A 230,686-nucleotide genomic window follows, 5' to 3' on the forward strand; every position below is an offset into this window, starting at 1 on the left:
CCAGGTAAAAAATAATGCTGCCAATCCACCCCAAGTGATACCCAAGTGGTGGATAGCTGCAACAGAAAGCAATCCTGTCACTATTTCAATAATCGGGTAGCGAACAGAAATACCCTTATGACAATTTGAGCACTTGCCGCGTAAGATTAGATAGCTAATGATAGGAATATTTTCCCATGCACGAATTTTATGCCCGCAGTGTGGGCAAGTAGATGCAGGAGTCATTAAGTTAAATGACTCCTGTTCTTTGTTTAGCTGAGGTGATGGTGTTGCGATGTTGCCATCAGTAGCTAAAAAATCCTGACATTGATTTTGCCACTCTCGCTCCATCATTTTCGGGAGGCGATAAATAACAACATTCAGAAAACTGCCGACTAATAAACCTAATACGAGTGTGCAAACCATTCCAAGAATCGGATAGGCTTGCAGAGCAGAAAAAAAAGTCACGTTTATACAACCGCCCCGAGTTGGAAAATGGGAAGGTACATTGCGACCATCAAGCCACCAACCAATATGCCTAGCACTGACATGATCATTGGTTCAAGCAAGGATGTGAGCGTATCAACCATGTTATCAACGGCTTCTTCATAATAAACAGCAACTTTATCAAGCATTGCATCCAGCGCACCTGACTCTTCACCAATCGCTGACATTTGAATTAATAGCGTTGGGAATATCCCGCTGGCCTTCAATGCGGTATTCAGCTGAATACCTGTAGAAACATCCTCGCGAACTTTAATAATCGCATTTGCGTAAATTTTATTTCCCGCTGCACCGGCAACAGATGTCAGGGCATCAATTAGAGGTACACCCGCAGCAAATGTGGTTCCTAATGTTCTTGCGAATCGAGCCATAATCGACAGATAAATGATTTTGCCAACGATCGGAATCCGTAAGACGTATTTATCGACGAGATAAGCAAATGCGCTGGATCGTCTAACCGCTTCTTTAAAAGCAAACCCGCCTGCAGCCATTCCGATAAGAATAATAAACCAGTAGTTTTGTGCTAATTCAGATAAGTGCAATACAAATAATGTAAATGCGGGCAGGTCCGCTCCAAATCCGCTAAAGGTTTCTGCAAATTGTGGTACTACTTTGACAAGTAATATCCCGGTCACAACGATCGCAACAATAATAACTGCAATAGGATAGGTGAGAGCTTTTTTGATTTTTGCTTTTAATGCTTCGGTTTTTTCTTTGTATGTTGCGATTCTGTCAAGCATGGTTTCCAGCGCACCCGCTTGCTCCCCTGCATCAACCAGATTACAAAACAGTTCATCGAAGTATTTAGGGTGCTCTTTAAGTGAGTTGGCAAAACCGCCGCCCGCTGCCACGCTGTCGCGAATTTGCAAAACCAATTTGCGCAGGTTGGGATTTTCCAGACCGTCCGCAACAATATCGAAGGCTTGAACTAACGGAACACCTGCTTTCATCATTGTCGCCATTTGGCGAGAAAATACAGCTATGTCTGCAGGCTTGATTGCCTTGCCACCTGCACCGAATAAGGGTTTGGGCTTTTTGGATATGGTCCTTACCGTAATGCCTTGTTTGGCTAACAGTGTTTTAACAATAGTAGGGCTACCGCCATTCATTTCTCCCTGGATTTTATTTCCTTTTTTATCAACACCTTTATATACATAGGTGTTGCTGGTAGGGATTTGTTTTGTTTTGGCCGCCGCAGTTTTTGTTTTTGCTGCTGAGGAGCTGGCGGGTTTTGTAGTCGATGCTAGTGCCATGGATTAATCCTTGGTGACTCGGTTGGCCTCTTCGAGGCTGGTTAATCCCATTGCGACTTTACGCAATGCGGATACCCGTAAATTATTAAAGCCTGCTTCTTTGGCCGCGCGAGCAATTTGGAGTGAATTACCGCCTTCCATTATAAGGTTCGCAATCAGCGGGGTGATGCGAACCACTTCATATACCCCCACGCGCCCCTTATAACCACCGTTGCATTTATCGCAGCCAACAGGGTGGAATAACTGGAATTCTGCGCGCGGGATACCTATTTCGTCAAACCCCTCCTGAGTCAGGATATCTGGTGGGATATCGGTTGCGGGCTTTTTGCAGACAGTGCAAAGCCGGCGAGCCAGACGCTGGGCAATAATCAAGCTTACACTCGTTGCAACGTTAAACGCTGGAACGCCCATATTTAAAAGACGTGTCAGTGTTTCGGGGGCGGAGTTGGTGTGGAGGGTTGATAGTACCAAGTGACCTGTTTGTGATGCTTTAATTGCAATTTCTGCGGTCTCCAAATCACGAATCTCACCCACCATGATGATATCCGGGTCCTGACGCAAGAAGGAGCGAAGAGCCTCTGCAAATGTGAGCCCCACTTTGGTGTTCATTTGAACCTGATTGATACCTTCCAGGTTAATTTCCACCGGATCTTCTGCAGTAGAAATATTCACTTCCGATGTATTTAGAATATTAAGGCCAGTATAAAGCGATACGGTTTTACCGCTACCTGTTGGCCCTGTTACCAAAATCATGCCCTGTGATTGGGCTAGCGCGTCCAAATACAGTTTTTTCTGGTCATCTTCATAACCCAACGCATCAATCCCCAGTTTTGCAGAGCTGGGGTCAAGAATACGCAGTACGATTTTTTCGCCGAATAATGTAGGTAATGTATTAACCCGGAAATCGATAGCGCGGGTTTTGGATACTTTCAATTTGATGCGTCCGTCTTGCGGCAGCCTACGCTCGGAGATATCCATCTGCGACATTACTTTCAAGCGTGCCGCCATACGCGTGGCTAAATTCACGGGTGGGCGAGACATTTCAGTAAGTACGCCATCTGTACGAAAACGAATGCGATAACTTTTTTCATAGGGCTCAAAGTGAATATCGGATGCGCCTATTTTTATCGCATCCAACAACACTTTATTGATGTATTTAACGATAGGTGCTTCATCTGCTTCGGAGGGTTCATCATTACCACTTCCGTTATCCACCGATTGAATATCAAGGTCATCCAGATTCTCATCAAGCCCTCCCAGCGCATCGCTCAGGTTCCCATCCTGAGCATTCAAATAATGCTCTATTGCTGCACGTAACTTATCAGCCTCTACCAACACCGCTTCGGTATTAATACCGGTGTTGAATTTAATTTCATCTAATGCGTGTAAGTCTGTGGGGTCAGTGACTGCTAAAAAAAGGCGATTGCCGCGCCGGGCAATGGGGAGTGTGTGATGCTTGCGAATCAGCTTCTCATCAACCAGTTTTAGCGGAATAGAATCTTTGTTGATGGCTGATAAATCAAACACTGGTGAGCCAAATTCTTCTGATGCAACCCTGGCAATTGTTCGCGCATCCAGAATCTCTTTGCTGACCAACATATCAACAAAAGGAACACCTTCTTTTTTCGCTTGCGTCACTGTTTTAGCGGCTATTTCAGCATCGAGCAGATTGTCAGCTACCAAGCGGCGAGCCAAACCATTCAAAGAAGCTGTGCTTGCTGGATTATTCATATATAGGGTCCGGTAGAGCAATTTATAACATCGTAAGTGATGAATATTAGCCTATGTTCTGCGGAAGATGTGCGAGGAAATAGCTGGTTGACAAAAAATGTCACTTAATGTCCGAATGGGTAAGTAAGTTGCCGGGCATTAACATGGTGAAACAAGGCTACAAAATTGGTAAAGCCTTGTTGCGGCAGCACTTCTGCGCTTTATTTACGAAGTTGGTATGGGGCTTGCTCTACTCAAAGTGTTGTTCTAACACGGCATATGCCAATCAACCTTGGAGTTAAATATGAAAAAGTCTATGCAAAAGGGTTTTACCCTCATTGAATTGATGATCGTTGTTGCGATTATCGGTATTTTGGCTGCTGTAGCGCTGCCGCAATACCAAACTTACGTTGCTAAATCTCAGGTTACCCGTGTAATGGGCGAATTGAGTGCAATCAAAGGTGTAGTTGAGACTTGCTTGATGGCTGGTAAAACTAACCCTGTAGGTCCAGGTGGTTCAGATGTTGCTCCTGATTGTTTGATTGGTTTCAGTGGTAGCTCTTTGCTAGGGCAAGAAACTGCAGGCACCCCAATTCCCACAACAGCAGCTGATGGTTTAGGTAGTGCTCTGGTAACTATCGCAGCTGATGAATCATCTGTTGCGGGTACATTTGGTAATAGCGCTTCTGCCGTTTTAACAGGCGATACTTTGACATGGAGCCGCGATGCAAATGGTACTTGGACTTGTGCAACTACTGCTGACGCACAATACGCACCACCAGGTTGTCCAGGTGCTGCAGCGGCTGCCGCGCCATAATTTTTAGTGTGTTTACAGGAAGCCACCTTCGGGTGGCTTTTTTATTTACAAAGTTAATATCTTATGAAATCAAAGTTGATTAAATACCTTGTTACGGCATTTCTGATTGCGGTTTCCTTCTGGTTTTATTTCCAGCTCTCTACCTACCCCTATAAAGTGGCTCGTTGGTATCAACCGCTTGAAGCCAAATTTGTTTTAACATTTGCTACACAATGTTCTCCTGATGCGGGTTGGTTGGGATTGTTTATTGATCATGCCGTTACCAACCAAGGGGCTTATTCTGCACAGGTCACGTTTTTAGATTCTGATAAGCAAGCATATAGCTGTGAGTCTGGTTATAAAAAAGCGTTTATGAGTGAGCCGGTGACATCTAATAATCGCTACCGTTATGCAAGCACCAGCAAGCTGATTACTACATCTGCTATTTTGAAATTGTTGAGTGAGCATCAGATAGATCTTGATAAAAAAGTAGTGAGCTTTTTTCCTGAGCTAACAGAATTTAGTGATGTTCGTATTGAGCAGATAACGATTGCTCATTTACTTAATCATCGTGCAGGGTTTAATCGCCTCACATTGGCGGGCGACCCTATGTTTTTACTGCGTAATAAACCTTGGTGTCCGAATGACGTAAGTGAGTTACGTAGATTAAGGCTGGCGTTTAATCCAGGTGAGCAGCAAATTTACTCCAATCTTGGATATTGCTTATTGGGTGAAATTATTCACCGTGTTACAGGCGAGGATTATCGTAGCTATGTTGAGAAAGCGTTTACATTAAATGAACGAAATATCAAATTTATAAATAACTACTACTACGATGATGAGGTCAGGTACGACTACCGTTACGAGGAGACCTATAACGATTCCTATCTGGGGCTGTTTGATTTTGAAGCAGTGTCTGCCGCAGCAGGCCTTTCAGGTTCTGCTACCGCTTTAGCCGGGTTGTTATGGGATATTCAGCATAGGCAATCATCGTCACCCTTTGAATTAAAAGCTCCTAATGGAGAATGCAACTTACTAAAAGTAGATGAATGCCTTGTATTAGGCGTGCGCCATTACCAGCCTGGAAAAGAAGGGATAATGCTCCATTATCATGAGGGTTATTTACCGGGTTCTGCGTCTGTCGCGGTTGTCGATAGTTACGGTGGTGTAACTGTTTTGCTTAAAAGTGGTGCCAATCGATATCAAGAAAACCCCGATAATGAGTGGGTTCGTTGGATTTACAAACGATTAACACTTTACTACTTATTACAAGGCAAGTTGCCGGTGTTGAACGTGATAGCTCCTAATCATTAATTACCCAAGAACTTAATGTTTATGAAATTTCGTTTTTTTTGTTTTACTTCCCACTTGTTGATTTCATTTGTTATTGCACTCCTCACAATTTTCGTTGTGTTTTGGGTGTGGTATCCCTCACCACTTGATAAGGCATTGGGAGTGGCCGATATTTTTTTATTGTTGTTATGCATCGATGTGATTATTGGCCCGTTACTGACATTAATTGTTGCTAAGCAAGGCAAAAAGACGTTGAAAATGGATTTGTCTATTATCGGTGCTTTGCAAATTGCTGCACTGAGTTATGGTTTATATATTGTTGCGCAAGGCAGACCGGTCTGGTTGGTTTATGACAATAATCGTTTTGAAGTTGTGCAAGCCTATGAGGCGGTAACTAACCCACAATCTTCACGGGGTGATTTTCCGTTGTCTTTGACTGGCCCTATATGGGGTGCAGTAATTGAGCCTGTACCTGCCACTGTTGCAAGACGAGATGCATTTTATCAAGCCGCATTTTTGCAAAAATATGAGTTGGTCGCTAATAAAAGTGGCTCCAATGCCATGCCGATCGAAGTACTTAAACGCTTTAACGATGCAGATAAAGTCGAGCAAGAGGCTAGCAAGTATCCAACTGCGAATAGTTATATCCCCATGATAGGCAAACAAAAACCCATGGTTGTGTTTGTTGATAAAACAACAGGCGAAGTCATTGCGATTGTTGATCTCGCTCCATGGTAAACAGTGGTATTTACCGCGAGCAGAGGAAATTAATTCCACCAGCTATCAAACTATTTCACATTTGGACAATTTTTGTCACTTTCTGTGAGGTTGTTTAGTTTTATTCATAATAAAAGTAAATGGATTTTAGTTCGTTTTATACAAATACTGCCTGTATTCTCCTGAGATAGTTCTAATATGTTTGCTTTTTTAGTTTGGCTTAATAATTGCTCATGTGAGAAGTAAATGAAATTTTTCTCTGGGCATGAGCAAATGAAAAAATTTTCGTCAGAGGGTTTTACATTAATTGAGTTAATGATTGTAGTTGCAATCATCGGAATTCTTGCGGCTGTAGCTCTGCCTGCTTATCAAAACCATGTTGCTAAATCGCAAGCAACGCGAGTTATGACAGAGACGGGTGGTTTGCGCGCTTTGATTGAAAACTGTGTGAATGGTGGCCGCACAACAATTGGTTCTGGATTGGGTGAGTGTGATCCTAGCGCATCTGGCTCATCACTAATTGATGGTGCTTCCCAGACCGCTGTTGTACTCGCACCTGGTTTGGGAGTGCCACAAGTAACCTTTGGTGCAGGCGGCATTGTTACTGTTGAAGCGACTTTTAGCGGCCAGGCTCATCCGGTTTTTGCATCAAAAACGTTAACCTGGCAGCGTAGCGCAAATGGTTCGTGGACTTGTTCTACAACAATAGAAGAGCAATACCGTCCTGCTGGATGTAACTAACTGCTCACCCTCATTGACAAATCCACCGCTTTGCAATGCTTCGTCAATCCGCCAATAGAAATAAAATCCACACCGGTTTCCGCAGTAGGAACCAGTGTGGATTCGTTGATATTACCTGATGCTTCCAGCTTCGCTTTTCCGGCATTGATGGCTACCGCTTTTTTCATATCGGTGATAGAAAAATTATCGAGCATGATGATGTCTGCACCTGCGGTTAGTGCTTGGTCCAACTCTTCAAACGTTTCTACTTCCACCTCGACAGGTTTGTCGGGGGCAATTTTATGTGCGGTGGCAATAGCATTGGCAATACTTCCGCAGGCGGCAATGTGATTTTCTTTTATCAAGAATGCATCATACAAACCGATCCGGTGGTTATGGCAGCCACCGCAAGCAACGGCATATTTTTGCGCGGTGCGCAGGCCGGGGATGGTTTTGCGGGTGTCCAATAGTTTGACCTGGGTATGGGCTACTTTCTGTGCGTACTGATGGCTGATAGTGGCGGTACCGGAGAGGGTCTGTACAAAATTCAGTGCCGCACGCTCACCTGTCAGCAGACTGCGGGCATTCCCCTTGAGCGTGAAGAGCGTGCTATTTGCGCTTGCTGCCTGCCCATCTTCTATGTGCCAGATAACCTCGACTTGCGGATCTAACTGGCGGAACACTTCTTCTACCCAAGCTTTGCCACAAAAAATACAATCTTCACGGGTGATGATATGAGCTTGCGCAGTTTGCTGTGCAGGAATCAACTGGGCGGTGATATCGCCGTTTCCGATGTCTTCTGTCAGCGCAATTTTCACGCTATTCGTTATATCGGCGGCGAGTGTTGGCAAGTTTTTGCTATAAAAAGAGTTCATTAGATGTGTCGAATAATTAAACAGTTTAAGCGATAAAACGGGCTGTTTTGGCGCGCCAGTTTTCCCCTAATTCCAAAAGCTACTTAAAAAACGCTAAAACGGCGGAGCAGTTATAGCTATTTGTGATATGTCTCTCGATCTTATCATTTGCCTGTTTGGTGTGTCTTGGCCTTGGTTATACTTCATTCAAGTACGTTTTTCCCAATGGTAACCAACCATGTCCGAGCATATGAAATCTGACCCCAAAAAGGTTGTTCAACTTAATGTCGAGCGGAATTCAACCGCTAACTCCCAAGTGGCGCTCGCACGCTTACCTGCTGCTATGCACACGTTGCGCGACAAAGCGCGGCAGCAGTTACAGCTTTTCCTGCGTGAGTTGTTCGATAAAGTAGATGATGCCATGTTTGAATTGGCAGACAAAGCGAACAATAACCACGACCAGAACATCTTTTTTGATTCCATGCGCGAAGTGCGCATCCGTCGCCGTGCGATGGAAACAGCATTTTTCCGCAGTATTGATATTCGCTTCGCCCAGCTGCTTGATCCTTCAGCCTATCGCGATGAAAGCCCATCAGGTGAAAAAAGCATCTCTCTGGATGATTTGTCGCTGGTAAAAAATGATGAATTGGAAGAAATGGTTGCTGTTGATGGCATGATCAACAAAGCAAACGAGCAATTTGCCGAAGCCATCCAGCATTTGACCTTGCGTATTGATCATTTGGTGCCAACCAAGGTTTATCAAAAAAATAATCCGCTAGGTGTTGATGTTATTTGTAATGCATTTACTGACTCGACAAAAACACTGAATGTTGATGTGAAAGCCAAGTTGGTATTGTTCAAATTGTTCGACAATATTGTCATGACCAAGCTTGGCAAGTTGTTTGCCGCACTGAATCAAACATTAGTTGATGCGAATATTTTGCCATCGCTTAAAGAAGATATTCGCCCTAAAAAATCATCCCCAACTTCCGCAAGTGCTGACCAATTTGGTCAAGGTATCAGTGCTAATTTTAATGTGGGGGGATCCGTCAGTGCTGAAACAGGCGGGCTCGTTCAAAGTTATGATGAACAAACCAATCAGGTATTGCATCAATTGCGTAACCTGTTGGGCTCCAACCGTAGTAGCGCACCCGTGCAATTACCCGGTGAAGAAGTTACTACAAAAGATTTAATTAAAATCCTTTCTCTTGCCCAACAGCAAAATACACTCAGTGCGCCTGCTGCGCCCGTTAATTTGCGCAATTTGCTCGGCGACTTGTTGCGCAGTGAAACCCAAACAGCAGCCGCTATTAATCAGGTCGATGATGATGTCATCAACCTTGTTAGCATGATGTTTGAGTTCATTCTGGATGACCGTAACCTTGCCGCACCGATGAAAGCGTTGATTGGCCGTTTGCAAATTCCTATGGTTAAAGTGGCAATTGCTGATAAGACTTTTTTCAGCAAAGGTGGACATCCTGCTCGCCGCTTATTAAATGAAATGGCGATGGCTTGTTTGGGGTGGCAAGAATCCAGCGAGGAAAACCAACGTAAAGACAGCCTCTTCAACAAAATGGAAGAAACTGTTCGTACAGTGCTCACTGATTTTGATACAGACATGAGCATTTTCGAGCGGTTGTTGGTAGATTTCCGCTCATTCCTTGATAAAGAAAAACGCCGTGCACAAATTCTTGAGCAGCGCACTATTGATGCTGAAGATGGCAAAGCAAAATCCGAACGCGCGCGTGCACAAGTCGATGCAGAATTAAATCGTATTTGCGCGGGTAAAGACTTGCCTTTGGCGGTAACAAAATTACTGCGCGAGGCATGGGCCAACGTGATGTTTATCACTTCGCTCAAACAAGGGGTGGATAGTGATGAGTGGCGTAATGCCTCTGCAACGGCACAGCAATTGGTGTGGAGTGTCGTTGCCCCTATGGATAAAGACAACCGCCAGCGCCTATTAAAGCTAGTGCCTGAGTTGTTACAAAAATTGCGCACTGGTTTGGAAAGTATTTCGTTTAGCCCATTTGAAACCACCAATCTGTTTAAACAATTGGAAACTGTGCATTTGGCGCGTTTACGCGGTGATCAAAAACCCGTAGCAGAAGCAGCGACATCTTCCGCTGCCGCATTGGAAGCAAAAGCCACTGAAATGGCTGCCAAAAATGCGGATATGAAAGCGGCTATGCTAGAGGCACAGCGCAAAGCACAGCAGGCGGCGAGCGCAGCAGTTCAACCGTCAATTGCTCAGCCCTCAATCGCCCAACAAGCCGAAAATCAAACGGAGCAACGCGCACAGGCGGTAACAGGTGATGCTGCGGCGGAGGTATCAGAACCGATTTTCACCGTCGTTGCAGAATCTGCTGGTGTAGTGAATGAAACAGAAGCGGCGGTAGTTGAAATACCGGCAGCTAATGAAGTTTCAGTCGCAAATGAAGAACTTGTAGTAAGTGAAGATACAAGTGTTGCTACTCAGCCCATCGGTATTTCAGAATCAACAGTGGATGAAAATATTTCTGCTAATACTCATGAGACTGCCATCAGCGAAAGCATTCAGGTGGATCCACAGCATCTTGCATTGGTGAGCAATATTACCCAAGGTACATGGTTTGAAATGCAAGGCGATGCAGGTGAAAAATACCGCTGTCGATTGGCTGCCATTATCCGCTCTGTTGGAAAATACATTTTCGTCAACCGTTCGGGTATGAAAGTCGCCGAAGAGAGTCGTGAAAGTCTGGCACTTGCACTGCAAACCAAGCGCCTGACTATTTTGGATGATGGTATGTTGTTTGATCGTGCACTGGAGGCTGTTATCGGCACTTTGCGTGATCAGCGTAATTTGAGTTAGTGTTTTTTTCTCCTTCCTTGTTTTTCTTCTCCTGGACATTACCCGGCTAAGTGCCGGGTTTTTTATTTTATATCCACGTTTTTTTGCAGAATTAATCTGCGTTTAGTACGACGAGTGTTTGTCCTGCCTGCACGCGAGCACCATCGGTTTTTAAGAGATGCGTTACTGTGCCTGCGCACGTTGCGGTAATATTGATCTCCATTTTCATCGATTCCAAAATTAATAGCACATCACCTGCATTCACTCGTTGCCCGACTTTTACTTGAGTCTGCCAAACACTTCCCGATACTGAGCTATCAATGCGGATGGCATCCTCCGGTAGTTCGGTGTCAGTGTTTTCTTCAGTAGCTTCAGGCTGCTCATAATTGAATTGGCCATTGGCATGCCAGCGCGCCAGTTCCTCATCAAAGGCTTTTTCGCGCTGCTGTGTAAATGCAGTAATGGATTCCTGATTCGTTTCAATAAACGTCTGGTATTCGCGCAAGCTGAATTGGCTTTGTTCGATCTTGATCGGGTAGCGCCCTTGCGGAAAATTATTGCGAATATCCTGTAATTCTTCTGCACTGACTTCATAAAAACGGATTTGATCAAAAAAATTCAGTAGCCAGGGTTGTTTAAATTCTTTTGTTTGGCGATAGCGGTTCCACATTTGTAATGTGCGTCCGACAAATTGATAACCGCCGGGGCCTTCCATACCGTAGATACATAAATAAGAGCCACCAATGCCCACGGAATTTTCTGCAGTCCAGGTGCGTGCGGGATTATATTTTGTAGTCACCAAGCGATGGCGCGGATCAATAGGCGTTGCAACCGGTGCTCCTAAATACACATCACCTAATCCCATTACCAAATAAGAGGCGTTAAATAAAATTGTTTTAACATCCGCAATTGAGTCCAGTCCATTAATACGGCGAATAAATTCCAGATTACTTGGGCACCAAGGCGCATTGGCGCGTACTGATTGCATATATTTTTGGATGGCAAGTTGGCACGCGCTGTCATCCCAGCTGAGCGGCAAGTGAACAATGCGCGAAGGTACACTTAATTCACTCAATTGCGCGACTAATTCCCGCTCCGCTTTTTCCAAATGAGCTAGCAGTACATTCAAAGATAGTATCTGGCTGTTGTAATGGATTTGCAGTGAGCGAATACCCGGTGTTAATTCGCGCAAGCCGGGAAGCGAATTTTTTTCCAGCCATTGCATGAGGGCATGGGCGCGGAAGCGCAATTGGATATCCAACTCCAGCGCACCGTATTCGACCAAAAGAAAATGATCGCCCGCTACACGGTAAACAATATCTTCGCCAAATTCGCTGGCCGCTAATGTTTTAACGATAGGTGATGAAGGTGAAATTGCTTTCCATTCGATTGGTGATGCCTGCAGCTGTATCAGCGATTCGTTTTGCGCTTTTTCAATGGCGACTGCATCTTCAATACTGATCGCAATAAAACGGATTTTATCGCCCGCGCGAACCTGGCCAAGTTTCCATAAATCGGCGCTGATGACAGTGGCCGGACAAACAAATCCCCCGAGGGATGGGCCATCAGGCCCGAGTATGACGGGCATGTCGCCAGTGAAATCCACAGTGCCGAAGGCATAGGCATTGTCGTGGATATTGGACGGGTGCATTCCCGCTTCACCGCCTGAAGTGCGTGCCCATTCCGGTTTCGGGCCAATTAAACGCACACCAGTACGGCTGGAGTTGTAATGCACTTCCCAATCGGTATTAAAAAAGGTGGCGATGTCGTTTTCAGTAAAAAAATCCGGTGTGCCGTGCGGCCCGTAAATGACGCGCAATTGCCATTGGTTGTCGATGTCTGGTTTTAAACTGCTATCAAGCGCTATGGGTTTAATGTCGGAATTACAATGTTGTGCATCGAGGGCGAGAACATCGCCTGCGCGCAATGCGCGACCATTGTGGCCGCCAAATTGCCCGAGTGTGAAGGTGGATTTTGATTGCAAATAATCAGGGCATTGAATTCCGCCTGCTATGCATAAATAACTGCGTGCGCCTTTGTTGGTAATCCTGCCGAGTTGCAATTGCTGTCCTGCAGCAATTGAAATGACTTCGTAGTTTGAAACAGGCTTTCCATCGAGTTTTGCATCAATAGCGGCACCGGTTAATAGTATTTTTACGGCGCAACCAAATTTGAGTGTTGGCCCTTGTAGCGTAATTTCCAACCCCGCAGCTGATTCACTATTGCCGAGTAAACGGTTGCCCAAACGAAATGAATAGGAATCGAATGCGCCGGATGTCGGTACGCCCACATGCCAATAACCTGAACGACCGGGGAAATCCTGAATGGTAGTTTGTGTTCCGCCTTGAATGACATCAATACGCGCAGGGTGATAGGCAAAACTATTTAAATAACGCGTGGTCATTTTGCCTGCAATGAGCGTGTGATCTTGTAGCAATGCACGCAAATAACCGATGTTAGTTTCAATACCGTAGAGATAAGTTTTATCTAATGTATTGGATAATCTGGTTAATGCCTCTTCGCGGTTATTCCCGTGCACAATTATTTTTGCCAGCATGGGGTCAAAAAAAGCAGGTACCTCAATACCACTTTCAATCCAGTGATCGATGCGGACATTTTTATTGGTTGCTGGAAATTCGACTTTACTCAATAAGCCCGCGCAGGGTTGAAAGTTTAGCGCAGGGTCTTCTGCATACACTCGCACCTGAATAGCGTGACCGGTTGGTGTTAATTGATCGCGCAGATTTTTGATACTACCTAGTTCATCAGCTGCTTGGCGTAGCATCCATTCAACCAGATCCACACCGTAAACTTCTTCGGTAACGCCGTGCTCCACTTGTAAACGGGTGTTAACTTCAAGGAAATAAAATTTCTCATCAATAGAGTCGTAAATAAATTCTACTGTACCAGCGTTGCGATAATTAACCGATGCCAACAATTGCTCTGCCGTGCGTTGCATGGCGATGCGTTGAGCTTCCGATAAATTTGGGGCAGGGCATTCTTCTACTACTTTTTGATTGCGTCTTTGGCTTGAGCAATCGCGTTCGCCAATAGCGACGGCGGTGCCTTTGCCATCGCCAAATACTTGCACTTCAATATGGCGCGCAGCGGCAATGAATTTTTCCAGAAACACACCGTCATCGGCAAAATTGTTTTTGCCTAAACGTTTTACCGAGTCAAACGCAGCAACTAAATCGCTCTCGCTATTGCACAGCTGCATGCCAATACCACCGCCACCAGCCGTGCTTTTTAACATCACCGGGTAGCCGATATTCATCGCCGCTATTTTTGCTTCGTCAAGGCTTTTTAATAAATCAGTCCCCGGACAAAGCGGCACACTGGCGGCTTGTGCTAGCTCGCGTGCTTTATGTTTTAAGCCAAATGTAATCATCTGTTCGGCAGTGGGGCCGATAAATACCAAACCTGCTGCTTCGCATTCGGCTACAAAGGTGGAATTCTCACTTAAAAAACCATAGCCAGGATGAATCGCTTGCGCACCGCATTGTTTTGCAATCGCAATAATTTTTTTACGATCCAGATAAGTGTGTGCGGCAGCGCCTTCACCTAAATAATAGGATTCATCGGCAAGGCGTACATGCAATGAATCGGTATCCGATTCTGCATACACGGCGACTGAAATGATATTGAGTTTTTTTAATGTGCGAATAATGCGTGTGGCGATGGCACCGCGGTTGGCGATAAGGACTTTGGTAAACATGTGTTGCTCCGGCAGGCCGTCCTGCTGGGATTGATTACGACAATGGCCGTCCATTGAAGTTATTTAAATTTATAGTTAATTAATTCCACACAATCACTTCAATCGGTGTCGGATTGTAACCATTGCACGGATTGTTCAATTGTGGGCAATTGGAAATCAGCATCACAATATCCATTTTCGCTTTTAGCTCTACGTATTTTCCCGGTGCAGAAATGCCGTCTTCAAAGGTGAGCCCGCCGTCACTAGTGACAGGAACATTCATAAAAAAATTGATGTTGTGGGTAATGTCGCGTTTGCTAATCCCGAACTCGGGGTGCTCAGCTATGGCGAGCATCCAGCTGTCACGGCAGGCGTGCATGCAGCGTTTTTCCAAACTGTAGCGCACGGTGTTGCTTTCCGTTGCGCAGGCTCCGCCAAGTGTGTCGTGGCGGCCGCAAGTGTCTGCGACAATTTCCAGTAATTCGTTATTGGCATTGGATATTAATTTCGTGCCAGCAGTTAAATATAAATTACCCTGAGCGCGTATGGTGTCCATTGCGCTGTAGCGTTCGCTTGGGTCTTTCGCGTTGTAAAACAATACATCGGCAGCTTGGTTGCCTTTTAAATCCACAATGCGAAATGTTTGGCCTTGTTTTATTTCACCTAAAAAATAGTCCCCAGCGGGAACATAGTGTTTGGTGAAGGCAGTTTCAGGATGCAAATTGCTTGGAGTATGTGACATGTTTTGTGCCTCAACTAGATCATTCTTTGCGAATCAGGTTAGCAATTATCTATGCGCGACTCGCCGTAAACACATCCTTGTGGGCTCGACTTCGGCTGCAGCATATGTTCCATACATATGGCTGCACTTCCCACATCCATGTGGGTCGTCCATGCCTCAGACGGTCTCGCATAGATAATTCCTACCCTGCTTCACCGTGCCACTACTAGGTGGCAGGTTATTGAGTTGTTAAATAATAAAGCGCGTTGTTTTGGAATCCGCGTTGGTTTTCTTCGCGGAAATTTTTGCAATAGTCATCATCAGTGACAGGGTCTGCTTCACCCAATTCAATCTCTACCGATGCAAAAGGGTAGCGATTGGATTTACTTAAGGGATGAGGGCATGCGTGCATCACCACTAATGTGTCCATTTCAAAACGCAAGGTGACGCTATTGCCAGCGCATTGGTTTTTGGTGTCGAGTTGAATATTGCCATGGTCATCGGCAATGACTTTGCTAAACCAATTAATATTGGATGCCATATCGGCGCGGCCTAGGCCGTATTTGGCCAGCTCTACCAAAAATGCATCATAGCCATTTTGAAACCATTGATTGCGATGGCTTTGGTAGTCGCGCTTGCCCCATTGTTTTTCAACCTGCTCTGCAGTGCTGTTGCCGCAAATGGTATCGTGCCAATTACCTTCGCCGTTGGCAGAATAATCTTCCACAATCGATGCAAAAATGCGCCCCATATCGGAATACAAACAATTGCCGCGTTGCAATTTAAACGTATGCTGGCATTTCAGTGTGTCCGGTGCGTTATAACGCTCTAATAAATTACGTGGGTTGTAAAACAGCATGCCCACATTGGCACCGCCTTCCAGGTCCGTAATTTTCATCAAACTTCCGCGGCGCATTTCCAATGACCAATGGCCATTGCCGGGCAGGGTTGTGGTGTACAGCATTTTGCTCATGGTTTAAAAATCCTGTATTTCTTGTGCAACAGTTTTTAATTCAGGTGGAACTTGTGTGTTATTGCGCGTAACCGGCAAATCATAGGTAATACTTGCACCGTATGCGGTGGGTGCTTGATTATCCCGGCGCAACTTATCGAACACCCACAAACGTGTTCCTAAATAAAATCCTTCGCTTAAATCATGCGTCACCATAAAAATAGTGAGATTATGTTTGCGCCACAGCTCCAAAATTAATTGGTGCATGTCCGCACGTATGCCGGGGTCTAATGCGCCGAACGGTTCGTCAAGTAATAAAATGCGTGGTTGGCGGATAAGCGCCTGTGCGATAGCCAAACGTTGTTTCATTCCACCGGATAATTCGTGAGGGTAGCGATGGGTTGCCTGTGTTAACCCTACCGATTCCAGTAATGCTTTTGCCTCTTCAACAACCGCTTTCTTTTTGCTGCCAAACAATTTACCCAGCAGCGGTGAGTGTTCGAATTCACGCGCGATGATGACGTTTTCCAATACCGTTAAATGCGGGAATACAGAATATTGTTGAAACACGATGCCGCGGGACTGATCCGGTTCATCGGGAATCGGTTTTCCATCCAGTAATAGTTCGCCAGAGCTGGGGGATTCCATGCCCAATAACATTTTTAAAAAAGTACTTTTGCCGCAGCCGGATGTTCCAACCATGGTAATAAATTCGCCCGCGTTGACGCTGACATTCATGCGTTCCAGGACGATATTGTCACCGTATTTTTTCCACAGATTTTTTGCCTGGATCATGGGCATTTTTTTAGCTCTTTTTTCGTCAAGGATTGTTTTGTCAAAAGAAAGTATGGTCATACACGTCTGCTTATTTTCCAGTGACGGGATGATGCCAGGGGAAACACAGGGTGCTGATTTTTGCCAGTAACCAATCCACTAAAAATGCCAGTAAGGTTATCCATGCAACGTAGGGCAGGATGACATCCATCGACATATAGCGACGGACTAAAAAGATGCGATAGCCCAATCCATCTGTTGATGCGATGGCTTCAGCGGCGATCAAGAATAGCCAGCCAGCGCCAAGTGACAAACGCACTGCATTGATTAATCGCGGCAGTAATTGCGGCGTCAATACCCGCACAATTATTTGCCATGTGGATGCGCCAAGTGTTTGCGCTTTAACGAGTTGCTCAAGGGGGATTTCTTGCGTGCAGCGTTGGATATCGCGTGCAATAAACGGCGCTACACCAATTACAATTAAAGCGACTTTGGATACTTCACCCAAACCAAACACAATAAACAGCACGGGCAGTAATGCCATCGGTGGCACAAGGGAGATGACGGTCAGCAGCGGCGATAAGGGGGAATGGATGCTGGGAATTGCGCCGGTCAATAAACCAATCGTAAAACCTAAGGTGGCTGCGATTAAAATGCCCAAACCCAAGCGATACAAACTGCTGAGCGTGTCTTGCCAAAAAACATATTCACCGCTGCGCTTGCTTGGTTCAAATGCAAGGTTACCCATTGCATCGCCCATTTGCGCAAAACTGGGCAACAGTTTGTCATTGGCATTTTCAGCGAGTCGTGCATCAGACCCGACAAGATAAACAACCAGTAATAGTGCAAACGGCAAAATCGCTAATAATAATTTGAGCGGTTTTGACGGCGTTAAATTAATAAGTCTCTTCATAGTGGTTCTGCATTATGGTTTTTCGTTTTTTAATTTCTCCACACCCAAGCCTGACTTGGGTGTGGATGCAGTGAGGTAAAAATAATTACAGTTTTTTATCGGCAGCCATTTGCATGTAGGTTGTGTCAAATCGCAGCTTCACGTTTTCTTTGTTGCCGTAAACGCCTTTGGGGCCTTCAACGCCGATGAATTCGGCATCGGGTGCACCTTCGCCCAGCAGGCCGTGGTCAAATGAAAATTCAGCGACTTTCTGCATGGTTTTCAACAGTGCATCACTGTTGACTAATTCCAATGCGGATTGCGGGGTGTAAAACATTTTGGTGCTGGCAAGCTGCGCTTCAAAACCGGCAAGATCAGTTCCTGATGCAATTGCCATGGCTGTTTTTGCTTCAGTTGCGGCTTTGTTGGATGCGCTCATCACGCCCATGATTTCGTACCAGGCTCCAACCAATGCTTTACCGAGCGCGGGATTCTTTTTGAGTGTTTCTGTGTTCACCACCATCAAATCCATAATTTCGCCGGGAATTTGCGATGAGTCGAATACCTTGGTGCTATTGGGTTGCGTGAGAATTTCGCTTAGCAGTGGATTCCAGGTAGTGACCGCTGTGACATCTTTCGTACCATAAACTGCAACCATATCGGCATCAGACGTGTTGACGACTTTGATGTCCGACTCTTTCAGCCCAACGGTTTCCAATCCGCGCGCCAGCAGGTAGTGGGATACGCTCAACTCCACCAAATTAACGCTTTGGCCTTTGATGTCTTTCAGGGTTTTGTTTGCGCCCTTGAGCACAACGCCATCGTTGCCGTTAGAGAAATCGCCCACGATCAGCGCAGTGGAATCCACGCCGCCCGCAGCGGGAATAGTCAGCGCATCCATATTGGTCATCACACAGCCATCGAACTGGCCTGCGGTGTATTGGTTGATAGATTCTATGTAGTCATTGATTTGGACGACTTCGATCTCGATGCCGTATTTTTTCGCCCACTTGTCTACGATTTTTTGTTCTGCAGCGTAACTCCAGGGCATCCAGCCAACATAAATAGACCAACAGACTTTGAATGGCTCTGCCGCACTGGCGACACCGGCAGACAACATGAGTGTAAGGGCGAGTAATGGTTTTATAAGGCGGGAATGACGCAACATGAACAACCTCCAGCGGTTTTGGTTACATAGGCGTAGCGTATGGGAGCACTCTGGCAGTGATGCCATTCATCTCCCGGGCTTTTATCCCGCCGTGTAACCTCAAGGCACTACTAACTATTCCTAGTTAGAAGGGACACTGCGGGATTAAGCCCTTGGTGCTGCCTGCGAAGGTCGAAAACTCTCGGACCAGACATTGCGCTTTATTGCACGGAGCGGCGCAACCGGAACCCTAGTTCTCTATTACAAATTGTATGGAATAGCTAAAACCACCCAGAGTGCGGATCAGTTATTACAGGTTGGTAATCGCAAATTGGGTGCCAATTTTTTAATGTGCTGATTTTGATAGGGTTTTGCAGACTTTAACGAGGATGCTGGATTTAATGGTGCACTCTTATGTGGCATTTGCAGGGTGCATGAGGCTTTGTTTTGGTGCGGTGCGGCTTTTTGCAGCAAACTTCAGGGATCGTGCTATTTTTAATCAATCAATGGGCTAGTCGTTGTATTTTCTGGAAGAAATTTAACAAACTGTTAAGATTGTCGCTCAGGATCACCTGTACAGATATGATCTTTGCTCTCTAGAGCTGCAGGCCCTGACCCTGCCGTGGCAAAGCGTGCCGGCTGGTTGGAAAAGAAACAGGCGCTAGGGAGCATGAGAATCATGGAAAAATACGGAATAATTATGCACAACTCAGGCTTACCAGGCTCTGATATTAACAAGACATCGACTTACTCTACGGTCGCTATGTCTGAGCAGCTGGTCATTCAATATCTCAAGCAGTGCCGCGATGTAACGCGTGGTTTTGCGTATCGTGTTTTTCCCAATTTCTGGCGGCAATGGTGCAAGCAAGTGCTTGAAGTGGCTGAGGCTGCCAAGTCCAATAAAGAGCAGATAGCACTTTACGAAACCCAGAATTTGATGGCCGCAGTACAACAAGCTGCCGAGCAGGAATTTTGCCAGCATTTGGCAAACGGTTTTGTTAAATTCAAGAACAAATCCCTCAATACCCTTACTGGCGAAGAGCGTTTCAGTGGCGATATTTTATCGCTGGTGGAACATTCTGATCTCGAAGAAACCATCGCAATCACGTCAATCACCCATCGTGCCGATAACTTTTTTGCCGAACAACTGTGGGCTATCCAACAGCGGTTGGCACTGTTGAACGACGGTGAAAAAATCGATGAGCGCGCCAACCCGGTCAGCCCGGTGCAGTTTTGCGAAGCCCTGCGCAAAGTGCTGAGCAGCCTTGATATCGATGTCAAAACCAAAATCATTGGCTACAAGCTGTTTGACCAGGATGTGATTGGCATGCTGGACGGCTTGTACGATGAGCTGAATGATTATTTGGTACGCCAGAATTTGTTACCCAATTTGCGCTTTGTTCCGGCGAGCGAGAAACCGGTCAAGGCCGAGGATGCAGTGCAGGATGATCCTTCCGAGCGCAATGAACAGCCGCCGCAGAATGAGCAGCAGGAAGATGTACAGCAGCTCCAGCGTCGTGCCAGCGATAAATTGCTCAGTGGTTCCCTGAACCCCAACGATATTCAATATCAAAACAGCCTGCTCAATGCGATCCGGTTGTTGCAGACGCATGTGACCCAGCAATTGCCTGCCATCCAGGCCGCGCAATTACTTGCCCAGCAGGTAGCAACAACACAAGAAACACAAACAACGAATACTCCTGCTGTCGGTGCTACGCCAGCAACGCATGGTGTGCCTGCGGCGAACCTTCAGGTGTATACCCAGCCTCAATTGGTGAATGTGCTGGAGCAGCTGCAAACCCAGGCATTTACTGTCACCCAGCAAGCGCTGGCGGACCATGAATCTGGCCCTGTTCCGATTGCGCCGCAATCAGTCGCTGATGTTGGCCGCAAAATGATGGAGCAGATCGCCAGTGAAAATGAAAACGGCGCGGTAGAAGCGGGCGATATGCAGACAATCGATCTGGTCGGCATGCTGTTTGAGTACATGCTATCGGACGATCATTTGCCGGATTCGGTTAAAGCGCTACTGAGTTATTTGCATACGCCATTTTTGAAAATTGCGTTTATCGATAAAGGCTTTTTTGAGCAGCCTGAACATCCGGCGCGTGTGTTGTTAAATAGCCTTGCAGAAGCGGGTGTGCGCTGGGTCAGTAATGACGGTAGTGACCAATACGATATTTTTACCAAAATCAAAACCACTGTATTTCGCTTGCTGCAAGAATTTAAAAACGATGTGCGGATTTTTGCCGAGCTGCTGATTGAGTTTAATGCCTACACCCACAACGTGGCGCGCCGGCAAGAGTTGATGGAGCGCCGCGCATTGGAAAAAGCGCAAGGCGAAGAAAAACTGCGCGAGGCGAAAATCCAGGTCAATACCGAGGTACGTAGCCGCACTGACAACCGCGAAATGCCCTCGGCGATTTTGTTATTACTGTTGCAGCCCTGGTCAGATTATCTTTCGTTTGTGCTGCTGCGTTATGGTGACAAATCAGAGAGCTGGAAACGTGCGTTGCAAGTAATTGATGATTTGCTGTGGTCGCTGGAACCCAAAACCCAGCAGGCCGATAAAGTCAAACAAATGGAGCTTCAGGATGGTTTGCATGCGGCGCTAGAGCGCGGTTTTGAAACCATCGGCTATGAGCAAGCCAAAGGCCGCAAATTATTGGATGCGGTTGTATCGCTGCAACGTATGGCCTTGTTGAGCCGTAAAGCGGAACCCGCTCCGGCACCTATGCGCAGCAAGCTGGAATCTCTTGCTGCAGAAAAAGCGGGGCACTCAGTGGTTCAGTTGCAACCGGTATCGACTGAAGAAGCTAAAATTGTTGATAGCCTGAAAATGGTTGAGTTCGGTACCTGGTTTGAGTTTGATGGCGGCAAACGCCTTAAAGTGGCCTGGTATAACAAGAAGACCCAGCACTATATGTTGGTGGATCAGCAGGGGCGCAAAGTATCCCTTGCGGCAGGGCTGCAATTGGCGCGCGATATGCTCGCCGGACGTGCGCGCATTATTGCGGGCAGCACCAAGCCTTTCTTCGAGCGCGCGCTGGAGAATATCTATCACACCCTCAATGAGCGGGCAGATACTCTTAAGGCAGGTAATTCATGACCCATAACTGTTCACGCGAACACGATAGGGAGTTAGAGCGCCACACGATTAATGGCGATGTTGATGTGTATGACGGCCTGCGCGATCTCTACGTTGGCCGTCTGGTGAATATCCACACTCAGGGGTTGATGCTGATGGGCGATATGGCGCTGGATGAAGACCGTATCTATACCCTCGACCTGCATTTGCCTGAACCTGTGAATGGGCAATTGGTTATCCAGTTGGGTGCAGATTGTCTTTGGACTCGGGAGGCGGATCTGACGGGGAAGCACTGGATTGGTTTTTCCATTATTGATGCATCCCCGCAGTCGATTGAATCTATACGTGCATTGGTTCAGTTGTTAGGCGAAGCCTACTAATTAAAAATAAATTTAAAATAAATCGGTAAACACAATGCCAAGTGAGAACACTTCCATATCGGCATTGTAATCAATCAGGCTATGGCCATAGCCGTTAAAATACTTCACTTGTCCTCGCAAATTGGTACTCACTGGAAAACTCCAGCCAAGCTCCATGGCCCCTTTGTTGTCTGCATCAAAATTATTGCGCAGCATAATATTAAAAATGTTGTTTCCTTTTTCGTAAGCGCCGTTAAATTCAAAACGCCCCATGTAGTGAGAAATATCGGGGTTGTCATCGCCATCGGGATCACCGGGGTACTCTTGCTCCGGCTCTGGAATTCGATACCAGGGGCTGAGCGCAAACACAAATCTACCGCGCTCGAATACGCTATTCATCATAATTCTATTCCAGCTACGCGATTGAATCCCGCCTTTGCCATTGGACTGATGGTTGAGCGCAAATTCATTCAGTACGTTTCTGAATCCGAAAATTTCCCAATCATTGGTAAAGCTCAATAAAAGTTCTGGTTGATGATCGGTCTCACGAAATGGCGCTGAATCTTCATCGCTGTAAATTTGCCAAAACGAATGATTGGTGTATCCCATATAGAGATGCCCGTTATCATCAAACAGATTTTCGTAAATCAGGATTTTGGTGCTGAACTGGAATTCAGCTTCGGCATGTTTTAAATCGACGAGCGCTTTTTCTTCGTTGGTATTTGTTTCGCTGCCAGTTGCTTCACTCAAATAGGGCGCAGTATTCGGGCGGCTGCTGTAGCTGAGTGGCGAAAAATAATTGCGTTTGTGCGGAGTCAGAATAAATCGGTTGGAGCGGTTTAAAGCCTCCATTGTCATGCGCCGATTCAGCAAGCGGCCTTCGGGATTGGTCTCTTGTGGTTGCCCTGTTGCGACGGTTTCTTCTTCCAGTGTGGGCACGCCGGATGCGTGGTTTTGCAAGTAAAGTTCGCGGCAGGCAGCGCGCAGCTCGGCAATCGTCATGCTTTCATCAGCTGTGGTCACCGATGATTGCAAGCAAGTATTGATTGCCTCAGCAGTGGGTTCTTGCGGTGCCGCAAGTGCGTAATGCGCGAAGAAAAAGAGTGTGCACGGGATGAGTAGAACAGCAGGTAATCGAAAAGATCGCATTGGACATCCTGATAGCGCTGGTGATTGTTGATGGCATTGTAAGTCGTCAACACCCGGAGGCAAGCTATCTGTTTGTTATTCCTGTGCTGCTTTTCAATAAGATTGCACCCACACCTCAATATCTTGCTCGTGCCATTGTGTTAGCAGCTGTACACCTTCATCGACCACTTTGAGGTACACATCAATAATATCGGTTGCCAGACTGAACAAACGGCTACTGTCCGCATTGATTTGGTGAGGGTTGACGACATCGCTCTCCACCATGGACAGCAAAAACTCCAGTTTGATTTCATAACTTTTCAGCTGGCTGAGCAGGCTCAGGTCGCTATCCAATAATCCTTCAAGGCGTTTGGTCTGGTGACGCAACTTTTCGTTATTGACCCGGGTGCATTGGATGACGTACCGCAGCTTGCTGGCAAAATCTTTATCGCAATAGCCCAGTGCCGAGGCGTAGGTCGCCAGTGCACGGATACGGCCGATTTGCTCGGCAACGGCGGGCATCAAGCGGGTAGCAAAATGCAGCACTTCAAGGTACTTGAAGCGATTGGGATAGAGGGCTTCATCGGCATGGATAACCTTGGGTTCCTGCATTTCCGGCATGGATTGGGAGGTGGGTTGCTCAAGTTGCTTGCCCAAAGCAGCCACCATACTCAGTAACTGCTCAATCAGATGACAATGCAATTCATAGTTGTCGATGACGCTGTCTTCCTGCCAGTCGCGGCTGATGGTGAGCCAGGCGTTTGCCAGATTTTCCTGATCGCGCGGGCTCAATAATTCGGAGCTGCGCGCAGAGAAGGCTTGCAGCAATTCCAACCGGCGCTCCAGCTGGATCTGCAAATGCGCCAGCTCATCGCGAAATTGCTCGTTCCCTCCCAGTGTGCCCATGGTCATACCGCGATGACGTTGCACCGCCTTGATCATATGGATGAGTTGCTTGGCGAGGGTCAGGGCATCGAGCCGCTGGTGATAAAGGTCACAGAAGTGTGCAAACTGGCTTGAACCTTTGCCGCGAGATGGTGCAACCAGGGTTGCCCCCTGTCTGTTGATGGTGCTTGTGGCCATGTTTAACTCTACTCCGAAGTCTGGAAACCGTTGATGGGGCTGCATCTAACCTGTCTCCTAATAGGGAATGACACAAATTGCAGTCTTTACAGCAACTGCTATGCCATATCCCCTGCCGTAAATTCTAATAGGCATCGTGTGTAGCTCAATATATGATTAATGCGACTTAATTGGGCTGATAATACAAAAAGAGATCGGAGTAGATGCCATGCCAAACCCTGTGAATCCGCCAATTCCGGTAAAAAAGATACTCGTTGTTGGCGGCGGAACTGCAGGCTGGATGACGGCTGCCTATCTAGCCAAATGGTTGGAATCGGTCGATATACAGGTCGAACTGGTTGAGTCTGACCAGATCGGCACCATTGGTGTGGGTGAGGCAACGGTGCCGGGAATCCATCAATTTATCCGCGATTTGGCGATCAGCGAAAGTGAGTTTATCCGCGCTACCAACGCCACCTTCAAGTTGGGTATTGCGTTTGAACACTGGGCGGGAATCGATAAGCATTTTTTCCACCCCTTTGCCGGTTATGGGGTGGCCATTGAAGACCGTTCTTTCCACAAAACCTGGTGGGCCGCCAGACAGCAGGGCTATGCGCAAGAGTTGGATCAATTTTGCCTGTGCACCCAATTGGCGCGCGCGGGCAAGTTTGCCCAGCCCAGCTTTGATCCGGAAAGCCGTTTGGCTTGGTACAACTACGCCTACCATTTCGATGCATCACTGTTTGCCAAATTCCTGCGCAACTACGCGGAAACACGCGGCGTTACCCGCATCGAAGGCAAGATAAATCATGTTCAACTGGACAATACGAGCGGTTCTATCCAGTCATTGACGTTGGAATCCGGCCAGATGTTGGACGGTGATTTATTTGTTGATTGCACCGGCATTCCGGCGCTGTTGATCGGCAAAACCCTGGGGGTGGGCTACGAGGATTGGAGCCACTGGTTGCCTTGTGACAGCGCCCAAGCCGTCCAGACACAGAGCCTGCGCGAACCAGACCCTTTCACCCGCTCATCGGCCAGAACGGCCGGTTGGCAATGGCATATTCCGCTGCAACACCGGGTGGGCAATGGCTATGTGTATTCCAGCCAATTTATCTCCCACGACGAGGCGCGCACCGAGTTGCTTGGTAATTTGGCCGGTGAGCCCTTGACCGACCCGCGCTTGATTCGCTTCACCACCGGAATGCGCAAAGACTTCTGGTTCAAAAACTGTGTGGCGATTGGTTTGTCGAGTGGTTTTCTGGAGCCGTTGGAGTCAACCAGTATTTCGCTGATCCAGACCGGCATCGCCAAAATGACCAGCTTTTTGGTGAATTTTGAAATCGATGAAAAACAGGTGGCTGAAGCAAACCGGCTCAATCGTCTGGAATACGAGCGTATCCGGGATTTTATTATCCTTCACTACAAGCTCAATGGCCGTTCGGGCACGTTTTGGCAGCAGGTGAGGGCGATGGACGTTCCCGCCAGTCTGGAGCAAAAAATGGCGCTGTTTAAACGCACTGGCGATATCAGCATGTTGGAGCAGGAATCGTTCAAAGAGGAAAGCTGGTTGAGCATGTATTACGGCTTTGGGGTTGATCCTGCAGGAATTAACCCATCTGCGGATCCGCAACGAACGCAATTAATCATGGATAAAATGCGCAATGCCATCCAAAAAGGCGTAGCACTTGCACCCAGTCACGCTGAATTTATCCAAACACTTTCCGCATCGCACACCTGATTTCTAAACGACCCCTGAGCGCAAGGCTGCTGCGCCTTGCGCGTATCCCGCACACATCCCAAAACACATCTTTCCCGATTTTCCTACAAACCTGTTTTTCCTCGATCCGGCTGTTAACAAGCCGCCAATAAACTGGATATTCCATGTATGACTACGCTTATTTTTGTGTGGTTTTGTTTCCTTTTGTATCACAAATATGATTTTTGGTTATCATTGGTAAGAATTGTTGCGCCGGTAAAAACATTATCTTAATATGCGACATATAGTCATATTTACCATATAAAATCTGCATTACTTCCCTATGAACCCATCGTCTGTACGTCACAAGCCTTTTTGGATGCGTGGTCTGAGTGTCATGTCGCTATTGACGTGCCTTTGCCCTGCGTTGATGGCAGCGGAACACGAGCCATCAGCTCCGTTGGCGGTGGTGTTCGAGCAGCCAGCACAGGATTGGGAAACCCAAGGGCTACCGATTGGCAATGGTGCGATGGGAGCGGTGATTGCAGGTGGGGTAGAGCGCGAACTTATCCAGTTCAATGAAAAAACCCTGTGGACGGGTGGCCCAGGTGCGCAAGGCTACGATTTTGGTTGGCCGCAACAGCCGCGGGCAGAAGCACTTGCCCAAGCCCGGAAGATCATTGCAGAGCAGGGCTCTCTTAAACCTGAGTCTGCAGCCCAATTATTGGGCCAAAAAATCACAGCCTATGGCGATTACCAGACCTTCGGCGAGTTGCAACTTGCTTTTGAAAAAAATGACAGCGATGTCAAAGCGTATCAACGCGTTTTGTCTTTGGATAATGCCCAGGTCGATGTGAGCTACGCCCAAGCTGGTGTGAACTACAAACGTGAATATCTGGCGAGTTATCCCGATGGTGTGATCGCAGTTAAATTCAGCGCGGACAAGCCCGGCAAGATTTCCCTGCGCGCCACTCTCGGTGTGCCCGACAACCGCAGCATCAGTACCCGCATTGAATCCGGCCGTTTAATCGCAAGCGGAAAATTGCACAGCAATGGTTTGCAATATGAAACGCAAATCCAATTCCTGAATCAGGGCGGCGAGTTATCAGTTGTGGGCGATAACACTGTCCGTATTGCCAAAGCCGACAGCGTGGTGATTTTGTTGAATGCCGGTACGGACTACGCACAACAATATCCGCACTACCGCGGGCAACATCCGCACAAAAAATTGCAGCAGGCGATGGATGCCGCCAGTGCAAAATCGTTTGCACAAATACAAGCTGATCACCGCGCTGATTACCAAGCACTGTTTACTCGCGTGAATTTAAATATCGGCCAAAGAAGTTCAACTGAGCCGACCGCCGCGCTATTAAAAAAATACAAAACCGGCGATGCGCAATTAGATCGCACGTTGGAAGCGACTTACTTTCAATTTGGCCGCTATTTGCTGATCGCTTCATCGCGCCCAGGTTCACTGCCAGCAAACCTGCAAGGTGTTTGGAACAATTCTGTTACGCCGCCGTGGAATGCCGACTATCACGTCAATATTAATTTGCAGATGAATTATTGGTTGGCAGAAACCACCAACTTGCCGGAGTTGATGGAACCCTATTTTGATTTTGTCGATAGCCTGGTTGAACCGGGAACCATCGCGGCAAAAAAAGTCACCGGTGTTAACCAGGGTTGGACGTTATTTCTAAACACCAATATTTGGGGCTTCACTGGCGTTATTGAATGGCCCACTGCGTTTTGGCAACCGGAAGCGGCGGCGTGGTTGGCACAACATTATTACGAACATTATTTGTTTTCTGGCGATGAACAATTCTTGCGTGAACGCGCCTATCCATTAATGCGCAGCGCTGCCGATTTTTGGCTGGCATTTTTAATCAAAGATCCGCGCGACGGAAAACTAATTGTCTCTCCGAGTTTTTCACCCGAGCAGGGCAATTTCACCAATGGCGCTGCCATGAGCCAGCAAATCGTATTCGATTTGCTGCGCAATACCCATGAAGCCGCCGTGCGCTTGGGCGATAAAAAATCCGCTCAAAAAATTTCCGCAACACTCGCGCAGCTCGATTCAGGAATTCGCATCGGCTCATGGGGGCAGCTGCAAGAATGGAAAGAAGATGTGGATGATCCCAAAAATGATCACCGCCATATCTCGCATTTATTTGCGTTGCATCCGGGGCGTCAAATCGATGCGCACAAACAACCGCAATTGTTGCAGGCCGCGCGCACCACATTGAATGCGCGTAGCGATGGTGGCACCGGTTGGTCGCAAGCCTGGAAAGTCAACATGTGGGCGCGTGCGCTGGATGGCAACCGTGCGCACAAAGTGTTGGGCGAACAATTACAGCGCAGCACGCTCAGCAATTTGTGGGACAACCACCCTCCATTTCAGATCGATGGCAATTTTGGCGCAGCAGCCGGCATTGCAGAAATGCTGGTGCAAAGCCACAACGGTGAATTGCATTTATTGCCCGCGCTGCCAGATGCATGGCCATCGGGTTCAGTAACCGGCCTGCGTGCACGCGGCGGCATCACTCTGGATTTGAAATGGCACAACCATGCATTAACAGAAGCAACAATATCGTCAACATCCAAACAAGTTTTACAGCTCAGAACAGCGCAGCCTTTAGCACAATTTTTATTAAAGGATGCAACGCAAGGAAAAACCCTTGAATTAAAACGCGAGGGGAATGCCGGGAGTTTTATTGCACAAGGAGGAAGCAGCTATCGCTTGATACGCAGTGATGCGGGGAGCGAGTAACCGTTTTAGGAGAATTAAAAATCCAATAAGTAACGAGATAATTCTAACTGGAGAAAATCATGACAACCAAAAACAAACAGCTGAGAACGCAATTCCTCAAAAAACAATTGCCAGCGTATATCAAAATGGCTTCAGGCCTTTCGTTGGTCGTTGGTACTATGGGTTTAACCGCACCTGCATTTGCACAAGATGCTGCAGAAGACCAAGTTGAAGAAGTGATCGTAAGTGGTCAGCGTGCGAGTATCCAAAGCGCGCAAGATGTAAAAAGAAATTCCAGCGTTGTGGTGGATTCCATCGTTGCAGAAGACATCGGTAAATTACCGGATCGCAGCGTAACAGAAGCATTGCAACGTGTACCCGGTGTAACCGTTGGTCGCTACACCAATAACGATGCCGAACACCCTGCAGCAGAAGGTAGTGGTGTTGCGGTGCGCGGTTTAACGCAAGTGCGCGCTGAATTAAACGGCCGCGATGTATTTTCTGCGGCGAGTGGTCGCGGTTTAAGTTTTGAATCTGTCCCTGCTGAATTGATGTATGCAGTGGATACTTACAAAAGTCCATCGGCCGATATGATTGAAGGCGGCTTGGGTGGCACCGTTAATTTGCGCACACGTATGCCATTTGATTCGGATGGCCAATTGGTGAGTGTATCTGCAAAAGCCAACTACGGTGATCAGTTGGAAGAAACCAACGGCGAATACTCTGGTTTGTACAGCAACCGCTGGGAAACCGATGCCGGTGAGTTCGGTATTCTTATCAACGCATCAACATCAGATTTAGCAACCCGTTCAGATCAGGTGTATTCACGCCCATATATGCCACGCACTATCGATGGCGATGATGTGTGGGTATCCAAAGGTGTGGATTGGCGTCGCAACGATCACGACAGCACTCGTGAAGGTGGTTACCTTGCATTGCAATGGGCACCGAATGACAGCACTGAACTTTATTTCACGGCATTCCAAACCAAACACGATAACGTGTATGACGAAAATGCGTTTTTCCTTGAAGGTCATAATGGCGATCAAGCGCTGGTTCCTACCGCTGACAACGATTGGGTTTACAGCGCAAACGGCGCAATGGAATCCGGTACGGTAACGGTTGCCAACCCTGCGCAATGGGGTCTTGATTTTGGTACCAGTACCCGTTGGGCACAAAACGTTTCCAAAACCACTGATTACTCCACTGGCATCAAATGGTCGCCAGATGATCATTGGAAATTCTCTGCCGATTTACAATACGTAAAAGCCGATGCACGCGTGGATGATTACACGCTGGGTCTGAAAGTGATTCCTGCGCAAGCGCGTATGGAAGGTATTGGAACTGAAAAACCATCGATCATTATCGACGATGCCTACATGTCTAACTACGCCAATTACAACCTTGGCCAAGCGATGACACATTTCGAACGCAATGAAGCCGAAGCAAAAACCGGCCGCATCGATGCAGAATATGATTTTGATGGTGCAGTCATTAAATCGGTTAAAGCCGGTGTTCGCTATTCAGAAAAAACAGGTGACAATATTAATACCGGTTACGACTGGAATACCCGTTACGCAACCTGGTTTGGTTTTGACAAAAACACCATTCCAAAAGTTACTGCAGATCAAGCAGCAGATTATTTGACTCTGTATTCATTTGGTGATTTCCAACGCGGCGATGTGACTGTTCCTGCGAATGGTTATTTGTATTCAGCCAATGCGGCGAGAAATTTCCGTGCAACTACCGATGCCGTTAACGCTGATTGTGAAACCGATGGCGCTTGGTGGTGTGCGGGCAGTGTGTATCAAGAGTGGAACCGTCTGGAAAATCCGGATTACCGCAACCTGCAAGAAGAAAAAACCGTGGCCATGTATATCATGACCAATTATGGTTTTGATGATCTGGCAATGCCAATCGACGGTAACTTTGGCGTGCGTGTTGTGCAAACCGATAACACTGCATCAGGCACCTTGGTTGTTAACGAAGCAACTGTTGATGGCGTAGTGGTTGTACCTCGTTCAACCGAGCCGCTGGAAGCCAAAACCAACAACACCCACGTGTTGCCAAGTTTCAACTTGCGTATGCAAGCCACAGACGATTTGTATGTGCGTTTTGCTGCATCTGAAGCAATCTGGAATCCATCCTTCTCCGATATGCAAGCATTCGTAACCGTGAGTGCCGATATCGACGAAGAGACCGGTGTTATCAAATCGTTCAATCTGAACCAGGATACCAACCCGTATCTGCAGCCGATGGAAGCAACGCAATTCGATTTATCGGTAGAGTGGTATTTCGATTCAAATGGCGGTATGGCTTATGCAGCTTTGTTTAACAAACAAGTAGAAGGTTTCTTTAAGAAAACAACTGCGGCTTATGCGATTGGCGATTACACAGGTGAAGCCACCTGGTTGGATAATGTTGGCAGTGGCGATATCAACGGTTTGGAAATCGGCGTGAATAAATTCTTTGACTCGCTTCCTGCTCCGTTCGATGGCTTGGGTATTCAGGCTAACTACACTTACATCGATAGCAAAGCTGACATCCCATTAAATACCCAGCCCGTGGGCGGTGATACCCAAGCGGGCGCGGCTCCTATCGATACCGACCGCTCTGCTTACGGACAATTGCCAATTGATCAGCTGTCAAAAAATGCATTCAACCTTGTTGGTATGTATGAGAAAGATGGTTTGTCTGCACGCTTGGCGTATTCATGGCGCAGCAAATACCTGATCGCATGGGGCGGCAATGGTTTTGATCCTGACTTCAACGATGGTTTGGGCGGCAAAGCGCGTATTCCAGTGTACAACGATGACTATGGCCAATTGGATGCATCCATCAGCTATACCTTCCTCGATAATTACACGGTAACGGCAGAAGCTTCTAACCTGTTGAAAGAAAAAACCGTTGGTATTATTGACCAAAATGCCGCTGGCGATCACGTTGCGTATTCTTACGCACAAGATGCCCGTTTTGCTGTAGGTATCCGCGCACGTTTCTAATGCGCTGTTAGGCTAATGCCCTGTATCGCAAATGCGATACAGGGCATTTTTAGTTTAAGAAGCCACATAATTTTGTAATGGTAGGTAAAAAGTCCTGCCTGGTTACCTATCAAAAATACTAATTGGGTAATAATTATCTGCAGCCGTTTTATTTTTCCTGCATCAAAATACTCAGTTCCGGAATCCATTTTATGAAATACACACCCACATTTTTCCGCGCGTTAATACCTGCAATCGCGGCGCTGTGCGCAACGGCTTTTTTGCCTGCGCAATTACAGGCTGCCGAGCTTCCGCAGTTAGTGAGTAACAACGGCAAACATGCGCTAATGGTGGATGGTGCGCCGTTTATTATGCTGGGTGCACAGACCAACAATTCCAGTAATTATCCCGCGGCATTAAAAGATGTGTGGCCCTCGGTTGAAAAAATGCATGCCAATACCCTGAGCATTCCAGTGGCATGGGAACAGATTGAACCGGTTGAAGGCCAGTTTGATTTTTCGTACGTGGATGTACTGCTCAAGCAAGCGCGCGAGCGCAATGTAAAAGTGGTGTTGCTGTGGTTTGCAACCTGGAAAAACAACGCACCGCATTACGCACCTGCATGGGTGAAGTTGGATAACAAACGTTTTCCCCGTGTAGTGAAGCAAGATGGCGATACATTGAATTCCATGTCGCCTTTAGGTAAGAACACAATGGAGGCAGATAAAAAAGCCTTTGTTGAATTAATGAAGTACCTGAAAAAAACCGATAAAGACCACACCGTGATTATGGTGCAAGTGGAAAACGAAGTCGGCACCTACGGTTCCGTGCGCGATTTTTCTCCTACCGCACAGCAGGCCTTCAATTCACCTGTACCTGCTGATTTGGTTGAAACCTTAAAACTGAAAGCCGGAACCTGGGCGCAGGTATTCGGAAAAGATGCCGATGAATTTTTTCACGCGTATCACATCGCAAAATATTGCAATGACATTACCGCTGCCGGTAAAGCAATCAAAAACTTACCCATGTACGTGAATGTAGCGCTGCGCAATCCGTTTAACCCGGGCTTGCCGGGGCAATATTCCAGCGGTGGCGGTACCGACAACGTGTTACACATTTGGAAAGCGGCTGCGCCCGATATTGATTTGATTGCCCCGGATATTTATTTCCGCGACCACAAAACCGTCAGCAAAGTATTGGAGCTTTATACCAGACCAGATAACGCCCTGTTTGTTGCAGAAATTGGCAATGACCAACCTTACGCCCGTTATCTATATCCAACGCTGGGCATGGGTGGTATTGGCTTTTCTCCATTCGGAATGGATGACACTGGCTACACCAACTACCCGCTTGGTGCAAAAGAATATAACGATGAAACCATCGAACACTTTGCACAGCACTATCGCGCAATAGAACCCAATATGCGCGCGTGGGCAAAATTGTTATTTGAAAATAACAGTTGGGGTTTTGCAGAACCATTAGACACCACTGGCGATACACAAAAAATCTGGAATGCCGAGGCAACACCGGAAGAAAAAGACCAGCATAAAAAAGACCGTCCCGCTGCACTTACGCAAGTGGTCGATGGCGGCCTATGGGACATAGAAGTCACCTACGGCCGCCCGATGTTCTGGATTGCGCCGCCAGAAGGCAACACGCCAGCGGCAGGCGGTGCCTTGGTTGTGCAATTGAGCGAAAACGAATATTTGGTAACAGCACACAAAGCACGCGTGGAATTTAAACCATCAACAGAATTAGCCAATAAAAAATACATGATTGACCGTGTAGAAGAAGGTAATTTTGTTAAGGGGCAATGGGTAGTGGATCGCGTATGGAACGGCGACCAAACCGATTGGGGCATGAACTTCAGTGACCGCGCCGTTACACTAAAAGTGAAAATGGCAGCTTACGAAGTCAATTGATTATTGCGCTCACGCTAACCCTCTCCCAGAGGGAAAGGGGTGCTACTCTCTATAAATTTTCGTTTAGCAAAAAAGCCTGCCTGTTGTGAAACAGGCGGGCTTTTTCATGCTAATTATTTCAGTGTATTGAAATATGTCACAATTAACGGCTTGAACAATAAATGTTTAAGCATGAATATTCACCTCACTTATTAACTGAAGTGAATAGCCTTAAAGGAATATAAAATGGTAGTGAAAAAATTCCAATGTATACTGGTTCTGCTAATTGGTTTCAGCAGTATCGCGAAAGCGGATGAAATGGTTATGATAAATAATCAGCTTTCTGCATGTGCAAAAATTAGCTATTCAAAAATAGTAAAAGACACTGCTATCCCAATGTTGTTATTTAATATCCAGCTCAAGGATTCAATCGCAGAATGTGGTTGTAAGTCAGCATTGAGTTTATTTTCAGTATCATCCCATCGGGATTCTTATAAGTCATATTTGTTAAGTGGAAAAGTGGCGCTGGAAAAATCTGGTAATAAAATAATTCCTCTTGCTGCAGATTATGCGTTGATCGATAAAGTTGATTTGGAGGTTAGCTTTTCTTGTGCTCAGTCTGATTAATCTTTAAATATATCCGGTGTTAAAAGCCCGCCCGTTGTAAAACGGGCGGGCTTTTTATTTAGGGATAATTTTTATAAGCCTGCAGTCTGATATGTCATTTTTTGCTGCCTCCATAAAAGTGTCATCAATTTATCAAATTGTTTTCATATCGCTCGGTCAACGTTGAACGAATAATGAAATGATGAGCGGGTGTTTAATAGCGTTCAGTTTCTTCTATTAAAAAATCCCACCTGCTATAAAGCGGGTGAGACTTTTATTGGGATCACAATAACGGTATGAGGGAAGGGTTATGCGCTATCTGATGTCGTTTGTTGCAATACTTTTTATATTTCAACCCAATACGGCGCTTGCTTGGGGAAAGTATGGGCATGTGGTTGTCTGTGAAATCGCGTACCGAAATCTGACAACAGATGCGAGAGCAGAGGTAAACCGGTTGCTGAGTGTTGATGGTGAGTACAAGTCTTTTAATCACGCTTGCTTGGAAGCAGATGAAATGCCCCGCACTAGCCCTGCCAGCCATTTTGCCAATTACAGTCGCGACATTCTTGTTATCGAGCAAGATGGTTGCCCAAACGATAAACCTTGCGTTATCAGTGCAATCAAAGACGATCTTAATATTGTTGCCGACAAAACCAGGCCGGATACTGAACGCGCAAGGGCGATGATTCTGTTAGGGCATTGGGTGGGTGATATTCATCAGCCGCTGCATATTTCCTATGCGGATGATCGCGGCGGAAATTCAATTATCAAACGAGGGAAATGCTCCGGCGATAACCTGCATGCAGTATGGGATAACTGCATTATTGAAAATACCATTCTTCCCGGAAATTGGATGCAAAAACAATTTGGCTGGGCGAGATTCACACGTGCGTATCGTGCAGCCGATTCACTTATCGCCGAAATATCGGAAACAGATAAAACCCAGTGGGCAGATTCGGTCCCGTGGCAATGGGCTGCCGAATCGTATGAAATTACAATAAATCCGGATGTTTCCTACTGCACCCAACGAAATAATGCCTGCTGGTATGAGCCGCAAAATAAACGCCTCGATGACGGAGAAGATAAAAAAACGATCCAAATGACCAATGAATATTTGGAAGAGTTTTCTCCCGTGGTCAAACTAAGATTAAAACAAGCCGGAATCAGGTTGGCGAGTTTGCTGAATGAAGGGCTTAGTAATTAATTTTTTTAAGGTATTTAGTCAACTAGTGTAGTTATCAAAAAGCCCGCCCGTTTAAAACGGGCGGGCTTTTTGTTTATAGCATTTTTGATCGTATCAGGTTTGTAAGTTCACGCTTCACCACCTACAAGTTTAGAAATGTAGGTTGGTGGTGAGCTTGCGAACCCCAACATGAAATGTTGATTTAGAACGCTGCATTAACCTATTTCGGGTTTCGGCCAAGAGCGGACATTAACCACCTTCGCACACCATCACAAATTTTCTCGCAATATTAGCATCGCATCCGGATTTACACTGGTAGGCTTGCTCATCAATATTTTCTGCATCCAGTTCATAAACCAACACCCCTTTATTTTCCTTTGCTGCGGAACACTGTAAAACACTGTACCCGCTATCCATTTCACAATAACCATAGTTATTGGAACCGCTAAGACCGTAAGTGGGAGGAGCTACCTCGATATTCTTGAGTATTATTTCCCGGTTATCAACTACAGCTCGGAGAAAACACTCGTCAGCTCCGATAGCAAAAACCTGTGATGCATTGAAAATTAGAATTAATAAAATTGCACGCATGCTTTAAAAAAATCCTTCAATTAATTATTTTTAAATTTGATTAAGTCGGTTATCTATCAACGAGGTATAGCAGCCGGCAAGGCTACCGAACTTCGCATAACGGCCAGAAGCGGACCTTCAGCGATAAACGCACCATATGAAATTGAAACACTTTTTCGCTTAAATATAACTATACAGGGTGTCTACAATTGGTGGGTAACTCGGAGTTCTAACGCCGAGTTCAGCGGCAGTTTTTAAGTTGTGGTTTTGTGGAATAATTTTGCGCAGCAAAACCACAAAACTGCGACTTAAAAACTGTCCAGCACGCGTAGCGTGCGAGCTGGAACGACTTGTTAAATAATTACATTGTAAGTTCAAGCCAATGTTTTTCGACTGATGTATATGCCGTTTCTTTAAATTCCAAGCACTCACGAATAATATGTTTGAGAACATATGAATTATAGTGAATGCCTTCACTGTGAAGGAATGATTCTATTTCCGCATTTACGTACTCGAATTCAGTAATTGAATAATTTTCAGATATTGCTTGCTGTAAAATTAGACGAAATACGTTTTTAGCGTAGTGAATGTTGGCTGGCTTAGACTCTTCCGTTCCGTCCTGCTTTTCAATAAGAACCTGTACCATAGCCGTCAGAATATCGAGCTTAGATTGAATTTGCGGTAGTTCTCTATTTAAAAATGCCTTTACAAAAGTGGATGTAGACGAATTTTCACTGATTCGTTGTGAAATTTCATTGTGGTTGTGTTCTATAAGCCATTGCTGAAACTCAGCTAATTGCTTTAGCTTCTCACCATCCCTTCCCGCAGCGAAAGCAGAGACTAAACCAACGATTTGTGAAAATTCTTCGATCAAGTATATGGCTCCGATTTTGCTTTATTTAACGCCGAGCTAAGCGGCAGTTTTTAAGTTGTAGTTTTGTGGGAACCTTTTGCGCAGCAAAACCACAAAACTGCGACTTAAAAACTGTCCAGCGCACGTAGTGCGCGGTGCTTCAGCGACTTGTTAATATTTTTTTATTGAATTTTACTACAGCACTTCCATGAGCTTCTTCAATTAAAGGAAGAATTTCTGTAAATGCTGTTTCGGTTGGGTTAAGAATTTGTACCCAATTCATCCATCCGTAAATAGGATGCGGCATTAAAGTGTTTAACGCAGTAAAGTCATGGCCGGTATTAATAATTCCGCCCTTGGCTGGCCTTGGTGGTTTTAAACCAAACAGCCTTTCATAACTGGATTTATTAATTCCAATACTCACCCTGAATATTCCATCTCTGTCTAGCTCAGATGATTTGTCATTTTCCCCGTTCTTTTCTTTGATTGTGCAGAAATAAACACCGTTGGGTAAGGCTTTTCCGGGATTGTAAAATAATGAGGTTTCTCCCCAACTAGATTTCGGAACAACGCCATGAAAATTTTCAGCAATGTGCTTTATGATACTTTCAGGTTTCATCAATTTTCCTTATTGGTAATATTAACGCCGAGTTCAGCCGCAGTTTGTAAGTTGGCTTTTTGTGGAAACTTTTTGCGAAGCAAAACCACAAAAAGGCGACTTACAAACTGTCGAGCGCACAAAGTGCGCGGTGCTGGAACGACTTGTTATGGGATTGGCATTTTTGCACGTTGCTTGAACAGAGAAAAATGCTTTTTCCGCTTTTAATAAAACCTTGAGCGCGTAAAACCAGAAACAGAATAACGCTTTTGCAAAACCAGCAGAATAGTGGTTTTAAAGTGCGAAAGCGTTTCTACCGAAGGCACCAAAATGTACCTAAAAAAACCAAAAAACGTTCACTTCGGATTTTAACGTTTTGCCGCTACAAGCGATAAAACTTCAGCCTGATAAAACCCAAAACGAACCAACTCAGAAAATTACCGGTTTTGCTTTTACGAACTTTCAGTACGCACAAACCAAAACCTTTCTGCCCCCATAACGCCGTGCTCAACGGCAGTTTGTAAGTTGTGGCTTTGTGGATTACTTTTGCGCAGCAAAACCACAAAGCCGCAACTTACAAACTGTCCAGCGCACGTAGTGCGCGGGTTGGAGCACTTTGTTATGCTCTACTGGTAAATTAGGGATAATGCTTTTTGACGATTAGAGTCAAGAATGAAACTATTCGTGTAATTTACTAGGTCATTTTCCTTAGGTGGCTCAAAATGATTTTCCAGCATGGAAACTAAAGCTATTTTATTTGAGTCCATATTCAGCTCCCCCAAAAGCACATTTAGTTCGCTAAATTTCAGTTTATTAGATAAAACATGCTTGGATTTTTGCACATAACCTAACTTACCTGAATCAAGCGAAAATGTTTTAAATTGATACAGGAACTCTGAAAATTCTAATTTTCTTACTTCTTTCCCAAGAGGTGAGCTACTTTCAGATACAGACGAGACTGACACCATAAACTCTAGAGGCTCAGCGATACTTTTAGAATTAATATCTGAATTTTTTTCTTGAAATGTTAACACTGCCGGAGGCGTGTTTTTTACTTCACCAGATACTGGGAATTGCCACGCAAAAACGCTTACCAGCAGACCTGATATAGCTAAAATTATTCCTATTTTATCTACTTTAGTCATAATTTCTCTTTTAAAGCATAACGCCGTGCTCAACGGTAGTTTGTAAGTTGTGGTTTTGTGGAAAACTTTTGCGCAGCAAAACCACAAAGCCGCGACTTACAAACTGTCCAGCGCACGCAGTGCGCGGGTTGCAGCACTTTGTTATGTGCTTGTATACCTATATTCAAAAGTACCGCTTGAAGCCTTAGGGTTCCAGCCTTGAGAAATAGCATTTTTAATACATCTCTCAATCATGCTCGGAGTTACGCTCTCAGAGCCTAATTTAAGAGATGCGTCTGGACGTGAGAATGGAAAAGTAATTCGCAAGATAGTGCCGCTCAATTCCACCGGCTCAACGACAGCAGTTATTTCTGAACCTAAACAGTCCTGTGAGTACGTAGGTTTTGGCCTGATGAGCCACAAAAACTCATTTTCGCCCACGTTAATTTTTCTACTTCCTTTTTTTGGAATGTTCATTTCAATATTCACATAACGCCGAGCTAAGCGGCAGTTTTAAAGTTGTAGTTTTGTGGAATACTTTTGCGCAGCAAAACCACAAAACTGCGACTTTAAAACTGTCCAGCGCACGTAGTGCGCGGTGCTTGAGCGATTTGTTATAAATGGCCGCTAAAAGTTATTGCGCAGGCAACATACCCTAATAAACCTGCATAACCCAAAATAACAAAACCAAGTTTAGACCAGAAGAAAAGATTAATAGGCCAAGTTAAGTATTTGGATGCTTGTAATTCTGGATCATTTCCAGCGCCATATTTTATTTCTTTAATTCTATGAAAAATGCCCCAGATTGCAGATGCAACTATGTAGTGCAGCAAGTCACAGAAAATGCTCAGAACAAGCAATAAGGCAGGCCAAAGCAAGTTTTCAGGAAGTGTATATGTATTACCTGTTTTTGTATTAAAGATCCAAAGCAATGCAATTCCCGCAAATGAAGCCTGCCGACTTACAGAACTTGCTGAGCTGCTAAAGTCATAATATGACTGCTTATAGCCTGATAATTTCATTTTTTACTATTACTTGGGCTTCTAGGCCCAGTACTCGTAGTGGTTTGATTGTTGTTCTGCAATTTCCCAGAAGAGGATGTTGAAGAATTCCGCCCGCTACCACCTCTATTTTCACTAGGTTTCTGTGGCGGTGATTGTGGAGTTTTTCCATTGCCGCCAGTTTTATTATTTGTCATTGTGTTTCTCCATATTTTTTATAACGTTGTTATAAGCTGTGGTTTGTAAGTTGACGATTTGCGCAATAATGGCGAAGCCATGCGCGAATTGGCGACTTACAAACCATCAGCTTGATGACCTTGTTAGGCACTTACGCTTAAAAATTCGTATGGTATGCCCAATTTTAGACTCAAACGCGCTAGGCCTACACATATTTTCATTTGCCACACAAAATAACAAAACGTTTTCACTAATTTCATATATAGCTGGAAATGTTTTTCCAACATCATCCCCATATGTATCAGTCCAATTTATTTGCTTTGGGGTAACATTCGGATTTATGGAAAATATTCCTTTTATTAAAGTGGCTCCCTCGGCATTAACAACCACAAACTCATTCTTCTGGAACGTTACCACAGGAGCTGCACCATAACTTTCATTAGGATTTTCTATCTCATCTGAGTTGCAGCTTACTTGAACCCATGAGCCACTAAATTTTTTATATTCTTCTTTTTCCATTTTAAGCCCAATTTTGGGTTTTTATTTGCCTAACGCCGAGCGCAAAGGCAGTTTGGAAGTTGTGGCTTTGCGGAATACTTTTGCGTAGCAAAACCGCAAAGATGCAACTTACAAACTGTCCAGCACACGTAGTGTGCGATTTTGGCGCGACTTGTTATGAATGCCCGGTGTGGCTCTGAATTTGAAAGAAAAACTGAAGCCAAACCGTGGCACCCTGTTAAAAATACTGCTGCTGATATTCGCAGCAAACCTTCTTACTGGCAAGCCTCTCTACGAAGCTCGTTTATCACCAAAATAACTAGTGGCAGCAAGCTACAAAGTGCGATAACACAAAACCAACTACTGCACGAAGAACGGAACTGCCCATTTCAAAACTTGCTCAATGTTCAATGCTGAAGAAATTAGCACTAACTTTCTAGAGCCACGCTAAAGAAGCCCAGCCATTCATAACGCTGAGTTCAGCCGCAGTTTGTAAGTTGGCTTTTTGTGGAATACTTTTGCGAAGCAAAACCACAAAAAGGCGAATTACAAACTGTCGAGTGCGCAAAGCGCACGGTGCTGCAACGATTTGTTAGCAATTTTTTAATTAAATGCGCGATAGAGAATGTCACCATAGCCCCATATGACTGTGCCAAATATCACTACTAATAAAGTTCCTCTATCTGCCCACCGAACCATATTTGAATATTTGCGCTTTAAATATATATGGCCATACAAAAACGGGGAGCTATCTGTAAAAGATAATAGTTTTAGCTTTGCTATTGCGATTTCAGCTAGTAGACCAAAAACAACAGTAACTGAACCAGCTCGCGTAAACCAGGTTTCAGGAGACTCTTTTGGAATAATTACGTAAAACGAAATAATTGGTGCAACGATTGCAACTGCGATGAATAAGGCCAACGAGGTAAACGCGCTCTTGATTTGCTCAATTTTATTATCCACTTCATCTTTTCCACTTTCCTTAAGCTCAGCATAAAGCTCTTTCAATTCCATTAGATATGCTGGATCTTTCATATTTTTTCCTTGCTAACGCCAAGCTCAGCCGCAGTTTGTAAGTTGGTTTTTTGTGGGAAATTTTTGCGTAGCAAAACCACAAAAAAGCGACTTACAAACTGTCGAGCACACGAAGTGTGCGGTGCTGGAGCGCCTTGTTATGAATTGTTAATTTCTACTGTCTTGAGTGTTAAATACAACTATTAATTCTTTGAAGTTTTTTTCATATATTTCATGGCTTAAACCCTGTATTTCACAAAAACTGGAGGCTCTCTTGACTGCTTGTAAAACCGAATTATCAAGCCTTTCGTGACCACTGCCAGCTTCGATTGAAGCAGACTCTATTGCGCCGTCAGGAAGCAATAATATTTTTACCGTTACTTGTGTGTTTTTCGTTTCATTTACGGGTGGCCTTGACCAATTCATGGCTATATTTTCAATAATTAAGTTGGTGCAAGTCTCTTTAGACTGACACAAACTTTTACAATTTGTGGATTTTTGTCGTTGGATATTCTCTTGGGCGAAGGATGAGATTGATAACGCTCCACAAAATGCCAAAATTACTAAATGTTTCATACTTTCCCTTCATAACGCCGAGCTAAGCGGCAGTTTTTAAGTTGTGGTTTTGTGGATTACTTTTGCGCAGCAAAACCACAAAACTGCAACTTAAAAACTGTCCAGCGCACGTAGTGCGCGATGCTTCAGCGATTTGTTATGTTCTTACTCTACGGCACTGATTAATTCGCTAAATCTCTAACTAAAGCATTACTGCTTTGCTTTGAAAAAGACCAATATTCACCATCTCCAGATATAAAAATTAACTCGCCTTTTGCGCTATTGATGATGGAGTCGATGATCAGGCCACCGCCAACAACTTCATTTCGAGTGTCAGGCTTACCGCCCTCGGCAATAGTTGATTTAATTTTATTGGCTAGTTCAACACTGGCTTTAAGATTTTCGGTTTGTTGCCAATTTTTATTGAAATAGATAAAAGGTCTAACAAATTTTTCTTTTTCTTTTGGTATATACAACCCGCCAGCTCTAACCATGAAGAGATCCTCTCTTGCGCTATAAATAACTGAATAGGCCTCTCCTTCATAAAAAACACCATATTCGTTTTCATACACTGCTGTATATTTGCCATTCATAACTGCAATTTGCAATTTATTATTTTTTGCAAGACTTTCAATTATAGGCTCTTTCAAAATAAAGCTTTTCTTATCAGATACAGGATTAAGGTTGCTTAACGATTGAGGTTTTGATGCACAGCCATACATAACCGCCAAAGCTAGTGTTATTAAGAAATATTTAGCTAATGTTCTAAAGATCATGATTTTTCCTGAAAAGTAGTTGGGTTTGAACATAACGCCGTGCTCAACGGCAGTTTGTAAGTCGTGGTTTTGTGGATTACTTTTGCGCAGCAAAACCACAAAGCCGCGACTTACAAACTGTCCAGCGCACGTAGTGCGCGAGTTGGAGCACATTGTTAGGTAACTATTTCTTTGATTGCATAGGCTTCCATCGCCCTTCTTCAAACACCAGCTCACCTTCAACTTTAACTGAAGGGCAACAACGAGCATCTTTTGCGAAGTCAAACTCCAGTGCCGAATAGTATATTTTCTCACCTTTGGCATAAATACCGGTTATTGTTTGAGGAAAACTATCCGATGTTTGAGACGGCAATGAGTATTTAGGATTAACAAAAATGTGTTGTGGGTGCGAACGGTCGTAATTTGAAAGAACCACAAAGTATGGCCTACTCATTGCAGAGCCACCTGAGCAACCCAAATCTAAAGAATAGAGCGATAGGTACGATAGCTCTTTCCAATTTTTTAACTCAACCACATTGTCTTTTTGCATATTAAAAACGCAACCAAAAGAAAGAGCATACCTTTCTACAATACTTGGGATTGTTTCTTTAGCACTCTGCTTTTGTTGCTCATATTCAAGTTCAAATTGCTTTTCTTCCTCCTCGGGAGTGGCCATAACAGGCGAACCGAAAAGAATACAAGCCATTACCGAAATAATTGAAAGTCTCATTTTTTACCTAACGCCGTGCTCAACGGCAGTTTGTAAGTCGTGGTTTTGTGGATTACTTTTGCGCAGCAAAACCACAAAGCCGCGACTTACAAACTGTCCAGCGCACGAAGTGCGCGGGTTGCAGCACTTTGTATGATTGATTTCATCAGTTTTCTTATCATTCTTAACGCGATAAGGTGGAGCCCATACCTGCAGCAACAGGTATTCAGCAAGGTAGCCCGGTGCAGCACTGGCGCAGAGTAATCTAGCCCGTTAACAAGCGTGGGCACCTTGCTGATTCTACTTTTAACTCGAACAGTCGAATGGGCTCCGAGCCCGAATGTAGCAAGGGTGAGTTATGAATACAACTACCGCCGCACACATTGATCGCAGTGAAAGAAATGTAGGAATCGACATCGGAAAAAGCACGCTGGATATTTGTATTTTCGAGCTCGATGTTTATTTGCAATATCCCAATACCACGGAAGGGATTCGTGAATTAATTAAAAAACTATCGCGTTATAACCTCACTCGCATTTTGGTTGAGGCGACCGGCGGTTACGAAAGAGGTTTGGTGGAAGCCTGCGCTGAAAAGGAATTGCCGGTAATTATTGTCCAGCCAACCCAAGTTCGTCAGTTTGGCAAAGCACAGGGTGTTTTTGTCAAAACCGATAAAATTGATTCGCGGCTCATCGCACAATTTGGTGCCATATTAAAACCGGAGCCAAGGCCTCTCAATAGTAAAAAAGTACGCTATATCAGGGATTTACTCTCACGCAAGCGCCAACTGAATGAGATGCGAACCCAGGAATTAAATCGTCAGCACAAAGCGCCTGCGATTCTTGCAGCAACCCATAAGCGCTTGCTGAAAGTGCTCGATAAAGAAATTGAAAGCATCAACAAGTTACTCGCCAAAGCCATTGGTGAAGTTACTGAGTGGCAGCGTACTTATGAGATTCTAAGCTCAGTGCCAGGTGTGGGCGATGGTGTTACGTTCACGCTATTGGGAGAGTTACCTGAGCTAGGCCAACTGTCACCACGCAAAATAGCAGCGCTTTGTGGTTTGGCTCCATTTAATCGCGACAGCGGCATGATGAAAGGACGACGTAGAATCAAAGGTGGTCGGGCACCGATTAGAACGGTGTTATACATGGCGATGCTGAGCGCGATTCAGTGTAATCCAGTGATGAAGAAATTTTACAAAAAGCTCGTTGAGCAGGGTAAGCACAAGAAAGTTGCACTTACGGCCTGCATGCGAAAAATGATGACGATTTTAAACGCCATGGTGCGGGATAACTGCGAGTGGCAAGCTAACTAAATTTGCGTTTCAGGTATTGATTTTCTACCACAGTCGCTTGTTAGGTTTATTTGCTTTTATATTCCTTTTCAGCGGCAGCGTATTCTTTGGATTTTAAGATTATTGGCATGTAACGAATTTTTCTCTTCTTTTCTAGACTAATTTCATACTTTCCTAGATAACCACGTGCGCCGCAATAGTACTGCGTACAGGTAGATTCATTCTTTTCATTTAGGTCAGAAATTTTAATGCTGTTAGAATCAACATTTATATTTAAAACGCATTTATGTTTAGGCTCCTCGCCAAACTCACGCTCATATACGAAAGAGTTATTGTTATAATTTGCGATACCGTAAACACTACAAAAGTGCCCATTGCCAAACTTTAATTCAGCCCGAAAATAGATAGAACTCGGAGAGTAACTAACTATTTCTAGGATGTCTTCTGTTTCATATTTCTGCCCTGACGCAAACTGACCAGTAAACCTTGCTTTATATACACCCTCTATACTTTTTATAAACTCCGAAGAACTCTTATGCTCCTGAGAAAATGTTTCTTGTGAAATTATTAATAGCAGAACGCACGTCCATAGATTTTTCAGAATACTCATGATGTTTCCTTTATTTTTACCTAACGCAGAGTTTAGGGGCAGCTTTGGAGTTGGACGATTTGCGCAAATAATTGGCGTAGCCAATGCGCAAAACGGCCAACGGAAAAGCTGTCCAGCGCACGCAGTGCGCGGCCTAGAACGAATTGTTAGTAAGCCTTCAGAAACGGTTTACAACCGCCGCTACTGCGTTAAGAAAAACCGCAGCAAATGCCCAAACCGCCAAACCCACGATGCACAGCCCAACGGCAAGACGATAACTTTCCGAAAACCACCAACTACCAAGTGCGAGTTAAACTCACACTTAAAACAAAACTGCGTTGCCACCAAAACTTGCCAACAACGCAAGAACACTAAAACCAGAACGCGGCACAACCAAAAGGTTACGAACAAAAAACCGAACTTTCCGGTAGCGCCTGGGCACAAACTCGCCGAAGCAGTATTTTCTGAAACTTGCGCCTACTAACGCCGCGATAAACGGTGGTTTTTAAGTTGCACTTTTGCCGTAAAATGAAGCGAAGCGGAATGGCAAAAATGCAACTTAAAAAGCATCCGTTTGATTGCCTTGTTAGCTTAAGTGTTGAGTTACGTCATAGTAATGACGCATAGCTATAACCCATACACTTATGTTTAGCTCCAATTTCCATGTATTTTTGAGCTTGCTTCCGCTTAGAATACAAAACCCATTCCAATATTTGAGCTTGGTAGAGGCTTCAATTTCCATTATAAGCTCAACATTTTTTGCATGGATTATTTTATTGCAGCATTCACGAAGTGAAAGATTAAAGTTACCTTGCAAAATTTTGGCAGCAGTTGGATATTTAGAAAAGCTTTCCTTATCTGGGCAATACTCCGGATCTTCGGTAGAAAAGTCAGAAAAGTCTTGCATAATTCTTGTGCGCGTTGCACATTGAATTAGATAGTCACTGACGAGCTTGTGCACATTATCCCAGTAGCCTTCTGCGACCCCTCCATAACCATACACTGCTGTTTCCGCTTCAGATTGAAGGTAGTCATGTGTTTTTGAGTTGTCTAAAAAACTCCCTAAAAATTTAACGCAGGCAAGGCTTCCATGAGCCATTTGCTCTAGAAGAAAGAGATGTTCTAAAACTACACGATCATAAATTATATGTGACATGTCTTTCCTAGCTAACGCCGCGATAAACGGTGGATTTTAAGTTGCACTTTTGCCATAAAATGGAGCGAAGCGGAATGGCAAAAATGCAACTTAAAAACCATCCGTTTGATTGCTTTGTTAAATTTTATTTTTGAATAGATTGTAACGCCTAAAAATAAGAATTGGCAAAGCCACATAAAGCAATGGAAATAGAACAATAAAGTGATATGTTTGAATGAATTCCGCAAAGCGGAGAATTGGTAGAATGTTCTCAATATGGCCGTACTCGGCCAACTGCGGAATTACCTTTATGAAAACTATTGCAAAAGGCAATGCAAACGCATAAATAGCACAAAAAACTATTGCCATTGCGCCAATGCAAGATGAACAAAATAGAAATTTATTTTTTCCTTTCTTTAAGAAGATATACATAAAAGGAAAAAGCAAAAGTAAAAAGATAAATAAATATAATAATAATTCTTCAAAAACTGCTCCGTTATTCATTGCGAGTTATTTCCTTATATATTTCAAGCAGTAGAAGAACTGCACCAGCCGAAACAGGAAATGAAATAGCTCCCGCAAGACCTAAAGATAAGATAAGTGAAAAATTTTCGGGTAATGAAGTTGAATTTGGATTTTGCAGCATGTAACCGAGCACTCCAAAAGTTACAAGGCCATACACTGAGAACCGGAGTAGTATTGGAAGATACCTCATATATTTTCCTTTATCGGGAAAGAGTGAAGTGCGATGCTCTTTCCGATGCGCCAATTTAACGTTGTGTTCAACCGCAGTTTGTAAGTGGCGCATGTGCGAAAAACTTCGCGCAGCGATTCGCTAAATGCGCTGCTTACAAACTGTCGAGTGGAGGCGCGAAGCGCTGGAACGGTGTTGGAACACTTTGTTATGCTTTTGATCTGCAGCACCACATGCCGATAAGTAAAAACATAAAAATATTCAACCCCTGACCTGCTATACCAATGGGTATTACCCAAAAAACTAAACTATTCTCTTCACTGTAAAAAGTTATAATTGCTTGAGTTATAACCATTGCGGTCGATACCCCAAATGGAAATAATAGATATTTTTTATTTCCTGCTTCAAATAATTGGAGCGTGCTTAAGTTTTTACGTAACTTGAAGATATAGCCTAAAGTTGCTGTTGATAAAATTAAAACTGTATAGGAAACAAGCTCAATTATTTGCTCTGATAATAAGTTTGATGATACATACATAAAAGTAAACAGAACAAAAGATAAAGCTAGTCCATAAATAATCCCAAGTGCGTAATACATTAATACTCCAATAGCATAACGCCGAGCTAAGCGGCAGTTTTTAAGTTGTAGTTTTGTGGGAACCTTTTGCGCAGCAAAACCACAAAACTGCGACTTAAAAACTGTCCAGCGCACGTAGTGCGCGGTGCTTCAGCGACTTGTTAATATTTTTTTATTGAATTTTACTACAGCACTTCCATGAGCTTCTTCAATTAAAGGAAGAATTTCTGTAAATGCTGTTTCGGTTGGGTTAAGAATTTGTACCCAATTCATCCATCCGTAAATAGGATGCGGCATTAAAGTGTTTAACGCAGTAAAGTCATGGCCGGTATTAATAATTCCGCCCTTGGCTGGCCTTGGTGGTTTTAAACCAAACAGCCTTTCATAACTGGATTTATTAATTCCAATACTCACCCTGAATATTCCATCTCTGTCTAGCTCAGATGATTTGTCATTTTCCCCGTTCTTTTCTTTGATTGTGCAGAAATAAACACCGTTGGGTAAGGCTTTTCCGGGATTGTAAAATAATGAGGTTTCTCCCCAACTAGATTTCGGAACAACGCCATGAAAATTTTCAGCAATGTGCTTTATGATACTTTCAGGTTTCATCAATTTTCCTTATTGGTAATATTAACAGTTTATTAAATTGCACCGACTATATAACCCGCAGATCATTATCTCAACTAATTTGGTATCGCGCCGTATAACTCCCAAAGTTGGCGAACCCGCAATTATATTAACTCCATATAAATCAATACCTTAATTAATACCATGAATTAATTATGGAGTTATACAGCGCATGCAAGATCAATTAATTGCATATTTAATTTCGGATAGCTAAACTGGAACAAAACTGGTTATCCAAACAGGTGCAATTATGGAAGATGTGCGCATTCCTTTACCCGCTTCACCCACTAAGTTTTTAGATCAACTCCGCGTCTTTATACGTACAGACGGAAAAAGTTATTCAACCGAAAATACATATGTCTATTGGGTTAAACAATTTATCTTATTTAACAATAAGGCTCACCCCAAAAATCTAGGCAATCAAGAAGTAGAAGCATTCTTGACGCACTTGAGCGTAGCAAAAGATGCTTCCCCGAATACCCAAAAACTTGCCCTTAACGCACTAATGTTTCTATACAACCGCTTTTTAAATAGCCCCATAGAGCAACTCAATTTCAACTACGCAAAAAAGCAAGTTCGAACGCCTACTGTTTTCACCCATGAAGAAGCTATGTCTATTATTGATTGCATGGTGATGCCCTATAAGCTTTTGGCTCAGCTAATGTATGGTGGCGGCCTTCGAGTTTCTGAGGCCTTACGATTGCGCGTTAAAGATGTTGATTTTGCAATGGGTTATATTGTTATTCGAGATGGAAAAGGATTTAAAGATAGAACCACATTACTCCCAAAAAGTATTATTCCTGACTTAAAAAAGCAGATTGATATGGTTCAAAACCTGCTTGAGTATGATAAAGCCTGCGGCGTTGCAGGAGTATATATGCCTAACATGCTTGAAAAAAAATATCCTTCAGCAGGGCATTCCCTAGGTTGGCAATTTGTATTTCCAAGCAATGAACCAAGCAAAGACCCGCGAACCAATCTAATTCGCAGACATCATATATATCCAACAACAATCCAGTCTCATGTGAAGCAAGCAATCAAAAAAGTGCGTATACATAAACATGCTAGTTGTCACACATTTCGCCACTCCTTCGCTACCCGACTTTTGCAAGCAAAGTATGATTTAAAGCAAATTCAAACTTTGATGGGGCATACTGACATTCGAACTACCGAAATCTATTTGCACGTGCTGGATGAGCTCGGAGATCGAGTCAAAAGCCCTCTGGATGTCTAGCTCGGAAATTTGGATTTACCAAATGGATATTATGCCGCCTTCTTTAGCTTGATAGTCCGCTTTGGGCACATTCCCGCCCTTCAATTTGTTGGGGTTCGCGACCCGCCCGAATCTACGTGTTCAGTTTGCGGGGAGTATAAGCCGATAAACGATCATAGGTATATTCGTTGAAGGCGGGAATTACAACGTATTACTTCCCGCGCTTGCATATATCCGATTGTAAATTTTGAGGCTGGGTTGATTTAGTAGTCTTTAGGGCAAACTAAAAACCACCACACTTCCTCCCGGTTTTGCTTTTGGATTTTTTCCGCCGCCTGCGCCGATGGCGATAAATTGTTTTCCGTTTACGGAATAGGTTGCGGGTGTTGCTATGCCTGCGGCGGGTAGGGTGGTTTGCCAGAGGAGGGTGCCGTTGTGTTTGTCGAATGCGCGGAATTGATTGTCGTAAACGGTGGCGGCAATAAATAACAAGCCGCCTTTGGTAACAACAGCGCCGCCATAATTTTCGCTGCCGGTATTTGTTAAACCTTGCGCGGCTAATTCAGGATATTCGCCAAAAGGTTGTGCCCATACATAGTCACCGGAATTGACGTTGATGGCGCTGAGCGTGCCCCAGGGTGGTGTGATGGCGGGGTAGCCTTGGTGATCCAGAAAACGTGTGTATCCGCCGAATACATAGGGGTCACCATCGGTGGAGGGATAATAGGGCGTGTCTTTTTTTGCTGCTTGTGCATGGTCACCTTTTAAATAACCGATTACCGCGGCAACATCGGCGCTGGAAAGTTGTTTGGCAAAACCGGGCATTCTGCCGTTGCCATTTATAATTTGATGTTGCAATTGCGCTTCACTCAATCGCTCGCTCACATCGACCAGTGCCGGAAATTCTGGCGGGCTACCTTTGCGTTCTACACCGTGGCACACCGCACAATGATTTAAATAAATAGCCTCACCACTATTGCCCGCCAATACCGGTGGGCGCTCTTTGACTTTTAAAATCCACGCCATTTCGTTGGCATTAACGTAGAGCATTCCGGTTTCCGGGTCATAAGCTGCGCCGCCCCATTCGGCACCGCCATCCATACCGGGAAATAAAATAGTGCCCTGTAGTGACGGCGGATCAAAAGGCCCGCGTGAACGCAAACCGGAAAATATTTTTTTCGCGGTTTCATGTGCTTCCGGTGTGCGCGTAGTTAATAGATCTTCGGTTAAATGCTGGCGGGCAAATGGTTTGGGATGCACCGGCATAATTTGTGATTGCGCAGACACTTCACCGGGAATATCCGACGCGGGAGGATTCACTTGCGTGAGTGGATACAACGACTCGCCAGTGGCGCGATCCAAAATATAAATCACACCGGCTTTGGTTGCTTGCGCAACCGCAGGAATTTTTTTGCCGTCGCGCTCAACAGTAATAAGCGTGGGTGGTGTTGGTGGATCTCTATCCCACAAATCATGTTTAACCAATTGAAAATGCCACAGGCGTTTGCCTGTGTTTGCATCGAGCGCCACCAGAGATGTTCCAAACAGATTATCGCCAGTGCGATCACCGCCATAAAAATCTTTATCGCCCATGCCCGCAGACGCGAGCGGTACAAACACAATTCCTGCTTCCGGATCGAGCGTTAAACCCGACCAGGCGTTTGCGCCTTTTGCGGTTTTCCAGGCATCTTTTGGCCAGGTTTCATAACCAAACTCGCCAGGGTGGGGGATGGTGTGGAATATCCACTGTTGTGCGCCGGTGCGCACATCGTAAGCACGAATATGCCCCGGCGTATTGCCGGTAGAACCCATTACGATGAGATTTTTATAAACCACGCCCGGCGATACATTGCCGACGTTGACACTATCCGGCTCTCGCCCTAAACCTTCGCGCAAATCAATTTTGCCATCGCGACCAAAGCTTTTAATTAATTCACCCGTCTGCGCATTTACCGCCATTAAAAAACCGCGAAAGGTAAACAGAATGCGTTGGTCATCGCCTGCTTGCCAATAAGAAACGCCGCGCAAACGCTGTTTGGTATTGACTGCCTCGCCAAATGCCGGATCAAAAACCCACTGCTGCTCACCGGTTGCTGCATTCAAACAAAACAATCGGCCTTTGGGTGAAATAAAATAAAAATGGCCATCAATAATCAGCGGATTACTTTGCATATCCGACTGGCTTCCACCTTCACCAAACGCATCGCCCGAATCAAACGTCCAAGCGATTTGTAAATCCTTCACATTATTTTTATTGATTTGATCCAGAGTTGAATAATGCGTGCCGTGAGGGTTGCCGTGGTACCAAGGCCAATCGGTACCAGAATGCCCACTTGCGCTGGTATGGATGCTATTGGATGGATCGCCACTTTTTCCATCACGTTGCCCGCAGGATGCCAGCAGCGCGCTACTGATGAGTGCGAAAGTGGTGTATCGAATAAACGAAAGAGATGTGCGCATAGTGAAACCTAAACTGGTTTTATTATTGTGATAAAAAACCAGTTTAGGCAGGGAATGTAATGAGTTCTAATTGCTTAACGAACTATTACATAGGTAATTGCACAGGCAGTTACATAAACAATTACATAAATAGTTGCTACATAAACGGCTGACAGTATGCCTTTTTAACGCGGGATCAAGGGCATAATCCCGCGCTCACAAATACGCAGCTCCTTGGTCTGCGTGCATTAATGGCAGAGTCTCGCGCATCGTTAAGTGAACAAGCATTTCTCTCCACGACATATTCTTTGGTCGGTGTTGTACTGCCTTGGGCTGTACAGGAGAGGCACATATCAAAATCCTGTTTCGGTAAGCCTGAGGTACATTCCCCAATAGGTTTTCCAGTAATGGTGGTGTAAACGCAACCTAGTGGTGGTGGAAAGCTTTGTTTTGCTGCGTCGAATGTACAGCCGGATATTTTTGTGGGAATTATCTGGAATGTGCCGCAGTACATGCCGGTGTCCCATGCTTTGTATTCTCCATTAGGGTTGTCGGTTGTACGTGGGCATGGTGTTGCACAGCGTGGATCATTTGGATTTGCGGTGCAATTTGCAGGGCAGCGCGAATCGTTAGGTGTTGCTGTGCAATTTAATGGGCATTGCGGGTGTGTGGCGCTGATTGAGCAGGGATCTATATTGACCCGCCCTGACCGCGGTGCCGCACTTCGCATCATTGAGTCAAATGCATCGACCCTTACTGTAATTGATGTTGTTTTAGGAAGCGCAAAACGGCGCGAGTCGATAATATTATCCGCAAACGTTGGGGCAACCCGATCAAATAATAAATCCGATCCAGCAGTCAGCTTTACGCGACGGCAGTCAGTCGCTTCAAATTCTGCCGTTACAACTTCGCCGGCTTTTCCTGTGGTGGGTTGCAATAATAAATTACGGATTTGACAGCGATTAGGCTCAATATAAATTGCGCGAATTACTGTTGTTGCAATTTGTCCGGAATAATTGCCCGATCCCTTTTCAATCAACGTGTATTCAAAGACCTGACCGTGCGTTGGTTTTGCAGGTTGGGTTGGTGGGCTGATCGTCAGTAATAATATTGCACCGGGATTAGAACAGGGTGCGTTTCCTGAAGCGAGCCGACCTGCGCAGGTATTTACCGTCTCAATAGAATAACTGCTGGTTGATGTTGGCGGTTGTCCGCGTGCCACCATATTCGCAGGGTAAGGCCAATCCCATTCCAATACTCGTCCATTATTGGGGTCTATTTTACTGGGGCGTGATTTTGTATTTGTGCGCGCAGGCATTATGGAAAGCGTGTTGCCATTCTCTTGTATTTCAAATCCAAGCGCGGGGAATTGATAGCCCAATTGAATTTGAAATGCATAAGGGTTTGCAAAATACAGATCATTTAATGCAACGGTGTTTACTGATTCAGTCTGTGTGCCGTGGTCAGAAAAATACACCGTCAGTGGTTCATTCGGCCAGATAGTTCCATTGACTAGAGTGGGGCCAATCGTAGGTGGGAGCGGGGATTTTCCACCGCCTGTTGGTGTGCATCCAAGAAGTGTGATTGCCACCAGCATAATAGAAACGAATTGAAGCGCGCTGCTAAACATGTGACCTCCTTTCATACGGGATATATGGGAAAACGACTGAGCGTTAGATATGCGATAACCTTATGCGTTACTGGATACGTTTACGGTTTCTGATGAGTAAGCTGGTTCCACACAAAATCAATAATAGTAGAGTGGATGGTTCTGTCACATTTATCTGCCGCGGTTTAACGGTTATTTCAGAGAGGCGTGCAGCGAGCCCAGCGTTAATGAGTTGCTCGGGATCAGTGTTGTAATTGAAATAGAGCGCAAGCCCGGGAATGTCATCCCAGTTGTCATAGTGTTCCCCTGTGTCATACCAGGTGAAATTCTGGATTAAACTGTTGCCGTTAAGTAACGGAATAATCTGTTCCAAAAAAGAAATTCCCGCAGATTGTTCACTAATGTAACCCTCTTTCGTTGCTGTTACGAATTCGCGCAGGCCAAAATGCTCTGTTGTGAAATCGCGTATGCCGGTATATCCGTTGGGATCAGAAATAGTATGAAGTTCCAATGTGCTGGCCTGTGTTGAACCATCAGGGATATTGTCAGGGTTAAGTGTTTTTCCATCCACGTAAAATGTTATGCCAAACCAATCGGTGTTTTCACTGTAACGCCATTGGCCTGTGCTGCCCATATTGGCGTGTGCTAATTCTGTGTCGTACCAAAAGCTTCCTGTAAAACCAGACCCTTCCAAATTTTCACTAAAAAAATCGACATAATAAGGATTGTTGTTATCACCATTGTCAGATACAGAAAGGACTTTTCCTTTAAATGTGCCGTCAATAATGACTGCTTGTGCGGGCAGTGGTAAAACAATCGGTAAATAGAATAAAAAAATTCTCTTAATATGATTAGATTTCATAATACGACCTTTTGCATCAGGTTTAAGCGAAGTCCTTGACCCATCCATCTTCCTCACGTAGACCGAATATATAGCCTTGCTGATTCGTTCAATAGCCATAAAAAATGCTTAAGCGCCATAATTTCAAATTTGCTTGAATGAGCAATGTAATCATGGGTGTTTGTTTAATAACTTTCTGTTGCTTTTGCAAAAAAATCCAACCTGTTATAAAGCAGTGGTGATTTTCCAATGAATTTTTATAGTGAGATTCGAATAAATACTGAGGGACGGGTTATGCGCTATAGGGTTTATTGCATTGCATTACTGCTGGCTTTTCACGCGAACGCGGTACTGGCTTGGGGTAAATATGGCCATGTGGTTGTGTGCGAAATTGCTTACCGAAATCTCACTACCGATGCGAGGGCAGAGGTGAATCGTTTGCTTGCGGTGAATGGTGAATACAAATCGTTTAACCATGCATGTCTGGAAGCCGATGAAATGCCCCGCACCAGTCCTGCCAGTCATTTTTCCAATTACAGCCGCGATCTTCTTGTTGTTGAACAGGATGGCTGCCCTGATGATAAGCCTTGTGTCATTAGTGCAATTAAAGATGATCTCGGTATCGTCGCGGATACATCCAAACCGGATGCGGAGCGAGCCAGGGCAATGATCCTGTTAGGCCATTGGGTGGGGGATATTCACCAACCCATGCACGTTTCCTATGCGGATGACCGGGGCGGCAATTTAATTGTTAAGCGCGGCAAGTGTTCCGGAAGTAACCTTCATGCGGTGTGGGATAACTGCATTATTGAACAAAAAATATTGCCCGGAAATTGGATGCAAAAACAATTTGGCTGGGCGAGATTCACGCGTGCCTATCGCGCGGCCGATTCCCTTGTTGCGGAAATATCGGAAGCGGATAAAGCCCAATGGATAGATTCATCTCCTTGGCAATGGGCCGCGGAGTCTTATGAAATTACCATCACTCCAGACGTTGGCTATTGCACACAACGCAATAATGCCTGCTGGTACGAACCGCAAAATAAACGGCTGGATGATGACGAGGAGAAAAAGACCATTCAAATGACCGATGAGTATTTGGAAATGTTTTCTCCGGTAGTCAAACTGCGCTTGAAGCAAGCGGGTATTCGATTGGCCAGTTTACTCAATGAGGGGTTGAGTAATTAACTGTGGTCACATTTTCAGAAAATTTTCACTTTTGAAAAATCCTCGCGCTTATTGGCGCGAGGGAGTTAAAGCCGGGATTCGCCACTTAAGAACGTTATTAACGCTATCCGGGCTCTTCTACTTTTCAATTACTTTTTTCGCTTTCGTCAAGTAAGCACCGCCTGCTGCAATCAATGCCGCCCCAACACCATAAAAAGCAACGTGCCCTGAAGACACCGCCACCAGAAAAAACAAGCAACCCGATGCGATAAAACAATAGCCGCTGAATTTCAGACCTTTTTTGCTGATTCCTTTATTCATATTTTCACTTCATCAAGTTATTAATGTCATTTTGAATGGTACTCTGCAGGCAGGCTCTATTCTGGGTAAAACGAAGGCTTGGTTTTTATTCAGGTGAGTTGGTTTTATTTTCTAGCTCTGCGACCAAGGTTTTGTAATAGCTTTCACTTGAATTAACTATTTCCCATGATCTTTTGTAATGCCCGTTAGGTATGCGATTATCCATTGCGATTATTGAAGATAATTCCTGTTCAAAACCTAATTTTAAATAAACCGCTTTTTGTAAAGCAAGAAGATGTATATGGTCTAATACTCTAGGATCTTCGTTTTTGTATTTTGCTAAAGCTGGTGCTGATTTGGGGAGATGTTCACTAATATACGGGTGCAATAACTCATGAAACAATGTACCAACTTTATCCTGTATAGATACCGGATTATCCGTAAAACTGGACAGTGAATGTCTCATATTTAATATCAACGGAAAAGACCTGGATGGAGTATCACACAAAGTCAGGTTTACATTGTGTTCCCCTCCCTCAAACAATTGTCCAGTAATTTCTTCAGTTGTAGAGATAAGCATCGGTCCTATTCTTTTCCATTCGCGTTCCAACTCTACTTTTTTAAGCAATAGCTCTTTGTGCCAGTCATCCTTAATGTCGCCTCCTTTTATAAATATGCAAACAGAATCTAAAGTCGGTGTGTAACTGATTTGCACATTGACGTTATCTGCGTCCTTGGCACCGCAAGAAATAATAAGCGTACAGAAAAGTATAGTTGCAAGAAGTTTCATGATGATCTTTTTTGTGAATTATCTTTGCGCAGCAAAGCCATAAAGCCGCGGTTTACAAGCTGTCGGATTCGCAAATTACAATTCTGAGGCATCTTGTTAACAGTGGGACTGAATAAGCTCATTGATCCAAGCTTTAAGTTTTGGGATTACTTCATTGATTTTAGAGTCAAAGCCCTCTTCGTCGAAGTAGCCCTCAGTTTCAATTTTGTGTTGCCAATCCCGGCCTTGTTGATGCACTGAATAGGGTATTCCCTCCAGGGCTTCGATTGAGTCATATACTCTTTGCGCAAAAGCATCGCGATCATTGCGATTTTTATCGTACGCCTCTATTTCGACTAAAAGCCTTTCTAAAACGGTTTTATTCGACATAACTCACTCGATGCTTTTGTACAGTTAACGCCTTGCTAGGCGGTATTTTCGGAGAAGCCAGTGTGCGCTAAAAACACACCTAGAAGCGACGTAGTAAATGTCTTTCTTAAGCAATTTGTTAGAGTTTTTTTGTTAAGCACGCCAACTCATAGTATTGGTTGTTATTGAATTCAAACTCTTGAATGACTGTTAGCCCTACTTTTTTTGTATGGGCAGTAAAAGAACGGGTGTTAATTTTATTAATGAATGTAACTAAAACGGGATACCTATTGGACATTTCATTAAGGCAATATTTAAAAATTTGCTCGAACACACCTTTACCTCTAGCCGATTTATCAACACATACGGGGCCATATTGATACGAATTTTCGGTACTTAGCTGATACCCCTCAAAATTCAGGTTGGGTAAGTCTTTGATCATATGTGCGAACATAGGCCAACGTGCCCAAAATTGCCAAGAGGCTGCCATGGCGTACGCAACTATAGAGTTACCATTGATTGCAATAAAAAGGCCTTGCTCAGACTCAATTAATTCGGCCATCTGTTCTTTCGTAAACGCTGTGGTAATAAAACCATCTTGCTTATCTTCTTCGAGTATGGAGTCGATCTGATATTTAAAGTGCAACTCCAAAATATTAGGTATATCTTCAATTTTGGCCAAGCGAAGTTCTAATTCCATATTTATCTCTTTCTTTAAAGCTGCCAAGCGCCTATCAATATTTTCAGATGAAAAATTCCGTCTTTTTCGCCAGCATTTTTCCATCTACGTTTTTGAAGTGTTTTTATAACACAGCCTCGGAACTAGCGCTATTACGGTCTTTTGCCCGTAAAATAAGGCGATTGATTGTTGTGAGAGGTGTTTATGGCTGTTGAATTCTCTTTGCTTGAGCTTGCGGCGGTGCGGGTTGATGAAACGCCTTGCGATACGTTTGTGCATTCGGCGGCTTATGCGCAGGCGGCGGATGCGTTGGGGTTTAAGCGGTTTTGGTTGGCGGAGCACCATAATATGCAAGGAATTGCGAGCTCGGCGACGGCGGTGTTGATTGGACATATTGCGGGGAAAACGCAGCGGCTGCGTGTGGGTTCCGGTGGGATTATGTTGCCCAACCATTCGCCGTTAGTGGTGGCTGAACAATTCGGTACGCTTGCATCGCTTTATGGTGACCGGATTGATTTGGGTTTGGGACGTGCACCGGGCACTGACCCTGTTACTAGCCGTGCATTAAAGCGCGATGATTCTGCGGCAGAAAATTTTGCGCAGGAAGTGCAGGTGATCCAGCAATTATTGGCACCGAGCGAACCACAACAACGCTTGCGCGCGGTGCCAGGTGAGGGGACGCAAGTGCCCATTTGGATTTTGGGTTCCAGCCTTTACAGCGCGGGTTTGGCTGCGCGATTGGGTTTGCCTTATTCATTCGCGGGGCATTTTGCACCTGCACATATGCGTGCTGCACTTAAACGTTATCGCGCAGAGTTTCAACCATCGCCCTATTTGGATAAACCCTATTTTATGTTGGGTTTGCCGGTAGTGTGGGGCGAGACATCTGAACAAGCGGCATTTAATGCGACCACGAGTTTTCAGCGCATTACGGCGTTGTTTCGCGGTGAACCTTTGTGGTTGTGCCCGCCCAAACCGTTTGAGCAGTTGGATTGGTCGATTGGAGAAAAACACAGCGTGCAGGAATTTTTAGCACTGGCGCAAGTCGGTGATGAATTGGAAATTCTGGATGGTTTGCAACAGCTGCGCGATGAACTCGCAGTCGATGAATTTATGTTTACGATTGACGTGTACGACCGTGACCTGCGCATTCAAACCTTATCGACACTGGCGCGGATAAAAGAGCATCTTCGTTAATATTACTCTTCCAATTTCCACCGGCGGAATTTACTGCCTGCATCGTCAACCCTGTGCGCTCTGGTGAAATCTTGCCAATGCGCACAGTGCTATACTCGCTTTGCAACAATCCAAATTATAAAAACGGCAAACACAGCTCTAACAATAAAAGGTCATTTATGAACACAACTCTATTACGTCAGTTGGCGGCTGGCGCGCTTTTTCTATGCACTAATCTTTGGGTCACTTCATCAGCAGCGCAAACAGTCATTAAAGTGAATGATGCAGCGGACGGCAATGGCCGTTATGCCATGCAAATGGTGAAACTGGCGCTCAGTAAAATCGATACACAATACCGCTTGGAATTGACCAGTGAGCCGGTAACCCAAGCGCGCAATATTGATGATGTAGCCAATGGCACTATGGATTTGCTCTGGGCCGCGACCAATCAAGACATGGAAAACAAACTCTTGCCGGTACGCATTCCTTTATTCAAAGGTCTGCTCGGGCACCGTATTTTTATTATTAACCCTGCCTCCCAAGCCCGTTTTGATCAGGTGAAAACCTTTGAGGATTTAAAGCAATTCAGCTTTGGGCAGGGAACGACTTGGGCTGATTCCGACATTTTGGCGAGCAACGGGTTGAAGGTTATCCGCGCCAATAAATACCAAAGCCTCTTTTACATGGTGGATGGTGGCCGCTTTGATGCCTTCCCGCGCGGGGTGCAAGAGCCTTGGGCGGAGCTGGAGGCTAATGCCAGCCTGCCGTTGACGGTAGAAAAACGCATCATGCTGGTATACCGCATGCCGTTTTATCTGTTCACTGGCAAAAAGAATACCCGCTTGGCTGCGGATTTGGAGTTGGGGTTAAACCGGGCGATTGCCGATGGCAGTTTTGAACAGGTGTTCCTGAACGACCCTATGGTGCAGTCGGTATTGGATAAAGCCAATCTGCCGGGCCGCTTGGTGTTCCACTTGGATAACCCGACCCTGCCCAAAGAGACACCTTTGGATCGCGCCGAGTTGTGGTTGGACATCAATAATCTGGGCAAACCAGCGGTTGTTGCCCCCGAGTAAGCGCCTGCATTCGTATTCATTGTTTTGTCGATGGTGTCACAAAAAGTGGCGTGATAATTTTCCGTTGGTTTTTTAAGCAAACAAATAATCATAAATATCAACCACAACCTGACGGAAAACTATATGCGCTACTCTCTCATCATCGCTGGGGGCTTATCGCTGCTCAGCTCAATCACCCAGGCTTACAGCATCAGCAATTTATATGATGCCAGCACCAACGGCAGTGGTTGGGCGGGTGAGACGGCAAACTCCCATATCATCGCCACACCCGGTGCAACACCCGGCACCAATGAGTGGTTTTCACGTTACACACTGGGTAACGGCGATGCTGCTTTCAATATCGATGCCGATATTCTTGGCCTGTTTAAAAATGCCCCTTTGCAGAACACCTCGGGTGCCAGTTTGTCGGCGGCTTCTGAATCGGTGCGGGTCACCTTCCTTGGCACCGGTGCGGCGCGCAACTCGGTCTTGTTCCTCGCCCAGCAGGGTAATGAGTTGCTGGATAGCGCGGCATTCTGGAACCCGGTATACGCCAGCGGCGGCACCAATAACCTGACGAGTTACAACCCGGTGAGCGATAGCAATCGCTTGTTTGAAACCCGTGGCGGTTGTGAATACGCCCAAGCCAAAGCGGGCAATAGCTGCGTACCGGATAATCTGGGGCAGTCGCGGGTGATCTCCGGTTTGGCCGCGGGTGACAGTCTGGTGTTTGGCTTGCAAGCCTTGGTACTGCACTACAACAGCGACAACATCCATTACCCCAATACCAATTACTTTTTCAGTGGCGATGCGGCCAACAACCGCGATAGCCGAGGCTGGAATGACGGGCAGGTGCATACCAAGATATTGAACCTGGGAAGTAACCGCTATCTGGTCGGCTTTGAGGATATCTGGGGCGGCGGCGACCGCGACTTCAATGACAACATCTTCCTGTTTGAAGGCGTTGTTGCGGATATCCCCATCCCACCCTTGGTTCCGGTCAGTGAACCTTCCAGTTTGCCGTTGTTGGGAATGTTGCTGGCGGGGCTTTTGTGGCTGCGCCGCAGACATCCGCAATAACCCGTGATCTGATTAGTCAGTGCCAGTATTGGCACTGACGTGCGTTGTGTTGGTGTTGTGTGATCCTTCCTTTATACCGCTCTGTTATAGAGATCTGTTGTTAAGCGATACGTTTGGTTTTTTCCCTTCCGTTTTTGTTATCCCTGCTTTTCCGTTAATCGTCTTATCGGCATGTTTGTGCGCGCTTTGGGTGAATTTAGTCTATGGTGATAGGTGACTTATGGTTCATTTGACTTTATTGTGTCAGTATTTCCACCGGTGCGCCCAGATACTGCAAACGAAAGCCTGCCGATTAGGGATATTTTTTGCCCCGGTTTATTAGCGCTTTAGGTAAAGAGCGCAAAGTGGGGCGCTGGAAACCAATTTCTATAGATAAAATCGCCATGTGATCTCTTCACCCGGACGTGAATTTATGCCCGAGTGAAGGATTGGGGGACAATAACAAATAATGAGAAAACACTATGACGACTACCGGCAAGCAAATCGATGGAACCCTGATGGATATCAGTGAAGATTCCGAACGTAAATACCGCGCACCGGCTCTGGAAAAAGGGTTGGATATTCTGGAGTTACTCGCGCGCAACTCATCTCCTATGACGACATCGCAGATGGCCGTCGCCCTTGGGCGCTCAGTCAGCGAGCTGTTCCGCATGGTGCTGGCATTGGAGTATCGCGGGTTTATCACCCAGATGCCCGATGGCCGCGATGGCTACATGCTCACCAATAAACTGTTCACCTTGGGTATTTCCCAGGGCACTGCCAAGACTCTGTTGGAAATTGCCCTGCCGGTGATGAAAGAGCTGACCCGCGAACTGGGGCAGTCTTGCCATTTGGTGGTGCCTTCCGGTGACCAGATAGTGGTGGTGGCTCGCCTTGAAAGCCCGATGGATCTTGGATTCTCGGTGCGTGTTGGCTACCGCCGCCGCTTGATCGATACCAACTCGGGCGCGCTTTTGTACGGCTTTGCCTCGCCGGATGTTCAGGCTGGCTGGTTGCCCTTGCTGTCGGCCACGGTTGATCTGGAGCGGATTGAGCGCTTTTTGGCCAAAGCACGCAAAGGTGTCGAGCAGGGGTATATCCAGCTGGCCAGTGATTTTGTTGATGGCGTGACCGACTTCTGTGTGCCGATTGTAGGTGTTCATGGCGCATCTGCGGTGTTGATCATCCCGTTCATTCACATCAAGTCACAGGCAATTACCACCGAGCGGGTATTGGACAGGTTGCTGCAGGCTGCGGAAAAAATCTCCCAGGGCTTGGTGGATTAATCGCCAGTATTGGTTGATCCAGGCGATTGAAAAAACGGCTGTAACGGCCGTTTTTTTATGGGTGCAAAATGAAAAGGTGTTATTGACTATATGTTAATATATATGATATTTCAGTAAACTCAGTTTGATCTGCAACACCTATCCTAATGATAAAAAACCGATACACACCCTGACACTACTAGAGATAAGACCCATGAAAAAACGCTATTGCATGGCCGGTATCGGCTTCATCGCCGCCGCATTTTTGGTTGGATACACCCCAGCGTTTGCAGCGCAAAAAACCAATATCAACCTTGCCAGTGGCGAGCCGCAAAATATTAATGTGTATGTGCATCGTCCACTGGAGCCATGGCATATCTTTATTGAAAATTATGAGCAGCAACAAATGTTAAGCGGTGCCTCTGCTGCGCTGCCAAAAGGCGATGTAAAAGTACAAACCGCTGATAAAGATGCGCAGGCAGATGCCTTGGTCTTCAACTGGAAAGACACCTGGCGCGGCGGCATGACATTGGAATCCGGTGAGCCATTGAATTTGTCGGCGCATATGAATAGCGGCGTGTTGGCATTGGATTTAAAAATTAATGAGCTGGCCAAAGGCGGCGTGTCTTTCAAAATGGAATGCCAAAAAGAAGGCTGTGACCGCGTGGTGCCGTTCACTATGGCTGCGCGCGAATTAATTGGCAAAGGCTGGCAAAAAATTTATGTACCGCTGAGCTGCTTTAAACAAGAGAGCGATAACTTCAGCGCGACCACTATGCCCTTCGCACTGGAAGTGGGTGGTGCCGGTGAAGTGGCGGTTGCCAATGTGCAATTGCTTATCCAAACACCGAAAGATGTCACCTTGGCAAGCTGCCCGGATTACAAAACCGTATCGGTTACGCCCGGCATGTTAAATGAGTGGTGGTCAATTGATTGGTGGTTGCCGCGTCACGAACAAAAATTGGCCGATGCCAACGCGATCAAAGCTAACGGCGGAAAAATTGATTTACTGTTTATCGGTGACTCTATTACCCAAGGTTGGGAAAAAGAAGGCGCAACTGTGTGGCAACAGCACTACGCCAAACGCAACGCTTTTGCGATTGGCTTTGGCGGCGACCGCACTGAAAATGTGCTCTGGCGTTTGCAGCACGGCGCAGTAGAGAATATGTCGCCCAAGCTAGTGGTCATGATGATCGGCACCAACAACACCGGCCATCGCCATGAAAACCCGGCTACGACTGCCGCTGGTATTAAAAATTTGTTGGGCGAATTACAGCAGCGTTTGCCGGATTCAAAAATTTTATTGTTGGCTGTATTCCCGCGCGATGAAAAGCCCGATGGCCACTTGCGCCAAATCAATAACGGTGTGAATGCGATTATCAAAAATTATGCGGACAACAAAAAAATCTTCTTTGCCGACATCAACTCTGTGTTCTTAACCAAAGACGGAGTTCTGCCAAAAGAGATCATGCCGGATTTGTTGCATCCTAATGAAAAAGGTTACGCACTTTGGGCTGAAGCACTTGAGCCGCATTTGCAAAAACTGCTCAAGTGAGATTGCTTAAAAAATTGATATTGATTTAAACATACAGATCGGCGCTTTGTGCGCCGATTTTTTTATGGAGCTTGCATGTGATTAGAATCCTGACATTTACCCTGCTGTTACTCTGCATCAATATCCATGCAGTTGCCGATCAATCTCACCGCCTTTGGTATAACCAGCCCGCTAGCCTGTGGGAAGAAGCACTGCCCTTGGGTAACGGGCGCTTGGGCGCGATGGTGTATGGCAATCCCGCCAATGACAGCATCCAATTAAATGAAAATACCTTTTGGGCGGGTGGCCCTCATAACAATCTTAATCCTGCTGCGCTGCAGGCATTACCGGAAATTCGCCGCTTGATTGCTACAGGTGAACACAAAGCAGCGGAGGCGCTTGCGGCAAAAACAATTACCAGCCAGGGTGCTCATGGCATGCCTTACCAAACCGCCGGGAATTTGCACTTGGAATTTCCTGCGCATCAACACTACAGCCATTATTACCGCGAGCTGGATATTAGCAACGCGGTTGTGACGACGCGCTATCAGGTGAACGATGTTGTGTTTACCCGCGAAGTATTCAGTTCGTTTGTGGATCAGGTGGTAGTGGTGAAATTAAGCGCGAGTAAACCTGCGCAGCTGAATTTCAGTGCTCACTTAACACATCCTTCCAAGCCTGTTTTTACGCAAGAAAATGCCAATACTCTTGCGATGCAGGTGCAGTCATCTGATCACGAAGGCATTAAAGGGCAAGTCAAACTGGCATCACTCATGAATGTCAGTGCACATGGTGGAACTATTGTTCAGCGCGATCAGCGTATCGAGGTCAGCAATGCAGACTCTGCGATTATCCTGATTTCAATGGCGACCAATTTTGTAAAGTACAACGATATCAGTGCAAACGCGATGACACGTGCACGCGGCTTTTTAGCGCAGGCAACATCACAGTTCGATAATCATCAATATGCTGCACGCAAACAGGCGCACAGCCATTTTTATCAACAGTATTTTAATCGCGTCAGTCTTGATTTGGGTAAGAGTGCATTCGCCAACGAAAGCACCGACCAACGCATCCGTTTATTTGCAACGCGTCATGATCCGGAATTGGCGGCGCTGTATTTTCAGTTTGGTCGCTATTTACTAATTTCGTCGTCACAACCCGGTGGCCAACCTGCGAATTTGCAAGGCTTATGGAATCATCGGCAAGATCCGCCCTGGGACAGCAAATACACACTCAATATTAATGCTGAAATGAATTACTGGCCTGCAGAAGTTACCAATTTAAGTGAACTGCATGAACCGCTGATTACCATGACCAAAGAATTGGCGATTACCGGGCAAGAGAGCGCTAAAAAAATGTATGGCGCGCGCGGTTGGATGGCACACCACAATACCGATATTTGGCGTATTACCGGCGGCGTAGATTACACCTGGGGTTCATGGCCAACGAGTAATGCCTGGTTGAGCCAACACCTGTGGGAAAAATATTTGTACACGGGCGATAAAGATTATCTGGCGGATGTGTATCCGGTAATGAAATCGGCTGCAGTTTTTTTTGAAGATTTTTTAATTGAATCGCCCGACAAAAAGTGGCTGATCGTTTCACCTTCTATGTCGCCGGAAAATGAAGCCAAAGCGTCGGGCACCAAAATTGCCGCCGGTGTCACCATGGATAACCAGCTGCTGTTTGATTTATTCAGCAATACCATTGCGGCTGCGCGTATTTTAAGTGAAGATAAAAAACTGGCTGAAGATAAAAAACAAATCGCCACTTGGGAAAAAATCCTCTCGCGTTTACCGCCAATGCAAATTGGACAATACCACCAGTTACAAGAATGGCTGGAAGATTGGGATAATCCGCAAGACCAGCATCGCCACGTTTCACATTTATATGGGCTTTACCCGAGCAACCAAATATCGCCCATTCGCTCGCCAGAATTATTCAGTGCTGCGCGTGTGAGCATGGAACAGCGCGGTGATCCTTCGACGGGTTGGTCCATGAATTGGAAAATCAATTTGTGGGCGCGCTTATTGGATGGTGACCGCGCGTTTAAATTAATGCGCGACCAAATCAAACCGGCACTCACGCTCGATGGCAGTGTGAACGAAAGCGGTGGTACTTACCCGAATATGTTTGATGCACATCCGCCGTTCCAAATTGATGGTAATTTTGGTTTCACCTCGGGCATGGCAGAAATGCTCGCACAAAGCCACGACGGTGCGGTGCATTTATTGCCTGCATTGCCACAGGCTTGGCCGCAGGGTGAAGTAAAAGGCTTGGTCATGCGCGGCGGTTTTGTGGTGGATATGCGCTGGGCGAATGGCCAAATCAGCCAACTGAAAATCCATTCGCGCTTGGGCGGCAATTTGCGCTTGCGCACCCATTCCCCTTTGCCACCTGCCAATGCGTTTAAGGTAAAAAAAGTCACGGGCGCAGCGAGAAATCCTAATCCGTTTTATCAGCAAGCGCAGATCAAAAAGCCACTCAAACACACGAACAAAACGATACCTGCGCTCAGCCTGGATAATACCTACTTGGTGGATATTACTACGCAGGCCGGGCGCGATTATGTGTGGAGTAATTAAACTATTGTTGATACTGCAATCTTGTTACCGCGATATTTTTACAGGAACATTTTGACTGCAACACCGAGAACTGCACAAATGCCCAGCACTTTGATGATGCCCAGCTTCCAATAAAATAACAGCGCACTGGCGATCACACCGATTGCCAGTGCAATCCAATCCAATTGTGCCAACCAACCGGATTCAACGCCCTGCGGCCAAAGTGTGTGGTACGCAAAAAATAAAGCGAGGTTAAGAATCACACCAACAACCGCGGCGGTAATGGCGGTGAGTGGTGCAGTGAAGTGCATATTGCTTTGGGTAGATTCCACCAAAGGGCCGCCTGCAAGAATAAAGATAAACGAGGGTAAAAACGTAAACCAGGTGACGAGTGTTGCGGCAATCGCCCCAGCTAAAAACACATGCTCACTGCCCAGAAATTGTTGGCTATAGGCACCCACAAATCCAACAAAGGCAACCACCATAATTAATGGTCCCGGTGTGGTTTCACCCAGCGCCAGGCCGTCCATCATTTGTGCGGGAGTAAGCCATTGGTAGTGGGTGACAGCACCTTGATAAACATAAGGCAGCACTGCATAAGCGCCACCAAATGTCAGTAGTGCAGCCGTGGTAAAAAACCACGCCATTTGGGTAAAGCCATGTTGCCAACCAAACACTGTTCCTAATAACAGCATGGGAATTATCCACAACAATAATCCGCAACTGATTACGGCAATTAAACGGCGGGGGCGGAATTTTGCATGTTCCGGCGTTGGGGGTTCGTCATCGATAATGGCGGCACCGTAATTTTTTTGGTTGGCTTGGTGTTTGGCGCTGGCATTAAATAATTGCGGCGCAAATTTTCCACCGAGCCAACCAATAACACCTGCTGCCAATACAATAAAGGGGAAGGGCAGGTGCAAGGCAAAAATCGCAACAAAAGCGGCGGCAGCAATTCCCCATAGCCAATTATTTTTTAAGCTGCGCGAACCAATCCGGTGTGCGGCCTGCACCACAATCGCAGCCACAGCGGGTTTGATACCGTAGAAAATGCCTGCGATTAATGTCAGATGTCCGTAAGCGATATAGAGCCAGGACAAGAAAATTAAAATAAACAACGACGGTAATACAAACAGTGCGCCTGCAATAATTCCCCCCCAGGTGCGGTGCATTAACCAGCCAATGTAAGTCGCCAGTTGTTGTGCTTCTGGTCCTGGCAACAACATGCAGTAATTGAGTGCATGCAGAAAACGCTTTTCAGAAATCCAACGGCGCTGCTCCACTAATTCCTGATGCATGATAGCGATTTGCCCGGCGGGCCCGCCAAAACTGATAAAACCTAATTTCAACCAAAATTTTATTGCTTGCCATAAGTTAACAGCGGGAGGTGGAGTATCCATTTATAAACGCCTTGCAATAGTTTTGTCATAAAACCGCATCATAGCAGACACGCTTTCCGTATCTGAAGATGCAAAGCCTCCTGTTTTATTGGTGTATGGTGATGTCACTACGCTGTCATATTCTCGTCATATAGTGCTGGCCTTTATTGATGGGTGGTTTGTGCAATGCAAATCGCTCATTGTTTTTTGATGGCCTGCAGAGAATGTCTATGTCCCCTAAATCCCATAAACACATGCATTACAACGTCGCCTTGGTTGATAAATTATGGAATTTAAAACGGTTGTGTGAAGCCCATTTAAAAATGCACATCCCCTTAAATATGGTGTTGAAGGATGAAGAATATCGCACCGAGTTGTTGGAAAAAGCCTTATCTGCAAATAACGATGAGCTGACCCAATTGGTGTGGGAAGTGCGGCAAATGGAAGATGCCATAGTGACTGCTACCCACACTGGCGATGAATTCAAACCACGTAAAAAAACACGCGGCGGCATTAAATTAAATGCACTTTCAGCGGTGGCCTGCTCGCTGTTGCTCATTCTGGGGGGCTATTTATTGCGGTCTTTTTTGCCGTTGGATGCTGGTGAAGTGTTTGTATTGCAAGCCATCACCGAAACGCGAGTGAAATCGGCGGTCGCTCCCACTGCACCTGTTTATGTGCCGGGTACGCCACTGGTGCGTGCGGGTAAGCCGCTATTTCGTGTGCATGGTTCAAATACTGTGGGCGAAAAATTAACGCCGCGCTTGGTTGAATCCTATTTAATGGCTCGCGGTGCAACGGATATTAAAACCGAACAAGGCAGGACTCCCACCGAAAAAGCGGTAACGGCACAGCTCAACGGGCGTATCGAATTTATTGAAATACATGCACATGGTTCAAGCACAGCGTTTACCGATTTGTTACAGGGCAAAGCGGAATTGGGTATGTCATCGCGTCGTATCAAAGAACAGGAGCGCGAGCTACTACTGGCCAAAAGTGGTGATTTAACCGAGCCTGGCAGTGAACATATTATTGGGCTCGATGGTTTGGCGATAGTTGTGAATACCAAAAACCCTGTTGGCCAACTTTCTATTCCGCAGTTAGTAAAAATATTTTCCGGCGAAATTACCAATTGGTCTGAATTGGGTGGAACCGATTTACCCATCACGCTGTATGCGCGCGATGAAAACTCCGGCACATGGGATTCATTTAAAAGTATGGTGCTCGATTCTTCCTCTGCAAGTTTGGCGCTTACCGCAAAACGGTTTGAGTCCAGTACCGAGTTATCTGATTCGGTAGCCAAAGATGAAGGCGCGATAGGGTTTATTGGTTTGCCTTATGTGCGCCGCGCAAAATTGTTGGCGATATCGACAACCAAAACCTCCAAGGCTATTTTGCCGACTCACTTTACTGTCAGTACCGAAGACTATCCGCTATCACGCCGTTTGTATTTTTATCTGCCACAAAAAAATATCAACAATGAGGCGGAAGAGTTTGTGAAATTCAGCGCAACTGAGCGCGGGCAAAGTATTGTGGAAGACATAGGTTTGGTATCGCAAAATATTAAAACCGGTCAGCCGTTTAACAATAATTTTTATCCGGAAGAAATGCGCAGCTTGACTGCGCGTTCGCAGCGCTTGTCGATCAATTTTCGTTTTAAAGATGGCAGTGATGAATTGGATACCAAAGGTATATCTGACCTTGACCGTTTGGTGAAATATGTTGAAGTGAATTCGCCCAGACGCGTCCAGTTGTTTGGATTTTCTGATAGCGAAGGCGATAAAGCAGAAAATATTGAGCTATCGCTGCGCCGAGCCCAGGTGGTTGAACAACATTTGATTGCTCGCGGGATTTATCCTCTGGTTGCACGCGGCATGGGGGAGGCAGCGCCTCTGGCGAGCAGTAAATCAGAAGAAGGGCGCAGGATGAACCGCCGTGTTGAGGTGTGGATTTTATGATCCAGCCCCCGAGTCCCTCACCCTGGCCCTCTCCCAGAGGGAGTTATGCATTTAGCTCCCCTCTTCCCTAAATGGGAGAGGGCATACCTTTTCCCCCCCTCTCCCTCTGGGAGAGGGGTTGGGGGTGAGGGCAAAAGGCTGGGGTGAAAATAGGGCTATTTCGTTTTGAAAAACTCCATCATCTGCTGCAGTTGTAACGCTTGGCTGGTGAGTTCTTCCGCCGTTGAGTAAAGCTCTTCCGCCGATGAAGAATTTTGTTGGGTGGCAATACTGATTTGGGAAATCGCGGTAGTGATTTGGTTTGCGCCTGAGGTTTGTTCATCGCTCGCAGCAGAAATTTCTTGCACCAGGTCTGCCGTTTTACGGATCTCGGGCACTATGGTGTCCAGTAATTGACCTGCGCTTTCCGCTAGCTTCACTGAACCACCGGCCAGTTCACCAATTTCTTTTGATGCTGTTTGGCTGCGCCCTGCGAGTTTACGCACTTCACTGGCCACTACCGCAAAACCGCGCCCGTGTTCACCGGCTCGCCCTGCTTCAATTGCCGCGTTTAAGGCGAGCAAATTTGTTTGATAGGCGATGTCATCGATCACGCTAATTTTTTGTGCAATTTTGCGCATTGCATCAACGGTATTTTTAACCGCATCACCTCCCTGTTTTGCTTCAGCTGCGCTTTTGCTGGCAATATTGTCAGTGACTTTTGCGTTGTCATTATTCTGCCCAATCGATGCCGTAATTTCTTCCATCGCTGCACTGGTTTCTTCAATGCTCGCTGCTTGCTGGGTTGCTGCTTGGCTCAGTGATTGAGCGGTTGCACTCAGTTCTTCGGATGCGGATGAAAGGGAATCGGCAGTGGAGCGTACATCGCCAATAATTTCTGACAAGCGCGTAACCATTTGCCGAATGGCAAACAAAATACTGCTTTGGTCATTTGCATGTGTTTTTACCTGCACCGATAAATCGCCCTGTGCAATCCGGTAAATAATATCCGCGGTATAGTTAGGTTCGCCGCCCAATTGTTTGAGCAAGCTGCGGGTAATCAGGAAACTTAAAATAATCGCTACGAGAATACTGCTGATAATAATGATGCTGTTCAGCATCAGGGTATTTTCATAGCGTTGGGTGGAAAGGTCGTATTCCTGTTTGGCAATTTGCACCTGAAATTTATTGAGCGCGGTGAATACCTCATTCAGTGGATCAAAAATAGGGTAGATGCCTGTTTGGGTAAATTGATTGACCGCATCGATATTGCCGTTGGCATACCAGGTTTTTAAATCAGCCAATTGCGCATGGGTACGATCAATTAATGGTGTGGCTTGTTTGATTAAGCGTTTCTCTTCATCCAACAAATAGGTCGTGAGATAGTGTTCCCATAGTTTGTCTGTTGCTGGCAGGGTTTCATTGGTGATTTGCAGGGCTTCTTGCGGGGTGATTAAACCTTTGACGGTTTTTTGCGGGACATCGACCAGAATGAGCGCAAAATTATCGATCACTTCTTTTAAATCGCGCATGGGTTCAACCCGGTCAAGATAAACGGTGCGCATGCCCTGATTGGCATCGCTCATTCCCTGTATCCCCAAACCTCCGATAACAATCATGAGTATGACCAGTGTGCTTGCCAAAATGGCCAGACGTACCGCGACTTTTGTATTGCTAAACATGACTAACTCCTTATTGTTGTACCGGTCCCATTCGGCCAGAGATTGGCTCATACCGGTTGGCGTATGCCTGTGGATGTGTTGGCGGGCTGCTAACGTTAGTTGATGACTGAACTAGGCTCAATTTGTAAAGAGTTGTAATGAACCTTAGTCAGCAAGGGGGTATTTGTCAAAAACGGGAGGGGGAGCGAGGAGTGGAACTACTCTGTCTGGTGACCGATTGGCGAGTGCTGATCAGCTTTTACTGAGCAGCCACTCTTTGGCGAGGTTGATGTCATTAAACATTTTGCCAAAGCTAATCGAGCGACTGGCGAGTACATCGTACACAAATTGTGTGGTTTCCCGGGTGCGGGGGTTTTTATCCACCCACGCAAATTTGTACTTGGTGGTAATGCCTACTTTTTTAAAAATAGCGGGGTGGTCAAACGCTTCCAGAGTCGTAACTGAGTCAAGCAAATACTGCTCGCCTAACACCTTGAAACACTGGTGAGCCTCACAGGCGTGAGCGACTTGTTGCCAGAATGCGACGGCATTTTCATAGTTGCCAATACCGCGCACTTCTATATGAAGATAATCGCCGTGCGGTGTGACTTTTACATCGATATTCATGGGTTACTACAACTCCAATAACTATTTGTTGCGTAAATCGGCAAGCAGTTTTCCTGCCGCGAGAATCTCTTGCTCATGTTCCGGTTCGCGCCAGGTTTCTTTTAAGCCGCTGGCATACCAGTCTTGCATCGCAGGTACATTGAGCAAGCGTGTCAAGTAATCCTGTGCCGGTCCGGTTAATGGCAATCCATAGGTTTGGAAACGAAAGGCGACCGGAGCAAAAAAGGCATCTACTGCGGTGAAATACGCACCTGCTAAAAATGGCCCCCTAAAGGTTTGTAAACCTTGGTTCCATAATTCATTAATACGCTGGATATCCCGCTCCAGACCAGCGCTGATCGCATGCAGTTGAATGCGATGGCCGCAGCTCATGCCGCAGGTGTTGCGCAGGGTTTGGAAACCTGAGTGCATTTCCGCACTGGCTGAGCGAGCCCACGCACGGGCAGCCTTATCTGCTGGCCAAACCTGCGGATAAGTTTCTGCAATATATTCAACAATCGCGAGCGAATCCCACACAGTTTGATCGCCATCTTGCAAACAGGGAACACGTCCGTTGGGTGAAAAATGGCGATACGAATTCCAACTACCGCCTGCATCCAAGGGATGTATTTGCTCCTCAAACGGAATATTCAGTGTGCGCATCAATACCCAAGGGCGCAGTGACCAGGACGAGTAATTTTTGTTGGCAATATGCAGGGTGAACATCGGGCAAACTCCTTGTGTGATGTGGACTTGTTGCTGGCGGATGATGCGTGAAAAATTAACACAAATGCGTGTGCAAACCCGAAACATTAACCATTGCTAACAAAAAGACGCGCTAACAAAAAGCCAGCGTAAGGCTGGCTTTTATCATTACAGTGAAGCGATTGCGTTCAGGCTCCAATCAATTGCCTCGCGATAATAATCGGCAGGCAATAAATCACCCAGTAACACCAGGGTTTCGCGCACTTCGGTGATGTTGCTGCTGACGATATTGATGTGACCGACTTTGCGGCCAACACGCACGTCTTTTCCATACCAATAGACACGCGCGCAAGGCAGGTCGCGCCATTGTGGATTGTAGTCAGTACCAATCAAATTGATCATCACGTTATGGCCAACCACTTGCGGCTGGGGCGTTGCCATATTGGCAACGGCGCGCAGGTGATATTCAAATTGGCTGATGCTCGCACCGGCTTGTGTCCAGTGGCCGGAATTGTGTACGCGCGGTGCCAATTCGTTAATCAATAATTGGTCGCCTACGCGAAAAGTTTCCATCGCCATCACGCCCACGTAATCGAGCGCGTTGAGAATTTTACCTAGCATCTCTTCCGCTTGCGCCTGCAGTGGTTGCAAACGCGCAAGTGGCGCAACAGACGCGTAGAGGATGCCATTCAAATGCAGGTTCAAGGTGAGCGGATAAAACACGCATTCACCTTGTTGATTGCGCACGCCGACTAACGAGACTTCTTCATCAAAATTGATCGCCTGCTCGGCGATAGCTTCACCTTGCCAGTCATCAGGCACTTGATCATCATCGGTGCGCAGCCAGTGTTGGCCGCGGCCATCGTAACCGCCAGTGCGGCGCTTCAACAGCACGCGCTCGCCCAGTTGGTCGCGCAATTCGTTAGCGGTAATGTCGTTACATACGTTGCGCCAGGGCGCAGTGGCAATGCCGAGTGAATCGATCAATTCTTTCTGGGTTTTGCGGTCTGCCAAACGCCCGAAGACGTTTTGGTTGATAAAGCGAGGGTGTTCGGCAAGTGCATGGGTCACTAGTGTTTCCGGCCATTGCTCGCGCTCGGCCGTCACTAAATCAGTGGGGGCCAATGCCGGAGCAGTGGCTTCATTAATATCGACCGGGCATACATCCAGTGCCAAAGGCATACCGGCGTGTTTTAACATCGCACCTAATTGGCCTGCACCCAAAACCCAAATACGTTGACTCATGCCTAACCTCAACTTACTGATCGCGAGGATCAGGATTATCCAAAACCGCTTGGGTCTGGTCGTGGCGGAATTGTTCGATCTTGATCGCCAGTACCGGATCGGTCACTGCCAGAATCTGGCAAGCCAGCAAACCGGCATTAAACGCACCCGCTACACCAATTGCCAAGGTGCCGACTGCGACGCCTTTTGGCATCTGTACGATGGAATACAGGCTATCGATTCCGCTCAGCGCCTTGCTTTGTACCGGAACCCCCAGTACGGGCAAGCGCGTATGCGCAGCGACCATACCCGGTAAATGCGCTGCACCACCGGCACCGGCGATAATAACGGCATAGCCATTCTCAACCGCTGACTCGGCAAATTCAGTGAGCTTTTGCGGGGTACGGTGCGCAGACACCACCTCAGTATGGTACTCAACACCCATCTGCTCCAGTATTTCTACCGCCGCCTGCATAGTGGCCCAATCACTCTTGGAGCCCATAATCACCGCAACTTTTCTAGCCATAGCACTTGCCTGAATCTGAATGAAAGTTCGCTCAAAATGTGAGCCGGAAACGGAAAAAAGGCGCGCATATTAGCATGATGACGGAGGGATGCCGAACTCATTCTTGACCCAGTCTTGCTGGATGGATAAACAAATGGCTAAAATGATCAAAATGATTGTATTAATTAAAGTGATCAATATGAGGATCTGTCATGGAAACCCTAACTGCCAGCGATGCCAAGCGTGAATTTGGCGATCTTCTCTTAAAAGCTCAAAGTGCGCCCGTTGGCATTAACAAAAATGGAAAGCCAGTAGCGGTGATGCTCTCCTATGCCGAATACGAGCAGCTTGCCGCCTATAAAACCGAGCAACTTAAAGCACAGATTCAGCAAGGTATTGCGGATTTGGACGCTGGTCGCATCGCAAGCGGAAATACCGTGCTTGAGCGTCTACGTCAGCGAGTAAAATGATGCCCAACTTTTATTTCACGGAGCAAGCCGAAAAGGATTTGGAAGCGATTATCGATTTTACCTTTCAACGTTGGGGTCTAGCGCAGTCGCATAACTATATAGATGATCTGGAGTCACTTGCCCAGATACTCGCGGAAAATCCTCTGCTGGGTACTGAGCGCGAGGAGTTGTCTCAAGGATTGCGCAGTTTTCCTTATCAAAGCCATTTGCTTTTTTATGTGTTGCGAAAAGACGGAATCGCGATTGTGCGTGTGTTGCATACGAGTGTGGATGTGGCGCGGTATTTTTAACCCGCCTAGGATATTTGGATGTCAGTTATAACTTTCGCGGCCGCATAACCGCTTCCTCATGGAAAAGGCTGGCACCTCAGCTTCGAAAGGCTTTGTTGGCTTTCAAAAATAATGGTTTGAATACGTAGGGCAGTTATGTTCTAGATTTCAACTCCATGCAAAAATATGTTCTTCACAAAAACAAGTCGGGCATTGCTGCCCAACTTACTCTACTACTTCTTACATCCCACCCATCACTCCCACCATCCAGTGATAAACCGGAATCCCCAGCAACACATTCAACGGAAAAGTCACGCCCAGCGCTGCAAAAATTGCGAGGCCGACATCAGCTTCTTTAATGGCGGCTTGGATTGCGGCGGGCGCGGCAATGTAAGAGGCGCTGGCGGTGAGGGCGGCGAGGATCAGTACGCTGCCTTGCGGTAAGCCGAGGGCGATACCTGCAGTCATGCCGACCAATGCCAATCCGAACGGTGCGATGAGCGCGAAGCTGACCAGTTTCCAATGCTGCCAGGGGAAAGGCGCTAAATGACGTGAGGCGCACACGCCCATTTCCAACAAAAACAGTGCGAGCAAGGCTTTAAAGGCTCCAAGAAATAATGGGGCTATGTCTTTGCTGCCGTCGGGGCCGTAGAGGTAGCCGATAATCACACCGCCGGTTAGCAAGACTACGCCGCGGCTGGTGATTGCCTCGTGCCAAATACCTTTCATGCTGGTGCCCGTGCCTGTCGCTTTTTTATAAAGCAGGATTCCCACCACAATCGCCGGCAACTCCAGCAATACCAGATAAAGCGTGGTCTGTGGGGCGATGCTGAGGTTGTTGGCTTCGGCAAATGCAAGCGCTACCGCAAAGGTGCCGGCGCTGGCAGAACCATAGTGTGCGGCGATACTGGCGCTGTTGGCACTGCTGAGTTGAACCCATGCGCGCAGCAGCGGGTAGAGAGCGAGCGGAATAGCGATGCCAAGCAGGACGACCGTGATCACTTCGGGCAATAACTGCCAATGCACATTGCCATGTAAGGCGAGGCCGCCTTTCAGCCCAAGGGTCAGCATGAGCAGGATACTGAGCGTGTCGTAAGCGGCTTTGGGTACTTTTAAATCGGATTTGGCGACACCGGCGATAACGCCGAGCAGGAAAAACATAACAACGATATCGGGCATGGTGAACTCCAGCGGTAGAAACTGCAGTTATTGTCGCGATTTAATGAAATAGACGATAATTAATGTTTATGTAATTAAATATAGATAATTGTCTATATTGAGGGAAAAGGTGCATATCCATGAATATCCGTCATCTAACGTTTCGGCTGTTGCAGGTCTATATCGCCGTGGTTCGCACCGGGTCTATCTCGCAAGCGGCGGCGCAATTGCATCTCACCCAGCCAACCGTTTCCCTGCAAATCAAACGTTTGACCGAGGCGGTAGGCGATGTGCTGTTAGAAGTGCGCGATGGGCACTACCAACCGACGTTTGTCGGGCAGGAGCTGTATCACGCGTCGCTGGATGCGCTCACGCGCTTTGAAGACTTTGACAGTTTTTTGAGTGATGCCGCCTTGGGGCGCAAAGGGCATTTCAGTATTGGTGTGGTGACTACCGCGCAATATGTGTTGCCGCGTTTGCTCAGCCCCTATGCACAGCAATATCCCGGGGTGGATGTGACATTTAATATCGGCAACCGTGGCAGTGTGTTGCAGCGCTTCCAAAACCAGTTGGATGATTTGTATTTATTTAGCCATCCCCCTACCGGCGACCATGTAGTGAGCGGCCGTTTTTTGCGTAACCCTTTGGTGTTGATTGCGCCTTTGCATCATTGGGCCGCGCAGAAAAAAAGTGTGCAATTTGCAGAGCTTGCGGACGAGCGCTTTTTAATGCGCGAACCGGGCAGTGCGACGCGCATGATGTTTGAAAATTGGTTGCGTGAAAATAATATTCAGCTGCATAAAACCTTGCAGATTGAAAGTAACGAAGTGATCAGGATGAGTGTGGAAAGCGGCTTGGGGTTGGCGGTGTTATCAGAACATACGCTGGCGCAGGCGAATACCAAAGTGGCAATTATCAATGTGCAGGATTTTCCACTCACCAGCCATTGGTATTTAGTGCGTCACGGCGACCGCCGACTCCCTGCTGCCGCCTCGAATTTTATTGATTTCATGAATACCCATTTGGATCAATGGGTGGAAGAAAAATACATCCGCAATGAGCTTTCCGTTTTACTCGGCAGCCACTGATTTTTCTGTGCGCACAATAATAGGGTAATGGTCGGATGGGTATAAGTTGTTATACAGCGTTGTATCGACTGCATGGCTTAATACCTTGAGCTTTTTGGAAACAAAAATGAAATCGATTTTGTTGTCAGTTTCAGTATTCTCACCAAATCCATTAAAAGTTTTGTTGCCACCGGTTGCAGGTGTTGAAGAGGCTTTTTCAGCATCTGTTAAAAAACTGTTCATGATTTCGTAGGTTTTAGAATCCGCTTTGCAGTTGAAATCACCCGTAACAATCACCGCGGTTTGTGCATCCACTTTTGCTATTTCTGCCTGCAATAATTTTGCACTTTCCTGCCGCGCGGTTTCGCCTTCATTATCAAAATGCGCATTAAAAATTGCGAGGGTATTTTTACTGGCTTTATCGAGCAGTTGCGCCACTGTCAGTGTGCGTCTGTAGGTTGCATCCCACCCGCGTGACGGTTGTTGCGGTGTTTGTGACAGCCAGAGTGTTTTCTGGCTCTGTAAGCTGAGGCGCGCGGTGCGGAATAAAATAGCAGTGGTTTCACCTTTATCCCTGCCGTCGTCGCGCCCTACACCTATCCAGGAATAATCGTCCAACATTTCTACCAGATCTTCCACCTGATATAACTCTGCTTCTTGCAAACCAATCACATCCGGGTTGTGCGTTTTAATCAAATGCGCAACCAGATATTTACGCTTTTTCCAATTGTTCGGATTCTCCGCTGCTTCACACGCGCCGCAGCGAACGTTGTAGCTCATCACGTCCAACGTTTGGCTGTGTGCATGAAAGCTGATGGAAAAAACGCATAATAGTAAACTGGCTGCAAGGTATTTCATTAGCGGTTCCCCGTGAGTAAATAATCTGGCGGTCGATGTTGAAATAATCACTATAGATTATGGCTGCTTCAGGCTCACATCTTTCATATCATTCATCGCCTGACTTTGTGATTCAATTAACTCATCACCCTGTTGGTCGATAAACAGCACTGCCAGATTATTATCGTTGGCAACTTTCAAACCCTCGCTGCTGCCCATACACAAGAGTGCAGTTGACCAGGCATCGGCAATCGTCGGATCGGGGTGGAGGATGGCAACCGATACCGTGTTGTGCTCAACCGGTTTGCCGGTGCGTGCATCCAAAATATGGCTGTAGCGTTTGCCGTTACTATCAAAGTAGTGGCGGTAGGTGCCCGATGCCATAAGTGCCATAGGCGCACCGCTATCGAAGCTGGCGATTTTGTGCATCTTGCGTTCATTTGGCAGTGGCTTTTCCATTGCAATTTTCCATGGCTCGCCATTGGGTTTTTTGCCATTGATTTTTAGTTCACCACCGATTTCTACCAAATAATTTTCTACGCCGTATTGCTCCAATACTTTAACGATTTGCCCTACGGCATAGCCTTGGCCGATGGATGAAACATCAATTCGCAATGTGGGAATTTTTTTGCGCAAATGGGTGGTGTCTACCGTTTCAAGATTGTCCAGCCCGATAATCGCCATGGTCTCTGCAAGTGCAGCATCACTTGGCGGTGTGAATTCATCTTTTTTAAATCCCCATAAATCAAACAGCGGTTTAATGGTGAGGTCGTAACAGCCATGGCTTGCACGATGGATAACGCGCGCAGTCTCGACCAATGACACCAATTCTGCATCGGCCTCCAATACGTCGGTGGTTTGCTGTGCGTTAAAGACTTCGATTTTGGAGTCATCGCGATAATTGGATAACGCCAAATCCATGCGCTCCAGTTCATCACTCACGGCTTTTTCTATGGTGGCGATATCGGCCGTTGTGGTTGCAGGCAGCTGAAATGTGAGGTTATAGGTAGTGCCCTGCGCATAGCCGGAAATTTTACTCAGCTCCGGCGTTTTGCTACAGGCGATGGTGAGTGCGCAAAGTGCGCCTATCAAGCTGCGATACATCAGGCTCATGGTTATACATCTCTCAAGTCAAAGTAAGTGATCCAGAACAAACAGGGCGGCATTATAGCTTGCTAGACTATGGATAGACTGTTTGGATAAGCCGCTTTTGTGTTTTTGTCACTGCGGCCATTTTCTGGCTCAGATACTGCTTGGTGTTTTATTCGCATTCATTGAGCCCATATTATCTGGATTGGTTTATGCCCCATCGCGCCCATTTATTTTCGCTACGTCTTGCCCATGCCTTGCGAGAGGCTTGTTTTGCTGAGAAATACGATGCGCCGCGTTTTACGCGCGATTTATTAGCGGGTATTACCGTCGGTGTTATTGCAATTCCACTGGCAATGGCACTCGCCATTGCCAGTGGTGTGCCGCCGCAATACGGTTTGTACACCGCCATCATCGCCGGCTTTTTAATCCCGCTACTGGGTGGTTCGCGTTTTAGTATTTCTGGTCCTACTGCTGCGTTTGTGGTCATCCTCTATCCCATCGCACAACAATATGGCTTGGGTGGTTTGCTGGTGGCGAGTGTGATGGCCGGTGGCATTTTGGTGGTGATGTCACTGCTGCGGTTGGGGCGCTTGATTGAATATATCCCTGAGGCAGTTACGCTCGGCTTTACTGCCGGTATTGCGGTGGTGATCGCTACTTTGCAAATCAAAGATTTTTTTGGTTTGCAATTGCCACACATGCCTGAACATTATTTGGAAAAACTGTGGTTGTTAATTCAAAGCGTGCCGGATTTTTATTGGCCGAGTTTTGTTGTCGCCGCTGTAACGCTTGCCGTGATGTTGTTATGGCCGTTATTGAAACTACCTGTCCCGCCACATTTGCCTGCGTTGATTGTGGGAACGTTTGCTGCGTTATTACTGAATCAATCCGGCTTTTCGGTTGATACGATTGGCTCGCGCTTTTCCTACACTTTGGCCGACGGCACCACCGGCTTTGGTATTCCGCCGCAGTTACCGCAATTTGAATGGCCCTGGTTACAAGCAGGTGCAAATGGCGAATCGATTCAATGGAATCTGCATGTGTTGCAGGATTTACTCGCTGCCGCGTTTGCGATTGCCATGCTCGGCGCAATTGAATCGTTATTGTGTGCGGTGGTGTTGGATGGTATGTCCGGTAAACGCCACAGCGCCAACAGCGAATTATTGGGACAGGGCATTGCGAATATAATTACGCCCTTTTTTGGTGGCATTACTGCAACGGCGGCGCTCGCGCGTTCAGCTGCGAGTATTAAAGCGGGTGCAGAATCACCTATTGCGGGAATGGTTCATGCGCTGGTGGTTTTGCTCGGTTTGGTAGCGCTCGCACCGCTATTAGCGTATTTGCCGATGCCTGCAATGGCGGCGCTATTGGTGATGGTTGCCTGGGGAATGAGTGAAGCACACAAGGCCGCACATTTAATGAAAACCGCACCGCGCGGCGATATTTGGGTGTTTATCACCTGTTTTGCGTTAACCGTGTTATTCGATATGGTGATCGCGATCACTGCGGGTATTGTGCTCGCAGCGCTCTTGTTTATGAAAGAAATTGCCGCTATGACCCATGTGGATGATGTGACCGATGCAGGGCGAGTGGACGATAAAAAATTACCGGAAAACTGGCGCGCATTCAGCATTAGCGGGCCATTATTTTTTGCCGCGGCGGATCGCGTTTTTGGTGAACTGTCAACGCTGTGTACCGAACAGCAGCACATTATCCTTTCATTAAAAGAAGTGTCGCTATTGGATGCGGGTGGTTTGTCGGCGCTGGAAAAGCTAATTGCTAAATGTGAAAAAAATAATACCGAATTAATCCTGACGGACATTCCCAAACAGCCACTCAGTACACTTGCGCACGCCAATATCAAACCGGTCAAAGGCGTGCTGCGTTTTTATTTAACGTTGGCTGAGGCTCGCCGGGTGGTTGTCGAAGGCCATTGATGTTGGATTGTCACTACACCAATTGTTTTGCGCCTTAATACCGCCATCGGGAGATGAATAGCCGATACATCCGAGCAGGCTATCAAAAATTTGTTCATGATGCGGTAGGAAGTTATTGTCTTCGCGTTTTTTCAGATTAGCGATGAGTTGTTGGTTCTGCGGTTGTGCGATGAACTTATCGGATGTCCATACCAAAAACGGCACGCGGAATTGTTCGGGTGGAGCCAATTCTTTCGGTGTTGCATGAAAGTGACTGTTTTCACCGATGGACTCACCGTGGTCGGGTACATAAAACACCAGCGCATTTTTATCACGCAATTTATCGAACACTGTTTTCAGCATGTGATCCACATAAAGCACTGTGTTATCAAATGAGTTGACCAGTTGCTCGCGGCTACAGGTGTCGTCTATATCCATGCATTCCGGTGTAAAACGTGCGAACTCGCGTGTATAGCGCTGGCTGTACAGATGATGTGAACCTTTGGTGTGCAACACCACCAGATGTTTTCCCTGTTTATATTTATGAATGGATTTTTCCAACTGATCCACCAGTAGCATATCGTCAATTGGACGTTTGCTGTGGGCATATTGCGAGGCAATGATTTCACGGATTTCATAACTGTTGGCATCCAGACTGGAATAAAACCAGGCTTCACTTTGCATACCAAATAATTCCGAGGTAAAACCTAATTTGCGCATCACTGCGAAAACATTACGCTCTTTAAGCGTGCGTTGATCGTCGTCTGCGGTGCCGTTTTCACGCACAAACATACAGCGCAATGACAGTTTGGTAGCGGTATCGCAAGAGGTTCCGCGCAAAGCAATCAGATTCGGTTCTTGTGATAACAAAGGCGTTGTATTGCGTTCATAGCCAAATAAACCCATGTGATCCCAGCGCGTTGTTTCACCAATTACAAACACGACAAATAAGTCATCGAGTGTGCCTGGCGGTTGGTAGGTGAAATGCTTGCTAGGGTCGAATAGCTGTTTGTTGCTCTTATCCTCTTTACCGAGTTGGTGTACGTAAATGGCGAGGCTGGCAATCCAATTGGTGGGCAGATACGAATGCGCAATCACACCGCCAATACTAGCCGTGTATTGATTATTTTTACGTGCCTGGTTTTCGGTGAGGTGAACAATGGTTTTTATACAAAGATTCACCGCCAGCAAACAACACAGAATCGGAATACTGCGGCGGGCATAGTATTTGAGAGAAGAATAGCCAAGAGAAGCATATTCAGGCGGCATGTGTTTAATACCGCGCATTCGCTGATAAATACTGCTAGAGAGCGGCGTACACCACAACAGCACTACCGGTACAATCCCAGTGAGTGTCCACCATAGAAAGAATTCGTGGCCGAGTGCTTCACCATTTAAATCAGTATCCAGCGTGAGGGTGGAAACAATCACACCATAGCCAATCACCACGTTGAAAAAAATCATGTAATAACTGGCGGCAGCAGAGACAAGCAGGGTAAAACTGGCGAGTGTTTTGTAAAGGGTTTGGCCAAACAGGCTGAAGGCGCTGATAAGCAGATAACAAAACCCCACCAATGCAATGGCGGAGAGCAACGCAGAGGTGATCTCTAATCCGCCACCTGCCATGGCATTGCGCATCAGATTAGCACTGTTGAGTGCGAGGCCTATGTAGAGGCTTAGTGCCAGCGACATCTGCCGCTGGCTTAAACAGGGTAGGGATTTCATTATTATTATCCACAAGGATCAATAGTTGATTGTTACAGAACGGGCTCTGGTGAAGCGCTAATCCTTGTGAGGTTATCAGGCGTAAATTAAGTCAAACTTAAATTCGCGTTAACAATACTTTCCAATTTATTGAGGCATTTATCACTCGTGCTGTGAATCGTCCTCACCGCCAAACTCCACCAATAGTGCCTGAACGAAGTTCTTCAGTTCAAGCGCTATAATCGCAAAGTCTGCGTCAAATTGTTCTGCTCTACTTTTTCAGTCAGCTCTATACTGCTATTAACTCTCGTTAGCCGTGCTTTGTGTGAAGGTGTTATGACAGAACTATCTCAAGAATCTGCTCGCTTTACTCCCCTGCTCAGGCTCAATCGTAAGCTGATTTGGATAATACCTTTGCTGTTACTGGTTGCGATGTTGGGGGTAATTGAAGTTCTGATCAGTATTGAACGCAGCTCTGCACGGCAGGGCTCGCTCAAAGAGACTGGTTTGAAGTTGGCAGGTATCGGCAGCTCGCTGACCTATGAATTGGATGCTACTCGCTACTTCACCATGGGCTTAAAGGCGTTTGTGGAGGCCAATGCCGGTAATCTGAATGAACACTTTCTCGAGCCGTGGCTGACGGAGTTGCAAACGCGTGGGGCACATATTCGCAACATCGGTTTGGCACCCGGGAATCGCATCACTTACATATACCCAAAGGAGGGAAACGAGGCGGCATTGGGGCTTTATTATCCCGATCTCCCCAATCAATGGCCCAGTGTTAAAGAGGTGATGGAAACCCGCCAACCTAAACTCATAGGTCCAATAACCTTGCAGCAAGGCGGACAGGGGATGATTTACCGTGAGGCTATTTACTTGGAGGATGGCCGCTATTGGGGGGTCGTGAGTACAGTGATGAATGCCGATAGCCTATTTTCCAGCCTGCGACAACAAGCGCTCGCTCAAGAGTTGAGTATTAATATTTTTGATCGCGATACTGAGCATTGGCTGCTGCAGCCAGAGTCGGTTGAGGGCTCGCTTCAAGAGCGTATCTCATTGAATTTACCCGGGCGGAAGTGGGAGCTGGTGGCGGGATTAAATGACAATCAGTTGTCATCGCGAGTGACAATGTTGCGTTTTGGGGGGTGGCTGACGTCTTTCGTAATGGCCTACTTGATGCTTCGAGTCCTGCTTGCGTGGCGCGAGCGCGAACAGGCAGATCAGGCGCTCTATATCAGCCAAAATCGTTTGAAGCGTGTATTTGCTTCTTCGCCGCAGGGAATGGCATTGGTAGATGAGCGGCAGCAGTGGCTGGAGGGCAATGACAGTTTTTGCAGATTGTTGGGTATTGCTCGGGATGGTTTTACCGGAAAGTCTATAGAGGAGTTATTTGTTCCCAGAGAGCGTGAGCGCGTACGTAATTTAATGGCAGCGATTCAAGAGGCTCATCAACAGGGAAATAAACACTTCGAACAGTTTGAGGCTTTCCTGCATTCGCACACAAAAGGGGATGTGATGGGCTTGGTTAGCATTGGTATCTCCTATCGCTCGGGCACACACACTCACTGGATTGTGCAATTAATTGATATTAGCGAACGTTTGCGCCTTGAATCTTTGAAGCATGAGTTTGTATCGATTGTCAGTCATGAATTGCGTACACCACTGACCTCCACTCTGGGAGGATTAAAACTATTAGCCAGCGGACAATTCCAACAGTTTGATGAGCAGGTATTGATGATTATTCATATTGCTCTGAATAATAGTGAGCGGCTGGCATTACTGATCAATGACTTGCTGGATATGGAAAAGTTGATTGCAGGCAAAATGCAACTCAGTCTGAAGTCACATGAGCTGCAAAACATTATCGAGCAGGTGAATGAACAGATGAGTGCCTATGCTGCCCAACACAAAGTGAATGTTGTATTGCAGTGTGCTGACGAGCCACTGTGGTGCAATGTGGATGAGCTGCGATTACAGCAGGTATTAACCAATCTACTGTCTAATGCGATTAAGTTTTCTCCCGCAGGTGGCCAAGTTATTTTGGGTGTGGAGGCAAATGCCGGTCAGGCGCGTTTGTTTGTGCGTGACTTTGGTGAAGGTATTTCGGATGAAAATCAACACAAATTATTTAAACAATTTTCTCAGGTTGACTCTTCATCAACACGTAAAGTAGGTGGTACTGGCTTGGGATTGGCAATCAGCAAAGAACTGGTGGAGGCTATGCAAGGTTCGATAGGTTTTCTAAGCCCCGCTGATGGGGGAGCCTATTTTTATGTAGATTTACAGCGCCAGCCTGCGCCTGAGTAAATGTTCAGGCGCTGCTTCAGACGATTAAACTAATGGCGCGATGGATTACTCATGATCCGCTTCACCACCAAAGGCAGCAAGCAACGCAGCAATGAAATTTTTCAACTCCATCGCCATAATCGCAAAGTCGGCATCAAATTGTTCCGCTTTACTTTCCGGGTTGCGTTCGTTGGCTTTATCGCTGATCACATCTTCAAATTTTAATCGCTTGATGGCGACTTGATCGTCAATCACGCAGCTGATGGATTCTTTCCACACCAGTGCAATTTTGCTTACATGCATTCCGCTTTCCAAATGGTTGCGGATCTCACTTGCGGTTAAATCCTGTTTTTTACAGCGGATGACGCGACCATCTTTAGCAGCTTGCAGTTCAACTTCTTCGCCCAATTCAAACTGGTGCGGAGCCTGGCTTTCACGCAGCCAATGGGTCATCACCTGGGTGGGAATATTTTTGGGGGCGATAGGCAAGCAGCGCAAACTACCAAGAGCCTCACGCAATTTACCAAGCAAATCTTCCGCGCGTTTGGCTGAGGACGAATTCACCACAATCAGTTTTTCTTGCGGCGCGATGTAGGCGTAATCCAGCGATGAGCGGGTAAAGGCTTTTGGCAAGAGCGAGAAAATAATTTCGTCTTTTAAGGTATCGCGCTCTTTGCGGCCAACGGGGCGGGATTCTGCTTCACTGATCGCAAGCACCTTTTCTTCCAGTGCTTCCTTGATCACCCCGCCGGGCAGGATTTTTTCCTGACGTTTTGCACAAATCATAATGTAGCCATTGGTCACGTGTACAAACTCACTGCCGTGGCGGCCGAGCGGAAATTCAAAACCATAACGCAAAGGGTCGAGGCTGCCGCAGGGGTTAAAACAAAATTCGGCGAGCTTTTCATTTAATTCTTCAGCGGAAATCGTCCACTCTTCGGTGAGGCGATACAAACGTAAATTTTTAAACCACATGAAATATCCGGCAATTTAATTATGAGGTTGGGATTGCAGAGTTTATCGAAGCTGCGGAAGCAGGGCATTCGGTGTGATCTTTGAGACCGTATGCGGCATTGATGCCGCATTCGCCCCCAATGGACGACCCACACGGATGTGGGAAGTGTCCATAATCGTCGGGAACGATTATGGACCGGGTTCACGGCGTGTCGTAAAGATCACACCGGAGCCCATGCTGATGGTGAAATTCAAATCAATGTGGATTAACCAACAATATCAATCAACTCAACATCAAAAATCAGCGCAGAGTAAGGCTTGATACTGGCACCTGCGCCGCGCTCACCGTAAGCGAGGTTGTGCGGGATGTACAGGCGGTACTTGGAGCCCACTGGCATTAGTTGCAGTGCTTCAGTCCAGCCAGCGATAACACCGTTTACCGGAAAATCGATTGGTTGACCGCGATTGACAGAAGAATCGAACACAGTACCGTCGATCAAGGTACCGTGATAGTGGGTCTTCACTTTAGAGGTTGCAGTTGGAATCGCGCCAGTACCCTGGGTGATCACTTCATATTGCAAGCCAGATGCAGTCACAGTGATGCCTGCTTTCTTCGCATTCTCAGCCAGGAAAGCTTCGCCAGCAGCGGCCAACACTTTGCTCTTTTCAGCTTCTTTCGCTTGCATTTGGGCGTTGATTGCCTCGAACGCTGCTTGCATTTGCTCGTTGCTGTATGGCATCTCAACACTGTTCAGTGCATCCATAACCCCTTGCGCCACAGCTGCTGCTGATACGCCGTCAAACGGATTGCTGGCCAGTTGATCGCCCATTTGGCGGCCAATTCCGTAGCTCACCAGTTCTTCATTCGTCTTGTACTGATTAGACATAACTCAAATTCCAAAGGATAAATAAGGCCGCGCAGTCTAGCAGATCAGGCCGCAGAATCCTTATCGGGTTCATTCGATGCAGACGGTGAATCTTGCTCGATAGTGTCATCGTCAGGCGCGATAACATGCATTTCGCGGATAAAAATCCCCCAAAACGCCATAAACAGTGCCGCAACCAAAGGCCCAATGATAAAACCGTTGATACCAAACAGTGCCAAGCCCCCGAGGGTGGACAGCAGCACAATATAGTCCGGCATTTTGGTATCGCGCCCGACCAAAATAGGGCGCAGGATGTTATCCACCAAGCCAATAACACCCGCCCCAAACGCCACAAGGATGATGCCTTTGATATTGTCACCGGTCGCAAACAGGTAAATTGCAACCGGCACCCAGACAATCGCCGGGCCAATAGCGGGGATCAAGGAAAACATTCCCATTACCACACCCCACAAAAGTGCACCCGGGATTCCCAGTGCCCACAGGATCAATCCGCCCAGAGTGCCCTGGATAATCGCGATCACCAAATTGCCTTTGATAGTCGCGCGGGTGACTTCGCCAAACTTGGCGAACAGCATGCGCTCGCGGGCATCACCCAGAGGAAGTGCGCGGATCAGTAATTCCAGCAAACGCTGGCCATCGCGCAACAGGAAAAATGTCAGGTACAACATCAGGCAGATATTCAACAGCAGTTTGAAGGTGTTTTGGCCGATACTCAGGGCGTTTTGCGCCAGCCATTTGCCGCTGCTCATACTGACATTCAATACCCCTTCTTTGATTCTGGCGACATCGATACCAAAGCGTTCCGCAGCTTGCTGTATAGCGGGAAAGGCCGTGCGCACCTGTTCGATGTATTGGGCAGGGTTGACCTCACCGGATTCCAGTTTCTTATAAAAGTCGGCACCCTCGGCCACAACAGAGCTAACCAGAACCGTAACGGGTAACACTACAATCACTATGCAGGCAGTCAGGGTCAACAGCGAAACCGTATTGGTGCGCCCATTCAAGCGCTTCAGCAGCCGCTGTTGTAACGGGAAGAAAATGATAGTGATGGCGCAAGCCCAAAAAATCGTTCCGAAAAAGGGCTTCAGAATCATCAAAAAGCCCACGGAGACAATTAATAAAAACAGCAAAAACGTGCGTGTTTCCAATTTTTGTTGCATGGCGCTTATCCTTCGTAAGATCAAAACAAATGGCTGCTGACTATACGGGAGCGCCCCAAGGGTGTCATCCGTCGCGCCTTTGAAAATAGCCATTAGGCAAACCAGACACTATCTTCTATGCTGGCAAACAGTGATTGTCTTTTTCGGGTTGTCGGGTTTCATGCAGATACTGGTTTTTTTCCTGGGTTCAAGAATGCGCTTGTGGGTGTGGCTACTGCTGTGCTCCGGTGGCCTGTGGTGCACCCAGGTATTGGCTCAAGCTGGCGATGGAAAAATCCATATCCCTGTGCGGGTGCAGGGCACCAAGCTGGAAGAGCCGGTCGATTATTTTACCGAACTGCTGATCATGGCGTTGAATGCCAGTAAAGCCGAGAACGAAGTGATCGATATTGTATTTTCTGACCGTGACTACTCCCAGGCGCGCTGGATCCATCTCTTGCAAAACGACAAGCGCAATTTTGTGATCTGGACCATGACCGATAAAACACGCGAGCAGCAGATGCGCCCCATCCGTATCCCTTTATTCAAAGGCTTGTTTGGATACCGTGTGTTATTGATTCGTAAGGGTGAGCAGGCGCGTTTTGATAATGTCACCGGGCTTACCGATCTCGCCAAACTCCTCGCCGGCCAGGGCACTCATTGGCCGGATACCGACATCATGCTGCACAATGGTTTACGTGTGACCACCAGTGAAACAACCGAATCATTGTTCCGCATGTTAAGCGCGCGCCGGTTTGATTATTTTCCGCGTGGAATTTCAGAGGCTTGGTTTGAGTTAATGCAACGCAACGAAAAGAATTTGGTGGTCGAGAAAAATCTGCTGCTGTACTACCCGACGGCTATGTATTACTTCGTCAATAAAGACAATGAAGCGCTTGCCAAACGAATTGAATCGGGTTTGGAAACCCTGATCGACAACGGGAAGTTTGACCAGTTTTTTTACAATCACCCAAGAATCAACACCGGTTTGGAAAAACTCCAACGGCGAAAAATCCTGCGCATGGAAAACCCGTTTTTACCTGAGGAAACGCCAGTTGATAACCCGCGTTATTGGATTGATTTAAACGACATAAGTAGATCTGAAGTAAAACCAGAAGATGCTGTTTCGCGATAAATCGCGCAACAGCATGTGCCGAATGGACGGCGAGCAGGGGATTAATGCGGTGTTTTTTCAGTGGGATTATTGCAGCTGGCATCGCTGGTTTTATCGCAGCCGCCACATCCGCCGCAGGCAGAGGATTTTTTGGCCGAGGGGAAAATCCAGCGGCGTAGGAGGAAAACCACTGCGGTTAGAACGCATATGCCGACGATCAGTTCTTGCCAGGGTAGATCATGCATGGCTCACCTCATCAATTCACGATTGCGCTGGCGACTTGGTAGGTCACCCAGGCCGCGAAATAGGCCAGTGCGAACAAATAAACGGTAAAGAACAGCGTTGCTTTGGTTGAGTTGGTCTCACGTTTTACGACCGCAATAGTGGAGATACATTGCGGTGCGTACACAAACCACGCCAAATAGGAGAAGGCCACTGGCAGTGACCAGCTGGCAGCCAGTGCGCCCCCCAAAGCGACATCGATGGACTCTTCGCCTACGGCGTAAACCGTTGCCAGCGCACTGACCGCAACTTCGCGCGCGCCCATCGCGGGGATCAGCGCGATACACATCTGCCAATTGAACCCGAGTGGGGCAAACAGCGGCTGCATAAAGTGGCCAAGCTGGCCGGCAAAGCTGTAGTCGATGGCGGGTAGGGTGGCATCTTCCGGCGCGCCCGGAAAAGTGGCCAAAAACCATAAAACAATTGATAAGGCAAGAATGATGGTGCCCACGCGGCGGATGAAAATCCAGGCGCGCTCACGCAGCCCCATCAGCAGGTGGTACATCATCGGCCAGCGATAGCTCGGTAACTCCAATAGCAGTGGAAACTCTTCACGCGCGGTGCGGCGGCGCATCATCCAGGCCACCAATGCTGCACTGGCTACACCGGCAAAATACAGGGCAAACAAGGTCAACCCTTGCAAGTTGAAAACACCCCACACCGTCTGCTCGGGAATGAAGGCCGCGATAATCAGTGCATAAACCGGTAAACGCGCCGAGCAGGTCATTAAAGGAGCAACCATGATAGTAATAAAACGTTCGCGCGGGTCAGAGATAGTGCGTGTCGCCATAATGCCCGGAACGGCACAGGCAAAGCTGGAAAGCATGGGAATAAATGAGCGGCCGGATAACCCCAAACCGCGCATAGGGCGATCAAGCAAAAACGCGGCTCGGGTGAGATAACCGCTATCTTCCAGTACCAGAATGAAGAAGAACAGGATGATGATTTGTGGCAGGAAGACCAACACACCACCTACACCGGCGATCAGGCCATCCACAATAAAGTCTTTCAAAATGCCGTCGGGTAAGGTGGCACCGACCAGTTCGCCCAGACTACTGAAGCCTGCGTCGATTAAGTCCACCACCGGCGATGCCCAGGCAAATACCGCCTGGAAGATCACCAGCAAAATCGTGAACAGGGCGATCATCCCCAACAGCGGATGCATAACCAATGCATCCAGACGATCCTGCCAGCGCGGTAGGTGCGCTGGTTGGATGACGTGCTGGCTCATGATGCTTTCAATCTCAGCGTAAAGCGCTTCAACCGATTCCTGGCGGTCGCTCAGGGTGAGTACCTGCGCGCCTTGCTCCGTTGGCTGTTGTGCACTTTGTGCATAAGTGTCCAAATACTGGCGTAATTCAGCAACGCCCTGGCTGTTAACGGCCACGGTTTCGATAATCGGCATACCGATGGATTGGGAGAGTGCTGCGGTATTGATGCTGATACCGCGGCGTTTGGCTTCATCCATTTGGTTGAGCGCAAGTACCATCGGGCGGTTGAGACTTTTGAGCTCCATCACCAAGCGCAGGCCCAAGCGCAGGTTGCAGGCATCAACCACGGCAATGAGCAAATCAGGGCGCTTTTCATGGGCGAGTTTCCCCAGAATTACATCGCGCGCGACCTGTTCATCGGGGGAGGTCACAAACAGGCTGTAAGTCCCGGGGAGATCGAGTATTTCAGTGGGGGTGGCGATATGGGTGACGGTGCCGGAGCGGCGTTCAACGGTTACCCCCGGATAATTTGCCACTTTGGCGCGCGCGCCAGTCAATCGGTTAAACAGGGAGGTCTTACCACAGTTGGGGTTGCCAACCAGTGCGAAACGTATAGGGGCGGACATGCTTGCTACCTGATCAAAGACTTGAACGGTTAAGGATGAGGGGTGATAGGTTCAACGCAGATCTTGGCTGCTTCGGCGCGGCGCAAGGCAAACTTGGTGCCGTTTACTTGTACCGCCAAAGGGTCGGAACCCAACAAGCCAAAGCCAATCACCTTTAAATGGGCACCTGGTAAAAATCCCAATTCCTTTAAACGCAGGCTGACGCTTTCATCCTGAGCGCCAAACAGGGGTTGCCCAATCAAGCTGGTCACCCGGACTGATGTACCTTTGCGGCATTGGTCAAGGCGCAGGGTGGGGGTGAAGGAATCAGCATGTGAGGCAATATTCATAAGTGATACATCGCATATGTAAATGAGAGTGATTATTAGAAAGAATACTGTATTTGCCCCCAAGCCGCAATTTTCAAAAACAGATTGCGGCTGATACAGGTGTGCCTTGTTAGCGGGTAATAGAAGTAATCAGCTCCGGTAACCCGTTGCGATAATCACTAGCGATTTTCCAGCCGGTTGTAATCCAGCAGGGCTGCTTCTTCCGGTTCGCTGGAGGAATAAAGCTGGTGGACCTTATCGCTAAACGCCCAGAATTCGCTGCTGCTGCGGCGAATGCCGTAAATATCGCGCAGCACTTTGTAGTCATCCTCTGAATCCAGTGTTTGGATACGGCTGACAAAATCCTCCAATTGTTGTTCCTCTACGCGCATAAAACTGTTGGGGTAGTTGCCGATAATGCCCTGCGCAATGGTGAGATTATCCTCGGCGGCAATGCGCCGTTTATCTTCCCCAAAAAGTGACGATAGATTGGAATAAGCGTTGTTGTGCACCAGCGTGAACAAACCGGTATTGGGAATATAAATGAGTGTGGTTTGCGGTAAAAAGCTGATGGGCTTTCCGGTGGTGTTTTGCAATTTTTCATAGAGCGCCAACTTATGTGCGGGCAATTTTTTTGCCTGGATATTAAAGGGCGAATGTGCGGCCTCCCCCAGATGCAATTTCAATTTTTGATAAAGCTCTTGTTGCGGATCATTGCTGACATAGCGGATTTTGTTGGGCGCATCGATTTGCTTGATGTAAAGGTCAACGTAGGTTTTAAGATTGGATTCGGCATCGCGGTACCAATAGGACATGACTTTTTCCTGCTCGTTTTCCGGGAGCAGGCCGACAAAGTTCATCTCGCCTTCAATGCGCAAAAAGTCCATATAAAGACGGCTCAATAGCTGGTGCGATACATTGCCATACACATCAAAACCAGCGACCAATAAATAATGAATGCGCTCAAGCAAAGGGTAGTCAATTATCCATGCTGTTTTAGGGGCTTGGCCGATAAGGCCTTTGTGCACGCTGGCGCTGTCGCTGTGACGAAAAATAGTGAGTGCGGCATTCGGATTTCTCTTTTTAATATCTGTTTTAACATGCGGGCTCTTCTCACCGTTCCAAATGTTATTCATTTCAAGTCCGCCTTCGTTAGCAATCAACTTGCTGACAAACGCAGCTTTTGCGTTCAGATATTCTTTTTGCAGCTCGGAATATTTCAGCCAATTTGTCATCGGTAACAAGGTATTGCCCGCTTCTGCAGGTAATTGCAGGTGCTTGCTGTTTTCCGACAAAAACTGCGCAATTCCATTGGTATTTTGTGTTTCGGGCGATACAAAGAAAACCCAGAAGTGATCCTGAATCACATTGAGTGCAACCTGCCCACGACAGACCGGACCTTTAATAAAATTCATAATCGTGAACTGCGCTTCATCCAACATAAAACGGTAGCGCGCATTGACCGGTAGTTGGGCGAAGCTCACAAAAGGATTCGCTGCAATTGCAGGATCATAAGAGGGAAGGTGAGTCACCTCGTAAGAAAACTCGCCTTCTGTCGCAAAAAATAATTGCTGCCATTCCTTCATGCGCTCGGCATTTAATGCATATGGCATGTGGTTTTTAGCAACGATGCTCGATGGATCTTGCCATAAGCGGTAATACACTCGCGCAACCATGGGGTTGTCGTAAGGGCGCAGGGTGCTGATGCGTTCGATGGGTTGACCTGGCGGCGTGCTGGAGCGCACCAAGCGGAAATAGGTTCTGGGCGCTTCCTTAAAATGAAGTTGCGCCAAAAACAGATGTTCGTAAATATAGCGATTGACTAATTGTTGTTTCAGGCTGTCGCCGTTGAAGAACACTTCCCACTGGTTCACTTGTTGTTGCACGCTTGCGGGAAGTTTGGGTGGCGTTCCCATCGCAGCACCTTGCGCGAGCCACTCCATAATTAATGTGTGTTCTTTTGGGCTGAGCGCAGGAAGGCCATAAGGCATTCCCCACAGCGGGTTTTTATCAGCAAATGCGGCAAAATTTTCGATGCTCGGGCAATACTGTTTGTAGTTGAGATCGAAATCAAAATCGGCGGGTAAAATCTCTGCTGTTGGTAGAGGATGGTTTTTTTTCAGTTCAAGTGATTGTGCCAGCACGCCGGCATTGATATTGGCTTTGCGCGAATTGCTGCGCTCATTCAATACGGGATGGAATCCCTTGCTGCGCCAATCAGAGGTTGTGTGTGCATCTTCAAACAAACGGGTGAGTGATGCCCCCAGCAAGCGCGTTCCATCGTACACCTTGACCGGATTGGCCCCACGCAGCAGTCCCTCGTAAGATTCCATTTTGAGCTGGCAAGGCGCGTCGTAACAGCCGTGGCAAACAACACAGCGCTGCTCCAGCGTCTTCCGCGTGTCTTTGTAATAGGTCAATGTTGCTTTGGTTGGTGCGGAGGATATTTCCCGCGGTTGTGCTTTGCCGTAGAGCTGGTCCCATTGCGAGCCGGTGATACTGGCGCACCCCAGGGTAAGCAAAATTATCATCCATAATCCGGTACGTGCAGTTTGTTGCACTGATGTGTTGATCGACATTCCTCTGCTATCCCCTTTCCTCTGGAATCTTATGACTCTATGTATCTCATAGTGGTATTTGTGGATTGCAGTCTAATCCGCGCCAACAAAAAAAGGGAACCTGATACTGGCGACGCTGTCACCCTAATACAGATTAGGCCATAATCCTGCTGGCGACTGCTTCCGCTTAGGGAGCGAGCGTTGCCCATCCAGTTTCCAATCACTATTACAAAGGTATTGCTATGAGTGATGACTACCAACCGCGACAAAGCTCGTCCACCTCCATGATCGTAATTGTGGTACTGGTCTTGATTGCTGTTGCGGCTGCTTTCTTTTTCTTGCGCGATGATGCCCCCGCGACATCGCAATCTGTGGTAACCCCGGTTGCAGTTGCTCCCCAAGCTGTCAGTAGCAGTAGTTCCTCCGCTGCCCCCATCGTTGAGTACACCCCCCCTGTGCCCGTGGTTGAGGTAGAGCCTTTACCTGCATTGAACGAAAGTGACGCAGGTATCTTGGCTGCCCTACAACAATTGCGTGGTGAAGGATTAATACAGTTGTTGGTGCCGCAGGAGGTAATCCGCAAATTTGTATTGGCGGTAAACAATATTTCCGAGGGTAAGGTCATACACGAGTATCGCCCGGTGGTATCACCGCCACCGCCGTTTATCGCTGAAACCTTCTCGGTCATGGTAGAAGGCACTGCAGTTGATCAGGAGCGTATAGCCCCGACTAACTACCAGCGCTACGAGGCTTACGTTACTACACTTGCATTAATCGACAGCGATGCTGCAGTTGCAGTTTATCGCCGGTTCTATCCACTGCTTGAAGAAGCCTTTCGGGAGTTGGGATTGAAAAAACCAAACTTCCACAGCGTTATGATTGCAGCGATCGATAACCTATTGGCCGCACCGGATCATCAAGGTGACTTGTTACTGGTTCGCCCCAAAGTGTTCTACCAATACGCCGATCCCGCCCTTGAAGCCCTGCCTCAAACACACAAATTAATGCTGCGCATGGGGCCTGAAAATGCGCGCAGCGTTAAGGCAAGTCTGCGCCAATTGCGGGCACGTCTTATTAACCAGTGATACATGTTTGCGCATAATTTCCTGCAACCAAAATGACCTGAAAAGCCGCTGAAAAGCGGCTTTTTTGTTTCCGATAAAGTGATGTGTGTATTTTGGTAATGTTCCTTGCTGCGCCATGAAAATTTTTTTTCATATCAAAATTGTGGCGCGAATTTGCAACTTATTGATTTTGAATTACTTTCCTGTCATTTTTTCAGTGTTAAGACGGTAAATATTACTTTTCATTTCTTTGCAAAACTGTTGACAACGTTGTCCAGCAGGAATAGTGTTGGTCAATCGACAACGTTGTCTCTATTTGGTTCGTTGTTGAAGAGTTAGATCATTATTAATACACACAAATGACAAGTCACGGGAGAATAACCATGCGTAACAAGTTAAGTGATGCGATCAAACTGGCCAATAAGAGTGCATTAATGCTCGGCTCAGTTGCAGCAGTCACCATGATGGGTTTTGCAACAACTGCCAATGCACAAGATGCAGGTGCTGAGCCCGAAGAAGTATTGGTAACCGGTATTCGTGGTGCGTTGCAACAAGCGATTGACGTGAAGCGTAATTCTGACGCCGTTGTAGATGCCATTTCGTCAGAAGACATTGGTAAATTCCCTGATAAAAACCTGGCTGAATCGCTTCAGCGTGTTCCAGGTGTAACCATTAACCGTGGTTTCACCGGTGAGGGTAACGAAGTATCTATTCGCGGTGTGAACCCACAATTAACCTCGGTATTGCTGAACGGCAACTATGTTGCTTCTACTGGTTGGTTCTCACAAACCGCCAACAAGCGCAGCTTCAACATGGATCTGCTGCCATCTGAATTGGTGAAGAAAGTAGAAGTATACAAATCTCCAACCGCTTCTTTGGATGAAGGTGGCGTGGGCGGTACTGTAATTGTAGAAACTCGCAAACCTCTTGATCTGGATGCGAACACTGCTTTCGTATCGCTCGAAGGTATGGCGAACTCAATCGCTGACGGTGAAACCGGTGGCGGTGCTACTGGTATGTACAGCTGGAAAAACGAATCAGAAAGCTTCGGCATCCTTGTTGCGGCATCGACTCTTGAAACCATCGGTCGTGCACACAAAGCAGAAAACTACTGGGAAGAAGGTTGGTCAGCATCAGGTATTGCTGCGTTTGATCAAGACCGTGTACGCGATGTATTTGACATCACCGCACAATGGGCTCCTACCGATGAGTTGACGTTCACTGGTCATTATCTGTCTACCGAAATTGACGCGACCAACACTAACCAAAACTTCCTGTTCATCAACTCTCACTGGCGTGATGGTGTACAAAACCAGAACATGATTGTTCCTGGTACCAAAGGTGGTCGCACCACTCCAAACAACGGTTTGGCGACTATCGGCGAATACACTTCTGGCGCTTGGTTAGCTCAGGATATCAACAGCCGTGAAGCCAACATCAAGAGTGAAGTGGGTGATGTAGGATTCAAATACGAAATCGACGGCTTTACCTTGGAAGGTTCTGTGGGCACCACAGAAGCTAACGGCGGTAACGGCGGTAACATCAACTCCTTGTGGGGTATTGGTGGTTACGCAATCGATTGGGCTGCACCTGGCGAGCCAGGAAAATCAGTACCATTCATGTATAACGGCAAGCCTGTAACCGTTAAGATCAACATGGACGGTAAAACCCAAATGCAACTGGCACCACAGGGTGTAGATGCTGCCGATGGCGAGTGGCAAGCACTGGGTGATGGTCCTTCACGTGAATCCAACGTGTTGCACGACGAAGAACAATACTTCGAATTGGATGGTAAGTTTGACGTAGAGTTTGGTGCAGTTAACGCGATCAAAACCGGTATCAAAGCACGTACTCACGAATTCTCGAACGATGGCTACCGTTACACCTACACCGGTACCGAATTTGCGGGCACTACACTGGCTGATTGGCAAGATGGCGTGATCAAGCACAGCGGCGAAGGTCTGTTCGGTGGTTCACCAACCCGTATCGCACGTATTGATGCAGACAAAGTAAGAAAAGCATTCAAAGCAAATCAATCTGCTGGCGTACAAAACCGTGGTGCATGGGCTGAGGTTGAAGAAGACATCACTGCACTTTACACCCAAGCTGATTTCGAAGGTGATGCCTACGCGGGTAACGTTGGTGTGCGTTATGTAACGACCGATATTACCGGTACTCGTTACACCATCGCTGCATTGAACGATGTAAACAACAAAACCACTGAGCAAGAAAAAGGTGAATACAGCGACATTCTGCCAAGCTTCAACTACAAGTTGGACTTGTCTGATGACCTGGTTGCCCGTTTCTCTGCCGCTCGCGTTATGAGCCGCCCAGGTTATAGCGACATGAGTCCTTCATACACCAGCCAAAGTCAGGTTTCTCGTAAAGCTGCCAAAGGTAACGTAGGTCTGGATCCATATCGCGCTACGCAAATGGATTTGGGGGTTGAGTGGTACTTCGATGAAAACGCTATCGCATCTGCTGCAGTATTCACCAAAGACATCCGTTCATTCTTGACCAGTTCTGTTGTGATCGAAAAAATCACTGATCCAAGCGGTACATGGGATTACGAAGTGACCACACCTAGCCAAGGTCGTGGTGGTAAGTTGCAAGGTTTGGAATTGCAATATCAACAAACCTTCGGCAACTTCGGTGCTATCGCTAACTACACTTATGTGGACGGTGAAGGTGAAAACGACAAAGGTGTGAAAGCAGCGTTGCCGGGTACTTCTCGTAACTCATACAACTTGACTGGTTACTATGAGACTGACTTGATCTCTGCACGTTTGGCTTATACCCATCGTTCAGAGTTCCTGGCAGAAGGTTTGGGTATTGGTGGTACTGAGTTGTATGCTGACCAGTCCTTCCTTGATGCTAACGTTACCTGGTTTATCACCGATAACATCAACGTGAGTTTCGATGCGCAAAACCTGTTGGGTGAAGTGACTACCAGTACTCACGGTTATGGTCTGGAAACATTGAGTATCTCTAACGACAACGGTACTCGTTACTACGTTAAAGCTTCTATGAAGTTTTAATTAATGGGAAGCTGATGTTAGTTGCTTCTTAGGAAAAGGAAGGCGAAAGCCTTCCTTTTTTTTTGCTATATTTTGATATTGTATAGTTACGTTAAATGAGTAACGTTCGTTATTCCCCCGGATACTTGCAGGTGTTTTCATGAGCTCTCTTGTCAATCATGTGTTGGTCGTTGGTGGTGGTACAGCGGGTTGGCTGAGCGCGGCAATCCTTGCTAAACAATTGAATTCAAATCAACCCGGCGCGGTAAAAGTGACCTTGGTTGAATCTCCTGATATTCCTATTCTTGGCGTAGGTGAAGGCACTTGGCCTACTATGCGGACAACATTGCAAACTCTGGGCGTGAATGAAAGTGAATTTATGCGTGAGTGCGATGCTACCTTTAAACAAGGATCAGAATTTGTTAATTGGATCGAAACGCCCACTTCAGAAAAAACAAATCGTTATTTTCATCCGCTAAGCGCGGTCTTCCATGCATCTTACAATTTTAATTTGGCTCCCTACTGGTTATTGAAAGAAGGTAATGATGGATTGCCATATGATTTGGCCGTTGCAACCCAAAGCCGTATTTGTCAGCTTGGATTAGCCCCAAAAAAAATTACTACACCAGAATATGTTGCATTGCAGAATTATTCTTATCATTTGAACGCAAATAAATTTGCCGATTTTATGGCTAAGTTTGCGGTAAGTAAGCTGGGGGTACAGCATCTACGAGCAAACGTTGGTCAAGTCAAATTGGATGAGCACGGTAATATTCATTCAGTGTGTACTGACAACCCTGAATGCGCCGAAATAGCCGCCGATTTTTTTATTGATTGCTCCGGCTCACGGGCGCTGCTAATTGAGAAGGCGCTTGGTATTAAATGGCATAGCATTAGCGATGTTATTTTCAATGATACCGCGTTAGCGATGCAGGTTCCCTATGAAAATGCAGATGATCCGATTGCAACCCACACAATAGCTACTGCGCAAGAAAATGGTTGGACATGGGACATCGGTTTACATAATCGGCGTGGTGTCGGTTATGTCTACAGTAGTCGTCATACAACCGATGAGCGGGCAGAAGAGGTGCTTCGTCAACATATTGGTAAACAAAGCAATGGTATTGAAGCGCGTAAAATTCCACTCAAGCTTGGTTATCGTGAAAAATTCTGGCATAAAAACTGTGTTGCAATTGGAATGTCTGCCGCGTTTATCGAACCTTTGGAGGCTTCAGCAATTTTTCTGATTGAAGCTGCAGCTAATATGTTAGCTGACCAATTTCCGCGTGATGCGAGCGCGCTTCCGTACGTGGAAGAAAAATACAATAAAACATTTCGTTTGCGTTGGGATAAGTCAGTGGATTTTGTCAAGTTGCACTACTGCATTTCGCGTCGGCGTGATACCCAATACTGGATTGATAATTGCGACGAAAAGTCTATTCCTGCAACGCTATTGGCTAAATTGAATCACTGGCGGTCACATATTCCCAGTAAATACGATTTTGATTATGCCTATGAGCCTTTCGTGTTGGATAGCTATTTGTTTGTGCTTTATGGTATGCAATACCCCACAAACCTTGCTCACAACCAATCTACGTTTCAAGACCGTGAAGTTGCACGAAAAAAATTTATGGAAATTAATAATGTCACTGCAATGCTAGCAAAAGAACTACCCAATCAGCGTGAGCTGGTAGAAAAAGTATACAAATACGGTTTTCAGAGAGTGTGATATGAACCTGTGCAATTTTACAAATGTAAAATTGCACAGGTTAATGTCCGTTACATTTTATTTGCAGCACAGTGTTGTGCAATAAAATCTTCATGAAACGGCATTAGATCGACAGATGTTTTTATCGCTTGCCGAATTTTTGACATGCGTTCATGTAAAACAGCATCATCCGTTAAGTCTGTCAGAGGGTGATAGCTGGAAGGCATAAGTCCTTGACCTTGCATAACTTCAAACCAACTGAGTTCGCTAAACATTTCATAACTTTCACGAAAAATTTTTCCGGTCGATCTGAAGAGTGATATTTTTTGTGCAAGCGAGTCGGGAATCTCCATTGTTCGGCAATAATTCCAAAAATCAGAATCATCCCGTTCAGTAACGTGATAGTGCAGAATGAGAAAATCCCGAATTTTTTCAAATTCAAAATGTGTTTGGCGGTTGTATTCAGCAATATTGGCTTGATTAAAATCCTTAGTAGGAAAAAGGCTGATTAATTTAGCCAGGCTGGATTGTATAAGGTGGATACTTGTTGACTCCAGTGGTTCCATAAATCCGCTAGACAGGCCTACTGCCACACAATTTTTATTCCAAAACTGCTTTCTTTTACCGGTAGTGAAACGCAATTGTTTGGGGGCGGCTAATACTTCGCCATCTAAATTGGACAAAAGAATATTTTTAGCTTCTTGATCATCCATAAATTTACTACTGTAGACATGACCATTCCCAATCCGATGCTGTAATGGGATTCGCCATTGCCAACCAGCACTGTGTGCAGTGGAACGAGTGTAGGACGTTGGTGCTTTATTACTTGCGCAAGGAACAGCCCAGGCTCTGTCACATGGCAGCCAGTGCGACCAGTCCTCGTAGCCTGTTTTTAAGGCTTCTTCAATCACAAGACCTTTGAAACCAGAACAGTCAATAAACAAATCAGCTGCTAATTGCTTCCCGTTTTTTAACGTTACTGACTCGACGAATCCATCACTATCACGCAAATTTACCTGATCAATAGTCGCTTCGATACGCTCAACGCCAAGATTTTCTGCGTATTGACGTAAAAACTTTGCGTATAGCCCCGCATCAAAATGATACGCGTAAGGGATATTGGAAAGAGGAGAGTTTGGATTGTTAATCGGGCGCATAAATTTGCGATTCAGCGCAGCACTGGTGTTTAGGCAATATTCACCTATGTCAGCATCCGGGTTTGTATGATTTAACTTCAGCCAGTAGTGATAAAAAGGTATCGCATCAACATCGATACCAACGTCACCAAACGCATGAATGTAGGAGTGTCCTTGCTTTCTCCAGTTTACAAATTGAATGCCTAGTTTGAATGTCGCTTGAGTTTTTTTGACGAAATCGTTGTCATCCAACCCAAGCATTATATTAAAGCGTTGTATTTGAGGAATCGTTGCCTCGCCTACACCTACAGTACCTATGTCTTCCGATTCAACCAATCTAATTTTAACTTTTTCCCTGCCAAGAATTTTTGCTAGGGCTGCCGCGCTCATCCAGCCTGCGGTTCCCCCTCCCACGATGAGGATTGATTCAATATTAGTATGTTGCATTAAGTGCCTGGCTTCTTATAGTTTGAGCATGTCGGCTCATGGGTGAGAATTATTTTATTGACTTCATTTGAACAAGCGTGGACATATTGCCCAGCGAAGCCAAATGAGCAAAAACGGCTGGTAAATAATTTTTGTGTCTCAACTCAAGAAAAGTCGCGTCAGAGAGATCATTTATTTTTTTATGGTCTATCGCATACAAACCATTTAGCGAATAAGATCCAGACTCTTCACCGCTTGTATTGATGGTTAAATTAAAAGGGGATAAAAGATTTTTTTCTGCTATGTAACGGATAAATTCCCGGGTTACAGGTGTCTGGCTTACGAACGTTGAAAGGCGTTCTTTTACACCTTTTAAATATTCGCTTTCGCTGCCATCACTATTAAAAAGCTCATTGCCTTCTGTTTCGTTAAATAGTGGACTGCTCATGTCTGCACACAGGCTTGCAGTATCGGGTGCAATTAAAAATGGATAACCTCTGATTGCTGCTGGAATGTAAGAAGCTGCCCAATGCTCTTCGCTATAAAACAAATTTTCATTTGGCTGCAGGCCAAGCATTGCAACACAACGAAACTCGCCGGTTTCAGCGTCTTTAATAAAAACAATCGGATAGCAGATGGAAGCAGGTACAAATTCATGTACTTGCAAAATAGCGATGTGCTGATTTTTTGTTTGCTGATAATTTCGGTTGTTTTTTATTTTTAGATTTTTGTGGACTTCTTTGTTTAAGACGACAATGTTGCTCATGATTTTCCCGTGATTTTTAGTAAATGATAATTTTATATGGACTGAAAGTTGTATGTGCGTATCTTATTAAGCAAATCGCGATGCGTAGGTAGTTCTTTTGCGGCTATCTCTGCCAGCTCTTTTACGCGAGAAAACTGCTTTTGAGCATAGTCGACCATTTGGTAGGCTGATTTTTTATGGTTAATATCCATTTGGAAATCCAATCCGTAGAGAATGTATTGATAACTTTCCAAAGGAAATGGCTCATAAACATTATCAAAGTCATAGCGGCTTGGTGGGTGCGATTTCCAATGTTCCAGTCTGTCCATTAGAGCAGTTGGAACCGTCTCTGGATTGCGGTTGTCTATCCAAAATTGAGTGTCATCCCTGCGTGAGAGAAAGTAATGCATTTTGATAAACTCAACCGATTTATCCCAGCGGTACAAAAACGAACGGTTGAATTTTTTAGCGACAGATTGCATCTCATGTCGTGTACGTGGGAACTGGTCTGCCAGCATATTGCCTGCTGCCTCAATCAAGAAGATAGCCGATGCTTCCAGTGGTTCTATGAATGCCGCTGACATACCTATGGCAACACAGTTTTTTTTCCAAAAACGTTCTCTCCAACCAATGTTCATCTTAATTCTGCGTGAAGCCAAGTGGTCAGCTTGTGGGCCTAAATAGCGTCTCAGGGTTTGCTCCGCGCTTTCATGGTCGGTGTAATGGCTGGAATATACATAGCCTGTACCGCGACGGTTGGTTAAGCCTATATCCCATATCCAGCCATAATTTTGAGCGGTAGAAAGTGTTTGTGTGGCGACAGGGTCGTTGTGCTCATCCTGATAGGGCACTTGAATGGCAATGGCATGATCGACAAACAATTTGTCCGAAATGCTTTTAAATGGAACGTCGAGCGTTTTTCCGATAATGAGTGCAGAGAAGCCGCTGCAATCCACAAAAAACTCAGCTGCAATAACGCCATGCTCTTCGGTATCAATTGATGTGATGTATCCATCCTGATCTTGATTGACCTGTCTTATGTGCCCGAAGAGATGTTTAACTCCTAATTTCTCGGTGCAATGGGTTTTTAAGAAATCAGCGAAGCGTGCAGCATCAAGATGATAGGCGTAGCTTTGTATGCCCTCATACTGTGCAGTTGTTATTTTTTTTGGAGCCAATCCCTTTTCGCATACGGAACCTTGGAATGAAACTGCATCGGCATAGCTTATGTCGCCTGCGTAGCCTAGGCTCCAATAGGGAGCCAGATTAAATTGTTCAGGATTTTGCAGGGATGTGAAGTGATTATAGTAAAAATTTGATTGGTCGTTTGAAGGTGTTTTTCTCCAATTAATAAATTTACTGCCTTGCTTAAAGCTTGCATTGCAATAACGCATAAACTCAGCTTCATCTATCCCTAATTTTTGAAGTGTGGCACGCATTGTTGGCCATGTGCCTTCGCCCACGCCGATAGTGGGAACATCTGGAGATTCAATTAATGTTACTTGTACTGCATCAGTTGACTTGCTATTGAGTTCCTTTGCCAGTTTTGCAGCAGTTAACCAGCCTGCAGTGCCTCCGCCAACAATTAATATTTGTTTTACTAAGTCACTCATATTCCGCTCGATGTTCAATTAAAAATCACATCACACTAACTGCTTGCGAGTAACCAAGTCAAGCCGAAAACGGTAGCAAAAAAATCAAAAAAGCTACCGCTTTGAACTAAGGAAAAAAGGCGGTGAAGAGAGATTGATTTATCGTCTCTGATTGGGATTTATATGAACAATGAATGTGTTAAATCATTGCTTCCCAAAAGCGATTTTTGAAAAAAAAGGTAAATTCCCGTCCGAATGAGAGATTGAGCTTAAAATTTCTTTGACAACGTTGTCCGGTAGGCGTAATCTAACCCTGTCCGATGATGACTTCTGGATCTGATATCTCTCCTTATCGGGTTCAGTATCATGGGGCATGAGTTCTCTAGAGCTGTAGTAGTGGTCTTGTGGTTAGTGTCCTGCGGGGCACTAACCTTTTTTAACTGTCTGTTATGATGACGACTTTGCTTGGGGTTGTTGCCCGTGCATAAGAAGAGTCAAGTTTTTTGAGTATCTGGCAGCTGATGACATGTGCCGGGTATTTGCTCTAAAAAATAATGAGGTAGATCATGGCAAAGATGCCACTTGGCGAACAACCCTTGTTTATCGGTATTGATGGCGGAGGTACCAAGTGTCGTGCCAGTATCATGACTGCTGACTTACAGGTGTTAGGTACCGGTGTCGGTGGTCCTGCCAATCCTTTCCAAGGCGTTCAACAAGCCAAAGATTCTATCCGTACTGCTGCTGAACTTGCATTGATTGATGCAGGTTTGCCTCCTTCTGCAATGAGTGAGTTAATCGCTGGCGCTGGTCTTGCCGGTGTGAATGTTCCAAGCCTTTATGATGTTATGTCGGCGTGGGAACATCCTTTCAAAGAAATGCATCTCACTACCGATCTTCATATCGCCTGCCTTGGTGCCCACAACCGTGACGAAGGTGCGGTAATGATTTGTGGTACTGGTTCGTGCGGCTACTCTTTTGTAAATAACGAGTCCCTGTTTATCGGTGGGCATGGTTTTCCTATCGGCGATAAAGGCAGTGGTGCCTGGATGGGCCTTGAAGCTATTCAGGCAATCCTGTTGGCCTATGATGATTTGGGGCCGCAAACCAAACTGAGTGAATCTATTGGTGAGTTCCTGCAGGCATCGGGTGTTATGATCGTTGATCGCATGTTTGGAGCCAAGCAGGGCGATTATGCCAAGTTTGCTATTTTTGTAGTCGATGCTGCAGATGCAGGTGATGCCGTTGCGATTGGTATTGCCAAAGAAGGTGCGGCTTACATGAGTGGTATTGCGCGTAAGCTTTGGGCAACCAACCCTGGGCGTATGTCAATTATTGGTGGCCTTGCTCCACGCCTGATTCCCTGGATGGAAAAAGATATGGCGGAAAAGCTTTCTCCTGCGCTATATCAACCGGAATTTGGTGCCGTGTATTTCGCCAAACAGCGTTTTAAATATATTAATAATAATCAGAGTGTTTTAACCACTGCTAACTAACGCGAGAACCATACAAATGAATAACGAAGCTGTCGCTGTGCATTCCCCCCCCGGAAACTCGAAAAGTATTGTGTTGCCACTGGCAATGATCGCTGGGCTATTTTTTATTTTTGGTTTTGTCACTTGGCTTAATGGTTCGTTAATGCCTTATTTGGAAGTTGTGTTGAACCTGACACCCTTTCAAGCTTCTTTTATTTTGTTTTCTTTTTATATCGCCGTTACCGTTTTCTCACTGCCATCTTCCTGGGTTATCCGCAAAGTAGGATATAAAAATGGAATGGCGATCGGTTTGGGCGTTATGGCCTTGGCTGCGTTACTTTATATTCCTGCGGCAAAAACCCATTGGTTCGCGTTGTTTTTAGTTGCGCAATTTATGATGGGGGCAGGGCAGACATTAGTGCAAACAGCGGTGAACCCCTATGTTGTGAAAATGGGGCCTGAAGAATCTGCCGCACGTCGTATTAGCTTGATGGGCATTCTCAATAAATCGGCCGGTATTGTTGCGCCTTTGGTTTTCACCGCATTGATTCTGGGTGGAATGAGTGGTCATCCAACTACAACACCATCGCCCGAAGAAATTGAACAAATGGCGAGTAATTTGGTGTTGCCATACATCTACATGGCGCTGGTGATCGGTGCTGTGGCGCTTTTGGTAAAAATATCGTCTTTGCCTGAATTGAATTTGCATGAAGAAGAGAATGATCATCTTCCCATACGCGAAGTGCTGCAATTTCCCAGCTTGGTGTTAGGCGTTATCGCGCTTTTCTTATACGTAGGTGTTGAAGTTATCGCAGGTGATACGATTGGTGCTTACGGCCGCAGTATAGGTTTCACCAATTTCTCTATTCTGACCTCCATTACCATGACCTGTATGGTGATAGGTTATATCTTGGGGATATTGTTGATTCCACGTGTCATTTCCCAGCAAAAAATGCTGTCGGTTTCTGCAGTACTCGGTGTGCTGCTGAGCTTGGCGGTGGTATTCGGCAGTAATGAGTCTACGGTTATCAGTTCAATGTTTGCCTTTCTGGGCGCACCTTCTATTCCGGATACTATTTTGTGCATTGCGCTTCTGGGCTTGGCGAATGCCATTGTGTGGCCTGCGGTATGGCCATTGGCATTGAGTGGTTTGGGTAAATACACCAGCACAGGTGCGGCCTTGTTGATCATGGCTATTGCCGGCGGTGCTGTGGTGCCGGTCATTATGGGGGCGCTGTCAACGGTTGTTGATCGCCAAACCGCTTACATAGTGATGACACCTTGCTACTTATTTATTCTTTTCTATGCGGTCAAAGGACACAAACTGCGCAGCTGGAAATAAATTTTTTCCTCACACGTTTTACCGCTACATCGTCTGCGAGGTATCCGATGGTTAAACAACGTTTTCTGGCTTTGGATGTGATGCGTGGTTTGACCCTCGCGTTGATGATTTTGGTAAATACTCCGGGTTCCTGGGAGTTTGTGTACGCTCCACTGCTCCATGCTGATTGGCATGGAGCAACGCCCACTGATTTTGTATTCCCTTTCTTTATGTTTATTGTTGGCTCGGCCATGTACTTTTCTGTGCGTGGTTTGTCCCAGCTTTCGTTTGCGCAACAATCCAAAAAAATCCTGCGCCGTGTAGCTTTGTTGTTTTTAATCGGTGTTTTGTTATCTGCATATCCATTCACCGAGAGTTTGAGTGAGTGGCGCGTTATGGGAGTGTTGCAGCGTATCGCACTCGCATATGGTTTTGCGGCATTTATTATTTTGTATTTTGGATTTTCGGGGCGCGTTGTTATCAGCACCATTTTGTTGGTGGGATATTGGGCTCTGTTAAATATGTCATCGGATCCTTACAGTCTTGAGCACAATGTTGTGCGTCAGTTTGATCTGAGCGTGCTGGGCGCTAGCCATTTGTGGCAGGGTAAGGGTATGCCGTTTGATCCAGAAGGTATCCTCAGTACATTTCCATCGATTGTGAATGTGATCATCGGTTTTGAAGCGACGCGTGTTCTATTGGCGAGCGAAGATAAAGAAAAAGCACTGAGCAAATTATTTGTGTCCGCATTGGCGTTGATTGGTTTGGCGTTGTTGTGGAATACCGTATTTCCTATCAATAAATCCTTGTGGACCAGCCCGTTCGTTGTGTTGACCTGTGGCGTTGCTATTTTGATGTTGATTTTGCTGGTCAAGCTGGAGCAATCCTCGCTAGCAAACGCTATCAAACCTGTGTATCACAGCTTTGAAATTATTGGTAAAAACCCGCTGTTTATTTATGTATTGTCGGGTTTATTGGCAACAACCATGTATTTAATTCCTGTCGGCAATGAATCACTTTACACCGCTTTGTATGGAGCGTTCCGCAGTGTGACCGACCCTTATTTTGCCTCGTTTATTTTTGCGCTTTTACAAGTGGCTATTTTGTGGTTTGTGGCTTGGGTACTGCACAAGCGCAATATTATTATCAGCTTATAAAGAATTTTCTGCGCTAAGGCAGATGTTGTTATACAGGTATGGCTATGAAACAGGCTTTGGTGGGCGCGCGCATTTTTACCGGAGACACTTTTCTGGAAAATTATGCGGTTGTGATCGCTGACGAAAAAATAGAAGCGCTGGTTCCTGCTGCGGAGTTGGATGCGAATATTCCGCAAATTTTATTGGATGGTGGCATCCTTGCGCCTGGTTTTATCGATCTGCAAGTGAATGGCGGTGGCGGTGCATTTTTTACCAATGACACCAGCGTGAGCGCTATCAAAACTATGTTGGACGGGCACCGCCCAACTGGCACAACCTCGATGTTACCTACCTTAATCAGCGATACCCGCGAAGTTCACCAAGCGGGCGTTAAAGCAGTTGCTGACGCGGTTGCTGCGGGTATGAAAGGTGTTTTGGGTGTACATGTGGAGGGACCGTTTTTTGATATGGCGCGCCGCGGTGCACACAACGAACGCTATATCCGCACGATGGAGCAAGCCGATATTGATTGGCTGGTTGCCTCTGTTAAAAGTCAGCATGAATTTAAAGTAATGCTCACGCTTGCCCCGGAACATGCGGCACCCGGCCAGATAGCACAATTGGCATCAGCAGGTGTTGTGGTCTGCGCAGGTCATACCGATGCGCATTACGAATCGGTTGTCAGCGCCTTAAAAGAAGGTCTTAGCGGTTTTACACATTTATACAACGCGATGCGCCCGACCACTGGCCGCGAACCTGGTGTGGTAGGCGCGGCATTGGAAGATGGTAATAGTTGGTGCGGCATTATTATTGATACGTACCATGTGCACGCTGCATCAGCACGCGTTGCCTGCGCAGCAAAACCCAAAGGCAAAATCTATTTAGTGACAGATGCAATGTCTACTGTCGGCTCACCTGAAAAATCATTCCAGATTTACGGCGAAACCATTTATGAAAAAGAGGGTTGCCTCGTTAATGCAGAAGGTCGGTTGGCAGGCAGCGCGATTGGCATGATTGACGCTGTGCGCTTGAATACGCAATGGGTGGGAATGGAGTTAAGTGAGAGCCTGCGTATGGCTTCGTTATACCCCGCTGAATTTATGCAGGTCGATAATTCGCTTGGTCGCATCCAACCGGACTACCGCGCAGATTTGGTACATTTTACCGATGGCTATCGTGTAACCCACACATGGGTTGCGGGCGATTTCTTACGTCATTCGTAATTTTTTCTGCAAGTTAAGTTGTTTATTTTTTCGGTCAATGCCACTCACTGGAGTGTTCAATGAAAGTTGTTATTTTGAAAGATGCCGCTGCTGTTGCGAATTACGGCGCGAATATTTTTATCAAACAAATTAGCCGTAAACCCGATTCAGTATTGGGCTTGGCAACCGGCTCAACACCGGTAGCTCTATATAAAGAGCTTATTGCAGCCTATCAGTCCGGGCGCGTGTCTTTCAAAAATGTCAGCAGTTTTAATCTGGATGAATATTTGGGGTTGCCTGCAACCCATCCGCAAAGTTATCGCTACTTTATGAACCAACAATTATTTGATCATATTGATATCGATAAAAATTCAACCTTTGTTCCACCAGGTGATGCAGAAGATCCGTTTACCGCGTGCGCACTTTATGAAACTGCAATCAAACAAAAAGGCGGCATTGATGTGCAGTTGCTAGGCATTGGCCGTAATGGTCATATTGGTTTTAATGAGCCATCATCATCGCTGATGTCGCGCACCCGTGTGAAAACGTTAACCCGTGCAACCATTGATGATAATGCGCGCTTTTTTGCGGCAGATGAGTACCAGCCACACTTGTCTATCACCATGGGGATAGGCACCATTCTTGAATCGAAAAAAGTAGTGTTACTGGCGACCGGCGAAAATAAAGCAGAAGCGATTAAGGCTACTGTTGAAGGTCCATTAACCGCTGCTTGCCCTGCATCGGCATTGCAACTGCATGAGCAGGTTGTATTGGTCATTGATGAAGCCGCTGCTTCACACTTGTCAGATGTAGAGTTCTACAAGCACATTGAGAGCGAAAACCAAAAATTATTGGAGCGTTTGGGGCGCAATTAACTCCCATTTGGCGTCATCAAAAGGCCGGCTTTGCCCGGCCTTTTTTATTCTCCCGTGCACGGTTAATGGTCATTCCAATGGAGGGCGTGGATCGGTTGTTACGGTTTGTCTGGGCTAGGGCTCCTGAATCTCGGTGCTTGATGGTGTAGAATCGTCGCCCTGTTTTACCGCCTTCCGATTTACTCTCTAACAATTCGAGAAGTTCATTATGCCAACCGTGATTCGCCAGCAAGACCTGATCGACAGCGTCGCCGATGCGCTGCAATTTATCTCTTATTACCACCCCGTGGATTTTATCCAGGCCATCCATAAAGCCTACGAGCGCGAGCAAAACAAAGCCGCCAAGGACGCGATGGCGCAAATTCTTATCAACTCACGTATGTGTGCCATGGGGCATCGCCCGATTTGCCAGGACACCGGCATTGTCACTGTGTTTGTGACCGTGGGGATGGATGTTCAATGGGATGCGCAGATGAGCCTCACCGACATGGTGAACGAAGGTGTTCGCCGCGCTTACAACAATCCCGATAACGTATTGCGTGCATCGATTCTGGCCGATCCGGACGGTGCCCGTAAAAACACCGGTGACAACACCCCTGCTGTGATCCACTACAACATAGTTCCGGGCAATACCGTTGATGTACACGTAGCGGCTAAAGGTGGCGGATCTGAAGCAAAAACAAAATTTGCCATGCTCAACCCCTCTGACTCGGTTGTGGATTGGGTGTTGAAAGTCGTGCCCGAAATGGGTGCAGGTTGGTGCCCACCGGGCATGCTGGGAATCGGCATTGGTGGCACGGCGGAAAAAGCCATGCTGCTTGCCAAAGAGGCACTGCTTGATCCTGTCGATATCCAGGAGCTTCAAGCGCGCGGAGCCAGCGACCGCTACGAAGAATTGCGCATTGAGCTGTACGACAAAATTAATCGCTTGGGCATTGGTGCCCAAGGGCTGGGCGGTTTGACTACTGTAGTTGATGTGAAAATCAAAGATTACCCAACCCACGCTGCTAACAAAGCGATCGCGATCATCCCTAACTGCGCTGCAACGCGCCACGCACATTTTGTGTTGAATGGTTCTGGCCCTGCGTTCCAAACGCCACCGGCGTTGGAGGATTATCCGGAAATCAGTTGGGATGTAGGTAGCAGTGTTCGCCGCGTCAATCTGGATACCGTCACGCCAGAAGATGTGCTGGAGTGGAAAACCGGTGAGACGATTTTGCTCTCCGGCAAAATGTTAACCGGCCGCGATGCCGCACATAAAAAGATGACCGACCTGCTTGCCAAAGGTGAGCCGCTGCCAGTGGATCTCAAAGGTCGCTTCATTTATTACGTCGGACCGGTTGACCCGGTGCGTGATGAAGTAGTCGGTCCAGCCGGTCCAACAACGGCTACCCGTATGGATAAATTCACTCGCACTATGTTGGAACAAACGGGCTTGCTCGGGATGATCGGCAAATCCGAACGTGGCCCAACCGCCATTGAGGCGATACGCGATAACAAATCCGTTTACCTGATGGCAGTTGGCGGAGCGGCCTATCTGGTTGCGCAAGCGATCAAGTCATCCAAGGTATTGGGTTTTCCGGAATTGGGGATGGAAGCCATCTACGAATTTGATGTAAAAGACATGCCAGTGACAGTGGCGGTGGACTCACGTGGTGAATCCGTTCACACCACCGGCCCGCAAATCTGGAAGGCCAAAATAGAAGAAGGTGTAGTGACAGTCCAATAAACATTGGCATTTAATATTGCATCGCTATAGATGATCATAAAAAACCGGCAGTGAATAACTGCCGGTTTTTTTATGGCCGAAAATTAGAAAATATAAAAAATAGAAATAAAAAAATAATGCATAGGCGTTTTCATTCTACGTTTTTTGGATACATATCAAGTCGCATTTCGATTATTAGTAAAAAATCGGTTAAACGAATTGCAAACAGAGCAAGCTGAAATAAACCTGCTAGTGTTAATCCATACTGTTCAAAAACAGGCGAGATTCTTGCCGCCCTGACTGTACAGTTTCACCATGGAATCAATGGAGTGGATTGCATTTATGCAGGTGAAAAACCTATTGCTCATTGTCTTCGCGTTGGTCGTTGGCTCACTGCTGGGAATTTATCTCCACCCTATTGCTGGCGTGGTGTTGGTATCGGCACTTCTGGCTTATGTGGTGTTGAGCAATCCCTTATCAATTCATTCTCCTATCGGGCGGCCAGCACAATCGCTTAATGGTAGCGGCACCGATACTACCGGCTCCCCAATTAATCACAATGCGCTAATTGAAACCAGTGTCATTGTGAATGAGGTTGTACAGGAAAGTATGAGCAATCTGGTGGCGCAGATTGGCATCCAGTCCGATGCAGTCAATACCCTGACCCAATCGTTTGAACAAATCAAAGCACTGCTGGAACAACAGCAGCAAGCGACGCAGCGGCTGTTGTATGAAATTGATGAAGATAAAAGCAGCGACAGTATTTCAGCGCGTATGAGTTTGTTTGCTGAAAACACCTATAACTTGCTCAATCAGTTTGTGGATACCACAGTCAATATGAGTGCCTCCTCAATGGAGCTGGTAGAAAAAGTAGGTGCTATTGCCGACCAAATGCCCGATGTCCTCAAAGCATTAAAGGACATCGATCAAATTGCTGCGCAAACTAATTTACTTGCGCTGAATGCGGCAATTGAAGCCGCGCGTGCAGGTGAAAGTGGGCGAGGGTTCGCAGTTGTTGCCGATGAGGTGCGGGCGCTCTCCAATCGCTCAGCCGGGTTTAGTTTGGAAATCCAAAAGCGTTTGAGAGGAATTGCTGGTGCCATTGATGATTTGACCCGTGTGGTAGGCGAGGTCGCATCGCAAGATATGACTTATGTGTTGCAAGCCAAAGCAGAAATGCAAACGGTCAGCGATAACCTGATCAAAAAAGCCGATAAAGACCAGTTAATAAATCACGATATGGAGGCGCTGGTTGGGCAGTTGGTAAACGCATTGCACGATGCGATCCGCGCACTGCAGTTTGAAGATATGTCAACGCAAAATATGCGCTATACCATTCAACGCCTTGAAGAGCTGTTACCCATCAGTGCATCGCTCGAAGATGCCGACAAAGATTTTGCACGCCTTAGCCGTGAAATAGCCCGCTACCGTGAATCATCCTACCGCCAAAAACATAATCCAGTGTCGGCCAGTTCAGTTGAAAGTGGCTCAATCGATTTCTTCTAATAAAGTGGAGTGTCTTATGTCCAATCTTGCTGTCATTAGAATGCCAAAGCGTTTTGATTATTCCTCCAGTGCAGAATTTAATAATGCCATGGCTGCAGCATTAGAGCATCCAGGCACCATTACCCTTGATTGCATAGAGTTGGAATATATCGATAGCGCGGGCATAGGTTTGTTGGTGATGTCGCAAAAAAAAGCCCAATCACGCCAATCAAAAATTGTATTGACCAACTTGAAGTCATCCCCAAAGGAAATTTTACAGCTGGCAAACTTACAGAAAATTATTGATTTCAATTGACTCAACCATCGCCTTACAAGGTGTTACAGATAAAAGAGTTGAGAATATTGAAAGTATGGAAGGTAGTCATGTTATTAAAGGTGCAGCCATGAGCCAGCAAGCAAACATTATACTTCCCAGCCGGTTTGATTACGGCTATCACAAAGAATTTCAGCGGCAATGTACAGAGCATCTCGACAATCAAAGCATTACAGGAATTGTGTTTGATTTTAGCCGGGTAGAGTATTTGGACAGTGCGGCATTGGGCATGATGATGATGTGGCAGCGCCGTGCGGTAGCTGCACAGAAAAAAATGATGATTAAGGGTGCAAAAGGTGCAACGGCGCAAATATTGGAAATGGCAAATATGAAAAGGATATTCGAGTACATTTAATGGTCATCAGTGAACTTCAGGCAGCAGAGGCGCATTCAATTCTGGTCATCGATGACGATGAATTCCTGAACGAGCTATTTTGTCAGTTTTTTCACAGCAAAGGCTTTATTACCGATTCGGCGCACAGTTTTTGCCAAGCTGTTGATCTACTGAATTCAGGTCTTTGTGCGGATTTGATTTTACTGGATTATCAATTGGGTGATGGAACAGGTTTGGAATTGCTGGCGCAATTGAGTGATTACCTGCAAGAGCGACAAACCCCGGTGATTATGATCAGCGGCAATGAAGATCCGGTCTTTTTGGAACAATGTTTTGCCAGCGGTGTAGCAGATTACATTATCAAACCGGTGAACTTGTCGCTCTTGGCGCTCAAAGTCAGCGCCCTGATTAAATCAGTCAGTTTGCAGCGTCTTATCAGTTTGCAAAACAGGGAATTGGAGCGATTTAAACAGGAAGCAGAACGTGAAGAATCTATTGCCAAGTTCACCTACGAATATTTGTTGCGTCAAAACAGCCAATCAATAGACGGTGTATCTATTTGGTTAAAGCCATCGACATCATTTAGCGGCGACATAGCCCTTGCAAAAATGTCACCCAGTGGCGATTTATATTTTTTGTTGGCAGATGCAACTGGCCATGGTTTATCTGCCGCTATTACCGTGATGCCGGTGGTATCGATTTTTAATAGCATGGTATCCAAAGGGTTTCACATCCAGCCCATAGTGACTGAAATTAACAAAAAGTTAATTCGCGATACACCGCAAGACCGTTTTGTTGCCGCTGTGGTTATCCAATTGCATCAAGAGCAACAAGAAATCGAAGTATGGAATGGCGGTATGCCAACAGTGTACTGGGTGAATGATGGAAAAATTATTCACGCCTTCAAGTCACAGCACATGGCGCTCGGTATTTTGGAGGAAGATCTTTTTGATGCAAATGTTGTTAGCTGTGAAATCACCGCACATGGACACATTCTTGCTTATAGCGATGGTTTGATCGAAGAGACTAATGCTGAAGGCGCTTCTTTTTCATCGGCCAGGGTTGTGGAAGTAATCGAATCCAGGCCTGACAATTTGCAGCAGGCTTTGGCTCACGCACTTGCCGCGCACACAGGAAGAGAAAAATACCGGGACGATGTTTCCATTTGTACGCTGGAGCCTAGCTTGGTGTTGGCCAGTTGCCTGCAGCAACTGCGCGATAGTTTGAGCCAAGGTTGTGTGCAGGAGGATATCGGTGATTTTTCCTGGAGCGTCAAAATATCCGGAAAAAAAATTGCTAGCTGTGAGATTCCACCCTTGTGCAATAAATTTTTGCAGTATCTGGAGATAAATCAGCATCTTTGCCAAATCGTTTTTCTGGTTGTCAGTGAAATGATCAGTAATGCCATAGATCATGGCATTTTGAAATTGGAATCATCCCTTAAAGAAACAGCGGATGGTTTTACCTATTATTTTCGTGAGCGAGAGCGTCGTCTTGAGCAATTAACCAGTACGGATACGATTGAGTTGCGGTTGCTGTGGGAAACCAATGCCCAGCAGCCGAAATTACATATCAGCGTACAAGACAGTGGCGCAGGTTATTGTTACAACGAACGTAACTCTCAAGAAAATGATGGGCTATCAGGTCGCGGATTACAGTTAATCCGCAACCTTGCGCAGCAGGTGGAAGTAGTAGCGCCAGGCAATTTAATCAGGGCCGTGATAAGCCCGTTTTAATGGTGACGATAAGGGTCTTAGGTGTATGAGCAAACAAGTATTGATTGTGGATGATTCAGTCTCTGTCCGGCAAATGGTAGAGGCAACACTGAAATCGGCGGGTTATTCGGTCAGTACCGCAAAAGATGGTCTTGAAGCATTTAATATGTGCAAGGCCAGAAGTTTTGATTTTATTTTAACGGATCAAAACATGCCGAACATGGACGGTCTGACATTTATTAAATCTGCCCGCGCACTGCCTTCACATTCACGCACACCCATCGTGGTGTTGACCACAGAAGCAAGTGACGCGATGAAAGCCCAAGGGCGCGCAGCAGGCGCAACCGGATGGATGGTAAAGCCATTTGATCCCGCCAAGCTGCTGGAAATTGCTAAAAAAGTGATGGGGTAAACACGGGGCGCGTGCCGCCAAAAAATGCGCAGGATGTGGATATGTCAATCGACATGCAACAATTTCACGCTGTTTTTTTTGAGGAAAGTCAGGAACACCTCGAAGAAATGGAGCAGCTGTTGTTAGCGCTGGATCTGGAAAATCCGGATCCGGAAATGCTCAACAGTATTTTTCGTGCAGCCCATTCCATTAAAGGCGGCAGTGGTATCTTCGGGTTTGATGCGCTGGGCAGCGTAACCCATATTATGGAAAATCTATTGGATAAAATCCGCAAGGGGCAGATGGGTATTGTTGCCGGGATGGTGGATTTATTTTTACGTTCGGTTGATCAGTTAAAAAGTATTTTGCACAGTTATCGCAGTGGCGGCGAAATCGATTGGGCTGCCGTGCATACCCTCACCAGTGAATTGGAGTTGGTGACCGCAGGAAAGCGTCAAGACCAAAAAAACAATAAAGAAAGCGAGCAAGGCTATGGCTTTTTTAATCAGCTAGACACGGCTCCTGTAGAAGAAACCTATGGCTTTTTTGATGAGCCTGTTGCCGATGATGGTTTTGGTTTTTTCGAGGATTTGCCAGTAGCCACTGCAACAGATTTCAATACTACAGTTTCAAATACTATAGCTTCCAATACAACCGGCGCCATGACGGAGGTTCCTGTTACTGCAGTTACTCGTGAGGTAGCGAGTAAGGATGTATTTGGCTTTTTTGAAGACTTATTAGTGCCCGAGTCTAGCTCGCCAGAAAAAATAGATTCTTCATCTGAAATTCCCAGCACAACGACTACCGCAACTACCTCCGTTAAAACCAAACCGGAAGCCTCAGCGCCCGTCATATCCAAATCCAAAACTGCTGATCAGGTCAGTGTAGAAAGTTCATCCATTCGCGTTGATGTCGCCAAGGTAGATCAGCTGATTAATCTGGTGGGTGAGATTGTCATAACCCAATCCATGATGAGCCTATTGGGCAAAAGTCTTGAAGGTGCGTTAGCTGAAAAATTCCAAACTGTTGCGGGTGAGTTGGAACGCAATACACGCGAAATTCAGGAAGCGGTCATGTCTATCCGTATGTTGCCGGTGTCTTTTGTATTCAATCGATTCCCGCGTGTTGTGCGTGATCTCTCCACCAAGTTGGGTAAACAAATTGATTTAGTGATTGAAGGTGGCGAAACAGAGTTAGATAAAGGTCTTACCGAAAAATTGGTCGATCCTCTCACGCATTTGGTGCGCAATAGTATTGACCACGGTATAGAGGCTGCGGAGGTGCGTCGCGCACGTGGGAAAAATCCTACCGGAAAAGTGGTGCTACGTGCTGCACAGCAAGGCGGCAATATCGTAATCAGTATCAGCGATGATGGCGGTGGCTTGAATCGTGAACGCATTTTGGAAAAAGCGCGTGAAAATAATATTAGTGTCAGTGAAAACCCTAAAGATGAAGAAGTGTGGCAATTAATTTTTGCACCCGGGTTTTCCACTGCAGCTGAAGTAACGGATGTGTCCGGCCGTGGTGTGGGCATGGATGTTGTAAAGCGCAATGTACAAAGTTTGGGTGGGCGTATTGATATTGAATCACGTACCGGACAGGGCGCTACCTTTACCATTCATTTACCGCTGACATTGGCCATTGTTGATGGCATGTGCGTGTCGGTTGGCGACCAAACTTTTATTGTGCCACTGGTGCATATTGTGGAATCCATGCAGCCATCGCCAAAAGATATTAAAACCCTGGCAGGTGATGATCAGCTATTGCATGTGCGCAATGAATATTGGCCGATTTTACCGCTGCATAAAATCATGCAACTGGACTCACAATTTACCGATGCAAGCAAAGGCATAGTGGTATTGATTGAAACCACAAAGTACCGTTTTGCATTGTTTGTTGATGCATTGGTTGGGCAGCAGCAAGTCGTTATTAAAAGCCTTGAGCAGCATTACAAACGCGTACAGGGCGTTGCAGGTGCCACGATTATGGGTGACGGCAGCGTAGCCCTGATTCTGGATGTGGAATCGCTTGCGCTCAGTGTCAATCACAATGTGAATTTTGCGGCGGCAGTGTAATTTTAAAATCAGGTAATTTGAGGTAGCGGCGTATGGAACCGGCAGCATCACCTGCGGCAAATAATATCAAGCAGGAATTTCTCACCTTTACATTAGGCGATGAAAATTATGCGATCGATATTCTCACGGTTAAAGAAATTCGTGGTTACGAGTCAGTAACCAAAATTGCCAATGCGCCGCCCTTTATAAAAGGCGTGATTAATTTACGCGGCGATATAGTACCTATTGTTGATTTGCGTATTAAATTTGATGTGGGCAATGTCACTTACGATGAGTTTACCATAGTGATTGTGTTGCATATCCACAGCCGTATTGTCGGCATAGTAGTGGATGGCGTTTCCGATGTGGTGAGTTTGGAGAAAGAACAGTTGCGGCCGCCTCCGGATTTTGGCGTCGCCTTTAACAGCCGTTATTTATTAGGGCTGGCAACAGTGAACGAACAAATGATTATTTTGGTGGATATTAATGAGCTGATATCGAGTGAAGAGCTGGGCTTGTTTGATTCACCTGAAGCAACTGGCGCAAGTGCATAAGGAGCAAATTCAATGAACATTATCAATCTTTTTAACGCAGGTTCCGGCAACAAACATATTAAAGTGAATGAGCGTGAATATGAAAACATGCGCGGACAAATAGCTGCTATTAACCGTGTTCAAGCGGTCATTGAATTTGCACTGGATGGAACCATACTCAATGCCAATCAAAACTTCCTCGATGCAATGGGCTACAGCCTCGACGAAATTAAAGGTAAGCATCACAGTATATTTGTTGAGCCAGCATATAAAGCCAGTCAGGAATATCGTTTATTTTGGGATCGCCTGGGGCGTGGTGATTTTGAAGCAGGTCAATACAAACGTATCGGTCGCGGCGGAAAAGAAGTGTGGATACAGGCCAGCTATAACCCCATCCTTAATGCAGAAGGGTGCCCTGTTAAAGTGGTGAAATATGCAACGGATATCACGCAGGATGCACTCAAAAAAATTGAAGCTGATCACCAGCTAAATAGGATTTTGGGGGCTTTGAATACAACGACCACCAACGTCATGGTGGCCGATACCGGGCGCAATATTATTTACATGAATAAATCTGTTGAAACCATGTTGCGTGCTGCGGAAGCTGATCTGCGTACAGTGCTACCGCATTTTTCTGTCGATAAAATTGTGGGCAGTAATATGGATATCTTCCATAAAAATCCAATGCATCAAATGAAATTATTGGAGTCCCTGACCACAACCTACACATCAAACATTGTAGTCGGCAAGCGACATTTTCGTTTAGTGGCTAACCCTATTTTCAATAAAGAAGGTATGCGTCTCGGCTCAGTGGTCGAGTGGCTTGACCGCACTGTTGAAGTTGCTGTTGAGTCTGAAGTGAATAGACTTGTTGAAGCTGCGGCGGCGGGGGATTTTAGTGAGCGTATCAGCACCGATGGAAAAGAAGGGTTCTTTTTAAAGCTGACAGAAGGATTGAATAGTCTTGTCTACACTGCTGATAAAGGCCTTAATGATGTGGTGCGTGTATTAAGTGCAGTATCGAAAGGCGATTTGACTGAACGGATAGATGAGGATTATTCCGGAACATTTGGTGATTTAAAAAATTATTGTAACGAAACTACCGAAAGCCTGAGCAAAATGCTGAGCGATATTCGCAGCGCAGCCGATATGATTTTTACTGCCTCCAGTGAAATTGCACAGGGCAATGCCGATCTTTCCAGCAGAACAGAGCAGCAAGCAGCGAATCTGGAAGAGACTGCTTCATCAATGGAGGAGATTACCTCCACGGTGAAATTAAATGCGGATAACGCCAAGCAAGCGAATGTATTGGCGGAACAAGCTTCTACAGTGGCCACCGATGGTGGAGCACTAATCCAGCAAGTGGTATCCACGATGAATGCGATTAATGAATCGGCACGCAAGATTTCCGACATTATTGGCGTGATTGATGGTATCGCCTTCCAAACCAATATTCTCGCGTTGAATGCGGCCGTGGAAGCGGCACGTGCGGGTGATCAGGGGCGTGGGTTTGCAGTCGTTGCGTCTGAAGTTCGCACACTTGCACAGCGCTCGGCCAATGCCGCAAAAGATATTAAAGCGCTCATTTCTGATTCGGTGCAAAAAATTGATAGCGGCAATCAGTTGGTGGGTAAATCGGGCGATACGATGAAAGAAATTGTCAGTTCGATTAAGCGTGTAAATGACATCATGGCAGAGATTGCAGCGGCTTCTGCAGAGCAGTCTGCTGGCATTGAAGAAGTATCTACAGCGGTCTCGCAAATGGATGAGATGACACAACAAAATGCCGCCTTGGTTGAACAGGCAGCGGCAGCCGCAGAAAGTTTGCAATCACAAGCGGATCAGTTGACGCGCAACGTGGCGCAATTCCGCTTGGATGAATCGCAAGTGGAAATAACATCTGCGCAGCGCTTGCCTGCATCGCGCGCGGCTACAAAAGTAACCGCGAAAGCCCCTGTTAAAAGAGCACCTGCTGCCAATAAAAAACTCACGCCGCCCAGTTCGTCGGCTGAAGATGAGTGGGAACAATTTTAACGCAGCACAATGGGGCAGCCGCTGTGACTAGTACGCTGGGGCGTGAATTTGATTATGGTGATGCTGATTTTGCGCGCATCAAAACAACCATTTATCGCAAGGCCGGCATTCATCTTGGCGATAACAAAAAGCAGCTGGTTTATAGCCGTTTGGCGCGGCGGTTGCGTGCATTGCGTATGGGAAGTTTTTCTGAATACTTGAATTATTTAGAGATAACACCACAAGAGTTACAAGAGTTTATCAATGCACTAACCACTAACCTGACAGCATTTTTTCGCGAAGAACACCATTTTGATATCTTGGAAAAGTTTGTTGCGCTACATCGCCGCAATAAACCCTGCCGCATTTGGTGTGCCGCCTCAAGTACAGGTGAAGAACCTTATTCTATTGCCATGACGCTGGTGCAAGCTTATGGGCGTTATGATCCTCCAGTGGAAATTATCGCTTCGGATATTGATAGCCAGGTGCTAAAAACTGCAGCGGCAGGTGTGTATAGCATTGAACGGTTGGATGCGTTGAGCCTTGTGCAGAAGAAGCAATTTTTTTTGCGCGGTAAAGGCGTGAATGCCGGTAAGGCTAAAGTCGTTGATGAATTGCGTTCCTTAATCGATTTTAGGCAGATCAATTTATTGGATAAACACTGGTCTCTGGATGGAAAATTCGATGTGATTTTTTGCCGCAATGTAATGATCTATTTTGATAAACCAACTCAGCTGGCACTACTTGAGCGCATGACACGCCTGTTAGTGCCGGATGGTTTGTACATTGCAGGTCATTCAGAAAGTTTCTCCCATGCCGCACATTTGGTGAGTCTTGTTGATAAAACTACCTATCGCGTGGCGCGACCCTCCGGTGAGGAGGTTGTGCGATGAATTACGATAATAATGCCCATTTGGCTCCCACTCTTTATTACGACAAACACTTTGATCGCCAAGCGGTAAAGATTTTACCCGGTGAGTATTTTGTAACAACCGGCGAAAAATTAATTGTCACCGTATTGGGATCCTGTGTTGCGGTATGTTTGCGCGATAAATATACCGGCATGGGAGGGATGAACCATTTTTTACTGCCTAGCGATAGCCAAAATGACACAGGTTTATTTACGGAATCTGCACGTTATGGAATTTATGCGATGGAATTGCTCATTAACCATTTGCTAAAAATGGGTGCAAACCGCAATCGTCTGGAAGCAAAAGTATTTGGTGGCGGCAATGTGTTACGCGGTTTAAAGGTCAATAATGTGGGCCAGCGTAATGCTGAATTCGTATTGGATTATTTACATCTTGAGCAGATACCAATCGCCGCGCAGGATTTATTAGGTGATTTTCCGCGTAAGTTGTATTTTTTTCCTGATACCGGTCAGGTGCTCGTAAAAAAAATTAAATCCTTACATAACAGCACCATTATTGATCGTGAAAGCGACTACCGCATGCGTGTTAAATTTACCCCCAAAAGTGGCGATGTGGAATTGTTTGATAGTTAAGTACGGATATGGGCAGGAGCGTATGTATGCCAATTAAGGTCTTGGTGGTGGATGACTCTGCATTAGTGCGCAGTTTGCTGGCAGAAATTATTCGCGATACATCGGATATGGTGTTGGTAGGTGCTGCACCTGATGCTTTTGTCGCACGTGATATGGTCAATCAGTTTGCACCTGATGTGATTACGCTGGATATTGAAATGCCACGCATGGATGGCTTGTCATTCTTGGAGAAGTTAATGGCGGCGCGGCCTACGCCAGTGGTGATGATTTCAACCTTGGCGGAAGAGGGTGCAGAAGCGACTTTACGCGCGTTGGAGTTGGGCGCACTCGATTATATTCCCAAACCAAAATTAGGCGTGAGCAGCGGTATTCGCGAATATGCTGAATTGATTGTGGAAAAGCTGCGTGCGGCCGCAAGCGTGAAAGTAAAACCGCTGGTGAAAAAATATCACGCTGAATCAAGTGGTGCACAAAAAATCCAAAATTCAGCCAAGCTATCAGGAACTGAAAAAATTATTGCGATTGGTGCATCTACTGGCGGCACTGAAGCGATTAAAGATTTATTAATACAGCTGCCAGCTGCAGTGCCTGGCATTGTTATGACCCAACATATGCCCGCGGGTTTTACCCGCACTTATGCAGAGCGATTGAATAAACTGACACGGTTACATGTTGTGGAAGCAAAAGGCGGTGAACGTATTTTGCCTGGCCACGCATTTCTCGCACCCGGTGGTTACCATCTTGTGGTGGTACGCTCGGGTGCAGATTACATTGTTAAGTTATCAGAGAGCGAACCTGTGCATCGTCATCGCCCTGCGGTGGATGTGATGATGGAGTCAGTCGCATTGGCTGGTGGAAAAAATGTGCTGGGCGTATTGCTCACAGGCATGGGGAAAGATGGCGCTAAAGGTATGTTGGATATTCGCAATCATGGTGGTTATACCTTTGCGCAAGACGAACAAAGTTGTGTGGTTTACGGAATGCCCAAAGAGGCTGTGCTCTGTGGTGGCGTAGATCAAGTGGTGGAGTTGGATAAAATGGGCGCGGCACTACTTGAGAAAATAAAATCAATGGGGAGTGGTAACCGGCTGTGATTCAGTACGAATTTATAGCTTGCGGAAATTCAACAACAAAATAATCACTCTCTCCCTTGCTTTCGATTGTTATTTTGCCATGCATTTTTCCAATCATTTCTTTAGCAAGGATGAGCCCTAAATATCCTTCATCATGCAGTCTTTCATCGACATTGCTCGCCTCCGCTGTGAAATACGCTTTCAAATTAGCGCGCATCCCGGCATTCATTTTATTGTTCAGTATTTTTAGTGAGATTTTGACACGGCTGCGGTCTTCGAAAACCTGAATATCAAGGAGGCTATCGGGAACAGAATAGGTGAGTGAATACTGTAGCAGCTGGGTTAATACTTGAATGAACCTCGTTTTATCCACCAATACTGCCAAGTCTGTAGTGTTGCAAGTAATATGGTGTTTGCACTGATAAATGTCGTTATACGCGCGATTGCGCTGTACGGCTTGTTCAACCAACGGAATCACGGCTTGTGATGTCAGCTGATAGTTGGAATCACTTTGCGAGAGGGTTTGCATCTCTAACAAATCAGCCATGAGTTTTTGCAGATGGATGCTATTGGTGTGCGCAATATGGATCGCATTCTTTAATGAATTGGGCAGTGCAGTCTGCTCATGTTGTTGTAAGAGTTTGATGACTTCGCTGATGATGTTAAGTGGCCCCAGAATTTCTTTACTGGCGGCACTAATAAATTGGTTGCGTAAATCATCAATACGCCGTTTTTCAGTAATGTCGCGCACTATCCCGATGAACAATGGATCGCCTTGTTGAAATACACGCGACACCATCAAATCCATCGGAAATTCTTTGCCATTGCGCCTTAGGCCTTTTACTTCACGGCCAATGCCGAGGATATTTTTCTTGCCTGTTTTAAGGTGCGTTTTCAGATAATCGTCATGCAGGGATTTATGCGGCTCGGGCATAAGCTCGCTGACATTTTTCCCAATTATTTGTTTTGCTCTATAGCCAAAAATCGTTTCCGCTGCGTGATTGAACGTTTGGATGATTCCTTCTTTATTGATTGTAATAATGCCATCGGCAATATCATTCAGAATGGTTTGGGTGTGCTGGGTGCTTGCTTCAAGCGCGGCTTTATCCTGCGCATGCTGTTGCTCGTGATGCATGGTTTGCACGAACTGTGCGATGCTTTTTAGTATGGGTTCCAGCGCTTCAGCGGTTTGGTGTGTGTAGCTCTGCGGGGCATTAGCCAGCCCGAGAATAGCGATTTGCTCCCGTCCATTAAAAATGGGTATGCCGATAAAACTCCCTATGGTGGGGTGGCCTTTGGGTAACGTACTTGCACGCATGTCTTGCGCAATATTGGGGCTAATGATCGGCTTGTCCGAGCGCATGATTTTTCCGAATAGTGTATCCAGATTGCGATATTCACCATTTTCCGGAAGATGGGTTTTCCGAAAGTTTTCCAACAGGGGATCATTTTTTTTGATGCTGGAGAAAACCAGAGCGCGCATAAAAGGTTGTTGCTGTTGGTCGCGTTCTACTTGTCCGATAAAGCCCAATTCACTATTGCTTATGGCTAAGGTTTCGCTCAGTAACTCGCTTAATGCCGATTTAATATCGCCATCGCCAATAAAAATGGATTGCGCGTTATTAATAATTTGTTCAAGTTTTTGTTTGTGGTTAATGGTGTTGGAGAGTTGCAGGAGGTGATCGTTTTTGCTGAGTAACTCTTCCATATTGTGCCGCGCACGAGTACTGCTTGCGATGACGAAAAAAATAAAGAGTAACGTCATGCTGCTCATGGCAATCGCTGTTGGGCCATCTTCCAGAAAAATAGCGACGCTCAGTGGCGATATGGTGAGCATGACAAAGCCCAGCGACGAGTACTTATCTACCGTCAGCGAGGTCATTGACCCGCTGGCAACGCCGGCCAGTGAAAATGAAAGTAATGCTTGGTAAATCGTATCTTCATGTGCAAACAGTAATAGGGCGGATGACCCCCAGGCTGCACCGGTCAACCATACACCGATTCGGAACAGTCTTAGCCAGAAAGTGGCGGAATAGAGTTGATGCAGGTTGTGCCAACAGATCCACAAGATCAAACGCGCAAGCAGGGTGCTGCCTAATAATAGGTTCCAGAGAATAATTTCAGCCTGACCGATGACCTTCCAGTGGGAGATGCTCAGGATCAGGGCAATGGCAATCGAGGATAACAATGAAACTGGCAAGCTGTTATACAGCGACCGCATCTGTTCGTGTGCCAATGAGTCCTGGCTTAGCGCGTTATTATTCAAGAGCGCGCTGTTATTCATTGGGTGCGCGTTGCTATCCAGGTGCACGGGTTGGTTTTCCTGCATTGAATATTCCACAGCAGTGTGTTTGTTTTTGAGAGCTGGCTTGCATGCCTGAGTATAGATCAGGCTGGAATTGGCAATGCTAAAGATTAAATAGTGTGAGAACTATTACGGGAGATTACGTGTGTTGGGATTCGCTGTAGTTGGAGAGTAGTTGGAGAGTATATGTGCAGGAGATTGCGCGTGGAGAGAGGGGATGCGTGTCAGTTAGCAAGCCGCCGGGGCTGCTGGCCCCGGCATCGTCGCTACCCTGTTAATACAAACGGTATTGTTCAGGGATTTGTTCGACGGAATCGATAGGCGGAGTCAGCTTGTGCAAGATGCCATCGTGAATGTCGTAAATCCATCCGTGAATCGTTAATTCCTGACCGCGAGCCCAAGCGTTTTGCACAATGTTGCTGCGGGAAATATTGTCTACCTGTTGGATCACGTTAAGTTCGCACAGGCGGTTTACACGCTCATCCTGATCATCCAACCGGTCAAGAACATTTTTGTTGGCGTAATACACATCGCGGATATTGCGTAACCAGTAATCAATTAACCCGAGCTTCTGATTTTCGAGTGCTGCCCTGACACCCCCGCAACCATAATGGCCGGTGACCATTACATGCTTCACTTTCAAAAATTCTACGGCGTAATTTAATACTGTCATGCAGTTCAGATCGGTATGGATCACTACGTTTGCCACATTGCGGTGTACAAAAATTTCACCGGGAGCGAGGTTAAGAATCTGATTGGCAGGTACACGGCTATCGGAACAACCTATCCATAAATATTCCGGGGCTTGTTGTTTGGCCAGGTTGGAAAAAAACTCGGGGTCTTCCCGTTTGATGTCTGTTGCCCATTTTACGTTTGCGGCGAACAGGCTCTCTAAATCACTCATGGCAGGCTCCAATTGTTGTTGTTTCTGGCTTGGGGTCGCTTGACTCTGGCTATTAACCAGCGTTTTTAATTAAGGTTTTTGGATGTTGGTTTCCGGGCGCGGTGTTTACCCCGAATGTGGGTGGCAGTATAGGGGAAAGCCGCCTATGGGTGTTACATTGCTATTTGGGGTCTGACAGGATACCGATTATTTTTCTACCGATGGATATAACCATGACCAAGGGTGAGCAACAAAATACGCTGTACTGGCACGATTACGAAACCTGGGGAGAGGTGCCATCCATAGATCGCCCCTCACAGTTTGCCGGTGTGCGCACTGATGAAGAGCTCAATATCATCGGCGAACCGCTGATGATTTACTGCAAGCCTGCGCCTGATGTGTTGCCCAAGCCGGAGGCCTGTCTAATTACCGGTTTGTTACCTCAGGTTGCCGAGCAAAAAGGCTTGCCGGAATACCAGTTTATTGCCCGCATCCATGCTGAATTGTCGCGTCCGGGTACCTGTGGGGTGGGGTTCAACTCTATCCGTTTTGATGATGAGGTTACCCGCTATACCCTGTATCGCAATTTTTACGACCCCTATGAGCGTGAGTGGCGCTACGGCAATTCGCGCTGGGACATCATCGACATGGTGCGTATGACCCGCGCTCTGCGCCCCGAGGGAATTCAGTGGCCGGATTACGAGGATGGCCGCCCCTGTTTCAAGTTGGAGATGCTGACTAAAGCAAATGGTTTGGTGCATGACGCGGCGCACGATGCGCTATCGGATGTCTATGCAACTATCGCCGTGGCGAAACTGATCAAAACCCGCCAACCCAAGTTATATGACTATGCTTATAAATTGCGCGATAAGCGCTTTGTCGCCAGCCTGATTGATATCGATAGCCATAAGCCGGTGCTGCATATCTCGTCGCGTTTTCCCGCTGAAAATGGCAATGCCGCGTTGGTGTTGCCATTGGCGATGCATCCCACCAACAAGAATTCAGTGATTGCCTTTAATCTGGCTACGGATCCCGCAGCGTTGCTAAGCCTGCCAGTAGATGAGTTGCGCTTGCGCTTATACACCCGTACTGAAGATTTGCCCGAAGGTGTGGAGCGATTGGCATTAAAGGAAATCCATCTCAACAAAACCCCCATGCTGCTACCTGCCAATATGCTGGATGATGCTACAGCGCAGCGTTTACGTATCGATAAACCATTATGTGAGCGCCATTGGCAGTCCCTGTGCAATCTGACCTTGTCAGAGCAGCAGCAATTGCTGCACACCTTGCATCAGCTTTACAGCGAAAACGGATTTGCTGAAAAAACCGATCCTGAGCAAATGCTGTACAGCGGTTTTTTTGATGATGCGGACAAGCAATTAATGGCACGTGTACGCAAAGCAACGCCAGAGCAGTTGGCGGTTGAAGTTTTTCCCTTTCGCGATGAGCGGCTTAAAGAAATGTTGTTTCGCTACCGCGCTCGCCATTTTCCGTCTAGTCTCAATAATGTCGAACAAAAGCGATGGGAGGCGTTTTGTCGCTGGCGATTGACCGCCAAAGAAGCACAGGGCAGTTTAACTCTGGCTGATTTTCGGGAGCGCGTGGCGTCGCTGTTGGTAGCGCCGGATATCACTACTGAACAGAAAGATTTGCTAAAGCAATTAAGTGTTTATGCCGATAAGCTAGAAAAATAACAAGATTTTATTACTACAAATAACAACTACCCATCCCTCAGGATGGACCACTATTCCGGAGGCCAGACAATGGCAGCTAGTTGGTCACTACGCAAAAAAATCAGTACTTCCGTTGCAGTATCCCTGTTGCTTGTCGGGTGTGCTGTTTCATTCCTTTCCTATGTGTCTGCCATGAAGGCCATGGAAAACAATATTAATCGTCAGGTTGCAGGTATTTCCGCTACGTTCAGCAAATACGTGAGCGACTGGTTTGAGTTGAAAGGGAAGGCGTTGGAGGGTTTTCCGGCAAACGCCACTGAAGAGAGCTATAACGCCCATCTCACACAGGTAAAAGTATCTGCGGATGTGGACAACAGTTTTTTGGCATTCGCAGATGGCAGATTGTTTAACGCCAATAATCTGGTAATGGCACCGGGTAATGATGACCCCCGCGTGTGGCATTGGTATATCCATGCACTGGAGCGCCCTCGCGAGACAACCATTGAGAGCCCTACTATTGCATCGGCAACAGGTAAAAATGTGGTGTCCTTAGGGCGCGCCGTAATCAATTCCGATGGCAGTGTAAAAGCCATATTGGGTATTGATGTGGTGATTGACGATATCGTCCAGCAATTGCGTGACATTGATCTCCCTGGTAATGGCTATATGTTTATTGCGCGTGGCGACAAGGTGTTCTCTCACGCAGATCAAAAACTGTTGAATAAACCTTTACTGGATATTTCAGCTGATTTGACCCAGTCGCAGCTCGAAAAAATTCTCAGGGATAAAGATGAATTGCATTTGATCCAACTGGATGGCAAGAGTACCCAGGTGTTTGCTGATGCCATTCCCGGTTCAAATCTGGTGCTGGTGATGGTGCTTGATCGCGAGTTACTGGTGGCACCGGTCCACTCGGCTTTGATGGGGCAATTAGCAGCTATTCTGGTGCTGTTGGTGGCTATTCTCGTCGTGTTGAATTGGTTTATTGGGGTACTGTTGAAACCATTGCACACGGTATCCCAGTCGCTGTCGGATATCGCCTCGGGCGGGGGCGATTTGTCGCGCCGTCTGCCGCTCACCTCACATGATGAGGTCGGGTTATTGGCCGCCAACTTCAATTCATTTGTCGATCACATGAGCGATCTGGTCAAGCATATCCGTGCCCAAGCCAACGATCTGCAGGACAACGCCCGCGCGATGGCAGATTCGGCGGTGTCTTCGGTGCGTGATCTCGGCGTGCAGCAACAACAAATTGGCATGGTCGCCCAGGCGATGAACGAAATGACCAGTGCTACCCACGAAATTGCCCATCATGCGGAGCACACTGCAGACTCGGTGCGTGAGTCGGTCAGCAGTGCGAGTGAGGGTAAGTTACAAGTCGATAAAACACGCGATTCCATCGTGGTACTGGCTAAAAAGGTCGAGCAAGCCGGTACAGTGATATCTACCCTCAATAACAATGCACAAAATATCAGCGGTATTCTGGCCACTATTCAAGGTATCGCAGAGCAGACCAATTTGCTGGCACTCAATGCAGCGATTGAAGCTGCGCGTGCAGGTGAACAGGGGCGTGGTTTTGCGGTAGTGGCAGATGAAGTGAGAGTGTTATCACAGCGCACCCATGCCAGCACAGAGGAAATCCAATCGATGATTGGCAGTCTCCAATCTACTGCACAGAATGCAGTATCGATCATGGAGGACAGTCGTCGTCTGGCTACCGGTAGCGTCGATAATGCGGACAGTGCATCGCATTCGCTGGATAAAATTAACTCATCCGTCGGTGCTATCAGTGGTATGGCTGTACAAATTGCTACGGCCGCTGAGGAGCAAAGCCAGGTTGTGCAAGAAGTGCTTAATAACATCACCGCGATTAAACAGGTTGCTGATAACTCTGCTGCTTCTGCCTTGCAGGGCGATGAAAGAGCGAAAAGTTTGCAAGATTTGGCGCGCGGCCTAAATGATAAGGTCTCAACTTTCCGCCTTTAAGGTTTATTTGCAGTCACTAAATTCAAAAAAGCAGCCTTCGGGCTGCTTTTTTGTTCTTGGCAGTTTTGCCTGCCGATTACCCGCTGTTAGGCGGGTGTGAAAACCCTGTATTTCGCTACGGCAACTGTGGGAATTTGGCCCACTTGCGAGTACAATTCCGCGCCCAAGTAGGAAGGGGTCTGTGGCTTGTGGATCCTGCCCGGTGATCGTCAACGAGTTATAGCGGGAGTTTCCCATGTCATCTATCAAAAAAGTGGTGTTGGCCTATTCCGGCGGCCTCGACACTTCAGTTATCGTCAAATGGCTGCAAGAAAACTACAACTGTGAAGTTATCACCTTCACTGCTGACATTGGTCAGGGCGAAGAAGTAGAGCCAGCACGCGCTAAAGCCCAGGCGTTGGGTGTGAAACAAATTTATATCGATGACTTGCGCGAAGAGTTTGTCCGCGATTTCGTATTCCCTATGTTCCGCGCCAATACCATCTATGAGGGTGAGTATTTGCTCGGTACTTCTATTGCCCGCCCGTTAATCGCCAAGCGTTTGATTGAGATTGCCAACGAAGTGGGTGCCGATGCTATTTCCCATGGCGCGACCGGCAAAGGTAACGATCAGGTTCGCTTCGAGCTGGGAGCCTATGCTCTTAAGCCGGGCATCAAGGTAATCGCCCCTTGGCGCGAATGGGATCTGACCTCGCGTGAAACCTTGATGCAATATTGCGAACAGCACAATATTCCAGTGGATTTCACCAAAAAGAAAAAATCCCCTTACTCGATGGATGCCAACCTGCTGCACATTTCCTACGAAGGAAAAGTCCTTGAAAATCCCTGGACTGAAGCCGAAGAGGATATGTGGCGTTGGACTGTAGCGCCTGAAGCTGCTCCAGACAAAGCGACTTATCTTGAACTCACTTATGAAAAAGGTGATGTTGTTGCAATTGATGGCAAGCGCATGAGCCCTGCAGAGATCCTGACCTATCTGAACAAAGTGGGTGGGGAAAATGGTGTCGGTCGTCTCGATATCGTAGAAAACCGCTACGTAGGTATGAAGTCACGCGGTTGCTATGAGACCCCTGGCGGTACCATCATGCTGCGTGCGCATCGTGCAATTGAATCTATTACTCTGGATCGTGAAGTTGCGCATTTGAAAGACAGTTTGATGCCGAAATACGCCGAAATGATCTATAACGGTTATTGGTGGAGTCCGGAGCGTTTGATGATGCAGGCGATGATCGACCAATCGCAGGTGCACGTGAACGGTGATGTTCGGGTGAAATTGTACAAAGGCGCTGTGCATGTTGTTGGTCGTCGTTCGGCAGATAGCTTGTTCGATGAAAAAGTAGCAACCTTTGAAGATGATGCAGGTGCTTACAACCAAAAAGATGCTGAAGGTTTCATTAAACTGAATGCCTTGCGTATGCGTATTGCAGCTAATAAAGGCCGTGTTATCAAGTAATGCCTGATGCACTGCTTTTGCTGATGCGAGCAGTGTACCTTGCTTTATCTGAAGGCACAGTAGGTTAAATTCGCATAAATAATTTGATAAATATCAAGCCTATACCGACAAGTGTGAGACAAACTGCCGTTCATGAGGCAAAATGCCGCACCTTCAGTAGGGTTATAGGCTTGATGATTGCCGTGTAGCTCTGAGTGATCAGGGTTCTGCCAGAGACAACAAGTTTTCATTTCTCTTTAAGTAACAGGAAAGTCCTATGGGTAGTCATGCGACTGTTGCTGGTGATCCACCGGTATACGACTTTGATATAGTACGTAAATTCTCGATTATGACCATTGTATGGGGCATATTCGGTATGGGAATGGGCGTATTCATTGCTGCGCAACTGGTGTGGCCAGGTCTGAATGATCTGCTGCAACCTTACACCAGTTTCGGCCGTTTACGTCCATTGCATACCAATGCGGTAATTTTCGCATTTGGTGGTTGTGCACTGATGGCAACTTCTTACTATGTTGTCCAACGCACGTGTCAAGCTCCATTATTTGGTGGTTGGCTGGTTCCGTTCACCTTCTGGGGCTGGCAGGCAGTTATTGTTTTGGCTGCGATTACTTTGCCCTTGGGTATTACTTCCACGAAAGAATATGCAGAGTTGGAATGGCCAATCGACATACTTCTGGCGTTGGTATGGATTTCCTACGCGATTGTTTTCTTCGGCACTATTGTTAAGCGCCGCACTTCACATATCTATGTTGCCAACTGGTTTTATGGTGGTTTTATTGTCACCGTAGCCGTACTGCATATTGTGAATAGCGCAGCCATTCCTGTCACACTGACCAAATCTTATTCTGCTTATGCGGGTGCTGCAGATGCGATGGTTCAATGGTGGTATGGCCACAATGCGGTAGGATTCTTTTTGACAGCGGGTTTCTTGGGGATGATGTATTACTTTGTTCCCAAGCAGGCTGGTCGTCCTGTTTATTCTTATCAATTATCTATTGTACATTTCTGGGCGCTGATCTCCCTCTATATTTGGGCCGGCTCGCATCACTTGCACTATTCAGCCTTGCCAGATTGGACCCAATCCCTTGGTATGGTGATGTCCCTGATTTTGTTGGCTCCAAGTTGGGGTGGGATGATCAACGGTATTATGACGTTGTCAGGTGCGTGGCATAAATTGCGCACCGATCCGACTCTGCGCTTCCTGGTTGTAGCGCTTTCTTTCTACGGCATGTCTACTTTCGAAGGCCCAATGATGGCAATTAAGAACGTCAACGCACTCTCACACAACACCGACTGGACTGTTGGTCACGTTCACTCAGGTGCTCTTGGTTGGGTAGCGATGATTTCTATTGGCGCTCTGTACCACATGTTGCCAAAGCTGTTTAACCGTGAAGAAATGTTCAGCGTAAAACTGATCAACTTACACTTTTGGTTGGCGACAGTAGGTACCGTTCTATATGTTGTGGCCATGTGGATCAACGGCATTGGACAAGGTTTGATGTGGCGTGCATTCAACCCTGATGGATCCTTGACTTACAGCTTTATTGAAACGGTTGTATTTAGTAAAGGTGGTTACATCATGCGCTTTATTGGTGGTGCCTTCTTCCTGACAGGTATGCTGGTAATGGCCTACAACACTTATCGTACTGTGAGTGCAGCCAACAAAGCTGCAGAAAGTGCTAGCCAGCCTGCTCAGGCGCCAGCTGTTTAAGGGGAATGCCATGAAAGGTCATGAAATAGTAGAAAAGAATATCGGCTTGATGACTGTGTTTATGGTTATCGCTATTAGCTTTGGTGGTTTGGTAGAAATTGTTCCGCAATTCTTCCTCAAACAAACCACCACCCCTATCGAAGGGTTGAAGCCATTAAATGCTGTGCAGTTGGAAGGGCGTGATATCTATATCCGTGAAGGCTGCCATGTGTGCCACACCCAAATGGTTCGTCCTTTGCGTGCAGAGGTTGAACGTTATGGACACTATTCTGTAGCGGGCGAATCGGTATACGAACATCCATTCTTGTGGGGCTCCAAACGCACTGGTCCAGATTTGGCGCGTGTTGGTGGTCGTTACTCAGATGATTGGCACAAAGTGCATCTGTTCAATCCTCGTATTGTGGTACCTGAATCGATTATGCCTGCGTACCCACATCTATACGATAACAAGCTGGATGGTAAGCACACCGAGGCAAAAATGCGTGCGTTATCCAAAGTAGGTGTTCCTTACACCGAAGAGGACTTCGCAGGGGCCAAACAAGCGGTGCAAGGCGTAACTGAAATGGATGCACTGGTTGCATACTTGCAAAACCTTGGCTTATTGCTCAAAGAGAAGCGCTAATGGACGCTGGTACAGTTGGCGCTATTTCTACCGTGTTGGTGACTATCGCTTTTTTCGGCGTTTGCCTTTGGGCGTTCTCGCCCAAATTGAAAAAACGCTTTGAAGATGATGCGAAATTGCCCTTTGCGGATGATGAAAAAACCGAACTAACCGCAAAGCAGCCAGAAAACAAGCAGACAGATGATCGAAAGTAATCATCGATTAGGGGCGGAGTTAATATGAGTACTTTTTGGAGTTTATGGATCATTATCCTGACCAGCACTAACCTTGTGTTGCTGTTCTGGATATTAATGGCCAATCGCAGACGTGCGATAACCGGTGATGAAAAGGAAGCGCAAACCACTGGTCATGAATATGATGGGATTGAGGAATACGATAATCCGCTACCACGTTGGTGGTTCTGGATGTTCATCCTGACGTTTGTGTTCTCTATTGGATATTTGATTATTTATCCAGGTATGGGGACTTACGAAGGTCTTAAAGATAGTGAAGGGAAAGCATGGACCTCTGTAAACGAGTTGCGCGGACATCAAGCTGAGGCTGAAAAGGTTTACGCAGAGACCTATGGCGTTTATTCAAAAATGCCTATCGAGGAAGTGGCCAAAAATCCTGATGCGTTGAAAATGGGCTTTCGCTTATTTGCTAACAACTGTGCGATTTGTCACGGTGCTGATGGTGGAGGCAACCCCGGGTTCCCCAATCTGACCGATAAAGATTGGCTTTATGGCGGTACTCCGGAAAAAATTCTCGAAACTATCGTGCATGGTCGTAAGGCCGCAATGCCTGCATGGGTTGGTGTGATTGGTGAAGAAGGCGTTGTGGATGTTGCGGAGTATGTGCTGCAAATTTCCGGAAATGAACACGATGCAGCGAAAGCTGAAAAAGGTGCCAAATTGTTTGCTACCAACTGTGTTGCTTGTCATGGTGCAGATGGTAAAGGCAATCAGCTCGTGGGTGCGCCTAATTTAACCGATGACATTTGGCTTTATGGTGGTGAACCAGCAACTATTCGCCAAACTTTGCGTGATGGCCGTAATGGTGTAATGCCGGCGCAACAAGAATTGCTCAAAGAAGATCGCATACATTTGTTGGCTGCTTATGTTTACAGCCTGTCGCTGGAAGAAAATTAATTTTCTCTGAAGATTAATCTTTCTCCAAGGAGGGCAGGCTAAGGCCTGCCTTTTTTTTCGCACTTACATCAGCTTTTCTACTGCCTTGTGAGTATGAGGTAGTAGTTTTAAGAGGTAATCCCCTTGAGTGAAAAACCCTCAGACCAACGGTCATCACCAGCGGAACCTACTATTCGTTACGTAAATCTCTACGAAGCGGACGAGAAAATCTATACCCGCCGAATTACCGGATTTTACCAGCGTTTGCGTCGCTATACCGGCCTGCCACTCATGCTGGGCTTTTTATTGATGCCTTGGCTGGTGATCGATAACCGCCCTGCCATCCTATTCGATTTACCCGAACGCAAATTCCACATTCTCTGGCTCACGTTTTGGCCGCAAGATGCTATGTATCTTGCGTGGCTTCTGGTTATCGCTGCATTTTTACTGTTCACAGTTACCGTTTTGGTTGGGCGTGTTTGGTGCGGGTTTACTTGTCCGCAAACCGTGTGGACCCAAATGTTCATTTGGGCTGAACATCTGTGTGAGGGGGATCGTAATAAGCGCATAAAACTGGATGCGCAGCCTTGGGGATTTGAAAAAATATGGTGCAAAGGTGCCAAACAATTTATCTGGATTGCTATTTCGCTTGTCACCTCCCTGACCTTCGTCGGTTATTTCACGCCTATTCGTGAATTGGTTGTGGGCTTTTTTACCTTTCATCTGGATCTGATAACTGCATTCTGGGTTTTGTTTTATGTCGCTGCTACCTACATGAATGCAGGGTTTATGCGTGAGCAGTTCTGTAAATACATTTGTCCCTACGCTCGTTTTCAAGCGGTAATGTATGACCACGATACGTTGACCGTTTCCTACAACAGTCTGCGTGGAGAAAAGCGTGGGCCACGTAAGTTGGACAGCGATTATAAAGCCCAGGGCATGGGTGACTGTATTGATTGTTCCTGGTGTGTACAGGTTTGCCCTGTGGATATTGATATTCGCGATGGATTGCAAGCGGAATGTATTGACTGCGGACTATGTGTTGATGCCTGCAATAGTGTGATGGACAAAATGGGCTATCCACGAGGATTGATCAGTTTTACCACGGAGGATGCTATCCAAAATGGTAAAACCAAAGTCTTCCGCCCGCGGCTGCTGGGTTATGGCCTGATGCTGACGATCATGATTTCACTTTTTGTATATTCAATCGCGACTCGCGTACCTGTTGGTCTGGAGGCGCAGCGCGATCGCGGTGTGCGAATGTATCGCGAGTCAGATGGCCATATCCAGAATGTGTACACCCTGAAAATCAGTAATATGGATCGCGCCACCCATACATATGATCTGGAAGTAGAGGGCAATAATGATTTTATTATCCAGGGATACAGGGCAATTCCGGCGGTAGAAGGTGAGGTACTGACTATTCCGGTGCGGGTCGCAATCAAAAAAGCAGACCTCAAGGCTAAAAAGACGGAAATTCGTTTCCGGGTACGTGCCCGTGAAAATGCTGAGATTACGACAACCAACACGACGACATTTATCGGCCCCTGATGTTTGCCATTCGCAGTAATTGCTTCGGCGCAATGGATTCGCCTGCTAATACGAGAGAATTGTTATGAGCGAGTCAACCCACAATACTATTGATGAGGCAGCAAAGCCCTGGTACCGCCAGTTTTGGTTTTGGTTTGTATTTAGCCCACTGATTTACATCATGATCATGTGCAGCATCACTGTCACTATTGCGCTCAAGGGTGCGGATGATGTGATCATCGATAACTACTACAAAGAGGGGCGTATGATTAACCAGACCCTGGGGCAGGATAAGCGCGCCAGTGAGCTGGGGCTGAGTGGCGAGGTGCAGTTTGATCGTGTATCCGGTGAGGTGTTGCTGGTTATTGCCAATACTCCGGACGATCAAAAGCTCATGCCATCACAATTATTGTTGATGATGGGGCATCCGGTTAAGGCTGATAAAGACCAGCTGGTTAAGTTAACGGCGGTAAGCGCCGGGCGCTATCGTGGTGAACTCAAGACTAAACCGGATTACTCCTGGTACCTAACGTTATATCCGGTAGCAGAATTGGCGCAACGCAATGAGGCTCCATGGTCGCTAAGCGGTGAAATTGATTTCCGCAAAGCCGAACAAACCCGTCTGACACCGCGAGTCAAGTAATTGTCTACCGGCCGATGAATTTGCCTACTTCTACGGGTACCGAAACTGGACAAGCGTGTTATCACTGCGGCTTGCCAGTCCCTCCCGCCAGTCATTATCCGGTCACAATACAAGGGCAGGAGCAGTTAATGTGCTGTCCTGGTTGCCAGGCAGTTGCTATGGCAATTGTCGATGGTGGCTTGGATAGTTTTTACCAATTTCGTACCAACAACAATGAGCGCCCCTCAAATCAGCTGGACAACGATCAAGGACGTTGGGCAATTTACGATTTGCCCGATGTCCAGAGCGAGTTTGTCATTCCTTTTGATTCCTCCCTCATTCAAGTTAACCTGCTGTTGGAGGGTATTAGTTGCGCGGCTTGTAGCTGGTTGATCGAAACCCACCTAAAGCAGAACCCTGCGGTCAAATCGGTCACTGTCAATTTGAGCACCCATCGCTGCGCAGTGGTGTGCGAAGCAGGGCAACCTCTTAGTCAAATTTTCCAGGCGCTTGCTGCTATAGGTTACTTGCCGCGCCCGGCGACTGATGACCAGCAACAGGAGCTAATCAAGAAAGAAAACCGTATTGCCCTGTTCCGCATTGGTGTTGCGGGCTTTGGCACCATGCAAGCCATGATGGTTGCGGTCGGTATGTATACAGGGGCTACCGATTTTTGGCTGGACTTCTTGCGTTGGTTGTCGATGTTGGTGGCGACACCGGTAGTATTTTTTTCGGCATGGCCGTTTTTTCAGGCGGCATGGCGCAGTATCCGCATGCGTCACTTGGTGATGGATGTGCCCGTGGCTTTGGCAATCGGCTTGGCCTATCTGGCGAGTGTGTGGGCGACGCTGACCAGCAGCGGCGAAGTCTATTTTGAATCCGTCTCCATGTTTACGTTATTCCTGCTGGTAGGGCGTTATGTAGAACTGCGTGCACGTCACCGCAATCGTTTGGCATTTGGTAATCTCGCCCAGCTTATGCCACTGACGGCTTGTTGTTTGCGTGAAGAGAACGGTTGTGAAACTGAGCAAACTATGCCGCTGAGGGCGCTTGCGTTGGGCGACAAGGTCAGGGTCAAACCCGGTGAGACGTTTCCTTGTGATGGTCGCGTTTTGGCAGGGGAGAGTACTGTTGTTGAAGCCTTATTGACGGGCGAATCCCGCCCGGTCGTCAAACGCTCGGGTGATACTGTTATTGCTGGAACTTTGAATAATCAAAGTCCACTGACAATTGAGGTAACGGCGGTGGGCGCAGCGACCCAGTTATCTGCCATCGAGCGTCTTGCCAGTCAGGCTGCTGACGAAAAGCCACAGCAGGTACTGGCTGCCGATCGCATAGCGCGGTTTTTTATTGCGCGGTTACTGGTTGTCTGTACGGCAGTATTTGTCTTCTGGCTCTGGTATCGCCCCGATCACGCACTTTGGGTCACGCTTTCTGTGTTAGTAGTGACTTGTCCCTGCGCGTTGGCATTAGCGATGCCAGCTGCCTTATCGGCTGCGACAGCCAATTTGCGCCAGCGCGGATTTCTGGTAGCCCGCGGTCATGTCGTTGAAACGCTCAATAGTATTAATCGGGTAATTTTTGATAAAACCGGTACCCTGACCAAAGGGCAGTTCAACGTAGTCAAGATTATTGCTGCTAATGGCGAGCTTCTGCCCAAGTCAGAACAAGATCGTTTACTGGGGTTGGCTGCGGCGCTGGAGCGTGGTTCTAACCATCCCTTGGCTGCCGCATTCCATCTTTGGGCTGATGCGTATCACGCTGAAGATATTAAGCAAACAACGGCTGCGGGTGTTGAAGGTCGGATCGAGGCGCAGCGCTATCGTTTGGGTACACTGGAGTTTGCAGCCGGCGCTTTGCCTTCTGCGCTAAGGAGTTCACTCACGCTGCCGGATGGCCATTACAGCTGGCTCTTGTTGTCGGACGAGCAGCAAGCACTTGCCTGGATTGCACTGGAAGACGAGCTTCGTCCCGATGCAGCAAGTGTTGTGCAATCGTTAAAATCTCGCGGTATATCTGTCGAGCTGCTCAGCGGTGATCAAACGGGTGCTGTGGCGCAACTTGCCCGGCAATTGGGGATCGATGAGTTTATTGCAGGTGCCAAACCGGGCGACAAATTGTCGCATCTGGCCAAGCGGCAGGCGGCAGGTGATAAAGTGTTAATGATTGGCGATGGTATCAATGATGTGCCTGTATTATCCGGTGCCGATGTGTCAGTGGCGATGGCATCTGCTTCAGATCTTGCCCAAACCCGTGCTGATTCGGTGTTGTTGAATGATCATCTGGGTGTGATTGCCGATGCCCTGGATATAGCCCGGCGTACCAAAGCCATTATCCAGCAAAATTTACGGTTTTCATTGGCCTATAATGTTATCGCTCTGCCATTGGCAGCCGCAGGTATGGTTCCACCCTGGCTGGCCGCACTGGGTATGACTGCCAGTTCATTGATTGTTATTTTCAATGCACTGCGCCTGACCCGCTAACGCCGGCTTCACTGACACTAACCCCGTGAGTTATTGATGGAAAGTCTTTATTTTCTTGTTCCCTGTGCCTTGGTGTTTATTGGTCTGGCGATCAAGGTATTGTTCTGGGCCATTAATAACGGCCAGTATGACAATTTGGATACAGAAGCCCACCGCATCCTGTTTGACGCAGAGAAAAAGAACAAGGATTCTGCTCAATCTGCCCCTGACGATAAGAATCCCCTTCCATGATCGATTGGCCTGCGCTTACTGCCGCGTTTTTACTTGGTTTGTTTAGTAGTGCCCACTGTGTGGGTATGTGTGGCGGCATTATGGGTGCCTTGAGTATGGCGATTCCCGCCCATGCCAAGGCGCGTCGCTGGGTTATTTTGGTGACCTACAACGTCGGGCGAATCCTCAGTTATGCCTTAATGGGCGTATTAGTTGGCGTTTTTGCGCGGCAAATCGCCGAATCAGGCGGTGCAACCTGGTTGCGTTGGTTGGCCGGTGGGCTGCTTATCGCAATGGGCTTGTATCTCGCTAATTGGTGGCGGGGGCTGACTTATCTGGAAAATGCCGGACGCTATCTCTGGGTTTACTTACAACCCTTGGGTAAACCGCTGATGCCGGTTGATAACCCCGGCAAAGCGCTCTTGCTTGGTGGGCTCTGGGGATGGCTACCATGTGGCTTGGTCTACACTGCGCTGGGATATGCCATGGCGCAAGGGGATGGTGTTGGGGCAGGGCTGGTGATGCTGGCGTTTGGATTGGGTACGTTGCCTAGTGTGTTGGCAACTGGTTTTGCGGCCCAGCAACTTGGGCGATTGCTGCAGCGTCCACAATTGCGTTGGAGTATGGCGGTGTTGGTGATCATCTTCGGCCTGTGGACCATTTGGGGTGGCGGCCATCACCATGGACATCACCACTCTGCTGATCATTCAGCAATGGATCACGAGTCTATGAATCATGAGTCTATGGATCATGAGTCTGCAGATCATGAATCGACGGATCACGAATCGATGGATCACGAATCGATGGATCATTCGCAGCATCACCATCATTCTGAATAGTTGCCCGCCGTTACAATTTGATCTTTTTCTCAAAAAAACTCTTAACAGTGTCTCGCTAGGCTAATGAATTTTGCCATGCTAAGGTGCGCGCCTGCTAAGCTTGAAACTGAAAGGATCTTTTTCTGTCCTAGTTTCAGGAGCGATTCCACAATCGTATTGAGTGAGCGTTTGAGACATTTATGCTGATTAAAACCCCTCGTACCGGGTTCATCTGCCAACCGGGCTGGTTGATGGCCGGAAGCGTCTGTTTCAGGGCTTGTGCTTTGGGGCTATCACTTTTCATATCAGTGTCGAGTGCACACGCAGATGATTCAGCCTCTCTCGCTGGTGACAATCAATCCGATACTGATGCAAGCTGTGAAAATTTTTACCAATCTTACAAAAAAGTAGCGGATGTTAAAAACAGCCGCATCAAATCTGATTTATTCAATGGCCTTGAAGGCAAGCAAATTCGTCACATCCAATTCAATACACTTTCGGTGTTTGATGAAGAGGATCCTGATGAAAATAATCGTCTGTATTTATTCCTGAATAAATTGCATATCAACACGCGGCCAAACGTGGTGCGTGCGCAATTACTATTTAACGAAGGCGAAGCACTGAATATTAAAAAAATTGAAGAGAGCGAGCGCATTTTGCGTCGCAGACCTTACTTAACCAATGCCTATATAGTGCCTGTACGTGTTTGTGCCGGGCAGGTTGATATTATGGTCGTTACCCGTGATGCATGGGCATTGGAACCGCAGCTATCGTTAAGCAAGGAATCGGAAGGTACCAAGTCAGGTTTTGCTATTGCAGACGGGAATATTTTTGGTACAGGAAATAGCTTGACCATTGGCTATGAAGAAAATACCCAGCGCAATTTGATCAGTTACGATTTCAGTAATCCGCACATTTTTAACTCGCAAATTGCAACGCGGCTTTATTATGCCGACACCAGCGATGGCCGTGACACTATCGTTGATGTTTCCCATCCATTTTACTCATTGGAAACTCCGTGGGCTGCAGGTTTTTACACACAGGATGTGAGTCTTAATCAACTTATTCGCCATATGGATGAGCAGATTAATGAATTTCGTCACCAACGCATGAGCAACGAAATTTATTTTGGTCTGGCAACGGATGTCAATTCATCCTACACCCAACGTTGGTTAGTCGGTATCACGAATGAGGAGGATAACTTTTTCGTTACCGATGAGACCTTGCAGAACATTCCAGCACAGCGTAAGGCAGCTTATCCTTGGGTTGAGTACCAATTTCTTGAAAATCGATTTGGTGTTTTCAAAAACGTTAATCAAATCCAGCGTCCTGAAGATATAGCTCTCGGTCATAACGTCAGTTTCCGTGTTGGTTATGCCGGAACCCAATTTGATAACCCGGACGATGTGATCCGTTATCTTGGTGATTACACTCACATCAGGATTTTTAATAATCAACATGTTTTTGAAACTTCTGTCACATTAGATGGCCGTCACCACTCCAAACTGGAAGGGGTTGATAGCACCTTGTGGGGATTGAGCCTTGCATACAATTATTTTCAGGATGACAAGCGTCGTTGGTATTTAGGGTTCCGTTACGATGCAGGGCAAGATCTTGCGCAATATGAGGAGTTGACGGCGGGCGATGTCACGGGTTTGCGCGGCTATCCAACGGATTATCAGCGCGGTAATGAGCGCTATGTGGTTACGCTTGAGCGTCGCTATTTTTCCGATATCCATATTTTTAATTTGATGCGTGTCGGCGCTGTTATTTTTGCTGATGTCGGCAAAGCGTGGGGGATAGAGCAATACGGTTATAGCCCTTTGCTAAGCAATGTCGGTGTGGGGCTGCGTTTAAGTTCCAGCAAGGTGCGCATTGGCAATGTTGTGCATGTGGATTTTGCAGTGCCCACTTCTGCGCGCAACGCCAAAGGTGTAGGCGAATATCAGTTGACAGTCGGCGCTGAATCAAAATTTTAAATTTATTCAGTCGTATTGATTTACGAATAAATTTTCCTTCTTGTTCCATCCATAAATTTATTTATCCATGTATCTCTTTATTAACGAAAGGTCAGTATGCGGATTCTTCATACCATGTTGCGTGTGGGCAACTTACAAAAGTCCATTGATTTTTACACGAAAACCTTGGGTATGACGCTGTTGCGTCAGCAAGATTATCCTGAAGGTAAATTTACGCTTGCCTTTGTTGGTTATGGCGATGAAAAAAATAACACCGTCATCGAATTAACTTACAACTACGGTGTAGAGAGCTACGATTTAGGTAAGGGTTATGGGCATATCGCTTTGGGATGCGATGATGTCTACGCTACTTGCGATGCAATCCGTGTAGCCGGTGGGAAAATTGTACGTGAGCCAGGGCCTATGTTGCATGGCACAACCATTCTGGCGTTTGTTGAAGATCCTGACGGTTATAAAATTGAACTGCTAGGTATCAAATAACGTGGCGCTTGTGCTTTCGCAATTATCGCAGCTTCAATTTGACAATCGTTTAGTACGTGAATTACCTGCTGACGAAGAGAAACAGGTTTTCCCTCGCCAGGTATTGGGAGCGGCTTATTCATACGTAATTCCTACTCCGGTAAAAAATCCACAACTGGTATGCGCTGCTGCAGAAGTGGCAGCGTTATTGGATTTACCTGACACTATTTTTGACCAGGATGATTTTGCACAAACTTTTGCGGGCAACAAACTACTCGATGGCATGCAGCCTCACGCCTGTTGTTATGGTGGGCACCAGTTTGGTAATTGGGCAGGGCAGTTGGGTGATGGCCGTGCAATTAATTTAGGTGAGGTGCTCAACCAGCGAGGTGAGCACTGGACCTTGCAATTAAAAGGCGCTGGGTTAACACCGTATTCGCGCACAGCAGATGGCCTTGCTGTGTTGCGTTCATCGGTGCGCGAATTTCTGTGCAGTGAAGCCATGTTTCATTTAGGTGTACCTACCACGCGTGCTCTTAGCCTTGTTGCGACTGGCGAATATGTGCGGCGCGATATGTTTTATGACGGTAATCCGCAAATGGAGCCGGGTGCAATTGTATGCCGTGTTGCGCCTAGTTTTACCCGCTTTGGTAATTTTGAAATTTTTTCTGCGCGTGGCGATATTGCATTATTAAAACAATTGGCTGACTTTACTATTCGCACAGACTTTTCGCATTTGTTAGCCCAACCCTCAAGCGTTATCGATTCCTCTGTTTATGTGCAATGGTTTAGCGAAGTGTGTATTCGCACGGCGCAGCTAATGGCGCACTGGATGCGTGTTGGATTTGTTCATGGTGTGATGAATACCGACAACATGTCCATTCTTGGTTTGACGATTGATTATGGGCCTTACGGTTGGCTTGAAGGTTATGATCTTAACTGGACGCCCAATACAACCGATGCCCAAGGTCGTCGCTACAGATACGGTAATCAGCCGCAGATCGCCTTATGGAACCTTGCGCAGTTAGCCAACGCCATATACCCATTAATCAATCGTGTTGAGCCGCTCCAGGAAGCATTGGGGCAATATCGCAATGAGTATGAGCGCTGCGCAGAGCGCGACCTGACAGCCAAGCTGGGCTTGAGTGTGTATAACCCCGCGCAGGATGAAGCCTTGGGAGACCAACTATTTCAGATACTGCAGTCATCTGAAATAGACATGACAATTTTTTATCGCACACTTGCCGATTTACCCGTGTATGACATTCATCAATATGCGGATCCGCAGGTGGTTGATATCGTGCGCGATGCGTATTACGCACCACCCGGAATGGCAGCCGAATCCGCTATGGCTAGTTGGTTGCGTTCCTATGCGCAGCGAGTGCAACAGGATTTTGTGTTGACGGGAAGCGATGAAAACACAAGACGTGCACGCATGAATGCAGTGAATCCCAAATATGTGTTGCGCAACTACATGGCGCAACAGGCAATTGATAAAGCTGCGCAAGGTGATTATTCCGAAGTAAAAACCTTGTTGCAGTTACTGCGCAACCCATATGAAGAACAACCGCAATTCCAACGCTATTTTGCCAAGCGTCCGGAATGGGCGCGGCATAAAGCAGGCTGCTCTATGTTGTCATGCAGTTCCTAGTACAAGTAGTAAAAATATTCAGTTCAAACGCGGCCAGTGTGTATTTAATTAAATTGTGTAAGAGAAAATCATGATTGGAAAAGTAGTGGGTTTTTTAGCAGGGTTTTTAGTGTTGGGCCCGGTTGGTGCTGTCATAGGTATTTTTGCAGGGCATTTTTTGTGGGATAAAAAACGCCAGGCAAAGCCGCATTTATCTGGCGAGCAATTGCATGCGGTGCAAACCAATTTTTTCACTACGGTATTTGTGTTGCTCGGACATTTAGCCAAGTCCGATGGGCGAGTAAGTGAAACAGAAATTCAATTGACTGAATCGCTGATGGTGAAAATGGGTTTGACTGCTGATCATAGACGTGAGGCGATCAATTTATTCAAACAAGGTGCTGCGGATAATTTTGATTTTGATGCAACTATGATCACCTTTAAGCAACACTGCGGTGCAAGCCCTAATCTCATCAATATGCTGTTAGTTAATCTTGTGAATCTGGCGATGTCTGACGGAGTTTTGGATGAACAAGAGGCGCAAGTGTTGCGCCGTGTTGCGGAGCAATTAGGGTTTTCCCGTTTTGCGTTTGAGCAACTGTTGCGAATGTTGAATGCGCAAAATGCCTTTAAACGTGAACAAGGGGAAAGCACGCAAGGTGGTTATCGATCACCGCCGCGTGCAGATGAGTTAACGCTGGCCTACGAGGCCTTGGGTGTCGAAAAAACAGCAACAGATGCAGAATTGAAAAAAGCGTATCGCAAGCTCATGAGTGAGTATCATCCGGATAAACTGATTGGCCAAGGCCTACCTGATGACATGATTAAAGCGGCCACAGAGCGCTCCCAGGAAATTCAAGCGGCTTACGATTTAATTAAAAAATCCCGCTGATTTGCTTATAAAAAAATTTTATAAATTGCTCCATTGTGCCCTTGGTTTTGTAGAAAAAAATATAAAAAACCAAGGGTAAACAATACTCATCCCCCGATCCTCATCATTCCTCCCCCGAAAAATGTGTGACACCTCAATCAACTTTTTTGCAAGGTGTTGACAACGTTGTCCATTAGGGTGTAATTTCAACCTGTAATCGGTGTTAACGTTTTTTTACAAGAATAATAATTGTGGTATTCGCTAGGTAGCGGCTGAAAAACCTGTTTTCTCTACGACGAAAAACGCTGGTTTTTCACTGTTTTTCTCATTCAGGATCGAATCTTCCTTGCCGCGTGCAAGGCGATGTGTGCTGTTTATCCATTACTAATGCTTGAAATTTTATTGGGTTAGAAACTCAGGGCTCGTTATTGCCTAACGGTTTTCTTTTGCCTGAAAAATGCGGATGTGTTTTTGGCAGGACGCTTGTTTGACGGAGCAATAAAAATAAAGGAGCAGGATCAATTACCTGCAACCTGAGCTGTGCAAGTCCGGGAGCCTTCTTTTGTTCAGAGTGAAACATCAGAAGTGAAATGAAAAAATATACCGAGGAAAACAACAATGAAATCCTTTAGACCCTTTAGATTGTTATCAGGTTTGGGGCTGTTATCCGCTGCTGCTTTGGCTAGTGTCCAAGTGCAAGCGTATAACTGCAGTGGCGTTGCCAATTATCAACAAGGCACTTACAACACGGGCGCTATCGTAAAAAATGGCGGTAATGCCTATTCCTGTACGGTGGGTGGATGGTGTTCTGTCGGCGGCCCTTATGAGCCGGGTGTAGGTTGGGCATGGCAAAACGCCTGGAGTAGTCTGGGCGCGTGTGATGGCACTACTGCAAGCAGTACTGCGTCCAGCGTTGCATCTGTCGCATCTTCTGTGCGCAGTTCAACTGCCACTACCTCAGTAGCTAATAGTTCCGCAACATCTACTACCGGCTGCGCGGGTGTTGCTGCATGGAATAGCACTGCTGTTTATACCCAAGGCAATACTGTTTCCCACAACGGCGCTGTTTACCAAGCCCAGTGGTGGACTCAAGGTGACAACCCTGCCAATTCCGGTGACTGGGGTGTGTGGCGCAAAGTCAGCAATTGCTCTACTTCATCACAACCAAGCTCGGTTGCGGCATCATCCAAGCCAGCTTCATCAACTCCGAGTTCTGTTGCAGCATCTTCCCAGCCAAGCTCTGTAGTGGCTTCTTCACGTGCTAGCTCAGTCGCGTCTTCCAGTGCATCCAGTACCGTGGTTGTGGGCGGCAAAAAAGTAGTTGGTTATTTCGCGCAATGGGGTACTTATGCGCGCAACTATCATGTGAAAAATATTGCAACCAGTGGCTCTGCAGCCAAGTTGACTCACATCCTTTATGCCTTTGGCGATGTGAAAAACGGCCAGTGTGTGATTGGTGATGCCTATGCTGATTACGAGCGTGCCTACACTGCGGATTTGAGTGTTGATGGCGTTGCCGATACTTGGGACCAACCGTTGCGCGGTAGCTTCAATCAATTGCGCAAACTGAAAAAAGCCTATCCAAACATCAAAGTGATTTGGTCGTTCGGTGGTTGGACCTGGTCCGGTGGTTTTGGTCAAGCGGCTGCTAACCCCACTGCATTTGCCAACTCTTGCTATAACCTGGTTGAAGACCCACGTTGGGCTGATGTATTCGACGGTATCGATATCGATTGGGAATACCCGAATGACTGTGGTCTGACCTGTGATACCAGCGGTTTCTCAGCGTACAAAAACCTGATCCAGGCATTGCGTACCCGCTTTGGTGCAAACGCACTGGTAACTTCAGCAATTGGTGCTGCTCCGTCAAAAATCAACGCTGCTGATTACGCCGGTGCTGCACAGTATCTGGATTTCATCATGCCGATGACTTACGACTACTTTGGTGCATTCGCTGCGAAAGGCCCAACTGCACCGCACTCTGCGCTGTACGGTTACTCAGGTATTCCTACTGCTGAATTCTACTCTGATGCTGCGGTGCAATTGCTGAAAGCCAAAGGTATCCCTGCAAGCAAAATCCTGCTGGGTGTTGGCTTCTATGGTCGCGGTTGGAGTGGTGTAACCCAAGCAGCGCCTGGTGGTGCAGCAACGGGCGCAGCAACTGGCTCGTATGAAGCGGGTATTGAAGATTACAAAGTATTGAAAAATACCTGCCCTGCAACCGGTACTGTTGGTGGAACTGCCTACGCATTCTGTAACGGTAACTGGTGGAGCTACGACACTCCACAAACCATGGTTGGCAAAATGGACTATGTTCATCAGCAAAACCTTGGCGGTACCTTCTTCTGGGAGTTGAGTGGTGATACCTCTGGTGGCGAGTTGATCAACGTGATTGGTAACTCAATGCGTTAATGCGCACAGGTTGTTTGAAATAAAAAATCCGGCAGTTGCAAGACTGCCGGATTTTTTATTGTTGGGCTGTAGCGTTTTCGATAATCAAAACATACAGCCATAAAAAAACCGGCGGGTTATTTCACGGGAGTGAAGTTTCCGCCGGTTTTTTGTTTAGCTGGTGAAACGATTACTCGTGGTTCAATACCATCACATCGGTATCGACTGCGGCGATCAAACGCTCGGCAGTATTACCACGACGGGTTTTGGTCATACCGTTTTGACCAAGGGTACCCATTACAATCAAATCGGCACCAATCTTTTCTGCCAATGCTGAAACGACATCTGATGTGTAGCCATTTTCAACGTGGATTTTATCGTTAGGCAGGCCGCTGATGCTGACCAGCTTGCCGCGATCCGGGTAGCTCATTGAATCCAGATAACCGTTGATGACGTGCAGATCGGCACCGTAGGTTTCGGCATAGAATTTTGCAGCGGCGATAATTTTTTGGTTCAGTTCGATTTGTACATCGCGTTGTGCCTGAACGTTGATAGCAGCCAGAATCACTTTACGTTGTGCTTTTGCGCCTGGACGGATCAGTACCACAGGGCAGTATGCGCCTTTCAACAGTTCCCACTTGGATTCGGTGAAGAAGAAGCGGCTGTTGTTATTTGTCGCGTGTACTGGCAGATAAATCAGGTCGGCATCGAAACGCTTGGCAGATTCCATGATGGATTTTTGCCATTCGGACGACCAGGAGACTTCGAGTGTGTACTCGATACCGGCATTTGCCAGAGGTGTTTTGATGTTTTGTTCAAACCAGGTCAGGTCGCGGAACAGGTGGTCGTTAACTGAGCGGGTATCTACCGCATCGCCATCCACTGCCACAAATGCGTGAACCTTGGGCTTTGGTCCTTGTATCAGGGAAGAGACAATAATGGCGCGCTCAAGCGCAATGTGATGGGTATCATTGGGGTCAACAACGACGAACAGCTTTTGTGACTTGGACATACAGATGGTTCCCTAAAATAAGTGGGTTGTTATTTTCCGGTTGGGGCTAGCATAGCAACCCCTTTGGGGTTTTTACAGCGACAATCCCGCTTGCCGTGGCCGATAGCGGCTAAATAAGTTTGATATGGATTAAACTGTACGCCTTTTTTACAGAGCATCGGCGGTAACACTATGAACCTGCTTGAAAACTATCCAATCAATGAGCTGGTTGTTGGCCAGCGTGCCACTTACAGCAAGACCTTGACGGAACAGGACATCACCCTGTTTGCAGCCTGCTCGGGTGATCTCAACCCGGTGCATCTTGATAAAGAATATGCCGCTACGACTCCGTTTGGTGAACCCATAGGCCATGGCATGTGGACGGGTGCATTGGTATCAGCGGCAATCGCGATGCGCTTGCCCGGGCCGGGCTCTGTTTATCGCAGCCAAAGCCTGAGCTTTAAACATCCGGTAAAAGTGGGCGATACGGTCACTGTCACCTTGATTGTGAGTGAAATCAAGGAGCGCATAAAACTGGTGACACTGGAGTGCGAGGCTCACAATCAGGAAGGCAAGTTAGTCGCCAAGGGGGTTGCGGAGGTGATAGCGCCGGCACAAAAACAACAATTGGCTGAAGGAGCTCTGCCCTCTATCGCGATTGGCTAACGTGTGGCGATGGCGTTGTTGTCTACACTGGGTTTATAGGGAGCAGTGGTTGCTACTCTCTTGCTAACTTTGATTGCGGAGCCATTTTTCTCTCATGTCCGGATTGAGATACATATTGCTTATTACCCTTTTGGGGATGAGCAATATGCTGTATGCGGGTTCATCCGCGCCTACCCTCGAAGCCAAAAGTCCTACCGAGTCGGTGGTGATTTTGGTTCCGCCTTCGGTATTGGAGCGCCTGCAGGTTTTCCTGCGTCACGGAGAAAGTCCTGAGCGCTTCAATGATTATGCCCGTGCGGGCAATTACCGCGATCTTACAGATTACCTGTTGTTGCGTCGGGCATTGGCCACTGGCGGCAACCGCCTTCCCGTTATTGTCGAGCCTTGGCTGGATGTGAGTTACGAGCGGGTATTGCTGCGACTCAAGGCAGGGCATGCCACGGTATTCAGTAACGGGATTTGGCGCGAGGATATTGCGCAGGGAGATTCACAGGTGCGCGCATCGCCACCCCTGTTTCGCTATGGTGAGTTTGAGGTAGGGCTCTATATGAGCCCACAGAATCCCAAATTACAGACCACTAAAACCTTGGCAGATCTTCAAAAATTGAGTGCAGTATCCAGCAAGCAATGGCGCCCGGACTGGATGGCATTGGAGAGTTTGGGCTTGGTCTCGATATTCGACAATGTGCACTGGGAAAGTATGGTCAAAATGGTGCATAGCCAGCGGGTCGATTTCATGCTGGCTGGTTTTTCCACGCGACCAGATTTGTCTTATGAGGCTATGGGGTTAACCCTGAAGCCCATTCCTGGCATGAAAGTGAAGTTGGCTGGCAGCCGTGGTTGGGCAGTCAGTCTCTCGCATCCCCAAGGGCGTAAAACCTACACGGTGATTGCAAAGGGCTTGGCAAAAATGCGCAGGCAGGGCGTCATTTATCGCGCTTACCGCGATGCTGGTGTGATTAACGAAGCGGTTGCCGAATGGCAGGTACTGAATCCGGAAACGGTTCCCCTTCGCACAAGCCATTAATGGCGTGTACGAGAGGTGTGCATGTTACTCATCACTGTCGTCGGCAAGGCACTCCTGCCAACCGCCTAATTCTTTCCACCGATTCACAATCATGCAAAACAAATCAGCGGTTTTTTCTGCATCGTAAGCAGCAGAATGGGCAGCGCTATTACTGAACTCAATGCCTGCAACCTGACAGGTTTTGGCCAGCACTGTTTGCCCGAATGCCAGTCCTGCCAGGGTGGCAGTATCGAATACCGAAAACGGGTGGAACGGGCTGCGTTTGATATTGCAGCGGTCAATCACTGCGTTGACGAAGTTCAAATCAAAGTGGGCGTTATGGCCGACGATCACCGCGCGGGTACAGCCGTTTTCTTTAACGGCGCGGCGCACTGCGCTGAGCAGGTCCGTCATCACCATTAATTCCGGTTCGGCCATACGTTCGGGGTCATCCAGATCGATACCGGTAAAATCCAGCGCCGCCTGTTCGATATTGGCACCTTCAAATGGCTCAACATGAAATGAAAAGGTTTCATGGCGATGCAAGTTCCCCTCGTGGTCCATACGCAAAGTGACTGCGGCAATTTCCAGCAGCGCATCGGTTTGCGGATTAAAGCCGCCGGTCTCGACATCCACAATGACCGGCAAAAAGCCGCGGAAGCGTTGCGCCATTGGAGAATCGGGATCGCGGTTATTTTCAGGTGGATTCACTGGTCTGCCTTAAGCCTGTACAACTGGCTGTTATGGGATTAACGGTTCTGGGTTTAGCTGTTTTGTAACTGCCAGCGCAGTGTTTCACCTGCGCGCAATGGCACCAGAGGCGTATCGCCCAAGGTGAGTGTCTCGGGGACTTGCCAGTCTTTTTTCAGCAGGGTGATGGTATCGGTATTGCGAGGTAAACCGTAGAAATCTGCACCAAAGTGGCTGGCGAAAGCTTCGAGTTTATCCAGTGCTCCGGCATCTTCAAACGCTTCGGCATAGAGTTCGATTGCAGCGAATGCAGTGTAACTACCGGCACAACCGCAGGCGGCTTCTTTTTTGTCTTTGGCGTGCGGCGCGGAATCGGTACCCAAGAAGAATTTCGGGTTGCCGCTGGTGGCAGCTTGGATCAAGGCTTGCTGATGGGTACTGCGTTTGAGAATAGGCAAGCAATAGTAATGTGGGCGGATACCACCCGCGAGCATATGGTTGCGGTTGTACAGCAGGTGGTGTGCCGTAATCGTGGCGGCGACATTAGCCGGTGCAGCAGCGACAAACTGGGCTGCATCTGCGGTGGTGATGTGTTCCAGCACCATTTTCAGAGCCGGGAAATCTTTCACTACCTGGCTGAGGGTGCGCTCGAGGAATACTTTTTCGCGGTCGAAAATATCAATTGCCGAATCGGTCACTTCGCCGTGCAATAAAAAGTGCATACCGGCTTTTTGCATGGCCTCCAGAACGGGATAAATCTTTTTCAGATCAGTCACGCCAGATGCCGAATTGGTGGTGGCACCCGCGGGATAGAGTTTGCAGGCGGTGACACCGGCTGCTTTGGCAATGGCGATTTCAGCGGGATCGGTATTGTCGGTGAGATAGAGCACCATTAATGGCTCAAATTGGCTTCCCTCGGGGCGTGCAGCCAGGATCCGCGCTTTGTATTCCTGCGCCTGGGCGGCATTCATGACCGGTGGTACCAGATTGGGCATCACAATGGCTCGTGCAAATTGCTTGGCTGCATCACCTACTGTGCGGGTGAGGGCAGCGCCGTCGCGCAGATGGATGTGCCAGTCGTCGGGGCGTGTCAGGGTTAGCTGCTGGGTCATGCGGAGATTCCAATAAGTCTAGAAAAAGAGAAGTCGATACGCGTAGGGAGCGGATAAGCTAAACGTGGAAATTGGCGGCATGCTATCAAAAATACCCCATATCCGCAGCCTTAATTCTCGGCGATCATCGGAGCATTCTGCAGTTGGCTGTCTATACTGCAGTGATCTTCATTCATGTGTTGACCGGATTTGCCCATGCTGTTGCCTGTTTTACGCCATTTTACCCCACTGCTATTACTGCCCGTTCTTGGATTCAGCCAGCCGCTGTCTGCCCAGGTATACAGCGCCAGTTTCAGTGATGCCAAATGGACGGCGCAGTCGGGAGCCTTTGCCTGTAGCCTTACTCATGAGATTCCCGGATTCGGCAGTGCGCGATTTTCCCGCAGTACAGGCGTGGCAGAGTCACTTGAACTGCGGCATACCAACAAGACATTTGCTGCCGGCTCGGTGCGGATTGAATCTATCCCACCCATGTGGCGGCCGGAGGATAGCCCAGCTGTGTTAGGGCAGGCGCAGGCCACGGGCGGAACGGCATCGCTGAAAATCACCACCAAGTTAGATTCCATTACCAAGACCTTGGAGCGGGGCACCAATGTCGTGTTCAGCGGTGGCATGGGAGATATAGGGTTGCGAGTGGGACTTGAGGCGCGCAATTTTAATCCGGCGTTTAGCCAGTACCGAAAGTGCATCACCAACCTCATTCCGTACACCTTCAACCAAATTTCGCGCACCATTATTTTTTATGGCCGCAGCGCAGAAGCCTTAAGTGGCACCGCCAAAACCCAATTGGATACCATCATCCGCTACGTCAAAGCAGACCCCAAGGTGTTGGGTATTATCATTGATGCCCACAGTGACCAATTGGAAACACCCGAAGACGGCGAGAGGCAATCGCAGATCCAGGCGGAATGGGTGGCGCAGTATCTGATCGATAAAGGTATCGATTCCAATAAAATCACTACTCGTTGGCACGGCGATCAATTTCCCATCGCCAACAATAAAGACAAAGCGGGGCAGGCAAAAAACCGCCGTGTGACGGTGCGTTTGGAAAACGAGTCCACGCGCAAAGAGATGGAAAAAAAAGTAGCCGCGATGAAATTAGCAGAACAAAAAGCCGCTGAAGAAGCAGCTGCAAAAGCGGCAAGCCAATCGTCTTCGGTAAGCAGTGAATCCCTGCCAATGAATTTGCAACAGCTGGAAGATATGGTGGAACGACAAGATCTCACCAGCGGCAAGCAGCCCCGTGGCGATCTATTACGTTAGTATTTTTATGAAAAAAACCGCGTTATTTTTGTTATTTCATTTTTCTTTTCACAATGTGTGAATCCTTCTTAACCGGCACGTTTTTTTAACGCGAAATTAGTGCCGGAATTGGAATTTTTTAATTCTCTATCAGTCAGAAGCTGCGAACCATGGCTATTCATGGCCAGCGGAAAAGAGTGTCTATAGAGGAGTTTTCCATGCAAAAATTGACTGGCAAATGGGCGAAAGTGATCGCAATAGTCAGCATTAGTATTTTGTCGATTGGAAGTTATGCCGCCGAGCTTCCGGATTTCACCGAATTGATTGCCGAGCACTCGCCAGCGGTAGTCAAAATCACCGCCGTATCCAAAGGCGAAATTGCGCAAGCACCACAAAGTTTGCCCCCCAATATGGATGGGCTGCCGGATATTTTCCGCGAGTTGTTAGAGCGCCGCCAAATGCCGCGCGACCGCGGCTCACTGGGCTCGGGTTTTATTATTTCGAGCGATGGTTATGTGCTCACCAATGATCACGTAGTAGACAGGATGGACACCATTACGGTGATTCTCAGCGACCAGCGCGAATACACCGCCACTCTTGTGGGAAGCGATGAGCGCTCGGATTTGGCACTGCTGAAAATCGATGCCAAAAACCTGCCCACCTTGACTCTGGCAAAAGATGAAACCTTGAAAGTAGGGCAGTGGGTAGTGGCGATTGGCTCCCCCTTCGGGCTGGATTACTCTGCCTCGGCCGGTATTGTCAGCGCGATTGGCCGCAGCATTCCATCGGCGCACCGCGAGAGTAATTACGTACCCTTTATTCAAACGGATGTCGCCATCAACCCCGGTAATTCCGGTGGTCCTCTGTTTAATATGGATGGCGAAGTCGTCGGCATCAATTCACAAATTTATTCCCCCAGCGGCGGCTCTGTCGGGCTTTCATTTGCAATCCCTTCATCTCTGGCGATTGATGTTGTCGCCCAATTAAAAGACAAGGGGCGCGTTGATCGCGGTTGGTTGGGGGTGATGATCCAGGATGTGGATAAAGATCTGGCCAGCTCCCTGGGTATGGATAAACCCGTGGGTGCATTGATCAGTGAGGTTGATGAACAAGGGCCTGCCGCAAAATCCGGATTGAAAGCGGGCGACCTGATCATCAAGTTCAATGGTTCCGATGTGCACACCTCCAGCGACTTGCCTTATCTGGTTGGCCGCACAACCCCTAAAACCAAAGTGCCTGTTGTGATTATGCGCAAGGGCAAAGAGCAGACACTGAACGTCACGGTTGGAATCCTGCCGGTATCACCTGAAGAGGCGGCGGCGCGTCCAGCATCGGCACCTGCGCAAAATACAGCGGATGCGCTTGGGTTAATTGTTGCTCCTCTGGAGCAAACCCAGCGCGGTGGTGCTGAAGCCGGTGTTGTGGTGCGCGATGTCAAACCGCGTAGCCCCGCCGCAGAGGCAGGGTTACAAGTCGGGGATGTGATTACCCAGCTGGCGTTTACGGATATCAAATCGCCGGCGGACTACGCAAAAGTGGTGAAGGGGCTGCCCAAAAACGAGCCTCAGGCAATACGTTTTTATCGCCAGGGTCGCCCCGTATTCCGCTCGGTTATTCTCAAATAGCCATTTTATGAAAATGGCATAGAAGGGGTCGCTCATCGCTATTCTCCCTGCACCCGGAATATCGTGATTACGAGGTTCCGGGTGTTTGTTTTTATGGGGTCGATAAGTGAAAACGTTACTTTCAGGTAACGGTTTTACTCATATGTTGCGCGCGTGTTGTACACCATTTCACACATTCGAAAGATGTAAATGGTTACATTGACTATATGCTTATTGTTGGTTTGACAATATATATCTTTGGTTTTATAAATTTCACATCGAAAGCGCCGGATAGATTTAACAATAACAGCAACCCCTTTCTGGTTTTCGATGTAAACCTGCCCGCAATGGGTAAATCAACCGCAGTCCTTCTCCTCTATAAGCGGTATTGGTTGAAAGGCAAAAAACCAAGGAATCTAATAATGAAACTATCCAATGTTAAAAAAAGTCTTGTCTCATCCGTTGTTGCTTGTGCCGCAGCGTTTTGCGTATCTGCAGTAAGCGCGCAAACCCTGACGTCAAATTCAACTGGCACCAATAACGGTTTTTACTACACCTTCTGGAAAGATTCTGGTAGCGCCTCTATGACGTTACAGTCCGGAGGGCGTTATACATCGCAATGGACCAACAACACCAATAACTGGGTGGGTGGTAAAGGCTGGAATCCGGGCAGCAGTTCGCGCGTATTGAATTACTCCGGTAACTACGGTGTAAGCAATAGCCAAAACTCCTATCTGGCATTTTACGGTTGGACTCGCAATCCGTTGATCGAGTACTACATCATTGAAAGTTATGGTTCATACAATCCGGCCAGTTGTTCAGGCGGTACTGACTATGGCAGCTTCACCAGCGATGGTGCGACTTATAACGTGCGCCGTTGCTTGCGTACCCAGCAACCATCGATCGATGGCACCCAAACTTTCTATCAATACTTCAGTGTAAGAAACCCTAAAAAAGGTTTCGGCAATATTTCCGGCACCATCACTTTTGCTAACCACGTTAATTTCTGGGCGAGCAAAGGCCTGAACCTTGGCAACCATGACTATCAAGTGATGGCGACTGAGGGTTATCAAAGTAACGGCAGCTCCGATATTACTGTTGCTTCAGGCAGTGGTAGCGGTGGTGGCAGTTCATCTTCTGCTGGTGGTGGTAGCAAAACCATCGTAGTACGTGCTCGTGGTTCTGTCGGTGGTGAGAGCATCACCTTGAAAGTGAACAATACTGCTGTACAAACCTGGACGTTAAGCACCACGATGACCAACTACACCGCGACCACGTCTTTGTCGGGCGGTAGCTTGGTGGAGTACACCAACGATTCCGGTAACCGCGATGTGCAAGTGGATTACATCAGTGTGAACGGTTCTGTTCGCCAGTCAGAAGCGCAAACTTACAACACCGGTGTTTATCAAAATGGTGCCTGTGGTGGCGGCAATGGCCTGAGCGAGTGGATGCACTGCAACGGCGCAATTGGCTATGGCAACCTCTAAGGTTTGACGTGCAAATGACGTAAATACGTTACAAAAAAGGGGCGGATTTTTAGCCCCTTTTTTGTCGATATAAAAACCCATTCCATATAAAAACTATCTCATATAAAAACTACTCATATAAAAATAATAGAGAGGCATAGACGATGAGAAACAACAGTCGCCCCATCCCCCACTATCTACTTGCTGCGATTTCAGGTGCAGTGATGTGTTATGCGGCTATCGCCCTGACAACCGATAATTCCCTCCAGTCTGAAAAAATAATTGCACTGGAAAATAAAATTCTGGATTTGGAGCTTGTGCTTGCGCAGAAAGACCTAGAAATTTCACGCAAGGATGACGCTTTAAAAAATGCACGCTGGTTAGCGTTGGATTCCCTGGTGAACAAAAACGATGGTGCTCATTCAGTTGCCCAATCACAGCAAGCGCAATCGGCTGCGCTGGGTGATGATCCATCCGGTACTGTTAACGCTCTGGTTGTCAACGCAGAAAAACTAAATGCGCTGGATCAAAAATTGCGTGCATTAAGTGCCTCATCGGAGCAAGACCCGCGCTCGTTTGCAGAAAAAATTGATGTGTTACTGCAAGGCGATGCCAGTGCCGAAAATATTGCGGTTGCGACAAAAGGTCTGCTGGAGCTGGCAGGGAATCCCGAGATCCTTCCCGACCAAGCATTGGATATGCTTTACAGTAATCAAGCCAATCCGGATATAAAACGTGTTGCAGCGCAAGTGTTGTCAATGCGCGGTGACAATCGCCTGATCGAAAAACAAGTGAATGAAGCACAGGCAAGCCTGCATAGCGATAATGTTACAGAGCGGCAACAAGCGTTGATCGCGCTGGGAAAAACACGTCATGCCAGTGCGGCCAATGTTATCGCGCCTTTGCTGCAAGACAGTGATACCGCCGTTAAATTGGAGGCGCTTCTGGCATTGCGTGCTACGGGTAACCAGCAGCATGTGTATATGGTGGAAGCGTTAGTGAATCATCCTGATACATCGGTCAGTTGGCTGGCCAGGGATGTGGTCACTAATTTACAAAATCTGAGTGATAAAGCCCGCACGCAGCTCAGCAGTGCAGATATCAATGCTGAATTGCCTGTGCTGCAGATGCCTTAGTGAATTTTTTTGGCAAAAAAATAGATAAGAAATGAGCGGATTGTTATGCATGAATCGTTGAAATCGATTGTGATATTTTTGGTGGCGGCAGCGATAGGCTCCGTGGCAACCTATTTTACGATTGCGTCACTTAAGGTTAACGATTGTGAACCTGCATCAGCATTGGCAACCCAGTTACAAACGTCTGATGTCGCTGTGGGCTCAGCAACAATTTCCTCATCAGCGATGTCTTCATCAGCAATGAACGTCGATCAATTGCTAAAAGATTTGCGCACGCGCTTTATTGGTGATGAGCGCTCAATTGCTGAAAAGCTGCGCGATTTTCTTGCGCAGCATTCCGATCAAAAAAATACCGCGATTGCGGCCAAAGTGATTGTAGATCTGGCAGAAAATAATGAGCTGTTGCCAGATGCTGATGTGAGTCACCTTTACCATCATCAGTCGCAACCGGAATTAAAACGTGTATTAGCACAAGTGTTATCGTTGCGCGGTGATAATCAATTGTTGAATGCTTATATTGCAGATATAGAGAAAAATGTGCACAACGCAGAACCTGAAGCGCAACAAAAAATGCTGATGGAATTGGCAAAAACCCACTACGTTGGTGCAGTGGGTGTTATCGAGCCACTGCTGCAAAGTCAAAACAACAGCGTGATATTGGATGCGTTGCTTACTTTGCGCGCTACCGGCAATGAAAGTCATCTCCATTATGCTGAGGCACTGGTTAATCACCCCGACCAATCGATCAGTTGGCTCGCTAAGGATGTGATTAACCAGTTGCAATATCTCAGTCAGAAAGCTCGCACCCGGCTCGTTCTTGCGGATATCACTGCAGAGTTGCCGCCGATTTAACACTGCTCGTAACTTAAATTCTCGTAGATTAGTTGTAACGAGCCCTGACTTGATCCATTTTAATTTGTAATCGATCGGGGCACTCTTCTGTTTCTTGCAAGAATTCCAGGCTATCAAAACCCTGTTGTGCGGATTTTAATAAAAACTGTTCATATTCCTGCTGGAATTGTGGGAATGCTGCTGCACGTTGCGCATCGGTTCCTTCATTGGCCACTTTCATTTTTTCAAGCGCGCTTTGCCATGTTGCCAGTGTTGTTTTCGCTGTCTTGAGCGATTGCAAATGTGCAGCATGCAATTGTTTTAACTCCCGCAGTTTTTGTGCAGTGCCCGGCGCTTTTAGATCCTGAATACGGCAGGCAAGGCCATAGGTTTTCTTTGGCGTTTCTTCGCTGGGTGGTGTTGGTTCTTCTTCAGGTTCCTGGTCCGGTTCAGATTCCTCTTCCGGTTCTTGTGTGACCGGAATTTCTTCTGGCGGAACTTCCTCTACCTGCGGCTCGCTTTCCTCTGGTTGCGGTGGTAGCGGTTGGTCTTCTTTTGGCGGTGGTGTTTTTTCACAATAGGCAAGGCGGTCGCTAATCTGGATATATTCTTTAATTAACTTGCTGTGTTGCGGTTCAAGCTCTGCCAGTTGGTCTGCAACACCTGCAAGAATCCCTAAATCCTTGCCAAATTTTTCAGCGGCCAAATAAGCCTCGCCATAGGTTTTTCCAAGCGCGATAGCCTGGTTTTGAGCAACCAATACGGCGGTGCCAATATAAAATTTTGCTTGTGCAGTCATATCATCAGGGTTTGCGAACGCGGTCTGCGCATCACCTACGGCGTTGTAACTGTCCCAGAGGGTGCCTGCAACTTCAAGTCGTTGGTTATTGATCACAATTTGCTGACTGAGATGAATGCCTTTTGATGCAGCAAACTTCGCCTGTTGCGCTTCACCAAAGCTGAGCGTGTTGATAATGGATTCGCCGGTTTTGATGGCCATGTCTTTGGTGGTATCTGCAATTTCAGTCGCAGCGCGCTGGAACTCGCTATCACCGGTCAATCCGGTAATACGTTTTACAATAGTGTCGGTACGCTGTTTGTATTCTTCTTTTTTGGTGCGCAATTTTTCTTGTACTTCATCATCGCAACGTACAATCTCAATCGCCGTCGGCTCACCAATATCGCTGCCGCACAGTGTTTTTGCTTGCAGTAATGTTTTGCCGGTTTTTACCGGTTGGATTTGAATACTGGTAGCCGTGTTGGTGACGCTGGCGATAGTGTCGTTTGCCAGTGTCATTTGCACAAAGCCATCAACCGGATTCAGTGTGAGCGGAAAGCTGTAAAATGTTCGGATTTGTTTTCCGTGTTCATCATAAATTCCCAGCTTTGGAATAGCAGAACCGTTATTGATGTTGACTAACTCAACAACGCTACCTGCAATAGTGGCACTGGCCGTTTTTCCTTTGACAGTGTAGTCAACGGTCACTTCACCTTTTCCGGGTGTTTTCCCTTGAATAGTTGCGCTGTTTTTTTGTTGGCGGGTGATTGCCAATACATCGGCGGGACTAGCTGTAAATTGATAGTTTCCGTTTTCCGGCGAGCCTTCTGCACTCACTTCGCGAGTCTCATCTTTCGCCAAATGCAAACAGGCATTGAACGCGACTTCCGGATCTTCTGCACCGGATTTATAACGCAAATTCACAGAGCCGGTTTTTAATTGGCTCCCCATGCACATAGGTGCAATACCCACTACCGTCCCATCAAATTTATAGGTTTTGTTAAAACCTTTTTGCAGGTCTTCCAGCGTGATATCCAGTGCAGGGCTGATTGCGTTGAGCATTCCGGTGTGAATGCTTGCCATGACGTTGGGGTATTCAAAAGACGTACCGGCAGAGTTGACTCTGCAAACACCCATTTCATCGGCTGAAAAAATAAAGGCAGGTGAGTTGTAAGCCGCGTCTTGTGCAAGGCTCACCGTGAGTTGGACTTTGTTGGAATTTTTTTGGCTAACATTGGCCGTCATAATGACCTTGCCATCGTTATCGCGACAAGTCACTTTATTGCTCTGGAATTTTACCGAGGGAATTGCCCGTTGCCCTTGGTGGCTGGTATCAAAAGCCGTGTAGCTAATCAACAGATCGGCGAGCGGGCCATTTTCAACATAGACCGGTCCTTTCCAATTAAGGCTCCAATCGCCGCCTTCACAATTTTCACCTTCGTAGGGAAGGCTATCCATTTGCACGTCGGCGTAAACCGGTTCGGGTTCATCATCAGCTGACACGAATACAGGCGCACTGGCAGCAAGTGCCAGCAGCGCGCTATAAAATCCTTTTGCTCTCATCGTCATTCCTTACAGTCCAAGCTCATCTTCCAGTTCATCGGTTTCTTTTTGGTATTCAGCCGATGCACCTTTTTTACGCTGTTCTTCCAATTGCTTTTGCATCTCTTGTGCTTGCTTTTGCAATTGCTGGATTTTTTCCGGATCGCTATACATTTTTTGCATTTCGGCAATTTGCGCTGCTGAGCCCATTTCGGCATCTTTCGCCATTTGGTCGCGCTGGGCTTCTATTTTTGCGCGCGCTTGTTCTTCTTTATCGTAATCGCCAATCAGTGAATAAAAATCGCTGGCACGTTGATATTGCGCTGCAGCCATCGCCTGGTCAGCGTAGTTGCGAGCTTTTTTTTCCAACGCGCTAATCTGCTCTTCTTTATCGAGTTGACGATAAAACTCTAATGCGCTCTCGACTAATTTGACCGTGCCACTATAGGATTTGCTGATCCGGTCTGCATGGGCGAGGCGTGCCTGATCTATTTTAGCGCGCCACACATCGGCTTCTTTGTAGTCGCGGATTTGTTGCGTCCAGCTATGGGCTTCATCAAATGCTTTGCGAATATCTTCAACACGATCCGTTTTCCACTGTTGTTGGAATTGTGTGGAGGCTTGTTGCAAACTCATTGCGCCCATCATATCACCGGGTTTGATGGCATCTTTTTGTTGTTCAAGTTTTGCAAATGCTTGCAAGTAAGCATCGGGCAATAGGGTGCTGTAACTATTTAATAAGCGTTCAATATTGGTGGGCGGCAAGCTCACAACATAAGGGTCAAAGGTTGGATCCAGCGTGTAGCCGCCGGTCATGCTAATGGCCGTTTTATTGTTGGCTTTGAAGTAATCCTGCGCGCGCACTTTAAAATGTTCTTGTGCAAATGCGGAGAGCTGCATATTGGTAGGCGCTTTTTTGAGTGCGGCAACCAGTACCTTGTCGGCAGCAGCAAAATGGGAGCCTTTTTCGTACCATTGGAAAGCACCGGCAGGTTTTCCATCCTTAAATAAATTCCCTTTTTGCTCTTCCAGTTTTCCTTGCTTGCTGCCAAGTGCAATCGCTTTGGTGAGCGCTTGCTTGGCAACAGGGTTGCCGCCATCTTCACATACATAACCTTGAGCAACATCGTATTTATTGATGGCATCCCAGAGTTGTCCTTGCGCTTCAAGGTTCATGCCTTGTTGGTAGGCCTGTTGTGCATCGGTCACGCTCAAGTCAGCAACGCAATCAGCAAAACTCAGTGGGGCTGCTGATGCAATCACAAGTAAGCCGGCAGTCAGTATTTTTTTCATAACAAAATTTCCTTGTGGATAATGTCCAGTTTATTGCGGCTTAAAGTTTTTCATCATATTGCCCATGCTCGGCATAGGTTGGTAACCCGGTGGTAACTCAAACAGAGCGGCTTCTTGTGGTTCGACTTTCAGATTTTTTAACGTCATGGTCACACGATTTTTTTCCTTGCCTTCTTTACTTAAAAAATCCATTTTTACCGGAATGTTTTCAGGCGATAACCAAATAAAGCCGCCAGCACTTTTATCTTTCATCAGAATTTTGTACTTGGTGGTGTTTATTCCATCCAGTGTTTCACTGCCTACTTTTTCAATAGTGACATCATCCGGCGCATTGCCTGACATTTTATTGGCCGATTTCATATCGACTTCCATATACATTTTTTGCATCGGCATTAATTGCCATGCAATGTTTTTATCAGGGCGGATGATCGAGATCATACTCATGCCTTCCATTTGCATTTCGTTGCGTTCTTTTCCGTGTGAGTGATGCACGGTTTGGGTAAAGCTACCTTCAGCCATAACAACCTGGCGTACACCGGAGTATTCAGTGTCGGGCGCAGGGATACTATTGGCATTGCTGTTATGTGCAAAAAGCAAACCGGTAGTTAAGGAAAAAAAGAGAGTGAATAAATGGGTGAGTTGTTTCATGGTAAAAGTCCGTTTGTGGGTGGAATAAAAAGGCCCGCGGATATCTGGCATCGATAAATCCGCAGGCATAAGAAAAAAGAATATTAATCAGGCTGCAGTGGCTTTTGGTTGGCTGAGCTTTAATGTGTGATTCAGTTTCAGCCAGTCCCGTGTGTTCAACCGCGGCTTAAGCATCGCGACAGTGTTGCTGAATACATCGGCAGGCACTGCCCGCTGAAATTCCTGCAGGAACATACAGCGCTCGGTGTGGGTAATGTTCGGCAGGATCATCAGTAAGCTTAGCAGGTTTTCTTCAGGTGTCAGTGAATCAATAATACACTGTTCAATAGCATGAATTTCTTCGTCGCTGAGATACTTCCATAACAATTCAGCATTAAAAGTTTCTTCAATACGCATATGAGAAAAATTTTCGCCAACGAACAAAGAAAAAACACTGTAGAAATCCAGCAGTGCCTGTGCTCGTTCGTGTTCCTGTAGCTGTTTGATTTTGGAAATTTTGTCGTGCAATCCTGCAATAGCGATTTCATGCTCCAGATGATCGTGAATCGTCTGGCGCGGCGTATCTCCTAGTTGATGCAGCACTGGATGAATAAATTTATTTTCATGCGCCAAGTGGTCGCGACAAACATGCAACAGGTTTGCCGTCATATCCAATTGATGTGCTACTGCAGTCGGATCAGTATCGTCGAGCTTGCCAAGGTCAACCAAGTTTTGACAAAGGCTTGCGCGCAGTCCTTTGTGAATTAATGTGTAAATATTATAACGGGGCTGATTCATGCTAAGCCTCATCTTCCATTGAGTAGGTAACATTAAAATGGCTAATCAAAACACTGGGCTATCGGTTGCGATAACAGTCATGTCATTGTGCAAAAGTGATTGGGGCAGGTCTGTAAAAAATTGTGACCAAGGCGTTCATCTTGTGGTTCTTACTTATCTACAGCCAGGCTACACCCGAGCCGGAGGCTCATGGCACCCGATAGCCAAATAGGCTAGAATGCCGCCCAATCTTTTCGCCCCCCAGTTTCGGGGACCAAAATCCAACTTCAAACAAAGTAGCCAAGCACCTGTGACTGACCTGAGCCATATCCGTAACTTTTCCATCATCGCCCACATTGACCACGGTAAATCCACCATCGCCGACCGCTTCATCCAGATGTGCGGCGGCCTGAGTGACCGTGAAATGGAGGCGCAAGTCCTTGATTCTATGGATCTGGAACGCGAGCGTGGCATTACCATCAAGGCGCACAGCGTAACCTTGCACTACAACGCTCGCGACGGTAAAACCTACCAGCTCAACTTTATTGACACCCCCGGCCATGTGGACTTCACCTACGAGGTGTCCCGCTCGCTGGCAGCTTGTGAGGGTGCATTGTTGGTGGTAGATGCCGGACAGGGTGTAGAAGCCCAGTCAGTTGCCAACTGTTACACCGCCATCGAACAAGGCCTGGAAGTGATTCCGGTATTGAACAAGATGGATCTGCCCCAGGCAGAGCCAGACCGCGTGGCGCAGGAAATTGAAGACATTATCGGCATCGATGCTACTGAAGCCGTACGCTGTTCAGCCAAGTCCGGTATGGGCATGCAAGATGTGCTGGAAGAGCTGGTGCGTTTGGTTCCCCCACCAGTGGGTGATGTTGATGCCCCGCTACAAGCGCTGATTATCGATTCCTGGTTCGACAACTACCTCGGCGTCGTGTCTTTGGTGCGCGTGAAGCAGGGCACGTTGCGCTTAAAAGACAAGATTATTACCAAGACAATCGGCAAAGCACAGATTGTTGATGGTGTAGGTGTATTCAGTCCTAAACCGACCCAATTGAAAGAGCTCAAGGCCGGTGAAGTAGGTTTTGTCGTTGCCGGTATCAAAGATATTCACGGCGCACCTGTGGGAGATACCATCACCCATGCGCACACACCGGAAGTTGAGGCGCTGGAAGGCTTCCAAAAGATCAAGCCGCAAGTGTATGCCGGTATGTTCCCGATCAGCTCCGACGACTTTGAAGATTTCCGCGAAGCCTTGGCTAAATTGACCTTGAACGATGCCTCATTGTTCTATGAGCCCGAGAGTTCGGATGCATTGGGTTTTGGCTTCCGTGTCGGATTCCTGGGCATGTTGCACATGGAAATCATCCAGGAGCGCTTGGAACGCGAGTACGATCTCGATCTGATTACCACAGCACCCACAGTAGTGTTTGAAGTAGTGAAACGCGGTGGTGAAGTTATTTATGTTGATAACCCGTCCAAATTGCCAGATCCGGGTTCCATCGAAGAAATGCGTGAGCCGATCGTGGAGGCGAATATTCTTGTTCCGCAAGAGCATTTGGGGAATGTGATTACGCTGTGTATCGAAAAACGCGGCGTGCAAAAAGATTTGCAATTTACCGGCTCACAAGTGTCTGTGCGATACGAGCTGCCAATGAATGAAGTGGTGACCGATTTCTTTGATCGCCTTAAATCCGTAAGCCGTGGTTTTGCATCGCTTGATTATAGCTTTGTGCGTTTTCAGGCGGCGAGTCTGGTGCGTTTGGATGTATTGATTAACAGCGAAAAAGTAGACGCATTGGCGATTATCGTGCATCGCGACAAAGCCCATGGTATGGGGCGCTCACTCACCGAAAAAATGAAAGAATTAATTCCTCGTCAAATGTATGACGTTGCTATTCAAGCCGCAATTGGTGGGCAAATCGTTGCGCGCTCTACTGTAAAAGCCTTGCGGAAGGATGTAACAGCCAAATGTTATGGTGGCGATGCAACACGTAAGAAAAAGCTGTTGGAAAAGCAAAAAGCAGGTAAAAAACGCATGAAGCAAGTGGGTAGTGTTGAAATCCCTCAGGCTGCTTTCTTTGCTGTATTGAAAATTGATAGTTAGTGTTTCTGGTGAAACATTATTGATATTGTTTTTGCCAAGTACACTCTTTTGCAACCACTCTCTTTGCAACCACTAAGGAACCTTGATGAGCAGCATTAATCTTCCCTTGATCCTCACGCTGGCAGTATTGGTTACTGGTCTGGTGTGGTTGTTTGACGCATTGGTGTTATCCCGTCCCCGCAAGGAAAAAGTTGCCGCTGTTGAAAAACAATTCAGCGGAATGGAGTTGCAATCCGAGCAGCAAAAAAATGCTTACGAAGAAGCTAAATCGGTTGCTGCAAAAGAACCGCTGTTAGTGGAGTATTCCAAGTCCTTCTTCCCTGTTTTGTTTATTGTGTTTTTTCTGCGCTCGTTTTTGGTTGAGCCATTCCAAATTCCTTCGGGCTCAATGATTCCAACGTTGGAGGTGGGCGATTTTATTCTGGTGAATAAATTTGCCTACGGTGTACGCGCACCGGTATTGAATAAAGAGATTATCCCAATCGGTAAGCCTCAACGTGGCGATGTCATGGTGTTTTTCCCGCCGCATGCCCCGGAGACTTATTACATCAAGCGCGTTATTGGTGTGCCGGGTGATCATATTTCCTATAACAATCATGTGCTGACCTTAAACGGCAAGGTTATTGAGGAAAAACTGGTGGCAGAGTTGCCCGCTGGTGCGCCTGTATTGCGTATGGTGACGGAAACAATTGACGACAAAGAGTTCACCACCTATAAACATTTGAATCCGAGCCGGTTAAGTATCCAGGGATCATGGGTTGTGCCTGAAGGCCATTATTTCATGATGGGCGATAATCGCGATAACAGCCTGGATAGCCGCGAATGGGGCATGGTTTCTGAAGATGCTATCGTTGGCAAAGCATTTGCCGTGTGGATGCATTGGGAAAAATTCCTGAGCCTCCCGTCTTTTGATCATGTCGGTGTTATTAAATAAGTGTTGTTGTTATAAATATCAGTATTGACTAGTGATTCAGATATTTACTTCATCCGGAGCCAATTCCAATGGGAACAATGCATACTACTAAACTGATCAAGCACCAACGCGGGTTGGGAATGATGCAATGGGCTCTGGTCATTGCTATCGCCGGCTTTTTCCTGCTATTTGCATTTAAAGTGGTTCCTCTTTATGCAGAAAACCGCTACGTGGAAGCAGCATTACGCTCATTGGAAAGCGGTGGTGAAAGAGTTGAGCAAATGACCGATGCTGAAATTCAGAAGAAACTGACCAACTTTTACATGATTAACAATGTACGCAGTGAAGGCCCTACTAAAAATATCAAAATCCTGCGCGAGAGTGAAAAAGTGTTGGTGACTGTGGATTATGAAACCCGTGCGCCATTGTTTTATAACATCGATGTTATTCTGACATTTCAAAACCATCTCGACAGTAGTCGTCCCGGGCAATGCTGCCGTCCATTTGTTCCTCTTACTGCCAAGTAATTTGTGTTGACTCTTAAGTACCAACGCCTTGAGCAACGCCTTGGCTATCACTTTCAGGATAAGCGCCAGCTGCAGCTGGCGCTGACTCACCGTAGCCATGGCGCCACCAACAATGAGCGCCTTGAATTTCTGGGCGATTCGATCCTGAATTTTATTGTCGGCGAAGATTTGTTTACGCGCTTTCCTGAGGCGAGGGAAGGTCAATTAAGCCGTTTAAGATCCCAGCTCGTAAAAGGTGAAACCTTGGCCGAGATCGCACGTGAGTTTGAATTGGGTGAGTGCCTGATTTTAGGTGAAGGCGAATTGAAGTCTGGTGGCCAGCAGCGCGACTCTATCCTGGCGGATAGTGTAGAGGCGATTATCGGTGCAATTTATGTCGAGCGAGGGCTTGATGTATGTCGTGAGCGAGTGCTGGTATGGTTTGCAGAGCGGCTTAATAAGCTGTCATTGAATACCAGTGCCAAAGACTCAAAATCCCGATTGCAAGAATATTTGCAAGCACAGCGTCAACCATTACCTGAATATGTAGTTGTGCAGGTTGGCGGAGAAGGGCATGCGCAAATATTTACGATTGAATGTCGCGTTGTATTGTCCAAGCAGCCCACTCAGGCGACAGCATCCAATCGTCGCGAGGCAGAAAAGCAAGCGGCTACATTGATGTTGACACAGCTGAACATTGATTGATCCAAATTTTCGCTCCGTTTTTTGATTTTCCATACCGACTTTTAATAGTCCACTTCCATTGAATACAGTTATGACATTTGATTCAGAAACACATCAGTCTGGTACCGGTGACAGCCGCTGTGGCTATGTTGCAATTGTTGGTCGCCCAAACGTGGGTAAATCGACGTTGCTCAATCACCTGCTGGGCCAAAAAATCAGTATCACTTCACGCAAGCCGCAAACAACGCGCAATGCGGTTGTAGGCATTAAAACGGAAGGTGATGTACAGATTATTTTTGTTGATACTCCTGGAATGCATTTGGGCCAACAAAAAGCAATTAATCGCTACATGAACCGTGCAGCGACCTCAGCCATGAAAGATGTTGATGTGGTGGTGTTCGTTGTTGATCGCTTTATTTGGACTGAAGAAGATGAGGCAGTGGCTGAGAAGTTGCAGCACGTTAGATGTCCCGTCATTTTGGCGGTTAATAAAGTCGATCAAATTGAAGATAAAGAAACATTATTGCCGCACTTGCAACACTTGGCAGAAAAATTAAATGTGGCAGAAATAGTGCCAATATCAGCCTTGCGTAACAGTAATTTGGAGCGTTTGGAGCAGCTGATTATTGAGCGGTTGCCAGAGGGTATACATATGTACCCCGAAGATCAGATTACTGATCGTAGCTCACGTTTTATGGCTGCTGAAATTGTCCGCGAAAAGATTACCCGTCAGTTAGGTGATGAATTACCTTATGAGATGGCGGTGGAAATTGAAGAGTTCACGCAGGAAGGGTACTTGTTGAATATTTCGGCATTGATTCTGGTGGAGCGTGATGGTCAGAAAAAAATATTAATTGGTGATAAAGGTGCGCGAATAAAATTAATAGGGACAGAGGCGCGCATTGATATGGAAAAATTATTTGATAACAAAGTAATGCTAAAACTGTGGGTAAAAGTAAAATCGGGCTGGTCAGACGATGAGCGCGCTTTACGCAGTCTTGGCTACAACGATTTTTAAACCCCACACATCATGCGCGTCGATTTGCAGCCAGCTTATATTTTGCACACGCGCCCCTACCGCGATACCAGTTTACTGATTGATTTTCTTACGCCTGACTATGGCCGTGTGACCGCTGTGGCGCGCGGAGTGCGTAAGAATAAAACACCGAAACGGCAATTATTAAATCCTTTCAGTCGTCTGTTAGTTTGTTGGCAAGGAAAGACGGACATGAAATTGCTTACCAGTTTTGAATCCGATAATCATTTTTTGTCGTTGACAGCCAACCACCTTTACTCCGGGTTTTATCTAAATGAATTGTTGGTGCGTTTGTTGCCGGAAATGGACCGACATAACGGATTGTATTTTGCGTATGAACACAGTCTGGTTGCATTGCAGCAGCAACATGACATTGAGCCATTGTTACGTGAGTTTGAGTTTCGTTTATTAGCTGAATTAGGTTACGCAATCGATTTTACGCAAGACGTGCGCAACGATTGTGAAATCCAGCCACAAGGGTGGTATGAGTGTCATATACAGGAAGGATTTTTTAGTGCTGCTCCGGATATTCCTGAACAGTTTTTGCTGAAGGGAGAATGGTTGCTTGCAATTGCTGCAGGGGATTATTCTGATCCGGCAACGCGTCTTGCTGCTAAACAATTAGCGCGCCGGATGTTAAAACCATTGTTGGGTAGCCGCCCGCTCAATAGCCGTGAATTATTTGTTCAAGCCAAAGCGCAAGACTAGGCCAAAGCGCAAGCCTCATTAGGCTTCGCTAGTTTCCAGCCCAAATAATGCATCAATATTTTTATTGCGCCCCCAGTTAATCAAATCATCCAAAGCATGATTAAGTGCGGGTATCGCATCGCGTGCTTGTTCGTGTTGTTTGCTTTGGAATAATTTGTCCAGCAAGCCGCTGATGTGTTTTAAGCGGGGTACACCACAATAGCAACTACTGCCATAAAGCTTATGAATCAGCTCGCTCAACTCGTTAAAGTTTCCATCTTGCAATGCCAGATTAATTAACTGCTTTTCCTCTTCCAATCCAGCCAAAAGCATACGGAGCATATCGCGCGCCAATGCAGGTTTATTGTTCGCAAGCTTCAAACACAGTTGAATATCGACCGAACCGGTGAGGTCTTCTGTTGGTAAAAGCTCGCGCAGTGGATGTTGTGGTTTTTCATCGGCTTGGATAACGACTTCTTTTTTTCCAGACAAACTTGCCCAGCGGTTAATGATGTGTGCAAGTTGGGTTTCGTTAACGGGTTTGCTAATACAGTCGTCCATACCAGCAATCAGTAGCTCGGCTTTTTGCTCGGTGATGGTGTGCGCTGTCAGTGCAATTATCGGTGTGCGGCGCTTGCCTTGTTCTTGCGCGCGGATGTGGCGCGTTGCCTCCATGCCATCCATGCCGGGCATTTGGATATCCATAAACACAACATCAAATTCCTGATTGCTGCAGGCTTCAATTGCCTGTTTCCCATTGCTAGCTTGCACAACCTGGGTATTGAGACCGCGCAACAATTCCGAGGCGAGTTGTAAGTTGGCAGGGTTGTCATCAACCAGTAAAACAGAAACGCTGGGGCGTAGTGCTTCTTCGTCTTGTTCGCGCATATCTTTGATATGCAAATCCAATTGTCTGCCCAGGGTTTGTAAAAGCGCATCGTAGGCGATGGGTTTATTGATAAACAAAACCTGCGAGCGTTCCGAGTGAGCGCGGAATAAACGTTGATGTGCGGGCGTACAGCAGGCGATCAACGTACAATTAAACTCAGCGTTTAATTGTTCGGCAAGATTGTTGAGCAATACCGGTGGAATTTTTCGCTCATTGGGTGCAATGTCCAAAATGAGCAAATCAAAGTTATTATTTTCATTGCGTGCATTGCGCAAAATTGGAAAACAATCATGAATAGCCGGAATGCTTTGGGTGTTGCCTTTCCATTCATGCAATAGATTATCGATTTGTTTTAGTGAAGCTGTATTTTCGCCGCACAACAAAATGCGATAGTCTTCCAGGTTGGCAAGTTGGCTGGTGGAGGGCTGGCGTTTGTCGATTCCCAAACGTGCAGTAAACCAGAATGTCGAGCCTTTATCCGGTTCACTGACAACACCGATTTCACCGTGCATACGCTCAACCAATCCTTTGCAAATGGCTAACCCCAAGCCTGTTCCTTCGTGTTCGCGTGTATTGGATGAATCAGCTTGGTTAAAAGGGCTGAACAATTGTTCCTGCTCTTCGCGGGTGAGTCCTATACCTTCATCGCTAACACACACCTTTAATGTAATTTGTGTTTCCTGCTGCTGAAGTACACTCACATCAATTACTACATTACCTGCGTTGCTGTATTTGATTGCATTACTCACCAGGTTGGACAGCACCTGTTTAAAGCGCAGCGCATCGCCCAATAAATTTTTGGGAATGCCTGGCTCGACATAATTAATAAGCTCCAAATGTTTTTCATGTGCATCGGGTGCCAGTATGTGGAGTACTTCGTCAATGCAGCTGCGTACAGGCAGCGGTGCATAGTCCAGTGTTAATTTGCCTGATTCAATTTTGGAAAAGTCGAGAATACCGTTGATAACGGTTAGCAGGTTTTGCGCAGAGTCGCGGATAGTTTCTAAATATTCACGCTGCTGTTCATTGAGTTCGGTTTTTAAGGCGAGGTTGATAAAGCCCAATATGCCGTTAAGTGGTGTGCGAATTTCATGGCTGGTATTGGCAAGAAATTCTGATTTTACACGGCTCGCTTCCAAGGCTTCTTTGCGTGCTAAATCCAGTTCTACGTTTTGGATTTCAATGGTTTCCAGAGTTTCGCGCAAATCTTCAATGGCGTGGTCGATATGCGATTGCATATCGGCTTGCGCGGCTTCCATGTAATCTGCCATGGTGTTGATGGATTCGGCAAGGCCAAAAAATTCACTGGAATTTTGTTGTTCAACCCGCTCATTTAACCGGCCACGAGCCAGCGCATGTACAACATTTTTAATATGTTCCAGCGGATCAGTAATTCGGTAGTAAAGTGCAATCGCAAAGTAAGCGCCGATGATCAAACATAAGAACGTCAATGCAATGGTCAGCACTACTGCTTCATAGCGCACCACAGCATAAGGCGCAGCCATCAATTCAATTTCTAACCAGCCAATCGGTTGTTTATTGTCGAGATTCACTAATGGGTTGGAGAAGCGCAGGGTGCGATAGGTTTTCCGCTCCAGCGGCTGGTGCATGTCAGGCTCACGTTTATCTTCTGTTTCCATAAACTGTGGGCCACTGTGGAAGTGTTTGTCATGATCTGCGTAATACGCATGGATTGCACGTATATAAGGTTCTTCCAGGGATGCATCGAGGATGTGTTGTACCAGTTCGGTATTACCATCGATAAGTGGTTTATGTAAAAGATGTGCAGTTTTTTGTGCAAGCACACTACCGCGCAAATCGATAAATTTATTGATTTGTGAAATACATAAATAGGTAAGGCTTATCGCAATCAGAATAATCATGCTGATGGAGGGGATAAAAATCAGACGCCAGACATCGGATTTAATACTGCTGCGTTTATTGTTCATAGGCGATGGTCTTTTATAAGTAGGGATTTCTGCTGTGCATATGCCCTTGGGTGTTCGCAGTGTCGGAGATCGCAGGTAGAATAGCCGCCTCACGCGCGCCAGTGCAACCGTCGAGCATATCTGTAAACCTGAGGTCATTATGGATTTTCCCACTATCGAAGCTTTTGTTGGCAATACCCCTCTGGTGCGTTTGCAGCGCTTGTCTGGTGAGACCAGCAATGTTGTGTTGGTAAAGTTGGAAGGAAATAATCCGGCGGGTTCGGTTAAAGATCGCCCGGCGCTGTCGATGATCAGCCGCGCTGAACTGCGAGGCGATATCAAACCCGGTGATACGCTCATTGAAGCAACCAGCGGCAACACCGGCATTGCATTGGCGATGGTGGCGGCTATTAAAGGTTACCGCATGATTCTAATCATGCCCGATAACTCAACTGCTGAGCGCAAAGCGTCAATGGCTGCTTATGGTGCTGAGCTGATTTTGGTGAGTAAAGAAGCGGGCATGGAAGGCGCGCGCGATCTCGCACTCAAGATGCAGGCCGAAGGCAAAGGGAAAGTGCTCGACCAATTTGGTAATGCCGATAATCCACTCGCACATTACTCCAGCACCGGCCCTGAAATTTGGCAGCAAACCGGTGGCTCGGTTACCCATTTTGTCAGCTCAATGGGAACGACCGGCACCATCATGGGCACTTCGCGCTTTTTGAAAGAGAAAAACCCGCACATTCAAATTATTGGATTGCAACCTGCAGAAGGTGCGCAAATTCCTGGTATCCGCCGCTGGCCTGAAGCTTATTTGCCTAAAATATACGAGCGTGATCGCGTAGACGGAATTGTCAGTATGCCGCAGGCATTGGCTGAACAGACCATGCGTGAGCTTGCGCGCAAAGAGGGAATTTTTTGCGGAGTATCTTCCGGCGGTGCTGTTGCTGCGGCGCTGGAGTTGAGCCAGCAAGTTGAGCATGCGGTGATAGTGGCGATTATCTGTGACCGGGGTGATCGTTACTTGTCGTCAGGGCTGTTTAATTAGTTTCGTTATCATCCATTAACGATATTCTGTTTAATAAATTGCCTTCCGTTTTTATTGTTTTTAATAAAGCCAATTGGCTTTATGTGTTTGTCATTGTGTTGCAAAAATCCAACCGGCAAGTTCTCAATATGTTTTATTTACAATAACAAATCAGGATGTTTTGTATGAAGATCACTTATTATTTTTCGCTCATTTTTATAGTAAGCACGTTACTCGGTTGCGGTGGCGGTGGAGGGAGTTCTACAAAACCAACCAACAATAGCTCGGCTGTTGCTGCTGCATCGTCAATACTTGCAACGACTTCATCTGCTTTGTCATCTTCATCCTCATCAGTCATCAGTGCACCCAGTACCAGTTGGGCTGCATCAAGCAAACCGGCTGATTTTCCTGTGGGCGTAGCAGAAGCCTTGCCTGCGTTGAATATCACAACGGTTAATTCAGCACCGATTGTGTCAAAAGAAACCTATTTGAATGGCAACTTTTCACTGACTGATATGGATGGCGCAAAAGTGGAAGGCACTTTGGAAATCCGTGGCCGTGGTAATTCCACGTGGGATTGGCCGAAAAAGCCCTATCGCCTCAAGCTAACCAGCTCAGCTCAAATGTTGGGTATGCCCTCTAGCAGACACTGGGTGTTGCTCGCCAATTATGCTGACAAACCGCTGATGCGCAATGACATCGCTTTCATGTTTAGCCGCCATGCGGGTATGGAATACACCACCCGCAACCAATACGTTGAATTGACGTTGAATGGAAATTACCAAGGCGTGTACCAGTTGGTTGAACATATCCGTGTGGCAAAAGACCGTGTGAATATTCCCGAATTAAAAGCGGCAGATACTGATGCTGAAAAAATTACCGGCGGTTATTTAATGGAAGTGGATTTCCGTATGCACAAAGATTATTGCAAAGGAGCAGCCTGGGACCCTGTTTGTGTAAATGGCGTGAACACCGCAAGAGAAACGACTTACTGTATTGATTCCAGCCATGGTATGAATCCGTTTTGTGTGGATACACCGGAAACTTTATTGGAAGCTGATTGGGCTGCACAGCGTGAATATATCGGCCAATATATTATCGATACCGAAGCGGCGTTATTTGGCAATAATTTTACCGACGAGCAATTGGGTTATGCGGCGTACATCGATGTTGATTCCGCAATTAATTACTACTTGATCAATGAACTGTTCAAAAATCCCGATGGTGCGGTAGCCAGTTTCTATCTGTATAAAAAACGCAATGGAAAATTATTCTTTGGCCCTGTGTGGGACTTTGATTTGGCGATGGGGAATGCCGGTTACGATAATGTCGATAAAGTGGATGGTTGGCATATACGCCCATCTCCCTGGTTTAATCGTTTGTTCCAGGACCCGGCGTTTCAGGCAAAAGTCACCGCGCGTTGGAATACGCTGAAAGCAGAAGGAAAGTTGGATTACATTTTCCAATATGCCGAAGCGCGTGCGGCTTGGCTGGATAAAGTGCAAGCAAAAAATTACACCATCTGGTCAATTACTGATTTTGCCTCCTGGATCCTGCACGGCACTCACGGCGGTACAGGCAGTTACGAAGCAGAAAGCAAAGAATTGATTCGCTGGCAGCGTGAGCGTTATTTGTGGATTGATGCCCAGCTTAATCCATAACGCCCAGCTCAATTTATAAATCCCAGGGCAGTGCATTGCTTCATGTGAAAATGCACTGCCAGTATTTGTTTCACTGGAAATAATCCATGTCCAATCGCAATGGCAAAAGTGGCAATTCATCCACCGGCAAAACGTCCAAGGGAAGTGGTTCCAACGGTGGCGGTAGCCTGTTAGGTAAAAAACCGCGCCCTAAAAAAGACGGTGGCTCCAAAAAAGAAGGGAGTGTTTATATCCGCGATGATGCGCCGCGTATGAATGCGGCACGTGTTGCGGAAAAAGTGTTACCTCAAACTAACAAGCGATTGGGCGAGTTTACGATTGAGCGTTGGAGCCACGATGGCCGTGGGTTGACGCACATTGATGGCAAAACCCTGTTTGTCAGTGGTGCCTTACCAGGTGAGAAAATTACAGCGCGCTTAGTGGAGGAGCACTCGCGTTTTATTGAAGCGCGTGTGGATGAGATTCTGGAGCCGGTCGCTGAGCGCAGGGAGCCACCTTGTCCGCATTATGCTCGTTGCGGTGGTTGCCAGTTGCAACACATTGATCCAGCAACCCAGTTGGCGATGAAACAGCAAAGCCTGCTGCAACAATTGCAAAATTGGGGCGGCGTAATCCCCAAACGCGTATTGCCTGCTATCAGTAGTAACAGTGTTGCGTATCGCAGTCGTGCGCGGCTTGGGGTTTGGTATGAGGCCGATGGCAGTGTGAGCTTGGGCTTTCGTCAGCAGCAGAGTAATGCCATTACGCCGATAGAAACCTGCCTGGTGTTGGCACCAGAGTTGAATGTGCTGTTGGCACCTGTGCGGCAATGGTTGGGTAATTTGCGTGCGAATAAAGCCGTGGCTCACGTTGAGCTCGTGCGCAGCAAAAATACCAGCGCCATTATTTTGCGACACACCAAAAAACTGGCCGAAGCCGATCTAGCCTCGCTTGCTGTTCTGGCCAGTGAATACGCATGCCAGATCTGGCTGGAACCGAATGGCAATGTGGGATTAACGCAGCTGGATGGCACAGTCTGTGATCCTCGTTTGGTTTATGACGTGAATGCACTTGAGCTGGTGTTTCATCCGCAGGATTTTACGCAGGTAAATCCTATCATTAACCAGCAGATGGTTGCCCAGGCGTTGGAGCTACTTGCGCTTACGCCCTCGCAGCGAGTGCTGGATTTGTTTTGCGGTATCGGCAATTTCACGCTGCCTATCGCACAACAGTGTGCGGAAGTGATTGGCATAGAGGCAGTGGAATCGATGGTGGCGCGCGGGCGCGAAAATGCCGGGCGGCTTGATATTGCGAATGCTACGTTTGTTGCCGCCAATCTTGCCAATATGACCCATACTCAGTTGCAGCGTTTGGTGGGGAATGGGCAGGGGATCGATGCTATTTTGCTTGATCCGCCCCGCGATGGTGCAAAAGATATTATTGGTAGCATCCAACGATGGGTTTCCGGCAAGCAACTTTCCCCTCAGCGGATTGTCTACGTGAGTTGCAATCCCGCTACCTTGGCGCGCGATGCCGCATTACTGGTTGAAGCAGGATACTCCCTGGATGCGGTAGGTGTGTTGGATATGTTCCCGCATACCAGCCATGTCGAGTCTATGGCGTTGTTTTTGCTTAAGTAGATTCTTTTTTTTGAAGGTGTTTTTTGGGAAACACCTTGTCAGGACATCGCTTTGTCAGGAAGACGATTTTTTTGAAGTGAATAACTTATGGTTAAAGTCAGAGCAGATCATCCGATGGCGGCGGATGGACAGGTTGATATAGATGCCTGGATTGATCGCCTCAATAAGACCTATACCCAATCGGATGCGAACCGTGCCGAGCTGCGCCGTGCAGCCGAGCTGAGCCTGTCGCTTGTCGATATCCATGCGGACGATGACCACAACTGGGGAGAAGATTTCTCCTGCTTCCGTATTGGCCTTGAAATGGCAGAGATTCTGGCTGACTTACAGTTGGATCACGAAGCGCTGGTCGCTGCAATTCTGTATCGCGCGGTACGCGAACATAAAATCACCCTTGCCGATGTCCAGTCGCGTTTTGGCGACACGGTCAGCAAGCTGGTCAAAGGTGTATTGCGCATGGCGGCGATCAGCTACCAGCGCAATGAAGAAGAGCGTGTGCTGGGTTCCCAAGCGACGGAGCAAGCAGAAAAAATCCGCAAAATGCTGGTGTCGATGGTTGATGATGTGCGGGTTGCATTAATCAAGCTGGCAGAGCGTACCTGTGCAATTCGCTCGGTGAAAAACGCCGAACCCGATCGCCGTCGGCAAGTTGCACGGGAAGTGGCCGATATTTACGCACCCTTGGCGCATCGGTTAGGCATCGGCCACATTAAATGGGAGCTGGAAGATTTATCCTTCCGCTACTTGCAGCCCGATGACTACAAACGCATCGCCAAACTCTTGGATGAACGCCGGCTCGCGCGGCAAGAATACATCGATAATTTGCTCAACCTGTTGCGCAGTGAGTTGGCAAAGGCGGGCATTGAAGGCTCGGTTGGTGGGCGCGCCAAGCACATATATAGCATCTGGCGGAAAATGCAGCGCAAGGGCATTCCGTTCTCGCAAGTCTACGATATCCGCGCGGTGCGGATTTTGGTTCCCAGCGTACGCGATTGTTACGCTGTGCTCGGTATTGTCCACAGCTTGTGGCGCAACATCCCCCACGAATTTGATGACTATATCGCCTCGCCCAAAGAAAATGGTTATCGCTCATTGCATACCGCGGTCTGGGGGCCAGAAAACAAAGTACTGGAAATCCAGATCCGTACCCAGGAAATGCACGAAGAATCCGAACTGGGTGTTTGCGCCCACTGGCGTTACAAAGGGACAGATACCAAAGCGGCGCAAGACGGATACGAGCAAAAAATTGCCTGGTTGCGTCAGGTGCTGGAATGGCATGAAGAACTCGGTGGTGATTCAGGCCACTTGCAGGAAGATTTGCGCTCAGTCAATCAGGACCGCATTTACGTTTTTACCCCCGAAGGGCACGTGGTGGATTTGCCGCGTACGGCAACGCCGCTCGATTTTGCGTACAAAATCCATACCGATGTCGGGCATCGCTGCCGCGGTGCAAAAGTTAATAACCGCATAGTGCCGCTCAATTACCAATTGGCCAATGCGGATCAGGTGGAAGTGCTGACCGGAAAATTGGAGTCGCCCAGCCGCGATTGGCTTAACGCGGCTCTTGGTTATGTGAATACCCCGCGTGCACGCGCCAAAATCCAGCACTGGTTTAAACAGCAGGCGCGCGATAAAAATATCGCCGAAGGTCAGGCGCTGCTTGATCGCGAATTCAAGCGCTTGGCATTGCTCGATCTCGACTTTGAAGAACTGGCGAAAAAGTTGCGGTTTAATTCGCTCGACGATCTTTATGCCGCCGTTGGCGCGAGCGATATAGGCGTTGGGCAAGTATTAAATGCGGCGCAAAAACAAGTGGACGATGCTGATCCACAGCAGCCACTCATTCCATTTAAAACCAAATCGCCACGGCAGAAAAAAGACTCGGATTTTTATATCGAAGGTGTGGGTAATTTACTCACGCAAATCGCTAACTGTTGTAATCCGGTTCCGGGCGATGCGATCACGGGTTACATCACTTTGGGCAAAGGTGTTTCCATCCATCGTCAGGATTGCTCCAATATTTTGCAGCTTCAAGCGGATGAACCCCAGCGTATTATCAAAGTGGAGTGGGGCGATACACCGCAAAGTTTCTACTCGGTAGATATAGTGATAGAAGCCTACGACCGCTATGGTTTGCTCAAGGATATTACCGTGCTGCTTGATGCCGAGCGCATCAATGTTATTGCGATGCAAACGCTGTCGGACAAGCGCAAAAATACGGTGGATATGCAGGTGACAGTAGAAATTCGCAGCTTCGATGAATTGAGCCGGATACTCACCAAGCTTAACCAGCTGCCGAACATCGCTTCGGCACGACGTAAACATTAATTTTTTTGCTCGGGGAAGAGGAAGGCGCAGTGGTTCAATACACAATCGATGATCTGCTTTATTTGATGGCACGTTTGCGCGATCCACAATCCGGCTGCCCTTGGGATATCAAGCAAGACTACGCCAGCATTGCGCCATCAACCCTGGAAGAGGCGTACGAAGTTGTTGATGCGATAGAAAAACAGGATTTTGTCCATCTCAAAGAAGAGCTGGGCGATTTACTTTTTCAAGTGATTTTCTATAGCCAACTAGGCAAAGAAGAAGAGCGTTTTGAATTTGCAGGCGTTGTTTCTGACTTGGTGGCTAAATTAATTCGCCGTCATCCCCATGTATTTCCCGATGGGACATTACATAGCCGAGTTGATAATCGCCACACCTTGCCAACGGATGTCAAAGCGCGCTGGGAGGCAATCAAACAACAAGAGCGTGCTGAAAAAGGTGCACAAGGTTTGTTGGCCGATGTGCCTTTGAATCTGCCATCACTCAGCCGCGCGGCGAAATTACAAAAGCGTGCCGCCAGTGTAGGGTTTGACTGGGACGATGTGTACGGCCCTATCGCCAAAGTGCGTGAAGAATTGCTCGAAGTAGAAGCGGAATTGGACTCAGGCGATACCAAGGCGCTGGAAGAGGAATTAGGTGATTTGTTATTTGCCGTGGTGAATATCGCCCGCTACCAAAAAATAGATCCTGAACAAGCGCTGCGTGTTGCTAATCAAAAATTTGAACAGCGTTTCCACTACATTGAAACCCACTCTGAACGGCCATTATCGGAAACATCGATTACCGAAATGAACCGTCTGTGGGAACAGGCAAAGCAGAGCTGATTCTGGTTGCTTTGCATCACTATTGATCCGCACTTTTCATCAACTCGCCATGCAGACAATGGCACCAAAAACCTCCAGTAAGTAATAACAGTAGTGCAAGCTCATAGCTTTTTATTACAAGGGTGCCTATCCAAAAGCAGCTATGATTCATAGGAATAAACCGTCGAAATACCTGCTGCAACAATAAAAATAGTGATAGTGAGGTTCCCTTGGGTTGGCGTGAATCGGATCGGTCTGGACCAGATCAGCGTGAAGTAAAGCCGGGCTATGTGGATAAGCGATTGAGCACTATCAAAATCCACATTTCCGAGCTGAAGATAGGTATGTTTGTCTCCAAGCTCGACCGCGATTGGCAGGAAACCCCCTTCCTGATGCAAGGCTTCATGATTGAAAGTCTGGATGATATAGACACCGTTGCCGAGTTTTCCCAGCATGTCTGGATTGATGCTGTCCGCGAAGAGTGGATTCCACCGGAGCAACGTGGTGTATCCGGCCCAGCCATTCCTAAAGTCAAAACCTACATCAATAAAATCGAGGCCCAAAAAGAGCATCAAGCTGCTCTGGGTGTGTTCCGCGAAGCTAAAAAGCTCACCAAAACATTATTGGACGACGTGCGTCTTGGCGGTGTTGTGAATACCGAGCAAGCCAAGGCGACAGTAAAAGATTGCGTCAATAGTATTTTGCGCAATGCCGATGCGTTGATATGGATGTCCAAAATGCGTAACGAGGATGAATACACGGCTGAGCATTGCCTGAATGTATGCATACTCGCAATTGCATTCGGCCGTCACTTGGGGATGAGCGAAGCAGAGCTGGAAAAGTTGGGGTTATGTGGCTTGTTGCACGATGTAGGCAAGATGCGTGTGTCACCCCAAATATTGAATAAACGTGAAGCATTGAGCGAAAAAGAATTCAATATTATCAAGGCTCATACTGTTCACGGCCGCAACTTATTAATGTCGTCACCTGGTGTTCCCAACTCAACGGTTGATGTTGCTTACAGTCATCACGAGCGAGTAGATGGAACTGGATATCCCCGTAAATTAAAAGCAGCAGGTATTTCCGATTTTGCGCGCATTATCGGTATTGTCGATGCCTATGATGCAATGACAGGGGATCGTTGTTATTCCCGCGCGATTCCCAGTACCGATGCGCTCAAGCGTATTTTTCATGATCGTGGAACGCATTTTGATGAGCGGCTTGCGCTGGAATTTATCAAGTGTGTTGGCTTGTATCCGCCCGGTAGCCTTGTTGAATTGGTGAATGGGTTGGTCGGGATAGTATTGGAGTCCAACCACAAGTATCGCCACTTGCCCAAAATTATTGTTGTGAAAGATTTGAATAAACCTCTCGATAAAGAGCGCATTATTAGTCTTAATGAAGTAGAACAAAAAAGTTTGGATAAATCCTATTTGATCAAGCGAGCACTGTGCGATGGTAGTTATGGAATTCGTATCAGGGAATACCGCGAGAAGGGGCTGACATTTACCTATTAGTATGTGAAGCGGATATTGTGCTTGAAAAAATTAAGGTGCCCCGCGGCACCTTAATTTTTTTGATGTGCTAAATCATTCAGGGTTGATGATCCGTTTGGGTTTCGATTTTTGGATCACAAGCGTTTTATGCGTATTCGCTGCGGGTGTTGATGATTTTGTTGCCCCAGATGAAGCGGGTTTATTTCCGCCCGTTTTATTATTCGGTTTAGTGTTTGTTTTATGACGACCCGGTGCGCGAGCATCCGGTTTTTTTGCATCACTGCGCGGACGAGCAGGCTTCGCTCCTGCCACTTTGGGTGCTTGTACCGTTTCAGTTTTGTATTTGCCAGGCTCGATACCTTCCAACGTCCAATTACCGATTTTTACCCGCACCAAACGCAGTGTTGGGTGGCCGACAGCAGCGGTCATCCTGCGTACTTGACGGTTGCGCCCTTCGCTAATGACGATCTCCAACCATTGCGTTGGAATATTCACGCGATCGCGAATAGGCGGGTTTCGCTCCCAAATTTTGGGTGAAGGAATCAAGCGCACTTCTGCTGGTTGCGTCATGCCATCATTCAGCTCAACGCCCTGGCGCAACTTGGTCAGAGCATAACTGTTGGGTGCGCCCTCAACCTGTACCCAATAGGTTTTTGGTTGTTTGTGCGCAGGGTGGCTGATGAAATGTTGCAAATCGCCGTCATCGGTCAGCAGTAACAACCCTTCAGAGTCGTGATCCAATCTGCCTGCCGGATAGACTTTTGGAATTTTGATGTAGTCTTTGAGCGTAGGGCGGCCCTCGCCATCGGTAAATTGCGAAAGCACACCAAAAGGTTTGTTAAACAGAATGAGAGAAGCCATAAACCCTTATACAACGTAATGGTTATCGAGGAAAAACTGGATTTTAGCCGAGATTGGCTCTGCCGCCAAAGCAACATAATTCATGCATAAACCCGGCTGGGGGTGTAGAATCGCCAGCGCTCTGGCAAGGGGTCGATCCCTGTGGCGGGGCTCTTTTTCTAAATTTTCATATTGTTAATGGTAGAGCTCACAAGGCCGAGCCGCATGAATTGATGGAGCCATCTTTAAATGACAGATTCAAAAATTATCTACACCCTTACCGACGAAGCCCCCGCCCTTGCCACTTACTCTTTGTTGCCGATAGTCCAGGCATACACCAAGTCTTCCGGTGTAGTGATTGAAACCCGTGATATTTCCCTGTCTGGCCGTATTATTGCCGCCTTCCCTGAGCGCTTGACTGATGCGCAGCGTATCGGCGACCACCTTGCCGAGTTGGGTCAATTAGCGACCACTCCAGAAGCCAATATCATCAAGCTGCCAAATATCAGTGCGTCTATCCCGCAATTGAAAGCGGCGATAAAAGAATTACAAGGCCAAGGTTATAACCTGCCTGATTACCCTGAAGTACCAGCGAATGACGAAGAAAAGAATTTCAAAGCGCGCTACGACAAAATTAAAGGTTCTGCGGTAAACCCGGTATTGCGTGAAGGTAACTCGGACCGCCGTGCGCCTTTGTCAGTTAAAAACTACGCGCGCAAAAACCCGCACAAAATGGGCGCTTGGTCCGCTGATTCAAAATCCCACGTTGCGCATATGAGCGGCAATGATTTCTACGGCAGCGAAAAATCCACCACCATTGCAGATGCAGGCAGTTTGAAGATTGAACTGGTTGCTGCTGATGGTTCGGTAAAAGTATTAAAAGAGTCTGTAAAAGTATTGGCTGGCGAGATTGTTGATGCATCTGTCATTAGCAAAAAAGCGCTACGCAGTTTTATCGCAGAACAAATCGAAGATGCAAAAAATACTGGTGTATTGCTGTCAGTCCACCTGAAAGCCACCATGATGAAAGTATCTGACCCCATTATTTTCGGTCATTTCGTATCTGTATTTTACGCTCCGGTATTGGAAAAACACGCGGCAGTAATTGCTGAGCTGGGTGTGGATGTCAACAACGGCATCGGTGATCTGTACACCAAAATCAAATCATTGCCAGCGGAAAAGCAAGCGGAAATCGAAGCGGACATCAAAGCGCTTTACGCAACTCGCCCGCAATTGGCGATGGTGAATTCTGACAAAGGCATCACCAATTTGCATGTGCCAAGCGATGTAATCGTAGACGCTTCTATGCCTGCGATGATTCGTGATTCCGGCAAAATGTGGAACGCTGAAGGCAAGCTGCAAGATACCAAAGCCTGCATTCCTGACCGTTGCTACGCTGGTGTTTATCAGGTTGTTATCGACGATTGTAAAAAGAACGGTGCATTCAACCCTGTGACTATGGGCAGCGTGCCAAACGTAGGTTTGATGGCGCAAGCCGCTGAAGAATACGGTTCACACGATAAAACTTTCCAAATCCCTGCGAGCGGTACTGTACGTTTGGTGGATGCCAACGGCAAAGTGGTACTGGAACAAGCGGTTGAAGAAGGTGATATTTTCCGTGCCTGTCAGGTAAAAGACCTGCCAGTGCAGGACTGGGTGAAACTGGCGGTTAACCGTGCGCGCGCAACCGGTACTCCGGCTGTGTTCTGGTTGGACGAGAAGCGTGCTCACGATGCCCAGTTGATCGCCAAGGTAAAAACCTATCTGAAAGACCACGATACCAACGGTCTTGAAATTCACATCATGTCACCGGAAGCGGCAACCCAGTTTTCATTGGATCGCATCCGTCAGGGTAAAGACACTATTTCTGTTACCGGCAATGTGTTGCGTGACTATCTGACTGACTTGTTCCCGATCATGGAATTAGGTACTTCAGCCAAAATGCTCTCTATCGTTCCATTAATGAATGGTGGCGGTTTGTTTGAGACGGGTGCGGGCGGTTCGGCTCCGAAGCACGTGCAGCAATTCGTTGAAGAAGGGCATCTGCGTTGGGATTCACTGGGTGAATTCCTGGCGTTGGCAGAGTCGTTGGATCATTACGGCAACGTAACCGGCAACGCCAAAGCCAAAGTACTCGCCAAAACGTTGGATCAGGCTAACGGCTTATTCCTGGACAACAACAAGTCGCCAGGCCGTGCAGTAGGTGAGTTTGATAACCGCGGTAGTCATTTCTATTTGGCTATGTACTGGGCACAAACCCTGGCTGCTCAAACTGAAGATGCTGAATTGGCTGCCCAATTCGCACCTTTGGCCAAAACACTGACTGACAACGAAAGTAAAATAGTGGCAGAGCTGATTGCTGCAGGTGGTAAGCCGGTCGATTTGGGTGGTTACTATCGCCCGGACACGGCAAAAACATCGTCGGCGATGCGCCCAAGCCCAACACTCAATGCTGCGTTGGTTAGTTTAGGCTGATGAGTTGCTGGTTAAACCAGCACAGATAACACGGAAAGCCTCTGGTGGAAACACGAGAGGCTTTTTTATTGGGTATTTATCAATCGGAAGTCTACGCAATCAACAAATTCATTTATAAATCGTTGATGCACCCTTAAGGCAAGAGATTATCTGTATCTAATTGATAAATAGAAGAATTGACTCAATGGCTCATATTGGCAGGTGCAGAGATATTGACTGCATGCAAACCTTTATCCCCTTTTGTTATATCAAACGTGACCTGCTGGCCAGCTTTGAGAGTTTTATAACCCTCCATTGATATCGCGGAATAATGTGCAAACAAGTCTTCCCCGCCTTCATCCGCCAGAATGAAGCCATAACCTTTTGCATTGTTAAACCATTTTACGGTGCCTGTTGACATACATTGGAGTCCTTCTGCCCAGGTGATGCCCTTGAAAAACATCACTGTCGTTATTATTTTCCCAAGAACAGCTATTGCTCGGGGTTGGACGAATTGCTGGTTTTTGTAACCTTGCTGAATTTTTCAGAATTGTTATTAGAGCCTCTGTGCTTTTATTCGGACGCTTGTTAGGCAAGGTGCCGCATTTGTGTGCACGGAGTGTTCTTTTTTTATCCAACAATTGATCTAAAGTCAAGCGGTAAACCGTATCCGGCGCTATTAGGGGTTGATATACCTATGAGTTACAATGCGCACCATTAACCAATCTTTTTATTTTGTATTGAATCTCTATGGGCAATCTCCAAAACCTTCTACTAACCTTAAGTAAAGATGATGACAATTCTGCCGATGAGTCTGATGGTGGTTTGGCAGTTCTGACATCCAAGCCAAAGCTCAAACGGCCTCCTATGTACAAGGTGATGTTGCTGAACGACGATTACACACCTATGGATTTTGTGGTGGAAATACTGGAGATGTTTTTCTCCATGTCGCGCGAGAAAGCAACTCATGTGATGTTAACAGTACATGTTCACGGCAAAGCGGTATGCGGCATCTATACTCGTGATATTGCTGAAACTAAAGCGGCACAAGTGAATCAATATTCAAGGGAAAACCAACATCCGTTGTTGTGTGAAATTGAAGCAGTTGATGATGGTGAGTAAAAAGACTTGTCTGAATGTTCAGATCATGTTCAGCAAGCAACAGCTTAGATTGGTCTACAGATCGTTGTAAGGTTTATAAGCTGTGAGAAGATTCTAAATTTGTTGGTTAGATGAGGGTAAGCGCGATGTTAAGTAAAGATCTTGAAGTAACCTTAAATCTTGCTTTCAAAGGTGCGCGTTCCAAGCGACACGAATTCATGACGGTCGAGCATCTGTTGTTGGCGCTTATCGATAATGATTCGGCAGCAAACGTGCTGCGTGCTTGTGGTGCAGACTTGATGAGTTTGCGCAAAGAACTAATTGAGTTTGTTGACTCCACTACACCACTCATTCCGGAGAATGATTCCGAGCGCGAGACGCAACCAACACTGGGGTTTCAGCGAGTGTTGCAACGCGCTGTATTCCATGTCCAATCATCAGGCAAACAAGAAGTAACGGGTGCTAACGTTCTTGTCGCTATTTTTAGTGAGCAAGAGAGTCAGGCTGTTTATTATCTTAAACAACAAAGCATCGCCCGTATTGATGTAGTGAATTACATCACTCACGGTATCCACAAAGTGTCTGGTCATACCGATCACACCCATGACCAGCATTCATCGCAAGAAAATCAGGATGAAGAAACTACCAGTGCTGAGTCTACATCGCAAAGTCCATTAGAAAGTTTCGCCAGCAATTTGAATGAAGCTGCAATGCAAGGGCGCATAGATCCTTTGGTGGGTCGTGAATATGAAGTTGAGCGTGTTTGCCAAATTCTATCGCGTCGTCGCAAGAACAATCCTTTGTTAGTGGGCGAGTCCGGTGTAGGAAAAACTGCTATTGCGGAAGGTTTGGCCAAACGAATTGTAGATGGTGATGTCCCCGAAAATTTGGCCGACAGTGTGGTTTACTCATTGGATATGGGCGCACTCTTGGCGGGCACTAAATATCGCGGTGATTTTGAAAAGCGTTTCAAAAGTTTATTGAATGAACTGAAGAAACAAAAAAATTCAATTTTATTTATTGATGAGATCCATACCATTATCGGTGCAGGGGCTGCGTCGGGTGGTGTTATGGATGCATCCAATTTGTTGAAGCCTTTGTTGTCGTCAGGTGAAATTCGCTGTATGGGGTCAACCACCTATCAGGAGTATCGCGGTATTTTTGATAAAGACCGTGCGCTTTCCCGTCGTTTCCAAAAAGTGGATGTGAATGAGCCTAGTGTTGAAGAAACCTACCAAATCCTGAAAGGTTTGAAGAGTCGTTTTGAGCAGCATCACAGTTTGCGTTATACCGATGCTGCGTTGCGTGCTGCTGCTGAATTAGCTGAGCGTTACATCAACGACCGCTTTCTGCCAGACAAAGCAATTGATGTTATCGATGAAGCGGGTGCGTATCAGCAATTACAGGCTCCCAGCAAACGCAAGAAAACTATCGGCGTTACTGATGTGGAAAACGTAGTGGCAAAAATTGCGCGTATTCCCCCAAAAAGCGTTTCTTCTTCCGATAAAGAACAGCTGCGCAAACTGGATCAGAATCTGAAAATGACTGTATTTGGTCAGGACGAGGCAATCGATACCCTTGCTACTGCAATTAAATTGTCTCGCGCTGGTTTGGGATCAACAGAAAAGCCAATCGGTTCATTTTTGTTTGCTGGTCCAACGGGTGTGGGTAAGACAGAAGTTTGCCGTCAGTTGGCAAAATGCATGGGTATGGAGTTAGTTCGCTTTGATATGTCGGAGTATATGGAGCGCCATACCGTATCGCGTTTAATTGGTGCGCCGCCGGGTTATGTGGGTTTTGATCAGGGTGGCTTGTTAACTGATGCCATTACCAAGCAGCCGCACTGTGTATTGTTATTGGATGAAATTGAGAAGGCGCATCCAGAGGTATTTAACTTGCTGCTGCAAGTGATGGATCATGGCAGCCTTACTGATAACAATGGACGCAAAGCAGACTTCCGAAACGTCATTTTGATTATGACAACCAACGCAGGTGCGGAATTGATGAGCAGGGCATCTATTGGCTTCACTCATCAGGATCACACCACCGATGGTATGGAAGCAATCAAGAAGATGTTTACGCCTGAATTCCGCAACCGTTTGGATGCGATTGTTCAGTTTGCATCACTGACGTTGAATACCATCAAAACAGTGGTTGATAAATTCCTGATGGAATTGCAAACCCAGTTGGATGATAAGCATGTGACGCTTGAGATCAGTGATGAGGCGCGAGAGTGGCTGGCGATCCATGGATACGATGTCAAAATGGGGGCTCGCCCGATGGCTCGGTTAATTCAGGATAAATTGAAAAAACCGTTGGCAGAGGAGATTCTGTTTGGCTCTCTCTCTCATGGTGGTGGTACTGTCGTAGTGGATGTGGATTCGGTTGAAGACAAAATTGTTATCGATGTCAGAGCCAAGCACGCATTGCCCGCTTGATAGTATTGTTGTCGAAATAGGGAAAAATAAAAAAGCCGCAGAAATGCGGCTTTTTTATTGTCTGTGACTCGTCCTGAATAAAGTTGACACTTTTCTACTCTCTACTGAGGAAAGTGTTATGAATCCCGTTATTAAACGCACCCAGCGTGATTACTCTCTCGCCTTTAAATTGGCTCTTGTCGATCAAATCGAAAAAGGAGAGATGACTTATAAACAAGCCCAGTCTCGCTACGGTATACAAGGCAGATCTACAGTCTTGTGTTGGCTGCGCAAGCATGGTCAACTGGATTGGTCATTAGGTTTACCAGCAAAAGGCCTCCTCATGTCCGATAATCCTCGCCCTCAAACGCCAGAACAGCGCATCAAAGAACTGGAACAGCAGCTCGCTCTAACCCAACAAAAAGCGGATTTTTTCGAAGCGGTGGTTGATGTACTCAAGCGCGACTATGGAGTCAGCGTGGTAAAAAAGCCGCACGGAACATCATCCAAACGAAAACGTTAGCGGGTTTATCCGTTGTCCGTGGTTGCCAGCTACTCGGCATCAGTCGGCAAGCCTGGTATCAACAATGTAAGCGGGTGCGACAACGAGAAGTGCACACGCAGATACTCCTTGATGCGGTGCAGCGTGAACGTGCATTACAACCCTGCATCGGAACGCGCAAACTACAGCGCTTGTTACAACAATCCGCATTGGTTGTGGGGCGAGATCGACTGTTTGCTTTGCTGCGCGAACATCGCCTGCTGGTTCCCACCAAGCGGGCTTATCACAAAACAACGCACAGCCATCATCGCTTTCGCAAACATCCCAATCTTCTGAAGCCTGGTGAACATCAAGTGATTCCGCAACGACCAGAACATGTTTGGGTGGCTGACATTACCTATTTACCCGTGCATCAGGGCGAGGCCTATTTGAGTTTGGTGACCGATGCCTATTCGCGCAAGATTGTGGGGCATTGCGTCCATGACAATCTGAAGGCTGAGTCAGTAATCGGTGCGTATAAACAAGCACTACAGCAGCGACGCAGTGGTGATGAGCTCATCCACCATTCAGATCGGGGTATTCAGTATTGTTCAGCGCAATACCAGAAATTGCATTATCAATACGGTGTTCATTGTTCGATGACGGATGGTTACGACTGCTATCAAAATGCGCTGGCAGAGCGTGTGAATGGTATTTTGAAAAGTGAGTTTTTGATAAGGAAACCCAGGGATCTTGCAGAAGCAAAAGTGATGGTGGCCGAGTCGATTCGGATCTACAACGAACGTCGTCCGCATCTATCCCTAGAATACAAAACGCCCGATGAGGTGCATCGGGCGTTTGGATAAATCAGTGTCAACTTATTTCAGGACTGGACACTGGGAAAGGGTGAATATCTTTCCAGATGAATGACTAGCGTGCGCGGTAGGTAATACGACCTTTGGTGAGATCGTAGGGAGTCATCTCAACCTTGACCTTGTCACCTGTAAGGATGCGAATATAGTTTTTGCGCATTTTTCCTGAAATGTGAGCAATCACTACGTGCCCATTTTCCAGTTTTACGCGAAAGGTAGTGTTGGGCAGGGTATCAACCACTTCGCCGTCAAATTCAATGCAATCGTCTTTTGCCATGCGGCAGTTTCCTCAACTTTTCCGGTAATCATCCCCGTCATATCGATAACGGGAGGGGGTAAAAAAATAGGCGTGGATTGTGCCTTAATTAACCAGCGGTGCCAAGGGGAAAGGGAGCAAAAGCGGCAGATAGACGAAGATATTGAAAGGATTGGGCGTAATTCTGCACAATTTCCAGCCGATAGTGCTGGCTTTAAGTAGGTGTGGTTAATTCAGGCGCATCCAGCGGCGATTGACTAACAGCTCAAGAGGGCGATATTGAATTTTGTAATTCATTTTTTCGCATTCCTTGATCCAATAGCCCAGGTATAAATAATCAAGCCCCATACTTTTAGCCTTTTCGATCTGGGCCAATATGGCAAATTTCCCCAAGCTTCTGGCTTCTTCGTTTGCATCGTAAAAGGTGTATACCGCCGATAACCCGTCTCCCAAATGGTCACAAACAGACACGCCAATCAATCGGTCTCCCAGCCGAAATTCAATAAATTGGGTAATTCCCCATTCGCTAGTCAAGAATGCCTTGTATTGTTCTTCTGATGGTGGGTACATGTCGCCATCGCGATGACGGCTTTCAATGTAACGTGAATAAAGATTGTAGTGCTCAAATGTGTTGATATTGTGGGTAAGGTGCAGTGATAAGTCATGATTGTGCTGTAAACAGCGTTTTTGGCTACGATTGGGCTTGAACAGTTTTACCGGAATTCGGCAGGAGATACATGCTTGGCAACGCAAGCATTGAGGGCGATATAAGTGCGCGCCACTGCGGCGAAACCCCAGTTGGGAGAGTTGTGTGTAGATTGATGGGTCTATATTCGCTTCAGGATCCACAAAAACCGTTGTGGCCTCCTGCCCATCAAGATAACTGCAAGGGTGGGGCTGTGTTGCGAAAAGTTTGAGAGTTGATAAATCAGACATAGATGCCTCACGCAAATCCGGTTATTCCCATGGTGCCAGAGTCAGTGTTGACCAAGGCAAAGAATAAACATCAGGCTCATGAGCAAAGTTTACCAGTAATTGCCGGAATTCTTCACGCGGGATTTCCACAGCACCCAAACTAAATAGATGATCGTTAGCGACCTGACAGTCGATTAGCTGGAAGTTCCAGGTGCAAAGCTGCCTGACCAGATGTGCAAAGCCGACCTTTGATGCGTTGTCTGCGCGGCTGAACATGGATTCACCAAAAAACACGCGTCCAAGCGCTATACCATAAAGCCCTCCCACCAATTCATCATTGCGCCAGACTTCAACGGAATGTGCAATGCCGCGTTGGTGCAGTGCGCAGTAACCTTCAATAATGTCCTCACTAATCCAGGTTCCATCGGCGTAACTTCTGGGTGCGGCACAGGCTCGCATCACTTTTTCAAAACAGTTGTCAAAGGTGACCCGGTAGGTTGCTTTGCGCAGGGTTTTGCGAAGGCTTTTGGATATGTGGAGTTGATTGGGAAATACCACAGTGCGCGGATCAGGGCTCCACCACAAAATAGGGTCGCCCGGATTGAACCAAGGGAAAATCCCTTTGCGATAGGCGGCAAGAATTCGTTCGGGTGACAAGTCTCCACCCACAGCAATCAAACCGTCCGGGTCGCTCAGTGCAAGCGAAGGATCGGGAAATTCCAATGTGTCTGGGTCTAACCAGCAAAGTGTATTCATGAAGTCTCAATCGATCTTTTTTACGTATCAGTAACTGATAACTAAACGTTATGTGTAATGGCGTTACAGACGATTGGTTATCCGGCCATCTGCTATTTGTTAAGTATTATTGGATTGTTGGAATTTATTGTTAGTTGGCGCGCTTTTTGAGTGTAAAAGTTTAGCGAGAAATCAGTCAATAAATTGTTATTCCGTTTAATGCTTGAGAATTTTAGGACTATGCTTAGGAGTATCAGTAAATTAACGTTTATTGCCAAGGTAAACCGCAAAAAATGGTGTAATGTTTTCGTTGTTAATTTTGCCGCTTTAGTCGCTAACCCGAGGTAGATTATGAGTATTTTCAGTCATTACCGCGAGCGTTTTGAAACTACCCAGCAGGAAGAGTTAACCATCAAGGAATATCTTGAACTGTGTAAAAAAGATCCCAGTGTATACGCTTCCGCTGCTGAGCGTATGCTAATGGCGATCGGTGAGCCAGAAATGGTCGATACCTCGCAAGACCCTCGCCTGAGCCGTATTTTTTCCAATAAAATTATCAAACGTTATAAAGTTTTCAGTGAATTTTATGGAATGGAAGAATCCATTCAGCAGATAGTGTCTTTCTTCAAACATGCCGCACAAGGTTTAGAGGAAAAGAAACAAATTTTGTATTTGCTGGGGCCGGTGGGTGGCGGTAAATCCTCATTGGCAGAGATGCTCAAATCCTTGATGGAGAAAATGCCAATTTACTGCATCAAAGGCTCTCCTGTATTTGAATCGCCACTCGGGTTATTTAACCCGGATGAAGACGGAAAAATTTTGGAAGAAGATTATGGTATTCCCCGTCGGTACATAAAATCTATTATGTCGCCTTGGGCTGCCAAGCGTCTGCAAGAATTTCGGGGCGATATTACGCAATTCAAAGTCGTCAAAGTATATCCATCCATCCTTAATCAAATTGCGATCACTAAAACCGAACCGGGTGATGAAAACAATCAGGATATTTCTTCATTGGTAGGCAAAGTCGATATTCGCAAGTTGGAAGAGTTTCCGCAAAATGACCCTGATGCATACAGTTTTAGTGGTGGGCTGTGCCGTGCAAATCAGGGGTTGATGGAATTTGTGGAAATGTTCAAAGCGCCTATCAAGGTGCTTCATCCTCTATTAACCGCAACCCAGGAAGGGAATTTCAACAGTACCGAAGGGTTAGGTGCAATTCCGTTTGATGGAATTATCCTTGCGCACTCCAATGAATCCGAGTGGCAAAATTTCCGTAACAATAAAAACAATGAAGCGTTTATTGACCGTGTTTACATCGTCAAAGTGCCTTATTGCTTGCGTGTAACGGAAGAGATGAAGATCTACGAAAAACTGTTACAAAATTCTTCGCTGTCAAAAGCACCTTGTGCGCCTGACACCTTGCGTATGCTTGCGCAATTTTCGGTATTGTCGCGGATTAAAGAACCGGAAAACTCCAATATCTTTTCCAAGATGCGCATTTACGATGGTGAAAACCTTAAAGATACCGATCCTCGCGCTAAATCTTTGCAGGAATACAAAGACGCCGCCGGTGTCGATGAAGGCATGAATGGGCTCTCTACTCGCTTTGCATTTAAAATTTTATCCAAGGTCTTTAATTTTGATCCCACCGAAATTGCAGCTAACCCTGTTCATTTGATGTATGTACTTGAGCAGCAAATTGAGCAGGAGCAATTCCCTAAAGAGGTGCAAGACAAGTATCTCAATGCCTTAAAAGAATTCATTTCACCTAAATATGTGGATTTTATTGGTAAAGAGATCCAAACCGCTTATTTGGAATCCTACGCGGAATATGGGCAAAATATTTTTGATCGCTATGTAACCTATGCGGACTTTTGGATACAGGATCAGGAATACCGCGATCCTGAAACCGGTGAAATTCTCAATCGGTCATCGTTGAACGATGAGCTGGAAAAAATTGAGAAGCCTGCGGGTATCAGCAACCCCAAAGATTTTCGCAATGAAATTGTTAATTTTGTGTTGCGTGCCAAAGCCAATAATTCGGGTAAAAATCCCGATTGGCGCGGTTACGAAAAATTGCGCATTGTGATTGAGAAGAAAATGTTCTCCAACACGGAAGACTTACTGCCGGTTATTTCTTTCAATGCGAAAGCTTCAGTGCAAGACAAGAAAAAACATCAGGATTTTGTACAGCGTATGGTGGAGCGTGGTTACACCGAAAAACAAGTTCGTTTGCTGTCCGAATGGTATTTGAGGGTGAGAAAATCACAGTAGTGCGCAAGGTAACCTGAAAGCGTTTTACGTTAATCACGTTAAGGTTGGGCTACACCTTAAGGCTAGATTATGAGTTACATTATTGATCGACGTCTCAATGCCAAAAATAAAAGCGCTGTTAACCGGCAGCGCTTTTTACGGCGCTATCGCAATCAAATTCAAAAAGCCGTTTCCGATGCGGTGAATGAGCGGTCCATTACCGATATCGATAAAGGTGGAAAAGTCAGTATTCCCGGCCGTGATATCAGCGAGCCAATCATTTACCACGGTCAAGGCGGGTACAACGAGCGTGTGTTGCCCGGCAATAAACATTTCTCGGAAGGCGACAAAATTGCGCGCCCGCAAGGTGGTGAAGGCCAGGGTGGTGGTGGCAAGGCGAGTGATTCCGGTGAAGGCGAAGACGATTTTTCCTTTACCCTTTCGCAAGAAGAATTTTTGGATTTTATGTTTGATGGATTGGAATTGCCTAACTTGGTGAAGCGGCAATTATCCGGTTTGGAAGAATTTAAAACGGTGCGAGGTGGCATCGCCAATGAGGGTCAACCGGGCAGGGTCAATATTGTTCGCACCTTACGTTCTGCCAACATGCGTCGCCTGGCGTTAACTGGCGGTAAGCGTAGACAATTGCAAGCCCTGCAGGCGGAATTAGCTGAGCTGGAGCAACTGCCCGAATCTGACCGCGATCTTGTGCGTTATCAGGAATTGTTGGATGCAATTGCCAAAATAGAACGATCAATTGGTAAGGTTCCGTGGCTGGATACGTTTGATCTTAAATACAATTTAATGATCAAGCAGCCTGTGCCTCGCTCCAAAGCGGTTATGTTTTGTATTATGGATGTGTCGGGTTCTATGGATCAGGCAACCAAAGATATTGCTAAACGTTTTTTTATTCTTCTCTATCTCTTTCTGCAACGCAATTACGAAAAAACAGAAATCGTTTTTATCCGCCATCACACCAGTGCTAAAGAGGTGGATGAAGATGAATTTTTCCATTCACGCGAAACCGGTGGCACCGTAGTATCCAGTGCGCTTCGGTTGATGCAAGACATTATTAAAGACCGCTATTCTCCAGAGCAATGGAATATTTATGGTGCCCAAGCATCGGATGGCGATAATTGGGGCGAAGATTCCGATGTGTGCCGCGATATACTCGCAGACGATTTATTACCGAGTTGCCAATACTTTTCCTACATAGAAATCACCAATAATGAGCACCAGGCATTATGGAATGTGTATGAGACCATCCAACAGGAATTTCCGGATGTGTTTGCGTTACAGCACATACGCGGTGTTGCCGATATTTACCCTGTATTCCGTGAGCTTTTCCATAAGAAGGTCGCATGAAAAAACCATTATTTACAACGTCTGAATGGAATTTCGATTTAATTCAGGATGTGGATAAAGTCCTTGGTGATCTGGCGGCAGAGTTCGGGCTGGATACATATCCGAATCAAATTGAAGTAATCAGCTCCGAGCAAATGATGGACGCCTATTCTTCAGTCGGTATGCCAATTGGTTACAGTCACTGGTCTTATGGAAAGCAATTGCTCAGTACAGAACATTCCTATAAGCGTGGGCAAATGGGATTGGCTTATGAAATTGTGATTAACTCCAATCCTTGTATTGCGTACCTCATGGAAGAAAACACCATGACGATGCAAACATTGGTGATCGCGCATGCATGTTACGGACACAATTCTTTTTTTAAAGGCAACTATTTATTTCGCACCTGGACAGATGCCAGTTCTATTATTGATTATTTAGTGTTTGCTAAAAACTATATCAGCAAGTGCGAGGAGCGTTACGGCATCAATGCTGTTGAAGACATTTTGGATTCATGTCATGCATTAATGAATTATGGTGTGGATAGATATAAACGTCCTTATCCAATTTCGGCGCAAGAAGAGGAGCGTCGGCAAAGCGAACGTGAAGAATATCTGCAAAAACATGTCAATGATTTATGGCGTACCATTCCTAAATCTGCCAGCGCAGAGGCGGAAAAAGATATTCCCCATTATCCCTCTGAGCCACAAGAAAACATTTTGTATTTTCTGGAAAAAAATGCCCCGTTGCTGGAACCTTGGCAGCGTGAAGTGATCCGTATTGTGCGCAAAATTGCCCAGTATTTTTATCCACAGCGCCAAACCCAGGTCATGAATGAAGGTTGGGCCACTTTTTGGCATTACACTTTGTTAAATGAATTGCATGCGCGTGGTTACGTAACCGATGGTTTTATGATGGAGTTTTTACAATCCCATACCAGTGTGATTGCACAGCCATCTTATGACAGTCCTTATTTCAGTGGTATCAACCCCTATACATTAGGGTTTTCCATCATGAGTGACATTCGCCGCATGTGCGAGAATCCAACCGATGAAGATCGCGCGTGGTTTCCTGAAATAGTGGGAACCAATTGGAAAGAAACCTTGCAGTTTGCGATGAAAAACTTCAAAGACGAAAGTTTTATCCTACAGTTTCTATCGCCCAAAGTGATGCGCGATTTGAAATTATTCAGTATTGTCGATGACGATCAGCAAGAAAAAATAAGCGTCGATGCCATCCACAACGAACGGGGTTTTCGCAAGCTGCGTGAAAATTTGGCTGGGCAATATAACTTGGGCAACCGCGAGCCGAATATTCAGGTTTATAACGTGGAGGTCCGTGGTGATCGTTCATTGACCTTACATCACTTTATGCATAACCGCCGCCCTTTGGGCGATTCTACGCAAGAGGTGCTTAAACATTTGCATCGCCTATGGGGGTTCGATGTACATCTGCACTCTGTGGATGGCAATGAAATTAAGCACAGTTATCATTGTCCATCAAAATCAGATTAATAGGCCTTCTATCCTGTTGATGTGCGGCTTTCTCATATGACCATACTGTATGGTAACCATGCCTTATGGTAAGAATGTTGTAAAATTCACCTCGATTTCACCATTTCATAATAATAATCCTGGTTTTCCGGGCTTCAGGTCTTTTTGTGAAAATTCTATTAATTGAAGACAATTCCGCTATCGCTAAACAAATAGAAGAGTTTTTCTCGGGCAATCAATGGCAACTTGATTTTGCATCGACTGCCCGTCTTGGAATCAGTTTGGCTCTTGAACACATTTATGATGTTATTTTGTTGGACTTGAATCTACCCGATGGCGATGGTCTTGATGTTTGTGCGGCGATTAAAGATAGATCTGATGTATCCCCTCCTATATTAATGCTGACTGCGCGCGATAGTTTTGAAGATAAAGCGGCAGGATTCCATCGTGGTGCCGATGATTACCTCACCAAGCCCTTTGATTTGCGTGAGCTGATACTACGCTGTGAGGCATTGGCGCGTCGTCCGCTATTGCATCAGCCAAAATCAATGTGTCTGGGAAATCTAACGCTGGATACAAAAAGTAAAATCGCCAAGTACAAGGATAATTATTTGACGTTAACCGGTATCGGGTACCACATTTTGGAATTACTAATAAAAGCCCATCCGCAGCCAGTAACTCGTTCTTTTATTTCCCATCAGCTTTGGGGGGATGATCCTCCTGAAAGTGATGCACTCAAATCGCATATTTATTCACTGCGTAAATCACTGGATAAAGCCTTTGGTGTTCCTGTGTTAAAAACAATACTGAATGTCGGTCTCAAGTTGGAGCTGCCGCAAGAGGATTTTCAGAAAAATGACTAAGGGAAGCAGCATTCGTAAGCAAACGCTGACCTTATTGTTGGGGTTGACGTTAGGGTTAACACTGGTTTTTGGTTTGCTGGCGTTACTAGTTGCGTTTGTTGTTGAAGATATGCTGCTGGATAATTGGATTACCGAACAGGCGGGTTTTATAGAGCGCTATTTTGCATTGCATAACCGTGTACCAGAACTGCCATTTGAGTTTATGCAAGTGCTTTTACCTGCAGAACAATTGCCAGATTGGGTAGTGGCAGCTGTAGTTCATGACGCCTTATCTGGTGAAATATTTACACCGGATCAAACCCACTATCACTATCGACAATTAGTGTTGGGGCAGAAAACAGGTTATTTATTAGCTGAGGTTTCAGGTTTATTGGTAGTTACCAGGCAGCCGGAAATTTTTAGTATTTTTTTAATTGTATTTGTTTTGGTATTGCTAGTTGCTGTTGTGCTTGCTGTGCAATTTTCACGGCGTATAGTGAATCCTGTTATGCAACTAACGGATGCAGTAAAAAATGTCGATCTGGCAAAAAGTGATGTCGCGACTAAAGGTAATGAAAATGAAAAAGTACAATTAAATGCGGCGGGCTTGCCCGATGAATTAATGTATCTTGCAGACCAATTGCAAACCAGCTTTGATAAACGCGAACAATTACTGCAGTGCGAGAAAGAATTTTCTACCAATATCAGTCATGAATTAAGGACACCCTTGACGCTATTAAAAAATACCAGTGTATTAATTGCCCAGCGTGGATACAAGGATAGTGACCTAGTGACTATTGATAGTGTTTGCGATCATATGCAGCGTACCGTGGATATCCTGTTCTCATTGGCACGAGCAAAGTCATTGCCTGTACAGCTTTGTCACATTAATTTGATTTTGGAGGAGGCAATTCTAAAATGTCAGCCGTGGCTAAACCATTTTCAAATAGAGTTACACCTATCACCCAGCGTGATGTTATCCGCTAATCCACAATTGCTGGAGTTATTGTTTATCAATTTGCTGCGCAATGCAGCAGAACATGCCAGCGAGCCATTGTTGATTATAACCTATGCTGATGGAAAATTAGAGTTTGAAAATACCATTGTTCATTGCCCCACTTTGGATGTTAGTCACCCAGGTGGGAAAAGTGAAAAAAGCAATGGCATCGGACTTGGGCTTTATTTGATTAAGCAAATCGCAGATCAATTTTGTTGTGAGTTTTCGGTGGAAACCAATAGCCGGTATTTCAAAGCTATTTTGCGCTTACCCCATCCAAAATAAATCCAATAGCAATCATTCATCATAAAAATATAGCTGATTTCACCTGAATTTTCCCTTCAAATATTTACCTTATCTCCTGTGATTTCATTAATAGGAGAGTGTTATGTTGAAAAAAATAGTATTCAGTCTTGCAATAGTGTTTTTGATTGTGGGTATGGTGTCAGTTGCTTTTATTTATTGGGCAATGACATTTTTTCCAAATGATAGTGAGTTGGAAAAATTGCGCTCAACTAAAGCCGAAGGCTTGGCATATTTGCAGGCTTCTCTGCCTGCTACTCGTGGGAAAATACTGGCAGTTGTCACCAGTGTACGCACGATTGGAACGAGTGGAAAAGTCACCGGTTATGAGCTTAGCGAGCTTGCGCGTGCTTACTGGGTTTTTACAGCAAATGGTTTTGCAGTTGATATTGCCAGCCCTCAGGGGGGTGAGCCCTATGCGTTGCTGGATGAGGATGACATGGCGGAGTTTGATTACGCATTTTTAAATGATGCTAATGCCCAGCAGAAAATCAAACACACTTTCAGGTTAGATCAAATTCAGCCCGATGATTATGTCGCCGTGTATTTTGTGGGTGGCAAGGGTGCAATGTTTGATTTTCCCGATAATCCGGTTATCCATCATCTGGTATCACGATTTATGGAGCAGGGAAAGGTGATTGCTGCGGTTTGTCATGGCCCTGCTGCATTGGTCAATATTAAAAATGCAGATGGAAGTTGGTTAGTGGCCAATAAAAAAATCAGCGCATTTACCAATGCAGAAGAACTATTGCTGATGCCTGAAGCAAAAACAGTATTTCCTTTTTTATTGCAAACCCGGTTAGAGGCGCGTGGTGCACAATTTATGGCAGGCGCTGACTATCTGGAACAGGTGATTCAACACGATAATTTGATTACTGGTCAAAACCCTTGGTCTGTGTGGTTGCTTGCGGAAAAAACGGTAAAGCAGTTGGGATACGAACCATTGCCGCGCAGATTAACAGCAGAGGAAAATAGCGTTGCGCTCTTGCAGGTTTTTCAGCAGCAGGGTTTATCTTCTGCTGAAAAAAAGATACAAAAAAGTTCAGCAGCATTTAGTGGTCAACTGCTATTAATGCATTCATTCGTGGCTGCGATGCGTGGTGATTTGCCAGATATGTTCAAGCTGATAATACTGGCCGATAGCACGAGGGCTATTTAATTTATTTTTTTTGCCATCCGTTTGCGCACCATGTGTGCATATAAAATCGCAGGAACGACCACAAAGAATGTAATGACCGATAACATCCACACCGAACTCTGGTGGAACAGTGCCAGGCTGGCAATATCGACTGCTTGGTCATTGTTAATCTGTTCTGCAAAAGGTATTGCGCCAAGTGCGGCTTCTTTGGCGATGGAGAAGCCGCCGCTGACCGCGCTTTCCCAGCCCAGTGCTGAAAAGGAGCCATAGGCTTTATAGCCTATGGCTGATGCACCAAACCCGATAATACCGATAGCGATAGTGCCCATCGCCAGTATGCCTACACCCATTGCGCCTATGCTCAATAAGCCAACAGAAATAATGCCAACGCTGACGGGGGCAATCGCTATTCCACCCCACGCAAAGAGTAATCCATAGGCGTGACTACCGCCTGCTACCCAGGCGACGAGCGGTTTGTCTCCATGTTCCGGCATACCAAAACGGAAATGAAAAAGTGGAATACCGGCGATACAAATACGGCTTTTATACTCGCGCTGTTTGGAACCGATCTTATCTGCAGGCGCTTGAAATGCGTCGGGATGAAACAATCGCTCCTGCATTCTTATTCTGCGCAACGCGCTGTGCATTTTCACGGTGAGAATAACGTAACTGGCAATAAGCACAGCAACCAAAAGTTGCGAGGCAATTGCATAGATTTTGATGTTATCGATATTGTGTTGTGCGCTGGTTTCGGCAAGGTGTTGCAGTCCCACCATCCCGAGGATGTAAATTAACGTGAATACAAAATAGAGCAGAGTAACGAGTATGACGCTGCGGCGTTCGCGTTTGGTGCGCGATTGGTCAAGTGCAGCCCTGAGTCCAAAGTAAGAACTCACAATGCCAGCGAATGCGGCCAGAGTGGCCAGCATTGCGGTCCATTTAAAAATAGAGCCTGCTTTTGCAGCACCCACACTGAAGGTGGCGATTTTGATGGCAGGCGCAATATCGTTGATGGCAATCAGTACAGATAAAGTGAATGCAGTACCTTGTTTACTTTTTGCCAAGGTATCTTCAACGAAATTCACCATGGCTTGTTGCAACAATTTGCGGCCGCGCGATAGCCGTTGTTTTACTGTGTCTTCACTGAGTTCTAATTGGTTGGCGACATGCTCAATAGAACATTGCTCGCGATAAAATAAAATCAACGGCTCGCGATAAGTGTCGGGCATTTTTTCCAGTGCTTGCCACAACAGCGCCTGCTCTTGGGCACTGATAAGGTCATCTTCAATTTTCCCCTGCGCGGGCAGCTCATGTTCGTAGTCATCCAAGGCATGGGCATCTGTTGCCGGCTGGGTGACTTCTTTGCGGCGAAAGTGACTGGCTTTGAAGCGAACAATTCCACACAGCCAGGATTTCAATTTCTCGGGGTCACGCAGGGTATCGAGTTTTTTCCACGCCTCAATAAAGGTTTCCTGGGCGATATCCTCACTGTGTTTTAAATCCCCAACGGCTGAATAGGCCAGTGCGCACAACAGATTTTGGTAGCGCGTCACTATTGCGCAAAAGGCATCTCTATCGCCCCCTAGGGAGGCCATCACCAAATCGGCATCGTTCCAATCGAACGACGGTTTTCGTCTTTTAAATAGGCTCATGGTTGTTTGTCTCTGGCTCTGAGCCAATAAGTGCCCGTTTTATGAAAAAGGTGACAAGAACATAATAAAAAAATGTCACCGCTCCCGAAAAAACTCAATTTTTTATCAGATAACACGAAAAACATATTTTTTTGTCACCTTTCTTTTCCATTCCGGCACTTATTGGCAAGCACGGCAATGCTGTGTTTGACCCTCGCATGTTAACAGCATGTTAATTCCAGTAACGCCTCAGGGCAAAACACTCAGGATGGAGCAGCACCCATGAACAATCGTAAGGCAAGCGCGTTAACGTTTATTCAACCTTTATTACTATCCACGTTACTGGCATCTGCAAGTATCAGTTTCGGATCAGGTATGGCTCCGGTTGTCGATGATTTTAGCAATGCCCAGCTGACCAGCTTGGGTTTTCCGCGCTATTTTGTGAACGACACTATGGCGGGTGGTAATACAAAAACCGAACAAGAGATAGTGAAAGGTGTGATCTCAACAAAAGGCGAAATTATTCCCCCGCGTGGCCAACCGGGTTGGGCGAGTATTGCCTTGCCACTTGAAGCGCAGGGCACGCCCAAAGACAGCAGTGCCTTTGAAGGTGTTCGTCTGCTGATTAAAGTCAATAGCGGCAATCTTTCCGTGTCTGCTAACAGTACAGAGGTTTCCAATTTTGATTATCACGGCGCGCTCATTGCAGTGGCTGCCGACGGTAAATTCCATGAAGTTAAAATTCCATTTAACTCAATGAAACGTAGCTGGTCTGAACAGACTCCGCTTAATCCCAAAACGCTCAACAGTATCAGCATTACGGCGTATGACATGGCAAAAGGCAGTTTTGATTTTGCAGTCGATGAAGTGAGTTTTTATTAATTCATTCAACGCAATCATGTCAGGCGATCTTATGAATAAACCAATACTTAACAACCAGCGGCTGGATTATTTAGACGCAGCCAGAGCCTTTGCGCTAATGCTAGGCATTGTGTTTCATGCAAGCTTGTCGTTTATGCCGATGTTTATCGGCTGGGCGGTCATGGATGTATCAACCAGTTCTGTTGTTGCGCTGTTTGTCATGATCGCCCATTCGTTCCGCATGGAATTATTTTTTCTGATTGCCGGGTTTTTCAGCCATATGAGTTTCCATAACCAAGGCGGGCGCAATTTCATGCGCTCGCGTTTTTTGCGTATTCTAGTACCCTTTGTGGTGGGTTGGTTTTTACTGCGGCCACTGCTTGTTTCTGGTTGGATTATCGGCGGCGAAAGCATGCGCGGCGAGGCTAATATTCTGGCTGGACTCCAGTCGGGTTTTGCCAGCCTCGCAAAATTACCAACCGACTTATTGGTGGGCACGCATCTGTGGTTTTTATATTATCTTTTATTAATCAGCGCACTTGTTCTTGTTTTGCGTTATTTGCTAGCGCTACATAATCCGCTACAACAAAAAGTAGTGCAATTGAGTGATAGTGCGATGAAATGGATGTGTAATTCGCAGCTTGCGATATTAGTGCTCGCTATTCCCACCGCTATTTGCTTGTGGTTTATGAATTACTGGAGCGTAGATACGCCCGATAAAACACTGGTCCCCAATATTCCGGTATTGCTGGTGTACGGTGCTTTTTTTATTTTCGGGTGGTTGCTGCATCGGCAAGCAGAGCTGATTGAACATTTCTCTCGTTTGACATGGAGTAAGCTTTTACTTTGTGTGAGTGGAATTATTATCACAAGCTTGATTTACGATCTCTCGGTAAAACTCACGCATCCTCACTACTCACTGTTGAAAGCCTGCTTTGTGTTCAGTCATGCCATTATGATGTGGTTGTTGGTTGCACTGACGATTGGCTTATTTAAGCGCTTTTTGGATCGCCCGAGCAAAACAGTCCGCTACCTTGCCGATTCATCCTATTGGCTTTATTTAATCCATTTGCCAGTTGTTATCTTCCTGCAAATTGCCTTCGCTGAATTGCCTTGGCATTGGTCGATAAAACTTGCCAGCATTTCACTATTGACCATTGTTATATCCCTTGTGATTTACGATTTACTTATTCGCTCGACAATCGTTGGGGCTATTTTGAATGGAACCTCCAAACCGCGATTTTTGTTCTATCGCCGTGAAGCGATATAAAATGAGTTTGAACTATTGGGTTGGATGATAGTCGATAAACCTTGTACTATTTCTATCTGCTTTTATTTCTACCCCCCTCTTTTGGATGACCCCAAAGGATTAACCACATAATAATCAGGATTCTTTATGGATAAGCGTTTTTTGTCGTTGTGCAGTTTGATATTGATTTGTGTTACCTCAATGTCAAATGGCCGTGAGATTGCATTGACCTTTGATGATGCACCCACACCTGACTCAGTATTAATGACCGGTGCCGAGCGAACCCAAAAAATTACTGCCGCATTGAAAAAAGCCGACGTACCCGATGCATTGATCTTTGTAAAAGCAGGCCACATAGATTCCCAAAATGCAGAGCGGTTAACGCAATATGCGGATGCCGGCTTTCATTTGGCAAACCACAGCTTTTCCCATCAATCTGCAAACCAAATAGGGGTAAACGCCTACGCTGAAGATGTCTACAAAGCGCATTTAGCATTAAAACCCTTTAACAATGTACTGAGCTTTCACCGTTTTCCTTATCTCCATTATGGAAAAGATCTGGCCGATATTAACCAATTACAAGCCTTGCTGACCGAGCTTGGCTATAAAGATGGTTATGTCACTGTCGATAATTTTGATTGGTATATCAGTTCGCTGATCACCAAAGCCGCTGAAGAAAAGAAAACCATTGATTATGAAAAAGCCCGTGATTTCTATGTGAATAGTTTGTATGACTCGATTGAGTTTTATGATGCTATTGCCAAAAAAACATTAAAACGCTCGCCTCGGCATGTGCTTTTATTGCATGAAAATGATGCGGCTGCGTTGTTTGTGGGCGATCTGGTAAATCATTTGCGCAGCAAAGGGTGGAAAATTATTTCCCCCCAGCAAGCCTATAAAGACCCTATCGCAAAAAGCTTTCCGCAAGTTGCTTTGCATAAGCAGGGCAGGGTTGCCGCTATTGCCAGTAGCAAAGGCATTCCCGATGCTGAGCTACGTCATCCATCAGAAAATGAACAATATTTGGAGCAGGCTTTTGCGAAGGCAGGCGTGATTGTTAATCAATAATCAGCAATCAATAATTAATCATAAATAAAGGAATAACATGTTTATCAAAAAAGCTTTTGCGTTGCTGGTGCTAGGTGCTGTTATTTTTATGAATGGCAGTTATGCAAACCAACTTCCTCCATTTGGTTATCCTGCCTATGAAACTATTAATATTCATGCGAACAGCAACAATAAAGATTATGAACTTTATGTACAGCTACCCAAGTCATATCCGGATACAAAAACGGCTTACCCGTTAATCATTGTTAATGATACCAGCTGGGCTTTTCCGATTACTAATGGTGCTATGGCATTAATGGGAGGCGCTGTTGTTAAGGAAGCGATTGTAGTCGGTATTTCCTACTCCAAAGGTGATGATCGTATGCTGAGCCGTACACGCGATTACACACCTACATTTTCACCGACAGATAAAAATGGGAGTTCGAGTCCGGCTCGTAAGGCGTCTGGTCACGCCAAAGAGTATGTCGATTTTATTGAAAGTCAGGTAATCCCTTTATTGCAGAAAAAATATCGCATTGATTCAAACAAAAGAGTGTTTGTTGGGCATTCTTACGGTGGGTTGCTCGGCACTTATATTTTATTTAAAAAGCCGCACTTGTTTACTGATTACATTATTGGTAGCCCATCCCTGTGGTACGACAATCGCGTTATGTTTACGCTTGAACAAGCGTTTGCCAAAAATCATAGCCGTTTGCCTGCGAATGTCGCCATGTTTGTTGGATCATTGGAAAATGATTACTACCCAATGGTGACTGATTTATTAGCGATGGAGAAGCAATTGCGCTCACGCAATTATGAGGGATTTAATTTGCGTGTTGAGGTGTTGCAAGGGGAAAGCCATCACAGTGTTTTTCCCAGTTTGCTCTCCAAGGGATTGATGGCAACCTTGCCCTTGGAAAAATAATATTCCTGATTGCGGCTGCTATTGCAGCTGCCGCAATTATCTTTTTAACTCATACACACACATATTCACCGCTGAAGCTAAATTCAGCGATTCAATCGCCCCGCAGCCTGCAATAGTAAACGCTTGTGCATTCATCGATTGCAGCGCTTCGCGTGGTACACCACGTGCTTCGTTACCGAATACATAACAATCAAACTCTTTGAAACTCTTATCGCTAAGTGCTGATCCGTTCATATCCAAAGTAGCGATGGATTTGAAGCGCTCCGTCAGCAATTCCAATGGCACATCTAATTCAATCGGCACATGAAAAATCGCACCCATGCTGGAGCGCACCACTTTGGGGTTGTAAGGATCAACCGAGCCGGGGCTGAGCAGGCAGCGAAAGTTACCGAACCAGGCGAGGCTGCGCAAAATGGTGCCTAAATTACCGGGGTCTTGTACTTCATAGAGGTAAATGGTTTTTTCGCTGGCCGTTTGAGTGCCTGTGTTATCCAGTAAGGGTGCTACAGCGATAATCCCTTGCGGCGTTTTGGTGTCGGACAACTGCGCCATATGTTTTTCGCTAACCAGATGTTTTTTAAACTGGCTCGGAAAATCCTTGAACTGTTCGGTCACAAATAATTCGCAGTGGTTCAGTGCCGGGTTAATCGCTGCTGCTTTTTCCAACTCCAAAATTAAATGTTCACCCTCCACCAAAAAATAACCGAATTCAGTGCGGTATTTTTTGTGGTGGAGTTTTTTGGCTTCATCCAGTTTTAATGACATGGCGATTAACCTTGCAGATCAGCGAGCATGGCTTTAGCAACGGCTTCAGCGACTTTAATACCATCCACACCTGCCGATAAAATTCCACCGGCATAACCTGCGCCTTCACCGGCAGGATACAAACCGCGGGTATTCAAACTTTGCAGTGATTCGTGATTGCGCGTAATACGCACGGGTGATGAGGTGCGGGTTTCAATACCGGTTAAGACGGCATCATCGCGATCAAAACCGCGAATTTGTTTACCGAATTCTGGCAACGCTTCGCGAATCGCTTCAATCACATAATCGGGCAGGGATGGTGCTAAATCGCCCAGTTTTACACCGGGTTTGTAAGAGGGTTCCACTTCACCAAATTCGCTGGATGGTTTGCCGCGAATAAAATCGCCCACCAATTGCCCCGGTGCGCAGTAATCATGTCCGCCCAATTCAAAGGCGCGCGATTCCAATTTTTCTTGCAGTTCGACACCCGCGAGCGGGCCGCCGGGGAAATCTTTTTCTGGTTCAATTCCCACCACAATACCCGCGTTAGCATTGCGCTCGTTGCGTGAGTACTGGCTCATGCCGTTGGTGACAACGCGATTAGGTTCGGAAGTGGCGGCGACTACGGTGCCGCCGGGGCACATACAAAAACTGTACACCGCGCGGCCATTGTTTGCGTGGTACACCAATTTATAATCCGCCGCACCTAATTCGGGGTGACCAGCGTATTTGCCGAGGCGAGCATGGTCGATCAGTGATTGTGGGTGCTCAATACGGAAGCCCACTGCAAAAGGTTTGGCTTCAATAAATACACCGCGCTCGTGAATTTTGCGGAAGGTGTCGCGTGAGCTATGACCGAGTGCAAGCACTACATAACGGCTGCGCAGTGTTTCGCCACTCGCCAGTACCACACCTTCAATGCGGCCATTTTCAATAATAAAGTCGGTCACTTTACTTTCAAACCGCACTTCACCACCCAGTGCTTTAATTTCTTCGCGCATGGTGGATACCACGCCGGTCAAGCGAAAGGTACCTATGTGCGGTTTGCTCACATACATAATTTCTTCTGGCGCACCGGCGCGCACAAATTCGTGCATGACTTTGCGGCCATAAAATTTCGGATCTTTGATTTGGCTGTAGAGCTTGCCATCAGAAAACAAACCCGCACCACCTTCACCAAATTGCACGTTGGATTCCGGCGTTAATACTTTGTTGCGCCAGAGTGCCCAGGTGTCTTTGGTGCGTTTGCGTACATCTTTACCGCGTTCCAACACAATCGGTTTAAAACCCATTTGCGCAAGAGTCAGTGCGGCGAATAAACCGCAAGGGCCGAAACCAATGACTAGCGGACGCTCGGTTAAATCCGCGGGCGCTTGTGCAACGGGATAATAGTTGGTGTCTGGTGCAGGGCGAATATTTTTATCATCAGCAAAACGGCTGAGAATTTTTTCCTCATTATTTGCTTGCAAGTCGATGATATAAACAAACGTGATTTCGCTGTTTTTTTTGCGCGCATCGTAGCTGCGTTTAAATACGGTGAAATCCAGCAAATCGGTATCTTTGATTTTCAGGCGTTTGACGATGGCAGCACGCAAGGCTTCAGCGGGGTGATCCAACGGTAGTTGGAGTTCGGTAATACGGATCATGATGGCTCCTGGCCGGTAACTTTCCGGCAAAAGGATGAAAGACTGGGAACGCAAGCATTTTACGCGGCTTGGTGCGTGGCTGCCAGATAAACACACGGGTTGATATATATTTTTGTCATCAAAGCTTCATCAATTTGCAATCAATGATTCACATGTAATAACCATTCTTGCGGGCTGATTGTCTTCTTATTCAACTTTAAAGGATCAGTCCATGCAATTTGCAACAAAAATAATCTCGCTGGCCGTTATTGCCAGCTTGCCAGCCTTGATGGTTGGCTGTGGTGGCGATGATGGCAAAAACGGCACCAACGGAACCAATGGTACAAATGGCAGCAATGGTGCTAATGGTAGCAACGGTGCAAAAAGCCTGATTAACCAAACCTTGCTTTTGGCAGGTAACAGCCAGTGTTTTAAAGGCGGCGTGAAAATTGAAAGTGGTGTCGATGCAAACAATGACAATAGTTTGCAGGCGAGTGAAGTAGCGCAAACTACGTATCAGTGCGATAAGACGACCGTTAATACGCAAATGAATTTTAATCGCGCAGCTACTTTTCCTGTGTGTATGCAAATTAATGCAACCTGTAACACCAATGATGAAACCGCTGCAGAAATTGTTGCGGCCAGCACCGATGGCATGACATTGATTTACACCGATGCACTGAAAGAGCAGATCGGTTTTACCGATATTTCCAACCCTGCAGCGCCGAAGGCCAAGGGTGTGTTGGCGATGGGTGGTGAGCCCACGTCGATTGCTGTTAAAGGCGGCTATGCATTAATTGCAGTGGATACTTCTGCTGATTTTATTAATGCCTCTGGCGATTTTGTTGTTGTCGATATTGCAACCCAAACGATTGTGCACAGACGCAGCATTGGCGGGCAGCCGGATTCAGTGGCGATCAGTCCTGATGGAAAATACGCGGCCATTGTGATTGAAAACCAACGCGATGAAGATTTGAATGATGGCCTTCCGCCACAATTGCCAGCAGGAAAACTGGTGGTGGTTGATTTGATGGCGGCTACACCTGCTAACTGGACAGCACGCGATGTTAATTTGACCGGCATTGCGACATTGTATGCAGCAGATCCAGAGCCGGAATTTGTTGATATCAACACCGATAATATTGCTGTGGTAACGCTGCAAGAAAATAACCATATTGCGCTGGTTGATTTGGCCGCGGCCACTGTTACCAATCACTTTACTGCAGGCACTGTGGATCTGGTGAATGTAGACCTTACCGATAATCGCCCTGCGGTGATTAAACCTGTCGAAATAAAAAATGCACAACTGCGCGAGCCCGATGGCGTAACCTGGATTAACAACGATTATTTTGCCACTGCTAACGAAGGTGATTTAAACGGTGGTAGCCGTGGTTTTACCGTGTTTAATAAGCAAGGCCAAGTCGTGTGGGATTCCGGTTCAACGCTGGATGATATGGCAATTCGCTTTGGTCATTATCAGGATCGCCGCTCCGATGCCAAAGGCAATGAGCCGGAAAATATTGAAATGGGCGTGTTCGGTGGTGACCGTTATTTGTTTGTGAATTCCGAGCGCTCCAGCGTGATTTTTGTTTACGATGTTGCCGACCCGACCAAACCGATGTTCAAACAAGTGTTGCCAGCGAGCGCAGCCCCTGAAGGTGGCTTAGCCATTCCATCGCGCAATTTGTATGTGGTTGCATCGGAGAGTGATATTCGCAGCGTTGCAATTCGCGCTGGATTGAATATTTACAACTACAACGTGAAAACGCAGCAATATCCTACCGTTCAATCGGTTAATCGCCCTGATGGCAACCCGATTCCCTGGAGCGCACTGTCTGCACTCGCCAGCGATACCAATAACCCCGATATTCTTTATTCAATTGAAGACAGCTTCTTTGGCCAAAACAGAATTTTCACGTTGGATGTAAGCAGCAATCCCGCACTGATTGTGGGCGAAACCAAAATCATGGACACCAACAATGTGTTTGCCAATTCCGGTGTGAACGCACATTTGGCGAGCGTGACCAATGCTGAATTAGCAGCGATGATCAATGCCGACAAATCCGTGAATATCGATCCGGAAGGTTTGGCAAAAGCGGCTGATGGCGGTTTCTGGATTGCATCTGAAGGTTCAGGTGCTGCTGCAAGCGCGGTCTCGATGAATTTAATTTTTAAAACCGATAACAACGGCGTGATTGAATCCGTGATTCATTTACCTGCAGCTGTTAACGCACTGCAAATCAATAACGGTTTTGAAGGTATTGCGGAATACAACAACAGTTTGTATCTCGCGTTCCAGCGCGCGTGGGCAGGTGAAACTAATGTTCGTATTGGTATTTACGATCTGGCGAGTAAAACCTGGAAATTTGTGTATTACCCATTGGATGCGTACAGCTCGCAATACGCGGGTGGTTGGGTAGGTTTGTCGGAAATTACTTCACTTGGTAATGGTGAATTTATGATTCTGGAACGCGATAACCGCGGTGGCCCGGATGCATCCATCAAGCGTTTGTACAAAATCAATCTGCAAGCGGTAAACGATGGTGATGTGATTACCAAAACCCTGATCAAAGACATCAAGCCCGTGCTGGGTTCAACCACGGGCACCCTGTTGGAAAAAGTGGAAGGCACAGCCGTAACACTGAAAGGTGATGTGTATATCGTTACTGATAATGACGGCGTGAATGATCACAGCGGTGAAACCCAACTGATTAATCTGGGCCGCTTGTTTTAATTAACGCCTCTGCGTTACTTCAAGGGAGCTTCGGCTCCCTTTTTATTGACCGGAAATCGGGTTGCATATGTTTTGGTATTGCCTATAATACCAAAAATGATTCCATCAATTGTTATAGATACCAATGTAGTCGTTGCTGCCCTTAAATCTCGATTGGGCGCATCCTTCAGGTTGCTAATGGCACTGCCATCCGGTGGCTATAACCCCTGTTTATCTGTACCCCTGTTTGTGGAGTATGAGTCGGTATTAAAACGGCCTGACTTGTTACCACATCTATCGACGGATGAGATTGACGCTGTATTGAACTATGTTTTGAGTCGCGCCAGTATCCACGAAGTTTTCTTTCTATGGCGCCCGTTTCTCAAGGACCCAAAAGATGACTTGGTATTGGAAGCTGCAGTAGCGTCGCAGAGCCAATATCTGGTGACGTTTAATGTGCGTGATTTTGCCGATGTTGAAAAACAGTTTGGTATTAAAGTAGTTACCCCTCAAGAATTTTTACGCGAGCAGAGGTTGATATGAGTACGCTAAGTTTACGCTTGCCTGATTCTGTTCACGAGCAAATTAAACAGCTCGCCAAAAAAGATGGCATATCGATTAATCAGTTTGCGGCTTCGGCGATTGCAGAAAAAATGGCAGCCTATCTCACCGAAGAATATTTAAAAAAGCGCGCTGCCAATGGCAATGAGCAAGCATTTTTAAGTGCGATGGACAAAGTGCCTGCAACGGAGCCTGCTGTTGAGGATAAGTTGCCCTAGCGATTGTGTGGATATCTGCATGCGCGGTATGCCACAAAATTTTTTAAACGCCCCACAAAATGATACCTTGGTTTTAATATGGCTAGATCCAAAAGCAGCAACCGTTGGTTGGATGAACACGTCAACGATCCTTATGTTAAAAAAGCGCAGATTGATGGTTATCGCGCGCGCGCGGCCTATAAGCTGATTGAATTGAATGATAAGGACAAGTTAATCCGCCCCGGTATGTTGGTGATGGATTTAGGTTCTGCACCGGGCAGCTGGTCGCAAATTGCCGGGCGGTTGGTGGGTGTGAAGGGCAGGGTAATTGCCTCGGATATTTTGCCGATGGATTCGCTGGAGCATGTGGATTTTATTCAAGGCGATTTCACGGAAGAATCCGTGTTTAACCAGATTATGGAAAAAATTGGTGAGCGCCGCGTTGATGTGGTGATTTCCGATATGGCACCTAATATCAGCGGTGTGGATGCGGTTGATCAGGCATCGTCTATTTATTTGGTTGAGCTAGCACTGGATATGGCGCGCCGTGTACTCAAACCCAAAGGTGATTTTGTTGCGAAAGTATTTCAGGGTGAAGGCAGCGACGATTATATTAAAGAGGTAAAAACCTCGTTTGAAAAAGTGCTTATCCGCAAACCGGATGCTTCACGCCCTCGCTCGCGCGAAGTGTATGTTGTAGGTAAGGGATTCAAGGGCTAACACGCGCACATCAAGCGCTCTGGTTAATACTTAAGAGCTGCGAATAACCAATTCGGTGGCAAGCATTTGTGACGTGACTGCTTCATCGCCGTTAATTTGCTTTAGAATTTTTTCTACCAATAATTTTCCACCCGCGTGAATGTTTTGGCGAATCGTTGTCAGCGGTGGGTTGAAAAACGGGGCGATGGGAATATCGTCGAACCCCACCACCGAGACATCCTGCGGTACGCGATAACCCCGTTGTTGTAATGCATTAATGGCACCCATGGCGATGTTATCGCTTGCGGCAAAAATGCCATCAAAATCCAAATCACCTTGCAGTAATTCAGTGACGTGATTAAATCCGGATTCAATAGAAAACGCTGCTTGTACATGGCGTTCTTGTGTTGCCAGCCCCGCCGTTTTAAGCACATCAAAATAACCTTGAAAACGCTGGTTAATTTCCGGGTGGGCAATATCGCCCAAAAAAACCAAGCGCTTACAGCCGCGCTGCAATAAATGCTGTGCAGCAATTTGGCCGCCCTGATAATTATCGCTGCCTACTACGCAATATTGTGTATCCGGTTTTGCTGCACCCCACACGGCCAGGGCATCACCCATTGCATGCAATTTTTTCAGCGGCGCGTCGTCACGTCCGGTCCCTATCACAATAATGCCATCAGAGCGTTTGGACCCGAGCAAATGAGCGTGCCAGTCGTCGCTGGTAATGGCTGGGCTAGAGAATAATAAGCTGTAGTTGTGTTGATGTAATTCATCGGCAATGGCACCGATCATATCCATCATAAAAGGGTCAGAAAATTTTTGTCCGTCGTGGGTTTGGGCGTTAATCACGACTGAAATGGCATGGCTGCGTTGCAGGCGTAAATTGCGCGCGCCGGTGTTGAGTTTGTAATTCATTTCACGGGCGAGCGCTTGAATTTTTTCGCGCGTTTGCTCGTTGATAATCGGGTTGTTATTCAGCGCGCGCGAGACGGTCGATTCCGCTACACCGGCGCGGCGTGCGATGTCGGCAATGGAGACTGGCGGCAATGGCATTTTGCTCATGAGATAACAACACCCTGATTCTATTGGGTGCATGGTATGTAAGTCATTTGTTTTGCACAACCAAGAATCTTTATACAGCCAAGAGTCTTTTTACAACCTGGAGCCAGCCCACCCTAATTGCTGATGCGTTTCAGATGGAAAATCAGTAGAAAAATACAGGTCATTGGCACCAGCGCCAAATAGAACGCGGTGTGACCATTGAGCTGGTTAAAAACTGTGCCGGTGATAATTGAGCCAGTGGTGCCACCCAGCGCAGAGAAAATAATAATCAAACCGGCCATAGACGACTGCTGATGTTGGGGTAAGGCACTCAGTACCAGCGAGTTGAGCAGCGGGTAGATAGGGGCCATAAACAGACCAATCAGCGGAAATAGGTAGGCGGCCAAAGGCAGGTTAAACCAATGGCTGTCGGCGTTGGTTTCTATATTGTGGGCGAGCGGAAGGGTGAGCAATATCAGACTGGCCATCGCCAAAATACAGCCAGCCAAAAACAGGTGCCAGGGAATAAACCGCAGCAACCAACCCGCGCCCAAACGCCCCAGCGCGAGGCTTAGCGCAAACAAACTGGTAATTTGTACGGCGATGCTGGCAGGTAACTTGAGTACCTGATTGTTGAAGGTGGGTAGCCAGGTGCCTATGCCTTGTTCGATAAGCACGTACAAAAACATCGCGCCCATAAAGCTGTAGACCAGCGGGCGCAATACCAGCTTGAGCATGGCCACGAAATCGTCCAGTGGGCTTGTGGCTGGTGCAGCCGGGCTCAGCCTGTCAGTAGTGAATTCTGTGATGGAGCTGGTCGCGGGCTCACTTGCGGCGCGATCTTCAGCCTTCACTCTGGACATGAGCATCAGGTTAAAAGCACATAGTCCGGCCAGCAGCCAGTACACGTTGAGCCAGGCGTTGCTGGCCGGGTTTTGGTCATCGATAAAGGCACTGAAAATCCAATAACCCGATAACACCCCGCACATGAAAACCCCTTCGATACTGTTGAGCAGGCTGGCGTGATGCTGCTTGCTGTTAGTGAGCAGCCCCACACTGGCGTAAACCGATACCTTAATCAGTGCAAAAGCGGCTCCTACACACAGAAAAAATAGTTTGGTCGCCCAAAAGCTGGCAATCAATGGCATAGCGAGGCAGGCCAAAAAGACCAGCGATACCGCAAGCAGCATGGCGTTGCGATAACCGAGGCGGGGCAGTAGCGAGGCGACAAAAAACGACACTATGGCGATGGGTAAATCCTTGAACCCTTCCAACAGGGCGGCATTTTCTTTGTTTACACCAAAGCTGTTGATGGACTGCAGGATGACGATGCCGACGCTGTTCAGCAGCAGGCCGAACAGGAAGTAGTTGCACATGAGCACCAGAATCATCAGGTGCCGGTTGGTGATTGCCATAACACTGCTCTCGTTATTGTGTTTTTACTGCACCTTGGTTTTGCTTATGCAGGCATTGGTGATGAGCGAGTCTAATCCTGTCATTTTAAATTGGCAATCGTTTGCATTGATTTCGCAATCGTTTGCAAAATAAATTGCAAACGATTGCAATTTATTTTTTGGCGATCTAGTATTGATTGGGCAGGGTGCTTGAAGAGCTTGGAGAGGAATAGCTTGGAGGGAGAATTTCCTGCAGAGAAGGAGTTAATTAATCGATACAGAGCGATGGTAATTCAACAATAACTAGCCCACGACAGGGGAGAGCCCATGAAAATCAATCTACTTACACACGCAATTGCCAATGTTAACCGTCACCGTAAATCCTGCCTGAGTCTTGCGCTGGGCGCGGTGGCACTGGGTTTGGTGCAGGTGCCTGCGATGGCGCAAGACGCTGGCGGCACTGAAACCGTTGAGGAGCTGATCGTTACCGGTACCCCCGGCGGTGCGAGCGTAAAGCGCTTTGATGCCAGCTTTGCTATTTCCACGGTGGACGATGCAGAGATCAAACAAGTGTCGCCAGCCAGTACTGCCGATTTGTTAAAAACCATTCCCGGTGTCTGGGTGGAGAGTTCGGGCGGTGTGTCCGGTGCCAATATTTTTGTACGCGGCCTGCCCAGTGGTGGCGATGCGGATTTTGTGACCGTAGCGATCAATGGTCTGGCGATTTTCCCGGCACCGACCTTGTCGTTTATGGAGAACTCCACGCTGTTTCGCGTCGATGAAACCATTGAGCGCTTGGAGGGTTTGCGCGGCGGTCCCAACCCTGTGTACTCCAACGGGCAGGTCGGTTTGACCACCAACTTTATCTTGAAAGAGGGTGGCGAAGAGACTGAAGGTGCGCTGCGTTACAGCACGTCTGATTACGATTTGCAGCGCATCGATGGCATGGTGAGCGGCAAATTGGCAGAAGATTTTTATTACATGATCGGCGGTTATGTCAGCTCATCGCCCGGTGTGCGCGATGCCGGTTTTAACGCTGAAGAAGGTCATCAGTTCACCGTTAACCTGACCAAAATCCTCGATAACGGCAAAGCCAATCTGTTCCATCGCAGCACTGACGACCACGGCACCTGGTATTTGCCGGTGGCGTTGGATGTTAACGGTGTTGAAACCGGATTGGATGCAGGCTACACCCAGGTCGGCCAACGCAATCGCCATGTGCTTGTGCCCATGTCCGGTGCCGATGGTAATGGCGGTTCGGCGATCAATTGGGAATCTGTCGATATGGGCGAAGGGCGCGGTTGGGATGGTAGCGTGACCGGTGGCTCGTTGGAGTTGAACCTCGCCAACGATTGGACCTTTATTGACCGTTTCAGTTTGACCAAGGGCGATGCAGATACCGTTGGCTTTGTACCTCAAGGTGCAGCAGTGACCTTGGGTAGTTTAAATGGCGGTGTGGCGGGCGAGACAGTAACCGGCGCGCCACTTGCTGCTAACCAACTGGTGCAACAATTTGGCCCATGGGTCGTGAGAAAAGACATCAACGCATTTAACAACGATTTAAGTTTGGGTAAGCGTTGGGACGACTTCAAACTCACCCTCGGCTATTACAGCTCGGCGTGGGATGTCGAAGAGCAATGGTCCATCGGCAATCAAAAATGGTATCAGCTGGCGCATAACGGCGAGCAGGTGAGCGCTGCCAGTATCAACAACGCTTGTCAGGGGGCAGATGTCGCCAGTTGTGGTTGGAAATACGATGTGGATGCACGGGGTGATGCGCGCGAAAATGCATTTTATATCGCGGGTGAAACCTACATTGGCGACGTTACACTCGATGCCGGTGTGCGCCTTGCCAATCGCAAAACCCACTATGCAGTAGATGATGGTGCACTGGATGGCCGCGATGACTTTTTTGTCGATGCCGATGAAAGCAACACCGCCTACACCGCAGCCGCCAACTGGAATTTCCGCGACGACATGGGCGTATTTGTGCGCATCAATGACGGTTTTAAATACCCGGACTTTGATGCTTACCGCGATTTCCGTGGTGATTTCAACAACGGCTCTGATTTGATTATTGATGTGAGTCAGTTGGAGTTGGGCTACAAATTATCGCGCGATAACTACTCGCTCTACGCCACCGGTTTTTCCAACAAAACCAAAGGCCAGCCCTTCTGTGATGTCGGTGGTGCCAGCTGTTCACGCTTGGAAACCAAAGCAATTGGTGTGGAGTTAGACGGTAAATTGTATGTGGGCGATTTCACGCTGGATTTAAATGCCACAGTGCAAGAGCCCGAGATCGACAATGGCCCCTTGGCAGGCAATCAAGTATTGCGTCAGCCAACCCACATGATGCGCTTGACCCCAAGCTACAACATCACCTTGGGCAATAATGTGGAGACATCGCTCTACGCCACTTACAGTGTGATCAGTGATCGCTACGGTGATAACGCTAATACCAATACCTTGGATAGTTACACCAAGTTGGATTTGGGTGTGCAGATGAATATCGACAATGTGAATATCCAATTGGCGGTAGACAATGCAACCGATGAATTGGCATTAACCGAAAGTGACCCCCGCGCAACAGGTGCATCGGCTAATGGCCGCTACATTCTGCCGCGCAATGTGAAGCTGAGCCTGGGTTACAACTTCTAATCCGCGTTATAGCCTTTGGAGCCGGGCCTTAAAGCCGGCTCCTTTTTTAGGGCTAACAGATGTTGGTTTAGTATTCACAGATGCTGGGATTCACAGGGGGCGTGCGATGAAAACAACAATACCGTTGTTGTTACTGATGTTATTTCTTGTTGCCTGCAGCGACAAGAGCACACTGCAATCAGTACCAGATTCTACCCGGGAGATAATGACAACATCTTCCATGCATTTAACTTCAGTCGATGACAACGAAGCCATTATGTTTAAAGAGATTCAGCTATCCAATGTGTTCCCCGATTCCAAAACGTTTGTCGATAGCATTCCAAAACAATCGATGGCGCAGATTGCAGCGCTGTATCAAGCTGAAAAGCTAAAGCCGGATTTTGATCTGGAAACATTTGTTCATGCCAATTTTGATTTGCCCCGCGCTATTGCGGCCGATTTCAAAACAGATCCGAAGCAAACGGTTGAACAACATATTAACCAGTTGTGGGATGTGCTGACGCGCAAGCCGGATGTATCGCCCGATAACACAATCGTCAGCAGTTTAATTCCGCTGCCTAACCCTTATGTGGTTCCCGGTGGCCGGTTTCGCGAAGTGTATTACTGGGACAGTTACTTCACCATGCTTGGTCTGCAGGCATCCGGCCGCTGGGATTTAATTGAAGGCATGGTGAATAATTTTGCCTATTTAATTAATTCCCGTGGGTTTATTCCCAATGGCAACCGCACCTATTACGAAGGCCGTTCGCAGCCACCTTTTTTTGCATTGATGGTGGAATTGTTGGCGCAACATAAAGGCGAAACCATTTATAAGCAGTACTTGCCTTCGCTCGTTAAAGAATATGAATTTTGGATGAGCGGTGCACAGCAGTTAACTGCCGATTCGCCCAGCCACAGGCGCGTGGTGCGCATGGCCGATGGCAGCATCCTTAACCGCTACTGGGACGATATTGCCGCACCGCGTCCCGAATCTTTTAAAGAAGATTATGAGTTGGCTGCTGAGGCGGGCGCGAATAAAGCCAATGTGTATCGCCATGTGCGTGCGGCGGCGGAATCCGGTTGGGATTTCAGTAGCCGCTGGTTCCATAATCCCGATGATATGAAGACCATTTACACCACAGACATTTTGCCAGTGGATTTAAATGCACTGTTGTTTAATCTGGAAAAAACACTCGCACACATTTATGCAACTCTGGGGAACCGCGCCGAAGCCGATAAGTATTCACGGTTGGCAATGCTGCGCCAGAAAGCGCTGATGAATTATTTCTGGAATGAAAAAACAGCATTTTTTCACGACTACAATATTGCCCAACAACAGCAAACTGCGGTGTTTTCACTTGCTGCAACATTTCCATTGTATTTCAAAATGGTGGAGCAATCTGTCGCTGACAAGGTCGCACACAAAGTGATGCAGGATTTTTTGCAAGCAGGCGGCCTTACTACCACGCTGGCATATACCGGCCAGCAGTGGGATGCCCCCAACGGTTGGGCACCATTGCAGTGGATTGCAATTCAGGGCTTGCGCCACTACAACCACAATGCGAATGCCGATGAAATTAAAAAACGCTGGGTTAATTTGAATCGCACTGTCTACCAAAAAACCGGCAAGTTAGTTGAAAAATATAATGTCTACGATACCAGCCTGTTGGGTGGTGGTGGTGAATACGAATTGCAAGATGGATTTGGCTGGACGAATGGTGTGTTACTGCGTCTGCTGAGTGAATAATGTCACGCAGCAGAGCCAGGAGATAAGCTATTGATTAAGCAAAAGCGCCTTGATGGTTTCATCAATATGTTTTGATAAATCGATTAACAAGGCGCGATGCGGCTCAGACAATGCACTTTCCAATTCCCTCGCATGATCTACCAGTGATTGCAGATGTTCCTCCGCTTTTATGCGCTGCGACATAATATAGTCTTCGTCATTTTCCGAAAGCGATGCACCCAAATGCTCGATGAGTATTTCACTCGTTTCTTTGTCTGGGTCGGGTGCTGAAGGAAGATCGCCCAGTTCGCGGATGGCGGCAGCCAATTGCTCACTTAAGTCGGTGCGTTGGTTGGTGATGCTGCGAAACAAGGTGATTTTATCTTCATCGTCAATCAACCCGCAGGCCGCTTCATAATGGTCGATGCTTGCGCGACAAGCGACTAACAATTCATTAAGTGCAACTTCTGTGTCTGACAGAATATAAAACATAGTTTGCTCCTATAATGGCCTAACCACTTCCAATGCCTGTGGAATGACGCTAAATACGGCAGGTGTTTTAGCGATGAGCTCTCCGTCGGCAATAATATCTTTGGGTTTGCGGGTGGTTATTTCAATGTGTTGCCCTGAAGCGGTAAATGTTTCTTGCATGTAATGGTGTTTTCCGTAGCGCAGAAAAAACGCATAGCTCAGCAACTTCCATAAAGTAGAGGGAGGAAGGCTGTAAAGGCAGAGAGTGCCGTCATCGATCTCTGATTTTTCATCCACGACATTACCACCCCCATAATAACGTCCATTGCCAACTGCGATTTGGATCGAGTGTAAGTAGTGCGCTTTTCCATCCACGTTAAGGGTGACGCGAAATGGACGGCTTTTTTTAAACGCCGCAAAGGCTGCCTTCAGATAGCTGAATACTCCCCAGGTTTTTTTCACTTGCGGTGTTAATTCGCTTGTCACTTTAACGCCCAGGCCGATATGCGCAACATTAAAAAAATAGCGGTTGTTAATCACACCCAGGTTAATTCTGCCCCTGTGGTTATTGACGATAACCTGAAACGCACCCGACAAATGTGCGGGAATATTTAACGAGCGGGCAAGATCATTAGCAGTGCCCAGTGGCAGTATGGCAAAGGGGAGTTGATGCTTATATAAACTGGCTGCAGCGCTGCTGATAGTGCCATCACCGCCACCCAGAATAACCAATTGGATCTGCTGCGCATGCGCTTCAATGTGTTGGGCGGTCTGTTGTGCACTGGATGTTTTTTTCTCGATAACCCGTATCCCATTATTGGCCAGTAGTGCCAAACCTTCTGCGATATCGGCAGTATCGCCGCTGCGGCTATTGGAATTTACAATCAACAATGCTGTTGTGTGATGTGGTGTTACGGTTGAATCCACAGCGAAATATCCTTGTATGAATCAATATCGTAGAGGCTGGACAGTTTTGACATAACAACCTGTCATCTGTTCCTGATAACGCACCTGTTTGGGCTCAATGGCAGGAATTGCAACTATCAAGCAAGTAATCTGCCATCCGGTGGAGACTAAAGCAATTAAAGGTTTCCTGCTGCATGCCGATAATAAAAGGGAATTTGATGGAGCTTTACTTATGGATGTCACCCCCGCTTCTGGCCTCATGTATCTTGTTCCCACTGCCGTGACCGGGGTAACCGGAGAGTCTGCTGCGGGTTCTGCCCCTGTGAATTCGGCTAATACGATCAACGCAACTGCTCCGCTGGATTTGTCGCCTACCGGATCTGCTCAATCCGTGCCTTCATCAATCGTCACCTTGGGGCGTGCATTTGAGCCTCCACAAACCTATACCGAGCCTGTGATTGTCCATCTGCTGCGCGATAAAACCACCGCGGGGCCAGCCGCCACTGCAACATCGCAAGCCTTGATGCAATCATTCAACCAGCTCAGCGATAAAAAAATTATTTTCACGCCGAGTAATCTGCTCAGCAAAGTGGGCGCGCTAAGCCGTGAGACTACGGAGTATCGCAATGAGGTGCGGAAATTTTACGTTCCCTACAATACCGCGGTTGAGAAATTCGAGCCGGATTTCTCCAGAATATCGGGCACTCGTGCTGAATCGGTATTTCTCACCATAAAAACCAAAGAAGGCGACAGTATCCAAATTCAATTCAGCCGTAATACTTCAGGCAAGGATACCGCGCAGTTGGAGTTCTCTTTTACCGTCGATGGAGAATTGTCGGAGCAAGAGCAAAATGCGCTGGAAAAACTGGCTACGAAATTGGGTGAAATGGGCGATGAATTTTTCCGCAGCGATACAACCGAATTGCGCGGCCTCAAAGATATAGACACAGAGAATATTCACTATTTCAAATTGACCTTACAGCGCCCCGACCCTGAAAACGATACTTATGTTGAGCATACTTATGAGTTCACCGTTGATGAGGTAGCGCAAACCCAACACTTGGTTGCAGAAGATGTACGCGGTTATGAAGTGGATATCAAAAGCCAGCTACAAACCTTAGCCGCAGAAAAAACGCTGGAGCATGAACTGCTACAGCAATATCTTGATTTAATTAGCCGCTCCGCAGAAGACAGCGATACGCCCAATACTTCCAAGCGTTTTATGATGGATGCGTTTGAATCATTATTTTCTGAATTTATTGCTGTTGCCCCCACGCAACAAGAGCAAGATGCTGATGCCGGTATAGCAGAATCTGCATTGACCGCGTTTGATTCCGGAATGCCGGATTTTAAAGCCACATTCCGTTCGCCAGTACTACACAATCCGGGCTTTTATTCACAAGCTGCAGCAATGGTGTTAACACTGGAGCAGGAGACTCGCACAGAACAAAATGGCGATAATCTACTGGTCAAACAAGAAACCCGTTATGAATTATCCAATAGCCATTTTGAATCTTTCCCCAAAGAGTATTTGGATGATCTGGGTGGAAATTACACTTACACCGTTGAACATGAAGAAGGTAGCACCAGCCGCTTTTTATCCATGACCAATGACCGCGTGAATAATCTATGGGTTGAGCAGGAAGTCAGCAGAGAAAAACAAATAAGTCAGTTTGTAAATTACAAATTGGCCGATCAGGATGAATATTCCTACAGCGACAGGCGCGTGCAGGAATTTGCAGAGTTACTGGATAAGCTGCAGGGGAATAACCAGCGCACAGCGGTAGAAGAGTTGTTGCACTCAAGTAAAGACAGGTTGTTTTTGGGAATTGTGTAAAACGTTCGCGGAAAATAATAACGGGGCACTTGATGCCCCGTTATTATTGTTGAGCCCATCAATTATTTTTTCGCTTGCTGTTCTTTTACATACTTCATGATGTTCAGGAAGGTATCTGTCCAATAAATATTTTTATTGTCCGCCAGATATTTCAACAGTTCCTCGTGTGCTTTATTGGACACCACCAGATGGTCACCACCTATGCCATGAAAGGTAAAGTTGATCATGGTGCCTTTGGTGCCCGCTTCTTTCACCATATCAATCAATTGTTTTCCAGTCACATCAACCGGCACCGCTACGGTCACCATATGGGGATCAAGCGTGTTCATGTCGGGGATCACTCCGCCAAACGCAGCTTTGATCGCGACAAATTCATTTTTTACCAATGGCAAATACTCCACTCCGGCAGCCTTGAGATCGCCACAGGGTGTTGTAAAGGTGCGTTCGGTTTTGCCGTCTATCGCGTGCAACATGCTGTTGCCTAAACGGATCTGCATGGCTAATTGGGTGGCCGGGATTTTATCAAGATCATTATCTGGCTGAACCCAGCTGCGGTCAGGGCCTGAGGCGGAGCAGTAGTGGAACAGCGTATGGTTGGCTAATTCATGTCCGTCTGCGGCCGCTTTGCGCCAATCTGCAAGGCGATTGGAAATGGTGTCCGCCGCCAGTGTTAAGTAAAAGCTGCCCTTTAAACCGTATTTATTTAACGCGGGAATGGCGTTATCCAATTGCGATGGCACAGCATCGTCATAAGCAAGGTTAACGGCGGCCTTGGCACCATTTGGCCAGACAAACGTTTTATCGGCAGCAAAGCTGGCAGGGGCAACACACAGCAGGCCTATCAGCAAGCGGGACAAAAGAGAATGGCGATGGATGTTTATTGTCATTGCGGTTTTCCTTTTTATTAGGGTGATTTTGAGTTTATCAGAGTAATTTCCTGCAAAAGAATAAGTGCAACGTTAGCCCCCCGAATGGAGCTGCGCCATTCCATTTACATTTCTGCACGAAAATTCGGTTTGGTTGGATAAATGGCGATTGAACGCGAATTCCAGTTCTATTTTTCAGGTGATCTCTATAAGCTTGGCAAAAAATTTTACGGGGGAAATACTATGACGTGGTTGCTTTTAGTGGTGGGTTTGGTGTTGTTAGTGGTTGGTGCAGATTTGTTGATCAAAGGTGCTGCACGTTTGGCCTCTAACTTTGGTGTTCCTGCATTGGTTATCGGCCTGACAGTGGTTGCGTTTGGTACCAGTGCGCCTGAATTGGCGGTAAGCGTTAAAGCCGCCTATGCGGGGCAGGCAGAACTGGCCATCGCCAACGTTGTGGGCAGTAATATTTTTAACGTGCTGGTGATTTTGGGTATTGCCGCCATGATCTCCCCGCTCATTATTTCCCATCAGCTGATCCGCCAGGATGTGCCGATTATGGTGGGGATCACGATTGTGGCAGTGATCATGACCCAGGACGGCAGCATCAATAAGCTGGAGGCGGGAATTCTTGCGCTGGGCTTGGTGGCGTATACCTGGTTTTTGTTTTATCAGGGTAAGCAAAAAGGCGTGGATGTTTCCGATGGTGAAGTCGAGGAAATGCTCAACGCCAACGTACCTGTGTGGCAGAACGTTTTATTGGTCATTGGCGGTTTGGTACTGCTGGTGATGGGCGCGCGCTGGTTGGTGCAAAGCGCGGTTGAGCTTGCCACTGCATGGGGTGTGAACGAGGCGGTTATCGGCCTGACGATTGTTGCGGCAGGCACCTCTTTGCCGGAAGTGGTGACATCGGTTGTGGCAACTATTCGCGGTCAGCGCGACATCGCCGTCGGTAACGTAGTGGGCAGTAATATCTTCAATATTCTGTGTGTACTGGGGATTTCAGGCCTGGTATCGCCAATGCCTTTATTGGCAGGGGAGCAACTGGCCAATATTGATATTCCGGTCATGCTCGCGGTGGCTGCGCTTTGTGTGCCGGTGTTCTTTATCGGCTCGGTGCTGAACCGGTTTGAAGGCTTCTTGTTCCTGGCGCTCTATGTTGCTTATGTGTGGATATTGATTGCGATGGCGCTGTCGCTGGATTATCTGGCGCAACTGCAAACGGCCGTTGTGTATGGTTTGGTGCCGTTTGTGGTGTTGTATGTGGTCGTTGCGCTGGGGTTGGATTTGTACAAGCGTCGTACACTGCCCAAGAGTTGAGAATAAATACCCCATGGGCGCGCCTAGCGCGCCCAATGGTTCACGTAATCGGGCACTGGAATTGCACCGTTATTGGCGGGAACCGGTTCACCCCGAACAGTCACCAGCGGTAAAACGCCTGCCCAGACCAGCAATTTTGTATCTTCCTCATTATCTTCCGGCGGTTTGTTACTGATTTTACATGCCGCTTCTGCAAGCGAAATCCGCATCACACTGGTCGCCGCCAGCTCCTGCTCATTACCCGGGCGTGCCTCGTGTTTTCGGCCTAGGGCGATCTTGTCCATGAAGGCATCCAACGCGGCGATTTTTGCCTGCTTGTCTTTCACCAATTCAAACACACCGTAAATCACCGCTGAGCGGTAGTGCATGCTGTGGTTAAACGCCGAGCGCGCCAGCACCAGGCCATCGATGTGGGTAATCGCAACCGATACCTGATTATTGGCCAGCATCGCTTTGGTTAAACGCCCACCGTTGGAGCCGTGGATATAGAGATAATCATCAATGCGCCAGCAAGCAGTGGGAATACAGTGAGTGCTTTCACCTTGATTAAAGGCGATATGGCAGCAGTAAGCTTCATCCACGATGCTGTATAAGGTTGCGCTTTCATAATGGGCTTTTTCGGCCAAGCGACGGACGCGTGTACGCGCTGATGGCGGTTGGTGTGGGGCGTTGTTCATAAGTCCTTGCTCTCTCCAAATGCAAAAAGTGATAACGGGTGGTGATAAGTGATAACGGATGAAGAGAGGGTAATGCTCATCTGGTTCTATAATAAGATCCACAAATAACTAATTTTTTGGAGCCAGTTGGTTTGCGATATGGACTATCAATTACTGTTTCATGAATACGAACAACGCTATTCGTTACAAACAACTGCTGTCCGGCAATCGCGGCAGCGTCGTTTATACAACTGTTTGCGTGAGGCAATTTTGCAGGGGCGCATCCCCGCCGGTGCGAAATTACCGGGTAGCCGTTCACTCGCGGCGGAATTACATATCGCCCGCAACAGCGTGCTCTATGCATACGAACAGTTGGTGACTGAGGGTTTGCTGCGGACACTAGGTGGCAGCACCCGGGTTTCACAAACAACCCGGGTGCCGGGTGGTGAACCAGGCAATACAGTTGGGGCAGCCAACATCGCCCCTTTACCGGTTTCCATGCGCGCGCGGCTTACGCCCTGGCCATCTGACCCGCAAGGGACTTATACGGCGTTTGTTGCCGGGGTTCCATCGCTACCGGATTTCCCCATCCCGATATGGAGGCGCTGTCTGGATCGCGCCTGGCGTGGTTTGAGTTATCAACAGCTCGACTACTCCGATGCATCCGGCGAGCCCCTGCTGCGTCAGGCGATTGCCGAGCATCTCACCAGCACACGCGGTGTACGTTGTACCGCAGAGCAGATTTTTATTACCGATGGTACCCAGCAAAGCCTCAGCATTTGTGCCCATGCCTGCGCCAACGCGGGCGATAACGTCTGGGTTGAAAACCCCGGTTATGGCGGTGCATTCCAGACCTTGAAAGCGGCGGAGTTGACGGTCATTGGAATCGCGGTTGATCAACACGGCATAGCGCCACAGGAAAGTGATTGGCGACAGCACCCGCCTAAATTGATTTACACCACACCATCACACCAGTTTCCGCTCGGCAGTGTGATGAGTATTGAGCGGCGTCTGGCGTTAATTGAGGCAGCGCAGCGTGTGGGCGCACTGATTGTTGAAGATGATTACGACAGCGAGTTCCGCCGCGATGGCCCACCTTTACCCGCCATGCAAGGGTTAGTGGAAGATGCGCCGGTGATTTATTTGGGCACCTTTAGCAAAACCGTATTTCCTGCACTGCGCATTGGTTTTATGGTGGTACCAACGGGGTTGGTGGAGGCTTTTTGCAACCTGCTGCGCTTGGGGCATTTACGTGGGCGCAGCGCAGAACAACTGGCACTGGCGGAATTTTTACGCGGCGGCTATTTTGCGAATCATTTGAAAAAAATGCGTCGCTTGTACGCTGCACGGCGCGATGCATTGGTCGCCGCGCTTGAAAAATATTTAGGCGATAGCGTGACGATTTATGGTGGATCGTCCGGTATTCATCTCACGATTGCGTTGCAGGAAGGATACGATGATGAGCAGATCAGTAAAGCAGCATTGGCGCAGGGAATTTATGTGCAACCACTCAGCAAATTAGCAACAGGCAAAGTGTTGCACAAAGGATTAATGCTGGGCTATGCGCAAGTGCGTGAAGAGGATATGGATAAATACATCCGGATTCTTACTGATGTGATTAAAGTAAATAATTCAAGTGTGCATGGAGTGTAAAGTACGAAAAGTTTTATCCGTTATTAGCTGCCAGAGTGAATCCCTGATCTACACTAACAGCAGGATGTAAAAAAACGGTACGCGATATCGATACCTGATTTTTTTACCGCTTGCTATTTCCAAACCGCTGTCTGGATGTAAACGAGGTTGCTATGTCATCTTTAAAAGAACTGGTTACACAATGGGAAAACCACGCTCAAGGTAAACTTACGCAAGAGACTTACGCCATACACTTGCAGATAGAAGATGCTGCGAAATTAAATGCGCTTGCCGAAATGTATCCCAAGCGTTCCAAAGAGCAGTTGTTGAGTGAATTGGTGTCTGCCGCATTAGGGCAATTGGAGGCAAGTTTTCCCTATGTGCAGGGAACCAAAGTCGTTGCTACCGATGAAATGGGTGATGCTATCTATGAAGATGTCGGCCCCACACCGCGTTTTATGGCGCTGACGAAGAAGCATCTCAATCATCATTAACCAGTTCGTATTTCACCGGTCGCGATTCAATTGGTGGCAAGCGACAAGAGTGAAAGTAATAAATCGAACGTAATTAAAAAAACGCACGCTAAAGCCCGGCTAGTTGCCGGGCTCGGTGACAAAGCCTAACTTTAAAAGCCCTGAGCGTTGTACTGCTGCCATGGTCTTTATCACGTGTTCATAAGCCACGGCTTTATCGCCACGTATGTGGATTTCCGGTTGGGGTTGCTTGCCAGCTTCTGCTGCCAGGCGCAATTCCAACTCTTCCAGAGTGACTTGGGTTTCGTTCCAGTAAATTTGTCCGTCGGCATTCACCGCGAGATTAATGGTTTCCGGTTTGAGTTCATTCGGTGTGTTGTCGGCGCGCGGCAAATCCACTTTTACCGAATGGGTCAAGACCGGTACGGTGATGATAAAAATAATCAGCAACACCAACATGACATCTACCAGCGGTGTCATGTTGATCTCACTCATGACTTCGGTTTCGTCATCTAATCCTCCACCAAAAGCCATGGTCTAGCCCTCTTTACGCGGAGTCAGTTTGGTAATAGCCCCTTTATTTTGCAGCGGGCTACCGGTGATGAAATACGCATGCAGTTGGTGGGCAAAGCGGTTGAGTTTGTTGAGTACGCCCTTGTTGGCACGGGTGAGCGCGTTATAGCCCAGCACTGCAGGAATGGCGACAGCCAGACCAAACGCGGTCATGATCAATGCTTCACCGACCGGGCCTGCAACCTTATCGATACTCGCCTGGCCCGAAATACCTATCCCAACCAGTGCGTGGTAAATACCCCATACCGTACCGAACAACCCAACAAACGGCGCGGTTGAGCCTACCGAGGCTAAGATCGCCAAGCCGCGCTGCAGGCGTTCGGCACTTTCATCGATGGAACCGCGCAGACAAGCCGTCAGCCATTCTGCCAGCGGTAAATGGCCGTGCAGGTCATCTTTGTGGTTGCTGTGGTGGTCAAGTGCGGCTTGCCCTTCTTCTGCCAAATGGCGGAAGGGCGTAGTGCGGTCATCGCCCAGTGTGCGTAAGCCCTCGGCAAAGCTCTGCGCATGCCAGAAGTCATTCAGGCCTTGGGATGGGCGGCGTAAACGCCACAAACCCCAAGCGCGCACAACAATTACCCACCAGCTAGCGATGGACATAATCAATAAAATAATCGCGACCGCTTTGATCAGCGCATCGCCTTGTGCCCATACGGAAGCAATACCATAGGGTGAATCCATAAAAACCTCGTTAGCCAAATAAAATGTATAGGTTGCAGTTGATAGTGTTCAAATTCGATTAATGCAGGTCAAACTCAATGGGTTGCTCATACCAAAAATCGATAGCTATCCCGCCTTGGGTTGCAGGTTGGAAGCGCCAATGAGAGACCGCTTTTATTGCTGCGTCATCCAACCGTTTAAAACCACTGGAACGTTTGAGTTTGATCTCGCTCACGGTGCCATCAGCCATGATCAAAATATCCAGAAGCACTATTCCCTCTTCACGCAAGCGGCGCGACAAGCTTGGGTAAGCCGGTGCGGGGTTGCTCAATTGGTCAGCATCTGCGCTCGGAGGAACAACCGGTGCCGGAGGCGCAGGTTCAGCGGGCTTGGTTTCCGCAGGTTGCTGAACTTGCGGCTGTGGCTCCGGTTCCGGGGCTTTTACCGCGCGCTCCGATGGTGGTGCTTTGGGTGGCGGCTTTGGCTTGGGTTTGGGCTCCGGTTTTTTCTCTGGCGGTGGTGGGGGTGGCAAGGGTTCCGGAGGAGTTGGCTCCGGTTCGGCTGCTATCAGCATCCCCTGAATAGTGGGTTGAACAATTTCAACCGGTTTGGGAGGTGAGGGCCATAAGACAACTGCCGCCAGAATACCGGCATGAGCACCCGCTACGAGCAAAAAGAAGAGCAAGGAAACGTGTTTGGATTGCATTTGCCTGACTACCGCCTCTGTGAGGCGAGAAACAACGAGTGGATGTAAATAACAAATTATTGTTAATGATAATTCTTCTCAACAATAAAGGCAATCGCTCAGTCTCTGTACGGTCGTCATGACGAGTAGCTCAGGGGTCTGGTATTCCTGACGGTTTCCGATGTTATACTCGCCCTCCCGCGCATAGCGCTTTACCAGTAGGACCCCATGGAAATCTTTGTATTGCTTGGCCTGATTGTATTGAACGGCATATTCGCGATGTCGGAAATTGCTATTGTCACCGCCAAAAAATCACGCCTGATGGCAATTGCTGCCAAGGGCAACAGCTCAGCGCAGGTTGCGTTGAAGCTTGCCGAAGACCCCACCCAGTTTTTATCTACCGTGCAAATCGGCATTACCTCGATTGGTCTGCTGAACGGTATTGTTGGTGAATCCATTCTCGCCGAGCCTTTTGCCCTTTGGTTGCAGAGCCTCGGTGTGCCTGTGAATTTCAGTGATAATTTCGCGACTGTTCTCGTGGTTGTGGTTGTTACTTACTTCTCGATTGTGGTGGGTGAATTAGTGCCCAAACGCATTGGTCAGCTCAACGCTGAACGAATCGCGTGTATTGTTGCACCTCCCATGCAAGTGCTCGCCATCATCACCAAACCGTTTGTGCATTTTTTATCGAATTCCACACGTGCGTTGATGCGTGTATTGGGCTTCCACCAAACCAATAACCATCAAGTGACAGAAGAAGATATCCACGCAATTCTTGATGAAGGTTCCAGCTCAGGTGTGTTGGAACAACAAGAACATACAATGGTAAAAAATGTGCTGCGCTTGGAAACCCGCAGTATTGTGTCGCTTATGGTGCCGCGCGCAGACATTATTTATCTGGATACCGCCATCACCCTGGAGGAAAACTACCAGCGTGTGATGAAGTCGCCGCACTCGCGCTTTCCGGTCTGCACCAAACAAATTGATAACCTTGTTGGGGTCATTAACGCGAAAGAATTGTTGGCAGAAGCTATTCGCGGCAGCACGGTTGAACTGGAATCGATGGCGCAGCCTTGCCATGTTGTGCCTGAATCGCTTACCGGTATGGAGCTGCTGGAATTTTTCCGTTCATCGCACAGCCAAATGGTATTTGTGGTTGATGAATATGGCGATCTCAAAGGTATCGTGACCCTGCAAGATTTACTGGAAGCACTGACCGGTGAATTCGTGATGGGTGAAGGCGAAGATGCTTACGTTGTCCGCCGCGATGATGGTTCCTTCTTGCTGGACGGCATGCTGCCTATTCTGGAATTGAAAGACTGTTTGGAAATTGATGACCTTCCAGAAGAAGGCGATTACCAAACCCTTAACGGTCTGATCATGTTGCTTATGGGGCGTATGCCTGCGACGGGCGACAAAGTTGTGGTGCAAAACTGGCAATTGGAAATTGTGGATATGGATGGTCGCCGTATCGATAAAATCCTGGCGAGCAAAGTACCTGAAACCGATTTGCCCTAATTCGGTTAACAATACAGCAGCGCATACGTATTCATCGGCCTCTGGCCGATAACTCCTTGGCACCGGCGTTGTAAATGGGCTTTACTTTTAGCGCCCATTTTATAACGCCAATAGCCATGGAGCTCCCGCATGAAAACTCTCTTGCGCCCATCCGCATTTCTCTTAGCCCTAAGTCTCTCGTTTGCCTTCACTGGTTGTTCTGACCCTAACACCGCTTCAAAACCTGCATCTGCCGTTAGCGCCAGTAGTGCAGCAGCAGAATATTTATC

General features: G+C 46.9%; 194 protein-coding genes and 1 riboswitch (2 of these 195 only partly in view). Of the genes, 111 read left to right on the forward strand and 83 right to left on the reverse strand.

What is annotated here, in order from left to right; genetic code table 11:
- The 3 genes in view from VC28_RS00255 to pilB are tightly spaced (at most 3 nt apart) and all read right to left on the reverse strand, a layout consistent with a single transcriptional unit that may run on beyond the window.
- Positions 1 to 447, reverse strand: partial view of a prepilin peptidase gene (locus VC28_RS00255; protein WP_369799005.1) — the beginning only. Its footprint begins 453 nt before the window's first position; 447 of the gene's 900 nt are visible here — the first part of the coding sequence; the start codon lies at positions 445 to 447; its stop codon lies beyond the left edge, outside the window.
- Between the two features lie 2 nt (positions 448 to 449).
- Entirely contained in the window at positions 450 to 1,736 is a 1,287-nt protein-coding gene (locus VC28_RS00260; RefSeq protein ID WP_082191341.1) for a type II secretion system F family protein, read from the reverse strand.
- 3 nt (positions 1,737 to 1,739) lie between these two features.
- Positions 1,740 to 3,467 carry a type IV-A pilus assembly ATPase PilB gene (gene pilB, locus VC28_RS00265; RefSeq protein ID WP_049628898.1) on the reverse strand — a complete coding sequence of 576 codons (1,728 nt, stop codon included), beginning with the start codon at positions 3,465 to 3,467 and terminating at the stop codon, positions 1,740 to 1,742.
- Between the two features lie 283 nt (positions 3,468 to 3,750).
- Between pilB and VC28_RS00270 the strand changes: the two genes are divergently transcribed.
- The 4 genes from VC28_RS00270 (at position 3,751) to VC28_RS00285 (ending at position 6,993) form a co-directional block, all read left to right on the forward strand.
- Positions 3,751 to 4,263 (forward strand): pilin, encoded by a 513-nt coding sequence (locus VC28_RS00270; RefSeq protein WP_049628899.1) that lies wholly within the window; start codon positions 3,751 to 3,753, stop codon positions 4,261 to 4,263.
- 63 nt (positions 4,264 to 4,326) lie between these two features.
- A complete protein-coding gene (locus VC28_RS00275; protein ID WP_049628900.1) occupies positions 4,327 to 5,556 on the forward strand; it encodes a serine hydrolase domain-containing protein in 1,230 nt (409 codons plus the stop codon).
- A gap of 21 nt (positions 5,557 to 5,577) precedes the next feature.
- Positions 5,578 to 6,273 carry a TfpX/TfpZ family type IV pilin accessory protein gene (gene tfpZ / locus VC28_RS00280; RefSeq protein ID WP_197085460.1) on the forward strand — a complete coding sequence of 232 codons (696 nt, stop codon included), beginning with the start codon at positions 5,578 to 5,580 and terminating at the stop codon, positions 6,271 to 6,273.
- Between the two features lie 225 nt (positions 6,274 to 6,498).
- The gene (locus tag VC28_RS00285) at positions 6,499 to 6,993 is read left to right on the forward strand and encodes a pilin (protein WP_304413520.1); all 495 of its coding nucleotides are present in this window, start codon (positions 6,499 to 6,501) and stop codon (positions 6,991 to 6,993) included.
- Here VC28_RS00285 and nadC read toward each other — a convergent pair.
- On the reverse strand, positions 6,990 to 7,847 hold the full coding sequence (gene nadC / locus VC28_RS00290; protein ID WP_049628902.1) for a carboxylating nicotinate-nucleotide diphosphorylase: 858 nt from the start codon (positions 7,845 to 7,847) through the stop codon (positions 6,990 to 6,992). The two genes, VC28_RS00285 and nadC, sit on opposite strands and share 4 nt — an antisense overlap.
- A gap of 217 nt (positions 7,848 to 8,064) precedes the next feature.
- Between nadC and VC28_RS00295 the strand changes: the two genes are divergently transcribed.
- Positions 8,065 to 10,677, forward strand: a complete 2,613-nt coding sequence (locus tag VC28_RS00295; RefSeq protein WP_049628903.1) for a DUF1631 domain-containing protein — start codon at positions 8,065 to 8,067, stop codon at positions 10,675 to 10,677.
- A gap of 91 nt (positions 10,678 to 10,768) precedes the next feature.
- Here VC28_RS00295 and uca read toward each other — a convergent pair whose 3' ends face one another.
- The 6 genes from uca to VC28_RS00325 form a co-directional block, all read right to left on the reverse strand.
- Entirely contained in the window at positions 10,769 to 14,374 is a 3,606-nt protein-coding gene (uca, locus tag VC28_RS00300) for an urea carboxylase (protein WP_049628904.1), read from the reverse strand.
- Positions 14,375 to 14,453: 79 nt separating this feature from the next.
- Entirely contained in the window at positions 14,454 to 15,095 is a 642-nt protein-coding gene (locus VC28_RS00305) for an urea amidolyase associated protein UAAP2 (RefSeq protein ID WP_049628905.1), read from the reverse strand.
- A 217-nt stretch (positions 15,096 to 15,312) separates the two neighbouring features.
- On the reverse strand, positions 15,313 to 16,047 hold the full coding sequence (locus VC28_RS00310; RefSeq protein ID WP_049628906.1) for an urea amidolyase associated protein UAAP1: 735 nt from the start codon (positions 16,045 to 16,047) through the stop codon (positions 15,313 to 15,315).
- 3 nt (positions 16,048 to 16,050) lie between these two features.
- Complete coding sequence (locus tag VC28_RS00315; RefSeq protein ID WP_049632052.1) at positions 16,051 to 16,827, reverse strand: ABC transporter ATP-binding protein; 777 nt, start codon at positions 16,825 to 16,827, stop codon at positions 16,051 to 16,053.
- A 64-nt stretch (positions 16,828 to 16,891) separates the two neighbouring features.
- A complete protein-coding gene (locus tag VC28_RS00320) occupies positions 16,892 to 17,713 on the reverse strand; it encodes an ABC transporter permease (RefSeq protein ID WP_049628907.1) in 822 nt (273 codons plus the stop codon).
- 85 nt (positions 17,714 to 17,798) lie between these two features.
- The gene (locus tag VC28_RS00325; protein ID WP_049628908.1) at positions 17,799 to 18,860 is read right to left on the reverse strand and encodes a putative urea ABC transporter substrate-binding protein; all 1,062 of its coding nucleotides are present in this window, start codon (positions 18,858 to 18,860) and stop codon (positions 17,799 to 17,801) included.
- A gap of 68 nt (positions 18,861 to 18,928) precedes the next feature.
- Positions 18,929 to 19,104, reverse strand: a riboswitch (guanidine-I (ykkC/yxkD leader).
- Positions 19,105 to 19,539: 435 nt separating this feature from the next.
- Here VC28_RS00325 and VC28_RS00330 point away from each other — a divergent pair.
- Together VC28_RS00330 and VC28_RS00335 are read left to right on the forward strand one after the other, a co-directional pair.
- Positions 19,540 to 21,948 carry a DUF1631 family protein gene (locus tag VC28_RS00330; protein WP_231591605.1) on the forward strand — a complete coding sequence of 803 codons (2,409 nt, stop codon included), beginning with the start codon at positions 19,540 to 19,542 and terminating at the stop codon, positions 21,946 to 21,948.
- A complete protein-coding gene (locus VC28_RS00335; protein WP_049628910.1) occupies positions 21,945 to 22,307 on the forward strand; it encodes a PilZ domain-containing protein in 363 nt (120 codons plus the stop codon). The genes VC28_RS00330 and VC28_RS00335 overlap by 4 nt, the downstream gene beginning before the upstream one ends.
- Before the next feature lie 12 nt (positions 22,308 to 22,319).
- Here the strand turns inward: VC28_RS00335 and VC28_RS00340 are convergent, their stop codons facing one another.
- Both VC28_RS00340 and VC28_RS00345 read right to left on the reverse strand, forming a co-directional pair.
- A complete protein-coding gene (locus VC28_RS00340; RefSeq protein WP_053094136.1) occupies positions 22,320 to 23,435 on the reverse strand; it encodes a phospholipase A in 1,116 nt (371 codons plus the stop codon).
- A gap of 93 nt (positions 23,436 to 23,528) precedes the next feature.
- On the reverse strand, positions 23,529 to 24,497 hold the full coding sequence (locus tag VC28_RS00345) for a hypothetical protein (protein ID WP_049628911.1): 969 nt from the start codon (positions 24,495 to 24,497) through the stop codon (positions 23,529 to 23,531).
- A gap of 208 nt (positions 24,498 to 24,705) precedes the next feature.
- Between VC28_RS00345 and VC28_RS00350 the strand changes: the two genes are divergently transcribed.
- The 6 genes from VC28_RS00350 to VC28_RS00380 all read left to right on the forward strand — a co-directional run bounded on the left by VC28_RS00350 (position 24,706) and on the right by VC28_RS00380 (position 35,616).
- Positions 24,706 to 26,217: a tryptophan halogenase family protein gene (locus VC28_RS00350; protein WP_049628912.1), complete on the forward strand. Its 1,512-nt coding sequence runs from the start codon at positions 24,706 to 24,708 to the stop codon at positions 26,215 to 26,217.
- A gap of 355 nt (positions 26,218 to 26,572) precedes the next feature.
- A complete protein-coding gene (locus VC28_RS00355) occupies positions 26,573 to 28,945 on the forward strand; it encodes a glycoside hydrolase family 95 protein (protein ID WP_231591606.1) in 2,373 nt (790 codons plus the stop codon).
- 59 nt (positions 28,946 to 29,004) lie between these two features.
- The gene (locus VC28_RS00360) at positions 29,005 to 31,926 is read left to right on the forward strand and encodes a TonB-dependent receptor (RefSeq protein WP_049628914.1); all 2,922 of its coding nucleotides are present in this window, start codon (positions 29,005 to 29,007) and stop codon (positions 31,924 to 31,926) included.
- Positions 31,927 to 32,117: 191 nt separating this feature from the next.
- Positions 32,118 to 33,827, forward strand: coding sequence for a DUF5597 domain-containing protein (locus tag VC28_RS00370; RefSeq protein ID WP_053094138.1), 1,710 nt, complete (start codon positions 32,118 to 32,120; stop codon positions 33,825 to 33,827).
- Between the two features lie 225 nt (positions 33,828 to 34,052).
- Positions 34,053 to 34,433, forward strand: a complete 381-nt coding sequence (locus VC28_RS00375) for a DUF2195 family protein (protein WP_049628916.1) — start codon at positions 34,053 to 34,055, stop codon at positions 34,431 to 34,433.
- Between the two features lie 289 nt (positions 34,434 to 34,722).
- Positions 34,723 to 35,616: a S1/P1 nuclease gene (locus tag VC28_RS00380; RefSeq protein WP_049628917.1), complete on the forward strand. Its 894-nt coding sequence runs from the start codon at positions 34,723 to 34,725 to the stop codon at positions 35,614 to 35,616.
- Positions 35,617 to 35,844: 228 nt separating this feature from the next.
- Here VC28_RS00380 and VC28_RS00385 read toward each other — a convergent pair whose 3' ends face one another.
- The 11 genes from VC28_RS00385 to VC28_RS00435 all read right to left on the reverse strand — a co-directional run bounded on the left by VC28_RS00385 (position 35,845) and on the right by VC28_RS00435 (position 43,470).
- Entirely contained in the window at positions 35,845 to 36,186 is a 342-nt protein-coding gene (locus tag VC28_RS00385) for a hypothetical protein (RefSeq protein WP_049628918.1), read from the reverse strand.
- A gap of 340 nt (positions 36,187 to 36,526) precedes the next feature.
- Positions 36,527 to 37,039 (reverse strand): hypothetical protein, encoded by a 513-nt coding sequence (locus VC28_RS00390; protein ID WP_049628919.1) that lies wholly within the window; start codon positions 37,037 to 37,039, stop codon positions 36,527 to 36,529.
- 139 nt (positions 37,040 to 37,178) lie between these two features.
- The gene (locus tag VC28_RS00395; RefSeq protein ID WP_049628920.1) at positions 37,179 to 37,637 is read right to left on the reverse strand and encodes a DUF6194 family protein; all 459 of its coding nucleotides are present in this window, start codon (positions 37,635 to 37,637) and stop codon (positions 37,179 to 37,181) included.
- 605 nt (positions 37,638 to 38,242) lie between these two features.
- Complete coding sequence (locus VC28_RS00405) at positions 38,243 to 38,761, reverse strand: DUF4476 domain-containing protein (RefSeq protein ID WP_049628922.1); 519 nt, start codon at positions 38,759 to 38,761, stop codon at positions 38,243 to 38,245.
- A 141-nt stretch (positions 38,762 to 38,902) separates the two neighbouring features.
- A complete protein-coding gene (locus tag VC28_RS19665; RefSeq protein WP_197085461.1) occupies positions 38,903 to 39,229 on the reverse strand; it encodes a hypothetical protein in 327 nt (108 codons plus the stop codon).
- A 125-nt stretch (positions 39,230 to 39,354) separates the two neighbouring features.
- Complete coding sequence (locus tag VC28_RS00410; RefSeq protein WP_049628923.1) at positions 39,355 to 39,762, reverse strand: hypothetical protein; 408 nt, start codon at positions 39,760 to 39,762, stop codon at positions 39,355 to 39,357.
- Positions 39,763 to 40,044: 282 nt separating this feature from the next.
- Complete coding sequence (locus tag VC28_RS00415; protein ID WP_049628924.1) at positions 40,045 to 40,437, reverse strand: TIGR03067 domain-containing protein; 393 nt, start codon at positions 40,435 to 40,437, stop codon at positions 40,045 to 40,047.
- 582 nt (positions 40,438 to 41,019) lie between these two features.
- Positions 41,020 to 41,451 carry a hypothetical protein gene (locus tag VC28_RS00420; RefSeq protein WP_049628925.1) on the reverse strand — a complete coding sequence of 144 codons (432 nt, stop codon included), beginning with the start codon at positions 41,449 to 41,451 and terminating at the stop codon, positions 41,020 to 41,022.
- A gap of 147 nt (positions 41,452 to 41,598) precedes the next feature.
- Positions 41,599 to 42,006 carry an energy transducer TonB gene (locus VC28_RS00425; protein WP_049628926.1) on the reverse strand — a complete coding sequence of 136 codons (408 nt, stop codon included), beginning with the start codon at positions 42,004 to 42,006 and terminating at the stop codon, positions 41,599 to 41,601.
- A gap of 161 nt (positions 42,007 to 42,167) precedes the next feature.
- On the reverse strand, positions 42,168 to 42,854 hold the full coding sequence (locus tag VC28_RS00430; RefSeq protein ID WP_197085462.1) for a hypothetical protein: 687 nt from the start codon (positions 42,852 to 42,854) through the stop codon (positions 42,168 to 42,170).
- Positions 42,855 to 42,924: 70 nt separating this feature from the next.
- Positions 42,925 to 43,470, reverse strand: a complete 546-nt coding sequence (locus VC28_RS00435) for a hypothetical protein (RefSeq protein WP_049628928.1) — start codon at positions 43,468 to 43,470, stop codon at positions 42,925 to 42,927.
- Positions 43,471 to 43,807: 337 nt separating this feature from the next.
- Here VC28_RS00435 and VC28_RS00440 point away from each other — a divergent pair, with 337 nt between their 5' ends.
- Positions 43,808 to 44,767, forward strand: a complete 960-nt coding sequence (locus VC28_RS00440; protein WP_049628929.1) for an IS110 family RNA-guided transposase — start codon at positions 43,808 to 43,810, stop codon at positions 44,765 to 44,767.
- A 46-nt stretch (positions 44,768 to 44,813) separates the two neighbouring features.
- Here the strand turns inward: VC28_RS00440 and VC28_RS00445 are convergent, their stop codons facing one another.
- The 6 genes from VC28_RS00445 to VC28_RS00475 all read right to left on the reverse strand — a co-directional run bounded on the left by VC28_RS00445 (position 44,814) and on the right by VC28_RS00475 (position 48,350).
- The gene (locus tag VC28_RS00445; RefSeq protein WP_049628930.1) at positions 44,814 to 45,356 is read right to left on the reverse strand and encodes a hypothetical protein; all 543 of its coding nucleotides are present in this window, start codon (positions 45,354 to 45,356) and stop codon (positions 44,814 to 44,816) included.
- Positions 45,357 to 45,921: 565 nt separating this feature from the next.
- Positions 45,922 to 46,491 (reverse strand): hypothetical protein, encoded by a 570-nt coding sequence (locus tag VC28_RS00455; protein ID WP_049628932.1) that lies wholly within the window; start codon positions 46,489 to 46,491, stop codon positions 45,922 to 45,924.
- 117 nt (positions 46,492 to 46,608) lie between these two features.
- On the reverse strand, positions 46,609 to 46,974 hold the full coding sequence (locus VC28_RS00460; protein ID WP_049628933.1) for a hypothetical protein: 366 nt from the start codon (positions 46,972 to 46,974) through the stop codon (positions 46,609 to 46,611).
- Positions 46,967 to 47,278 carry a hypothetical protein gene (locus VC28_RS00465; RefSeq protein WP_156184254.1) on the reverse strand — a complete coding sequence of 104 codons (312 nt, stop codon included), beginning with the start codon at positions 47,276 to 47,278 and terminating at the stop codon, positions 46,967 to 46,969. Before VC28_RS00465 ends, VC28_RS00460 begins: the two co-directional genes overlap by 8 nt.
- 94 nt (positions 47,279 to 47,372) lie before the next feature.
- Entirely contained in the window at positions 47,373 to 47,876 is a 504-nt protein-coding gene (locus VC28_RS00470) for a hypothetical protein (protein WP_156184255.1), read from the reverse strand.
- A 15-nt stretch (positions 47,877 to 47,891) separates the two neighbouring features.
- Positions 47,892 to 48,350: a DUF6194 family protein gene (locus VC28_RS00475; protein WP_049628920.1), complete on the reverse strand. Its 459-nt coding sequence runs from the start codon at positions 48,348 to 48,350 to the stop codon at positions 47,892 to 47,894.
- 268 nt (positions 48,351 to 48,618) lie between these two features.
- Between VC28_RS00475 and VC28_RS00480 the strand changes: the two genes are divergently transcribed.
- Positions 48,619 to 49,602: an integron integrase gene (locus VC28_RS00480; RefSeq protein ID WP_049628936.1), complete on the forward strand. Its 984-nt coding sequence runs from the start codon at positions 48,619 to 48,621 to the stop codon at positions 49,600 to 49,602.
- Between the two features lie 252 nt (positions 49,603 to 49,854).
- Here the strand turns inward: VC28_RS00480 and VC28_RS00485 are convergent, their stop codons facing one another.
- The 3 genes from VC28_RS00485 to VC28_RS00495 all read right to left on the reverse strand — a co-directional run bounded on the left by VC28_RS00485 (position 49,855) and on the right by VC28_RS00495 (position 54,590).
- Positions 49,855 to 52,041, reverse strand: a complete 2,187-nt coding sequence (locus VC28_RS00485) for an outer membrane protein assembly factor BamB family protein (protein WP_049628937.1) — start codon at positions 52,039 to 52,041, stop codon at positions 49,855 to 49,857.
- 175 nt (positions 52,042 to 52,216) lie between these two features.
- Complete coding sequence (locus VC28_RS00490) at positions 52,217 to 53,650, reverse strand: hypothetical protein (protein ID WP_049628938.1); 1,434 nt, start codon at positions 53,648 to 53,650, stop codon at positions 52,217 to 52,219.
- A 67-nt stretch (positions 53,651 to 53,717) separates the two neighbouring features.
- Positions 53,718 to 54,590 carry a hypothetical protein gene (locus tag VC28_RS00495; RefSeq protein ID WP_156184256.1) on the reverse strand — a complete coding sequence of 291 codons (873 nt, stop codon included), beginning with the start codon at positions 54,588 to 54,590 and terminating at the stop codon, positions 53,718 to 53,720.
- A gap of 174 nt (positions 54,591 to 54,764) precedes the next feature.
- On the opposite strand from VC28_RS00495, the gene VC28_RS00500 reads away from it, so the two are divergent.
- The gene (locus VC28_RS00500) at positions 54,765 to 55,658 is read left to right on the forward strand and encodes a S1/P1 nuclease (protein WP_049628940.1); all 894 of its coding nucleotides are present in this window, start codon (positions 54,765 to 54,767) and stop codon (positions 55,656 to 55,658) included.
- A 117-nt stretch (positions 55,659 to 55,775) separates the two neighbouring features.
- Here the strand turns inward: VC28_RS00500 and VC28_RS00505 are convergent, their stop codons facing one another.
- From VC28_RS00505 to VC28_RS00520, 4 genes are all read right to left on the reverse strand, one after another.
- The gene (locus VC28_RS00505; protein ID WP_049628941.1) at positions 55,776 to 55,958 is read right to left on the reverse strand and encodes a hypothetical protein; all 183 of its coding nucleotides are present in this window, start codon (positions 55,956 to 55,958) and stop codon (positions 55,776 to 55,778) included.
- Positions 55,959 to 56,043: 85 nt separating this feature from the next.
- Complete coding sequence (locus VC28_RS00510) at positions 56,044 to 56,727, reverse strand: hypothetical protein (RefSeq protein ID WP_049628942.1); 684 nt, start codon at positions 56,725 to 56,727, stop codon at positions 56,044 to 56,046.
- A 96-nt stretch (positions 56,728 to 56,823) separates the two neighbouring features.
- Positions 56,824 to 57,096 (reverse strand): hypothetical protein, encoded by a 273-nt coding sequence (locus VC28_RS00515; protein ID WP_049628943.1) that lies wholly within the window; start codon positions 57,094 to 57,096, stop codon positions 56,824 to 56,826.
- Between the two features lie 118 nt (positions 57,097 to 57,214).
- Positions 57,215 to 57,775 (reverse strand): GNAT family N-acetyltransferase, encoded by a 561-nt coding sequence (locus tag VC28_RS00520; RefSeq protein WP_049628944.1) that lies wholly within the window; start codon positions 57,773 to 57,775, stop codon positions 57,215 to 57,217.
- A 183-nt stretch (positions 57,776 to 57,958) separates the two neighbouring features.
- Between VC28_RS00520 and VC28_RS00525 the strand changes: the two genes are divergently transcribed.
- The 6 genes from VC28_RS00525 (at position 57,959) to VC28_RS00550 (ending at position 66,431) form a co-directional block, all read left to right on the forward strand.
- Positions 57,959 to 58,951, forward strand: coding sequence for an LLM class flavin-dependent oxidoreductase (locus tag VC28_RS00525; protein WP_049628945.1), 993 nt, complete (start codon positions 57,959 to 57,961; stop codon positions 58,949 to 58,951).
- A gap of 158 nt (positions 58,952 to 59,109) precedes the next feature.
- The gene (locus VC28_RS00530; protein WP_049632055.1) at positions 59,110 to 60,006 is read left to right on the forward strand and encodes a hypothetical protein; all 897 of its coding nucleotides are present in this window, start codon (positions 59,110 to 59,112) and stop codon (positions 60,004 to 60,006) included.
- Positions 60,007 to 60,129: 123 nt separating this feature from the next.
- Positions 60,130 to 61,065, forward strand: a complete 936-nt coding sequence (locus VC28_RS00535) for a DUF4114 domain-containing protein (protein WP_049628946.1) — start codon at positions 60,130 to 60,132, stop codon at positions 61,063 to 61,065.
- Between the two features lie 461 nt (positions 61,066 to 61,526).
- A complete protein-coding gene (locus tag VC28_RS00540) occupies positions 61,527 to 62,330 on the forward strand; it encodes an IclR family transcriptional regulator (protein WP_049628947.1) in 804 nt (267 codons plus the stop codon).
- Between the two features lie 193 nt (positions 62,331 to 62,523).
- Positions 62,524 to 63,864 carry a putative glycoside hydrolase gene (locus VC28_RS00545; RefSeq protein WP_049628948.1) on the forward strand — a complete coding sequence of 447 codons (1,341 nt, stop codon included), beginning with the start codon at positions 62,524 to 62,526 and terminating at the stop codon, positions 63,862 to 63,864.
- Between the two features lie 77 nt (positions 63,865 to 63,941).
- The gene (locus VC28_RS00550; RefSeq protein ID WP_082191344.1) at positions 63,942 to 66,431 is read left to right on the forward strand and encodes a glycoside hydrolase family 95 protein; all 2,490 of its coding nucleotides are present in this window, start codon (positions 63,942 to 63,944) and stop codon (positions 66,429 to 66,431) included.
- A 38-nt stretch (positions 66,432 to 66,469) separates the two neighbouring features.
- Here VC28_RS00550 and chrA read toward each other — a convergent pair whose 3' ends face one another.
- Positions 66,470 to 67,810, reverse strand: a complete 1,341-nt coding sequence (gene chrA, locus VC28_RS00555; RefSeq protein ID WP_049628950.1) for a chromate efflux transporter — start codon at positions 67,808 to 67,810, stop codon at positions 66,470 to 66,472.
- A gap of 209 nt (positions 67,811 to 68,019) precedes the next feature.
- Between chrA and VC28_RS00560 the strand changes: the two genes are divergently transcribed.
- Complete coding sequence (locus tag VC28_RS00560) at positions 68,020 to 69,747, forward strand: phosphate ABC transporter substrate-binding/OmpA family protein (protein WP_049632056.1); 1,728 nt, start codon at positions 68,020 to 68,022, stop codon at positions 69,745 to 69,747.
- A gap of 155 nt (positions 69,748 to 69,902) precedes the next feature.
- On the opposite strand, the gene VC28_RS00565 is transcribed toward VC28_RS00560, so the two are convergent.
- The 5 genes from VC28_RS00565 to purE form a co-directional block, all read right to left on the reverse strand.
- Positions 69,903 to 71,408, reverse strand: a complete 1,506-nt coding sequence (locus VC28_RS00565) for a methyl-accepting chemotaxis protein (protein WP_049628951.1) — start codon at positions 71,406 to 71,408, stop codon at positions 69,903 to 69,905.
- Positions 71,409 to 71,639: 231 nt separating this feature from the next.
- Positions 71,640 to 72,014 (reverse strand): hypothetical protein, encoded by a 375-nt coding sequence (locus VC28_RS00570; protein ID WP_049628952.1) that lies wholly within the window; start codon positions 72,012 to 72,014, stop codon positions 71,640 to 71,642.
- Between the two features lie 21 nt (positions 72,015 to 72,035).
- A complete protein-coding gene (locus VC28_RS00575) occupies positions 72,036 to 72,719 on the reverse strand; it encodes a glutathione S-transferase family protein (RefSeq protein ID WP_049628953.1) in 684 nt (227 codons plus the stop codon).
- A 147-nt stretch (positions 72,720 to 72,866) separates the two neighbouring features.
- On the reverse strand, positions 72,867 to 73,943 hold the full coding sequence (gene purK / locus VC28_RS00580) for a 5-(carboxyamino)imidazole ribonucleotide synthase (RefSeq protein ID WP_049628954.1): 1,077 nt from the start codon (positions 73,941 to 73,943) through the stop codon (positions 72,867 to 72,869).
- A 13-nt stretch (positions 73,944 to 73,956) separates the two neighbouring features.
- The gene (gene purE, locus VC28_RS00585; protein WP_049628955.1) at positions 73,957 to 74,448 is read right to left on the reverse strand and encodes a 5-(carboxyamino)imidazole ribonucleotide mutase; all 492 of its coding nucleotides are present in this window, start codon (positions 74,446 to 74,448) and stop codon (positions 73,957 to 73,959) included.
- Positions 74,449 to 74,639: 191 nt separating this feature from the next.
- On the opposite strand from purE, the gene VC28_RS00590 reads away from it, so the two are divergent.
- Together VC28_RS00590 and VC28_RS00595 are read left to right on the forward strand one after the other, a co-directional pair.
- Positions 74,640 to 74,897, forward strand: a complete 258-nt coding sequence (locus VC28_RS00590) for a type II toxin-antitoxin system Phd/YefM family antitoxin (RefSeq protein WP_049628956.1) — start codon at positions 74,640 to 74,642, stop codon at positions 74,895 to 74,897.
- Entirely contained in the window at positions 74,894 to 75,187 is a 294-nt protein-coding gene (locus tag VC28_RS00595; protein WP_049628957.1) for a type II toxin-antitoxin system RelE/ParE family toxin, read from the forward strand. Before VC28_RS00590 ends, VC28_RS00595 begins: the two co-directional genes overlap by 4 nt.
- Positions 75,188 to 75,406: 219 nt before the next feature.
- Here VC28_RS00595 and VC28_RS00600 read toward each other — a convergent pair whose 3' ends face one another.
- Positions 75,407 to 76,345, reverse strand: coding sequence for a sodium-dependent bicarbonate transport family permease (locus VC28_RS00600; RefSeq protein ID WP_049628958.1), 939 nt, complete (start codon positions 76,343 to 76,345; stop codon positions 75,407 to 75,409).
- Between the two features lie 119 nt (positions 76,346 to 76,464).
- On the opposite strand from VC28_RS00600, the gene VC28_RS00605 reads away from it, so the two are divergent.
- Positions 76,465 to 77,412, forward strand: a complete 948-nt coding sequence (locus VC28_RS00605; RefSeq protein WP_049628959.1) for a LysR family transcriptional regulator — start codon at positions 76,465 to 76,467, stop codon at positions 77,410 to 77,412.
- Here VC28_RS00605 and VC28_RS00610 read toward each other — a convergent pair.
- Both VC28_RS00610 and VC28_RS00615 read right to left on the reverse strand, forming a co-directional pair.
- A complete protein-coding gene (locus tag VC28_RS00610; protein WP_049628960.1) occupies positions 77,395 to 78,249 on the reverse strand; it encodes an endonuclease/exonuclease/phosphatase family protein in 855 nt (284 codons plus the stop codon). The genes VC28_RS00605 and VC28_RS00610 overlap by 18 nt on opposite strands.
- Positions 78,250 to 78,306: 57 nt before the next feature.
- Positions 78,307 to 79,341 carry an FAD:protein FMN transferase gene (locus tag VC28_RS00615; protein ID WP_049628961.1) on the reverse strand — a complete coding sequence of 345 codons (1,035 nt, stop codon included), beginning with the start codon at positions 79,339 to 79,341 and terminating at the stop codon, positions 78,307 to 78,309.
- 188 nt (positions 79,342 to 79,529) lie between these two features.
- Between VC28_RS00615 and dauA the strand changes: the two genes are divergently transcribed.
- A complete protein-coding gene (gene dauA / locus VC28_RS00620; protein ID WP_049628962.1) occupies positions 79,530 to 81,257 on the forward strand; it encodes a C4-dicarboxylic acid transporter DauA in 1,728 nt (575 codons plus the stop codon).
- On the opposite strand, the gene eptB is transcribed toward dauA, so the two are convergent.
- Positions 81,213 to 82,961, reverse strand: coding sequence for a kdo(2)-lipid A phosphoethanolamine 7''-transferase (gene eptB / locus VC28_RS00625; RefSeq protein WP_049628963.1), 1,749 nt, complete (start codon positions 82,959 to 82,961; stop codon positions 81,213 to 81,215). The two genes, dauA and eptB, sit on opposite strands and share 45 nt — an antisense overlap.
- A gap of 315 nt (positions 82,962 to 83,276) precedes the next feature.
- Between eptB and VC28_RS00630 the strand changes: the two genes are divergently transcribed.
- Positions 83,277 to 85,247 carry an ATP-binding protein gene (locus VC28_RS00630; protein WP_049628964.1) on the forward strand — a complete coding sequence of 657 codons (1,971 nt, stop codon included), beginning with the start codon at positions 83,277 to 83,279 and terminating at the stop codon, positions 85,245 to 85,247.
- A gap of 45 nt (positions 85,248 to 85,292) precedes the next feature.
- On the opposite strand, the gene rdgC is transcribed toward VC28_RS00630, so the two are convergent.
- From rdgC to VC28_RS00645, 3 genes are all read right to left on the reverse strand, one after another.
- Positions 85,293 to 86,201: a recombination-associated protein RdgC gene (gene rdgC / locus VC28_RS00635; RefSeq protein WP_049628965.1), complete on the reverse strand. Its 909-nt coding sequence runs from the start codon at positions 86,199 to 86,201 to the stop codon at positions 85,293 to 85,295.
- A 245-nt stretch (positions 86,202 to 86,446) separates the two neighbouring features.
- Positions 86,447 to 87,067: an FKBP-type peptidyl-prolyl cis-trans isomerase gene (locus tag VC28_RS00640; protein WP_049628966.1), complete on the reverse strand. Its 621-nt coding sequence runs from the start codon at positions 87,065 to 87,067 to the stop codon at positions 86,447 to 86,449.
- Between the two features lie 44 nt (positions 87,068 to 87,111).
- Positions 87,112 to 88,227, reverse strand: a complete 1,116-nt coding sequence (locus VC28_RS00645) for an AI-2E family transporter (RefSeq protein WP_049628967.1) — start codon at positions 88,225 to 88,227, stop codon at positions 87,112 to 87,114.
- 193 nt (positions 88,228 to 88,420) lie between these two features.
- On the opposite strand from VC28_RS00645, the gene VC28_RS00650 reads away from it, so the two are divergent.
- On the forward strand, positions 88,421 to 89,341 hold the full coding sequence (locus VC28_RS00650) for a substrate-binding periplasmic protein (protein ID WP_053094139.1): 921 nt from the start codon (positions 88,421 to 88,423) through the stop codon (positions 89,339 to 89,341).
- A gap of 41 nt (positions 89,342 to 89,382) precedes the next feature.
- On the opposite strand, the gene VC28_RS00655 is transcribed toward VC28_RS00650, so the two are convergent.
- The 4 genes from VC28_RS00655 to VC28_RS00670 form a co-directional block, all read right to left on the reverse strand.
- Positions 89,383 to 89,565: a FeoB-associated Cys-rich membrane protein gene (locus tag VC28_RS00655; protein WP_049628968.1), complete on the reverse strand. Its 183-nt coding sequence runs from the start codon at positions 89,563 to 89,565 to the stop codon at positions 89,383 to 89,385.
- Between the two features lie 11 nt (positions 89,566 to 89,576).
- On the reverse strand, positions 89,577 to 91,439 hold the full coding sequence (locus tag VC28_RS00660; protein WP_049628969.1) for a ferrous iron transporter B: 1,863 nt from the start codon (positions 91,437 to 91,439) through the stop codon (positions 89,577 to 89,579).
- A 29-nt stretch (positions 91,440 to 91,468) separates the two neighbouring features.
- Positions 91,469 to 91,768 (reverse strand): FeoA family protein, encoded by a 300-nt coding sequence (locus tag VC28_RS00665; RefSeq protein ID WP_049628970.1) that lies wholly within the window; start codon positions 91,766 to 91,768, stop codon positions 91,469 to 91,471.
- Between the two features lie 158 nt (positions 91,769 to 91,926).
- Positions 91,927 to 94,326 (reverse strand): fatty acid cis/trans isomerase, encoded by a 2,400-nt coding sequence (locus VC28_RS00670; RefSeq protein WP_082191346.1) that lies wholly within the window; start codon positions 94,324 to 94,326, stop codon positions 91,927 to 91,929.
- A 221-nt stretch (positions 94,327 to 94,547) separates the two neighbouring features.
- Here VC28_RS00670 and VC28_RS00675 point away from each other — a divergent pair, with 221 nt between their 5' ends.
- From VC28_RS00675 to VC28_RS00685, 3 genes are all read left to right on the forward strand, one after another.
- Complete coding sequence (locus VC28_RS00675; RefSeq protein ID WP_049628971.1) at positions 94,548 to 95,390, forward strand: DUF3014 domain-containing protein; 843 nt, start codon at positions 94,548 to 94,550, stop codon at positions 95,388 to 95,390.
- Between the two features lie 362 nt (positions 95,391 to 95,752).
- Positions 95,753 to 98,407 (forward strand): TonB-dependent receptor, encoded by a 2,655-nt coding sequence (locus VC28_RS00680; RefSeq protein ID WP_049628972.1) that lies wholly within the window; start codon positions 95,753 to 95,755, stop codon positions 98,405 to 98,407.
- 139 nt (positions 98,408 to 98,546) lie between these two features.
- Positions 98,547 to 100,115 carry a tryptophan halogenase family protein gene (locus VC28_RS00685; RefSeq protein WP_049628973.1) on the forward strand — a complete coding sequence of 523 codons (1,569 nt, stop codon included), beginning with the start codon at positions 98,547 to 98,549 and terminating at the stop codon, positions 100,113 to 100,115.
- 50 nt (positions 100,116 to 100,165) lie between these two features.
- Here the strand turns inward: VC28_RS00685 and VC28_RS00690 are convergent, their stop codons facing one another.
- The 3 genes from VC28_RS00690 to VC28_RS00700 are packed head-to-tail and all read right to left on the reverse strand — an operon-like array spanning position 100,166 to position 104,014.
- A complete protein-coding gene (locus tag VC28_RS00690; RefSeq protein ID WP_049628974.1) occupies positions 100,166 to 101,677 on the reverse strand; it encodes a tryptophan halogenase family protein in 1,512 nt (503 codons plus the stop codon).
- A gap of 49 nt (positions 101,678 to 101,726) precedes the next feature.
- A complete protein-coding gene (locus VC28_RS00695; protein ID WP_049628975.1) occupies positions 101,727 to 102,422 on the reverse strand; it encodes a SapC family protein in 696 nt (231 codons plus the stop codon).
- Positions 102,423 to 102,454: 32 nt separating this feature from the next.
- Complete coding sequence (locus tag VC28_RS00700) at positions 102,455 to 104,014, reverse strand: tryptophan halogenase family protein (RefSeq protein WP_049628976.1); 1,560 nt, start codon at positions 104,012 to 104,014, stop codon at positions 102,455 to 102,457.
- Between the two features lie 545 nt (positions 104,015 to 104,559).
- On the opposite strand from VC28_RS00700, the gene nagK reads away from it, so the two are divergent.
- The 17 genes from nagK to VC28_RS00785 all read left to right on the forward strand — a co-directional run bounded on the left by nagK (position 104,560) and on the right by VC28_RS00785 (position 123,164).
- Complete coding sequence (gene nagK / locus VC28_RS00705) at positions 104,560 to 105,486, forward strand: N-acetylglucosamine kinase (protein WP_049628977.1); 927 nt, start codon at positions 104,560 to 104,562, stop codon at positions 105,484 to 105,486.
- Between the two features lie 16 nt (positions 105,487 to 105,502).
- A complete protein-coding gene (gene nagP, locus VC28_RS00710) occupies positions 105,503 to 106,807 on the forward strand; it encodes an N-acetylglucosamine MFS transporter NagP (protein WP_049628978.1) in 1,305 nt (434 codons plus the stop codon).
- Between the two features lie 47 nt (positions 106,808 to 106,854).
- Positions 106,855 to 107,943: an acyltransferase family protein gene (locus tag VC28_RS00715; protein ID WP_049628979.1), complete on the forward strand. Its 1,089-nt coding sequence runs from the start codon at positions 106,855 to 106,857 to the stop codon at positions 107,941 to 107,943.
- A 44-nt stretch (positions 107,944 to 107,987) separates the two neighbouring features.
- Positions 107,988 to 109,145, forward strand: a complete 1,158-nt coding sequence (gene nagA, locus VC28_RS00720) for an N-acetylglucosamine-6-phosphate deacetylase (RefSeq protein WP_049628980.1) — start codon at positions 107,988 to 107,990, stop codon at positions 109,143 to 109,145.
- Between the two features lie 59 nt (positions 109,146 to 109,204).
- Positions 109,205 to 109,999, forward strand: a complete 795-nt coding sequence (gene nagB / locus VC28_RS00725; RefSeq protein WP_049628981.1) for a glucosamine-6-phosphate deaminase — start codon at positions 109,205 to 109,207, stop codon at positions 109,997 to 109,999.
- Between the two features lie 208 nt (positions 110,000 to 110,207).
- Positions 110,208 to 111,728: a fumarate hydratase gene (locus VC28_RS00730; RefSeq protein WP_049628982.1), complete on the forward strand. Its 1,521-nt coding sequence runs from the start codon at positions 110,208 to 110,210 to the stop codon at positions 111,726 to 111,728.
- Between the two features lie 321 nt (positions 111,729 to 112,049).
- A complete protein-coding gene (locus tag VC28_RS00735; protein ID WP_197085463.1) occupies positions 112,050 to 113,213 on the forward strand; it encodes a methyl-accepting chemotaxis protein in 1,164 nt (387 codons plus the stop codon).
- Positions 113,214 to 113,229: 16 nt separating this feature from the next.
- Positions 113,230 to 113,508, forward strand: coding sequence for an STAS domain-containing protein (locus tag VC28_RS00740; RefSeq protein WP_049628984.1), 279 nt, complete (start codon positions 113,230 to 113,232; stop codon positions 113,506 to 113,508).
- Entirely contained in the window at positions 113,495 to 113,881 is a 387-nt protein-coding gene (locus VC28_RS00745) for an STAS domain-containing protein (RefSeq protein ID WP_049628985.1), read from the forward strand. Before VC28_RS00740 ends, VC28_RS00745 begins: the two co-directional genes overlap by 14 nt.
- Positions 113,881 to 115,596, forward strand: coding sequence for a fused response regulator/phosphatase (locus tag VC28_RS00750; protein WP_049628986.1), 1,716 nt, complete (start codon positions 113,881 to 113,883; stop codon positions 115,594 to 115,596). The genes VC28_RS00745 and VC28_RS00750 overlap by 1 nt, the downstream gene beginning before the upstream one ends.
- 25 nt (positions 115,597 to 115,621) lie before the next feature.
- On the forward strand, positions 115,622 to 115,987 hold the full coding sequence (locus VC28_RS00755; RefSeq protein WP_049628987.1) for a response regulator: 366 nt from the start codon (positions 115,622 to 115,624) through the stop codon (positions 115,985 to 115,987).
- Positions 115,988 to 116,028: 41 nt separating this feature from the next.
- Positions 116,029 to 118,041 (forward strand): chemotaxis protein CheA, encoded by a 2,013-nt coding sequence (locus VC28_RS00760; RefSeq protein ID WP_049628988.1) that lies wholly within the window; start codon positions 116,029 to 116,031, stop codon positions 118,039 to 118,041.
- A gap of 32 nt (positions 118,042 to 118,073) precedes the next feature.
- Positions 118,074 to 118,574 carry a chemotaxis protein CheW gene (locus VC28_RS00765; RefSeq protein WP_049628989.1) on the forward strand — a complete coding sequence of 167 codons (501 nt, stop codon included), beginning with the start codon at positions 118,074 to 118,076 and terminating at the stop codon, positions 118,572 to 118,574.
- 12 nt (positions 118,575 to 118,586) lie between these two features.
- A complete protein-coding gene (locus VC28_RS00770; RefSeq protein ID WP_053094140.1) occupies positions 118,587 to 120,587 on the forward strand; it encodes a methyl-accepting chemotaxis protein in 2,001 nt (666 codons plus the stop codon).
- Positions 120,588 to 120,610: 23 nt separating this feature from the next.
- Positions 120,611 to 121,459, forward strand: a complete 849-nt coding sequence (locus tag VC28_RS00775; protein WP_049632060.1) for a CheR family methyltransferase — start codon at positions 120,611 to 120,613, stop codon at positions 121,457 to 121,459.
- A complete protein-coding gene (gene cheD, locus VC28_RS00780; protein WP_049628990.1) occupies positions 121,456 to 122,070 on the forward strand; it encodes a chemoreceptor glutamine deamidase CheD in 615 nt (204 codons plus the stop codon). The genes VC28_RS00775 and cheD overlap by 4 nt, the downstream gene beginning before the upstream one ends.
- A gap of 26 nt (positions 122,071 to 122,096) precedes the next feature.
- On the forward strand, positions 122,097 to 123,164 hold the full coding sequence (locus VC28_RS00785; RefSeq protein WP_049628991.1) for a protein-glutamate methylesterase/protein-glutamine glutaminase: 1,068 nt from the start codon (positions 122,097 to 122,099) through the stop codon (positions 123,162 to 123,164).
- A 1-nt stretch (position 123,165) separates the two neighbouring features.
- Here the strand turns inward: VC28_RS00785 and VC28_RS00790 are convergent, their stop codons facing one another.
- Entirely contained in the window at positions 123,166 to 125,472 is a 2,307-nt protein-coding gene (locus VC28_RS00790; protein ID WP_049628992.1) for a PAS domain S-box protein, read from the reverse strand.
- A gap of 250 nt (positions 125,473 to 125,722) precedes the next feature.
- On the reverse strand, positions 125,723 to 126,352 hold the full coding sequence (can, locus tag VC28_RS00795) for a carbonate dehydratase (protein WP_049628993.1): 630 nt from the start codon (positions 126,350 to 126,352) through the stop codon (positions 125,723 to 125,725).
- A 212-nt stretch (positions 126,353 to 126,564) separates the two neighbouring features.
- On the opposite strand from can, the gene sbcB reads away from it, so the two are divergent.
- The 17 genes from sbcB to VC28_RS00880 all read left to right on the forward strand — a co-directional run bounded on the left by sbcB (position 126,565) and on the right by VC28_RS00880 (position 147,899).
- Positions 126,565 to 128,025: an exodeoxyribonuclease I gene (gene sbcB, locus VC28_RS00800; RefSeq protein WP_049628994.1), complete on the forward strand. Its 1,461-nt coding sequence runs from the start codon at positions 126,565 to 126,567 to the stop codon at positions 128,023 to 128,025.
- A gap of 69 nt (positions 128,026 to 128,094) precedes the next feature.
- A complete protein-coding gene (locus VC28_RS00805) occupies positions 128,095 to 129,990 on the forward strand; it encodes a methyl-accepting chemotaxis protein (RefSeq protein ID WP_049628995.1) in 1,896 nt (631 codons plus the stop codon).
- 235 nt (positions 129,991 to 130,225) lie between these two features.
- Positions 130,226 to 131,443, forward strand: a complete 1,218-nt coding sequence (locus VC28_RS00810; protein WP_049628996.1) for an argininosuccinate synthase — start codon at positions 130,226 to 130,228, stop codon at positions 131,441 to 131,443.
- 256 nt (positions 131,444 to 131,699) lie between these two features.
- Positions 131,700 to 133,154: a cytochrome-c oxidase, cbb3-type subunit I gene (ccoN, locus tag VC28_RS00815; RefSeq protein WP_049628997.1), complete on the forward strand. Its 1,455-nt coding sequence runs from the start codon at positions 131,700 to 131,702 to the stop codon at positions 133,152 to 133,154.
- A gap of 10 nt (positions 133,155 to 133,164) precedes the next feature.
- Positions 133,165 to 133,776, forward strand: a complete 612-nt coding sequence (ccoO, locus tag VC28_RS00820) for a cytochrome-c oxidase, cbb3-type subunit II (protein WP_049628998.1) — start codon at positions 133,165 to 133,167, stop codon at positions 133,774 to 133,776.
- Positions 133,776 to 133,970, forward strand: a complete 195-nt coding sequence (locus tag VC28_RS00825; protein WP_049628999.1) for a CcoQ/FixQ family Cbb3-type cytochrome c oxidase assembly chaperone — start codon at positions 133,776 to 133,778, stop codon at positions 133,968 to 133,970. Before ccoO ends, VC28_RS00825 begins: the two co-directional genes overlap by 1 nt.
- A 24-nt stretch (positions 133,971 to 133,994) precedes the next feature.
- The gene (gene ccoP / locus VC28_RS00830; RefSeq protein ID WP_197085464.1) at positions 133,995 to 134,906 is read left to right on the forward strand and encodes a cytochrome-c oxidase, cbb3-type subunit III; all 912 of its coding nucleotides are present in this window, start codon (positions 133,995 to 133,997) and stop codon (positions 134,904 to 134,906) included.
- A gap of 123 nt (positions 134,907 to 135,029) precedes the next feature.
- Positions 135,030 to 136,436: a cytochrome c oxidase accessory protein CcoG gene (gene ccoG, locus VC28_RS00835; protein ID WP_049629000.1), complete on the forward strand. Its 1,407-nt coding sequence runs from the start codon at positions 135,030 to 135,032 to the stop codon at positions 136,434 to 136,436.
- A gap of 64 nt (positions 136,437 to 136,500) precedes the next feature.
- A complete protein-coding gene (locus VC28_RS00840) occupies positions 136,501 to 137,058 on the forward strand; it encodes a FixH family protein (protein WP_049629001.1) in 558 nt (185 codons plus the stop codon).
- Positions 137,059 to 137,072: 14 nt separating this feature from the next.
- Positions 137,073 to 139,520 (forward strand): heavy metal translocating P-type ATPase, encoded by a 2,448-nt coding sequence (locus tag VC28_RS00845; protein ID WP_049629002.1) that lies wholly within the window; start codon positions 137,073 to 137,075, stop codon positions 139,518 to 139,520.
- Positions 139,521 to 139,556: 36 nt separating this feature from the next.
- Positions 139,557 to 139,751: a cbb3-type cytochrome oxidase assembly protein CcoS gene (ccoS, locus tag VC28_RS00850; protein ID WP_049629003.1), complete on the forward strand. Its 195-nt coding sequence runs from the start codon at positions 139,557 to 139,559 to the stop codon at positions 139,749 to 139,751.
- Positions 139,748 to 140,569, forward strand: coding sequence for a sulfite exporter TauE/SafE family protein (locus tag VC28_RS00855; protein WP_049629004.1), 822 nt, complete (start codon positions 139,748 to 139,750; stop codon positions 140,567 to 140,569). The genes ccoS and VC28_RS00855 overlap by 4 nt, the downstream gene beginning before the upstream one ends.
- Positions 140,570 to 140,856: 287 nt before the next feature.
- Entirely contained in the window at positions 140,857 to 142,527 is a 1,671-nt protein-coding gene (locus tag VC28_RS00860; protein ID WP_049632062.1) for a BamA/TamA family outer membrane protein, read from the forward strand.
- A gap of 96 nt (positions 142,528 to 142,623) precedes the next feature.
- Positions 142,624 to 143,007 (forward strand): lactoylglutathione lyase, encoded by a 384-nt coding sequence (gene gloA / locus VC28_RS00865; protein ID WP_049629005.1) that lies wholly within the window; start codon positions 142,624 to 142,626, stop codon positions 143,005 to 143,007.
- 1 nt (position 143,008) lies between these two features.
- The gene (locus VC28_RS00870; RefSeq protein WP_049629006.1) at positions 143,009 to 144,637 is read left to right on the forward strand and encodes a protein adenylyltransferase SelO; all 1,629 of its coding nucleotides are present in this window, start codon (positions 143,009 to 143,011) and stop codon (positions 144,635 to 144,637) included.
- 70 nt (positions 144,638 to 144,707) lie between these two features.
- Positions 144,708 to 145,508, forward strand: coding sequence for a co-chaperone DjlA (djlA, locus tag VC28_RS00875; protein WP_049629007.1), 801 nt, complete (start codon positions 144,708 to 144,710; stop codon positions 145,506 to 145,508).
- A 597-nt stretch (positions 145,509 to 146,105) separates the two neighbouring features.
- Positions 146,106 to 147,899, forward strand: coding sequence for a glycosyl hydrolase family 18 protein (locus VC28_RS00880; RefSeq protein ID WP_049629008.1), 1,794 nt, complete (start codon positions 146,106 to 146,108; stop codon positions 147,897 to 147,899).
- A gap of 169 nt (positions 147,900 to 148,068) precedes the next feature.
- Here the strand turns inward: VC28_RS00880 and VC28_RS00885 are convergent, their stop codons facing one another.
- A complete protein-coding gene (locus tag VC28_RS00885) occupies positions 148,069 to 148,890 on the reverse strand; it encodes a universal stress protein (RefSeq protein WP_049629009.1) in 822 nt (273 codons plus the stop codon).
- A 171-nt stretch (positions 148,891 to 149,061) separates the two neighbouring features.
- On the opposite strand from VC28_RS00885, the gene VC28_RS00890 reads away from it, so the two are divergent.
- Together VC28_RS00890 and VC28_RS00895 are read left to right on the forward strand one after the other, a co-directional pair.
- Positions 149,062 to 149,535, forward strand: a complete 474-nt coding sequence (locus VC28_RS00890; protein ID WP_049629010.1) for a MaoC family dehydratase — start codon at positions 149,062 to 149,064, stop codon at positions 149,533 to 149,535.
- A 115-nt stretch (positions 149,536 to 149,650) separates the two neighbouring features.
- Positions 149,651 to 150,562 carry a hypothetical protein gene (locus VC28_RS00895; RefSeq protein ID WP_197085465.1) on the forward strand — a complete coding sequence of 304 codons (912 nt, stop codon included), beginning with the start codon at positions 149,651 to 149,653 and terminating at the stop codon, positions 150,560 to 150,562.
- Positions 150,563 to 150,586: 24 nt separating this feature from the next.
- Here VC28_RS00895 and rnt read toward each other — a convergent pair whose 3' ends face one another.
- On the reverse strand, positions 150,587 to 151,213 hold the full coding sequence (gene rnt / locus VC28_RS00900) for a ribonuclease T (protein WP_049632063.1): 627 nt from the start codon (positions 151,211 to 151,213) through the stop codon (positions 150,587 to 150,589).
- A 92-nt stretch (positions 151,214 to 151,305) separates the two neighbouring features.
- Entirely contained in the window at positions 151,306 to 152,343 is a 1,038-nt protein-coding gene (gene pyrC / locus VC28_RS00905; protein WP_049629012.1) for a dihydroorotase, read from the reverse strand.
- 195 nt (positions 152,344 to 152,538) lie between these two features.
- Between pyrC and VC28_RS00910 the strand changes: the two genes are divergently transcribed.
- The 5 genes from VC28_RS00910 to VC28_RS00930 all read left to right on the forward strand — a co-directional run bounded on the left by VC28_RS00910 (position 152,539) and on the right by VC28_RS00930 (position 158,643).
- On the forward strand, positions 152,539 to 153,606 hold the full coding sequence (locus tag VC28_RS00910; protein WP_049629013.1) for a MotY family protein: 1,068 nt from the start codon (positions 152,539 to 152,541) through the stop codon (positions 153,604 to 153,606).
- 197 nt (positions 153,607 to 153,803) lie between these two features.
- On the forward strand, positions 153,804 to 155,210 hold the full coding sequence (locus VC28_RS00915) for a Do family serine endopeptidase (RefSeq protein WP_049629014.1): 1,407 nt from the start codon (positions 153,804 to 153,806) through the stop codon (positions 155,208 to 155,210).
- Positions 155,211 to 155,611: 401 nt separating this feature from the next.
- Positions 155,612 to 156,676, forward strand: a complete 1,065-nt coding sequence (locus VC28_RS00920) for a glycoside hydrolase family 11 protein (protein ID WP_049629015.1) — start codon at positions 155,612 to 155,614, stop codon at positions 156,674 to 156,676.
- Between the two features lie 143 nt (positions 156,677 to 156,819).
- A complete protein-coding gene (locus VC28_RS00925; RefSeq protein WP_082191349.1) occupies positions 156,820 to 157,791 on the forward strand; it encodes a HEAT repeat domain-containing protein in 972 nt (323 codons plus the stop codon).
- A gap of 45 nt (positions 157,792 to 157,836) precedes the next feature.
- Positions 157,837 to 158,643 (forward strand): hypothetical protein, encoded by an 807-nt coding sequence (locus VC28_RS00930; protein ID WP_049629017.1) that lies wholly within the window; start codon positions 157,837 to 157,839, stop codon positions 158,641 to 158,643.
- 28 nt (positions 158,644 to 158,671) lie between these two features.
- Here VC28_RS00930 and VC28_RS00935 read toward each other — a convergent pair whose 3' ends face one another.
- From VC28_RS00935 to VC28_RS00950, 4 genes are all read right to left on the reverse strand, one after another.
- Positions 158,672 to 160,963, reverse strand: coding sequence for a hypothetical protein (locus VC28_RS00935; RefSeq protein ID WP_049629018.1), 2,292 nt, complete (start codon positions 160,961 to 160,963; stop codon positions 158,672 to 158,674).
- Between the two features lie 9 nt (positions 160,964 to 160,972).
- A complete protein-coding gene (locus tag VC28_RS00940) occupies positions 160,973 to 162,235 on the reverse strand; it encodes a hypothetical protein (protein WP_049629019.1) in 1,263 nt (420 codons plus the stop codon).
- Between the two features lie 30 nt (positions 162,236 to 162,265).
- Positions 162,266 to 162,883, reverse strand: coding sequence for a DUF4412 domain-containing protein (locus VC28_RS00945; protein ID WP_197085466.1), 618 nt, complete (start codon positions 162,881 to 162,883; stop codon positions 162,266 to 162,268).
- Between the two features lie 87 nt (positions 162,884 to 162,970).
- Positions 162,971 to 163,660 (reverse strand): hemerythrin domain-containing protein, encoded by a 690-nt coding sequence (locus tag VC28_RS00950; protein WP_049629021.1) that lies wholly within the window; start codon positions 163,658 to 163,660, stop codon positions 162,971 to 162,973.
- Between the two features lie 289 nt (positions 163,661 to 163,949).
- Here VC28_RS00950 and lepA point away from each other — a divergent pair, with 289 nt between their 5' ends.
- The 6 genes from lepA to recO all read left to right on the forward strand — a co-directional run bounded on the left by lepA (position 163,950) and on the right by recO (position 169,596).
- Positions 163,950 to 165,749, forward strand: coding sequence for a translation elongation factor 4 (gene lepA / locus VC28_RS00955; RefSeq protein ID WP_049632064.1), 1,800 nt, complete (start codon positions 163,950 to 163,952; stop codon positions 165,747 to 165,749).
- An 85-nt stretch (positions 165,750 to 165,834) separates the two neighbouring features.
- Positions 165,835 to 166,683: a signal peptidase I gene (gene lepB, locus VC28_RS00960; protein WP_049629022.1), complete on the forward strand. Its 849-nt coding sequence runs from the start codon at positions 165,835 to 165,837 to the stop codon at positions 166,681 to 166,683.
- 77 nt (positions 166,684 to 166,760) lie between these two features.
- Positions 166,761 to 167,189, forward strand: coding sequence for a DUF4845 domain-containing protein (locus VC28_RS00965; RefSeq protein ID WP_049632065.1), 429 nt, complete (start codon positions 166,761 to 166,763; stop codon positions 167,187 to 167,189).
- A gap of 3 nt (positions 167,190 to 167,192) precedes the next feature.
- Entirely contained in the window at positions 167,193 to 167,873 is a 681-nt protein-coding gene (rnc, locus tag VC28_RS00970; protein ID WP_049629023.1) for a ribonuclease III, read from the forward strand.
- A 70-nt stretch (positions 167,874 to 167,943) separates the two neighbouring features.
- Positions 167,944 to 168,870 carry a GTPase Era gene (gene era / locus VC28_RS00975; RefSeq protein WP_049629024.1) on the forward strand — a complete coding sequence of 309 codons (927 nt, stop codon included), beginning with the start codon at positions 167,944 to 167,946 and terminating at the stop codon, positions 168,868 to 168,870.
- Positions 168,871 to 168,882: 12 nt separating this feature from the next.
- Positions 168,883 to 169,596 carry a DNA repair protein RecO gene (gene recO / locus VC28_RS00980; RefSeq protein WP_049629025.1) on the forward strand — a complete coding sequence of 238 codons (714 nt, stop codon included), beginning with the start codon at positions 168,883 to 168,885 and terminating at the stop codon, positions 169,594 to 169,596.
- Positions 169,597 to 169,614: 18 nt separating this feature from the next.
- Here recO and VC28_RS00985 read toward each other — a convergent pair whose 3' ends face one another.
- A complete protein-coding gene (locus tag VC28_RS00985; protein ID WP_231591607.1) occupies positions 169,615 to 172,413 on the reverse strand; it encodes a response regulator in 2,799 nt (932 codons plus the stop codon).
- A 139-nt stretch (positions 172,414 to 172,552) separates the two neighbouring features.
- Here VC28_RS00985 and cysM point away from each other — a divergent pair, with 139 nt between their 5' ends.
- The 6 genes from cysM to VC28_RS01020 all read left to right on the forward strand — a co-directional run bounded on the left by cysM (position 172,553) and on the right by VC28_RS01020 (position 181,347).
- Positions 172,553 to 173,440, forward strand: coding sequence for a cysteine synthase CysM (gene cysM / locus VC28_RS00990; protein WP_049629026.1), 888 nt, complete (start codon positions 172,553 to 172,555; stop codon positions 173,438 to 173,440).
- Between the two features lie 164 nt (positions 173,441 to 173,604).
- Positions 173,605 to 175,080, forward strand: a complete 1,476-nt coding sequence (locus tag VC28_RS01000) for a CotH kinase family protein (RefSeq protein ID WP_197085467.1) — start codon at positions 173,605 to 173,607, stop codon at positions 175,078 to 175,080.
- 86 nt (positions 175,081 to 175,166) lie between these two features.
- Complete coding sequence (rlmD, locus tag VC28_RS01005) at positions 175,167 to 176,699, forward strand: 23S rRNA (uracil(1939)-C(5))-methyltransferase RlmD (protein ID WP_049629029.1); 1,533 nt, start codon at positions 175,167 to 175,169, stop codon at positions 176,697 to 176,699.
- A gap of 87 nt (positions 176,700 to 176,786) precedes the next feature.
- Complete coding sequence (relA, locus tag VC28_RS01010) at positions 176,787 to 179,027, forward strand: GTP diphosphokinase (RefSeq protein ID WP_049629030.1); 2,241 nt, start codon at positions 176,787 to 176,789, stop codon at positions 179,025 to 179,027.
- 29 nt (positions 179,028 to 179,056) lie between these two features.
- Positions 179,057 to 179,851: a nucleoside triphosphate pyrophosphohydrolase gene (gene mazG / locus VC28_RS01015; protein WP_082191353.1), complete on the forward strand. Its 795-nt coding sequence runs from the start codon at positions 179,057 to 179,059 to the stop codon at positions 179,849 to 179,851.
- 281 nt (positions 179,852 to 180,132) lie between these two features.
- Positions 180,133 to 181,347, forward strand: a complete 1,215-nt coding sequence (locus VC28_RS01020; protein WP_231591608.1) for an HD-GYP domain-containing protein — start codon at positions 180,133 to 180,135, stop codon at positions 181,345 to 181,347.
- 72 nt (positions 181,348 to 181,419) lie between these two features.
- On the opposite strand, the gene VC28_RS01025 is transcribed toward VC28_RS01020, so the two are convergent.
- Positions 181,420 to 182,187: a pseudouridine synthase gene (locus VC28_RS01025; RefSeq protein WP_049629031.1), complete on the reverse strand. Its 768-nt coding sequence runs from the start codon at positions 182,185 to 182,187 to the stop codon at positions 181,420 to 181,422.
- Positions 182,188 to 182,415: 228 nt separating this feature from the next.
- Here VC28_RS01025 and VC28_RS01030 point away from each other — a divergent pair, with 228 nt between their 5' ends.
- Positions 182,416 to 184,641, forward strand: a complete 2,226-nt coding sequence (locus VC28_RS01030) for an NADP-dependent isocitrate dehydrogenase (RefSeq protein ID WP_049629032.1) — start codon at positions 182,416 to 182,418, stop codon at positions 184,639 to 184,641.
- A gap of 181 nt (positions 184,642 to 184,822) precedes the next feature.
- Here the strand turns inward: VC28_RS01030 and cspD are convergent, their stop codons facing one another.
- Positions 184,823 to 185,041, reverse strand: coding sequence for a cold shock domain-containing protein CspD (cspD, locus tag VC28_RS01035; RefSeq protein WP_049629033.1), 219 nt, complete (start codon positions 185,039 to 185,041; stop codon positions 184,823 to 184,825).
- 329 nt (positions 185,042 to 185,370) lie between these two features.
- Between cspD and clpS the strand changes: the two genes are divergently transcribed.
- The 3 genes from clpS to VC28_RS19395 all read left to right on the forward strand — a co-directional run bounded on the left by clpS (position 185,371) and on the right by VC28_RS19395 (position 189,485).
- Positions 185,371 to 185,742 carry an ATP-dependent Clp protease adapter ClpS gene (gene clpS, locus VC28_RS01040; protein WP_049629034.1) on the forward strand — a complete coding sequence of 124 codons (372 nt, stop codon included), beginning with the start codon at positions 185,371 to 185,373 and terminating at the stop codon, positions 185,740 to 185,742.
- A 125-nt stretch (positions 185,743 to 185,867) separates the two neighbouring features.
- A complete protein-coding gene (gene clpA / locus VC28_RS01045) occupies positions 185,868 to 188,159 on the forward strand; it encodes an ATP-dependent Clp protease ATP-binding subunit ClpA (protein WP_049629035.1) in 2,292 nt (763 codons plus the stop codon).
- Between the two features lie 118 nt (positions 188,160 to 188,277).
- Positions 188,278 to 189,485, forward strand: a protein-coding gene (locus tag VC28_RS19395) for an IS3 family transposase (RefSeq protein ID WP_156184249.1) whose coding sequence is annotated in 2 segments (ribosomal slippage) — positions 188,278 to 188,620 and positions 188,620 to 189,485 — 1,209 coding nt in all. Because the reading frame shifts where the segments join, the coding sequence is not laid out codon by codon here.
- 64 nt (positions 189,486 to 189,549) lie between these two features.
- On the opposite strand, the gene infA is transcribed toward VC28_RS19395, so the two are convergent.
- The 3 genes from infA to aat all read right to left on the reverse strand — a co-directional run bounded on the left by infA (position 189,550) and on the right by aat (position 191,418).
- Entirely contained in the window at positions 189,550 to 189,768 is a 219-nt protein-coding gene (infA, locus tag VC28_RS01060) for a translation initiation factor IF-1 (protein WP_039916411.1), read from the reverse strand.
- A 207-nt stretch (positions 189,769 to 189,975) separates the two neighbouring features.
- Entirely contained in the window at positions 189,976 to 190,683 is a 708-nt protein-coding gene (locus VC28_RS01065; protein WP_049629036.1) for an arginyltransferase, read from the reverse strand.
- A 21-nt stretch (positions 190,684 to 190,704) separates the two neighbouring features.
- Positions 190,705 to 191,418, reverse strand: coding sequence for a leucyl/phenylalanyl-tRNA--protein transferase (aat, locus tag VC28_RS01070; protein WP_049629037.1), 714 nt, complete (start codon positions 191,416 to 191,418; stop codon positions 190,705 to 190,707).
- A 330-nt stretch (positions 191,419 to 191,748) separates the two neighbouring features.
- Here aat and VC28_RS01075 point away from each other — a divergent pair, with 330 nt between their 5' ends.
- From VC28_RS01075 to VC28_RS01100, 6 genes are all read left to right on the forward strand, one after another.
- Positions 191,749 to 193,671 (forward strand): PrkA family serine protein kinase, encoded by a 1,923-nt coding sequence (locus VC28_RS01075; protein WP_049629038.1) that lies wholly within the window; start codon positions 191,749 to 191,751, stop codon positions 193,669 to 193,671.
- 69 nt (positions 193,672 to 193,740) lie between these two features.
- The gene (locus tag VC28_RS01080) at positions 193,741 to 195,015 is read left to right on the forward strand and encodes a YeaH/YhbH family protein (RefSeq protein ID WP_049629039.1); all 1,275 of its coding nucleotides are present in this window, start codon (positions 193,741 to 193,743) and stop codon (positions 195,013 to 195,015) included.
- On the forward strand, positions 195,012 to 196,508 hold the full coding sequence (locus tag VC28_RS01085; protein ID WP_049629040.1) for a SpoVR family protein: 1,497 nt from the start codon (positions 195,012 to 195,014) through the stop codon (positions 196,506 to 196,508). The genes VC28_RS01080 and VC28_RS01085 overlap by 4 nt, the downstream gene beginning before the upstream one ends.
- A 146-nt stretch (positions 196,509 to 196,654) precedes the next feature.
- Complete coding sequence (locus tag VC28_RS01090) at positions 196,655 to 197,350, forward strand: response regulator transcription factor (protein ID WP_049629041.1); 696 nt, start codon at positions 196,655 to 196,657, stop codon at positions 197,348 to 197,350.
- Positions 197,343 to 198,611, forward strand: a complete 1,269-nt coding sequence (locus VC28_RS01095; RefSeq protein ID WP_049629042.1) for a sensor histidine kinase — start codon at positions 197,343 to 197,345, stop codon at positions 198,609 to 198,611. The genes VC28_RS01090 and VC28_RS01095 overlap by 8 nt, the downstream gene beginning before the upstream one ends.
- 103 nt (positions 198,612 to 198,714) lie before the next feature.
- Positions 198,715 to 199,788, forward strand: a complete 1,074-nt coding sequence (locus VC28_RS01100) for a type 1 glutamine amidotransferase domain-containing protein (RefSeq protein WP_049629043.1) — start codon at positions 198,715 to 198,717, stop codon at positions 199,786 to 199,788.
- Here VC28_RS01100 and VC28_RS01105 read toward each other — a convergent pair.
- Positions 199,785 to 201,419 (reverse strand): RNA polymerase sigma factor, encoded by a 1,635-nt coding sequence (locus VC28_RS01105; protein ID WP_049629044.1) that lies wholly within the window; start codon positions 201,417 to 201,419, stop codon positions 199,785 to 199,787. The two genes, VC28_RS01100 and VC28_RS01105, sit on opposite strands and share 4 nt — an antisense overlap.
- A gap of 261 nt (positions 201,420 to 201,680) precedes the next feature.
- Here VC28_RS01105 and VC28_RS01110 point away from each other — a divergent pair, with 261 nt between their 5' ends.
- The 4 genes from VC28_RS01110 to VC28_RS01125 all read left to right on the forward strand — a co-directional run bounded on the left by VC28_RS01110 (position 201,681) and on the right by VC28_RS01125 (position 205,480).
- Complete coding sequence (locus tag VC28_RS01110; protein WP_049629045.1) at positions 201,681 to 202,280, forward strand: CIA30 family protein; 600 nt, start codon at positions 201,681 to 201,683, stop codon at positions 202,278 to 202,280.
- Positions 202,281 to 202,311: 31 nt separating this feature from the next.
- On the forward strand, positions 202,312 to 203,529 hold the full coding sequence (locus VC28_RS01115; RefSeq protein ID WP_049629046.1) for an acyltransferase family protein: 1,218 nt from the start codon (positions 202,312 to 202,314) through the stop codon (positions 203,527 to 203,529).
- 126 nt (positions 203,530 to 203,655) lie between these two features.
- On the forward strand, positions 203,656 to 204,576 hold the full coding sequence (locus VC28_RS01120; RefSeq protein WP_049629047.1) for a polysaccharide deacetylase family protein: 921 nt from the start codon (positions 203,656 to 203,658) through the stop codon (positions 204,574 to 204,576).
- Positions 204,577 to 204,613: 37 nt separating this feature from the next.
- The gene (locus VC28_RS01125) at positions 204,614 to 205,480 is read left to right on the forward strand and encodes an alpha/beta hydrolase (RefSeq protein WP_049629048.1); all 867 of its coding nucleotides are present in this window, start codon (positions 204,614 to 204,616) and stop codon (positions 205,478 to 205,480) included.
- A gap of 36 nt (positions 205,481 to 205,516) precedes the next feature.
- Here VC28_RS01125 and VC28_RS01130 read toward each other — a convergent pair whose 3' ends face one another.
- Together VC28_RS01130 and VC28_RS01135 are read right to left on the reverse strand one after the other, a co-directional pair.
- Entirely contained in the window at positions 205,517 to 206,245 is a 729-nt protein-coding gene (locus VC28_RS01130) for a TrmH family RNA methyltransferase (RefSeq protein WP_049629049.1), read from the reverse strand.
- Between the two features lie 5 nt (positions 206,246 to 206,250).
- Positions 206,251 to 207,870 (reverse strand): NAD(P)/FAD-dependent oxidoreductase, encoded by a 1,620-nt coding sequence (locus VC28_RS01135; RefSeq protein ID WP_049629050.1) that lies wholly within the window; start codon positions 207,868 to 207,870, stop codon positions 206,251 to 206,253.
- Between the two features lie 211 nt (positions 207,871 to 208,081).
- Between VC28_RS01135 and VC28_RS01140 the strand changes: the two genes are divergently transcribed.
- From VC28_RS01140 to rlmE, 4 genes are all read left to right on the forward strand, one after another.
- On the forward strand, positions 208,082 to 210,583 hold the full coding sequence (locus VC28_RS01140) for an esterase-like activity of phytase family protein (protein WP_049629051.1): 2,502 nt from the start codon (positions 208,082 to 208,084) through the stop codon (positions 210,581 to 210,583).
- Positions 210,584 to 210,679: 96 nt separating this feature from the next.
- Positions 210,680 to 211,105: a putative toxin-antitoxin system toxin component, PIN family gene (locus VC28_RS01145; RefSeq protein WP_082191354.1), complete on the forward strand. Its 426-nt coding sequence runs from the start codon at positions 210,680 to 210,682 to the stop codon at positions 211,103 to 211,105.
- Positions 211,102 to 211,341, forward strand: a complete 240-nt coding sequence (locus tag VC28_RS01150) for a toxin-antitoxin system HicB family antitoxin (RefSeq protein ID WP_049629053.1) — start codon at positions 211,102 to 211,104, stop codon at positions 211,339 to 211,341. The genes VC28_RS01145 and VC28_RS01150 overlap by 4 nt, the downstream gene beginning before the upstream one ends.
- Before the next feature lie 78 nt (positions 211,342 to 211,419).
- A complete protein-coding gene (rlmE, locus tag VC28_RS01155) occupies positions 211,420 to 212,040 on the forward strand; it encodes a 23S rRNA (uridine(2552)-2'-O)-methyltransferase RlmE (RefSeq protein ID WP_049629054.1) in 621 nt (206 codons plus the stop codon).
- 30 nt (positions 212,041 to 212,070) lie between these two features.
- On the opposite strand, the gene VC28_RS01160 is transcribed toward rlmE, so the two are convergent.
- Positions 212,071 to 213,084 carry a LacI family DNA-binding transcriptional regulator gene (locus VC28_RS01160; protein WP_049629055.1) on the reverse strand — a complete coding sequence of 338 codons (1,014 nt, stop codon included), beginning with the start codon at positions 213,082 to 213,084 and terminating at the stop codon, positions 212,071 to 212,073.
- Between the two features lie 113 nt (positions 213,085 to 213,197).
- Positions 213,198 to 214,478, reverse strand: coding sequence for an MFS transporter (locus VC28_RS01165; RefSeq protein ID WP_049629056.1), 1,281 nt, complete (start codon positions 214,476 to 214,478; stop codon positions 213,198 to 213,200).
- Positions 214,479 to 214,784: 306 nt separating this feature from the next.
- Between VC28_RS01165 and VC28_RS01170 the strand changes: the two genes are divergently transcribed.
- Together VC28_RS01170 and treF are read left to right on the forward strand one after the other, a co-directional pair.
- On the forward strand, positions 214,785 to 217,115 hold the full coding sequence (locus tag VC28_RS01170; RefSeq protein ID WP_049629057.1) for a TonB-dependent receptor: 2,331 nt from the start codon (positions 214,785 to 214,787) through the stop codon (positions 217,113 to 217,115).
- 106 nt (positions 217,116 to 217,221) lie between these two features.
- Positions 217,222 to 218,841 (forward strand): alpha,alpha-trehalase TreF, encoded by a 1,620-nt coding sequence (gene treF / locus VC28_RS01175; RefSeq protein WP_049629058.1) that lies wholly within the window; start codon positions 217,222 to 217,224, stop codon positions 218,839 to 218,841.
- 27 nt (positions 218,842 to 218,868) lie between these two features.
- Here treF and VC28_RS01180 read toward each other — a convergent pair whose 3' ends face one another.
- Together VC28_RS01180 and VC28_RS01185 are read right to left on the reverse strand one after the other, a co-directional pair.
- Positions 218,869 to 219,312, reverse strand: coding sequence for a ferritin family protein (locus tag VC28_RS01180; RefSeq protein ID WP_049629059.1), 444 nt, complete (start codon positions 219,310 to 219,312; stop codon positions 218,869 to 218,871).
- Between the two features lie 9 nt (positions 219,313 to 219,321).
- Positions 219,322 to 220,218, reverse strand: coding sequence for a lipid kinase (locus VC28_RS01185; protein ID WP_049629060.1), 897 nt, complete (start codon positions 220,216 to 220,218; stop codon positions 219,322 to 219,324).
- Between the two features lie 211 nt (positions 220,219 to 220,429).
- Between VC28_RS01185 and VC28_RS01190 the strand changes: the two genes are divergently transcribed.
- Positions 220,430 to 222,034: a hypothetical protein gene (locus tag VC28_RS01190; protein ID WP_156184258.1), complete on the forward strand. Its 1,605-nt coding sequence runs from the start codon at positions 220,430 to 220,432 to the stop codon at positions 222,032 to 222,034.
- 62 nt (positions 222,035 to 222,096) lie between these two features.
- On the opposite strand, the gene VC28_RS01195 is transcribed toward VC28_RS01190, so the two are convergent.
- Positions 222,097 to 222,921, reverse strand: coding sequence for a polysaccharide deacetylase family protein (locus VC28_RS01195; RefSeq protein WP_049629062.1), 825 nt, complete (start codon positions 222,919 to 222,921; stop codon positions 222,097 to 222,099).
- Positions 222,922 to 223,143: 222 nt separating this feature from the next.
- On the opposite strand from VC28_RS01195, the gene VC28_RS01200 reads away from it, so the two are divergent.
- Positions 223,144 to 224,220: a calcium/sodium antiporter gene (locus VC28_RS01200; protein ID WP_049632069.1), complete on the forward strand. Its 1,077-nt coding sequence runs from the start codon at positions 223,144 to 223,146 to the stop codon at positions 224,218 to 224,220.
- 23 nt (positions 224,221 to 224,243) lie between these two features.
- Here VC28_RS01200 and VC28_RS01205 read toward each other — a convergent pair whose 3' ends face one another.
- Positions 224,244 to 224,897 (reverse strand): pyridoxamine 5'-phosphate oxidase family protein, encoded by a 654-nt coding sequence (locus VC28_RS01205; RefSeq protein WP_049629063.1) that lies wholly within the window; start codon positions 224,895 to 224,897, stop codon positions 224,244 to 224,246.
- A 138-nt stretch (positions 224,898 to 225,035) separates the two neighbouring features.
- Between VC28_RS01205 and VC28_RS01210 the strand changes: the two genes are divergently transcribed.
- Both VC28_RS01210 and VC28_RS01215 read left to right on the forward strand, forming a co-directional pair.
- Complete coding sequence (locus VC28_RS01210; RefSeq protein ID WP_049629064.1) at positions 225,036 to 226,529, forward strand: MocR-like pyridoxine biosynthesis transcription factor PdxR; 1,494 nt, start codon at positions 225,036 to 225,038, stop codon at positions 226,527 to 226,529.
- Positions 226,530 to 226,681: 152 nt separating this feature from the next.
- A complete protein-coding gene (locus tag VC28_RS01215) occupies positions 226,682 to 227,002 on the forward strand; it encodes a hypothetical protein (RefSeq protein WP_049629065.1) in 321 nt (106 codons plus the stop codon).
- 99 nt (positions 227,003 to 227,101) lie between these two features.
- On the opposite strand, the gene VC28_RS01220 is transcribed toward VC28_RS01215, so the two are convergent.
- The 3 genes from VC28_RS01220 to VC28_RS01230 are packed head-to-tail and all read right to left on the reverse strand — an operon-like array spanning position 227,102 to position 228,920.
- Positions 227,102 to 227,515 (reverse strand): ExbD/TolR family protein, encoded by a 414-nt coding sequence (locus VC28_RS01220; protein ID WP_049629066.1) that lies wholly within the window; start codon positions 227,513 to 227,515, stop codon positions 227,102 to 227,104.
- A 3-nt stretch (positions 227,516 to 227,518) separates the two neighbouring features.
- A complete protein-coding gene (locus VC28_RS01225) occupies positions 227,519 to 228,235 on the reverse strand; it encodes a MotA/TolQ/ExbB proton channel family protein (RefSeq protein ID WP_049629067.1) in 717 nt (238 codons plus the stop codon).
- Positions 228,236 to 228,293: 58 nt separating this feature from the next.
- On the reverse strand, positions 228,294 to 228,920 hold the full coding sequence (locus VC28_RS01230) for an energy transducer TonB (RefSeq protein WP_049629068.1): 627 nt from the start codon (positions 228,918 to 228,920) through the stop codon (positions 228,294 to 228,296).
- A 207-nt stretch (positions 228,921 to 229,127) separates the two neighbouring features.
- Here VC28_RS01230 and VC28_RS01235 point away from each other — a divergent pair, with 207 nt between their 5' ends.
- Positions 229,128 to 230,417, forward strand: a complete 1,290-nt coding sequence (locus VC28_RS01235; RefSeq protein ID WP_049629069.1) for a hemolysin family protein — start codon at positions 229,128 to 229,130, stop codon at positions 230,415 to 230,417.
- Positions 230,418 to 230,546: 129 nt separating this feature from the next.
- Positions 230,547 to 230,686: the beginning of an alpha-amylase family glycosyl hydrolase gene (locus VC28_RS01240; protein ID WP_049629070.1), read on the forward strand. Its footprint extends 1,636 nt past the window's final position; 140 of the gene's 1,776 nt are visible here — the first part of the coding sequence; its start codon is at positions 230,547 to 230,549; the stop codon falls past the right edge of the window.

Origin of the sequence: Cellvibrio sp. pealriver (assembly GCF_001183545.1) — a bacterium.
GTDB lineage: Bacteria > Pseudomonadota > Gammaproteobacteria > Pseudomonadales > Cellvibrionaceae > Cellvibrio.

Bases quoted from the DNA above. Each gene is read 5' to 3' on its own strand.
- VC28_RS00260 (WP_082191341.1), bottom strand. From the start codon at position 1,736: ATGGCACTAGCATCGACTACAAAACCCGCCAGCTCCTCAGCAGCAAAA.
- pilB (WP_049628898.1), bottom strand. From the start codon at position 3,467: ATGAATAATCCAGCAAGCACAGCTTCTTTGAATGGTTTGGCTCGCCGC.
- VC28_RS00270 (WP_049628899.1), top strand. From the start codon at position 3,751: ATGAAAAAGTCTATGCAAAAGGGTTTTACCCTCATTGAATTGATGATC.
- VC28_RS00275 (WP_049628900.1), top strand. From the start codon at position 4,327: ATGAAATCAAAGTTGATTAAATACCTTGTTACGGCATTTCTGATTGCG.
- tfpZ (WP_197085460.1), top strand. From the start codon at position 5,578: ATGAAATTTCGTTTTTTTTGTTTTACTTCCCACTTGTTGATTTCATTT.
- VC28_RS00285 (WP_304413520.1), top strand. From the start codon at position 6,499: ATGAAATTTTTCTCTGGGCATGAGCAAATGAAAAAATTTTCGTCAGAG.
- nadC (WP_049628902.1), bottom strand. From the start codon at position 7,847: ATGAACTCTTTTTATAGCAAAAACTTGCCAACACTCGCCGCCGATATA.
- VC28_RS00295 (WP_049628903.1), top strand. From the start codon at position 8,065: ATGTCCGAGCATATGAAATCTGACCCCAAAAAGGTTGTTCAACTTAAT.
- uca (WP_049628904.1), bottom strand. From the start codon at position 14,374: ATGTTTACCAAAGTCCTTATCGCCAACCGCGGTGCCATCGCCACACGC.
- VC28_RS00305 (WP_049628905.1), bottom strand. From the start codon at position 15,095: ATGTCACATACTCCAAGCAATTTGCATCCTGAAACTGCCTTCACCAAA.
- VC28_RS00310 (WP_049628906.1), bottom strand. From the start codon at position 16,047: ATGAGCAAAATGCTGTACACCACAACCCTGCCCGGCAATGGCCATTGG.
- VC28_RS00315 (WP_049632052.1), bottom strand. From the start codon at position 16,827: ATGCCCATGATCCAGGCAAAAAATCTGTGGAAAAAATACGGTGACAAT.
- VC28_RS00320 (WP_049628907.1), bottom strand. From the start codon at position 17,713: ATGAAGAGACTTATTAATTTAACGCCGTCAAAACCGCTCAAATTATTA.
- VC28_RS00325 (WP_049628908.1), bottom strand. From the start codon at position 18,860: ATGTTGCGTCATTCCCGCCTTATAAAACCATTACTCGCCCTTACACTC.
- VC28_RS00330 (WP_231591605.1), top strand. From the start codon at position 19,540: ATGCACAACTCAGGCTTACCAGGCTCTGATATTAACAAGACATCGACT.
- VC28_RS00335 (WP_049628910.1), top strand. From the start codon at position 21,945: ATGACCCATAACTGTTCACGCGAACACGATAGGGAGTTAGAGCGCCAC.
- VC28_RS00340 (WP_053094136.1), bottom strand. From the start codon at position 23,435: ATGCGATCTTTTCGATTACCTGCTGTTCTACTCATCCCGTGCACACTC.
- VC28_RS00345 (WP_049628911.1), bottom strand. From the start codon at position 24,497: ATGGCCACAAGCACCATCAACAGACAGGGGGCAACCCTGGTTGCACCA.
- VC28_RS00350 (WP_049628912.1), top strand. From the start codon at position 24,706: ATGCCAAACCCTGTGAATCCGCCAATTCCGGTAAAAAAGATACTCGTT.
- VC28_RS00355 (WP_231591606.1), top strand. From the start codon at position 26,573: ATGTCGCTATTGACGTGCCTTTGCCCTGCGTTGATGGCAGCGGAACAC.
- VC28_RS00360 (WP_049628914.1), top strand. From the start codon at position 29,005: ATGACAACCAAAAACAAACAGCTGAGAACGCAATTCCTCAAAAAACAA.
- VC28_RS00370 (WP_053094138.1), top strand. From the start codon at position 32,118: ATGAAATACACACCCACATTTTTCCGCGCGTTAATACCTGCAATCGCG.
- VC28_RS00375 (WP_049628916.1), top strand. From the start codon at position 34,053: ATGGTAGTGAAAAAATTCCAATGTATACTGGTTCTGCTAATTGGTTTC.
- VC28_RS00380 (WP_049628917.1), top strand. From the start codon at position 34,723: ATGCGCTATCTGATGTCGTTTGTTGCAATACTTTTTATATTTCAACCC.
- VC28_RS00385 (WP_049628918.1), bottom strand. From the start codon at position 36,186: ATGCGTGCAATTTTATTAATTCTAATTTTCAATGCATCACAGGTTTTT.
- VC28_RS00395 (WP_049628920.1), bottom strand. From the start codon at position 37,637: ATGAAACCTGAAAGTATCATAAAGCACATTGCTGAAAATTTTCATGGC.
- VC28_RS00405 (WP_049628922.1), bottom strand. From the start codon at position 38,761: ATGACTAAAGTAGATAAAATAGGAATAATTTTAGCTATATCAGGTCTG.
- VC28_RS00410 (WP_049628923.1), bottom strand. From the start codon at position 39,762: ATGAAATTATCAGGCTATAAGCAGTCATATTATGACTTTAGCAGCTCA.
- VC28_RS00415 (WP_049628924.1), bottom strand. From the start codon at position 40,437: ATGGAAAAAGAAGAATATAAAAAATTTAGTGGCTCATGGGTTCAAGTA.
- VC28_RS00420 (WP_049628925.1), bottom strand. From the start codon at position 41,451: ATGAAAGATCCAGCATATCTAATGGAATTGAAAGAGCTTTATGCTGAG.
- VC28_RS00425 (WP_049628926.1), bottom strand. From the start codon at position 42,006: ATGAAACATTTAGTAATTTTGGCATTTTGTGGAGCGTTATCAATCTCA.
- VC28_RS00435 (WP_049628928.1), bottom strand. From the start codon at position 43,470: ATGAGACTTTCAATTATTTCGGTAATGGCTTGTATTCTTTTCGGTTCG.
- VC28_RS00440 (WP_049628929.1), top strand. From the start codon at position 43,808: ATGAATACAACTACCGCCGCACACATTGATCGCAGTGAAAGAAATGTA.
- VC28_RS00445 (WP_049628930.1), bottom strand. From the start codon at position 45,356: ATGAGTATTCTGAAAAATCTATGGACGTGCGTTCTGCTATTAATAATT.
- VC28_RS00455 (WP_049628932.1), bottom strand. From the start codon at position 46,491: ATGTCACATATAATTTATGATCGTGTAGTTTTAGAACATCTCTTTCTT.
- VC28_RS00460 (WP_049628933.1), bottom strand. From the start codon at position 46,974: ATGAATAACGGAGCAGTTTTTGAAGAATTATTATTATATTTATTTATC.
- VC28_RS00465 (WP_156184254.1), bottom strand. From the start codon at position 47,278: ATGCGCCACTTACAAACTGCGGTTGAACACAACGTTAAATTGGCGCAT.
- VC28_RS00475 (WP_049628920.1), bottom strand. From the start codon at position 48,350: ATGAAACCTGAAAGTATCATAAAGCACATTGCTGAAAATTTTCATGGC.
- VC28_RS00480 (WP_049628936.1), top strand. From the start codon at position 48,619: ATGGAAGATGTGCGCATTCCTTTACCCGCTTCACCCACTAAGTTTTTA.
- VC28_RS00485 (WP_049628937.1), bottom strand. From the start codon at position 52,041: ATGCGCACATCTCTTTCGTTTATTCGATACACCACTTTCGCACTCATC.
- VC28_RS00490 (WP_049628938.1), bottom strand. From the start codon at position 53,650: ATGTTTAGCAGCGCGCTTCAATTCGTTTCTATTATGCTGGTGGCAATC.
- VC28_RS00495 (WP_156184256.1), bottom strand. From the start codon at position 54,590: ATGGCTATTGAACGAATCAGCAAGGCTATATATTCGGTCTACGTGAGG.
- VC28_RS00500 (WP_049628940.1), top strand. From the start codon at position 54,765: ATGCGCTATAGGGTTTATTGCATTGCATTACTGCTGGCTTTTCACGCG.
- VC28_RS00505 (WP_049628941.1), bottom strand. From the start codon at position 55,958: ATGAATAAAGGAATCAGCAAAAAAGGTCTGAAATTCAGCGGCTATTGT.
- VC28_RS00510 (WP_049628942.1), bottom strand. From the start codon at position 56,727: ATGAAACTTCTTGCAACTATACTTTTCTGTACGCTTATTATTTCTTGC.
- VC28_RS00515 (WP_049628943.1), bottom strand. From the start codon at position 57,096: ATGTCGAATAAAACCGTTTTAGAAAGGCTTTTAGTCGAAATAGAGGCG.
- VC28_RS00520 (WP_049628944.1), bottom strand. From the start codon at position 57,775: ATGGAATTAGAACTTCGCTTGGCCAAAATTGAAGATATACCTAATATT.
- VC28_RS00525 (WP_049628945.1), top strand. From the start codon at position 57,959: ATGGCTGTTGAATTCTCTTTGCTTGAGCTTGCGGCGGTGCGGGTTGAT.
- VC28_RS00530 (WP_049632055.1), top strand. From the start codon at position 59,110: ATGAACACAACTCTATTACGTCAGTTGGCGGCTGGCGCGCTTTTTCTA.
- VC28_RS00535 (WP_049628946.1), top strand. From the start codon at position 60,130: ATGCGCTACTCTCTCATCATCGCTGGGGGCTTATCGCTGCTCAGCTCA.
- VC28_RS00540 (WP_049628947.1), top strand. From the start codon at position 61,527: ATGACGACTACCGGCAAGCAAATCGATGGAACCCTGATGGATATCAGT.
- VC28_RS00545 (WP_049628948.1), top strand. From the start codon at position 62,524: ATGAAAAAACGCTATTGCATGGCCGGTATCGGCTTCATCGCCGCCGCA.
- chrA (WP_049628950.1), bottom strand. From the start codon at position 67,810: ATGGATACTCCACCTCCCGCTGTTAACTTATGGCAAGCAATAAAATTT.
- VC28_RS00560 (WP_049632056.1), top strand. From the start codon at position 68,020: ATGTCCCCTAAATCCCATAAACACATGCATTACAACGTCGCCTTGGTT.
- VC28_RS00565 (WP_049628951.1), bottom strand. From the start codon at position 71,408: ATGTTTAGCAATACAAAAGTCGCGGTACGTCTGGCCATTTTGGCAAGC.
- VC28_RS00570 (WP_049628952.1), bottom strand. From the start codon at position 72,014: ATGAATATCGATGTAAAAGTCACACCGCACGGCGATTATCTTCATATA.
- VC28_RS00575 (WP_049628953.1), bottom strand. From the start codon at position 72,719: ATGTTCACCCTGCATATTGCCAACAAAAATTACTCGTCCTGGTCACTG.
- purK (WP_049628954.1), bottom strand. From the start codon at position 73,943: ATGAGTCAACGTATTTGGGTTTTGGGTGCAGGCCAATTAGGTGCGATG.
- purE (WP_049628955.1), bottom strand. From the start codon at position 74,448: ATGGCTAGAAAAGTTGCGGTGATTATGGGCTCCAAGAGTGATTGGGCC.
- VC28_RS00590 (WP_049628956.1), top strand. From the start codon at position 74,640: ATGGAAACCCTAACTGCCAGCGATGCCAAGCGTGAATTTGGCGATCTT.
- VC28_RS00595 (WP_049628957.1), top strand. From the start codon at position 74,894: ATGATGCCCAACTTTTATTTCACGGAGCAAGCCGAAAAGGATTTGGAA.
- VC28_RS00600 (WP_049628958.1), bottom strand. From the start codon at position 76,345: ATGCCCGATATCGTTGTTATGTTTTTCCTGCTCGGCGTTATCGCCGGT.
- VC28_RS00605 (WP_049628959.1), top strand. From the start codon at position 76,465: ATGAATATCCGTCATCTAACGTTTCGGCTGTTGCAGGTCTATATCGCC.
- VC28_RS00610 (WP_049628960.1), bottom strand. From the start codon at position 78,249: ATGAAATACCTTGCAGCCAGTTTACTATTATGCGTTTTTTCCATCAGC.
- VC28_RS00615 (WP_049628961.1), bottom strand. From the start codon at position 79,341: ATGAGCCTGATGTATCGCAGCTTGATAGGCGCACTTTGCGCACTCACC.
- dauA (WP_049628962.1), top strand. From the start codon at position 79,530: ATGCCCCATCGCGCCCATTTATTTTCGCTACGTCTTGCCCATGCCTTG.
- eptB (WP_049628963.1), bottom strand. From the start codon at position 82,961: ATGAAATCCCTACCCTGTTTAAGCCAGCGGCAGATGTCGCTGGCACTA.
- VC28_RS00630 (WP_049628964.1), top strand. From the start codon at position 83,277: ATGACAGAACTATCTCAAGAATCTGCTCGCTTTACTCCCCTGCTCAGG.
- rdgC (WP_049628965.1), bottom strand. From the start codon at position 86,201: ATGTGGTTTAAAAATTTACGTTTGTATCGCCTCACCGAAGAGTGGACG.
- VC28_RS00640 (WP_049628966.1), bottom strand. From the start codon at position 87,067: ATGTCTAATCAGTACAAGACGAATGAAGAACTGGTGAGCTACGGAATT.
- VC28_RS00645 (WP_049628967.1), bottom strand. From the start codon at position 88,227: ATGCAACAAAAATTGGAAACACGCACGTTTTTGCTGTTTTTATTAATT.
- VC28_RS00650 (WP_053094139.1), top strand. From the start codon at position 88,421: ATGCGCTTGTGGGTGTGGCTACTGCTGTGCTCCGGTGGCCTGTGGTGC.
- VC28_RS00655 (WP_049628968.1), bottom strand. From the start codon at position 89,565: ATGCATGATCTACCCTGGCAAGAACTGATCGTCGGCATATGCGTTCTA.
- VC28_RS00660 (WP_049628969.1), bottom strand. From the start codon at position 91,439: ATGTCCGCCCCTATACGTTTCGCACTGGTTGGCAACCCCAACTGTGGT.
- VC28_RS00665 (WP_049628970.1), bottom strand. From the start codon at position 91,768: ATGAATATTGCCTCACATGCTGATTCCTTCACCCCCACCCTGCGCCTT.
- VC28_RS00670 (WP_082191346.1), bottom strand. From the start codon at position 94,326: ATGTCGATCAACACATCAGTGCAACAAACTGCACGTACCGGATTATGG.
- VC28_RS00675 (WP_049628971.1), top strand. From the start codon at position 94,548: ATGAGTGATGACTACCAACCGCGACAAAGCTCGTCCACCTCCATGATC.
- VC28_RS00680 (WP_049628972.1), top strand. From the start codon at position 95,753: ATGCGTAACAAGTTAAGTGATGCGATCAAACTGGCCAATAAGAGTGCA.
- VC28_RS00685 (WP_049628973.1), top strand. From the start codon at position 98,547: ATGAGCTCTCTTGTCAATCATGTGTTGGTCGTTGGTGGTGGTACAGCG.
- VC28_RS00690 (WP_049628974.1), bottom strand. From the start codon at position 101,677: ATGCAACATACTAATATTGAATCAATCCTCATCGTGGGAGGGGGAACC.
- VC28_RS00695 (WP_049628975.1), bottom strand. From the start codon at position 102,422: ATGAGCAACATTGTCGTCTTAAACAAAGAAGTCCACAAAAATCTAAAA.
- VC28_RS00700 (WP_049628976.1), bottom strand. From the start codon at position 104,014: ATGAGTGACTTAGTAAAACAAATATTAATTGTTGGCGGAGGCACTGCA.
- nagK (WP_049628977.1), top strand. From the start codon at position 104,560: ATGGCAAAGATGCCACTTGGCGAACAACCCTTGTTTATCGGTATTGAT.
- nagP (WP_049628978.1), top strand. From the start codon at position 105,503: ATGAATAACGAAGCTGTCGCTGTGCATTCCCCCCCCGGAAACTCGAAA.
- VC28_RS00715 (WP_049628979.1), top strand. From the start codon at position 106,855: ATGGTTAAACAACGTTTTCTGGCTTTGGATGTGATGCGTGGTTTGACC.
- nagA (WP_049628980.1), top strand. From the start codon at position 107,988: ATGAAACAGGCTTTGGTGGGCGCGCGCATTTTTACCGGAGACACTTTT.
- nagB (WP_049628981.1), top strand. From the start codon at position 109,205: ATGAAAGTTGTTATTTTGAAAGATGCCGCTGCTGTTGCGAATTACGGC.
- VC28_RS00730 (WP_049628982.1), top strand. From the start codon at position 110,208: ATGCCAACCGTGATTCGCCAGCAAGACCTGATCGACAGCGTCGCCGAT.
- VC28_RS00735 (WP_197085463.1), top strand. From the start codon at position 112,050: ATGCAGGTGAAAAACCTATTGCTCATTGTCTTCGCGTTGGTCGTTGGC.
- VC28_RS00740 (WP_049628984.1), top strand. From the start codon at position 113,230: ATGTCCAATCTTGCTGTCATTAGAATGCCAAAGCGTTTTGATTATTCC.
- VC28_RS00750 (WP_049628986.1), top strand. From the start codon at position 113,881: ATGGTCATCAGTGAACTTCAGGCAGCAGAGGCGCATTCAATTCTGGTC.
- VC28_RS00755 (WP_049628987.1), top strand. From the start codon at position 115,622: ATGAGCAAACAAGTATTGATTGTGGATGATTCAGTCTCTGTCCGGCAA.
- VC28_RS00760 (WP_049628988.1), top strand. From the start codon at position 116,029: ATGTCAATCGACATGCAACAATTTCACGCTGTTTTTTTTGAGGAAAGT.
- VC28_RS00765 (WP_049628989.1), top strand. From the start codon at position 118,074: ATGGAACCGGCAGCATCACCTGCGGCAAATAATATCAAGCAGGAATTT.
- VC28_RS00770 (WP_053094140.1), top strand. From the start codon at position 118,587: ATGAACATTATCAATCTTTTTAACGCAGGTTCCGGCAACAAACATATT.
- cheD (WP_049628990.1), top strand. From the start codon at position 121,456: ATGAATTACGATAATAATGCCCATTTGGCTCCCACTCTTTATTACGAC.
- VC28_RS00785 (WP_049628991.1), top strand. From the start codon at position 122,097: ATGCCAATTAAGGTCTTGGTGGTGGATGACTCTGCATTAGTGCGCAGT.
- VC28_RS00790 (WP_049628992.1), bottom strand. From the start codon at position 125,472: ATGCAGGAAAACCAACCCGTGCACCTGGATAGCAACGCGCACCCAATG.
- can (WP_049628993.1), bottom strand. From the start codon at position 126,352: ATGAGTGATTTAGAGAGCCTGTTCGCCGCAAACGTAAAATGGGCAACA.
- sbcB (WP_049628994.1), top strand. From the start codon at position 126,565: ATGACCAAGGGTGAGCAACAAAATACGCTGTACTGGCACGATTACGAA.
- VC28_RS00805 (WP_049628995.1), top strand. From the start codon at position 128,095: ATGGCAGCTAGTTGGTCACTACGCAAAAAAATCAGTACTTCCGTTGCA.
- VC28_RS00810 (WP_049628996.1), top strand. From the start codon at position 130,226: ATGTCATCTATCAAAAAAGTGGTGTTGGCCTATTCCGGCGGCCTCGAC.
- ccoN (WP_049628997.1), top strand. From the start codon at position 131,700: ATGGGTAGTCATGCGACTGTTGCTGGTGATCCACCGGTATACGACTTT.
- ccoO (WP_049628998.1), top strand. From the start codon at position 133,165: ATGAAAGGTCATGAAATAGTAGAAAAGAATATCGGCTTGATGACTGTG.
- VC28_RS00825 (WP_049628999.1), top strand. From the start codon at position 133,776: ATGGACGCTGGTACAGTTGGCGCTATTTCTACCGTGTTGGTGACTATC.
- ccoP (WP_197085464.1), top strand. From the start codon at position 133,995: ATGAGTACTTTTTGGAGTTTATGGATCATTATCCTGACCAGCACTAAC.
- VC28_RS00840 (WP_049629001.1), top strand. From the start codon at position 136,501: ATGAGCGAGTCAACCCACAATACTATTGATGAGGCAGCAAAGCCCTGG.
- VC28_RS00845 (WP_049629002.1), top strand. From the start codon at position 137,073: ATGAATTTGCCTACTTCTACGGGTACCGAAACTGGACAAGCGTGTTAT.
- ccoS (WP_049629003.1), top strand. From the start codon at position 139,557: ATGGAAAGTCTTTATTTTCTTGTTCCCTGTGCCTTGGTGTTTATTGGT.
- VC28_RS00855 (WP_049629004.1), top strand. From the start codon at position 139,748: ATGATCGATTGGCCTGCGCTTACTGCCGCGTTTTTACTTGGTTTGTTT.
- gloA (WP_049629005.1), top strand. From the start codon at position 142,624: ATGCGGATTCTTCATACCATGTTGCGTGTGGGCAACTTACAAAAGTCC.
- djlA (WP_049629007.1), top strand. From the start codon at position 144,708: ATGATTGGAAAAGTAGTGGGTTTTTTAGCAGGGTTTTTAGTGTTGGGC.
- VC28_RS00880 (WP_049629008.1), top strand. From the start codon at position 146,106: ATGAAATCCTTTAGACCCTTTAGATTGTTATCAGGTTTGGGGCTGTTA.
- VC28_RS00885 (WP_049629009.1), bottom strand. From the start codon at position 148,890: ATGTCCAAGTCACAAAAGCTGTTCGTCGTTGTTGACCCCAATGATACC.
- VC28_RS00890 (WP_049629010.1), top strand. From the start codon at position 149,062: ATGAACCTGCTTGAAAACTATCCAATCAATGAGCTGGTTGTTGGCCAG.
- rnt (WP_049632063.1), bottom strand. From the start codon at position 151,213: ATGGCGCAACGCTTCCGCGGCTTTTTGCCGGTCATTGTGGATGTCGAG.
- pyrC (WP_049629012.1), bottom strand. From the start codon at position 152,343: ATGACCCAGCAGCTAACCCTGACACGCCCCGACGACTGGCACATCCAT.
- VC28_RS00910 (WP_049629013.1), top strand. From the start codon at position 152,539: ATGCTGTTGCCTGTTTTACGCCATTTTACCCCACTGCTATTACTGCCC.
- VC28_RS00915 (WP_049629014.1), top strand. From the start codon at position 153,804: ATGCAAAAATTGACTGGCAAATGGGCGAAAGTGATCGCAATAGTCAGC.
- VC28_RS00920 (WP_049629015.1), top strand. From the start codon at position 155,612: ATGAAACTATCCAATGTTAAAAAAAGTCTTGTCTCATCCGTTGTTGCT.
- VC28_RS00925 (WP_082191349.1), top strand. From the start codon at position 156,820: ATGAGAAACAACAGTCGCCCCATCCCCCACTATCTACTTGCTGCGATT.
- VC28_RS00930 (WP_049629017.1), top strand. From the start codon at position 157,837: ATGCATGAATCGTTGAAATCGATTGTGATATTTTTGGTGGCGGCAGCG.
- VC28_RS00935 (WP_049629018.1), bottom strand. From the start codon at position 160,963: ATGAGAGCAAAAGGATTTTATAGCGCGCTGCTGGCACTTGCTGCCAGT.
- VC28_RS00940 (WP_049629019.1), bottom strand. From the start codon at position 162,235: ATGAAAAAAATACTGACTGCCGGCTTACTTGTGATTGCATCAGCAGCC.
- VC28_RS00945 (WP_197085466.1), bottom strand. From the start codon at position 162,883: ATGAAACAACTCACCCATTTATTCACTCTCTTTTTTTCCTTAACTACC.
- VC28_RS00950 (WP_049629021.1), bottom strand. From the start codon at position 163,660: ATGAATCAGCCCCGTTATAATATTTACACATTAATTCACAAAGGACTG.
- lepB (WP_049629022.1), top strand. From the start codon at position 165,835: ATGAGCAGCATTAATCTTCCCTTGATCCTCACGCTGGCAGTATTGGTT.
- VC28_RS00965 (WP_049632065.1), top strand. From the start codon at position 166,761: ATGCATACTACTAAACTGATCAAGCACCAACGCGGGTTGGGAATGATG.
- era (WP_049629024.1), top strand. From the start codon at position 167,944: ATGACATTTGATTCAGAAACACATCAGTCTGGTACCGGTGACAGCCGC.
- recO (WP_049629025.1), top strand. From the start codon at position 168,883: ATGCGCGTCGATTTGCAGCCAGCTTATATTTTGCACACGCGCCCCTAC.
- VC28_RS00985 (WP_231591607.1), bottom strand. From the start codon at position 172,413: ATGAACAATAAACGCAGCAGTATTAAATCCGATGTCTGGCGTCTGATT.
- cysM (WP_049629026.1), top strand. From the start codon at position 172,553: ATGGATTTTCCCACTATCGAAGCTTTTGTTGGCAATACCCCTCTGGTG.
- VC28_RS01000 (WP_197085467.1), top strand. From the start codon at position 173,605: ATGAAGATCACTTATTATTTTTCGCTCATTTTTATAGTAAGCACGTTA.
- rlmD (WP_049629029.1), top strand. From the start codon at position 175,167: ATGTCCAATCGCAATGGCAAAAGTGGCAATTCATCCACCGGCAAAACG.
- relA (WP_049629030.1), top strand. From the start codon at position 176,787: ATGGTTAAAGTCAGAGCAGATCATCCGATGGCGGCGGATGGACAGGTT.
- VC28_RS01025 (WP_049629031.1), bottom strand. From the start codon at position 182,187: ATGGCTTCTCTCATTCTGTTTAACAAACCTTTTGGTGTGCTTTCGCAA.
- VC28_RS01030 (WP_049629032.1), top strand. From the start codon at position 182,416: ATGACAGATTCAAAAATTATCTACACCCTTACCGACGAAGCCCCCGCC.
- cspD (WP_049629033.1), bottom strand. From the start codon at position 185,041: ATGTCAACAGGCACCGTAAAATGGTTTAACAATGCAAAAGGTTATGGC.
- clpS (WP_049629034.1), top strand. From the start codon at position 185,371: ATGGGCAATCTCCAAAACCTTCTACTAACCTTAAGTAAAGATGATGAC.
- clpA (WP_049629035.1), top strand. From the start codon at position 185,868: ATGTTAAGTAAAGATCTTGAAGTAACCTTAAATCTTGCTTTCAAAGGT.
- infA (WP_039916411.1), bottom strand. From the start codon at position 189,768: ATGGCAAAAGACGATTGCATTGAATTTGACGGCGAAGTGGTTGATACC.
- VC28_RS01065 (WP_049629036.1), bottom strand. From the start codon at position 190,683: ATGTCTGATTTATCAACTCTCAAACTTTTCGCAACACAGCCCCACCCT.
- aat (WP_049629037.1), bottom strand. From the start codon at position 191,418: ATGAATACACTTTGCTGGTTAGACCCAGACACATTGGAATTTCCCGAT.
- VC28_RS01075 (WP_049629038.1), top strand. From the start codon at position 191,749: ATGAGTATTTTCAGTCATTACCGCGAGCGTTTTGAAACTACCCAGCAG.
- VC28_RS01080 (WP_049629039.1), top strand. From the start codon at position 193,741: ATGAGTTACATTATTGATCGACGTCTCAATGCCAAAAATAAAAGCGCT.
- VC28_RS01085 (WP_049629040.1), top strand. From the start codon at position 195,012: ATGAAAAAACCATTATTTACAACGTCTGAATGGAATTTCGATTTAATT.
- VC28_RS01095 (WP_049629042.1), top strand. From the start codon at position 197,343: ATGACTAAGGGAAGCAGCATTCGTAAGCAAACGCTGACCTTATTGTTG.
- VC28_RS01100 (WP_049629043.1), top strand. From the start codon at position 198,715: ATGTTGAAAAAAATAGTATTCAGTCTTGCAATAGTGTTTTTGATTGTG.
- VC28_RS01105 (WP_049629044.1), bottom strand. From the start codon at position 201,419: ATGAGCCTATTTAAAAGACGAAAACCGTCGTTCGATTGGAACGATGCC.
- VC28_RS01110 (WP_049629045.1), top strand. From the start codon at position 201,681: ATGAACAATCGTAAGGCAAGCGCGTTAACGTTTATTCAACCTTTATTA.
- VC28_RS01115 (WP_049629046.1), top strand. From the start codon at position 202,312: ATGAATAAACCAATACTTAACAACCAGCGGCTGGATTATTTAGACGCA.
- VC28_RS01120 (WP_049629047.1), top strand. From the start codon at position 203,656: ATGGATAAGCGTTTTTTGTCGTTGTGCAGTTTGATATTGATTTGTGTT.
- VC28_RS01125 (WP_049629048.1), top strand. From the start codon at position 204,614: ATGTTTATCAAAAAAGCTTTTGCGTTGCTGGTGCTAGGTGCTGTTATT.
- VC28_RS01130 (WP_049629049.1), bottom strand. From the start codon at position 206,245: ATGTCATTAAAACTGGATGAAGCCAAAAAACTCCACCACAAAAAATAC.
- VC28_RS01135 (WP_049629050.1), bottom strand. From the start codon at position 207,870: ATGATCCGTATTACCGAACTCCAACTACCGTTGGATCACCCCGCTGAA.
- VC28_RS01140 (WP_049629051.1), top strand. From the start codon at position 208,082: ATGCAATTTGCAACAAAAATAATCTCGCTGGCCGTTATTGCCAGCTTG.
- VC28_RS01145 (WP_082191354.1), top strand. From the start codon at position 210,680: ATGATTCCATCAATTGTTATAGATACCAATGTAGTCGTTGCTGCCCTT.
- VC28_RS01150 (WP_049629053.1), top strand. From the start codon at position 211,102: ATGAGTACGCTAAGTTTACGCTTGCCTGATTCTGTTCACGAGCAAATT.
- rlmE (WP_049629054.1), top strand. From the start codon at position 211,420: ATGGCTAGATCCAAAAGCAGCAACCGTTGGTTGGATGAACACGTCAAC.
- VC28_RS01160 (WP_049629055.1), bottom strand. From the start codon at position 213,084: ATGAGCAAAATGCCATTGCCGCCAGTCTCCATTGCCGACATCGCACGC.
- VC28_RS01165 (WP_049629056.1), bottom strand. From the start codon at position 214,478: ATGGCAATCACCAACCGGCACCTGATGATTCTGGTGCTCATGTGCAAC.
- VC28_RS01170 (WP_049629057.1), top strand. From the start codon at position 214,785: ATGAAAATCAATCTACTTACACACGCAATTGCCAATGTTAACCGTCAC.
- treF (WP_049629058.1), top strand. From the start codon at position 217,222: ATGAAAACAACAATACCGTTGTTGTTACTGATGTTATTTCTTGTTGCC.
- VC28_RS01180 (WP_049629059.1), bottom strand. From the start codon at position 219,312: ATGTTTTATATTCTGTCAGACACAGAAGTTGCACTTAATGAATTGTTA.
- VC28_RS01190 (WP_156184258.1), top strand. From the start codon at position 220,430: ATGGATGTCACCCCCGCTTCTGGCCTCATGTATCTTGTTCCCACTGCC.
- VC28_RS01195 (WP_049629062.1), bottom strand. From the start codon at position 222,921: ATGACAATAAACATCCATCGCCATTCTCTTTTGTCCCGCTTGCTGATA.
- VC28_RS01200 (WP_049632069.1), top strand. From the start codon at position 223,144: ATGACGTGGTTGCTTTTAGTGGTGGGTTTGGTGTTGTTAGTGGTTGGT.
- VC28_RS01205 (WP_049629063.1), bottom strand. From the start codon at position 224,897: ATGAACAACGCCCCACACCAACCGCCATCAGCGCGTACACGCGTCCGT.
- VC28_RS01210 (WP_049629064.1), top strand. From the start codon at position 225,036: ATGGACTATCAATTACTGTTTCATGAATACGAACAACGCTATTCGTTA.
- VC28_RS01215 (WP_049629065.1), top strand. From the start codon at position 226,682: ATGTCATCTTTAAAAGAACTGGTTACACAATGGGAAAACCACGCTCAA.
- VC28_RS01220 (WP_049629066.1), bottom strand. From the start codon at position 227,515: ATGGCTTTTGGTGGAGGATTAGATGACGAAACCGAAGTCATGAGTGAG.
- VC28_RS01225 (WP_049629067.1), bottom strand. From the start codon at position 228,235: ATGGATTCACCCTATGGTATTGCTTCCGTATGGGCACAAGGCGATGCG.
- VC28_RS01230 (WP_049629068.1), bottom strand. From the start codon at position 228,920: ATGCAATCCAAACACGTTTCCTTGCTCTTCTTTTTGCTCGTAGCGGGT.
- VC28_RS01235 (WP_049629069.1), top strand. From the start codon at position 229,128: ATGGAAATCTTTGTATTGCTTGGCCTGATTGTATTGAACGGCATATTC.